135 protein-coding genes, 2 tRNA genes and 2 pseudogenes (1 of these 139 only partly in view) are annotated in these 168,055 nt (G+C 70.4%); 77 read left to right on the top strand and 62 right to left on the bottom strand.

All coding sequences use genetic code 11. The annotated features are described in order from the left end of the window. A pseudogene (locus ACGFIQ_RS09345) lies at window positions 1–267 on the bottom strand (hypothetical protein); the annotation flags it as partial. A 145-nt stretch (window positions 268–412) separates the two neighbouring features. Between ACGFIQ_RS09345 and ACGFIQ_RS09340 the strand changes: the two are divergent. The 3 genes from ACGFIQ_RS09340 (at window position 413) to ACGFIQ_RS09330 (ending at window position 1,600) form a co-directional block, all read left to right on the top strand. Continuing rightward, window positions 413–503, top strand: a tRNA-Ser gene (locus tag ACGFIQ_RS09340). Between the two features lie 35 nt (window positions 504–538). Beyond that, a tRNA-Arg gene (locus tag ACGFIQ_RS09335) sits at window positions 539–611 on the top strand. Window positions 612–697: 86 nt separating this feature from the next. Continuing rightward, window positions 698–1,600, top strand: coding sequence for a tyrosine-type recombinase/integrase (locus tag ACGFIQ_RS09330; protein ID WP_393241699.1), 903 nt, complete (start codon window positions 698–700; stop codon window positions 1,598–1,600). A gap of 1,015 nt (window positions 1,601–2,615) precedes the next feature. On the opposite strand, the gene ACGFIQ_RS09325 is transcribed toward ACGFIQ_RS09330, so the two are convergent. Together ACGFIQ_RS09325 and ACGFIQ_RS09320 are read right to left on the bottom strand one after the other, a co-directional pair. Then, window positions 2,616–4,007, bottom strand: a complete 1,392-nt coding sequence (locus tag ACGFIQ_RS09325) for a DUF3631 domain-containing protein (RefSeq protein WP_393241697.1) — start codon at window positions 4,005–4,007, stop codon at window positions 2,616–2,618. Window positions 4,008–4,382: 375 nt separating this feature from the next. Then, window positions 4,383–4,577 (bottom strand): hypothetical protein, encoded by a 195-nt coding sequence (locus tag ACGFIQ_RS09320; RefSeq protein WP_393241694.1) that lies wholly within the window; start codon window positions 4,575–4,577, stop codon window positions 4,383–4,385. Window positions 4,578–4,810: 233 nt separating this feature from the next. Here ACGFIQ_RS09320 and ACGFIQ_RS09315 point away from each other — a divergent pair, with 233 nt between their 5' ends. Both ACGFIQ_RS09315 and ACGFIQ_RS09310 read left to right on the top strand, forming a co-directional pair. Beyond that, the gene (locus ACGFIQ_RS09315; RefSeq protein WP_393241691.1) at window positions 4,811–5,488 is read left to right on the top strand and encodes a hypothetical protein; all 678 of its coding nucleotides are present in this window, start codon (window positions 4,811–4,813) and stop codon (window positions 5,486–5,488) included. Further along, complete coding sequence (locus ACGFIQ_RS09310; protein WP_393241688.1) at window positions 5,485–5,820, top strand: hypothetical protein; 336 nt, start codon at window positions 5,485–5,487, stop codon at window positions 5,818–5,820. Before ACGFIQ_RS09315 ends, ACGFIQ_RS09310 begins: the two co-directional genes overlap by 4 nt. 444 nt (window positions 5,821–6,264) lie before the next feature. On the opposite strand, the gene ACGFIQ_RS09305 is transcribed toward ACGFIQ_RS09310, so the two are convergent. From ACGFIQ_RS09305 to ACGFIQ_RS09290, 4 genes are all read right to left on the bottom strand, one after another. Next, the gene (locus ACGFIQ_RS09305; RefSeq protein ID WP_393241685.1) at window positions 6,265–7,038 is read right to left on the bottom strand and encodes a hypothetical protein; all 774 of its coding nucleotides are present in this window, start codon (window positions 7,036–7,038) and stop codon (window positions 6,265–6,267) included. 129 nt (window positions 7,039–7,167) lie between these two features. Beyond that, window positions 7,168–7,401, bottom strand: a complete 234-nt coding sequence (locus ACGFIQ_RS09300) for a GntR family transcriptional regulator (RefSeq protein WP_393241682.1) — start codon at window positions 7,399–7,401, stop codon at window positions 7,168–7,170. Between the two features lie 865 nt (window positions 7,402–8,266). Then, entirely contained in the window at window positions 8,267–8,926 is a 660-nt protein-coding gene (locus tag ACGFIQ_RS09295) for a tyrosine-type recombinase/integrase (RefSeq protein ID WP_393241679.1), read from the bottom strand. 271 nt (window positions 8,927–9,197) lie between these two features. After that, window positions 9,198–10,466 carry a M6 family metalloprotease domain-containing protein gene (locus ACGFIQ_RS09290; RefSeq protein WP_393241676.1) on the bottom strand — a complete coding sequence of 423 codons (1,269 nt, stop codon included), beginning with the start codon at window positions 10,464–10,466 and terminating at the stop codon, window positions 9,198–9,200. A gap of 393 nt (window positions 10,467–10,859) precedes the next feature. On the opposite strand from ACGFIQ_RS09290, the pseudogene ACGFIQ_RS09285 reads away from it, so the two are divergent. Then, window positions 10,860–11,039: pseudogene (locus ACGFIQ_RS09285) on the top strand (ATP-binding protein); the annotation flags it as partial. Window positions 11,040–11,050: 11 nt separating this feature from the next. Here the strand turns inward: ACGFIQ_RS09285 and ACGFIQ_RS09280 are convergent. Beyond that, window positions 11,051–11,791, bottom strand: coding sequence for a DUF1062 domain-containing protein (locus ACGFIQ_RS09280; RefSeq protein WP_393241674.1), 741 nt, complete (start codon window positions 11,789–11,791; stop codon window positions 11,051–11,053). Window positions 11,792–11,977: 186 nt separating this feature from the next. Between ACGFIQ_RS09280 and ACGFIQ_RS09275 the strand changes: the two genes are divergently transcribed. The 4 genes from ACGFIQ_RS09275 (at window position 11,978) to ACGFIQ_RS09260 (ending at window position 17,267) form a co-directional block, all read left to right on the top strand. Further along, a complete protein-coding gene (locus tag ACGFIQ_RS09275; RefSeq protein WP_393242177.1) occupies window positions 11,978–12,949 on the top strand; it encodes a hypothetical protein in 972 nt (323 codons plus the stop codon). Between the two features lie 101 nt (window positions 12,950–13,050). Then, window positions 13,051–16,098: a BTAD domain-containing putative transcriptional regulator gene (locus ACGFIQ_RS09270; protein ID WP_393241672.1), complete on the top strand. Its 3,048-nt coding sequence runs from the start codon at window positions 13,051–13,053 to the stop codon at window positions 16,096–16,098. 103 nt (window positions 16,099–16,201) lie between these two features. Next, window positions 16,202–16,387, top strand: coding sequence for a hypothetical protein (locus ACGFIQ_RS09265; protein ID WP_393241669.1), 186 nt, complete (start codon window positions 16,202–16,204; stop codon window positions 16,385–16,387). 181 nt (window positions 16,388–16,568) lie between these two features. After that, window positions 16,569–17,267, top strand: a complete 699-nt coding sequence (locus ACGFIQ_RS09260; RefSeq protein ID WP_393241666.1) for a response regulator — start codon at window positions 16,569–16,571, stop codon at window positions 17,265–17,267. Between the two features lie 112 nt (window positions 17,268–17,379). Here ACGFIQ_RS09260 and ACGFIQ_RS09255 read toward each other — a convergent pair whose 3' ends face one another. The 5 genes from ACGFIQ_RS09255 to ACGFIQ_RS09235 are packed head-to-tail and all read right to left on the bottom strand — an operon-like array spanning window position 17,380 to window position 25,759. Beyond that, a complete protein-coding gene (locus tag ACGFIQ_RS09255) occupies window positions 17,380–18,426 on the bottom strand; it encodes an acyl-CoA dehydrogenase family protein (RefSeq protein ID WP_393241663.1) in 1,047 nt (348 codons plus the stop codon). A 1-nt stretch (window position 18,427) separates the two neighbouring features. Then, entirely contained in the window at window positions 18,428–19,582 is a 1,155-nt protein-coding gene (locus ACGFIQ_RS09250; RefSeq protein WP_393241660.1) for an acyl-CoA dehydrogenase family protein, read from the bottom strand. Between the two features lie 11 nt (window positions 19,583–19,593). Next, on the bottom strand, window positions 19,594–23,643 hold the full coding sequence (locus ACGFIQ_RS09245; protein WP_393242174.1) for an amino acid adenylation domain-containing protein: 4,050 nt from the start codon (window positions 23,641–23,643) through the stop codon (window positions 19,594–19,596). A gap of 5 nt (window positions 23,644–23,648) precedes the next feature. Continuing rightward, on the bottom strand, window positions 23,649–24,773 hold the full coding sequence (locus ACGFIQ_RS09240; RefSeq protein WP_393241658.1) for a M20/M25/M40 family metallo-hydrolase: 1,125 nt from the start codon (window positions 24,771–24,773) through the stop codon (window positions 23,649–23,651). Further along, window positions 24,770–25,759 carry a RimK family alpha-L-glutamate ligase gene (locus tag ACGFIQ_RS09235; protein WP_393241655.1) on the bottom strand — a complete coding sequence of 330 codons (990 nt, stop codon included), beginning with the start codon at window positions 25,757–25,759 and terminating at the stop codon, window positions 24,770–24,772. Before ACGFIQ_RS09235 ends, ACGFIQ_RS09240 begins: the two co-directional genes overlap by 4 nt. 137 nt (window positions 25,760–25,896) lie before the next feature. Here ACGFIQ_RS09235 and ACGFIQ_RS09230 point away from each other — a divergent pair, with 137 nt between their 5' ends. The 15 genes from ACGFIQ_RS09230 (at window position 25,897) to ACGFIQ_RS09160 (ending at window position 40,360) form a co-directional block, all read left to right on the top strand. After that, a complete protein-coding gene (locus tag ACGFIQ_RS09230) occupies window positions 25,897–26,658 on the top strand; it encodes a hypothetical protein (protein ID WP_393241653.1) in 762 nt (253 codons plus the stop codon). A gap of 68 nt (window positions 26,659–26,726) precedes the next feature. Then, complete coding sequence (locus ACGFIQ_RS09225; RefSeq protein ID WP_393241650.1) at window positions 26,727–27,323, top strand: hypothetical protein; 597 nt, start codon at window positions 26,727–26,729, stop codon at window positions 27,321–27,323. Between the two features lies 1 nt (window position 27,324). Further along, on the top strand, window positions 27,325–28,365 hold the full coding sequence (locus ACGFIQ_RS09220) for a BtrH N-terminal domain-containing protein (RefSeq protein WP_393241648.1): 1,041 nt from the start codon (window positions 27,325–27,327) through the stop codon (window positions 28,363–28,365). A gap of 40 nt (window positions 28,366–28,405) precedes the next feature. Further along, a complete protein-coding gene (locus ACGFIQ_RS09215) occupies window positions 28,406–29,701 on the top strand; it encodes a DegT/DnrJ/EryC1/StrS family aminotransferase (protein WP_393241645.1) in 1,296 nt (431 codons plus the stop codon). Further along, entirely contained in the window at window positions 29,698–30,540 is an 843-nt protein-coding gene (locus ACGFIQ_RS09210; RefSeq protein WP_393241642.1) for a transketolase, read from the top strand. The genes ACGFIQ_RS09215 and ACGFIQ_RS09210 overlap by 4 nt, the downstream gene beginning before the upstream one ends. Then, window positions 30,537–31,502 carry a transketolase family protein gene (locus ACGFIQ_RS09205; protein WP_393241639.1) on the top strand — a complete coding sequence of 322 codons (966 nt, stop codon included), beginning with the start codon at window positions 30,537–30,539 and terminating at the stop codon, window positions 31,500–31,502. Before ACGFIQ_RS09210 ends, ACGFIQ_RS09205 begins: the two co-directional genes overlap by 4 nt. Beyond that, a complete protein-coding gene (locus ACGFIQ_RS09200; protein ID WP_393241636.1) occupies window positions 31,502–31,684 on the top strand; it encodes a lysine biosynthesis protein LysW in 183 nt (60 codons plus the stop codon). The genes ACGFIQ_RS09205 and ACGFIQ_RS09200 overlap by 1 nt, the downstream gene beginning before the upstream one ends. A gap of 40 nt (window positions 31,685–31,724) precedes the next feature. Beyond that, entirely contained in the window at window positions 31,725–32,453 is a 729-nt protein-coding gene (locus ACGFIQ_RS09195; RefSeq protein WP_393241633.1) for a 2OG-Fe dioxygenase family protein, read from the top strand. A gap of 191 nt (window positions 32,454–32,644) precedes the next feature. Continuing rightward, on the top strand, window positions 32,645–34,375 hold the full coding sequence (locus ACGFIQ_RS09190) for a 2-isopropylmalate synthase (RefSeq protein ID WP_393241630.1): 1,731 nt from the start codon (window positions 32,645–32,647) through the stop codon (window positions 34,373–34,375). A gap of 2 nt (window positions 34,376–34,377) precedes the next feature. After that, a complete protein-coding gene (locus ACGFIQ_RS09185; RefSeq protein ID WP_393241627.1) occupies window positions 34,378–34,959 on the top strand; it encodes a MaoC family dehydratase in 582 nt (193 codons plus the stop codon). Window positions 34,960–35,006: 47 nt separating this feature from the next. After that, window positions 35,007–35,804 carry an HpcH/HpaI aldolase/citrate lyase family protein gene (locus ACGFIQ_RS09180; protein ID WP_393241624.1) on the top strand — a complete coding sequence of 266 codons (798 nt, stop codon included), beginning with the start codon at window positions 35,007–35,009 and terminating at the stop codon, window positions 35,802–35,804. A 32-nt stretch (window positions 35,805–35,836) separates the two neighbouring features. Beyond that, window positions 35,837–36,763 (top strand): hypothetical protein, encoded by a 927-nt coding sequence (locus tag ACGFIQ_RS09175; RefSeq protein ID WP_393241621.1) that lies wholly within the window; start codon window positions 35,837–35,839, stop codon window positions 36,761–36,763. Window positions 36,764–36,846: 83 nt separating this feature from the next. Beyond that, a complete protein-coding gene (locus tag ACGFIQ_RS09170; protein WP_393241618.1) occupies window positions 36,847–38,058 on the top strand; it encodes an aminotransferase class I/II-fold pyridoxal phosphate-dependent enzyme in 1,212 nt (403 codons plus the stop codon). A gap of 5 nt (window positions 38,059–38,063) precedes the next feature. Further along, window positions 38,064–38,975 (top strand): ornithine cyclodeaminase family protein, encoded by a 912-nt coding sequence (locus ACGFIQ_RS09165; RefSeq protein WP_393241616.1) that lies wholly within the window; start codon window positions 38,064–38,066, stop codon window positions 38,973–38,975. Between the two features lie 38 nt (window positions 38,976–39,013). After that, a complete protein-coding gene (locus ACGFIQ_RS09160; RefSeq protein WP_393241613.1) occupies window positions 39,014–40,360 on the top strand; it encodes a hypothetical protein in 1,347 nt (448 codons plus the stop codon). Window positions 40,361–40,431: 71 nt separating this feature from the next. Here ACGFIQ_RS09160 and ACGFIQ_RS09155 read toward each other — a convergent pair whose 3' ends face one another. Next, window positions 40,432–41,688: an MFS transporter gene (locus ACGFIQ_RS09155; protein WP_393241610.1), complete on the bottom strand. Its 1,257-nt coding sequence runs from the start codon at window positions 41,686–41,688 to the stop codon at window positions 40,432–40,434. A 200-nt stretch (window positions 41,689–41,888) separates the two neighbouring features. Next, entirely contained in the window at window positions 41,889–42,878 is a 990-nt protein-coding gene (locus ACGFIQ_RS09150) for an alpha/beta hydrolase (protein WP_393241607.1), read from the bottom strand. Between the two features lie 260 nt (window positions 42,879–43,138). Between ACGFIQ_RS09150 and ACGFIQ_RS09145 the strand changes: the two genes are divergently transcribed. From ACGFIQ_RS09145 to ACGFIQ_RS09120, 6 genes are all read left to right on the top strand, one after another. Beyond that, on the top strand, window positions 43,139–43,939 hold the full coding sequence (locus ACGFIQ_RS09145; RefSeq protein ID WP_393241604.1) for an SAM-dependent methyltransferase: 801 nt from the start codon (window positions 43,139–43,141) through the stop codon (window positions 43,937–43,939). A 30-nt stretch (window positions 43,940–43,969) separates the two neighbouring features. Beyond that, window positions 43,970–45,241 (top strand): ATP-grasp domain-containing protein, encoded by a 1,272-nt coding sequence (locus tag ACGFIQ_RS09140; protein ID WP_393241601.1) that lies wholly within the window; start codon window positions 43,970–43,972, stop codon window positions 45,239–45,241. A gap of 48 nt (window positions 45,242–45,289) precedes the next feature. After that, the gene (locus ACGFIQ_RS09135; RefSeq protein ID WP_393241598.1) at window positions 45,290–46,165 is read left to right on the top strand and encodes a diiron oxygenase; all 876 of its coding nucleotides are present in this window, start codon (window positions 45,290–45,292) and stop codon (window positions 46,163–46,165) included. 11 nt (window positions 46,166–46,176) lie between these two features. Next, a complete protein-coding gene (locus tag ACGFIQ_RS09130) occupies window positions 46,177–47,001 on the top strand; it encodes an aminoacyl--tRNA ligase-related protein (RefSeq protein WP_393241595.1) in 825 nt (274 codons plus the stop codon). A gap of 6 nt (window positions 47,002–47,007) precedes the next feature. Next, the gene (locus ACGFIQ_RS09125; RefSeq protein ID WP_393241593.1) at window positions 47,008–47,244 is read left to right on the top strand and encodes a hypothetical protein; all 237 of its coding nucleotides are present in this window, start codon (window positions 47,008–47,010) and stop codon (window positions 47,242–47,244) included. Between the two features lie 82 nt (window positions 47,245–47,326). Beyond that, a complete protein-coding gene (locus tag ACGFIQ_RS09120) occupies window positions 47,327–47,977 on the top strand; it encodes a 4'-phosphopantetheinyl transferase family protein (RefSeq protein ID WP_393241591.1) in 651 nt (216 codons plus the stop codon). 59 nt (window positions 47,978–48,036) lie between these two features. On the opposite strand, the gene ACGFIQ_RS09115 is transcribed toward ACGFIQ_RS09120, so the two are convergent. Both ACGFIQ_RS09115 and rocD read right to left on the bottom strand, forming a co-directional pair. After that, window positions 48,037–48,795: an SDR family NAD(P)-dependent oxidoreductase gene (locus tag ACGFIQ_RS09115; RefSeq protein WP_393241589.1), complete on the bottom strand. Its 759-nt coding sequence runs from the start codon at window positions 48,793–48,795 to the stop codon at window positions 48,037–48,039. A gap of 52 nt (window positions 48,796–48,847) precedes the next feature. Next, entirely contained in the window at window positions 48,848–50,050 is a 1,203-nt protein-coding gene (gene rocD / locus ACGFIQ_RS09110; protein ID WP_393241586.1) for an ornithine--oxo-acid transaminase, read from the bottom strand. 270 nt (window positions 50,051–50,320) lie between these two features. Here rocD and argC point away from each other — a divergent pair, with 270 nt between their 5' ends. The 4 genes from argC (at window position 50,321) to ACGFIQ_RS09090 (ending at window position 53,882) form a co-directional block, all read left to right on the top strand. Continuing rightward, window positions 50,321–51,352 carry an N-acetyl-gamma-glutamyl-phosphate reductase gene (gene argC, locus ACGFIQ_RS09105; RefSeq protein ID WP_393241583.1) on the top strand — a complete coding sequence of 344 codons (1,032 nt, stop codon included), beginning with the start codon at window positions 50,321–50,323 and terminating at the stop codon, window positions 51,350–51,352. A gap of 20 nt (window positions 51,353–51,372) precedes the next feature. After that, entirely contained in the window at window positions 51,373–52,236 is an 864-nt protein-coding gene (locus tag ACGFIQ_RS09100) for a [LysW]-aminoadipate kinase (protein ID WP_393241581.1), read from the top strand. 14 nt (window positions 52,237–52,250) lie between these two features. Continuing rightward, a complete protein-coding gene (locus tag ACGFIQ_RS09095) occupies window positions 52,251–53,315 on the top strand; it encodes a hypothetical protein (RefSeq protein ID WP_393241578.1) in 1,065 nt (354 codons plus the stop codon). 111 nt (window positions 53,316–53,426) lie between these two features. Then, on the top strand, window positions 53,427–53,882 hold the full coding sequence (locus tag ACGFIQ_RS09090; protein ID WP_393241576.1) for a Rieske 2Fe-2S domain-containing protein: 456 nt from the start codon (window positions 53,427–53,429) through the stop codon (window positions 53,880–53,882). On the opposite strand, the gene ACGFIQ_RS09085 is transcribed toward ACGFIQ_RS09090, so the two are convergent. The 11 genes from ACGFIQ_RS09085 to ACGFIQ_RS09035 all read right to left on the bottom strand — a co-directional run bounded on the left by ACGFIQ_RS09085 (window position 53,883) and on the right by ACGFIQ_RS09035 (window position 69,922). Beyond that, complete coding sequence (locus tag ACGFIQ_RS09085; protein ID WP_393241573.1) at window positions 53,883–54,641, bottom strand: VOC family protein; 759 nt, start codon at window positions 54,639–54,641, stop codon at window positions 53,883–53,885. 40 nt (window positions 54,642–54,681) lie between these two features. Further along, a complete protein-coding gene (locus ACGFIQ_RS09080) occupies window positions 54,682–57,168 on the bottom strand; it encodes an amino acid adenylation domain-containing protein (protein WP_393241570.1) in 2,487 nt (828 codons plus the stop codon). 13 nt (window positions 57,169–57,181) lie between these two features. Further along, window positions 57,182–57,904 carry a hypothetical protein gene (locus ACGFIQ_RS09075; protein ID WP_393241568.1) on the bottom strand — a complete coding sequence of 241 codons (723 nt, stop codon included), beginning with the start codon at window positions 57,902–57,904 and terminating at the stop codon, window positions 57,182–57,184. Next, window positions 57,897–58,631 (bottom strand): thioesterase II family protein, encoded by a 735-nt coding sequence (locus tag ACGFIQ_RS09070; RefSeq protein ID WP_393241565.1) that lies wholly within the window; start codon window positions 58,629–58,631, stop codon window positions 57,897–57,899. The genes ACGFIQ_RS09075 and ACGFIQ_RS09070 overlap by 8 nt, the downstream gene beginning before the upstream one ends. Beyond that, window positions 58,628–59,869, bottom strand: coding sequence for a cytochrome P450 (locus ACGFIQ_RS09065; protein WP_393241562.1), 1,242 nt, complete (start codon window positions 59,867–59,869; stop codon window positions 58,628–58,630). The genes ACGFIQ_RS09070 and ACGFIQ_RS09065 overlap by 4 nt, the downstream gene beginning before the upstream one ends. After that, entirely contained in the window at window positions 59,866–61,623 is a 1,758-nt protein-coding gene (locus tag ACGFIQ_RS09060; protein WP_393241559.1) for an amino acid adenylation domain-containing protein, read from the bottom strand. The genes ACGFIQ_RS09065 and ACGFIQ_RS09060 overlap by 4 nt, the downstream gene beginning before the upstream one ends. A gap of 2 nt (window positions 61,624–61,625) precedes the next feature. Further along, window positions 61,626–61,832, bottom strand: a complete 207-nt coding sequence (locus ACGFIQ_RS09055; RefSeq protein ID WP_393241556.1) for an MbtH family protein — start codon at window positions 61,830–61,832, stop codon at window positions 61,626–61,628. Further along, window positions 61,829–63,067: an MFS transporter gene (locus tag ACGFIQ_RS09050; protein WP_393241553.1), complete on the bottom strand. Its 1,239-nt coding sequence runs from the start codon at window positions 63,065–63,067 to the stop codon at window positions 61,829–61,831. Before ACGFIQ_RS09050 ends, ACGFIQ_RS09055 begins: the two co-directional genes overlap by 4 nt. 16 nt (window positions 63,068–63,083) lie before the next feature. After that, window positions 63,084–67,907 (bottom strand): amino acid adenylation domain-containing protein, encoded by a 4,824-nt coding sequence (locus tag ACGFIQ_RS09045; protein WP_393241550.1) that lies wholly within the window; start codon window positions 67,905–67,907, stop codon window positions 63,084–63,086. Window positions 67,908–68,001: 94 nt separating this feature from the next. Beyond that, window positions 68,002–69,198, bottom strand: a complete 1,197-nt coding sequence (locus tag ACGFIQ_RS09040) for a cytochrome P450 (RefSeq protein ID WP_393241547.1) — start codon at window positions 69,196–69,198, stop codon at window positions 68,002–68,004. A 52-nt stretch (window positions 69,199–69,250) separates the two neighbouring features. Continuing rightward, window positions 69,251–69,922, bottom strand: coding sequence for a TenA family transcriptional regulator (locus ACGFIQ_RS09035; RefSeq protein ID WP_393241544.1), 672 nt, complete (start codon window positions 69,920–69,922; stop codon window positions 69,251–69,253). 361 nt (window positions 69,923–70,283) lie between these two features. Between ACGFIQ_RS09035 and ACGFIQ_RS09030 the strand changes: the two genes are divergently transcribed. Together ACGFIQ_RS09030 and ACGFIQ_RS09025 are read left to right on the top strand one after the other, a co-directional pair. Then, complete coding sequence (locus ACGFIQ_RS09030; protein ID WP_393241541.1) at window positions 70,284–70,895, top strand: hypothetical protein; 612 nt, start codon at window positions 70,284–70,286, stop codon at window positions 70,893–70,895. Between the two features lie 120 nt (window positions 70,896–71,015). Next, on the top strand, window positions 71,016–71,891 hold the full coding sequence (locus tag ACGFIQ_RS09025; protein WP_393241539.1) for a GNAT family N-acetyltransferase: 876 nt from the start codon (window positions 71,016–71,018) through the stop codon (window positions 71,889–71,891). Window positions 71,892–72,073: 182 nt separating this feature from the next. Here ACGFIQ_RS09025 and ACGFIQ_RS09020 read toward each other — a convergent pair whose 3' ends face one another. Continuing rightward, a complete protein-coding gene (locus ACGFIQ_RS09020; protein ID WP_393241537.1) occupies window positions 72,074–72,715 on the bottom strand; it encodes a hypothetical protein in 642 nt (213 codons plus the stop codon). Window positions 72,716–72,758: 43 nt separating this feature from the next. Beyond that, entirely contained in the window at window positions 72,759–73,370 is a 612-nt protein-coding gene (gene wrbA / locus ACGFIQ_RS09015) for an NAD(P)H:quinone oxidoreductase (RefSeq protein ID WP_393242171.1), read from the bottom strand. Window positions 73,371–73,507: 137 nt separating this feature from the next. On the opposite strand from wrbA, the gene sigJ reads away from it, so the two are divergent. The 3 genes from sigJ to ACGFIQ_RS09000 all read left to right on the top strand — a co-directional run bounded on the left by sigJ (window position 73,508) and on the right by ACGFIQ_RS09000 (window position 78,307). Beyond that, window positions 73,508–74,440, top strand: coding sequence for an RNA polymerase sigma factor SigJ (gene sigJ, locus ACGFIQ_RS09010; protein ID WP_393241534.1), 933 nt, complete (start codon window positions 73,508–73,510; stop codon window positions 74,438–74,440). Between the two features lie 211 nt (window positions 74,441–74,651). After that, on the top strand, window positions 74,652–75,938 hold the full coding sequence (locus tag ACGFIQ_RS09005) for a hypothetical protein (RefSeq protein WP_393241531.1): 1,287 nt from the start codon (window positions 74,652–74,654) through the stop codon (window positions 75,936–75,938). 761 nt (window positions 75,939–76,699) lie between these two features. Next, window positions 76,700–78,307 carry a serine/threonine protein kinase gene (locus ACGFIQ_RS09000; protein ID WP_393241529.1) on the top strand — a complete coding sequence of 536 codons (1,608 nt, stop codon included), beginning with the start codon at window positions 76,700–76,702 and terminating at the stop codon, window positions 78,305–78,307. 79 nt (window positions 78,308–78,386) lie between these two features. Here ACGFIQ_RS09000 and ACGFIQ_RS08995 read toward each other — a convergent pair whose 3' ends face one another. Beyond that, on the bottom strand, window positions 78,387–78,782 hold the full coding sequence (locus tag ACGFIQ_RS08995; RefSeq protein WP_393241526.1) for an NUDIX domain-containing protein: 396 nt from the start codon (window positions 78,780–78,782) through the stop codon (window positions 78,387–78,389). A 437-nt stretch (window positions 78,783–79,219) separates the two neighbouring features. Here ACGFIQ_RS08995 and ACGFIQ_RS08990 point away from each other — a divergent pair, with 437 nt between their 5' ends. The 6 genes from ACGFIQ_RS08990 to ACGFIQ_RS08965 all read left to right on the top strand — a co-directional run bounded on the left by ACGFIQ_RS08990 (window position 79,220) and on the right by ACGFIQ_RS08965 (window position 85,645). Continuing rightward, entirely contained in the window at window positions 79,220–79,528 is a 309-nt protein-coding gene (locus ACGFIQ_RS08990) for a DUF3455 domain-containing protein (RefSeq protein WP_393241523.1), read from the top strand. A 428-nt stretch (window positions 79,529–79,956) separates the two neighbouring features. After that, window positions 79,957–81,498 (top strand): non-reducing end alpha-L-arabinofuranosidase family hydrolase, encoded by a 1,542-nt coding sequence (locus ACGFIQ_RS08985; protein WP_393241520.1) that lies wholly within the window; start codon window positions 79,957–79,959, stop codon window positions 81,496–81,498. 216 nt (window positions 81,499–81,714) lie between these two features. Next, window positions 81,715–82,329, top strand: coding sequence for a dihydrofolate reductase family protein (locus ACGFIQ_RS08980; protein ID WP_393241518.1), 615 nt, complete (start codon window positions 81,715–81,717; stop codon window positions 82,327–82,329). Between the two features lie 46 nt (window positions 82,330–82,375). Continuing rightward, window positions 82,376–83,050 carry a DUF6891 domain-containing protein gene (locus ACGFIQ_RS08975; RefSeq protein WP_393241515.1) on the top strand — a complete coding sequence of 225 codons (675 nt, stop codon included), beginning with the start codon at window positions 82,376–82,378 and terminating at the stop codon, window positions 83,048–83,050. A 120-nt stretch (window positions 83,051–83,170) separates the two neighbouring features. Then, complete coding sequence (locus ACGFIQ_RS08970) at window positions 83,171–84,064, top strand: SGNH/GDSL hydrolase family protein (protein ID WP_393241512.1); 894 nt, start codon at window positions 83,171–83,173, stop codon at window positions 84,062–84,064. Between the two features lie 99 nt (window positions 84,065–84,163). Next, window positions 84,164–85,645, top strand: coding sequence for a protein kinase (locus ACGFIQ_RS08965; protein ID WP_393241509.1), 1,482 nt, complete (start codon window positions 84,164–84,166; stop codon window positions 85,643–85,645). 116 nt (window positions 85,646–85,761) lie between these two features. On the opposite strand, the gene ACGFIQ_RS08960 is transcribed toward ACGFIQ_RS08965, so the two are convergent. The 3 genes from ACGFIQ_RS08960 to ACGFIQ_RS08950 form a co-directional block, all read right to left on the bottom strand. Further along, window positions 85,762–86,784 carry a glycoside hydrolase family 11 protein gene (locus ACGFIQ_RS08960; protein ID WP_393241506.1) on the bottom strand — a complete coding sequence of 341 codons (1,023 nt, stop codon included), beginning with the start codon at window positions 86,782–86,784 and terminating at the stop codon, window positions 85,762–85,764. A gap of 433 nt (window positions 86,785–87,217) precedes the next feature. Further along, a complete protein-coding gene (locus tag ACGFIQ_RS08955) occupies window positions 87,218–88,363 on the bottom strand; it encodes an RNA polymerase sigma factor (protein ID WP_393241503.1) in 1,146 nt (381 codons plus the stop codon). Window positions 88,364–88,370: 7 nt separating this feature from the next. Then, the gene (locus tag ACGFIQ_RS08950; RefSeq protein ID WP_393241500.1) at window positions 88,371–88,778 is read right to left on the bottom strand and encodes a YciI family protein; all 408 of its coding nucleotides are present in this window, start codon (window positions 88,776–88,778) and stop codon (window positions 88,371–88,373) included. Window positions 88,779–88,980: 202 nt separating this feature from the next. On the opposite strand from ACGFIQ_RS08950, the gene ACGFIQ_RS08945 reads away from it, so the two are divergent. From ACGFIQ_RS08945 to ACGFIQ_RS08900, 10 genes are all read left to right on the top strand, one after another. After that, window positions 88,981–89,436 (top strand): Fur family transcriptional regulator, encoded by a 456-nt coding sequence (locus ACGFIQ_RS08945; RefSeq protein ID WP_357065673.1) that lies wholly within the window; start codon window positions 88,981–88,983, stop codon window positions 89,434–89,436. Further along, the gene (gene katG, locus ACGFIQ_RS08940; RefSeq protein ID WP_393241496.1) at window positions 89,433–91,709 is read left to right on the top strand and encodes a catalase/peroxidase HPI; all 2,277 of its coding nucleotides are present in this window, start codon (window positions 89,433–89,435) and stop codon (window positions 91,707–91,709) included. The genes ACGFIQ_RS08945 and katG overlap by 4 nt, the downstream gene beginning before the upstream one ends. Before the next feature lie 166 nt (window positions 91,710–91,875). Further along, window positions 91,876–92,553, top strand: coding sequence for a hypothetical protein (locus ACGFIQ_RS08935; RefSeq protein WP_393241493.1), 678 nt, complete (start codon window positions 91,876–91,878; stop codon window positions 92,551–92,553). 177 nt (window positions 92,554–92,730) lie between these two features. Continuing rightward, window positions 92,731–93,549 (top strand): basic amino acid ABC transporter substrate-binding protein, encoded by an 819-nt coding sequence (locus ACGFIQ_RS08930; RefSeq protein WP_393241490.1) that lies wholly within the window; start codon window positions 92,731–92,733, stop codon window positions 93,547–93,549. A gap of 109 nt (window positions 93,550–93,658) precedes the next feature. Beyond that, window positions 93,659–94,453 (top strand): amino acid ABC transporter permease, encoded by a 795-nt coding sequence (locus ACGFIQ_RS08925; protein WP_393241486.1) that lies wholly within the window; start codon window positions 93,659–93,661, stop codon window positions 94,451–94,453. Between the two features lie 5 nt (window positions 94,454–94,458). Beyond that, window positions 94,459–95,298, top strand: coding sequence for an amino acid ABC transporter ATP-binding protein (locus tag ACGFIQ_RS08920; protein WP_393241483.1), 840 nt, complete (start codon window positions 94,459–94,461; stop codon window positions 95,296–95,298). A 306-nt stretch (window positions 95,299–95,604) separates the two neighbouring features. Beyond that, a complete protein-coding gene (locus ACGFIQ_RS08915; protein ID WP_393241480.1) occupies window positions 95,605–96,609 on the top strand; it encodes a multicopper oxidase domain-containing protein in 1,005 nt (334 codons plus the stop codon). Between the two features lie 23 nt (window positions 96,610–96,632). After that, window positions 96,633–100,583 (top strand): ThuA domain-containing protein, encoded by a 3,951-nt coding sequence (locus ACGFIQ_RS08910; RefSeq protein ID WP_393241477.1) that lies wholly within the window; start codon window positions 96,633–96,635, stop codon window positions 100,581–100,583. 8 nt (window positions 100,584–100,591) lie between these two features. Next, the gene (locus ACGFIQ_RS08905) at window positions 100,592–102,121 is read left to right on the top strand and encodes an OmpL47-type beta-barrel domain-containing protein (RefSeq protein ID WP_393241474.1); all 1,530 of its coding nucleotides are present in this window, start codon (window positions 100,592–100,594) and stop codon (window positions 102,119–102,121) included. Window positions 102,122–102,153: 32 nt separating this feature from the next. Beyond that, a complete protein-coding gene (locus tag ACGFIQ_RS08900) occupies window positions 102,154–103,131 on the top strand; it encodes a hypothetical protein (RefSeq protein ID WP_393241471.1) in 978 nt (325 codons plus the stop codon). Between the two features lie 68 nt (window positions 103,132–103,199). Here ACGFIQ_RS08900 and ACGFIQ_RS08895 read toward each other — a convergent pair whose 3' ends face one another. Next, window positions 103,200–104,327: a DUF1996 domain-containing protein gene (locus tag ACGFIQ_RS08895; RefSeq protein WP_393241468.1), complete on the bottom strand. Its 1,128-nt coding sequence runs from the start codon at window positions 104,325–104,327 to the stop codon at window positions 103,200–103,202. A gap of 291 nt (window positions 104,328–104,618) precedes the next feature. Between ACGFIQ_RS08895 and ACGFIQ_RS08890 the strand changes: the two genes are divergently transcribed. Next, window positions 104,619–105,071 (top strand): hypothetical protein, encoded by a 453-nt coding sequence (locus ACGFIQ_RS08890; protein WP_393241465.1) that lies wholly within the window; start codon window positions 104,619–104,621, stop codon window positions 105,069–105,071. Between the two features lie 9 nt (window positions 105,072–105,080). Here ACGFIQ_RS08890 and ACGFIQ_RS08885 read toward each other — a convergent pair whose 3' ends face one another. After that, a complete protein-coding gene (locus ACGFIQ_RS08885) occupies window positions 105,081–105,545 on the bottom strand; it encodes an SDR family NAD(P)-dependent oxidoreductase (protein ID WP_393241461.1) in 465 nt (154 codons plus the stop codon). Between the two features lie 113 nt (window positions 105,546–105,658). Between ACGFIQ_RS08885 and ACGFIQ_RS08880 the strand changes: the two genes are divergently transcribed. The 5 genes from ACGFIQ_RS08880 to ACGFIQ_RS08860 all read left to right on the top strand — a co-directional run bounded on the left by ACGFIQ_RS08880 (window position 105,659) and on the right by ACGFIQ_RS08860 (window position 112,569). Beyond that, window positions 105,659–106,042 (top strand): MerR family transcriptional regulator, encoded by a 384-nt coding sequence (locus ACGFIQ_RS08880; RefSeq protein WP_393241458.1) that lies wholly within the window; start codon window positions 105,659–105,661, stop codon window positions 106,040–106,042. A gap of 248 nt (window positions 106,043–106,290) precedes the next feature. After that, window positions 106,291–110,793 (top strand): HNH/endonuclease VII fold putative polymorphic toxin, encoded by a 4,503-nt coding sequence (locus ACGFIQ_RS08875; RefSeq protein ID WP_393241455.1) that lies wholly within the window; start codon window positions 106,291–106,293, stop codon window positions 110,791–110,793. A 5-nt stretch (window positions 110,794–110,798) separates the two neighbouring features. After that, window positions 110,799–111,206, top strand: a complete 408-nt coding sequence (locus ACGFIQ_RS08870; protein WP_393241452.1) for an Imm50 family immunity protein — start codon at window positions 110,799–110,801, stop codon at window positions 111,204–111,206. Between the two features lie 18 nt (window positions 111,207–111,224). Next, window positions 111,225–111,683 (top strand): hypothetical protein, encoded by a 459-nt coding sequence (locus tag ACGFIQ_RS08865; protein ID WP_393241449.1) that lies wholly within the window; start codon window positions 111,225–111,227, stop codon window positions 111,681–111,683. Between the two features lie 409 nt (window positions 111,684–112,092). Beyond that, complete coding sequence (locus ACGFIQ_RS08860; protein WP_393241447.1) at window positions 112,093–112,569, top strand: hypothetical protein; 477 nt, start codon at window positions 112,093–112,095, stop codon at window positions 112,567–112,569. Window positions 112,570–112,587: 18 nt separating this feature from the next. Here ACGFIQ_RS08860 and ACGFIQ_RS08855 read toward each other — a convergent pair whose 3' ends face one another. Further along, window positions 112,588–113,682, bottom strand: a complete 1,095-nt coding sequence (locus tag ACGFIQ_RS08855; protein WP_393241444.1) for an ROK family protein — start codon at window positions 113,680–113,682, stop codon at window positions 112,588–112,590. Between the two features lie 50 nt (window positions 113,683–113,732). Here ACGFIQ_RS08855 and ACGFIQ_RS08850 point away from each other — a divergent pair, with 50 nt between their 5' ends. Beyond that, window positions 113,733–114,950, top strand: a complete 1,218-nt coding sequence (locus ACGFIQ_RS08850; protein ID WP_393241441.1) for an MFS transporter — start codon at window positions 113,733–113,735, stop codon at window positions 114,948–114,950. A gap of 34 nt (window positions 114,951–114,984) precedes the next feature. On the opposite strand, the gene ACGFIQ_RS08845 is transcribed toward ACGFIQ_RS08850, so the two are convergent. Continuing rightward, entirely contained in the window at window positions 114,985–116,370 is a 1,386-nt protein-coding gene (locus tag ACGFIQ_RS08845) for a serine hydrolase domain-containing protein (protein ID WP_393241438.1), read from the bottom strand. Between the two features lie 177 nt (window positions 116,371–116,547). Here ACGFIQ_RS08845 and ACGFIQ_RS08840 point away from each other — a divergent pair, with 177 nt between their 5' ends. After that, the gene (locus ACGFIQ_RS08840; protein ID WP_393241435.1) at window positions 116,548–117,924 is read left to right on the top strand and encodes an FAD-dependent oxidoreductase; all 1,377 of its coding nucleotides are present in this window, start codon (window positions 116,548–116,550) and stop codon (window positions 117,922–117,924) included. A gap of 51 nt (window positions 117,925–117,975) precedes the next feature. On the opposite strand, the gene ACGFIQ_RS08835 is transcribed toward ACGFIQ_RS08840, so the two are convergent. Next, window positions 117,976–118,830: a hypothetical protein gene (locus ACGFIQ_RS08835; protein WP_393241432.1), complete on the bottom strand. Its 855-nt coding sequence runs from the start codon at window positions 118,828–118,830 to the stop codon at window positions 117,976–117,978. 164 nt (window positions 118,831–118,994) lie between these two features. On the opposite strand from ACGFIQ_RS08835, the gene ACGFIQ_RS08830 reads away from it, so the two are divergent. The 3 genes from ACGFIQ_RS08830 to ACGFIQ_RS08820 all read left to right on the top strand — a co-directional run bounded on the left by ACGFIQ_RS08830 (window position 118,995) and on the right by ACGFIQ_RS08820 (window position 124,574). Further along, entirely contained in the window at window positions 118,995–123,518 is a 4,524-nt protein-coding gene (locus tag ACGFIQ_RS08830) for a hypothetical protein (RefSeq protein ID WP_393241429.1), read from the top strand. A 91-nt stretch (window positions 123,519–123,609) separates the two neighbouring features. Next, window positions 123,610–124,110: a hypothetical protein gene (locus tag ACGFIQ_RS08825; RefSeq protein ID WP_393241426.1), complete on the top strand. Its 501-nt coding sequence runs from the start codon at window positions 123,610–123,612 to the stop codon at window positions 124,108–124,110. 80 nt (window positions 124,111–124,190) lie between these two features. Continuing rightward, complete coding sequence (locus ACGFIQ_RS08820; protein WP_393241424.1) at window positions 124,191–124,574, top strand: hypothetical protein; 384 nt, start codon at window positions 124,191–124,193, stop codon at window positions 124,572–124,574. 1 nt (window position 124,575) lies between these two features. On the opposite strand, the gene ACGFIQ_RS08815 is transcribed toward ACGFIQ_RS08820, so the two are convergent. After that, window positions 124,576–125,520 carry an anti-sigma factor domain-containing protein gene (locus ACGFIQ_RS08815; protein ID WP_393241421.1) on the bottom strand — a complete coding sequence of 315 codons (945 nt, stop codon included), beginning with the start codon at window positions 125,518–125,520 and terminating at the stop codon, window positions 124,576–124,578. Beyond that, window positions 125,517–126,149, bottom strand: coding sequence for an RNA polymerase sigma factor (locus ACGFIQ_RS08810; protein WP_393241418.1), 633 nt, complete (start codon window positions 126,147–126,149; stop codon window positions 125,517–125,519). The genes ACGFIQ_RS08815 and ACGFIQ_RS08810 overlap by 4 nt, the downstream gene beginning before the upstream one ends. A gap of 109 nt (window positions 126,150–126,258) precedes the next feature. Here ACGFIQ_RS08810 and ACGFIQ_RS08805 point away from each other — a divergent pair, with 109 nt between their 5' ends. From ACGFIQ_RS08805 to ACGFIQ_RS08795, 3 genes are all read left to right on the top strand, one after another. Next, window positions 126,259–130,575 (top strand): FtsK/SpoIIIE domain-containing protein, encoded by a 4,317-nt coding sequence (locus ACGFIQ_RS08805; RefSeq protein ID WP_393241415.1) that lies wholly within the window; start codon window positions 126,259–126,261, stop codon window positions 130,573–130,575. Next, window positions 130,572–131,105 carry a hypothetical protein gene (locus tag ACGFIQ_RS08800; protein WP_393241412.1) on the top strand — a complete coding sequence of 178 codons (534 nt, stop codon included), beginning with the start codon at window positions 130,572–130,574 and terminating at the stop codon, window positions 131,103–131,105. Before ACGFIQ_RS08805 ends, ACGFIQ_RS08800 begins: the two co-directional genes overlap by 4 nt. A gap of 69 nt (window positions 131,106–131,174) precedes the next feature. Beyond that, the gene (locus tag ACGFIQ_RS08795) at window positions 131,175–132,440 is read left to right on the top strand and encodes a hypothetical protein (protein WP_393241409.1); all 1,266 of its coding nucleotides are present in this window, start codon (window positions 131,175–131,177) and stop codon (window positions 132,438–132,440) included. 20 nt (window positions 132,441–132,460) lie between these two features. Here the strand turns inward: ACGFIQ_RS08795 and ACGFIQ_RS08790 are convergent, their stop codons facing one another. The 6 genes from ACGFIQ_RS08790 to ACGFIQ_RS08765 form a co-directional block, all read right to left on the bottom strand. Next, complete coding sequence (locus ACGFIQ_RS08790) at window positions 132,461–132,940, bottom strand: heme-degrading domain-containing protein (protein WP_393241407.1); 480 nt, start codon at window positions 132,938–132,940, stop codon at window positions 132,461–132,463. A gap of 37 nt (window positions 132,941–132,977) precedes the next feature. Next, complete coding sequence (locus ACGFIQ_RS08785; protein ID WP_393241404.1) at window positions 132,978–134,438, bottom strand: SDR family NAD(P)-dependent oxidoreductase; 1,461 nt, start codon at window positions 134,436–134,438, stop codon at window positions 132,978–132,980. A 151-nt stretch (window positions 134,439–134,589) separates the two neighbouring features. After that, window positions 134,590–135,495, bottom strand: coding sequence for a siderophore-interacting protein (locus ACGFIQ_RS08780; protein ID WP_393241401.1), 906 nt, complete (start codon window positions 135,493–135,495; stop codon window positions 134,590–134,592). Between the two features lie 27 nt (window positions 135,496–135,522). Further along, the gene (locus tag ACGFIQ_RS08775) at window positions 135,523–137,622 is read right to left on the bottom strand and encodes an iron ABC transporter permease (protein WP_393242168.1); all 2,100 of its coding nucleotides are present in this window, start codon (window positions 137,620–137,622) and stop codon (window positions 135,523–135,525) included. 5 nt (window positions 137,623–137,627) lie between these two features. Next, window positions 137,628–138,611 carry an ABC transporter substrate-binding protein gene (locus ACGFIQ_RS08770; protein WP_393241398.1) on the bottom strand — a complete coding sequence of 328 codons (984 nt, stop codon included), beginning with the start codon at window positions 138,609–138,611 and terminating at the stop codon, window positions 137,628–137,630. 32 nt (window positions 138,612–138,643) lie between these two features. Continuing rightward, window positions 138,644–139,477: an ABC transporter ATP-binding protein gene (locus ACGFIQ_RS08765; protein WP_393241395.1), complete on the bottom strand. Its 834-nt coding sequence runs from the start codon at window positions 139,475–139,477 to the stop codon at window positions 138,644–138,646. A gap of 113 nt (window positions 139,478–139,590) precedes the next feature. On the opposite strand from ACGFIQ_RS08765, the gene ACGFIQ_RS08760 reads away from it, so the two are divergent. Beyond that, window positions 139,591–142,770, top strand: a complete 3,180-nt coding sequence (locus tag ACGFIQ_RS08760; protein WP_393241394.1) for a BTAD domain-containing putative transcriptional regulator — start codon at window positions 139,591–139,593, stop codon at window positions 142,768–142,770. Between the two features lies 1 nt (window position 142,771). Here ACGFIQ_RS08760 and ACGFIQ_RS08755 read toward each other — a convergent pair whose 3' ends face one another. The 3 genes from ACGFIQ_RS08755 to ACGFIQ_RS08745 form a co-directional block, all read right to left on the bottom strand. Then, complete coding sequence (locus ACGFIQ_RS08755; protein ID WP_393241391.1) at window positions 142,772–143,599, bottom strand: ABC transporter permease; 828 nt, start codon at window positions 143,597–143,599, stop codon at window positions 142,772–142,774. Then, complete coding sequence (locus ACGFIQ_RS08750; protein WP_357521885.1) at window positions 143,596–144,576, bottom strand: ATP-binding cassette domain-containing protein; 981 nt, start codon at window positions 144,574–144,576, stop codon at window positions 143,596–143,598. Before ACGFIQ_RS08750 ends, ACGFIQ_RS08755 begins: the two co-directional genes overlap by 4 nt. Window positions 144,577–144,774: 198 nt before the next feature. Next, window positions 144,775–145,242: a MarR family transcriptional regulator gene (locus tag ACGFIQ_RS08745; protein WP_393241388.1), complete on the bottom strand. Its 468-nt coding sequence runs from the start codon at window positions 145,240–145,242 to the stop codon at window positions 144,775–144,777. Window positions 145,243–145,356: 114 nt separating this feature from the next. Between ACGFIQ_RS08745 and ACGFIQ_RS08740 the strand changes: the two genes are divergently transcribed. The 4 genes from ACGFIQ_RS08740 (at window position 145,357) to ACGFIQ_RS08725 (ending at window position 149,241) form a co-directional block, all read left to right on the top strand. Next, window positions 145,357–145,899, top strand: coding sequence for a DinB family protein (locus ACGFIQ_RS08740; protein WP_393241385.1), 543 nt, complete (start codon window positions 145,357–145,359; stop codon window positions 145,897–145,899). A gap of 40 nt (window positions 145,900–145,939) precedes the next feature. Further along, window positions 145,940–146,551, top strand: a complete 612-nt coding sequence (locus tag ACGFIQ_RS08735; RefSeq protein WP_393241382.1) for a dihydrofolate reductase family protein — start codon at window positions 145,940–145,942, stop codon at window positions 146,549–146,551. 258 nt (window positions 146,552–146,809) lie between these two features. Then, the gene (locus tag ACGFIQ_RS08730) at window positions 146,810–147,751 is read left to right on the top strand and encodes a hypothetical protein (RefSeq protein WP_393241379.1); all 942 of its coding nucleotides are present in this window, start codon (window positions 146,810–146,812) and stop codon (window positions 147,749–147,751) included. Between the two features lie 233 nt (window positions 147,752–147,984). Continuing rightward, on the top strand, window positions 147,985–149,241 hold the full coding sequence (locus tag ACGFIQ_RS08725; RefSeq protein ID WP_393241376.1) for a serpin family protein: 1,257 nt from the start codon (window positions 147,985–147,987) through the stop codon (window positions 149,239–149,241). Window positions 149,242–149,343: 102 nt separating this feature from the next. On the opposite strand, the gene ACGFIQ_RS08720 is transcribed toward ACGFIQ_RS08725, so the two are convergent. The 11 genes from ACGFIQ_RS08720 to ACGFIQ_RS08670 all read right to left on the bottom strand — a co-directional run bounded on the left by ACGFIQ_RS08720 (window position 149,344) and on the right by ACGFIQ_RS08670 (window position 162,844). Then, window positions 149,344–150,153 (bottom strand): class I SAM-dependent methyltransferase, encoded by an 810-nt coding sequence (locus tag ACGFIQ_RS08720; RefSeq protein WP_393241373.1) that lies wholly within the window; start codon window positions 150,151–150,153, stop codon window positions 149,344–149,346. Window positions 150,154–150,204: 51 nt separating this feature from the next. Continuing rightward, on the bottom strand, window positions 150,205–150,972 hold the full coding sequence (locus ACGFIQ_RS08715) for an ABC transporter ATP-binding protein (protein WP_393241370.1): 768 nt from the start codon (window positions 150,970–150,972) through the stop codon (window positions 150,205–150,207). Then, entirely contained in the window at window positions 150,972–151,715 is a 744-nt protein-coding gene (locus ACGFIQ_RS08710) for an ABC transporter ATP-binding protein (protein WP_393241368.1), read from the bottom strand. The genes ACGFIQ_RS08715 and ACGFIQ_RS08710 overlap by 1 nt, the downstream gene beginning before the upstream one ends. Continuing rightward, window positions 151,712–152,731, bottom strand: coding sequence for a branched-chain amino acid ABC transporter permease (locus ACGFIQ_RS08705; RefSeq protein ID WP_393241365.1), 1,020 nt, complete (start codon window positions 152,729–152,731; stop codon window positions 151,712–151,714). Before ACGFIQ_RS08705 ends, ACGFIQ_RS08710 begins: the two co-directional genes overlap by 4 nt. Continuing rightward, window positions 152,728–153,624 (bottom strand): branched-chain amino acid ABC transporter permease, encoded by an 897-nt coding sequence (locus ACGFIQ_RS08700; RefSeq protein ID WP_393241362.1) that lies wholly within the window; start codon window positions 153,622–153,624, stop codon window positions 152,728–152,730. The genes ACGFIQ_RS08705 and ACGFIQ_RS08700 overlap by 4 nt, the downstream gene beginning before the upstream one ends. Continuing rightward, window positions 153,621–154,814, bottom strand: coding sequence for an ABC transporter substrate-binding protein (locus ACGFIQ_RS08695; RefSeq protein ID WP_393241359.1), 1,194 nt, complete (start codon window positions 154,812–154,814; stop codon window positions 153,621–153,623). Before ACGFIQ_RS08695 ends, ACGFIQ_RS08700 begins: the two co-directional genes overlap by 4 nt. 47 nt (window positions 154,815–154,861) lie before the next feature. Further along, the gene (locus ACGFIQ_RS08690; protein WP_088989969.1) at window positions 154,862–155,266 is read right to left on the bottom strand and encodes a roadblock/LC7 domain-containing protein; all 405 of its coding nucleotides are present in this window, start codon (window positions 155,264–155,266) and stop codon (window positions 154,862–154,864) included. 16 nt (window positions 155,267–155,282) lie between these two features. Then, window positions 155,283–157,700, bottom strand: a complete 2,418-nt coding sequence (locus tag ACGFIQ_RS08685; RefSeq protein WP_393241355.1) for a nitrate- and nitrite sensing domain-containing protein — start codon at window positions 157,698–157,700, stop codon at window positions 155,283–155,285. Between the two features lie 253 nt (window positions 157,701–157,953). Continuing rightward, window positions 157,954–158,436: a helix-turn-helix transcriptional regulator gene (locus ACGFIQ_RS08680; protein ID WP_393241353.1), complete on the bottom strand. Its 483-nt coding sequence runs from the start codon at window positions 158,434–158,436 to the stop codon at window positions 157,954–157,956. A gap of 254 nt (window positions 158,437–158,690) precedes the next feature. Continuing rightward, the gene (locus tag ACGFIQ_RS08675; RefSeq protein WP_393241351.1) at window positions 158,691–159,983 is read right to left on the bottom strand and encodes a cytochrome P450; all 1,293 of its coding nucleotides are present in this window, start codon (window positions 159,981–159,983) and stop codon (window positions 158,691–158,693) included. Window positions 159,984–160,489: 506 nt separating this feature from the next. Beyond that, the gene (locus ACGFIQ_RS08670; RefSeq protein WP_393241348.1) at window positions 160,490–162,844 is read right to left on the bottom strand and encodes an AbfB domain-containing protein; all 2,355 of its coding nucleotides are present in this window, start codon (window positions 162,842–162,844) and stop codon (window positions 160,490–160,492) included. Between the two features lie 365 nt (window positions 162,845–163,209). On the opposite strand from ACGFIQ_RS08670, the gene ACGFIQ_RS08665 reads away from it, so the two are divergent. Together ACGFIQ_RS08665 and pdxY are read left to right on the top strand one after the other, a co-directional pair. Then, window positions 163,210–164,004 (top strand): S1 family peptidase, encoded by a 795-nt coding sequence (locus ACGFIQ_RS08665; protein ID WP_393241345.1) that lies wholly within the window; start codon window positions 163,210–163,212, stop codon window positions 164,002–164,004. A gap of 139 nt (window positions 164,005–164,143) precedes the next feature. After that, window positions 164,144–164,995: a pyridoxal kinase PdxY gene (gene pdxY / locus ACGFIQ_RS08660; RefSeq protein WP_393241342.1), complete on the top strand. Its 852-nt coding sequence runs from the start codon at window positions 164,144–164,146 to the stop codon at window positions 164,993–164,995. A gap of 116 nt (window positions 164,996–165,111) precedes the next feature. On the opposite strand, the gene ACGFIQ_RS08655 is transcribed toward pdxY, so the two are convergent. Beyond that, window positions 165,112–168,055 carry the 3' portion of an ATP-binding protein gene (locus ACGFIQ_RS08655; RefSeq protein ID WP_393241339.1) on the bottom strand. 335 nt of this gene lie beyond the right edge of the window, so only the last 2,944 of its 3,279 coding nucleotides appear in the window; the start codon falls outside the window, past its right edge; the stop codon is at window positions 165,112–165,114.

The raw sequence follows: 168,055 nt of genomic DNA, 5'->3' as shown, positions 1-168,055 counted from the left end.
GGCGGCGGGTGGGGCGCTCGGCGAGGACGACGAGCGGACCGGCTGCCGAGGCAGCGGGCGGTCCGGCTCCGGTGGCTGGAAGAGCACCGCCGGGGCGGGCTTGGCCCGTCGAGGGCGCGGGCTCGCGGGGGCGGTCGCCGGTGGTGCCGCCGTCTCCCCGGGCTGCTCGGCGACGGTCGGCGGTGTGAAGGTGGGCCGCGGGGAGCGCCGACGCGCCCGTTCAGCAGGCTCTCGACGGGTCGACTCGCTCGGCGGCTGCTCCTGCATATCGATGGAGCGTAGTCCCGATCACGCCGCCGCACAGCGTCGAAACACGGGGGCGGGCGGCTGCGGTGGGCGTACCCCGGAAGTCGTTTTGCTCCCGGCGGGTGGCGACCTGTATTCTCGGGCGCGGTGGTCTGCGGATCACCGGGGAGACTTCGCCTAGTCTGGTCTATGGCGCCGCACTGCTAATGCGGTTGGGGTCTTAAAGCCCCTCCCGGGTTCGAATCCCGGAGTCTCCGCGCGAAAGCCGGGTGTGTAGACTGGCTGAGCACGAGCGCCCGTAGCTCAATGGATAGAGCATCTGACTACGGATCAGAAGGTTAGGGGTTCGAGTCCCTTCGGGCGCACAAACAGCCCCCTGCCAGGCGTAACAGCCGGCAGGGGGCTTCTTCTTGTCTAGCCAGGACTGTGAATACCTTCTTACTCTCCGTGCATGGCCAAGATCAACTTGCTCCACCTCAACGCCTACGAGCGTGACCTCAAGATCCGTAACCGCAGCCCCCGGACGGCGCAGAACTACCGGGAGACGCTGCTCCAGCTCTCGGCGTTCGTCGACGAGGCAGACCTCCTGGAGCTGAGCCGTGGCTCGGTCGAGGGGTACATCCTCCATGTCCTGGAGACCCGCTCGGCGGCGTCGGCCTGCGGGCGGTACCGGGCGCTGCGAGCCTTCTACAACTGGGCCGTCCGAGAGGAGTTAATCCCCGAATCCCCAATGCGGAAGATGACCCCTCCCAAGGTCGTGGAGAAGCCGATCCCCGTTGTGCCGGACGAGGCATTGAAACTGCTCCTCGCGGAGTGCTCGGGCACAGACTTCGAGAGCCGTAGAGACACCGCGATCATCCGCCTGTGGTGTGAGCCGGGCTCTCCTCGGGTGAGCGAGGTATCGGGCATGGGGTTGGCAGATGTAGACCAGGTGCTCGACCTCGTTCGCTTGCTCGGGAAGGGCGGCCGGGTTCGAGTCATCCCCTACGGCTCCAAGACCGGGCAGGCCCTCTACCGCTACCTCCGGGCGCGGAAAGACCACCCCCTCGCTCAGGAGGGGAGTGGGCACTCCGAGGCGCTGTGGTTCGGCGCTCGGGGCAAACCCCTCACCGCCTCGGGGCTGTACCAGATGCTTGAGCGCCGGGCGAAGCAAGCCGGCATCGGCCACATCCACCCGCACCAGCTCCGCCACACGTCCGCTCACAACTGGCGCGTAGCGGGAGGGTCGGAGAGTGACGCGATGGTCTTGTTCGGGTGGGTGAGCCCGGAGATGCCCCGCCGGTACGGCCGCAGCGCCGAGGTCGAACGGGCGCAGATGGCAGCCCGGCGTATCTCCCCCGCAGACCGCCTCTAGCAATACTGCGCTCGAAAGCCCCGTTCTCCGGAACGGGGCTTTCGCATTGTAGACAGGGTTAGTGCCTAGAAAAATTGCACATTTACGTGGGGTCAGTCCGTTAGTGACGTCGCCCGGCACAAAAGGGGCATTGCCCTTTTGCTATTCACCTTATATAAAATATATATGCCACTGCTGTGCGGCATACAACAAATTCATTGTGGCCCTTTTCGCAACCACACTCCCGAGCGCTCTTGCCGATCCCTCGCGCCCCCGCGCCCCCGTGCCACGCTAAACATTGCTACCAGTGCCCTCTGGCCTGTTAACTCTCCGTAGTGCGCAGGCATATACGCCTCACAATGCCGCACTGCTAACCCTCTGACCCCCGTGTTAGCTCTTGTTGGCCGCTGCCTGCGTACAGTTAGCAAACCAGTGAGTGCAGGAATGGCACGCTAAACAAACCAATGAGTGCGCAGAATGGCACAGTTAACAATGCTTACTGCCCAATGCCCCGTGGCTCGCAATGGCTAACAATGCCAATAAACAGCACATAACGATTGTGGAGAGGGGTAGACGAGCAGATGCGTGAGGGGTAAGACTGCACCCCCGTTTGGCCCACTTTCACGCCTCTGCCAGTAGCCGAGCTACGTATGCACGCGGATCGACCGCCGCTCCCGTTGCCAAGGGCCTTACCCCTACCCGCCTAGCCTCTCGGCTTCCCCGTCTCTCCTCGCCCAAATGCAGGCGGTTTCCTGACACGGCCGGCGCTCGCGTACGCTCACCCCTTCCGAGACCCCGGTTCGCCGGGGCCATGTCCAGTAACGGCGGTAACGGCAGTAACGGCACTCCGCGATATATGAGGGTGAAACGGCGAAACGGCGTCTTGCCTAGCCCTATAAGTCCGTTTACGCATTACACCTAACGTCTCTAAAACGAGCCGTTCCGCTCATCCTCGTAAGTGCCGTTACTGCCATTACTTTCCTTGTCAGGACCGTTACCGGCGGCCGTTACCGCTACCCGGCGAACCGTTACCCCGTTACTGGTCGAGGTAGCGCGCCGATACCTCCTTGAACATCTCCAGTCGGTAGCCCCGAAAGCGTTTCCCCTTAACGTTGATCAGCCTCGGAGCGATGCTGTAGCCGCGAAGGAGGTCGGCCACCTGGCGGTCGGTGATCGGCCTCCCGTAATCGTGCCGATCCCAAGACGACTCCTCAACGCTGTGGAGAAGTTCGAGGAGATCCGAGGTCGAGACAACTGTGGCCCACTTACCATTCTCTTTAGGCCAAAGGCGCTTGATATCGCGCAGGAGATCCAGACTCCGATCCTCTACGGCGATTCCGTCCTCTGCCTTAATAAGGCTCACAGCAGCCTGTCGTGCCCGCGTAGGCCACGCACCCCCGGCCGCGTCTGCCAAGATCAGCAAAGGCTCCCAAAGGTCCGCCTCTCGGTTGTCGAGCGGGGTTTCTGGCTCGATATCCTGGGGGACCGTGGCAACCCAGTCCTCCAGCATTCCCCCGATCTTTCGGATCTCTGGGATGTGTTTCTGCCGAAAGCCGGCGACCGTTTCGGATGGCAGCTTCTTCCGCATTCGGATCACGACCGCCCGGTCCATGATCGTGTCGGGAAGCTCGACGCCTTTGCTAGCAATAGCAACCATTGCAAACGTTCGGAAGATCTGCGGAGTCCACTCCCCCTCTTCACCTCTGACGTTCACGAGCTGCCCGGCGCCGGGCGTAAAGCCAGAGTTGTATAGGCCGCGTAGATCCTCTGCGTTCCCGCGAGCCTTAGGGCCGAATACGGTATCCGCCTCATCATGAAAAATGGTTATTACCTTGTCAGATATCGACCGAAAGATTGCCGAGGTGGAGGCGGCACTTACGGATAGCGGTTCTTCGCAAAGCGGCTGAAGGACCTCGAACAGCCTCGTCTTACCGCAGCCCTTAACCGCCGAGATCACCACTAGACGGGTAGCGTGCTCCCAAGCGGGCATCCCGTGCGTAGCGGCAGCCCAGAGGGTGACGGCAACGTACGCCTCCTCATTCGGCAGAACCACATACTTCCGGACGGTCGCCTCTACCTCGTCCAGGACCCTCGCCCCCGCTCCGGGCACGAACGGGCGAGGAGGACGAGGCGTCTTGGGGGCCGGCTTACTCTCAACCTCCGGCCCGGAGGGGATGCCTTCGGCACCGCTCAGGTCAGCGTTGAGATCCATGGTGCCGGACTGCCGGGCTTGCGCCGCCTGGTGCTCTTGGATCTCTTCCCGGTGGTGGACGAAGAACTGCATCTCGATGTCGTCGTCCTCAGCCGGGTCCACGCCGACCGCCCGGAGCGCATCCTGCATCTCCTCAACGGTGGTGAAAGGCAGGTCATCATCGGCGGGAGGGGTGGTCTTCCGGGCAGCTCGGGCCTTCCCACGATCGAGGGCCATTACCGCCGCCCCTCGTGGCCGTAGGGGCGCTGCCCTACCCGAGCGGACCTACCGGGGACCGGGGCGAGGGAACGGCCGGCAGAAAGCCGTCCGTAGCGGGCAAAGAGGGTCGAACGGTACACTAGGGGCTCCTTAGGTATGCCGTGTGAGTGACCCCGGAGAGCAGCCGGGGTCATTTGCTTTGCTCCAATAGGGACGACCAGAAATCGCTTGTGAGAACGGGCTTTCGGGCACGGAGCGGCCATCTCCCAGTGCACTCCGGGTGCCGGCACCGGTTCGGGCAACCCCGAGCGCGGCACGACTCCCCAGGACAGTAGAAGGAGTAGCAGCGCGCTGTCCGGGCAACTAGGTGACTTTCTCTCCGTGACCCTGGCATCACTCCTCGTCTCCTTCCAGCATCAGCGAGATGGCGTGGCGAATAGCAGCGCCCTCTCCCCATCCGCGCGCTCGTGCGTAAGCGGCAAACCGCTCATGCTCCTCGGGAGACGTCAAGAACTTCACCTGCTTGGTGAATCGAGCCTCCCGCTTGGTGAGCCGGTCCGCAATTTCCTTGGCGCTATTGCTAGCCATTTCGCCTCCGTTTAAGTACCGGTACCGGTACGTTATCCTACGTGCAGGCATAGGAGGCTATGAATGGATAAGCAACCGCAATTCGACCACTCAAGGCATACCTGTACTGAGGGAGTGCCGTGCCGTTTCCTGAGCGAGCACGAGGTAGACCCCGCTCCCGCGCTAGCGGAGCGGCTAGCCCAGGTCCGGACGTTGCGCCGGCTGAAGCTCACGAAGATCCGGAGGGGCATCAATTGAGCGCGGATAAGTACCGGACGCCTGCGGTAGTCGAGAGCGCGTTCTTTCGCGGCAGCCAACTCACGGTCAACCTCCCCGGTCGGCACGTCCCTCCGGAGGTCCATGCCTTAGCCGAGCGTTTCGCTCAGGCGTGCGAGGCCGTACGCCGAGCGGACGCCGGGCGCACGGCCGCCGAAACGGCGATGCGGGACGTAGAGAACCGCGTCATGGGCGAGGCGTACCGGGCAGTGAACGAGAACGCCGAGCTTGACGATGACGCGGTTCTCGGACAGAACGAGGAATGGGCACTGGCGAGGGTCGCTGAGGAGACTGCGCAGGCCCGGTTCGATGGGGCGAAGGAAGCCCTCCCCGTTCACCACGCGAAACTGGCTGCTGCTGCGGCGAGTGCGGAGTGGGGCGTGTACCTCGACAAGCAGCGCGCCGAACTCAGCACCCGGATCACAGAGGATCTGGCCCGAGCGGCGGACACTCTCCGGGAGCTGGAAGAGATCGAGGGGCTACGGGCTCTCGTGGCTGCTGGCGGCGTGAGCCGACGTCGGCGTGATGACGCAGTCGCCCCGGTTGAGGGGCCGGAGGTCGAGCAGCTTCGCTCGGCCCGAGACCTCCTCTCCGCGATCCTCGACACCGAGCAGACTCAGACCGGCTGGAACGCCACTGAATGGAGCGGGGCATGAGCGGCGACGACTGGTCGAAAGAGCAGGAAGCCCTCAAAGACGCTGGGGATGTCGCTCGGCGGGAAGAGGCCCAGAGGCGCGACGAGCGTTTCAACAAGGTCTGGCAGCGGGACCACCCTCGCCCCGGCAGTACCCGCGCCTCTGCCGTTGCTGCCGCTCTGAAGACCTCTGGCACTTCGCTCCGGGACATCGTGGCGAAGAGCCAAGCCCAAGACGACGACTTCACCCGCCTGGAGAAGGAGGTCGAGAGGGGTCGCCCGCTCTCCGGTCTCGCCCGTCACATGTACGAGGTCGAGAAGGCCCGGAGGGACGGCGGGAGCGATGCAGGCTAACCCGCCCCGCCGTACCCCCTTCCGTTACGCGGCAAGGGCTCTCGGGCCATGCAGGCGGGCCGTAGAGGCCCGTCGAGAGGCCGAGCGCCGAGAGCGGGAGGCGAACGAACGCCTGGAACTGGTCGTGGCCTTCCGTGAGCAGTTGGAGGAACTCTGATGCCCAGAGTGAAACGGAAAGCCCGGATGGTGCGGTCTGGATGGGCGGTGCCACCAGAGACGACGTATCCGGTGAAACTGACCTGTGGCTGCAAGCGCAAGTTCCCCAACCCGCTACCCGAGAGTGGGGACCCAATTTGGTGCCGAGCACACGAATTGGTGTGGGCGGAATGAACGAGCAGCCACTCCGGGGAGGCTCGGCCTAGTCACCCGATACTCCTCAACCCTCCCGGCCTGACTGCCCGAGAGGGGAAATGCCCCGGTTCCCGAGATGGGAACCGGGGCATTTCATTCCAGCTCAAACTCCTTCTCAGCCTCTTCCATTGCGGCTCGCTTGGACCGTCTGACCTCCGGGTCAAGGTGGCGCACTGCTGCCGTGAGGCCATCTACAGCCCGGTTCCCCTTCTCCATCTGCTGGATGACCTTGCCTAGGGTTGCTTGGCCGACCCAGGTATCCCGCATGACTTCAAGGTCAACGTCATAGATGAGTTCGGGGACAGGGCCGAACGGGCCGTCCGCGTTCACAGTGAAGGTGAAGGCGTTGTTGACGCCATTGGCGAAGCGCTGGAACCCGATGTCGAAGAAGAACTCCATACGATGCCGCGGTGGCATTGTCTTGATTGCTCGGTTGAAGACAGCCCACTCGTGTATGGCTTTGGCGTTCGGATTGCCGGCAGCTCGAACTGGTGGGGGCGATACGTTTATGCGGACGTTGCGCGCGATCGACGGACCGATGTTTTCGATCACCAGCATCATGACACTTCGGTCGTTGGGCGCAGGAGCAATGTCGACTACGACGGTAGGCTGGAGGGACTCCTCTTGGGCTTGTCGAGTTGCCCGCTGCGCCTTATCGGTTTGCTCCATCTGCCTCAGCAGAAGATCAATCTGCTGACGACCCAGGTCGACCTGCTCCCGAGCCGAGGCCGCCTGTGAGCGAGCGGCGTCTGCGGAGGCTTTAGCGGCTTGTGCCGACCTCCAGCTATAGAGGATGCCGAGAAGAGCCAAGGCAGCCACCAGCACCGACAGTCGCTCGACGTTAATCCAGTCGATGAGGTCCCTCACCGCCTCAGCGTAGTTAGCGCTGCAACTACCTCCGAGGCGCGGCCGTTTCGGGGCTCGTGGCGCCCCCTAGCCGTGCGTCTCCGGGGCTGCCCCGTCTCCGGGGTAGTCCGGGAGGGGGAGGGGAGAGCGCTAGGGCTTCTCGGCGACGAACGTCCCGCGCCCGGTGAAGGTGACGACCATGCCCCGCTCCCGGAGGAGCCGTACCGCAGCGCGGACCGTTCCGCGAGCTACGCCGTACTCCTGCTGCAAGGTCGACTCCGAAGGGAGCGGCTGCCTGGGCTTCAACTTCCCGCTCTCGATCTGCTTGGCGAGGAGATCGGCGAGCTGGATGTAGAACGGCACCGGGCTCATCTCATCAACCATGATCGACACCTTATGGACGCGCTACACGGGCTGGGCGTCGGGTGCGGGTAACCTGCCCTAGGCGGGCTGGGCAGGCTATACGGGCTGTACAGGTTGGACTACGGTCGGTCGGAAGAGGCGACCGACCGTAGGAGGTCCGGTGAGAAGAGTCCGGTTTGACGACTACCTGCTGGCGACGGCGTTGACCTTCGCCCGTCGCCACCGCCCGGTCTGGTCGTGGGTTCGGTGGCGGTACGTCTGTCGCTGCGGGGCGGAGCTTCCCTGCCGCTCCCGCCACAGGATCCCGATCAACCGGGGCCACTGGCCGGAGGAGCGGTGAACGTGCCGTTCTCGGTGGAGCTGGCCTGGGGCACGATCGACGCCCACCGTCAGCGAAAGTGCCCCGACTGTGCGGACGGGTGCCCGAACGTCGCTCTCGCCCAAAAGCAGATCTTGGCGTGGCGGAGGGCGGTGGGTCGTGCCCCCATTCAAAAGTGGTGACCTCCTCCACGTCACGCAGGCGGCCAGCGTCCAGTTTTCCCGGCCGTTCCTCTTCCGCCTCAGCCGCGTACTGACTGACCGGATCACGTACGACGGGTGGGCCTGGATCGAGGGGTATCAGTTGGATGTTCGGGGCGAGGCGGTAGCTCGGCGGGAACTCTTCGTGCGGCTCGACGGGCTCCGGAAGCTCTCGCCCCCTCCGGCCCGGCCGCTCCGCAAAGGTGCCACCCTGCGGTGTAAGGGATCTTTGTAGTCCAGATCGTTACAGACGGTAACCGTCGATGGGGAGGGGTCGGTTCAGACCCTCTTACCCCGGTGGGTTTTGGTGCTTTCGATCTTGCGTTTCCGCTGGTCAAGGTCACTGTCCACAAGGGACGACTACGGATCAGAAGGTTAGGGGTTCGAGTCCCTTCGGGCGCACCAGATCATCAGGGGTCCGACCTGCGGTTGAGTGGGTCGGGCCCTTTTTGCTGTCTGGCTCTTCGCGACCGTGGGTGTCACGTGGGTGCGCTGTGGGTGTCGTCGTTTGTGTTGACTTGCCGCCGCGCTTCGGCGTCTTGACCTGCGACTTCGTGCCGTGAGCGGGGGTGGCTGGGGTGGGGGCACCTGTTTCGGTCGGGGTTCGGCCGGTTCTTGCGGGCCTTGTTCTTGATCTTTTGCGGCTGCGGCTGCGGCGGGCTGAGGTGAGGACGAGGCGGGCGGTGGCGTTGGGGCAGCAACGTTGCACGTCGGGTAGGACGCTGGTGTAGGTGTCGGCGGTAGTGACGATGCTGGCGTGTCCGAGTAGGTCTTGCAGGGTTTTGAGGTCGGCGCCGGCTTCGTGGGCGAGGGATGCGGCACCGTGGCGCAGGTCGTGCAATCTGACCGGGGGCAACTCGGTGCGTAGGACGAGTTTGCGGAATCGGGTGGTGGCGTAGTTCGGGTTGATGGGTAGTCCGTCGGTGCGGAAGAACACGTATTCGCTGTCGGGCCAGGGTTTGCCGTCTTCGGTGGCTTGGGTGCGTTGGTCGAGTCGCCGGCGTCGGTGCGCGCGCAACACCTGCACTGTGCGTTTGTCGAGGGCGATGGCGCGGTGGCCAGCGGGGGTTTTTGGGGCTGCCTTCGACGATTTGGTAGCCGGCGGTGGTGCGGTTGCGCTCCACGGTCAGTTCGCCGTGGTCGAGGTCGATGTTCGTCCAGCGCAGTCCACAGGTCTCGCCGCGAGTCCCATGCCACGTTGGCCTCAGCGTACGACTCTCGGCTGGCTGACCCGGGCACGTCGTCCGGCCCACCCGGGAAAGTATCCCAGGTGGGCCGGACCAGCGGCTATCCGTGCGTTAGGGGACAGTGACCTGGACGCTGCGGTTGGACCCGGAATGCCCGGTCACCCGGACCGTCACGCCGGCGACGGTGACGGCGTGGTTGACGGCCGTGAGGGTGGCATTGGCGAGTTCGGCCGCACGCGCGTCGCAGCCCGCGATCGTCGAGTTGGGCAGCCTGTCGGCGACGCGGATCGGTCGTGGACCGCCCGGGACGGGAGTGCTGCTGCCCGGCGGGATGCCGCCCCCGCCGACCGTCGTGGTCACCTGGTACACGAGCACCCCCGGCTGGAAGCAGGAAGAGCTCACATCGAGCGGGCTGACCTGCCGGTTCTCGACCACGACCGCGTCGCGCTCGCCAGTGCGGACCACCAGCGCCTTGGTGCCGCCGCTCGCGCCCAGCGGCGTCAGCGTGGCGGTCGTGCTACCCGAGCCGTCCTGGCAGACGATCTGGTTGTCGGCCAGCCAGCCGAGCTTCCACTTGTGCCAGGCGAGCAGATCGGGCGCGGGACCGGAGATGAGCCCCATCAGGTCCCAGCCGCCGGCCGCCTGGTGCTGGTCGGCGGCGTACGCGTAGAGGTCCGGCAGCCCGAAGACGTGGCCCGTCTCGTGGTTGAGGACCTTGTAGCCCCAGTGGGACAGGTCCTGGCCGAACGTAGCCCCGTGTCTCAGCTCGACGCCGTCGGCCCACGCACCCCAACCCACGCTCGCGATGAACGACGGAGAGTTCGGCAGCGACGACGCATTACTCGGGGCCACCACGTAAACGAGGTCGTACTGGCTGAAGTCGATCGCCGCGTCTGCGACATTCACCGCGTCCTGCACGTACGCCCGTTGGGCGTTGAAGTCCACGTTGTATTCGCTGTACGTGGTCTGGGAATTCGGCAGCTGACGCCACACCGTGTCGAAGGTGAGTTGGAGCGTGACCCCGCCGTACGAGGACTGGTTGAACCAAGCCGGCGCCCCCGACAGCAGGCTCGTCCGCTGCGCCAGCTCGCCAGCGGGCGGAGTCACACCAGGAAACCGCACGAACAGCACGATCCCCCGCAACGTACCGGTCGGCTGGAGCCAGCGTCCGTAGTCGGCCGGTCCCTCATGCTCGTTGTAGACGTCGGCAGCGGGTAACAGGCAGTCCGCCGGCGACGCCGGAACAGCCGCGGCCTGGTTCGGCCCGGCCGGGCGGACTGTGGGCGGGGCCGATTCCGCCGGGGTCGCCGCGATCCCGAGAGCGACGGCGACCGCCGCCGAGATGACAACGACAGCGTTCGATCGGAGAGACATTCGCATCCAGATCCTCCTATGCGTAGCGCCAGATGCTCACAGAGCCGATCCTGCCAACGGGTTGGCGGGTTCGCGTCGGCAGAAGTTGCCTAGTTGTTGGGGCGGCTGCGGTCGTGTTTCGCGCGGACGCGGACGCGGCAGCAGGCGGGCCGGTATGTCTCGACGCTGGCCTGTGGGGCGCCCAAGCGCACGTGTGGGTGATGGCGTCCGCTCGAACGGTGGCGGCGGGCGCGGCGACGGTTGGGTCCGCGGCGATCGTGGCTGCTCGGTGGCTGCTCGGCCGACGGGAAACTGACGCGGATTTAGCGCTACGCAACCGGACCCGGCAGGAAGCGCGACACCCGGTGGTCCATTGACGACTGGGGCGCCAGGTACGGCCGGCTTCCCATCACCGTCACCGTGACCAACCGCCGCGACCGGATCACCGTCCAAGTGGCGGACTGCGGTGAGGGCGTCCCTGAAGAGTTCGTGCCGCATCTGTTCGACCGCTTCGCCCGCGCCAGTACCGGCGTCGCCACCACGGCCAACGGCACCGGCCTCGGCCTCTACCTGGTCCGCCAGCTCGCCAACGCCGGCGACCTCGACATCACCTACGGGCCCAACCAGCCGACCGGCGCCGCTTTCACGATCGTCGTACCCTGCGTCGTCCCGGATCCTGCTGATGCCGACTTGCTGCGCGGGGCAACGGACGGCTCGCTGGCCGCCGAAGAACGGCGCTGCTGACGCACATCTGTCCAGCGTTCGAGGGTGAACGTGAAATCGGTGGAGAGCTTGCCGCTCAGCCGGGCCGCCGAGACGAGCTTTCCGTCCATGCTGAGCTGCTCGACGCCGGCGCGGGTGAGGCCGCATCCATCGGCGATCAGGCGCATCGGGCGGACCGGGATCGGTGCTGCGAAACGGACCGACACGTCGATCACCTCGTGGTCCAGGTGGTCCGATCCGCCGGTGTCGAGGCGCCAGGCATCATTCCAGTCGAGAGAGATGTGGTTGCGGCGGCGTACGGCCGGATCGTGGAGTACCTCGGCCGCCAGCTCCGGATCGTTGCCGTGCAACCGATCCAGCGTCTCGGCCCGGAAGTAGCGGACGTTCATCCGTTCCATGACCGCGATCTTCGTGGTGGTGCCGCATCCGGCGCAGAGCGCCAGGAGCCAGACATCGAGCAGTTTGTGGTTCGCGTTGACACGGAACTTGCCGCTCGTGCGGAAGGCGTCGGACGCGCAGAGGTGGCATCGGCGGCGGATGAGGGGGAGCCGAACGGGTTCGACCACCCAGGTCATGTTCTCGGACATATCACCGCCAGGTTCCGTGGCCGGCGGCCCGCCGGCGACCACGGCTGACGCTACGGACGGCCCCCCGCACGCGGCATCAGCGATCGGATCACCTGGTGGTGCGCATCGCGCTTACCCGCTGAGCCGCGCTCCTTCGGGTGGGACGCGGAAGGGAACGGGACGGGAAGGGCGCGCGGCAAGCTGCGGCTTATGTGTGCACAATCCCTGAAACACCCGCGCTTGCTCCTGGTGATGCCGGGCCACCAACTCGTGCGCAAGGGCGCCGAGCGTGGTTTCCAGATCTGGTCGGTCTGGGATCGGGCGCGTCTCGAGGCCGACTTCGCGCCGCGGCTGGCGGAGTTCTCCGAAGAATTGGTGCTCACCGACTGCACTGACGAGGCCGCGCTGCGCGAGGTCGTCCTGGATGTCGTGCGGGTCCACGACATCGACGTCGTGCTGCACTGCGGGCACGACGCCTCCGTCCTGCAGGTGGTCCGCGAGGCTTGGCGGCTGGGCGTGTCCGCAAACCCGCCGGAGGTGCTGGAACGGCTCCGCGCGGCGGACGCGGGCGACCGGATCCCGGCGCAGGCGCCCCGGGTGGGTGTCGAGACGATGACCGTGAACGGGATCCACCACGTCGTCGGGATGACGGCTCAGCGCACCACGGGACCACCGCATTTCGTCGTGACGGGCTACCTGCATCCGGCGCCGCTGACCGAAAACGAGCAGAAGGAGATCGCGGCGGTGGTCGAGGATTTGCTGACCGCGAGCAGATATCGATCGGGGCCCGCCCACACGCAGGTGGCGCTGCTTCCCGAGGGGCCGCGGGTCGAGTCCTGCGGTGCCCATCTCGGTCCGAATCGGATTCCGTTGCTGATCGAGATCTCGCGCGGATTCGATCCGGAAGCGGCGGTCTTCGCCGGGCTGCTCGGCCAGCATCCGGTGGTGCCGGACGCGTACCGGTATGCGGAGATCGGATTTTTTCTCCTGCCCGAGGGGCGCCTGGAGACATTCACGGGAACGGAGGACATAGCCGTGACGCCCTGGGTTCGGGGCGCCCGTTTTCCCTATGCGATCGGCGATCCGATTCCGCCACCCGGTGACCCCCGTGTCCGGCGCGCTTATGTGGTTGTCGAAGGAGAGACACCGGAGATCACTCGCGAGCGGGTCGCCAAGGCCCGACAAGATCTGGTTGTCGACATTCGCGCGATCATGAAGTGACGCCCCTCGATCGAGATAGACTCCGTAGGTGGTGAAAGCATGGGGGCCACACGCCGATGCGGCATGGGACTTCGGTCTTCTTGCTGGTTGGGAGGGTTGAAGTGCGGGCCGCGACATCTCGACAGAGTCACGATGACGTACGTGGCAGACCCGAATTCGCCATCCTGGGGGCCCTCGAGGTTCGCAGCGGCGGTGAGCTCATATCGATCAATGGCGCGCTGCAACGACGCGTCGCCGCGATGCTTCTGCTCGAGGCCGGGCGAGTGGTGCCGGTCTCCCGTCTGGTGGCAGCCGGGTGGAACGACGAGCCGCCGGACAGCGCCGAGCATCAGGTGCGAAAGACGATCGCCAAGCTGCGTAGTCGTCTCCCGCACGGTCCCGACCTGATCGTCACGGACAACCTGGGATACCGCGCTGTCGTCGACACCGACGAACTCGACCTGCTGCGCTTCCAGCACCTGTTGCGTGAGGCCAGAGAGGCGCTGAACGCGCAGCAGCCGGAGCAGGTCGCGGCGCGGTTGCGCGAGGCGCTGGCATTGTGGCGCGGTCCGGTGCTGGGCGGCGTGGGAGGCCCCGTGCTCGACGCCGCCTCGACCGCGATCGAGGAGCAGCGGCTGGCCGCCGCCGAGCAGCTCTACGACCTGCGCATCGAGGCGGGCGAGGCGGCCGAGATCACGAGCGAGCTGCGTGTCCTGGCCGACGAGCATCCGCTGCGCGAGACGCTGCGCGGCCGGTTGATCCTGGCGCTCTACCACTCCGGGCAACAGGCGGCTGCGCTCGACGAGTTCGCCCGGGTCCGGGAGCGTCTCGCCGACGAGCTCGGCATCGACCCGAGCGCGGAACTGACCGACCTGCACGAGCGCATCCTGCGCCATGATCTGACGCTCACCCGGCCCGAACGCTTCGCGCCCCGAGTCACGCGTGGGCGGGCGGACGCTCCGCACGCGCTGCCGTTCGACGTCCGCGACTTCGCCGGTCGCGACAGTGAGCTGGAGTGGATCTGCGACACGGCAACGCACGCCCGGGAAGAAACCCCGACGGTGCTGGCGCTCGACGGCATGGGGGGTGGCGGCAAGACGGCGCTCGCCATCCGGGCCGCTCATCGGCTGGCCGAACGGTATCCGGACGGCAGCCTCTTCATTGACCTGCACGGCTTCACGCCGAGCCAGACGCCGCTGAGCGCGTTCCAGGCGCAGGCCGATCTGCTCGCCGCCGCAGGCATCCCGGGTGACGAGATCCCCACGGTCCCGGCCGGTCGCGCCGCGCGCTGGCAGTCCTACATGCACGGCCGCCGCATGCTGCTGGTGCTGGACAACGCCGCCTCCTCGGACCAGGTGCGGCAGCTGATCCCGGCGTCCTCCGACAGTCTGGTCCTGGCCACCAGCCGCCCACGGCTGACCGGACTGGACGGTGCCGAGTGGCTCTCCGTGGGCGCGCTTCCGGAGCTGGAAAGCCACCAGATCCTGTGCAACACCCTGGGTCTCGGCCGCGTCGAGGAGGAGCCGGCCGCGGCCGCGGAGCTGCTGCGGCTGTGCGGCGGTCTCCCGCTGGCGGTCCGCATAGCCGCCGCCCGGCTGGCCAACCGTCCGCGCTGGAGTATCGCGCGGCTCGTCGACCGCCTGCGGGACCACGACCGTCGTCTGGACGAGCTGACCAGCGAGGGCCGGGGAGTAGCGGGGGCATTGCTGCTGTCCTATCAGACCATGCCGCGCGACCAGCAGACAGCTTTCCGGCTGCTGGGTTACCACCCCGGGCGCTACCTCGACGCGGCGGAGGCGGCCGCGCTGCTCGACACCGATGTGCTGACCGCCGAAGACCTCTTGGAAGAGCTGGTCGACGTACGCCTCCTGGAAGCCCGCGAGCCAGGCGTCTACGCCCTGCACGACCTGGTCCGCGGCTTCGTGCAGCGGGTCGCGCAGGGTGAGAAGTCGGCGGAGGACGAGCGCGCGGTCCAGCGTCTGCTCGACCACTACCTGGACATGGCGGAGCGGGCGTGCGACACGCTCTTCCCCGGCAGGCGCAGCTTCGGCGACCGTGACGGAGGTGACGACGGTGACGGAGGCGGGCGGGCCCGGCACGACCTCGATCACAAGGAGAAGGCGCTCCAGTGGCTCGACCTGCATCGCGACAGCCTGCTGACGGCTGTCGACACCGCGTACCGGGAGGGACTGCTGTGGCATGCGGCGCGGCTGCCGCGTGAGATCGGCTTCCACTCCAGCATCCGGGCCTACGACGCCAGTGCCAACGCGGCCCTGGAGACGGGCATCAAAGCGTCACGGCGCCTCGGCGACCTGTCACTGACCCGCCTCAACCTGATGAATCTGGCGATGGGCCAGTGGCGGCTGGGCCGGCTGAGCGACGCGGTCGCCCGGCTGGAGGAGGCCGTGGAGCTGTCCCGGCAGATGGACGACGTGCACAGCGAGGCCGAGTGCCGTGCCCGGCTCGGTCAGGCCTGCAACAGCATGGGCGAGCTGGAATACGCGCTACGCCTCTGCCAGGAGGCCAACGCGCGCGCCCAGGAACTCGGCTTCACCCGGCTCGACGGCTCGTCATTGAGCACGCTCAGCCTCGTTCAGGTGCGGCTCGGGCGCTTCGACGAGGCGGTGGCGTCGGCGCGGCGCGCGGTGACCATCTTCGACTCCATCGAGGAGGTTCAGCTGTCCGTCGACGCGTTGAGCAACCTCTCGCAGGCGACCGAGCGTCTCGGCCGCTTCGAGGAGGCGCTCGCCTGGGCGGACATGGCACTCAGCCGGTGCCGGCGGATGAACATGGCGTCGGTGCTGCCGCTCGTCCTCGCGCGCCGTGCGGACGTGCTGGTCCAGCTCGGGCAGCTGGACGAGGCGGCGGAGAGCGCCGACCAGGCCCTGGCCAGGGCCGCCCGGAACACCGACGACATCCACCGGGCCACCGTCTATCTCTCGGCCGGCCGCGTGCGTTACGCGCAAGGAGACCTCGACACGGCGCGCGCGCAGCAACTGCTGGCTCACGAGGTCGCCTGCCGCATGGAGCTGCGCTATGACGAGGCGTGCGCGCAGTGGGGCCTCGGCCGCACCGCGGACGCTCAAGGGCAGCCGCAGGTGGCCGGGCAGCACCGATCGGCGGCCGACAAGCTCTTCTCCCTCATGAAGGTCCCGGAATTCGCACGATGAGCCGATGGGGACTGGGTGGGTGTCCATAGGGGAACCGACTGGGAATTGGGTCCGGAAACATCATCGGTGTCGATAGGACCTGCTAGTTCACGGGAGATCAGTCATGCGCCTCACCGCCATCGTCACCTCGGCCGTCCTCGCATTCTCGGCGCTCGTCGGGGGGATCGTGGTTTCCGCCGGCACCCAACCGCCGGCGTCGTCCCAGCAGAGCACCGTCGCCGACCCTCCGGACCCGAACGTCGTCCAGACGCCCGTCGTCACCCCCACCGACAACAACGGCAACGGCTGACGGTCCAGGGCCGCGGCGAACAGGCCGCAGCTCTGGACCGTCAGCCGTTGACCACGGCCGAGCGCCGGCACCGCATCGGGTGGCCGGACCGCCTGCGCCCGGTACCTGCCCTCCGACAGCGCCGCGTGATCTTCGCCCGCGGCCCGCCACCCGCATCTGATCTCTTCCGAGGGGAAATACCATGACCATTCGGGTGCTCATCTGTGACCAGCTACCCGTGATCGCAGACGGTCTCAAGACCCTTCTCGACGCGGTGCCGGACATCGACGTCATCGGCACGACGCACAACGGCATGGAAGCCATCATCCTGGTCCGCAACACGCATCCGGATGTCGTGGTCACGGATCTGGCCCTGCAGACCATCTCGGGCCTCGACATGATCCGTAAGCTCGAGAAAGAAGACGAGTCACCCAACGTCGTCGTGTTCACCGCGTCCGACGCCGACAAGACGGTCAGCGACGTGCTGCACGCCGGCGCGTGCTGTTTGCTCGGCAAGGACGCCAGCCCGCAAGAACTGGTCTCCGCGATCCAGGCGGCCGCCGCCGGGGAGACGATGCTCGCGCCGAGCATCGCCCAGCGCCTGGTCAGCTGGTTCCGGGCGCAGCCGGCCGCGCAGGAGACGACGGAGTACCCGGACGTGACCGAGCTGACCCCACGGGAGCGTGAGGTGACCAGGATGGTGGCGCGCGGTATGTCCACCGAGGAGGTGGCCCGTGAGCTGATCATCGGCGAGGCCACCGTGCGCACCCATCTGTACCGGGTGCGCACCAAGCTCGGTGTGCGTGACCGGGCCGAGCTCGTGTCGCTGGCCTACCGGGCCGGGCTCATCCACTCCAGCGGCCGTTCCTTCGGCGACGAGCAACTCGCCGCCGCTGGCTGACCCCTTACACCGTCCCTTCAAGCCGCAGCGCGGACGGCGATCAGGCCGCAGCGCGGACGGCGATCAGGCCGCTGCCACGCGAGGGGACTGCCGCCGCGTGGGGCGGGCGACTTCAGGCCGCCGCGCGGGCGGACTCGCGGGCCGATCGCAGCCTGTCGGCACCGACCATCCGCCACAGCGCCCGCGGATCGCCGTACCGCACCGACTCGGCCGCGGCCAGCCGGAAGTAGCGGTGCAGGCCGAGCTCCGCCGTCATCGCGCGTACCCCGCACGCCTGCATGCTGACACGCACCACGTCGCGCGCGGTCTCCGCCGCCATCGCCAGCGCCACGATCGGCGCGGTGGAGACCGCGTCGGGCTCGAAGTCGATCAGCCAGGCCGCCCGGTACACCGCCGCGCCGGTCGCCCGCGACGCCACCATGGCGCGCGCCAGCGGGAACGACACCGCCGGCAGGTCGCGCAGCCTGGTGCCGAACTGGCGCCGCAGACCCGCGTACCGCACCGCGGCGCCGTGTGCGCCGTCCGCGATGCCCAGCAGATAGGCGGCCTGCCGCAGTTGTGCTCGCGCGAGCGGACCGCTGGGTGACTCGTCCAGCGCACCGACCACGTCCACCTTGCTGACCGGCGTCGCCTCGAAACGGACCACCGTCGGCCAGCAGCCGACCGTGTCGGTGCGCCCGGCCGCGCCGTGCGGTACCGCGACGAGCAGCGGCCCACTGTCGGTTCGGACGGGCACCAGCAGCGTCCCGGGCCGGGCGGCGTCGGCGGTGACCGTTCCGGTCAGCTCCCAGCCGCCCACCTTGGGTACCGCCGTGATCCCGGTACCGGCGGGCAGCGCCTCCAGCCCGGCGAGCGCCGAGCCGGCCGGGCCACCGGTGTCGGCCGCCAGCGCGTCAGCCCGGTACGAGTTGCCGCAGGCGGCGCGTCCGAGCTCCGCGCTGACCAGCACACCGGCTGTCAGGCCCAGGTCGAGTCCGCCGGCTGCGGCCGGGCGCTCGAAATCCGCCGCTCCGAGAGCGTCGAGCACCGCGCGCGTGGGCCCCGCTGCGCCGTCGGTCACCGGCGCGCCGTGCAACTGTGTCCGGGCGGGGACGCCTGCCAGGCCTGTGCGCAAGGCCCTGCGCAGTTGGACGATCAGTGGGTCGGGGGTGAGGTCCATGTCAATTCTCCTGCTGTCCGATGGAGTCGAACGCGGTGGCCATGATTTGCAGCATCACCTCGGAGGTGCCCGCGGACAGGGTGAGTCCCGGCGCCTCCCGGTAGGCGGAGTCCAAGATCAGAGAAAATTTGCTTCGGTACGCCCGCTGCCCCGGCCCAGGAATGTCGCCCGCCCACGCCGCGACGCCGAGGGCGAGCTCGCTGCTGTGATATTTGGCGACCGCCGCCGAGACCTGGTCGACCCGGCCCGCGGCGAGCCCGGTCAGCACTTCCCAGGCCAGGACGTTGTCGGCCGTCAGCGCGCCGTGCCAGCGGCCGATCCGCTCGAGGTGCTTGTCGTGCGTGGCATCCGGATCGCCGTCGATCAGCGCGCCGAGCGCGGCCTCGAGCCAGCGCTCGGCCTTGAGGTAATAGTCAAGACCGGTGCGCTCGATGGCCAGCGCTTCGTTGAGCAGCGGCCACCCTTCGTCGCGCGGGCCGACGAGATTGTCGCGCGGCACCGGGACCGAGTCGAGGTCCACCCGATGGAAGTGCTCGTCGCCGATCCCGGGGATGACCGACACTGTGACACCGGGGGCGTCCAGGTCGACCAGGAAGAGACTGATCCCCTGGTACTTCCCGGCGTCCGGGGTGGTTCGCGCCGCGCACAGGCCGAGGCCGACGAAGCGTGTCTTGAGGCTGAAGACCTTCGTGCCGGTGATCCGGTAGCCGTCGCCGTCCGGTTCGGCGACGGCGCGCAGCGCGCCGAGATCCGACCCCGCGTCTGGTTCGGTGTAGAGCACCGACGCGAAGCTCTCGCCGCGGGCCAGCGCGGGCAGGTATCGGCGCTTCTGCTCGTCGCTGCCGGCCATCAGCACGAACTGGCCGACGATCTGGATGGTGTTGACGTGCAGGGTGTCCGGCACGCCCGCGCGGACCAACTCTTCGGCGACGATCGCGGCGTCGGTGAGCGGGCGTCCGCCGCCGCCGTACTCGGCGGGCCAGTGCACGGCGAGCAACCCGCGCTCGCCGAGCAGGCGGTAGAGCGGACGGGCGTCTGGCTCGGCACCGTCCGCGCCGGTGGCCGCCGCCGCGGCGGCACGTATCTCGGCGGTGCGCAGCGTGGCGCGGATGTCCGCCCGGAAGCGCTGCTGTTCCTCGGTCGGTCCGAATCGCATGAACGTCTCCCTCAGGACGCGAGCGTCTCTTCGATGGCCGCGACGACCCGGGTCAGCGCGGGCTCGGCGAACAGCGTGTAGTGGTCGCCGGGTACGTCGGCGGCCCGGAACCGGCCCGTGCTGACCGCCCGCCACTGTTCCTGCTGCGCGGCGGCATCCGGGCGGGTGCTGAGCACGGTGACCGGCCCGCCGTACGGTCCTCGCGGCTGGTACGCCTGCAGCGACAGCGCGCAGGCCCGGAACGTGCGGTAGCGGTCGGACAGTTCCTGATCGGTCAGATCCAGCTCGGCACCGAGACCCGCGAGCGCCGCCCGGATGCCTGCCGCGCCGCCAGCCGGGTCCGTCACCGCCGGGCCGTCCTGCCCGGAAAGCCGGACCACGTCGTGCACGAAGCGTTGCCGGATCGTCGGCTCGCCGAGCGGAACGGGGTCCTCGTCGTACGAGGCGTCCAGCAGAACCACCGGCGGCCGCTGCCCGGTCCGTTCCTCGATCTGCCGGGCCACCTCGAACGCGAGCACGCCGCCGTACGACCAGCCGGCCAGGCAGAGCGGCTCCGGCAGGCCGGTGTCCAGCATCGACCGCACGATCCGGGTGGCGCTCACCGTCACCCCGTCCGGGGTGGCCGCGGCGTCGCGCGGGTCGGCCGCGAACCCGGCCACGCCGATGTCCCCGCGCAGCGCCCTGACCAGCGGTACGTAGCAGAACAGCTCGCCACCGGACGGGTGCAGCAGAACCACTTGAGCCGGACCCGACGCTCGCATCACCACCTGCGCCCGGTCGCCGGCCGCCGGGACCGCACCGGGCAGGCCTTCAGCGCCGTCGCCGAGCCGGGCGCCGCGGATGCCGTCGACGGTGGCGGCCAGGTGGGCGACGGTGGGGGAGGCGAAGAAGTCGCCGAGCGCCAGCTCGACGCCGAACCGCCGGTTGATCGCCGAGATCAGCTGAACGGCCTGCAGACTGTTGCCGCCCGCGAGGAAGAAGTCGTCGCGGACACCCAGTCGGTCGTTGTGGACCAGGGGTGCGAGCACCTCGCGCAGCAGCGTGCGCTCGGTCGCGGTGAGCGCCTGGTCGTCGTGCTCCTCGCCGGCGCGGTTCACGTCCGGCGCGGGTAGCCGGCGCCGGTCGACCTTACCGCTGGTGGTGAGCGGAAGCTCGTCGAGGACGACGAAGTACGACGGGATCATGTACGCCGGCATCAGCGTGCCGAGATGTTCGCGCAACGCCGGGATCCGTTCCTCGGTGACGCCCGTGAGATAGCCGACGAGGTGTCTGTCGCCGCCGTTGTCGGTCCACGCCTGCGCGCTGACCTGCCCGACCCCGTCGAAGCGGGTCAGCGTGGACTCCACCTCGCCCAGCTCGATGCGCAGTCCGCGGATCTTGACCTGCTGGTCGATTCGGCCGAGGAAGACCAGCCGGCCGTCCGCCAGGCGTTTCACGAGGTCGCCGGTGCGATACAACCGTCCGCCGGGTGCCGTGCCGAACGGGTCGGCGATGAACTTCTCCGCGGTCAGCTCGTCCCGGTGCAGATAGCCGCGGGCCAGGCCGGCACCGCCGATGACGAGCTCGCCGGGCACGCCGACCGGAACCGGCCGAAGGTCGCGGTCCAGTACGTGCGCGACGTGATTGGCCATCGGCCGGCCGATCGGCGGCGAGGCGTCCCAGGTTCCCGGGCACTCCTCCACGATCATCGTCACCGTGCACTCGGTCGGCCCGTAACCGTTGAAAAGTCGCCGGCCCGGGTTCCACCGGTTCACCAACTCGCCGCTGAACGCCTCGCCGCCGACGAACGCGATCCGCAGGCCGGTGAGTCTCTCCGGCGTCAGCAGCGGCATCACCGTCGGCGGCAGGTCGATGACGGTGACGCCGGTCTTCTCCATCAGCGCCTGCAACCGGTCGATGGACAGCCGCTCGTCGTCGGTCGCCAGGCACAGGCGCGCTCCGGTCAGCAACGCCGCGAACGTCTCGAACACCGAGACGTCGAAGGTCACCGACGCGAAGCCGAGCAGCCGGTCGGCCGGTGTCAGGTCGAACAGCTCCCGCGTCGAGTCGATGAAGTTGACCACCCCGCGGTGCTCGAGCAGCACACCCTTCGGCTTTCCGGTGCTGCCGGAGGTGTAGATGACGTACGCGACGTCGCCGGGCCCCGCCGCGAGCGGGGGATTGTGCCCCGGTAGCGCGGACAGCTCGTCTCGGACGTCGTCGAGCGTCAGCACGGGCGCGTCGGCCTCGCCCAGCGCCTTGCCGGTCGCGGCGTGCGCGATCACCACGCGCAGCTGCGCGTCGGCGGCGATCTCGGCGACCCGGGCCGGGGGATGGGTGGGGTCGAGCGGCACGTAGGCCGCGCCGGTCTTGAGGACGGCGAGGATCGTGGCCGGCAGGTCGGCGTTCCTGCGCAGGCACAGGCCGATGCGGGTGCCCGGTCCGGCTCCGCGCTCGCGCAGCAGGGCGGCCAGCCGGTTCGCGCGCGTGTTGAGCTCGGCGTAGCTGGTCTCGGCACCGCCGACGACGACCGCGACGGCTTCCGGGGATTCCCCGGCCCGCGCCTCGAATTCCGCCACGACTGTCGACTCACGGATCGGCCGCACGGGCCCGCGGGCGGCCTCGGCCAGGAATTCCTGGTCGGCCGGGCTGAGCACCTCGGCGCCAGACAGCGGTGCGTCCGGGGCGGCGGTCAGCGTGCCGAGCAGCCCGTCGAAGTGCCGGGCGAAGCGCGCCACGCTCTCGGTGTCGAACAGGTCGGTGTTGAACTCGACGGTGAGCGTCGCGTCCGCGCCGGGGTCCGGCCGCACGGCCACGTTCCAGGTCATGTCGAACCTGCTGGTGCCGGTCGCGACGTCCTCCGGCGCGGCGGCGACTCCGGCGAGATCGGCTGTGGTAACCGCGTCCTGCGCGCCGAACACGGTCTGGAAGATCGGCGAACGGGACGAGTCGGCGACCGGGTCCACGGCGTCGACCAGCTTGCCGAACGGCAGCCCGTCGTGCTCGTCGGCCGCGGCCACCGCTCGGCCGACCCGGCGGATCACCTCGCGGAAGGCCGGGTCACCGGAGAGGTCCGCGCGTAGCACCCGCAGGCCGGTGAGGAGCCCGATCACGGGTACGACCGCGTCGTGCCGCCGGCCCGCGCCCGGCGCGCCGATCACCAGATCGTCCAGGCCGCAGTAACGCCGTACCAGAACAAAGAATGTGGCAGTGAGGACATCGGACAGGGTGACGTCCTCCGCGCCGGCCAGCTTCTCGGCCCGCTCGAGGTGCTCCTGCCGGACACCGAAGGTGGCACTGCCGCCCGCGGACGTCGGTGCGTCACCGCGTGGCCGGTCGGTCGGGAACTCCAGGACCTCGGCGGTGCTCAGCCGCTCGCGCCAGTACGCGGCGAGCTTGTCGAGCGTCCCGCCGTCGAGCCGGTCGCGCTGCCAGACAGCGTAGTCCGGATACTGCGCGGTGAGCGCGGGCAGCCGGGGCGTGCCGCCGTCGCGCAGCGAACGGTAGAACTCGGCGAGGTCGCGCACCAGCAGCCGGTGCGACGCGGCATCGCAGACGACGGCGGCCGCGCCGAACAGGAACAGGTGGTCATCCGGCGCCACCCTGATCAGCGCCGCGCGCCACGCCGGGCTCCTGCTCGGGTCGAACCGTTGCCGCGCGAGGTGCCGGGCCAGTGCCCGCGCCGCGGCGAGCCGCTGCCCGGGATCGGCACCGTCCGCCTCGATCACCGGCAGCTCGACCGGCACCGCCGGCGCGATCACCTGCATCGGGCCGCCCTCGCGCCGCACGATCGTGGTTCGTAGCGCCTCGTGCCGGTCCACGACCGCGGCCAGTGCCGAGCGCAGCGCGTCCACGTCCAACTCGCCGCGCAGGCGCAGGCACAGCGGCGGGCCGGCGGCAGGGCTGTCCGGGGCGAGCCGGTCGAGGAACAGGAGCGTTTCCTGCTCGTACGACAGCGGAACTGGTCCGACGTCACCGCGCGACGCCGGACCGCGGCGCGCCACGGCTTCGGCGTGCTCGCGTAGCCGGGCCAGGAACCGCGCGCGGCGTTCGGCGGGCAGCGCGGCGAGGCGCTGCGTCATGTCGGTCACCGGATGCTCCTCACGGTCAGCGGCGCCTTTCCCTCCCGGGTGCCGCGGCGCACAGGCAGGTGGACCAGCTCCGAGATGGCGATGGTCAGCACGTCGATGCCGCGCATGTAGTCCGACAGCACGATGTGCTCGTCGTCGGCGTGATCCAGGCTGCTGTCGCCCGGGCCGTAGGTCGCCATGGGAATGTCCCAGACCTCGGCGAGCGTGTTCATGTCCGAAGTGGCCGTCTTGACCACCAGCCGCGGCTGGGCATGCAGCTTCCGGATGCCGGACACCAGCGCGCGGACCGCCGGATCGGCCCGGCCCACCCGGCAGGCCGCCACCGAGTTGAGCACGTCGAGCCGTCCCTCCGGCAGCCGATCGCGCAGCTCGCGCAGCAGGGCTTCGACGTCGAACCCCGGTGGGATGCGGATGCTCAGGTCCGCTGTTGCCTTGGTGAGGTCGCCGTTGAGCCGGCACAGCGTCGCACCGGGCCGGTCGAACATGCCGTGGCTCGCGTCCGGCCCGAGCAGCTCGACCAGCGCGTTCCAGCCGGCGACCGCCAGTTCGGAAGCCTTCGGCGCCGGGTTGCTCGGGTGCGTAGCGGGACGCTGCACGGTGTAGCGCAGGTCGAGTTTGCCCTTGTAGCCGAGCACCACGCTGGACCAGCCGCTCGGCTCACCGATGATCAGAGCGTCCGGCCGGTCGTGCGTGGCGCGGATCGCCATCGCTCCCCGCGAGCGCGGGGTCTCCTCCTCCACGACACCGATCACCACGATCCGGCCGGGGAAGTCCACCGCGCCGGCCGCGGCGCAGATCATCGCCGCGAGCGGTCCCTTGGCGTCCACCGCGCCGCGGCCGAACAGCCGCCCGTCCTCGGAGCGGACGGGGACGTCGCCCGCGACGGTGTCCATGTGCCCGAGCAGCATCAGCGTCGGGCCGGCGCCACGCTCGATCACACCGACCACGTTGCCCATGCCGTCGATGTGGGCCCGGAAGCCCAGGTCCGTCATGGCCTCGGCCAGGAAGTCGGCCAGCGCGCGCTCGTGATACGAGCAGGACGGAATCTCCAGCATCTTGCGCAGCAACCCGGCCGTGTACGTCTCGGTGACCCTGCCCGAGGAAGTGAGCGCCGCGTTCATCGCTGCGTCAGTTCCAGGAGGTGGTCGACGATGTGGTCCGCGACGTCGACCCGGCCGTCCAGCGCGGACTGGAAGCCGCTGAACTCGACCCGGTGATTGACCTCCAGGACCAGCAGCCGACCGTCGTGGTCCTCGATGAGGTCGACACCGGCGATGTCGGCGCCGACCGCGGCCGCCGCGTCCAGGGAGAGCTTGGTGATCTCCGGCGTGACCTCGCACGGCCGGACCCGGCCGCCCAGCGCCACATTGGTGCGCAGCGCCTCGCCGATCCGATAGATCGCACCCAGCACCTGGCCGCCCACCACGATCACCCGGATGTCCCGGCCGGGTTTGTCGATCAGCTCCTGCACGTAGCCGAGGTGCGACTGGGGGCCCGGCAGCGCGGCGGCGTACTCGAGCACTCCCTCCGCGCTGCGCCGGTCGGCCAGCGGGACCACCAGCCGCCCCCACGAACCGACCAGCGGCTTGATCAGCGCGGGATAGCCGATGGCGTCGAGCGCCTCCAGCGCGGCCTGAGGGGTGAGGGCGAGCGCGGTGCGCGGCGTCGGCACCCAGGCCGCCTCCAGCGCCAAGGTGGTGCGCCACTTGTCGCCGCACACCTCGGTCGCCTCCGCGCTGTTGACGACGCGGACCCCGGCCGCGGTCAGGCAACGGGCCGCATACGCGGCGCGGACCTGCCCGATCTCGCGGTTCAGCGCGAGTTTCCAGGGCTGGTCGCGTTGCCCGGCCAGGAACCACTGCTTGCGCGGGTCGACGTGATCGAACGGGACACGACGCCGATCGAAGGCGTCGAACAATCTCTTCTCGTCCGCACCGACCCGGCTGGCGAGCACGACGATCCTGCAGTCATATCGGCGCCGCGGCGTCGCTGACACGTGACCTCCGTAAAGGAACTCTGGCTGAACCGGCGGCATGAGCGGCATGCCCTGTGCGAGGAAGCGTATTGACGTTCCGATATCGTCCGCGTCCGCCGCAAACTCATTCAAGGGGACGCACCGCGCTGACTTTCCGGCCGTTCGACTGCGAATTCTGATTACCGGGAATCGCTGTTTGCCGTGCCACTCTTGACGGGATCGGGAAAACCGTCGCATCGGTTTTCCGCCGTTCCGGGAAGAGGTGAATTGTGGAAGACACGCCAGCGCGGATCCCGGTGCTCGCCTTGTGGAGCGCGCCCCGGTGCCGCTCGACCGCGTTCCTGCGGATGATGACCGAGCGCGGCGATCATGCCGTCGTGCACGAGCCGTTCTCGCGGGTGGTCGACTTCGGCGAGGTGGCGGTCGGCGATCGCCTCGCGCACAGCGAGCAGGACGTGCTCGCGGCGCTCCGTGCCATGGCCGCGCAGGGACCGGTGTTCTTCAAGGACACCACGGACTTCCACTACCCCGCCCTGCTGTCCGACGAGGAATTCCTCGCGACCGCGGCGCACACGTTCATCGTCCGGGATCCGGCCGAGGCCATTGCCTCGCATCACGCACTGAATCCGCAGCTCACCCGGGACGAGATCGGCTTCGCCCGGCTGCACGAGATCTTCGCGGCCGTGCGGGCCGCCACCGGTCGCACGCCGATCGTGATCGAATCCGGTGACCTGCTGCGCCGGCCGGCCGAGACGGTGCGGGCGTACTGCGCGGCGGTCGGCATCCCCTTCATCGCGGACGCGCTGAGCTGGGAGCCCGGCATGCGACCGGAGTGGCGATCGACCAGCCGGTGGCACCGGTCGACCAGCCGGACCGCCGGTTTCACGGCCGGGGGGAGCAACCGTGACGCCGGCAGCCGTGTCGAAGCGGTCGCCGCGGACCCCGTGCTGCGCGCCTACCGCGACTATCACCAGCCGTTCTACGAGAAGCTGCGCGCCTTCGCGGTCCGGCCCCTTAGCGGTCCGGCCTGAGTAATCACCGTGCGGACGAAAAGGCCGGACGGCCGGACTAGTTTCCCAGGAAAGCGGATTTCGATGAGGTGGATCAGTTGACGGGCATTTCGGTGTCGTCCGCAATAAACCGGCTATGTGATCCGGTCGACATTTCCGGCCATCGCAACAATACTGCGATCTCCGCCGCGACGGAGACCGACGCGGGGGCCTTCAACGTGTGGGGAAACTCGTTCGCGGCCGAGTACCTGCCGGAAGGCAAGAGCGTCGTGCACGTCGGCGGCGTCCCTTTCGAGTTCCCGCCGGCAGGCGACGGCCCTGACAATGTCCGCTGCGCCGGGCAATTCATCCGGGTGCCCGAGGGCGACTACGACTGGATCCACGTGCTGGCCGCCTCCGAGCGCCGCTGCGAGGACTCCGTCGAGCTGAGCTTCGCCGACGGCTCCGTCGACGCGGAGTCGCTGCGCGTCTCGGACTTCTGGGCGGCGCCCGCCTGGTTCGGCGAGGTCAAGGCGTTCGAGAGCCTGGTTATGCACTACCCGCACCATGCCCAGCGGGGCATTCCCGCGGTCATGTGGGCGCAGCGCGTGCCGGTCACCAGGCGCGCCGCGCTGATCGGCATGCTGTTGCCCCGCAACGTCGCGGTGCACGTGTTCGCGGTCACCCTGCAGCGGACGGAGCACTGACATGGCAGTCGGCGCGAGGACCCGGACGTACATGATCGCCGGCCCGGAGCCGGAGTGGTGGTACCGCGATCTGATCAGCTGCCTGCAGGCCACGGTCGGGTCGGTACTGGCCCGGGCGGGCGTGGACCCGTTGTCCGTGCTCGGCGCCGGCTGGCAGTTCCGGCACCTGCCGGGCGACGTCAGAAGCGAGGAGTTCTACTACCCCTGCCCGCCCGGTGGCGGCCTCGGTGCCGCGGTCGCACCGCACCACGACCTGCGCGCCCGCTGGTGGCAGCCCGCCGACGAGGACGACGTCTGGCGGGAGGTGCGCGAGGCGCTGGCCGGCGATCGTCTGGTCATCGCGGCGGTGGACAACTATCACCTGCCGTTCCGCCCGGCGTACGGCGACGTGCACGCGGCGCATCTGGTGCTGATCTACGGCCTGGACGAGACCCGTGGCGTCGTGCACGTCTCGGACGCCATGCCGCCGGCGTTCCGCGGCGTGGTCCCGATCGGCGCGTTCCTGCGCAGCTGGGGCTCGGCGAACCCCACCGACGTGCAAGACGCGTTCTTCAGCGACTCACGGATCGGCCGGCGCTCCCTCGACGTCAGCCTCGGCAGTCCGCCGGCGCCCCTGACACCCGAGCTGCTGGGTGGCTTCCTGCGGTCCGACAACGAGGGTTTCACCACGGCTACCCCGGCCCGCACCGGTCTCCCGGGGTACGACCAGTTCGCCGCGGAGCTGCTCGACCGATGCCGGGCGGGTGACGCCGGTGCGCTGCGGGAGCTGTATCCGTTCGGCTGGGGCATGCAGGCGCAGGCATCACTGCACGGCGAACTGCTACGCCGCTGCGGCCGCCGCTGGGACGACCCGGCACTGGCCGGAGCGGGCCGCGCGGTCGAGAGCGTCGCACACGCGTGGACCGGACTGCGGTTCACCGGTGCGCACGGGCTCGGCGACCCGCGCGCGATCGCCCCCGACATCGCGCATCACGCCACCGTGCTGCGCGGCGCGTACGCGCGGGCGATCGACGCCGTCGGCCTGGTGGCGGCGCGGCTGTGACGCACGCATCGACCATCGCGACTCTGTGGAGTGGAGGGTGATGAACAAGCTGGCAGCGTTCGGCGGCACGACGACCGTGCCGCGGGACCGACGACACGTCCCATGGCCGCTGGTGCTGGACGAGGACCGCAAGGCCGTCCTCGACGCGCTGGACGGCGCACGAATGGTGTCCGACACGAACGGCGAGAACCCGGTGTCCGTGCTGGAGGAGAACTGGGCCCGCCATTTCGGGTTCGGCCACTGCGTCGCGGTGTCCAACGGCACCGCGGCACTGTCGCTGGCGCTGGCCGCGCTCGGCGTCGGGCCGGGCGACGAGGTGATCGCGCCCGCGCTCAGCTTCATCGCCACCGGCCTCGCGCCCGTGCACCAGATGGCCGTTCCCGTGTTCGCCGACATCGACCCGATCACCTTCAACATCGACCCGGACGACGTGGAACGCCGGATCACCGGCCGGACCAAGGCGATCATCCCCGTGCACCTGCACGGCGCGCCCGCCGACATGGACCGGATCACCGAGATCGCCCGTCGCCACGATCTAGCGGTGATCGAGGATGCCGCGCAGGCGCCTGGTGCCACCCACCGGGGCCGGCCCGTCGGCGGCATCGGCGACGCGGGCGCCTTCAGTCTTCAGGTCACCAAGAACATCCCGACCTGCGGCGAAGGCGGTCTGCTGGTGACCCGCGACGCCGCGCTGGCCGCCGCGATGCGCCGGGGCCGGCAGTTCGGCGAGGTGATCGAGAGCGGCCGCGAGCGCGACTACGTCTCCTACGGCCTGGGCTGGAACTACAAGATGAACACGCTGCAGGCGGCGTTCGCCGACGCGCAGCTCGCCCGCTTCGACGACTACGAGCGGGCAAGGCAGCGCAACATCGCCGGCTTCCTCGGCCGGCTCGCGCGGTTGCCCGGCCTGCGGGTGCCGACGGCGCCGCCGGACACCACGCATGCCTGGCACATCCTGCGGTTCCGGTTCGATCCGGCCGCGTTCGGCCTGGACGGGGTGCGGCCCGAGGCGTTGCGCTCGACGCTGCGGCGGCTGCTGCGCGCCGAAGGCGTCCCGATGTCGCAGTACCAGCTGATGCCACTGCCGGACCAGAAGGTCTTCACCGACCGGGTGGGCTTCGGCTCGGGTTATCCGTGGTCGGTGACCGGGGCGCCCGGTACGTCACCGGGTGCGGGCTACCCGGTGACCCGGGCCGTCATCGCCGACTCGCTGACCCTGCAGAAGCGGCACCTGAACCCGGACTCCGGCGACCTGCTCGGCCTGTACGCGGATGCCTTCGAGAAGGTGTGGGCGCACCGCGACATGGTGGCCACGCTGGCCGGGGCGGCCTCATGACCGCCACCCAGGCCGTCGAGCGCGACACGCTACCGATGGTCGCCCACCGCATCCGCGCGCACGTCGTCGACATGTGCGCGGGACCCGAAGGCGGTCACCTCGGCGGCGCGCTGTCCTGCACCGACGTGCTCGCCGCGCTCTACTTCTCGGTCCTGGACGTGGATCCGGCCCGGCCCGACGACCCGAACCGCGATCGCTTCCTGCTCAGCAAGGGGCACGCCGCCCTCGGCCTCTACGCGACGCTGGCCGAACGGGGTTACTTCGACGTCGGCGAGCTCTCCGGATACGGGCGCCCCGGCAGCCGGCTGATGGGCCATCCCGTGCGCGCCGTACCCGGCGTGGAGCTGCCGACCGGCTCGCTCGGTCACGGGCTGGCGCTGGGTTGCGGGTTCGCGCTCGCAGCCCGCTACGCCGGCGGCGCCGCGCGGACCTTCGTCCTGCTCGGCGACGGCGAACTGCAGGAGGGCTCGGTCTGGGAGGCGGCGATCGTGGCCGCGTCGCAGCGCCTGGACCGGCTGGTCGCCGTGGTGGACTGCAACGGACTGCAACTGACGGGCGCCACCGGTGGCATCGCGCCGATGGAACCCCTGGCCGTCCGCTGGCGCAGCTTCGGCTGGGCGGTCCGCGAGACGGACGGCCACGACCCGGACCGGCTGGCGCAGTTGCTCGACGCCGCGCCGTGGGAGCCCGGCAGGCCGAGTGTGCTGATCGCCCGCACGATCAAGGGCCACGGGCTTCCGTTCCTGGCGGGCAGCGGTGCCAGCCACTACGTCACGTTGTCGCCGCGCAATCACGCGCGGGCCATGCGTGCGCTCGAAGCCATGGACGGCCTTGGATGAACCGGGCGACGCGGGAGGCGTACCGGGAAACGCTGCTCGGGCTTTTGCGCCGGCACCCGGAACTGATCTGCCTGGACACCGACACCGGTCTGTTCAGCGCGGACCATGCCGCGGCGGCGGGGGACCAGTACCTCAACCTCGGCATCGCCGAGCACGCGCTGATGGGCGTGGGCGCCGGGATGGCCGCGAGCGGGCGGGTCCCGTTCGTCAATACGATGGCCGCCTTCGCCGCGTCCCGGGCGCTGGAGGCAATCAAGATCGATATCGCCTACAACCGGCTGCCGGTGCGCATCATGGCCACCCACGGCGGTCTCTCCGCGGGCCACCTCGGCCCGACCCACCAGGCCCTCGAGGACCTCGCCGTGATGCGGGTCCTGCCCGGCATGACCGTCGTGGTGCCGGCCGACGCCGCCGCCACGGAGGCGTTCGTCGAGCAGAGCATGCACCTGGCCGGGCCGCTCTACGTCCGGCTCGGCCGCAAACCGACACCGGCTCTGCCCCCGGGCCCGCCGCCGGTCATCGGCCAGGCACAGACGCTGCGGCAGGGCGCCGACGTGGTGCTGGTGAGCTGCGGCCCTTACCCCGTGCTCGCCTGCCTCGCCGCCGCGGAAACCCTGGCCGGGGAGGGCGTCGAGGCGACCGTGCTGAACATGCACACGCTGCGGCCGTTCGACACGCGCACGCTGGTGGCCGCGGCCGGCCCGGCCCGCCTCGTCGTGACGCTGGAAGAGCACTGGCGCGGCGGCGGCCTGGGTGGCGCGGTCGCCGAGACGCTGGCCGAGGCGGCGCCCAGGCGCGTGCTGCGGCTCGGCTTGCCGGACCACTTCGTCGACCAGGTGGGCAACCAGGAGCACCTCGTCGCCCATTACGACCTCACCGCAGAGCGGGTCGTGAGCTCGGTCCGTGCCGCGCTCGACTCCGCGGCCCGCTGCGGGAGAACCGATCGGAAGGAATACCACTGATGACCACGACGACCACCGCGCCGATCTGCCCCGAGTGCGAGGAGCCGATCCAGATCGGCGAATCGGTGCGCCTGAACGAGATTCTCGAGTGTGCGGGCTGCCGCAACGAATTGGAGGTCGTCGTGCTGAGCCCGCTGGTGCTTGCGCGTGCGCCCGAGGTCGAGGATGACTGGGGCGAATAGCGCCGGCCGGCGATTCCAGGCCCGAACTTCCGGATGGAGAATGAGGATGACCACTGCAAATCCGACCCGTGAGGTCGCCATCAAGGCCCTGGCAGAGTCCGGTGCCCATTTCGTCGAGCACGACGCTTTCTCATCGTTGACCGGCGTGTCCGCCGACGACTGGTCGCGTTTCGCCGGAAACTGGGAAGATCTGCGTCTCGACCCGTACATGGCCGACGGTGGCACCTATCGCTTTCGCCGGTACGGCCATTTCTCGATCGACGTCGAGCGCGGCGAGATCAGTCAATTCCCGCACGCTCCGTATCGCCAGGAGGCGGACGTCAACAAACTGCACGGCGGCGTCGACCGGGTCTATGAACCGCTGACCGAGACGTTCGTCGGTGACACCGTACTGCGCGCGGTACTCATGGAACTGGCTCACCTCTTCAGCGGTGTGGACGGTACCCGGAAATGGGACGTCAAGGTGACACCCATCCGGACCACCGCCACCGAGGAGCAGCCCGGCGAGCCGACTCCCGAGGGGCGCCATCGAGACGGCGTCACGTTCATCACGTCGCTGATGATCCACCGACGCAACACGATCGGCGGGCAGAGCTCGGTGCATACCGACGACGGCGAGCACCTGCTCAGCACGACGCTCGGCGAGCCCGGGGACATCCTGCTCGGCGACGATCGCCGCACCCTGCACGCGGTCACCTCGGTGCATCCGCGGGACGCGGGCGAGCCGGGGCACCGCGACGTCCTGATCATGGCCTACGCCGCGCTCTGACCCGTCGCCACGGCGCCGGCGGCCGGGGCGCTCCGGCCGCCGGACGGGGCCGTCCGGTCAGGTAAGTGAATTGTGCACCAGCACCTGTGTTTTTCGCGGACGCATTCAATGCCGTTCCGCTCGTAGTTTTCGTTCCGTACCAACCCGCCGACTGGAGAACCGCCGGAGCAGCAATGAGCCGAGGGGAATTCATGAAGACAAATACTTCTGCCGACCGCCGTCCACCCGCGCAACCATGGTGGAACCCGCAGCGGTCGTCCGGGATGCCGACGCACCGGTACGTTCGCGCCGAACCGCGGGAGCTTCTCGAGCCCGGCACCCGTACCTGGCTCGGCCGCTCGCCTGGCCGCGCGCCGCTGTGGAGCTCGGTGGATCTGCGCGATGGCAACCAGGCGCTGGCGGACCCCATGGACCTCAGGCGTAAACGCAAGATGTTCGACCTGCTGGTGAGCCTGGGGGTCAAGGATATCGAGATCGGCTACCCCTCGGCCAGCGAGACCGAGTTCGAGTTCGTGCGCCGGCTCGTCACCGGCGGCCACATCCCCGACGATGTGACCGTCTCGGTCTTCACACCGGCCCGCCCGGAGCTGATCGACCGCACCTTCGAGGCCATCCGTGGCCTGGACAACGCCATCGTCCACCTGTGCCACGCCACGGCCTGCCTGTGGCGCGAGGTGGTGTTCCGCAAGACGCCGTCCGAGGTGATGGCGCTGGCCCGGGAAAGCGCGGAGCAGATGATGCGGCTGGCGGACCGCGCGAAGGGCGCCGTCCGGTTCGAGTACTCACCGGAGACGTTCAACGTCACCGAACCGGAGTACGCGCTGGAGATCGCGAACACGGTCGCCGAGATCGTCGACGCGACCCCGCAACGGCCGCTCACGCTCAACCTGCCGAGCACGGTCGAGATGCACGCGCCAGACGTGTTCGCCGACCAGATCGAGTGGATGAGCCGCAACCTCGACCGGCGCGACGGGATCATCCTCTCGGTTCACCCCCACAACGATCGCGGCACCGCTGTCGCCGCCGCCGAGTTCGCGCTCGCGGCGGGTGCGGACCGGGTCGAGGGCACGCTGTTCGGCAACGGCGAGCGAACAGGCAACGTCTGCCTGGTCACGCTGGCGCTCAACCTGTTCAGTCGCGGCATCGACCCGCAGCTCGACCTCTCCGACATCCAGAGCGTCCGGCGCGCCGTCGAGGAGTGCAACCAGATGCCGGTGCCGGAACGCCACCCGTACGCCGGCGAGCTCGTGTTCACCGCGTTCTCCGGTACCCATCAGGACGCCATCGCCAAGGGAATGGCGCACTTGCAGGATACCGCGGCAGCGGCCGGGGTGCCGGTCGCGCAGCTGCCCTGGGACGTGCCCTACCTGCCAGTCGACCCGCAGGACCTCGGCCGCAGCTACGAGGCGGTCATCCGGGTCAACAGCCAGTCGGGCAAGGGCGGCATCGCGTACGTGCTGCACTCGCGGTGGGGCGTCGAGCTGCCCGTGCCGCTGCGCGCCGAGTTCGCCAAGGTGATCCAGCGGGTCACCGACCGGTCCGGCACCGAGGTGGAGCCGGGCCGGATCTGGGACACCTTCCGCGCCGAGTACTGCGACCCCGGCGACTGGGCCGCTCTTGCCGCGGGTGCGTCCGGCGCCGATCCGGTGGAGACGCTGCTGGGCGAGGTCCGCGAGCGCGGCGTGAGCGCTGACGTGGCACAGCTGGTCAGCGACGAAGCCGGCCCCGCCTCCGGTGCCGCCCACGTGGGCTACGCACAACTGCTGGTCGCGGACGAGCTCGTCTGGGGTGCGGGACAGGGCGCGACGCCCGATGCGGCGATCGTGCAGGCGGTGCTGTCGGCCCTGCACCGCAGTGGCGCCCGCCCGGCCGGTCGTCGGGCGGTACCGCAGCTGGCCGGCGCGCGGGAAGGAGCCCGATGAGCGTGCCGCCGCCGGCCACGTACCTCGAGCTGGAGGCCGGGCGATTCCGTGAGGACGAGGGCCTCTACTACGAGGACTACATCGCCGGCCAGGTATTCGAGCACCGGCCCGGCCGCACGATCACCACTACGGACAACATCTGGAGTTCGCTGCTGAGCCTCAACCTGCATCCGTTGCACATCGACGACGTCTACGCCTCAGGCACGCAGTTCAAACGGCTGCTGGTGTCCAGCCTGGTGACGTTCGCGATCGTGAACGGGATGACGGTCAGGACCATCAGTCAGAAGGCGATCGCCAACCTCGGCTGGGACAACGTCCGGCTCACCGCGCCGGTCTTCGTCGGTGACACGCTCTACGCCGAGACCACGATCGTCGCCAAGCGCCCTTCCGGCTCCCGGCCGGGCGAAGGCATCGTCACCGTCCACACGGCCGGCCTGAACCAGGACGGGGTGCGGGTCATCGAGTTCGACCGCAACGTGCTGGCCGCCATGCGCGACCGGCCGGGCAGCGCGGCCGATCCGCTCGGAGCAGTCTCCGCTGCAGAAGATGAACGCCCAGTTCGGGCGGGAGAGGTCCGGCCGTGAAAGTAAGCCCCTGCCTATTCTACGTTCCCGCGTCGCGCGTCGAGAAGTTGCTCAAGCACGTTCCGCGCGAGTCGGTCGTGCTGGTGCTCGACCTCGAGGACGCCGTGCCTAAGCAGGCCAAGCCCGTCGCCCGCGAGCGGCTCGCCGACGTCGATCTGACCGGAACCGGCCACAACGGTGTCTGGATGCGCATCAACAGCATCGAGACACTGGACGGCCTGCTCGACATCCAGACCATCCTCGCCCTCGGCGGCATCATCGGCGGACTGCCGCTGGAGACGGTGCTGCTTCCCAAGATCTGTGGCGCCCGCGACGTCGCCATCTACCGTTCGCTGTTGTCGGTCCTGCCGAACCCGCCGGAGATCTGCAGTTTCATCGAGACGGTGGACGCGGTCGAGAACGCTTTCGAGATCGCGGCGGTGAGCGACGGGCTCTGTTTCGGGCAGGCCGACCTGGTCGCCGAGATGTGGGCGCCAAACGAGTCCTATCTGGCCCACGCGCGGTCCCGGATGTGCGTGGCGGCGTCCCGTTACGGCCTGCCGGTCATCGACACGAACTCCTTCGAACTGTGGGACATGGACCTGGTCCGGGCCCAGAGCGAGGCCGCCAAGCTGTGCGGCTACACCGGCAAGGCGGCCATCCACCCGAAGCAGGTCGACACCATCGTCGAGACGTTCTGCACGTCGCCCGGCGAGCTGGACGCTCACTACCAGACGATCAAGGACTACGAGGCGGACGAGGCGGGCTTCACCGTCAGCAAGGACCGGGTGCTCGCGCCGCCCTTCGTCCTGAAGGCCCGGCGCACGATCGCCCTGTACGACGGCATCGCCCGTCCGGTCCGTTGAAGCGAGAAGAACCGACAAACCGAGGAGAAGAAGTGAGCATCTCGACGAAGGACATCGTCAAGCAGGCGATGGTCGACATCTCCGACTACGAGGTCGGCCTGTCCGGCGAGCGCTTCGGCTCCGTCCCGGCCGAGCTCACGGCCCGCCTGGACGAGCTGGTCGCGGACGGTGCCGGCCTGGCCGTCTGCCACGGCCTCAGCTCGCTGCTGGCCCGCCACGGCAAGGACATCCACGACGAGAAGGACGCCGCGGCGGCGCGCGACTACCTCGAGGCGATCTTCCGTGCCTTCACCGCCCGGACCGACCTCGAGCGGCACACCCCGGTCGTCATGGAGTACGACAAGGTGGCCAGCATGGACGTGGACGGCTTCAACAAGAACACCAGTTTCACCCCCAACTCGGACCACACCGAGTCGCGGGAGTTCCTGACCACCAAGTGTGTGCACTTCGACGCCGCCACGACCTTCATCGGCAACGTCTACGGCCCGAACACCAACATCGACGGCGGCCTGCCGATCGTGTGCGACACCCGGGCGTACTGCCGCGCGACAGGTGTCGAGCCGGCCGATCTGATCGAGCTGATGCCGCACAGCTACAACGTCGCGGTGCGGCCGGCCCACGCCGAGGCCATCCTCGCCGAGTACGCGGTGGCCGTCGACGTCGACCTGCGCCACGACATGGTGATGGTCGTGCTCAACAACGAGGTGGACGGCGGCCTGGCACACGCCGGCTCCACACCGGTGCTGGCCGACCCGGCCAAACCCGGCAAGCGCCCGCTGCGCCACATGGAGCTGCAGTTCGCGGACGGGCAGAACCTGAACAACTGGTACCGCCACTACCGGCTGGACATGCCGAAGGTCACCGTCACGGTGCCGGCGGCGAACACGGCCGAGCACGACCGCTACCACCGGGGCGTGGACGGCGCGCTCGCCGCCCAGGCACCGTCCGTCCGAAGCTAGCCGGGGTCCGCCCCCGCACTCGCGATTCGAGGAGACGCATGCACACCCGCGACACGGTGATAGACGCCGTACCCGATAGCACGATGGGCCCGCACCGTTTCCGCAACAACCAACGGATGGTCCCGGCCGGCGAGGCGGCCTGGCGGCTCGCCGGCGAACACGGCATGCTCGACATCCGCGTCGACGCCACCGGCGGTCAGAACCGGTTGCGCGACGTCCGGACCGGCCACGAGTTCCTCAACCTGGCCTCGTGCTCCTACCTCGGGCTCAACAGCCACCCGGCGGTCGTCGAGGCCGGCGTGCACGCGCTGCGGACCGAGAACGTCACCGGGCTGGCGATGGCCGAGTTCCGGATCCGTCTCCAGGCCGCGCGCTACCTCGAGACGGAGTTGTCCGACCTGTTCGGCGTGCCCGTCCTGCCCTCGATCTCGTGTGGTGTGCTCAGCTCGGCGGTGCTGCCGCTGCTGGCGTCGGGGCACCTCACCGATTCCGACCCGCTGGTCGTCGTGTTCGACCGGTTCGCGCACTTCTCGATGAACTTCGTCAAGCCCGTGGTGGCCGACGAGACCCTGGTGCTGACCTCGCCGCACAACGACATGACCTTCCTCGAGGACGTGTGCCGCAAGTACCCGCGCGTCGCCTACGTCTGCGAGGGCGCCTACTCGACCGGCGGCCTCGCGGACCTGGAAGGCATCCGGTCCCTGCAGGAGCGGTACGGCCTGTACGTCTATCTGGACGACTCGCACGCCCTGTCCACCCGGGGGCCGAACGGCGAGGGCTACGCCCGGTCGGTCTTCCGCGAGCTGGACGAGCGCACCATGATCGTTGCGTCGACCGCCAAGGCGTTCGGCAGCACCGGCGGCATCGCGATGCTCGGCTCGTCCGGCGTCTTCGACTTCCTCTATCGCACCGGGCCGATGGGCTGGTCCCAAGGACTGCGCACGGCCGCCATCGGGACGACCATGGGCAGCATCGCGGTCCATCGGTCTCCCGAGCTCGGCGTGCGCCAGCGTCAGCTGGCCGCCAACGTCGCCCTGTTCGAAAGCCGGATGAAGGACTACCGGATCGGCGGTACCGGCTCGCACATCAAGTTCGTCACCGTGGGCGAGAACGAGCGGGCCGTGCGCCTGGCGACCGAGCTTTACCGCCGTGGCTACTACACGTCGGCGATGTTCTTCCCGGTCGTCCCGCGCGGGCAGGCCGGCATACGCCTGATGCTGCGAGGTGACATGACCACGGCGATGACCGAGGGCTTCATCGACGCGTTGCGGGATGTGCTGGACGGGTTCCAGTGACCGTCGTGGAAGCGGACAGCGCGTCGTCCCCCTCGCTCGTCCGCTCACTGGCGGCGGCGATGGGCGACGCGCTGCGCAACGGATCCGTCGCCCGGATGCTGGTGCCCCCGCGGGTGACCGTCGAGGACGCGGCCGGTGCGAAGTTCCTGTCCATGCCGGCCATGTCCCCGGACCACGATCTCTATATCAACAAGGTCGCCACCATCGTGGCGGCTCCCGTTCCCGGCCGCGACACGACCGTCACCGCGCTGGTGCCGGCGTTCGCGGCCGCCACCGGCCGCTCCCTCGGCGTCCTGGACGGAGCGGTCGTCACCAACCTGAAGTGCGCGGCGGTGACGGCGTTGGTGACCGATCGGTGCGCGGCGCCGGACAGCCGGGTCCTGGGCATCATCGGGTCGGGTGTCCAGGCCCGGCAGCAGTTCCTCGCCGTCTCGGCGGTGCGCGACATCGCCGAGGTGCGCGTCTTCTCGCGCGACCCGGGCCGGGCCGGGGCGTTCGCTCGTGACATCACCGCCCGGGCGGAAGCCGCCGGATCGCCCGTCGACGTCGTCGTGTGCGATTCGGCCGAGCAGGCCAGCAGGGGAGTGGACATCCTGTCGACCGCGACCACCTCGGCGACCCCGCTGCCGATCTCGTCCGACCTGCCCGCCCACGTCCACGTCAACTGCATGGGCGCGCACACCACCGACTCCCGCGAGCTGCCGGCCGCCATGCTGCGCGACAGCGTCGTGATCGTCGAGGACCTGGCGACGGCGATCGCCGAGGCCGGCGAGAGCCACGCCGCGGCCTTGGAACTCGGCGTCCTGGCCGGTCCCGGGTCGGCCGGCTTCGCGCGGCAGCGAACCGTCTTCGCCTCCACCGGCTGTGCCTACCTCGACCTGATCACCTGTGCCCAGTTGCTCGGCCACACCGGATGACCGCCTCGAAGACGGAGGTGGAGAGGAGAGCTACGGAGATGCGCCGCGACCACACCATCACCAACAGATTCATGGAGCGGATCGGGCGGCCCGTCGGCCCGGTCTCCGCGAAAGACCTCGACGGTTACTACGGCGGGTACGCGCCCCGCCCGGTCTTCCTCGCCGCCGGTGAACTCCGGCAGCTGAGCCAGGACCTGGAGGTGCTGCGCGGCGCGCTCGTCCGCCTTCCCGGCCTGCTGTTCGGCGGTGACCTCGGCGCGTTCGCGCGCGCGAACGGGATGAGCAAGACGCAGGCGCGCGTGATCGAGCGCGGCTCCGCCGGCGCGCCGGACGACCCGACCAGCATGGGCCGGGCGGATCTCTACCACGACGGGACCGGCTTCCGCCTGATGGAGTACAACCTGGGCGGCACGATCGGGTTCGACAGCGGCGACATCTGCCGCGGCATCCTCGAGGACGAGGAGTTCAGCCGGTTCGCCGCGGACGAGGGGCTCGAGCATGTGGACACGCTGGCCGAGCACATCCGCACGTTCCGGCACGAGATGGGGCTGTCGCCCGCGGCGCGCCCGGTCGTCGCGCATGTCGAGTGGCCGGCGTACCTGGAAAAGAATTTGCCGTACATGAGCACGCTCTGCAAACGGTGGAACGCCCACGGCTTGGACGCCCATCCGTGCCACGCCGGGCAACTCGAGCGGCGGGACGGCCGGCTGTGGCTGGGCGACCGCGCCGTCGACGTCGTCTACCGGCAGTTCCTGATCGAGGACCTCACCGGGGATGACACCGAGGCGGTGCTGGAACCGCTGCTCGGTGCGCTCGAGAGTGGGGAGGTCCGCATGTTCACCTCCTTGGAGTCCGAGCTGCACGGCAGCAAGGCCTCGCTCGGTATGCTCGCCGACCGTTCCCACCGGCACCTGTTCTCGGCGCGCGAGCTCGACGTCGTCGACCGCCTGATCCCGTGGACGTCCTCGGTCACGGCGGGCCGCGTCGGCCTGCCGGACGGCACCGAGGGCTCGCTGCTGGACTACGCGATCGCCGAGCAGGGGGAGCTGATTCTCAAGCCGACGCTGCTGCACGGCGGGATGGGCGTGGTGCCGGGCTGGTCGCCGGACACCGACGCGGCGCGATGGCGGCGGCTGCTGCTCGACGCGGTGGACGGTCCGTACGTGGTGCAGCAGCGGATCCACCCCGAGGCCGAGTCCTTCCCGGAGCCGGACGGCAGCTCCCGGCCGTGGATCGTGAATTGGGGAGTCGTCACGCTGGCCAGCGGGTTCGGCGGCCTGTTCAACCGGTGCGCGCCGGTGGACGGCGGGCTCGACGTGCTCAACCTCGACCGCGGCGCGCTGATCGGCTCCGGGTTTCACACCGTCGGGGAAACGCGTCCGTGACACACCGGCGGTTCGGCCCCCTCCCGAGGACCGGGAGGGGGCCGAACCTATGCGGCGGGCGGGGGCCGGGGTCAGGGCAGCAGCAGCACCGAGCGGGTGATGTTGCGCAGGAACGGCGCCATGACCGCGACCGTGGCCGCGGCGAACACGCCGAACGCGAACCGGGTGCCGGCGATCTCGGCCAGCAGGCCCACGACGGCGGCACCCAGCGGCATCGCGCCGAACGCGAAGAAACGGAATGTGGCGCTGAACCGGCCGAGCATCTCGTCGGGAACCAGTCGCTGGGAGATGGTCCGCGCGTTGACCGTCCAGAGCGTACTGCCGACGCCGCCCAGGAAGGCGCCGAGGGCCACCGCCCACACGGTGGTGGTCAGCGCCGGCAACGCGACCATCGCGGTGGTGCCGCACGGCGCGCCGAACATGGCCCAGCGCGGGCCCAGCAGCCGGTTGACGCGCGAGACCGCGAGTGTGCCGGTCAGCCCGCCGATGCCGAGCGCGCTGAGCGCGATGCCGTACTGCCGCGGGTTCAGCGCCAGCGTCTCCCGAGCGTACAGCGGCAACAGCGCCATCCACGCACTCCAGGTGGCGTTCAGGACCGCGACGACCAGCATCAGAGTGCGCAGCAAGCGGTGTTTCCAGATGAACCGCAGCCCTTCGGCGATCCGGCTGCTGACCCGCGTGGGTGCGGTCCGCGCAGCGGATCGGGTGGCCTGGAACCGGCCCACCAACAGGAGCAGGACGAGCGCCGCCAGCACGTAGGCGACGCCGGTGGCGCCGAGCGCGAAGGCGGTGCCGATCGCCAGCAGCAGGCCGCCGACGAACGGTCCGGCGAACTCCAGCGCCAGGGTCTCGGCGCCCAACATCCACGCGTTGGCCCGTTCCCGCCCCCCTTCCGGCACCGCCGCGGGCACCAGAGCGGCGGCGGACGTGGCGGCCAGGACCTCGGCGACGCCGAGGATCGCCCCGCTGATGAACAGCTGATGCAGCTTGACGCCGTCGCCGAGTGCGGAGGCGGTCAGCCAGCCCATCGCGGCCAGCCGCATCGCGTTCGCCACCCACAGCAGCAGCCGCCGGTCGAAGCGGTCGACCAGCACGCCGATGTGCAGCGCTATCAGCAGCCACGGCAGCGTCAGTGTCAGCGACACCACTGTCACTTCGAAGGGTGAGTCGGTGAGGTGGGCCGCCAGGAACGGCAGGGCCATCTTCATCACGCCGTCGGCGATGCTGGTCACGGCCGTGAAGCCGACGAGGACCGCGGTGTTGCGGCCGCTGCCGGCCCTCTCGGGAGCCGCAGCCGCGTGAACCGTCACTGCTTCGGATTCGCTCACCTGAGACCTCTCTCGTAGGGGCAGCGCAGACTCGAGTGCTCTCGCCCAACAGCGGCGGGCACGACATCCCATCAGCGATTCTGTCTCCCGACCACCAGCAGGGGCACGATCTGCGCTCAGGACTCGCATTTGGTCCAGGTCAAAACGGAGTGCTCACCCGCCGGCGGCTATCGGACCGGGAGTCCGTCAGACAGGTTCTGTCAGCTCTCGGTTGGTCTCATTAGGTCAGCGAGTTCCGCTGCCGACTTCTCCGCGTTCAACTGTCGGCGCAGGAAGTCGGTGATCACCTCCAGCGCGTCACGGGCCACGTCGAGGACCGCCGCCATGGCCAGGAAGCCGTGCGGCAGGTCCGGGTAGCAGTGGTACTCCGTCGGCGTGCCGGCCCGCGCGAGCGCCTTCGCATACGCCTCGCCCTCGTCGAGCAGCGGGCAGAACTCGGCCGTGATCATCAGCGCGGGCGGGAGCCGATCGTGGTCGGTCGCGTTGAGCGGTGAGGCGTACGGCGAAGCGCCGTCCGCGGGATCGGCGAGATAGAGATCCCAGAACCAGAGCGTCGAACGCCCGTTGAAGAACATCGGATCGTCGTTGTCCCGCATCGACCTCGTCGCCGAGTTGTGCTGCGTCGCCGGGTAGATGAGCAGCTGAGCGGCGATCGACGGGCCGTTCTTGTCCCGGGCCAGCTGCGAGACCGCGGCGGCCAGCGTGCCGCCGTTGCTGTCGCCACCGACTGCGACCCGCTCACCGTCGCCGCCGAGACGTGCCGCGTTCGCCGTCACCCATTGCACGGCGGCATAGCAGTCCTCGACCGCGGCCGGGTAGGGATGTTCGGGCGCCAGCCGGTAGCCGACGGAGACGACCACGCACGGCACCATGCCGGACAGCGCCCGGCAGAAGGTGTCCGATGTCTGCAGCGAGCCGACGACGAAGCCGCCGCCGAAGAAGTACACCAGCACGGGAAGCGGGGTGCCGCCGTCGTTGCGGGGGCGGTACACCCGGAGGGTGAGCGGGCCGCCCGGGCCGGGAATCTCCAGATCGGACACCTCTTCCGGCGCCTCGATCCAGTCCCAGGTGCCAGCCTCGGTGACCCGGTCCGCCTCCCGGGCTTCGTCTAGCGACATCGTGTAGGGCGGCGCGAACCCGGTGGCGAGGCGGTAGTTCCTGATTCCCGCAGCGATCGGATGAAGCGGCATCTGCACTCCCTTCGCATTCGTCGGCGCCATCATGTCGAAGCCCGCGCCGCAATCGACGCTACGGGCGGGCCGGCGCCGTCCGCGTCCGCGGCAAGCTCAGGTGCGGCGAAACGTCGCGTTGACCCGCCACGGTTCGGCTCATCGTCTCGTTTATCCCGGCCCCGCGCCGTTCATGCCAGGCTGGATGCACCGCCACCATTTCCGAAGACCATTCATTCGGTACGACCGAAAAACGATCCCGAGGAGATGCGCACAGCGCCATGACCACCGAAGAAATGTCAACGCAGCGCACCAGAGAAAGCAATGCCGACCCGGCCCGTGTCTATGACTACTTCATCGGGGGCGAGAGTGGATTCGACGCCGACCGGGCGGCCGGCGCCTGGATCAATTTCCAGGCCCCCGATCTGCTCGCGGCGATGCGGGCGAACCGCGCGTTCCTGGCCCGGGCGGTGCGCTGGCTGACCGAGCAGGGTGTCGACCAGTTCATCGACATCGGCTCCGGGTTCCCGCTGTCGCCCAACACGCACGAGACCGTGTTGTCCGCGTTCCCATCGGGTTCCGTCGTCTATTGCGACGTCGACGCGGCGGTCGGTGAGCGTACGCGGGAACTCGTCGCGGGACAGCCGGGCGCCACGTTCGTGCAGGGCGACATCCGGGATCCCGAGCGGCTGCTGGCCCAGCCCGCCGTCCGCGCGTTGGTCGACTCCGGCCGTCCGGTGGCCTGCGTCCTGGCCGCGGTCCTGCATTTCGTGCCCGAGGAAGCGGATCCGGCCCGGATCACCGCGGTCCTGCGGGACGCCCTGCCGCCGGGCAGCTATCTCGTCGTCTCCCACGTCGCGGGCGACATCCCGTGGGACGACCGCAACAGCACCGAGGCGCTGCGACGCGCCACCGAGGAGATGTATCCCCGAACGCGGTCGCAGTTCACCACGTTCTTCGGCGACTTCGACCTGGTCGAGCCCGGTGTCGGGCCAGCGCCCCGGTGGCATCGCGCCGACGGGGCTGCCGACGAGAACCCCGATCTGCCCATCTACGCCGGAGTCGCGCGCAAGGCGCTCTGACCGGCCGTTCCCGTTCCGAGGTGATTGAGGATGTCAGAGATCTCCCCCGGCCGGCCGACGCGAGTAGCGTTGGTCGACGCCTATTCGGCCGGGCATCAGCTCGTGCCCGCCCTGGACCGGTACGGCGTGGAGTGCGTGCACGTCCGTTCCCCGCATCCCGACATCCATGCGGTGAAGTCGAAGTTCCCGGACGGCTTCGTCGACGACATCCGGCACGACGGCGACGTCGCCGCCACCGCTGCCGAGCTTCGCCGGCGCGGTGTCAGCCGGGTGATCGCCGGTGGCGAATCCGGGGTCGAGCTGACCGACCAGCTCTCCGCCGAGCTCGGCACGCCCGGCAACGGGATGACGCGGCCGGGTTCACGACGCAACAAATACGAGATGGTTCTGGCGCTGCGTGACGCCGGTGTCTCGCACGCGGCGACCATCATCTCGTCCGATGTCGACGAGGTCATCGAGTGGGCCGATTCGTACGCGGGCTATCCGGTCGTCCTGAAGCCGGTGGCCAGCTCCGGCCGCGACAACGTCGTGGTGTGCGCCACCGCCGAGGAGGTGCGCGCCACCTACCAGCGGATCATCAGCGGCAACGACCGCGTGGGCAAGCCGAACACGGTGGTGCTGGCCCAGGAGTTCCTGGCCGGTGACGAGTATTTCGTCAACACGGTGAGCCTGGACGGTGGCCACCACACGGTCGAGATCTGGCGGTACCACAAGCGGCGGATCGAGGGCGGGCACACCGTTCACGACTACGCCCAGCCGCTGTCCCCGGACGACCCCAAGGCCAGGAAACTGGCGGCCTACAGCTACCAGGTGCTCGACGCGCTGGAGATCCGCAACGGCGCCAGCCACGCCGAGATCATGCTGACCGCCGAGGGACCGATCCTGGTCGAGTGCGCCGCGCGGATCGGTGGCGGGCTGATCCCGGAGATCCTCGACCGTGGCCTGGCGGCCAACCAGATCGATCTGCTCGCCCGGTCGGTGGCCGAGCCGGAGGCGGTCAGGCGCCTGCCCAGCAGCGTGTTCCGGCTGCTGCGGCACATTCGCTTCGTCAACCTCATCAACCTCACCGACGAAGGTGTGGCGCCGTCCGACGAGGCGATGTCCGCCGTCCGCGCGCTGCCCTCGTGGGCGCACACCGTCCTCATGCATCCGGAGGGCCGCCCGCTGGTGCGCACCGTCGATTTCGCGACGCAGCCCGGGTTCGTCTTCCTCATCGCCGACGACCTCGCCACGCTGAACGCCGATTTCGACAGGTTGCGCGAGATCGAGCGTGAGCATCTCTACGCCGGCAGTGCCCGGTAAAAACAGTTCTGTCGTCCGGTCAACCAATGATCCTATTACGGAGGTCACGTGTCCGCAGCGCCGACGATTGAGTGGACGGAAGAGTTCGCCCGGGCCGTAAGCAGGCTTATCGACGCCTCCGTCGACGAGTATTACAATCCATACCGCACATTCCAATGGCCAGAATCGATCGAGCCAAAAGATCTGTGGATGAGCCGCGAGTTGCTTTCCGTGCACGGCACGGCGGCGGAGCGCCAGCTCAGCCCGGAGCAGCTGGTGGAGCTCTCGCGGTGGGAGAGCATCAACCTCTACAGCCTGATCGCCCACGGCATCAGGGAACTACTCATCGAGGTCATGCGTCGCATCCACACGCCGGGCTACGAGATCCCCACGCCGTACTTCCACCATTTCATCGGTGAGGAGAACGAGCACATGTGGTTCTTCGCCGAGTTCTGCCTGCGCTATGCCGGTCGTATCTATCCGGACCGGCGGATGGTCTTCCCGGCCGGCGAGCGCTCGCCGCAGATGAACAACTTCATCGTCTTCAGCCAGATCCTCGTGTTCGAGCAGATCGGCGATTACTTCAACGCCAAGATGGCGGCCGACGAGGACCTCCCGGACACGGTGCGCGACGTCAACCGGATCCACCACCGCGACGAGTCCCGGCACATCGCGTTCGGCGGCAAGCTCGTGTCGGCGCTGTTCGACGAGGTGCGGCGGACGCATTCCGCCGAGGAGATCGAAGAGGTCGGCCACTACCTGCGCGGCTACATCGATCTGATCATCCAGATGCTCTGCAGCCGGGACGCCTACGAGGACGCGGGCATCCCCGAGCCCGCGCGGTTCCGGGCCGCGGTGCTGGCCGATCCGGGGCGGGCGCCGATCACCGCCCGGATCACCGAGCGGACCACCAACTTCTATCGGCGCATCGGTCTGTTCCACTGAAAGGAGACCCCATGCCGACGTTCGTCGCCCCTGGAATCGCGGTTCTCGAATCCGACGAGGCCGCCCTGTTCGATGCGCTCGAGGACCGTTTCCAGCAGATCGCGGCCACGCTGGTGGCCCGGCCGATGGCCGGCCCGGCGCTGCTGCCCGTGCAAGATCTGGCGCGGCTCGACTTCTTCCGCAACTTCCCCCACCTCGCGCTCCCCGTCGCCGTGCTCGACGAGCAGGCCCGGGAGGAACTGGCCCGGGGTGAGGCCACGGTTCCGGCCCCCGGGCACAAGCTCGTCCCGACCGGCTTCTGCCTGCCGACGGCCACTTGTTACGGCCTGCTCGTGTCGCTGGGCGAGCGGGCCTACACCGCCCCGGAGGTCATCACCTCGATCGGCCGGTGTTTCCGCAACGAGGACCACTATGACGGTCTGCGCCGGTTGCGCGCGTTCCACATGCGCGAGGTGCTCTACGTCGGCAGTCAGGCCGGCGTGGTGGACCACCTGGCCCGGTCGCGCGAGATCGTACTGAGCCTGGCCGGGCAGCTCGGGATCAAGATGCTGCACGAGCCGGCGACCGACCCGTTCTATCTCGGCAGCGGCTCGCGTTCGCTGCTCAACCAGATGGACCCGGTGAAGTTCGAGTTCCTGTCCGACGACCGGACCGCCATCGCCTCGGTCAACCGGCACCGCAACTTCTTCGGCGAACGGCTGGGAATCTCCTTCGAGGGCGAGCCGGCCTACAGCGGCTGCCTGGCGTTCGGCGTGGAGCGTTGGGTCCACGCCCTCCTGCAGGTGCACGGCGACGCCGGGCATGCGCTCGCCGCGGTCAACGAGTCGACGATCTAGAAAGGCATGGGTATGGAGGAAATCGTCAAGTGGATCCGGTCCAAGCACCCGGATCTGCAGGGAGAGATCGGTCCGGACACCGATCTGATCGAGTCGCGCCTCATCGCGTCGGTCTCGTTCCTCGAGTTCGTCGGCCTGCTGGAGGCGCTGACCGGCGAGCGGATCGACATCGCCGCGCTGGACATTAGCGATTTCCGTACGCTCGGGCGGATCAACGAGAAGTTCCTCACGGTGGCGGCCTGACCCGGCGGATCCGGACGCATCCGCAGCGGTGGCCGTCGCGGCAGCGGCGGCCATCACGGCGTTGCAGGGGAGGCAAGCCGACGTGACCGACGTCTGGTACACCCGCGTCGACCAGGTGCCCGAGAGGCTCGCCGCGCTGCTGGACGACCATGACCACGCCCGCCGCCGCCGGATCCCGCTCGCGGCGGACCGGCAGCGCTTCCTCGCGGGGTGGGTGCTGACCCGGCTCGTCCTCGGCCGCCGGCTGGGCTGGGACCCGGCAGCGCTGCGCTTCACCCGGGTGTGTGCTCACTGCCACGATCCCGGGCACGGCAAGCCGGCGCTGGCGGGCGAGGGCCCGAGCCCGGATTTCTCACTCTCACGCACCGGTGGGATTGCGCTGGTCGCCGTCTCCGGCCTGCGTGTGGGCGCCGACGTCGAGGACACCACGGCCGGGGAACAGCCGGTGGCGGCGGCGCTGAGTGAACGGGAGCGTGCCGCCTGCCGCGACTACGCCGGTTTCGCCCGGCTGTGGACGCGCAAGGAAGCCGTGCTCAAAGCAGCAGGGCGGGGACTGGCGATCCACCCGGCCGGCATCGAGGTCCGCGGCACGACGCTGGTGGCGCTGCCCGGGAAGCTTGGCCGCCCGGCGGACTACACGCTCCACGACCTGCCGCTGCCTGCACCCTACGTCGGGTCGCTCGCGGTCCTGGGCGCCGAGCCGGCGCCATTTGTTCGCGAACTCACCTGCTGACGGGCACGCAAGAAGGCCGCGGGGTCGCCCCAGCGGCCTTTCTTCGTACGCCTGCCGGCCTACGCCGGGCTCATTGCCCGCAGCCGCAGACCGTGCATGCCGTTGTCCACGGCGAGGATGGTGCCCACCACGGCGCTCGACAACGGGCTCGCGAGGTACGCGATCGCTCCCGCCACCTCGTCGGCGGTCACCAGACGGCCGGTCGGCTGGAACGCCTCGAGCGCGGCCCGCGCGGCCACCGGATCCGGCGCCTGTTCGAGTGACCGGCCGATCCACGGGGTGTCGGCGGAACCGGGGGCGACACAGTTGACCCGGATGCCCTCGCGGACGTGGTCCGCCGCCATGGCCAGCGTCAGCGCGTGGATCGCGCCCTTGCTGGCCGAGTAGAGCGCGCGCTGCTGCACGCCGGCCCACGCCACGATCGAGCAGGTGTTGACGATCGCGGCGGCCGGCGAGCGGCGCAGGTGCGCCATCGCGTGGCGGGCGACCCGGACCATGCCGACCACGTTGACGTCGAGCACGCGTAGCCACTCGTCGTCACCGTTCGCCGTGACATCACCGACGGCGCCGATCCCGGCGTTGTTGATCACCACGTCGAGCCGGCCGAACCGCTCGGCCACCGCGTCGACGGCCGCCTTGACCTGGAGGTCGTCGGTGACGTCGGCCTGTACGCCGAAGATGTGGTCCGGCAGCCCCTCGGTTTTCAGATCGAGCGCCGCGACCCGGGCACCCCTGCTGCTGAGCAGGTTCGCGGTGGCCAGGCCGATGCCCTGCGCGCCGCCCGTGACGACGGCGGCCAGTCCTGCGAAGTCACTCATCAGTTCTCCCTCTCCCTCGATGGTCCTTCCCGGCACACCGCCGGAGCGCCGATCACGCCAGGACGTCGGCGATGACGCGGACGCCGAAGTCGATCTCCTCGCGCGTGACGACCAGCGGTGGCGCCACCCGCAGATGTCCGTTGCTCTCCGTGCAGAGCAGGCCACGCGCGGCGAGCTCCTCGGTCACCCGGCGCCCGGCGATCCGTCGCTCGTCGATCTGCACGCCCGCCCACAGACCGCGCCCGCGGACCTCGGTGACGCCGTCCAGCTCGTCGAGGCGTGCGTGCAGGTAGGCGCCCAGCTCGCGGGAGCACTCCTGGAACTTCCCGGTGGCCAGCAAGCGGATGGCCGCGCGCCCGACCGCGCACGCGAGCGGGTTGCCGCCGAATGTCGAGCCGTGGTCGCCGGGCTTGATCAGGCCGAGGACGTCGCCGCGGCCGACCACCGCGGACACCGGGAGCAGGCCACCGCTCAGACTCTTGCCGAGCGTGTAGAGGTCCGCCCGGACGCCCTCGTGGTCCAGCGCGAGCGTGGTGCCCGTACGCCCCAGCCCGCACTGCACCTCGTCCGCGATGAACAGCGTGTTGTTGTCGTCGCACAGTGCGCGGACGTCGGCCAGATAACCTTTCGGCGGGACGATCACGCCGACCTGGCCCTGGACCGACTCCAGCAGCACCGCCGCGGTGTTCGCGGTGATCGCCGAGCGCAGCGCGTCGATGTCGCCGTACGGCACCACCTTGAAGCCCGGCGTGAAAGGACCGAAGCCGGCCCGGTGCCGCGGGTCCGTCGAGAACGACAGGATGGTCACGGTACGGCCGTGGAAGTTGTCGGCCGCCACGATGATCTCGGCTGCCTCGTCCGGAACGCCCTTGACCCGGTAGGCCCATTTGCGGGCGATCTTCAACGCCGTCTCGACGGCCTCGCTGCCGGAGTTGGACGGCAGGACCATGTCGGTGCCGGTCAGCTCGGCCAGCTCCTGGCAGAACGGTCCGTACTGGTCGTGGTGGAACGCCCGGGTGCTCAACGTCAGCCGATCGAGCTGCGCCTTGGCCGCGGCGATCAGGGCAGGATGCCGGTGGCCGAAGTTGATCGCGGAATAGCCGCCGTGGAAGTCGAGCAGGCGGCGCCCGTCCACGTCGGTGACCCAGGCGCCCTCCCCCTGCGCGAGCACCACGGGGTACGGCTCGGAGTCGTGCGCGCCCCAGCGCGCGGCGAGGGATAGATGATCCTGGACGGATAGAACGTCCGCGAACATGGCGATACTCCTTCGGAAGCCGGACCGCACCACTAGGGAAGCTACGAGCTGGACGGCGCCGGCGCGTCCGCCGCCAACGCATGTCGAAAGAGGCGCGCGGCTGACATTCCGCGCATCGGCTAAACCCCACGATTACCGGATTCCGCGGGTAATCAAAATGCACAGCCGGCGCTTCGGGATTGCGCTTGTCGTGGACGCGCAGCAGACCGGCGCATCCGTAGCATCCATGGCTGTAAGGCGTCCGGAATAAGTCGGCAAAGGAGGGTGCGCGTGATCCGGGTAGCGGTGATCGGTGCGGCCGGTTATATCGGCGGAGAATTGTTGCGTCTGCTGATCGGTCATCCTGAGATCGAGGTGGTCGGCGCGGTTTCCTCCCGTTTCCCCGGCAAGCGGGTCGACGGGGTGCACCCGAACCTGCGGTCCGCCACCGACATGGTTTTCTGTTCGGCGGAGCAACTCGGTGAGTCCGACGCGGTGTTCCTGTCCCTGCCGCATCGGAGCGCGATGACGCAGATCGAGCGATGGCGGCGGCAATCCAAGATCGTCCTGGACCTGACCGGGGATTTCCGGCTGAGCGACGGCGCGACGTTCCGGCGCTACTACGGTGCCGACCACGCTGCCCCGCACCTGCTGGACGAATTCGTACCCGGGCTCCCCGAGTTGCACCGTGACCGACTGCGGACCGCGGACCTGATCAGCGTTCCCGGGTGCATGGCCACGGCCGGCGTGCTCGCGCTGTATCCCCTGGTGGCGCACGGCCTGATCGACCTCGAGCGGGGCGCCCAGTTCGATGCCCGTACGGGTTCCAGTGGCTCGGGCGCCACCGCCGGGCAAGCCAATCTGCACGCCGAGCGCAGCGGGTCGATGCGCGTGTTCGCGCCGACCGGCCATCGGCACGAGGCCGAGATCGCCCGGCACCTCGGGCTGCCGGTCGCGATGACCGCGACCGGGGTCGAGGCGGTTCGCGGCGTGCAGACGATCTGCCACGCCACCTTGCGGCCCGGCGTGGACGAGCAGGCTGTGCGCCGCGCGTTCCGTACGCAGTACACCGGAGAGCCTTTCGTCCGCGTCGTCGCTCATCAGCGCGGCACGTTCCGCTACCCCGATCCCAAGATCCTGCTGGGGTCGAACTACTGCGACGTCGGCTATGCCCTCGATGAGCGCTCTGGCCGGCTGACGACCATGGCCGCGCTCGACAACCTGGTCAAAGGTGGCGCCGGCAACGCTCTGCAATGCCTGAATATCCATATGGGCCGGCCCGAGGCACTCGGCCTCACCTTCCCGGGCCTGCACCCGCTGTGAAGCGCGGACGAGGAGAAACCGTGACCACCAGACCGCTGACCGTCGTCAAATGTGGGGGCAACCCGGCCGTGGACGCCGCGGGCATCTGCGCCGACGTCGCCCGGCTCATCCGCGAAGGGCACTCGGTCGTGCTCGTGCACGGCGGCTCCGGCGAGATCAAGCGTCTCGCCGGCCGGCTCGGCGTCGAGCAGCGCACGCTTGTCGCGCCGGACGGGGTTTCCACGCGGTACACCGATCCCGCCACCCTCGAGGTCGTCGTCCTCGCGCTGGCTGGTGCGGTCAAGCCGGCCTTGGTGGCTCAGCTCGCCCGCCACCGGGTGAAGGCGGTCGGCCTCACGGGTATGGACGGCGCGATGCTGCTCGCCCGGCGCAAGAACGCCGTGCGGACCGTTGTCGATGGACGCACCATCCTCGTGCGGGACAACCAGAGCGGCCGGATTGCCACGGTGCGGACAGAACTGCCCGAGACGCTGCTACGCGCCGGCTTCGTGCCGGTCATCTCCCCGCCGGCCGTCGACGAGCACGGATACCCGGTCAACGTCGACGCCGACCGCGCCGCCGCGGCGCTGGCCGCGGCGCTCGGCGCCGACCAGCTGTTGTTGCTGACCGGTGCGCCCGGCTTGCTCGCCGACCCGGACGACCCCACCAGTGTGTGGACCAGCTACCGGATGGCGCCGACCGGATCGCCCGAGCGGTCGGCCACCGGTGGCATGGCACTGAAGCTCATCGCCGCGCGGGAGGCACTCATCGGCGGCGTCGCCAGTGTGCGCATCGCGGACGGACGCACCCGCGAACCCGTCAGCCGGGCCATCGCGGGAGCGGGCACCACGGTGCACCTGTCCCGCGCGACGGCCGTAGCCACGAAGAACGCGCCGTACGAATAACCAGGAGGAACCTCATGGCAATCGCGGAAGAACTGGGTTTTCTGCGACCGGATGTCGTCATCGAACCGCCGGCCCCGTTCGGTCTCACCGATGCGGTGCACGACGAGGACCGTCAGCAGGTACGGCTGTTCCGGGAGACCGGGGCCGGCCGGTGGTCCGGCCCGGGTGAGACCGGGCGCCCGCGCGGCGGTGCGGTCAACCTGCGGATCCCGTTGCGGCACCCGGGCCTGGCGGAGCTGGCCCTGGCCCGGATCCGGCCGACTTCCGCAGACCGGCTGCGCCAGGCGCTCGAACTCGACGACAGCTATGCGGCGGCGCTCGGCGCGCTGCTCTGCGAGGAGCCGAGCTTCGCGCCGGACCGGCACGTCACCCACGGCGGACGGGTGCGCTACTTCGGCAACGGCTGTGTGCTCGTCCAGAGCCCGGTGGGCAGCGTCGTCTGCGATCCGTTCGTCAGCGGAAAGGGAAGCGGCGCGGACCGGTACACGGTGGAGGACCTGCCCGACTTCCTCGACGTCGCACTGATTAGCGAGGCACGCGTCAGCCGCGCGGTGCTGGAGAGCCTGGTACAGCTGCGCGGCCGTGTCGCCCGGATCGTGGTTCCGCGCGACGCGCGGGGTGCAGGTGGCGGCCCGGCGGTGCGGCTGTTCCTGTCCCGGTTCGGCCTGCCGGTGACCGAGGTCGATGACTTCGACGAAGTTCGTTTCCCGGGTGGCAGCGTGGTCGCCGCGCCGGTCACCGGATCCGGCGCGGCCCGGTCCGCCTACGGCGTCCAGACCGCCGGCGCCTGCGTTTACCTCGGGCCGGATCCGACCGGCGTCGAGGCGGCCGGATGCCGTGTCGTTCGCCGTCGCCTGGGCCGCATCGACATGGCGTTCTTCGCGATGGCACGCGACGGCGGGCCGAGTCTCGACGCGGCGCGGGCCGCCGCGGCAGTGACCGAGCTCGGCGCCGAGGAGGCCTACCTGTACGGCGACGGCGTGCCGGGCGACGACCAGGTGCGGCAGTTCGTCAGCTGGTGCTGGCACCGCGGCATCGTCGCCGAGCAACTGCTCGGCAAGCGCGAATGGTGCTGGTGAAACCATGACCCCCAACCCCTTAACCCCGATTTGGGTACGCCGCCCGCGCGCCACTGACCGGCGCCGAGCCGATGGCAGCCGCTTCCCGCTGCCGATGCGGGGGCGGTCGCGATGACGCCGATCGCCGAGGTGCTCAGAAACCTGGCCGGTCTTCCATGGCTGGAACCCGGCGAACGGTCCCGCGCCGCCGACCGGGCGCACCAGTTGCAGGCGGCGGGCTGGACCCGCTTGGCGGCGAGCGGGCAGGTCGGCCGGACACCGGTGGCCAGGCAGGTGGTCCACCTCGGCGAGTCACGGACTCTGCTGCTGTGGCGCACCCGCTCGCGCCAACCCGTTGCGATGGACGCCCTCTGCCCGCACAAGCCGTTCAGCATGGTCGGGGCACGCCTGGTGGGCGACGCGCTGGAGTGCCCGGTGCACCGCCGGCGTTTCGGGCCGAACGGCCTGTGTGTCAACCGCCCGGACGGCAAACCGGCCAAGCTGCTCCCCGTCCGGGAAGAGGCGGGTTACCTCTGGCTGCTGCCCCCGGGCCGGGCCGCTGACTCCGGCGCGGGTGTTCCGGCCTGATCAGCCGGGCTCGCCCCCGGGAGCGGCGAGGACGCAGAGCTCATGTCCGTCAGGGTCGGTCAGGCAGATCCAGGAGACGTCGCCGCCCTGGCCCACGTCGAGATCGGCGGCACCGAGCGCGCGCAGGCGAACGGCCTGGGCGGCCTGGTCGTCGCCGGTGTCGGGCCGCAGGTCGAGGTGCAGCCGGTCGAGTGTGGGCGTGGTGCCGGGGACGCGGACGAAGGTGAGGTCCGGTCCGGTGCCGCGGCCGGACCGCAGGGTGGCCCGCTCGCCGGTGACGGCAACCACGGTCCAGTCGATCGCCGCGCCCCAGAAGCGAGCCATGGCGGGCGGGTCGGTGCAGTCCATGACCACCGCGGAAATGGGGCCGGTGTCCCGGCCGGTCTCCTGCGGTCCCGGTACGCAGAACTCGTTGCCCTCCGGATCGGCCAGCAGGGCGCAGGACGCGCCGAGCCGATCGGCGCCGGCGGGTTTCGCGCCAAGCCTCTCCAACCGGGCCAGCAGCTCGGCCCGGTGTCCGGGCGAGCTGCTGGCGAGTTCGAGATGCATGCGGTTAGTTGTCGCTGTCTTCGGCTCGGGGACCGGGACGATGTCGATACCCAGGAAGTCCGGGTCCGGCCAGACGAGTTCGGCTCGGGGCCCGACGTACGTGGTGATGCCGGGGTGGAACGCGTTCCAGCCGAGCGCCTGAGCCCAGAACTCGCCGACCGCGACGGGATCGACTGCCTTGATGTTCACATGAGCCGGTCGCAGAGCCATGCCCCGATTCTAGGGGAAAGCGGCATTCGGTCATCGGCACCTACCGGTTGGCGCCGGCGAGCGCGGCAGCCAGGACCGGCCCGATCTGAGTCAGCGCCGAGGGGCGCATCATCCGGAAATGGGTGGTGGCGATCTCATGGGTCGTGATCCGGCCGCCGACATAAGGAGTCCACTCGTCGGCCAGTGCCTTCGGTCCGGCCGTGCACAGCAGCAGGTCGCCGCCGAACCGGTCGGGAGTGAAGCGGTCACGCAACCGGCCGCTGTGCTCGACCGTGGCGGATATGCGGGCGACCGTCTCCGCCGACAGGCTGGCGTCGCCGATCTCGTCCGCGAGAGCCTGCGCGCGCGTGTCGTCCTCCGGCTGCGTGGCGTCGGCCGGCTCGGCCACCGGCGCCACGTCCAGCACGGCCAGCAGCTCCACCCGCTGCCCGTCCCGCTCGAGCTGGACCGCGAGCGCATGGGCGACCAGACCACCGAACGACCAGCCGAGCAACCGGTAGGGTCCACTCGGTTGCACGGTGCGGATGCGGTGCAGATAGAACGCCGCCAGCTGCTCGATGGTCTCCGGCCGGACGGGGTCGTCGCTCAAGGTCGGCGCCTGCAGCCCGTACAGCGGTGTCTCCGGATCGAGATGGTGCAGCAGGCCGGCGTACGACCAGCTCATTCCGCTGGACGGATGAAAACAGAACAGCGGTGGCTGACTGCCGTGCTTGCGCAGCTCGAGAAGGACGTCCTGGGCCTCGTTCCCGCCGGGATGGCCCACGATCAGCCGCGCGAGCCCGGACGGTGTCGGTGCCTCGAACACGGCGCCGACGCCCAGTTCCACCCCCAGTGCGATCTTCACCCGGCTGACCAGCGTCGCCGCGACCAGCGAGTGTCCACCGAGGTCGAAGAACCCGTCGTCCGGGCCGACCTCGTCGATGCCGAGCACGTCGGCGAACAACGTGCACAGCACGGCCTCCATCGGGGCACCCGGGCGGCGGGCCGACACGTCGAACGCCGGATCGGGGAGAGCCCGCCGATCGACCTTGCCGGTGGGTGACAGCGCGAACTCCGCGGAGACCATGACCACTGCCGGCACCATGTGGCTGGGGAGACAGCGAGCGACGAACTCCCGTGCGGCCACACCCAGCCGCGACGGGTCCGCCGAACCCGCCGATCTGTCCGGCGTCACGTGTCCGACCAGGCAGCGCTCGCCCCGGCCGTTCTCGCCGGCCACGACCACCGCGTCGGCCACACCCGGGCAGCGGGCCAGCGCCGACTCGACTTCGCCAAGCTCGATCCGGAAGCCCCGGATCTTCACCTGGTCGTCCATCCGTCCCGAGTACTCCAGCCCTTGGCGCCCCCACCGCACGAGATCGCCGGTCCGGTACAGCCGCTCACCGACACTGCCGAACGGGTCCGGCACGAACCGGTCAGCCGTCAGCCCGCCCCGGCCCCAGTAGCCCCAGCCCACGCCGAAGCCGCCGATGTACAGCTCGCCCACCACGCCGGGCGGCACGAGCTTCAACCCGTCGTCCAGCACGTAGCACCGGGCAGCGGGCAGCGGTTTGCCGATCAGGCCGGTCGCGGCGATCAGATCGCGATCGAGGGCCGCGTGGGTGACGTGCACCGTGGTCTCGGTGATGCCGTACATGTTCACGAGTTCGGGCTGATAGGGATCGTGGCGCTCGTACCACTGCGCCAGCCTCGCCAGGTCGAGCGCCTCACCGCCGAAGACCAGGTAGCGCAGGGCCAGCCGGGCCGACGTCGACGGGTCCTCGGCATCCGCTCGCGCCAGCTCGTAGAACGCCGACGGGGTCTGGTTGAGAACGGTGACCCGCTGATCGGCCAAGAGCCGCAGGAATTCCGGCGCGGACCGGGCGATGTCGACCGGAACCACCACCAGCGTGCCGCCGTACAGCAGCGCGCCCCACAGCTCCCAGACGGAGAAGTCGAACGCGTAGGAGTGGAACAGCGTCCAGACGTCGTCCTGGCCGAAGTCGAACAGGTCACGGGCGGCCGTGAACAACCCGATGACGTTGCTGTGCGGGACGACGACTCCTTTCGGGCGTCCCGTCGACCCGGAGGTGTAGATCATGTAGGCGGCATCGCCGGCATGCCGCACGATCGGCAAAGGATCATCGGCGGCGCCGGCCAGTCGGGCAGCCACCCCCGGATCGTCCAGCAGCAGCACCGTGTCCCCGGAACCGAGTACCGCCGACGTCCCGACGATGGCGACGGGGTTCGCGTCCTGGACCATCAGCCTGACCCGCTCCTCGGGATAGCCGGGATCCAGCGGAACATAGGCCGCACCGGTCTTCAGGACGGCGAGCAGCGCCGCCGGTACGTCCAGCGACCTCGGCAGGCACAGCCCGACGAAGGTGCCGGGACGGGCGCCGGACTCGGCCAGCAGACGCGCCAGCCGGTTCGCCCGGCGGTCGAGTTCGCGGTAGGTCAGCGAAAGCTCACCACACACCACCGCGACGGCGTCCGGCCGCCACCGCGCCTGCTCCTCGAAGAGATCGACCAGGTTCGCAGTCACCATCGAAGACGCTCCCTCAGCTCGCGGCCATCAAGTCGGAAGAACTGCTGAGCCGGACCCAGGTGGCCTCCGCCCGGCCGTACTCGGCGCCGTCCGGACGAAACAGCGCGCTGATCACCCGCGCGGTGCGTCCGGCGGTCGCGATGTGCTCGGCGACGACGATCGCCGGCTCGCCGGCCGGCGGGACCGCCCGGATGCGCGCCGCCATTCTCCCGAGCACCCAAGGAGAACCGGTCTGGTCGAGCGTCCAGCCACCGGGGCAGTCGAGCACGGCCCACACGGTGTCGATGTCCGGTGTATCCGGAGTCCACGGGCAGGCGACGACACCCGGAAGACCGTCCACGCCGCCCGGCGCCAGACGCAGGGCGGGCGGGTCGGTTCTGGCGTTTCCACACACCAGGCACTGCGGGAAGGGGTGCACCGCCGCGCCCGCGAAGCGCGTGCTCGCCTCCTGCGCCGCGGCCATCGTCACGAACGGCGCCATCCGTGGCTGATGAGGCGCCGCGGTGGAGACCGTCGCGACGAGTTCGGCCCCGTGCCAGACGTGGGCGCGCCCGCGATGCGGTTCGACGGCCAGCTCGGTATCCAGCGGCGGCCCCGCGTGCAACTGGACGACGGCGTCCGTCCCGACGACGCCGGCGGCGACACGGGCGAACATCCCGCAGGCGTAGCCACCGTTCGCGCTGTCGGGCGGCCCGTTGTGGGTCCGGGCGATCCGGCACGCGCTCACCTCAGTCATCAGCGGCCATTCCAGCGGCGAGCCGCGTCAGCAACGCGGCCGGGGCATCGAGGAACGTGTGGTGCACGCCCGGCAGCACCACCTGCTCGACCCGGGTGGAACACCGGTCCCACCCGCTCAGAAGCGAGGGATCGACCTCCTGGTCGTCCGACCAGCCGACAGTGGTGATCGCGGTGTTCAGGAGCACCGGCTCGGCCGGCCGATAGGCCTTGTTGGCATTCACGTCCGCCCTCAGCACCTCGGTGACGACGTCCAGGACGGTCTCGTCGAGTTCGGTCGCACTCAGCGCGACCAGCTCGGCGCGAAGTTGCTCGTCGGTCATCGACAAGTAGCTGCCGTACGGTCCGTCGTGCGGCGCGACCTGGGACGAACAGAACAATCGCCGGGGCATCGGCAGGCCTTCGCGTTGCAGCAGAACGGCTGTCTCGTAGGCGATCAAGGCGGAGCTGCAGTGCCCGAACAGCCCGAAAGGACGGTCCATGACCGGCAACAAGGCCTCGACCAGCTCTTTCGCGAGCTGTTCGTAGCTGCCGAAGTGCGGCTCGCGCAACCGGTTCTCCCGGCCGGGCAGCTGCACCGGGCAGAGGGCGGAGTCGCCGGCGTCGTCGGGCCACCGGCCGTACATGGAGGCACCCGCGCCCGAGTAGGGCAGGCAGAAGATCCGCGAGGGAGTGTCCCGCAGCGGCCGGGGCAGCCATCGGCGCAGGGGAACGACCGTGCTCGTCATGGCCGTACCCCTCGTGCCGTCACCGGCAGGCTGGTGTAGCCCGCGATGAAGTTGGAGCGCAGCCGCACGGGTTCGCCGGCGACCTCGATGTCGGTGAAGCCGGTCAGCAGCTCGTCGAACAGGACTCGCAGCGCGACCCGGGCGACGGTGTGCCCGACGCAGTAGTGCGGGCCGACACCGAACGCGATGTGCTTGTTGGGGCGCCGGCGGATGTCGAACGTGTCGGGCTGCGGGAACACGTCCTCGTCCCGGTTGGCCGAACCCAGCCACGCGACGACCGCGTCGCCCGCGCGTACGGTGACGTCGCGCAGACGCACGTCGCGACGGGCATAGCGCATGAAGTGCTGGGCCGGCGATGACCAGCGCAATGCCTCCTCCACCCCGCTCACCAGCAGGTCCGGATGCGCCGCCCAGTCGGCCAGCATGTCGGTGCCGGCGAGTTCGAGCAGCGCGGCGCTCGGTGGCTGTGCGGTGGTGACGTTGGCGCCGAGCAGCAGGCTGTAGCAGTTGGACACGATCTCGCTCGGCGCGAGCCGCTCCCCGTCGATGCTCATGGCCAGCAGCACGCCGAGCAGGTCGTCGCCGGGAGAGGTGCGCCGCTCCTCGGCGACGTCCTGGAAATAGGCGAACAGTTCACGGTGGGCCCGGACGAGGGACCTGTCCGGACCGCCGGGGCCGGCAAAGGCGGGGTCCTCCGGAGCGATGGACGCGCCCGTCAGCCGGGTCAGGGCGGGCCAGTCCGCCCGGGGAAGCCGCATCCACGAACCGATGATCGCCATCGGCATGGCCGCCATGGCCGCCGCGAAGTCGAACACTCCGCCGTCCTTCATAGGCGCGAGCAGTTCCCTGACCAGTGAGCGGATTCGGGGCAGGTCTCGTTCCACCGCCTTGACCGACAGGGCGCGCTGCAGCGGTTCCCGCAGTCTCGCGTGCCGGGGCGGGTCGGTGACCGCCATCTGCCGTCCACCCGCCGGGTCGCCCTTGCCGAGCAGGTTGAGCAGCGATCCCTGTTCGGAGGTGAAGGTGGTGTGGTCACGCAGCACGTGCTGCACGTCGTCGTACCGGGTCACGGACCAGAATCCGTTGTCGCCGACCGATTGCCAGCTGACCGGCGCGTCCCGGCGCATGGCCCGCCAGACCGCGTGCATGTCCGTCGTGGCGAACGTGCCCGAATCGAACAGGTCGGCCGCCGAAGCCGCGTGCATCGGACATCGGCTCGTCTGCGCGGTGACGGTCATGGCCGCGCTCCGCTCCGGATGGCGGTTTCCAGCTCCGCGCCGAGCTCGCGCAGGGTGGGCTGCAGGTAGAGGACGCGGGCCGGGAACGCGACGCCGAACTCCGCCCGTACCGAGCCGAGGATGTCCGCTGCGTTGAGCGAGTGGCCGCCGAGGTCGAAGAAGTCGTCGTCGGCGCCGATCGGCTCCACTCCGAGCACGCCGGCCCACAGCTCGGCCAGTCGGTGCTCGACGTCGGTCCGTGGCGCGACGAACTCGTTGGGCACGTTGCGTGCCGTCACGTCCACCGCCGGCAGCGCGCCCCGGTCGATCTTCCCGTTGCCGGTCAGCGGGAGGGTGTCGCGGATCAGGACGGCCCACGGGATCATCGGCGCCGGCAGGGTGGCGCGCAGCTCTTCGCGCAGGCGCTCGCCCCACCGCGCCGGGGGCTCGCCCTCGGGCACGACGTACGCGACCAGCCGTTTCGTGCCGTCGGCGGCGGTCCGCACGACGACGGCGCTCCGGCTGACCCCGGGCAGGCGGTGCAAAGCGGCCTCGACCGCGCCCGGTTCGACCCGGTGCCCGAGGATCTTGACCTGGTCGTCGACCCGGCCGACGAACTCGCAGGCGCCGTCGGGCCGCAGTCGGACGATGTCGCCCGTGCGGTACATCCGCGCTCCTGGCTCGGACGAGAACGGGTCGGGCAGGAACCGGTCGGCCGTGGCGCCCGGCCGGCCGAGATAGCCGTCGGCGAGCCCGGCTCCCGACGCGTACAGCTCGCCGCAGGCACCTGCCTCGACCGGACGCAGATCGCTGTCGAGCACCGCGACCCGCGTGCCGTTGATGGGTGTTCCGATGGGAACCGTGTCGAGGCCGTCCCCCGCGGCGGTGGTCGTCGTCCAGGTCGTGGTGAAGGTGGTGTTCTCGGTCGGACCATAACCGTTGGTGAACACGATGCCCGGATGGGCCGAGATCAACCGTGCGACCGGACCCGGCTGGATCACGTCGCCGCCCGCGACGAGGTGCCGCACGTCGGCGAACGCGCCGATGTCGTGCGCGACCATCTCGTGGAACAGCCCGGCCGTCAGCCACAGCACGGACACGCCGTGCCGGCGGACGGTGTCCGCCAGCACATCCTGGCTCAGCCGGCCGGAAGGAGCCACCACGAGGTGGGCGCCATGGGTTAACGGGGTCCAGATCTCCAAGGTGGAGGCGTCGAACGCCAGCGGAGCCGCCTGCAGGAACACGTCGTCCCGGCGGACGGTCATCCAGTTCATGTCCGTGACCAGCCGGAGAACCGCGCGCTGCGGAACCATCACGCCTTTCGGCCGGCCGGTCGAGCCGGACGTGTAGCTGACGTAAGCGAGGTCGCCGGCGGTGGTACCCGCCGGAGTGTGGGGGGATTGGCTGCGGGCCGACGGCGCGAGCCGGGTGAACCCGCTGGGAACAGCGTCACGCAACTGGTCGTCCACCACGACGAACTGGACGCCGGCGTCGGTCAGCAGGCTTTCCCGCCGCTGCGGCGGGTCGTCCGGGTCCACTCCGAGGTAGGCGGCACCGGCACGCAAGATTGCCAGGAGGGTCGTGATCATTTCGGCCGACCGCCGCATCAGGACGGCGACGACCGCGCCGCGGCGGACACCGGCTGTCATCAGCGCGTCGGACAGCTTCTCCGCCTGGCGGACGAGCTGGTCGTAGGTGAGCGTCTCGCCGTCGAACGTGACGGCGGGGGCCGAAGGGGTCAGGCGGGCCTGCTCGGCCAAGTGTTCGTACAGCATCTCTACTGACCGTCCTGTCGCCGGCGGACGCTCAGCGGCCGCATGTCGGTCCACACGACGTCGATGTGGTCCAGGCAGTCCTGTCGGGCGCCCCGGAATCCCTCGACGTCCCACCCCGGCGGAATCTCGCTGTCGGCGCGGAGGATCGAGTACTGCTCCTCGCCGTTGAGCACGACGATGTAACTGACCTTGCTGTCGATGTCCGTCATGATCGACCTCCGTATGTCGTCGACTTCGGTTTCTGTCCGCCGCGAGTCGTCAGCACCAGTACGACCGCGGCCAGCGGCGCCAGCGCCACCAGGAGCAGGCCCGCCCCGGCGCCGAATCGCGTCACGAGCCACCCGGTCACCGGGGCGGCGAGCGCTATTCCCACGTAACCGATGGCGGAGAAGTATCCGAACGCCTCCGCCAGCCGCTGCGCCGGAACCTGTTCGGGGACCAGCAGGATGACCGCGGTGTCGCCCGGTGCGAAGGCGATTCCGGCGACCAGGAACAAGGCGACGGCTACCCACAGCGGGGAAGCCGCGGCGGCGCCGACCATGACGATGCCGTAAAGGGCGGTCATGGCGCAGGCGACCGTGCGTGTGCTGAATTTCCGCAACGGGTGAGCCGGGGGTATCACGGCATAGACCGCACCGCTGATCGCACTCGTGGCGAACAGGCCTGAGAGCACCAGGGCGCCGTTCGTCGCCGGCTTGCCGTGATCGGTCATCAACGCGGGCAGTGCCACGTCGAGCGCGCCGAGGTTGATCCCGATCCCGGCGTTGAGCACGAGCGGCGCCCAGAGCCAGCCGAGCAGCGTGCGCACCGAGGCGTGCTCCCGTGCCCGGTCGCTCGGCTCCCGCCGCGGCAGCGTCCAGCTGAGCAGGCCACCGGCGGCCGTCACGGCCGCCACCACGCCGACGCAGGCCTGCGGTCCGACCGCGGCGGCCACGACGGCTGCCAGCGCCGGGCCACCGACCCAGGCCAGCTGCACCGCCGCTCCGTCGACCGCGTAGGCCTGCGGGAGCTGGGCGGGGGGTAGGAGCCCGGGCAGCAGCGACCGATAAGCCCCGCTCACTCCGGAACCCGCGGCCGCGGCCAGCACGACGAACGCCAGCAGCACCCCCAGCGGGGCGTGCATCGCCGCCGCGATCGCCGTGGCGGCGAGTCCCGCGGTCGCCGCGAGCAATGACCACCCCAGCGCCGCGGGCAACACGGCCCTGTCCAGCTGGCGTCCTCGCCACGGCGCGCACAACGCGTAGGTCAGCGCGCTGGCACCGCTGAGCAGTCCGCTGTTCACGAACGACCCGGTCGCGTCGTGCGCGGTGAGCACCAGCGCGGCCGGCAGTGAGGTCAGCGGCAGCCGGGCCAGTGACGCCGCGGCCAGCCACCGGAACCAGGTCGCGTTGTGCCGCAGCGCCCCGGCCGGCGCTTCCCCCTGCAAAGTTGCTCCGTCCGGCATCGGGTGCCTCCTCATCTCAGGCCGGCATCGCGCCGCTGAGCAGGGCCGCGCGCTCGGCGGGCAGGACCACGTCGACCGTGTCGAGCGGAGCGCCCGGATCGGCCACCGCTGCCCGAACCACGTGGACCAGGCGCTGAGTCAGCGCGACGACCGTCTCCTGGTCGAAGATGTCGGTGGCGAACTCGACCAAACCGGCCAGCCCCTGCGGGCTGCCGTCGGCGCCGCGCCGTTCGGTGAACGAGAACGAGAGGTCGAACTTCGAGGTCAGCACATCGATCTGCCGTCCGCTCGTCGTGATGCCGGGAAGGTCGAGCGCGGCCTCGCCGGCGTTCTGCAGCGTGAGCGTCACCTGGAAGAGCGGGTTGTAGCTCAGCGAGCGGACCGGCTTGAGCGCCTCGACCAGCCGCTCGAACGGCACGTCCTGGTTGGCGTACGCGCCGAGGTTGCTCTCGCGCACCCGGGCCAGCAGCTCGGTCAACGTCGGATTGCCGCCGGTGTCGGTGCGCAGCACCAGCGTGTTGACGAAGAAGCCCACCAGATCGTCGAGCGCGTCGTCGTTGCGCCCGGCGATCGGTGCGCCGATCGGGATGTCGGTGCCCGCGCCGACCCGGGTGAGCAGGACGGCCAGGGCCGTCTGCAGCGCCATGAACAGACTGGCTCGTGCGCCGCCGGCCCATCGCGTGAGACCGGCGTGTAACTCGGCGTCGAGATCGAAACGGACGGTGTGGCCCCGATGGGAGCGTACGGCCGGGCGTGGCCGGTCAGCCGGCAGTTGCAGTTGCTCGGGCAAGCCGGCCAGCTGCCTGGTCCAGTACTCCACCTCGTTCGTGGCGGCCGCGCCGTCGGCACCGAGGATCTCCCGCTGCCACAGCGTGTAGTCCACGTACTGAACCGGCAACGGCGTCCAATCCGGCGCGGTGCCCGTGCGGCGGGCCGCGTACGCGGTGGACAGATCCCGCAGCAGCGGGCGCATCGACCAGTGATCGGTAGCGATGTGGTGCAGACAGAGCAGCAGTACGTGCCGGTCCGGGCCGAGCCGGAAGAGCACCGCCCGTAGCGGTGGTACCGCGGTGAGATCGAAACGGCGGTCCACCTCGGCCGCCATCGCGCCGGCGATGTCGGTCTCCGACGAGTCCACCACGGTCAGGACCGAGTCCGCGGATTCGAGGACGTGCTGCCACGGCTCCTCGTCGGCCACCGGGAACACCGTCCGCAGGCTTTCGTGCCTGGTCATCACGTCACCCATCGCCGCTCGCAGGGCGGCCACATCCAGCCGGCCGGTCAGCGAGTACGCCGACGGCAGGTGGTAGGCGGAGCCATGACCGGCCGACTTCTCCAGCTGTTCGACGAACCAGAGCCGGCGCTGCGCGAACGACAACGGCGGTCGCTGCGGGCGGCGCGCGACCCCGATGGCCGGCCGATCGGTCGCCAGTTCGTCGATGGCGTTGGCGATGCCGGCGACGGTCTGCCGCTCGAAGATCACTCGCACCGGCATGTCGACGCCCAGCACCGAGCGGACTCGGCTGGCCAGCCTCGCGACCTGCAACGAGTGACCACCGAGCTCGAAGAAGTCGTCGTCGACCCCGACCTCCGGGATCTTCAGAACGTCGGCGACCAGCCGGCACAGCAGGTCTTCCTGCGGCGTGCGGGGCGCCCTGCCGCTGACCGTCCACCGGGGGGCCGGCAGCGCCGCGACGTCGACTTTGCCGTTGGTGTTCGTCGGCATCCGGTCCAGCACGACGAACGAGGCCGGGACCATGAACGACGGGAGGGTGTCGGCGACGTATCGGCGCAACCGCGCCGGCACGGGCCGGGCGCTGGCTGCTCCCACCACGTAGGCGACCAGCTTGAGGTCACCCGGCGCCGCCTCGACGGCTGTCACGACCGCGCGGGCCACGTCCGGGTGCTTGAGCAGCGTCTGCTCGACCTCTCCCGGCTCGACCCGGTAGCCGCGGATCTTGACCTGGTGGTCGGCCCGGCCCACGAAGATCAGGCTGCCGTCGCTGGTCGACCTGGCCAGATCGCCGGTGCGGTACATCCGCTCACCGCCGGCCGCGAAAGGCTCGGGCAGGAACCGCTCCGCGGTGAGTCCCGGCTTGCCCAGATAGCCACGAGCGACACCCGTGCCGCCGATGTAGATCTCGCCGACCACGCCCGGCGGTACCGGCCGCGACTCCCCGTCCAGCAGATAGATCCGCTGGTTCCACACGGGCCGGCCGATCGGCACGACCGCTGACGAGGCTTCGGCGGCCACCTGGCCGGGCTGAACGAGCATGGTCGCGGCGTGCGTCTCGGTCGGGCCGTAGTAGTTGGCCAGCCTGCGCTCCGCGTGACCGCGCAGCAGCGCGCGGATGTCGTCGGTGAGCATCAGCGCCGACCCGGCCTGCGCGATGTCGGTGAGTGCCGGCAGTTCGACGCCCTCGGCGACCGCGGCCGAGCAGATGCTATCGATCATCAGCTGCGGCGCGATGACCGTGGTTACTCCGTGCCGGTCCAGCCAGTGGACCAGCCGCGCCGGATCGGTGCGCACGTCCGGCTGAGGGATGGCGATCGTGCCGCCGCTGACCAGTGCCGGCAGGGTTTCCTCCAGAGATACGTCGAACCCGACGCTCGCCAGGTGCGCGGTGACCCCGCTCGAGTTCCCGGTGCCGGGATCCGCCTGCCAGCACACCATGTTCAGCAGGCCCGCGGCGGGCATCACCACGCCCTTGGGCGTGCCGGTCGAGCCGGAGGTGTAGATGAGATAGGCCGCGGCGCCCGGGTCGCCGGCACCGCGTTCGTTCTCGGTGAGGTTCGCCGCCGGGTGCCGCTCGATCAGGGCCTGGTCGCCGGGAGTGTCGAGCACCAGGGCGCCGGGTACGCGGGCGGCGTGCGCGCGATGGGTCACCACGACCGCCGGACCGGCGTCCTGGAGCAGGAGGCCGAGCCGTTCGTCGGGGTACTCCGGATCCACCGGCAGGTACACCGCGCCGGCCTTGATGGTGGCCAGCATCGCGGCGACGAGATCCACGGACCGGTCCAGCAGCACCGCGACCACGCGCTCCTCGCCCGCGCCCCGGCTGATCAGTTCCCGGGCCAGTCGGTTGGCCCTGGCGTGCAGCTCCTCGTACGTGACGCCGGCCGTGTCCGTGACGACGGCGATCGCCGATGGCGTGCGCGCGGCCTGGCCGTCGAGCAACGTCGCCAGCCCGGCGGCCGGGAGGGTCACGGCGGAGTCGTTCCACTCGGTCAGCACCCGGCGCCGGACGGCCGGGGACAGCAGTTCGCCCCGTGACACCGGCTGGTCCGGATCGGCGACGGCCTGCGCCAGCACCAGGCAGAACTGCTCGGCCATGGCCTCGACGGTGCCCTGGTCGTACAGGTCGGCGGAGTACTCCACCGTGCCGTCGAGACCGCCTGCCGCACCTTCGGCGGTTCGTCGTTCCTGCACCGCGAAGAACAGCTCGAACCGGGACACCCCGATGTCGACCGGGTCGAACCGGGAGTCCAGGCCGGGCGCGTCGATGGCGGGATCGACGTACGTCTGCACGGCGAGCATCACTTGGAACAGCGGGTTCAGGCCGAGCGAGCGAACCGGGTTGATCGCCTCGACCAGCTGCTCGAACGGCACGTCCTGGGCGTCGAACGCGGCGAGGTCGGTCGCCCTGACGCGGTCGACGAGCTCGCGGAAGGTCGGCTCGCCGGAGGTGTCGGTCCGCAGCACGAGGGTGTTGACGAAGAATCCGACGAGGTCGTCGAGTGCGGCGTCCGTGCGCCCGGCGGCGGGTGCGCCGATCGGCAGGTCGGTGCCCGCGCCGAGCCTGGTCAGCAGCGCACCGAGACCCGCGTGCAGGAGCATGAACAACGTCGACTGGTGCTCCCGTCCGAGACGGGTCAGCTTGTCGTGGACCTCCGCGTCGATGTGAAAGTGCACGCGTCCGCCGCGATAGGTGCTCGCGGCCGGACGGGGGCGGTCGGCGGGGAGGGCGATCTCGGCCGGCAGGTTCTCGAGCGCCGTCAGCCAGTAGCCCAGCTGCTTGGCCATCATGCCGTCCGGATCGTCGTCGGCGAGTTCCCGCTGCCACTGGGAGTAGTCGGTGTAGCGCACGGGCAGATCCGCCCACCGCGGCGCCTCGCCGGCCAGTCTGGCCCGGTAGGCGGCGGACAGGTCGTGCCGCAGCGGCTCGAACGACCAGCCGTCGATCGCGATGTGGTGGAATGTCAGCAAGAGCACGTGCTCCTGGGGGCCGAGTACGAACAGACAGGTCCGCAGCGGCGCGTCGACGGTCAGGTCGAAGCCCTCAGCGGCCCGCCGGCGGACCGCTTCCTGCGCCTCGGCGGGCTCGACGAGGACCGTCGGCAGCAGGGTTTCCAGGTCGGGAGCCTCGAGGACCACCTGACGCGGCGTGCCCGACTCGGCCGGGCAGATCGTCCGCAGCGTCTCGTGCCGGGAGATCAGGTCTCGCACCGCGAGCCGGAGCGCGTCGTGGTCGAGCTCGCCCGACAACCACAGCGCCACCGGGATGTTGTAACCGGCCCCGCCCCCGGCGACCTGGTTGAGGATCCACAGTCGCTGCTGCGCGTACGACAACGGGACCCACGCGGGCCGCTGCCGCGGCTCGACGGGCGGACGCGTCGTGCGGTACGAATCGAGCCTGGCGGTCAAGCCGATCGGCGTCGGCGCCGCGAAGAGTTCCCGTGCGGTGACGTCGACGCCGAACGCGGCTCGTAACCGGCCCAGCATCCGGGAGGCCAGCAGCGACTGACCCCCGAGGTCGAAGAAGTCGTCGTCCGGCGCCACCTCGGGCACGCCGAGCAACTCGGCGAACATCGACCGGACGAGATCGGTCTTCGGGTGCATGCCCGATCGCTGGCTCGTGATGCCGTGATATGCGGACACTGACGCCCCCTCGCTCGGCAGATTGACGCATTAGGCAGATGGACAGTGCTGAAGATCAGTGGGAGTGGAAGGCCATGGGCATGGTCTCGAGGCTGTTGGTGACGTAGGACGGCTTGCGCTGCGGCTCACCGGCCCGCTCGATCCGCGCGACGCTGCTCAGAAGCTCTTCGAGAAAGACACCGATCATCACCCGTGCCAGCGGCGCGCCGATGCAGAAATGGCGGCCGCCGCCGAAGCTCACGTGCCGGTTGGGACTCCGGTTCAACTGGAGCTCCATGGGCCGCTCGAACACGCTCTCGTCCCGGTTGAGCGATGCCAGCCAGACGCTCACCGCCTGGCCCGCCTTGATCTCGACGTCACCGACGAGCGTGTCGGCGACGGCGGTGCGCATGAGGTGGCTCACCGGCGTCGTCCAGCGGACGAGTTCCTCGACGGCGGACCGCTGGGTGACCGCCCCGGTGCGCAGCGCGGCCAGCTCAGCCGGATTGTCCAGCAGCGCGAGCAGGCCGTTACCCAGCACCTGGCGGGTCGTCTCGCCCGCCGCGACCGCCAGATTGTCGCAGGTCAGGATGATTTCATCGTCGGTGATGTCCACACCGGCCGCTTGGGCGCGGACGAACGCCGAGACCACGTCGTCAGTCGGCCGGAGCCTGCGCTCCTCGATCACGTCGGCGTAGTAGGCGAGCACCTCGAGGTGTGCCTCCTGCGCCCGTGTCCCGTCCAGGTCCACGATGTTGTCGACGGCCGATCCGGCGAAGCCGGCGACCCGCTCCACGTCGTCGCCCGCGACGCCGAGCAGCCCGGCGATGACTTGCAGCGGGTACGGACCCGAGACGTCGTTGACGAAGTCGTGGGTGCCGGCGTCGATGACCCGGTCCAGCAGCGACCGCGACACCAGCTGCGCCCGATCCCGGAAACCGGCGACCGCTTTGGGCGTGAAGAGGGTGGCCGCCACCTTACGGAGCACGTCGTGCCGAGGCGGGTCGGCCAGGGTCATCATGACCCCCGCACCCGGATAGGGGGCGGAGAGGTTGGGCCGCAGGAACGTCCCCTGGGCGGAGCTGAACCGGTTGTAGTCGCTCAGCACGGGAAGGCCCTCGGCGTAGGTCGTGACCGCCCAGAACGGCTCGTGATCCGGTTCGTCATGCCAGGAGACCGGGCAGTCCCCGCGTAGCCGGGCCCAGGTGGCATGCGGATCGCCGTGAGAATAGAGCTGTGGATCGGTCAGCCGGGGGATGGCGGGGGCAACCACGGGTCAGCTCCTTCGCGTGGTCAGGGTCGGTTGTCTTCTCCGGCGGCCGCCGCTAGGACCGTCCGGCCGGCGCGATCATCCCGGTCTCGGCGGCCAGCCGGTCGAAGAACGCGGTCCAGCGGCGCCACATCTGTTCGGCGGAGTCGAGCAGTTCCTGCTCCTGCTCCGCGGTGAGCCCGGAGAACACGGCGCTGGTCGCCTGATCGACGTGGTCGGGTTCCTGTTGTACGTGGATGTCGACCCAGGCGTTGCGCTCGGTGCCGGACTCCCGCTTCACCGCCTCGCCGATCGCCGAGACCATCAGCAGGTCCGTGACCTCGGTGGCGAAGATGCCACCGAGTGCGGACGTCCGGTCGGCCGAGCACTGCTCATACCAGGCGACCAGCGCGGCGGTCTCCTCGAACGGCACGGAACCGGTCACCGCCCGGCGGTCGTAGCCCGCTTTCTCCATGCTGTCGGCGTAGATCACCTCGTGGGCCGCCTTGGCCGACCGGGCACCGGTCTCCTGCGAGAGGATTCGGGTGATCGCGCTTTTCGACTCGATGTCGGGCAGGACCGAAATACAGCGCGCAAGGAAAGTCGGGAAATAGTGCAGGGGGTGCCACCACTGCCCGAGGAACGTTTCCACGTGCGCGTGGGAAAGGTTGCGGGAGCTCACCTGCTTGAAGAACTCGTGGTCGATGAAGGCGCGGTGAGCCGCGGTTCCGAGGAGCCGATCGGACATCGATTCCATGGTGTCGAGTGCCATATTACTGTGTCCCCCTTGAGGTCGGCCGCACCGCCCGGGAATCCCTGAAGGCGCGAAAAGCTTCGTCCAATGCATTCTCTGGCCAGGCAATCTTGCGGTGCCGAGCTGATCTAATGTCATCGCTGGTGAGCCCGGTTATCAGTTCCCGGTATCACGACCTCAGTATCGACGCGCGGTTCGCCCGGGGAACAGAAGCGCCGGGTTTATCCGATGTAGCCGCAACACTTACCGCCTTCACGGCGACCTGGACGGGCTGCCGACGCCGGACGGATATCGAACCGATAGGCCTCGATGTCACGGCGATGGCGGCCAGGGTGCCTGGCCACCAGGACACGGGGTGGCGGCGACCATGGCAGGCAAGGCGATGGCGCGCCTCCAGCCACGGATCATCGCCGGCCTCGGCAGCCTGCTGGCCGCCTTCTCGATAGTGATGTTCTCGCAGCTCTCGGTGCACGACAGCCCAGCCGCCGCCGTACTGGCCGCCACCGGCGGCCCCACGGTCGGCGAGGGCGTCAGCTACTGGGACCAGGTCTTCCCGTACCTGATCACCATGGCCATCGGTATGGGCATGGTGCTGGCCGGCCTCACCCCGGCCTCGCTGCACCGGGTGGCACCGGAGGACACCGGCGTCGGCTCCGGCTTGTTCAACGCCGCACAACAACTCGGCGGATCAGTCGGCCTCGCCGTACTCAGCACGGTGTCTCTGCACTTCGCCGGGCAGCGCCACGAGCAGGTGATCGAACCGATCACCGCGGCGCTTCCAGGCGACCCCGGGGGCGTACAGCGGGCTCTGGTGCAGGCCACCTTCACCGAAGGAGTCACCCACGCCTTCCTGGTCGGCTCGTTCCTCCTGCTGATCGCGTCGCTGATCGTCTGGACGAACACCCGCATGGAACCGCATGAGACAGGCGCCGACGTAAATCACCTGGGCGGAATCTGCACCGACTAGCCGAGCGAGAGGAGCCCTTCGGCCTGCGCGAATCATGGTGCTGAGCGTCGCTAGCCTCTACATGTGATCTCCTACCGCGCTACCGGCCCTGCGGACCTCGACCGCGTGACCCCGTGGATCGTGACCGAGCCCGTTGGGTGGATCCCCGCCGACCGTTACCTGGCCGAACTGGCCGAGGACATGTACCGACCGGAATGGACATGGATCGCCGAGCACGATGGCCAGGTCGTGGGACGGGCATTGTGGTGGGGGTCGAAGGGCAGCCCGCATCCGGTCGCGCTCGACTGCCTCGACGTGGATCCAGTCGTGGGCGACCGTGCCGCCGTCGCCGCCGAGCTGATCAGGGCCGCGCTGGCCGGGTTCCCGGAGCCGGTGCAGTACGTGATCGAGGTCGCCGGTGGTTGGCGTGACGATCCGGCCACCTTGGCGGCCGTGGAGTGGCGGCGGGCGGCGGCGCATGCGGCGGGCCTCACCCGCGAGGTGGAGCGGCTGCAGTTCGAGTGGGCACCCGCCGACGGGGTGCCCCCCGTGGCCGGCAGGCTGCGGTTCACCGAGGCCTCCGACGAGGAGTTCCTCGTGGTGTTCAGGAGAATCGCCGCGGGTAGCCTGGATGCCCAGACCCGTGTGAACCTGGCCGCCAAGGGCGTGGACGCGACCGCACGCGAGGAGATGGGCTTCTATCTCGGGGCGCCGGGCAAGCGGGAGTGGTGGCGGATCGCCTACACGCGCGAGGGCGAGGTGGCGGGCATGGCGATTCCCTCCGCGACCCCGTACAACGTGAACGTCGGCTATCTCGGCGTGGTGCCGGAGTTCCGCGGGCGCGGCTACGTGGACGAGGTGCTCGCCGAGATCACCCGCCTTCACGCGAGCAACGGGGAGTCGCGCATCACCGCCACCACCGACCTGGGCAACGCGCCTATGGCGGCCGCTTTCGGTCGCGCCGGTTACCGCAACACGGGGATCCGGATCAACCTGTCCAACGACGTCCAGCCCTAGACGAGGAGAGGCCGGGGCCGACAGCGTGTCCGTGCGGCTCCGGGTGCGTTCGGTTTGATCCCGACGGAGAAACGTCAAAGATGCGAGCGGTGTGACGTTCGGCATCGACGAACATGCCGACGTCGGAGAGAGGTGTGCGCCGGGACACGGCGCCAGCAGTAGGCAGGCGGGTGGGCCGAGTGTCAGCGTGCCCGGCTGACGGACAGGACCCTCGGGTCGGCGGAGTAGCGGTGGACGACGTCGTCGGCGTCGCCAGCGGTGGCACCGGGATCGAACAGCACCTCCAGGCACGGCGCTTGCGGCCCTTCTGACCCGAAGCCCGCAATGACGTGATTCGGGTCGAAGTGGTGGCTCTGGCGCACCAGTTCATGAGCGGACTCCCCCTGCCGCACGCAAACCACCGCTTCGGGCTGCGGACCACCCCAGGCCAGTGCGGGAGCCGACACGCCGACTGTGAGCACTACTGCCGACCCCACGCCGATCACGGTCGTCCGGCCGAGCCCTGGCCGGCTGGTCGGCGAGATCACCGCCACCAGGGCGGATAGCGCATACACCCAGAGAGCCCGCTTGTCGGCCGAGTCATGGAGAGCCAACGCGACGACGCCGGCCCCGACGGTCTGTGCGACCAGGCTGATCCGCCGGAACCCCGGGGAGCCGACAAGCGCCGCTGGTATCGCGGCAAGCGCACCGAGCAACAGGAAAAGCACGACCAGCCCGTACGCACTCCATTCGTGGCGCGCGTCCAGGGCGAGCAACACCAGGGCAACCGCGTGTCCGCAGACGACAAGTGGCGGGCGGAGGAGCGCCAGGAGCCGTACGACCATTGGAAGACCGTACGCGAGGTGACCGACTTGTGTCCCCGCCCGATCAGGCGGCGCGGCCGGCCCTGAGGTAGGCGGCGATGTCGACGACCCGGCGGGCCTGGTGGCGGGCTGCCTGCAGGATCACCTCGCCGGGCGGGCCGTCGCCGGCCACGTGGGAGGTGCCGTAGGGGTTGCCGGACTGGAACTGGATGGGGTCGGTGTAGCCGGGGGGCACGATGATGCCGCCCCAGTGGCAGAACGTGTTCGCCAGCGCCAGCAGGGTGGACTCCTGTCCGCCGTGAGCGGTGCTTGAGGAGGTGAAGGCCGAGTACACCTTGTCGGCGAGCTTGCCCTGGAACCACAACGGGCCCGTGGTGTCGATGAATGCGCGCAGCTGGCTGGCCGGGTTGCCGTAGCGGGTGGGAGTGCCGAACAGCACCGCGTCAGCCCAATCCAGATCGTTGTGGCTGGCCTCGGCGATGTCCGCGGTGTCCTTCAGGTGTCGGTCCCATTCCGGCTTGGCGCTGACCGCCTCCGGCGGGGCGGTTTCGGCGACCTTGCGCAGTCGTACGGTGGCGCCGGCCTTCCCGGCGCCTTCGGCGGCGGCCTGCGCCAACGTGTGGATGGTGCCGGTGGAGCTGTAGTAGATGATCGCGACGTGTACGGGTTCCACAATCGGTTCCTTCCTGTGCGGTTCTGACCGGTACGACGAGGCAGCCCGACGAGATGTGAGGCGCCGTGCGGACCTCACGATTCGGGGCGACCGTTCGTCGTGAGAGATGAGCCAGATCGTCCAAGGAGCGGGGTGAACCCATGACCAACCCGTCCGAGTCGGGACACGGCCGGCCCGACCCGAGCCTGAGCGGGATCATCAGCGAGCGGCGTCAGCTGACCAACCTCGCGTACCGGCTGCTGGGCTCCCTGGCCGACGCGGAGGACGTCGTACAGGAGACCTACGCCCGCTGGTACGCCATGTCCCCCCGGCAGCAGGAGGACATCGACTCTCCCGGTGCCTGGCTGACGACCGTTGCCAGCCGTATCTGCCTGGACCTGCTCCGCTCGGCGCGGATCAGGCACGAGCGTTACGTGGGCGAATGGATCCCGGAGCCGCTGCCCGACCGGGCGGAGTGGATCAGCGGGTGGTCCGGCGGCGGTGTCGATCCGGCCGACCGGGTCACCCTCGACGAGTCGGTCAGCATGGCCTTCCTGGTCGTGCTCGACGCGATGACCCCTGCCGAGCGGGTCGCGTTCATCCTGCACGACGTCTTCGGCTACCCCTTCGCCGACGTGGCCGCGATTCTCGGCCGTAGTCCGGCGGCATGCCGTCAGCTCGCCGCGTCGGCCCGCCGGCGCATCCGCGCCCCGCGGCCTGACGCGGGCTCGTCAGCCCGACGTGCCGACGTCGTCCGGGCCTTCAAGCGCGCGTGGGAGGCCAGGGACATCGACGCACTCATCGGCCTGCTGGCCCCCGACGTCACGGCGACCGGTGACGGCGGAGGGCTGGTCACCGCCGCGCTCCGCCCGGTCGAGGGCGCGGAGCAGGTCGCCCGCTTCTTCGTCGGCCGACCCACCGTGGCGGCCGGCATAACGCTCCAGGAGTGCACGGTCAACGGTCAGCCCGGTCTGGTGGCTCAGCGGGACGGCGTCACCGTGTCGGTGATGGCGTTCGACGTCACCGGCGACCACATCAACCACATCTGGGCCGTACTCAACCCGGACAAGCTCCGCTCCTGGACCACTGGCTGACAGCTCCGGAAGCGACAGCAGCCAGGCCGGTCGGCTGCGTTGTTGTCGGCCCGCCGGACGAAGGGCCGGAAGTCAGGCGTGTGCCGGTGTCGGACGAGAGCCGGAACGGACGTAACAGTGAACACGATCTTCGCGCTCAACCCGAGGGACGCCGACGATCCCGACGATTCGGGCCGGCCGGCCCGGTCGATCCCTCCGACGTTAGGACCTGATGTCCGTTCGTCTTCGCTCCACCCGACGTCACCTGCTCCGTAGCAGTCTCCTGGTCGGCGCGCTGGCCGGTCTCGGTGCCGGTCTGCTTCCCGCCGCCCCGGCCGGCGCCGCCGCCTCCCGGGCGGACCTGGTGGTCGCCGCGTCCGTCGGCCCGGTCGAGGTGCCGGCCAGCGGTGGCTGGTCGACCCTGACGCTCGACGTGCGCAATTCCGGCACCCGGGCCAGCCAGGATGTGACAGTGGCGTTCACGCTGCCGTCGGGAGCCTGGTTTCCCACCGACGGGGTGCTGATTCCGCCGAGCTGGCACTGCGATCTCACGGGCTCCGCGACCTGCACCCATGCTCCCCTGGCCGCCGGGGAGGTCGCCGACGCGCTGAACATCCCGTTCGGGCTTCCGGCCGGTACCGCCGGCGACACGCTGACCGTCACCGCCACGGCGTCGACCCGTACGGACTCGACGACCACCAACAACACCGGCCGGGCGAGCGTGCGTTACGTGCCCAGCACCGTGGACCTCGAGTTCGTGCCCGCCGGAAACAGCCAGCAACTGCTCCCGAACGAGTATGTGAATGTCTCGGCGTCCGTCCGGAACACCGGGAACTCGCCGTCGGGCGAGGTGACCGTCACCATCCAGGTACCTGCCGGGTTGCAGGGCTCGGAGACATCGAGCGAGGGGTGGGACTGCGCATTCGGCGACGGCGTTGCCGACGGCCAGACCGGCTGGCGCTGCGTGCACGCCCCGCTGCGGCCGGGCCAGACGAGCGAGCAGCTGCACTACGGCGGGATGCTCAGCGCCACCACGGTCGGCGACGTCGTGACGGTGGAGGCGACCGCCGCGACGACCGTGCCGGAGACCACCCTGGACAACAACACCGCGCGGCACACCGTCACCGTCGAACAGGGTGCCATCATCCGCGGCACCGTCTGGGTGGACGGCAACAACAACCGCGCATGGGACGCGTGCGAGGTGGGTGCCCCGGTCGGCTCCGAGGGCATCTTCCGCATCGAGGTGGTGACGGCCCCAGGTCAGTCTGGCTCCGGCGGGCTCACCTTTATCAACCCCGACGGCACCTTCACCGCGTACGTCCGCTCGGGCACCTACCGTGTGCAGTTCCACGTGTATGACCCGCACGAGTTCATCGACTCCGTCGACTCGGACCTGGTCTACTACTGGAACGAGACAGGGGGCGCCAACTACGGCTACACCGACTGGGTCACCGTGGCTACGGGTGATGAGGTGACGCTGGACGCGGGCGTGCGGTCACGCTGGATCGAGTCCTGCTGACGTTCCTCGACGCCGTTTCGGCGACACCCGGGCGGTCCGGCCTCCGCGGCCGGGCCGCCCGTTGCTCCGAGGTTGGCGGAGGCGGCAGTGGTCCTGGTCGGCGTCCTCGCCGGTGTGTACCCGTCGATGTGTGCCGCCCGACTGACGCCGACCGAAGCGCTGGCCACCACGTGACCAGCGCTCCGGCGCCACTACCGCTGCGCGGCGACCGCGCTGGCAGTTCTTCTTGTACGGCTGCAGGAGCGCCTGGTAGTCCGCGTCGGTGTCGTCGAGGCGCTGCCGGGGGCGTTCCCTGGCGGGTACCGACGCGGACGCGGACCCGGCGGCGGAGGTCGCGGGCTTGGCGCCGGTGGCCACCTGAGGCGGTCGCGCCTCAGGCTCACCGCCGGAGCAGCCACCGAGACCGAGGACTGCGACAAACGCCAGCAGACCGAGGCCCGCAGATCTGACCGTCACTGTTTCTCCCTTGCTGAGCGTGAACGTGCAGCAAGGATCACGAAGAGTTGTCGGAAAGCTGTGAGGCCCGGGAACCGGTGGTGTTCCGCGGAACCGCGGACCACGGCGGGCGGCCCGGTCCGGCGTCCTCCGCGACGCGGAACCACGGCCCGAGGATAGTTTCGCCAGACCAGGGTGTGGGCGGACGGCATCGACGGGGTTTGGTGGGTGGACGATAGGCTGCGGGGCGGCGTCCGAGTGACCTAAGGGGTACGGGTGATAGGCGGAACGGCTCACGCGGCGGTCGCGGCCCGCGGGCAATCGACGTGAGCGACGGCTTGCGTCCGGGGGACCCGACCCGCCTCGGTGGGTACGACGTGCTCGACCGGCTCGGCGACGGCGGCATGGGCACTGTCTTCCTGGCCCGGTCACCACAGGGACGGCGGGTGGCGGTCAAGGTCGTCCGCCCGGAGTTCTCGCACGACGAGGAGTTCCGTGGCCGGTTCCGCAGCGAGGTGAACCGCGCCCGCCAGGTGCCACCGTTCTGCACCGCCGAGGTCCTGGACGCCGACCCGGACCACAACCCGCCGTACCTGGTGGTGGAGTACGTCGAGGGTCCCAGCCTCGCGCAGGTGATCCGGGAGCAGGGGCCGCTGGGGGCCGCGCAGGTGCACAGCATCGCGGTCGGGGTGGCTACCGCGCTCACCGCCATCCATGGCGCCGGAGTGATCCACCGGGACCTCAAGCCGGCGAACGTCCTGGTCGCACCGGGCGGCATCAAGGTCATCGACTTCGGCATCGCCCGGGCGTTCGAGGCGACGAGTCAGCACACCCGGACCAACCAGGTGGTCGGGACCGTCTCGTACATGGCCCCGGAGCGGTTCGATGCGACGTCCGGCCACCCGGTGGGCCCCCCGGCGGACATCTTCGCCTGGGGTGCCCTCGTCGCTCACGCCGCGACCGGCCGTAACCCGTTCGGGGGCGACTCCCCTACCGCCACCGCGATGCGGATCCTCACGCAACCGCCGGACCTGACCGGCCTCGATGGTGCGTTGCGGGAGTTGGTCTCCCGGGCCCTGGAGAAGGATCCCGCCGCCCGGCCCACCGCCCGGGGGCTGCTCGACGGGCTGTTGACCGTAGCGGACCAGGGGGGTGCCGCCGGGGCGGCCCAACGTCTGGCGGAGCTGTCGACGGTGCGCGCGGTGCGCGCCGGCGATGGTGCCGACCAGGGGCGGCGTTCGACGCCGTCGGCCGGAGGCGCGGGCTCGAGACGGCGTGGCTGGCTCATCGCTCTGGGGTCGGTCGCCGCGGTGATCGCGGTGCTGGTGCCCGCCTTCCGGTTCGGCCCGAAGCTGCTGGACGACCAGGCCAAACCGGGCCCGACCGGTTCGACTGCGGCAGGGAGCCCGGCAGCGGGCGGTGCGTCGGCCGCCGCGTCCACGCCGGCAGCGGCCCCGTCGACCGGGTCACCGTCGGCCGCCGCGGACCCCACTGAGGCCATCCTTGCCGGGCAGCGGCGAATCCTGCTGCACGTGGTGGAGATCGACCGTGACCTGTCGCTGCCGTCGCACGGCGAGCTCGAGACCGGCGACGGGACCGGCAAGGAGGCGCTCTTCGTGCTCGAACCGGTCGGTGTCGACTTCATGATCAAGTCGGTGAACCCGGAGATCGCCCACCGACCGTGCCTCGGCGTCAAGAGAGACGCGGAGGGGGAAAAGTCGCTTGTGGGAGCCGACTGCCGGCCGACCAAGGCAACCCTGTTCGCGATATCCCGCGAGGGCAGGGACGACAAGGGGCGCACCTCCTACGCCATCGTCAACGACGAGTACGGCCCGGTGCAGTGGAGCCCGACCAGGAAGGAGATATTCGTCGAGTTTCTCGGTGACGCCCCGCTCGACACCACCTTCAGCTTTGTCGACCGGGGCGCGGTCTGACGAGAGTCGGCGTGGCATTTCGCCATTGCCAGCCGTGGAACTCCGGCACGGAATGGGCCGTCGGCCGGTTCGCAGTGATCTAGAGTTCGCCGCGGTCGCGCAGCCAGTCGAAGATCAGTCCATCCACTGTGGATGATTTCTCCCTGCCGGAGTAGTCGAGCCAGGACATCTCCTCGATCTCCGAACCGGGCGTGAGGTCACCCTGGTAATCGGCGCGATAGCAGGTCATCCGGACGATGACGCCCGCAGCATTTCCGTGTGCCTGGGCCTCGAAGACCTTCATCGGCTCGATTGACTCACGGATCAGCTCGACGCAGAGCTCTTCGCGGATTTCCCGCTGGAGAGCCTCGTGGTCCGTCTCGCCCTGTTCCCGCTTGCCGCCCGGAATGTACCAGGCATCCCTGCCGTACGACCTGGTGCTCAGGATCTTGCCGTCTGTCACGTGCACCCACGCGAGTTTGTCGATGACCCGCATTCTCGCCTCTCGCCCATGTGATCGACAATTGACTTGATGCGGTCGCGATGTGCACAACACTGTGCTCGATCAGTGCCGGCTCAGCGGCGAATTCCGCGCACAGTGCGGCCCAGTGACCGAGCAGGCCACGACGGTGCTCGGCTGGGGAAACTCCCGCAGGCCCCCAGCGTAGACGCCGCATCGCTCCAGCCGGGCGATCGGGTCGTGGACGGAGCCGATCCGGAACTCCGGTATCACCAATGCTGCGCACACCGGAGCCTGCCAGGTCGAAGCGACCGTAGTCGTCGTCGGCACGTCGCGAGACGGGAACGAACGACGCCCGGTCCGGCGAGGACGATCGGGGCCGGCGCGGACCCGTCCGTGCAAAATTCGGCGAAACATTGATCGGTCTGCGCATTCTGTCCGTGCAGAAGGAAAGTGGGTGCGGATGCGCGTCCGTGCCGGAGGCTCAGCTCATCGGCACGGGCGGACGGGTCCACCACTTCGGGGGCCCGAGTTGGCAGTCCGAGCGGGACGGCTCACTGATCAAGGCGAAGAAGACCGCGGAGAGCCCGCGGCCGGGGACGATTCCCGAGTTGCTGTTGACCGTGGACACCCACAGCGGCACCGGCATTCTCGGCAACGTCGCGTACATCAGCCGTCTGTTGACCTCGGGTGGCGTCGCCCCGGTCGGCGACTGTGTCGACGGCGCGACGGCGGCCGTGCCGTACGGGGCGGTCTACGTCTTCTGGACGGCGAAGCGCTGACGGCCTGGTCCCGGTGCCGCCGACCGCCGGGGGCCAGCGACCTTGCCTCATGCGTGGCCATCGATGTTAACGTAGACCATCGGTCGTCCTCAAGGGTCCGGCCGCAGTCCTGCCCCGACGAGTTGGGTGGCGGTCTGTGGTTGATCAGTGAGAAGTCATCGCGCCAGGAGCCCGCCGCGCGCCACCGCCTGATGTTCCCAGCACGTTACGTCTTGACGAACGGCATGTTATCGCTCACAGTCGATGGCTAAGGACGACGACACCATTGGCTTGCCGGGGAAGCCTGCTTCGTCGACCTCGAACCAGGCGTGCGTCAGGGTGTGCAGGCGTCTTGTTAGCGCTAACTTCCTCGACGCATGCGCCCGGGCACGTGTCGCGGTGCGCCCATCTCGGGCAGGCCGTTTGGCTTTGGTCACTGAAGGAGGATCATGTCTGCCCTCGATAGGTCTCCATCGATCGCGCCGCCGACGCGGCGGCGTTGGTGGTTGCCCCGCATTATCGCCGCTGGCGCGGCGGCGATGCTGGTCGGCGGTGCCGCCGTAGCGGTGGTGTCGTCGCCCGCTGCCGCAGCGACGGTCGACACGAGCGCGTGGTACGTGCTGATCAACCGCAACAGCAACAAGGCCCTGGACGTGTACAACCTGGCCACGAACGACGGTGCCCGGATCACCCAGTGGACCCGCAACAACGGCAACCAGCAGCAGTGGCAGTTCGTCGACTCCGGCGGTGGCTACTACCGGGTGAAGTCGCGGCTGTCCGGCAAGGTGCTTGACGTCTCCGGCCGCTCCACCGCCAACGGCGGGCCGATCGTGCAGTGGAGCGACAACAACGGCACCAACCAGCAGTTCCGGTTGGCCGACTCGGACAGCGGCTACGTCCGGTTGATCAACCGCAACAGCAACAAGGTGATGGAGGTGCAGGGCGCCTCGACCGCCGACGGTGGCAACATCGTGCAGTACGACGACTGGAACGGCACCAACCAGCAGTGGCAGTTCGTCCGCGTCGGCGGGGGCGACCCCACCACGCCGCCACCGACGTCACCGCCGCCGGGTGGCGTGTGTGACCTTCCCTCGACGTACCGCTGGTCGTCGAGTGGCGTGTTGGCGACTCCGAAGTCGGGTTGGGTGTCGCTCAAGGACTTCACCGTCGCCCCGTTCAACGGCCAGCAGCTCGTCTACGCGACCACGCACGACTTCGGCGACAGCTGGGGTTCGATGAACTTCAGTCTGTTCTCGAACTGGTCGCAGATGGCCTCGGCCACCCAGACCGGGATGAACGCGGGGACCGTCGCGCCGTCGTTGTTCTACTTCGCGCCGAAGAACATCTGGGTGCTCACCTACCAGTGGGGGGCCGGGGCGGCGTTCCACTACCGGACCTCGACCAACCCGACCAACCCGAATGGCTGGTCGGCGGCGCAGCCGATGTTCACCGGGAGCATCACCGGTTCGGGTACGGGGCCGATCGACCAGACGGTCATCGCCGACGACACGACCATGTACCTGTTCTTCGCCGGTGACAACGGCAAGATCTACCGGACCAGCATGCCGATCGGGAACTTCCCCGGCAACTTCGGCAGCAGCTACACGACCATCATGAGCGACACGCAGAACAACCTGTTCGAGGCTCCGCAGGTCTACAAGCTGCAGGGTCTGAACAAGTACCTCATGATCGTCGAGGCGATCGGTTCGACCGGCCGCTACTTCCGCTCGTTCACGTCGACCAGCCTGAACGGTACGTGGACGCCGCAGGCCGCGACGCAGAGCAACCCGTTCGCCGCCAAGCTCAACAGTGGTGCCACCTGGACCAACGACATCAGCCACGGTGAGCTGCTGCGCACCAGCGCCGACCAGACCATGACCGTCGACGCCTGCAACCTGCAGTTGCTCTACCAGGGTCGTTCGCCCAGCTCCGACGGTGTCCCCTACGGCCTCCTGCCGTACCGGCCGGGTCTGTTGACCCTGCAGCGCTGACACTGCCTGACCGCGAAACGGGCGGGCTCGGCGTTACGCCGAGCCCGCCCGATCGTGCGTCGGCCTGGCGTCACTCGGAGGTTCCGGCCCGGGGTGTACGGGCGTCCCGCCACGAGTTCGAAACGCCCACATTCTCCTCGGGACGGACTCTGGCCGGAGAGTTTGGGATGATGCGCCGGTCTGCCTGCGACATCACCTGAACTGAAGGGTTACCCGATGGCACCTGTCATCTCCACGCTGTTCATCTCGGCCGACGGTGTGGCCGAGATCGACCCCGACTGGCACTTTCCCTACTTCGACGACAACATGGGCCGTGCCGTCACCGAGGACTACGACACCGCCGACGTGCTGCTGATCGGCCGGGAGACCTACGACAGCTTCGCCGGCGCCTGGCCCGGTCGGGAGGCCGCGGGCGGGGAGGACGCGCCGTTCGCCAAGCAACTCGGCAACATGCGCAAGGTCGTCGTGTCCCGCCAGCCACTGGAGTTCTCCTGGCGCAACTCGGAGCTGATCGCCGGTGACCTCCTCGACGCCGTCAGGTCGCTCAGGGCCGACGACGGGGTGCGCGGCATCCTCATCCCCGGGTCGATCTCCGTGGTGCAGCAGTTGCTCGCCGCCGGGCTGGTCGACGAGCTGCGGCTGCTGGTGCACCCGGTGGCGGCGCGCAAGGGTCGCAAGCTGTTCGACGAGGGTGACACGGCGTACCACCTGCGGGTGGTGGCGACCGAGGTGTTCCCGACAGGTGTGCTCCGGGTGATCTACGCCCCGGGCGCGGCGCCGGGTGCGGTCGGCTACGAGGACATCAAGGACCAGGTGCCGGCCGGACGGTAGCCGCCCTCCGCCAAGAGCGTCGTAGTCCCGTGTGACGATCGGCGTCGTGACTGGATGGACGTACAACGATCGCCCCGAGGGCGCCAGGTTCCTGACCGACCGGATCCCCGAGCCGGGCCGCGCTGCGATCGAGGCCGAGCTCTGGGCCTGGATCGTTCGTGGTGAGGATGACGCCGCCGAGTTCGTCGACTTCTTCGACGACGAGGAGGAGCGCAGCGGCACCACGGACGAGGAGCTCACCGCGGCGTACGAGAGGGCGTTGGTCGTTCGCCGGGCGCAGCAACGGGAGTGGGGCGAGGTGCGCGGCAACCTCACCCGCGCCTTCGCCGAGCTCAACGAGCGGGGCGTGTTGGCCCGGGAGAATTTCAGCTGCTGCGGCACCTGCGCGAGCGCCGAGATCCACGACGAGCGCGACGACTCCCGGCACTGGCACGGCTATCTCTGGTACCACCAGCAGGACACCGAGTCGTTGCTCGCCAGCGAGGACGGGGAGGTCTACCTCGGCTACGGCGCCTACCCTCCGGCCGACTTCGACGAGGTCGCCTACGAGCACCTTTCGGAGGCCGAGCAGCAGGCCCGCTACCAGGCCGACCTGGAGCGGCTGCTGGACGACACCGTGTTCCCGGTGCTGCGCGAGCACGGCATGCGGGTCGAGTGGAACCGCAAGCAGTCCAGGCGGGTCCGGGTCACCGGCGCCCAGTGGTATGCGCCCCTGGGCTGAGCACCACCGGGTCATGCCACACCTCGGACCAGCATTTAGTGAGGCCCATCGATATTGACGTGCGGCGTCGGCGGCGACAGGATCTCGGCACCACCACCGTGATCCCCTCTGGGAGGCGTCATGACCCGTCCCCGCCTGCCCCGCCTGCGGGCAGCCACCCGGTTGGCCGCACTCGCCGTGGCCACCGTCGGTGTGCTGCTCACCGTCGCCACACCCGCCAGCGCCGCCGTGCCCACCGGCCGATACGTCGCGCTGGGCGACTCGTACACGGCCGGCCCGCTGATCCCCACCCAGGTCGACCTGAACTGCCTACGCTCCAACCGCAACTACCCCTCGCTGGTGGCCGCCTCCGCCGGCTCGTCGTCGTTCGCCGACGTGAGCTGCTCCGGTGCCACCACCGACGACATCCTCTACGGTGGCAGCGGCCAGTTGGGCAGCACGCTGCCACCGCAGCTCAACGCGGTCACGTCGACCACGGCCCTGGTGACGGTGCAGATCGGCGGCAACGACATCGGCTTCGCCGACATCATCGGCGACTGTGTGCAGGCGAGCCTCAGCAGTCCGCTCGGGTCACCGTGCAAGAACCGGTACACCGCCGGAGGTGTCGACCAGTTGCAGGCGCGGATCGTCGCCGCCACGCCGAAGGTGACAGCCGTGCTACAGGGGGTCCGTCGGGCCGCTCCGGGCGCGCGGGTCGTGGTCCTCGGCTACCCGGCGATCCTGCCGGACACCGGTTACGGCTGCTGGCCCGTCGTCCCGATCGCCTACCAGGACGTGCCGTACCTGCGCGGCGTCGAGAAGTCCCTCAACGCGATGCTGGCCAGCGTCGCGACCGCCAACGGCGCCACCTACGCCGACGTCTACGCCCCGTCGATCGGGCGCGACGCGTGCAAGGGCAGCGGCACCCGGTGGATCGAGGGGCTGGTGCCACAGAACTCGGCCGCCCCCTTCCACCCGAACGCCCGGGGTGAGCAGGGCATGGCAAACGCCCTGCTCAGCACCCTGGCCAACTGACCGGCGGGAACGTGCTCGACCCGGCCCCGTCGCGTCGCGCGGGGCCGGGCACGGCGAGAGGGCGCTTGGGATCGGCGGATCCGGGGTACGGGAGGTTTTATGCCGAGTATGGGGCAACTCGTCGGAGACCGTTACCGCCTGGTCGAAAGCATCGCCAGCGGCGGCATGGGCGACGTGTGGCGGGCGGTCGACGAGACCCTGGACCGCTGCGTGGCGGTCAAGACGCTGCAGGCTCGGCTGGTCAGCGACGCCGGCTTCGGCGAGCGGTTCCGCCGCGAGGCGCGCGCGATGGCGGCCCTGCGTCACCCGGGTGTCGCCCAGGTCTACGACTACGGCGAGGTGTCCCGCCCCGGCGAGCAGGTCCTCGCCTACATCGTGATGGAGTGCGTGCAGGGCCAGCCCCTGTCGGAGCGGATCGCCGAGGCCGGCCGACTGAGCGTGGCCGAGACGATGTCGATCGCCGCGCAGACCGCCCGCGCCCTCCAGGCCGCCCATGACGCAGGCGTCGTCCACCGGGACGTCAAACCCAACAATCTGATCATCGAGCCGGACGGGCACGTCGTACTCGTCGATTTCGGGGTTGCCGTGACCCAGGAGGCGGCGAGCCTGACCGGCACGAACCAGGTCGTCGGCACCGCCCTGTACATGGCGCCGGAGCAGATCTCGAAGAACGAGATCGGCCCGCCGATCGACATCTACGCGTTGGGTGCCGTCGTCTACCACTGCCTCTCCGGGAGGCCCCCGCACCAGGGCGAGAACGCGGTCGCGGTGGCGCTGCGGCACCTTGAGGAGGACCCGGCGCCGTTGCCCGACGGCACCCCGGCGGCGGTGCGGCGGTTGGTCGCCACCGCGATGGCCAAGGAGCCCGCCCGCCGATTCCCGACGGCGGCGGCCATGGCCACCGCGGCGCAGACCCTCGCGGACCCGTCCGACCACCTGGTCCGGACCGCCGCCGGGGCGACCTCGATCGGGGCACGAGACGAGCAGACGGCAGTCCTCCGGCCGGGCCACGGCGGTGCGCCGGGTCGGGCGGGGAGTTCCGGGTCTCCGGCCCTCGCGGTGCTGCTCGGGACGGTGGCCGCCGCGGCTGCCGTCCTGGTGTTCGCCGACCCCACCGGGATGCTGCCCGGCCCGACCGGGCGACCCTCGACGCCGCCCGCGGTGTCGCCCTCGGCGCCGGGCGATGGCGGCACCGACACCGGCACCGACACCGGCACCGATACCGACACTGATACCGGCACTGACACCGGCATCGACGCCGGACCGGGTCTTGGTGGTGGCCAACCGGCCACCACCGGCCCCGCTGGCCTGCCGGTCCGGGCGTCCGGATCCCCGACTCCGACGGCCTCTGGTCCGGCTGCGGGGCCCGACCAGTCCGCACCGCCTGACGACAGCGGTGACGACACCCCGGCCCCCGCCACCTCCGAGAGCGCCGACGAGGACCCGACGGCAGATCCGACGGCGCCGACGGAGGAGTCGACGGACGAGCCGGTTGCGGACCCCTCCGGTGGCCCGGCGGAGGAAACGACAGGGGAACCAACGGCGGGAACGACCGGGGGGACCGCCCCGCCACCGGGCTGATGGACGACGGCGAGGGCCACGAGCACGCCACCGCCGCGCCAAGTGGCACGCGGACGCCGACCGGCGTGGCGGCCGGAGCCGCCACGCCGGTCTGTGGCGTCACACGTTGATCAGGTTCAACTGGTACGGCAGGTGACAGTCGGCCAGTTCCAGTTGCCGTTGGCCATGACCGTTATCCCGAAGTTGTTGCCGTTGCCGTTCGGTGTCGCGGTGACGGTGCCGCTGCTGCCGCTGACCGAGGCGTTCCAGCTGTTCTGGATGCTCTGGCCGCCGCCCAGACCGAGGCTGACGACCCAGTTGTTGGTGCCGCTGACCGCGACGTTGAGGTTGAACCGGTCACCCCACTGCTGGCCGGCGGAGAGCGTCGCGTTGCAGTTGCCGCCTCCCGGGTTGCCGGTGGTCGGCCCGGAGGTGGGGTTGCTGCCGCCGCCCTCGCGGACGGTGACGTCGGAGCTGCCGCTGCTCTGGTAACCCTCGGTGGCCATGATCTGGTAGGCGTGGTTGGTGCCGAGGTTCAGGCCGGCGCGGGCCCAGGCGTCGAAGTGGTTGGCGGTGGTGATGGTGCCGCTGGAGCGCTTCTGCTGACGGACGCTCCAGAACTGGTAGAACGTCTGGTTGCCGTCGATCGACGGGGCGTTGACCCGCTGGCTGCGCAGGATGTCGTAGGTGCCGCCGTCGGTGGTGACCGTGCCCAGTCGCTGGGCGCCGGTGCTCGGGTTGTAGTTGCCGAAGTTCTCCACCACGTAGTACTCGATGAGCGGGTTGCGCGTCCATCCGTACAGGGCGAGGTAGGTGTTGTTGTTGCCCGGGTTGTAGGTGGCCGAGTAGCTGACGGTCCGCCGGCTGCCGGTGGCCCAACCCTTGCCGCCGACCCAGTTGTTGGTGCTCCGGTCCCAACTGCTGGAGTAACGGCCGTCGGCGCGCAGCGTCATGCTGGCGTTGCCACTGTCCTTCCAGAAGGAGAAGTAGTAGCCGTTGTGCGTGCCGGTGAGGCTCGAGGTGAGCGTCCGGTCGGCCTCGGCGTACGCGTTGGTGGCCGTCATCGTGCCGGTGACGGCCAGGACGACGGCGCATGCGGCACCGAGGAGCAGCCGCATGCGGCCGCGCCTTCTTGGTGTGGTGTGGCTGGTGTCGGTCATGTAACTGGTGCCTCCTCGTGACGGCTGGCGGGGGCCAGCAGCGCGGTACGCCTCGGCAGGCTGCCGGTGGTCAGGTGACGGCCACGGCGTTGTACCGCTCGGTGGTGGGCCGGTCGTCCTGCACGACGACCGCAGGAGTGGATAGTGGTGGTGGGTGCTGACGGCGATTGAACGCCGTCGATGGCGACCGTATTGACCCAGTCGTCAACTTGTCAACAATTCCCGGAAACATGGTGGCAACAGTGCCCTCCTCACCGAGGAGAATCCATCCAGGTCAGTAGTCGATCAGAGTCCAGGGTGGTCATCTGCGCAGCACTCGGGACGGATCGAGGCCCGAGTTGCGGTCGCCGAAATTTCCGGAGATTTTCCGGACCGCAGCCGGTCGACCGTGCGCTGCGGCGGCAGGGGCTGGCTGTCACCGTGGCCTGACCGGTCAGCCACACCGAAGCGTATTGAGCCGGGCTGCCTGGCGGGTCAGGTGGTCGCGCTCGGCGAGGTTGGGGGCCTTCCGGGCCGCCTCGGCGTACAGCCGTGCGGCCGTCGCCACGTTGCCGTCGCGCTCGTGCAGGTACGCCGCCACCGCCGTGTGGCGAGGCAGCGAGTCGTCCAGGGCGGTGAGCGCCGCCAGGCCGGCGCGAGGGCCGTCGGCCTTGCCGACCGCCACCGCGCGGTTGAGTCGGACCACCGGGTTGTCGGTCAGACGCACCAGCTCGTCGTACCACTCGACGATCTGCACCCAGTCGGTCTCCTCGGTGGTGGGCGCGTCGGCGTGCAGTGCCGCGATGGCGGCCTGGGCCTGGAACTCGCCCAGCCGGTCGCGGGCCAGGGCTGCCTGCAGGATCCGGACTCCCTCGGCGATCACCGTGGTGTCCCACCGGCGGCGGTCCTGCTCGGCCAGCGGCACCAGGCTGCCGTCGGGCGCGGTCCGGGCGGCGCGTCGGGCGTGGTGCAGCAGCATGAGGGCGAGCAGCCCGGCCACCTCGGGATGGCCGATCGAGGCCGCGAGCTGCCGGGTGAGCCGGATGGCCTCGGCGGCGAGGTCGACGTCGCCGGAGTAGCCCTCGTTGAAGACCAGGTAGAGGACGCGCAGCACGGTGGCGACGTCGCCGGGCTGGTCGAAGCGCACCCCGGAGACTGTGCGTTTGGCCCGGCTGATGCGCTGCGCCATCGTCGCCTCGGGCACCAGGTAGGCCTGGGCGATCTGCCGGGTGGTCAGCCCACCGACCGCGCGCAGCGTGAGCGCCACCGCCGACGCCGGGGTCAGCGACGGGTGGGCGCACAGGAAGTAGAGCTGGAGGGTGTCGTCCACCGCGGGCGCGGGGCCGGGCGTCGGCTCCTCCTCGACGACGTCCTCGCGCCGGCGACGGGCCGCGTCGGCGCGTGTCGCGTCGAGGAACCGGCGCCAGGCCACGGTGATCAGCCAGCCCTTCGGATCCCACGGCGGGTCGGCCGCCCAGGTGCGGACCGCTTCGAGCAGCGCGTCCTGCACGGCGTCCTCGGCCGCCGCGAAGTCAGCTCCGCGGCGGACGAGGACGGTGAGCACGCTCGGCGTGAGGCTCCGGATCAGGGCCTCGTTCATGAGACCGTCACTCCGTGATGGTGGGCGGCTCGGTGAGGAACGGGCGCAGCTCGAGCCACTCGTGGATCGGCTTGCCGTCCTTGCCCGGGGCGGCGGACAGCTCCCCGGCCAGCTCGACGGCGCGCTCGTAGCTGTCGACGTCGATGGTCATCCAGCCGGCGATGAGGTCCTTGGTCTCGGCGAACGGCCCGTCGGTGACCGGCGGGCGACCCTCACCGTCGTAGCGGACCCAGGCGCCGTCGGGGGCGAGGGCCTGGCCGTCGACGAACTCGCCGGTCTGCTCGAGCCGTGCCGCGAAGTCCCGCATGTACGTCACGTGCGCCGAGATCTCCTCCGGCGTCCACTGGTCCATGGGTACGTCGTTGACCCCGGCCGGGCCGCCGCGGTAGTGCTTGAGCAGCAGGTACTTCGCCATCGTGTTCTCCTCGGTGCCGGTGCGACCGGTCGGTTGTGGTCGCGCTCACCTCGGGGACGGAGCCGCCCACCGGGTCTCGACATGGCTGCCCGGACTTTTTTCGCCGCCCGGGTGAACCGGAGGTGAATCTGTCAGCCACGCCGGGCATGCGAAAGGGCGTAAAACTTGATCCGTTCCAGAATAGTGAGCTAGTGTTCGCCAGGTGATGTCCGACTTCGAGGCGCAACTGCGGGCCGCCTCGCTGCGAGTCACCCGGCCCCGACTGGCGGTGCTCGCGGCGTTGCGCGACCACCCGCACGTCGGCACCGACGCGGTGATCGCGCTGGTTCGGGCGGATCATCCCACGGTCTCCCACCAAGCGGTGTACGACGTACTGCGTGTGCTCACCGACGCCGGCCTGGTGCGGCGTATCCAGCCGGCCGGAGCGACCGCCCGCTACGAGTCCCGGGTCGCGGACAACCACCACCATGTCGTGTGCCGCTCCTGCGGCGCGATCGCCGACGTCGAGTGCGCCGTCGGTCACGCCCCCTGTCTCACCGCCTCGGTCGATCACGGTTTCGTGATCGACGAGGCGGAGGTCGTCTACTGGGGCATCTGTCCCGACTGCGCGACCGAACGCACGCCCCAGAGATCCGCAAGCTCGGAAGGAAGTTCATGAGCGACACCCAGGACAACGGCCCCACCAGTGCGCAGGGCGTGGACCAGAAGGCTGCCGCCGGCTGCCCGGTCGCGCACGACTCGGTGACCGCGCACGGCAGCGAGAGCGAGAACCCGGCGATCGACTCGCCGACCCCGAAGACCGGCGGTCGTCCGCGCACCAACCGGGACTGGTGGCCCAACCAGCTCGACCTCTCGGTGTTGCACGCCCACTCGTCCAAGGGCAACCCGCTGGGTGCGGACTTCAGCTACGCGAAGGAGTTCGCCAAGCTCGACGTCGAGGCCCTCAAGCGGGACATCACCGAGGTCCTCACCACCTCGCAGGACTGGTGGCCGGCCGACTTCGGCCACTACGGCGGCCTGATGATCCGGATGAGCTGGCACGCGGCCGGCACGTACCGCATCGAGGACGGCCGGGGCGGTGCCGGCGACGGCGGCCAGCGGTTCGCGCCGCTGAACAGCTGGCCGGACAACGCCAACCTGGACAAGGCCCGCCGGCTGCTGTGGCCGGTCAAGCAGAAGTACGGCCAGCAGATCTCCTGGGCCGACCTGCTCGTGCTCGCCGGTAACGTCGCCCTGGAGTCGATGGGCTTCAAGACCTTCGGCTTCGGCTTCGGCCGCGAGGACGTCTGGGAGCCCGAGGAGATCTTCTGGGGCCCGGAGGACACCTGGCTCGGCGACGAGCGCTACGCCTCCGAGAAGGAGATGGCGGCCGGCGTGGGGTCGACCGAGATGGGCCTCATCTACGTCAACCCGGAGGGCCCGCGCGGCAACGCCGACCCGGCCGCGGCGGCGCACTTCATCCGCGAGACCTTCGGCCGGATGGCCATGAACGACGAGGAGACCGTCGCTCTCATCGCCGGTGGTCACACCTTCGGCAAGACCCACGGTGCCGGTGTCGCCGACAACCACGTGGGCCCCGAGCCCGAGGGTGCCCCGATCGAGGCGCAGGGCCTGGGCTGGCTGAGCAACCATGGCAGCGGCAAGGGCGCCGACACGATCACCAGCGGTCTCGAGGTGACGTGGACCGACGTGCCGACGCAGTGGAGCAACCGCTTCTTCGAGATCCTGTTCGGCTACGAGTGGGAGCTGACCACGAGCCCGGGTGGCGCGAAGCAGTGGGTCGCCAAGGACGCCGAGGCGATCATCCCGGACCCCTTCGACCCGGCGAAGAAGCACCGGCCCACGATGCTCACGACCGACCTGTCGCTGCGGGTCGACCCGGCGTACGAGAAGATCTCCCGCCGCTTCCTGGAGAACCCCGACCAGTTCGCGTTGGCCTTCGCCAAGGCGTGGTACAAGCTGTTGCACCGTGACATGGGCCCGATCGAGCGTTTCCTCGGGCCGTGGGTGGCGGAGCCGCAGCTCTGGCAGGACCCGGTGCCGGCCGTCGACCACGAGCTGGTGGGTGACGCCGACATCGCCGCGCTCAAGGCGAAGATCCTGGACTCCGGTCTGAGCACCGCCCAGTTGGTCTCCACCGCCTGGGCGTCCGCCGCGAGCTTCCGGCACACCGACAAGCGCGGTGGCGCCAACGGCGCCCGGATCCGTCTGGAGCCGCAGCGCAGCTGGGAGGTCAACCAGCCGGAGCAGCTGGCGACAGTCCTGACCGCCCTGGAGGGCATCCAGCAGGACTTCAACGCCGCCGGTGGCGCGAAGATCTCGCTCGCCGACCTGATCGTGCTGGCCGGTTCGGCAGCCGTCGAGAAGGCGGCGCGGGACGCCGGCGTCGAGGTGACCGTGCCGTTCCGGCCGGGCCGCACCGACGCCACCCAGGAGCAGACCGACACGGATTCGTTCCGGGTCCTCGAGCCCCGGGCCGACGGCTTCCGCAACTACCTGCGGGCGGGCGAGAAGACCCAGCCGGAGGTACTCCTCGTCGACCGCGCCTACATGCTCAACCTCACCGCGCCGGAGATGACGGTCCTCATCGGCGGTCTGCGGTCGCTCGGCGCCAACACCGGCGGCAGCCAGCACGGCGTCCTCACCGACCGGCCGGGCGTGCTCAGCAACGACTTCTTCGCCAACCTGCTCTCCCCGGGCACCCGGTGGAGCGTGTCGAAGTCCGACGAGCACGTGTACGAGATCCGTGACCTGGCCACCGACGAGGTGAAGTGGACCGCCACCGCGGTCGACCTCATCTTCGGGTCCAACTCGCAGCTGCGCGCGCTCGCGGAGGTCTACGCCAGCCAGGACGCCCGCGACAAGTTCGTGGCCGACTTCGTGACCGCCTGGACCAAGGTCATGGAGCTGGACCGGTTCGACCTCGCCTGATCAGCTCGACACCGACGAGCCCCGGCCGATCCCGCGAGGGACCGGCCGGGGCTCGGCCGACTCCGCGGCAGCGCCGTCGCACCCTCGAAGCCGGCGACGCTATCGACGGGCGTCCCGTGCGGCGGCTAACCTGTGGCCCCACCGACCATCGATGTGAGGAGATGCGATGGCGCGCCGCACCGGCCGGCCCTCCTACCTGTCCGACAACCCCGACGAGCGTCGTCGCCGCACCGCCCGGGTCGTGGCGGTCGCCGGGGCGATCGCACTTGTCACCGCCCTGTTGGGCGGGCTGATCGGCTACCAGGTGGGCCAACCGGACGCCACCGAGGCGTCCATCGCGAGCATCAAACAGGCCGACGCGAAGCGGGACGCGCAGCAGATCGTCGAGCTGACCGAGACGGCCCGCCGCGTCAGTGCCCAGATCGCTCCCATCCTGACCACCCTCAAGGCGGACACCGCAGCCGGGCGCGCGCCGGATCCGGCGCAGGCCCGGCGGTGGCAGGAGACCATGCGGGAAGCCGCCAAACCGTTCGAAGATCCGCCGTCGGGGACCACCGCCACGAACGTGGCGCGAGGCGGGCTGCGCGGGGCGATCCAGCAGGCCGGCCTGGCCGTCGACTCCTACGCGCTGGCCGCCAGCGTGCCGGCGGCACAACGCGCAGCCCTGTTGGACCTCACCGCGCGGCAGGCGGCCGAGGCCGTGACGATCTGGTCGGTCGCCGCGACCCAACTCGACCAGGTCAGCATCGACGCCGGCCACGGCCATCAACACGTGTTCCTCACCACAGACGCCGAGGGATCGGCCTTCACCCCGGACGGGGAGGCCGAGGGCACCGGCGGTTGAGCGCTCGTTGCCGCTCGGTGTCGGGTTTGCCGACGGGTGCCGGCGGACCGCCGCGCAGGGACGACCGCGGCGTGACCTGGGAGCGACCCGCCGGGATCGGGTACGGTCGCTTATCGCAAAGTCTATGAACCAGATTGGCTTTCTATGCGATGGAAGCCGAACCGGAGGGACACAGCCGTGAGGTTCCACAGCGCCGCCCGTCAGGCCGGTCTCGTCGTGGCCGTCGCCGCCCTCGCGCTGAGCGCGGGATGCGCCAAGAAGGACGACAGCGAGGTCCAGGCGAGCGGCGTCAAGCTGGTCGAGGCGGGCAAGCTGACCGTCTGCACCCACCTGCCGTACCCGCCGTTCCAGTCGAAGGACGCCAGCGGCACGGTGACCGGCTTCGACGTCGAGATCATGGACCTGGTGGCCAAGGACCTGGGCGTCCAGCAGACGATCATCGACACCCCGTTCGAGGGGATCAAGTCCGGTCAGGACCTGAACACCGGCAAGTGCGACGCGGCGGCCGCCGGCATGACGATCACCGCGGAACGGCAGAAGGTGATGAACTTCTCCGACCCGTACTTCGACGCCACCCAGGCGATGCTGGTGAAGACCGGCAAGTCGTACAAGACGCTGGACGACCTGCGGGGCAAGAAGCTCGGCGTCCAGGCGGCCACCACCGGTCGTGACTACGCCAAGAAGTTCGAGGCGGAGAAGGGCCTCAAGCTTGTCGAGTTCGAGGATCTCGCCGCCCAGCAGCAGGCCGTGGCCAACGGTCAGGTCGAGGCGGCCATCAACGACCTGCCGGTCTGGTCCGAGTACCTGAAGAAGAACCCGGGCGGTTTCCAGGTCGCCGCCGAGTTCGACACCGGCGAGCAGTACGGCTTCTCGGTGAAGAAGGACGGCAACCCGGAACTGCTCAAGAAGATCAACGAGGCGCTGGCCAAGGCCAAGCAGGACGGCAGCTACGACAAGATCTACGAGAAGTGGATCGGCAAGCGGCCGAGCGCCTGAGCCGCAGGGCGGCCGAGCGCCTGAGCGCTTGAGCCGCAGCGCAGTACCGGAGGGCGCGCGTCCCGCGCGCCCTCCGTGTCGGTTACCTCCGGGAAGGCAACGAGCGAACGTGAAGCTGCGACGCCGCCAGCGGGAGCGGTTGTTCCTCGGGCTCCAGTACCTGGTCTTCATCGCCGTCATCGCCGCGGTGCTCTTCGCCGCGGACTGGGACCGGCTGGCCGACGCGTTCTTCCGCGTCGACATCATCAAGTCGATGTTCCCGACGATCATCACCGTCGCGCTGCGCAACACCGTCCTCTACACGCTTGGCGCGTTCGCCTTCGGTCTCGTGTTCGGCACCATCCTCGCGCTGATGCGGCTGTCCCGGGTGGCGCCGTACCGCTGGCTGGCGACGGCGTACATCGAGCTCTTCCGGGGTCTGCCGGCGCTGCTGGTGCTCTTCCTCGTCGGGTACGGCATCCCCATCGCCTTCCCGGAGCGGGAGATCCCGGGCGGCGTGTTCGGCTCGATCGCGATCGGTCTCGGGTTGACCGCCGCCGCGTACATGGCGGAGACCATCCGGGCCGGCATCCAGGCCGTCCCCAAGGGGCAGATGGAGGCGGCCCGCACCCTCGGCATGTCGCACTTCACCGCCATGCGCACGATCGTCATCCCGCAGGCGTTCCGGATCGTGATCCCGCCGTTGACGAACGAACTCATCCTGCTCACCAAGGACTCGTCGCTGGCGTACGTGCTGGGTGTGACGGCGCAGACCATCGAGGTCACCAAGTTCGGCCGGGACATGCTGAACGACCGGGTGAACGCCACCCCGCTGCTGGTGGCCGGTCTCGCCTACCTGATCATCACCCTGCCCCTGTCCCAGGTGGTACGCCGCCTCGAACTCCGCTACGCCAAGGCCCGGTGACCCGCATGACGAGCACAGCACCCCGCCCGGCCGTCGAGATCCGGGATCTGCACAAGTCCTTCGGGCCACTGGAGGTGCTCAAGGGCATCGACTTCGAGGTCGGCCAGGGCGAGGTGGTCTGCGTGATCGGGCCGTCCGGGTCCGGTAAGTCGACACTGCTGCGCTGCGTCGACCTGTTGGAGGAGTCGACGGCCGGCAGGATCTGGGTCAACGGCGTCGAGATGACCGACCCGGACGTCGAGATCGACGCGGTCCGCCGTGGCATCGGCATGGTCTTCCAGTCGTTCAACCTGTTTCCGCACCTGACCGTGCTGAACAACCTCACCATCGCCCAGCGCCGGGTGCTGCGGCGCGGCCGGGCGGAGGCCGAGCGTGTCGCCCGGGCCAACCTGGACCGCGTCGGGCTGGCCGACAAGGCCGACGCCTTCCCGGCGCAACTCTCCGGTGGGCAGCAGCAGCGGGCGGCGATCGCCCGGTCCCTGTCGATGGAGCCGAAGCTGATGCTCTTCGACGAACCGACCTCCGCGCTCGACCCGGAGTTGGTCGGTGACGTGCTCACGGTCATGCGCAAGCTGGCCGAGGACGGCATGACGATGATGGTGGTGACGCACGAGATGGCGTTCGCCCGCGACGTCGCCGACCGGGTGGTGTTCATGGACGGGGGAGTGGTGGTCGAGCAGGGGCCGCCGCAGGAGGTGCTCGGCAACCCGCGGCACGAACGGACTCGCGCGTTCCTCTCCCGGGTCCTCGACCCGACCCGTGTCGCTCCACTCGGTCAGCCCGACCAGTCGCCGGAGCCGCCAGCGGCGCCGAGCCTGCCGGCCGACGACCGCCACCACCTCTGACGACCCCTTCCGTACGTCTGCCCGCCGGGCTGCCTCATCGAGGGCAGCCCGGCGTTGTGCGCTGTGGGCGGGTTCCGTGTCAGGATCATGTCAATCGACGGACGTCGTAATGTCAAGGTAATCTTTTTGCAAACAGACCTGGACTTTCGTCGATGGACTACATAAGTTGCAGACATCCACCGAAAGCTCTGAGTCTTCCGAGCAAAGTCCGCGACGAGCCTCACCTCAGTCGTGCTGCCGCCCCGTGTTCGGCGGTCGTTGCACCCTGCCCTCGTCGCGTCTTCGCCCGGTCGGGAACGGAGACCCATGGACGAGCACGTCGTTGGCTCCCCACGCCAACTGTCCCGCAGATCCCTGATCGCCACCGGGGCGCTCGCCGCCGGTGCGCTGGGCGCGGCCGCCCCCGCGATCGGCACCGCGTTCGGCGGTAGCCCCGCACAGGCCGCCGCCGGCGTCACGAAGAAGATCACCATCTACGCCGAGCAGTTGCCCGGCGGCCTGTTCGGCTACGGCCTGGCACCCGGCCAGGCCACCGTGCCGGGCCCGCTCCTGGAGATGTACGAGGGTGACACCCTGGAGATCACCCTGGTCAACACCACAAGCCAGCGGCTCTCCATCCATCCGCACGGGGTGGACTACAGCACCGACTCCGACGGCAGCCCGTTCAACGCCTCGTTCAACAATCCCGGTGAGACGCGGACGTACGTCTGGCGCTCACACGAGATGGTGGCCGCGGCGGGTCGGCGGTACATGCCGGGCAGCGCCGGCTACTGGCACTACCACGACCACGCCATGGGCACCGACCACGGCACCGCCGGGGTCGCCAAGGGCCTCTACGGGGCGCTGATCGTCCGTCGCCGGGGCGACATCCTGCCGGAGAAGCAGTTCACAGTCGTGTTCCACGACATGACGATCAACAACCGGATGGCACCGGAGACGCCCATGTTCGAGGCGAACCTGGGCCAGCGGGTGGAGTGGATCAACATCGGCCACGGCAACCTGTTCCACACCTTCCACCTGCACGCCCACCGCTGGGCGGACAACCGCACCGGAATGCTGGAGGGCCCGAGCGACCCGAGCCTGGTCATCGACAACAAGGACCTCAACCCGGGCAGCTCGTTCGGCTTCCAGGTGCTGGCCGGCGAGGGCGTCGGGCCCGGGGCGTGGATGTACCACTGCCACGTGCAGAACCACTCCGACGGCGGCATGGCCGGGATCTTCCTGGTGCGCAACGCCGACGGCAGCATGCCGCCGGGCGCCGAGGAGGCGATCCACCGGTTCCAGGGCCACACCCACACGCACGCAGGCTGACCCAACCGAAAGTGGGGACGGGGATGACCAGACAACCACGACGAGTCCTTGCCGCGATGGCGGCCTTCGCGGCGCTGATCCCGGCATCGGCGGCGGCAGCCGCACCGGGATCGGCAGCGGCACCACGACCGGCAGCCGCACCGGCGGCGCAGCCGCAGAAGACCGCGGTCCTCGTGTTCCACGGGCCGGTGGCCGAGCAGCAGGACCCGGTGTCCCGCGCGGTGGACACCATCAAACAACTTGGTGCCGGTCATGACATCGATGTCACGGCCACCACCGACCCGGGCGTGTTCACCGCGACCGGGCTGTCCGCGTACCGCAGCGTGGTGTTTCTCTCCGCGACGGGCGCCGCGCTCAACCGCGACCAGGAGTCGGCGCTACAGGGCTACATGAAGGCCGGCGGTGGCTTCGTCGGCATCGCCGACGCCGCCCGCGCCCAGGTCGACTCGGCCTGGTTCACCGGCCTGATCGGCACCCGCCCGGCGGGTGCCATTCCAGTGGCCGAGCCGGTGGCCGCGGTGACCGCCAGCGGCGAGAACCCGCCGACCGAGAGCAAGGAGAAGCTGACCGACGGCGACGCCAACACCAAGTGGCTGGTCCGCACCCCGACCGCGTGGGTGGCCTACCAGCTGGCCGCGCCCAAGCGGATCACCGGGTACGCGCTGACGTCGGCCAACGACTTCGTCGGGCGGGACCCGAAGGACTGGACCCTGCAGGGCTCCACCGACGGGCAGAACTGGTCCGATCTGGACCGCCGCACCAACCAGAGCTTCGCGGAGCGGTTCCAGACCCGCCGGTTCGACATCGCCACGCCGCAGGAGTTCACCCGCTACCGGCTGAACATCACCGCCAACAGCGGGGAGCCGCTGATCCAGCTCGCCGACCTGCGCCTGTTCACCGGCACGGCCACCGCGCCGCCGCCGACCCCCGTGAACCGGGCGGTGGTCGACATCCTGGACCGCGAACACCCGGCCACCGCGTCGTTGCCCCTGACGATCACCCGGTCCGACCGCTGGGACAACTGGGACCCGAACCCGATCGGCAGCGTGCACACGCTCGCCCAGGTCGAAGAGCGGCACTACGACCCGGGACCGGGCGCCAACGGCCCGTTCCACCCGGTGTCCTGGTGCCGGGACTACGACGGTGGCCGGTCGTTCTACACCGGCATGGGCCACACCGAGGGCAGCTACGGTGAGGAGGCGTTCCGCGCACACCTCGCCGGGGCGCTGAACTGGACCACCGGCCGCGTACGCGGCGACTGCCAGGCCACCATCGCCGCGAACTACAAGGTGGAGCGACTCACCGCGGCCAACCAGACCGGGCAGTTGGACCAGATCGGCGAGCCGCACGGGCTCACCATCGCGCCGGACGGCACCGTCTTCTACGTCGGCAAGGCGGCCTGCCCGAGCGGCCCGATCGCGGACTGGACCGATCCGAAGGTCGGCCTGGGCTGCGGCACCATCCACTCCTGGGACCCACGGACCAAGCAGGTCAAACTGCTCACCACCCTGGAGGTGATGGGCAACCGGGGCAGCGGCTCCGAGTTGGTGAAGAACGAGGAGGGTCTGCTCGGCATCGTGCCCGACCCCGCGTTCGCCCAGAACGGCTGGCTCTACGTCTACTGGATGCCGCACGAGTCGATCGACCGGGTGCAGCGGGTCGGGCAGCGGACCGTCTCCCGGTTCACCTACGACCGCGAGCAGCAGAGCATCGACCAGGCCACCCGCAAGGACCTGCTGCAGTTCCCCGTGCAGATCCACAGTTGCTGCCACGCCGGCGGCGGCATGGCGTTCGACGCCAAGGGCAACCTCTACGTCGGCTCCGGCGACAACAACTCCTCGGAGGGATCGCAGGGCTACGCGGGCAACAACTGGACCCAGGAATACCAGGGCATCTCGTTCCAGGACGCCCGCCGCACTTCGGGCAACACCAACGACCTCGCCGGCAAGATCATCCGGATTCACCCGGAGGCCGACGGGACGTACACCATCCCGGAGGGCAACCTCTTCCCGCCGGGCACCGAGAAGACCCGGCCGGAGATCTACGTGATGGGCGTGCGCAACATCGCCCGCCTCCAGATCGACCCGGAGCACCAGTGGCTGACCGCCGGCTGGGTCGGCCCGGACGCCGCGTCGCCCAGCCCCACGCTCGGCCCGGCCAAGTACGAGACCGCCACCATCATCACCTCGGCCGGCAACCAGGGCTGGCCGTACTGCATGGGCAACCGGCAGCCGTACCGGGACCGCAGCAGCACCGACGCGAGCGTGCTGACCGGTTGGTACGACTGCGACAACCTGAAGAACACCTCCCCGCGCAACACCGGACTCGTGGACATCCCGGCGGCCCGGGACAACATGATCTGGTATTCGCCGGACGGCGGCGGCCCGGTCTTCCCGAAGCGCACCGACGGCAGCGACCTGCCCACCTACGTCGCGGCCGACGCCACCTACACCCAGCCGTACCTGCGCGGCGGCGGGCAGGCCATCATGTCCGGCCCGACCTACCACCGCGACCGGGTCGACCCGAACAGCACAGTGGCGTGGCCGGCGTACTGGGACGAGAAGTGGTTCATCGGTGACCAGTCGAACGCCGCCAACCGGGTGGCGGTCACCGTCGATCCGGCCGGGGTGCCGACGGCGGCCCCACCGGTCTACGCGGAGTCGCTGCGCGCCATCATCCCCAGCGGCAACGGCGACACCCGGCTGCAGAGCTGGATGGACGCCAAGTTCGGCCCGGACGGCGCGCTCTACCTGCTGGACTACGGAGGCGGGTTCTTCAGCCTGCACCCCAACCAGAAGCTCGTCCGGATCACCTACACCGGCGGCGCACCCACCCCGGCACCGGCGGCGAACGCCGTCGCCGTCCAGAACAAGCCCCTGACCATCGCCTTCGACGGCGCGCGCTCCGGCGGCGTCGGCCACCGCTGGGAGTTCGGCGACGGCACCACGTCGACCGAGGTGAACCCCCGGCACACGTACGCCAAGGTCGGCACCTACACCGCGAAGCTGACCGTCACGTACGCCGACGGCGAGACGGCCACGGTGCAGACCACCGTCACGGTGGGCTGCGCGGTGCCGGACGACCGGCAGAACGTGTGGCTCGGCGACACGGACACCGGGGTGCCCAGCCGCACGGTCGGGCAGGGTTGCACGGTCAACGACCTGATCGACGACGAGAGCACCTGGGCCGACCACAACAGTTTCGTCCGCCACGTGACGGCGGTGACCCGCACGCTCCAGGACGACGGACTGCTCAACGCCCGGGAGAGCGGCACGCTGACCCGGTTGGCCGCCGCGTCCGAGATCGGGCGCACCGGCCACACCGGGTACGAGCCACTCTTCGACGGCACCGCCGAGTCGCTGCGCGGCTGGCAGCAGGCCCCGACGGGATCGTTCAGCATCCAGCCGGACGGGTCGCTGCGCTCCAGTGGGGGCCTCGGCATGCTCTGGCACACCAAGGAGTTGGGCGACTTCTCGCTGAAGCTGCAGTTCCGGGACATCGCCCCCGGCACCGGACGGGCCAACACCGGCGTCTTCATCCGCTTCCCGGACCTGCGAACCCCGCTCGACCAGCGACCGGAGGGCAGTTGCGGCACCGTCGGATCGGCCCGGACCTCGCCTGCCTGGATGGCGATCTACTGTGGACACGAGATCCAGATCTACGACGGTGAGACCGGGGAGCCGCAGAAGACCGGCTCGGTCTACAACTTCGACCCGGTGCCGCTCGCGCAGGCCGGCGTCACCCCGAAGAACGAGTGGAACGACTACGAGATCCGCGTGGTCGGCCAGCACTACACGATGATCCGCAACGGCGTGGTGATCAACGAGTTCGACAACACGCCGGGCAAGCAGTCCTCCCGTGCCGGCGATCCACCGACCGACCTGCGGCAGTTCCTCCGTGGCTTCATCGGTTTGCAGAACCACGGTGACAACGACCTGGCCGAGTTCCGCAACATCCGCGCGCGGGAACTCTAGGAGAAATGATGACCCGACGACTCATGGCCGCGCTGTCGGCGCTCCTGCTGACGGTGGTCCCGTTGGCTGCGACGCCCGCCTCCGCCGCCCCGCGTGTCGCCGCGGACCAGGTGCTGACCTGGACCGCCGACGACAACACCACCCGCTACAAGTCCGCGCCCGCCCAGGCGGTGGCCGGCGCGACAACGATCATCTGGGAGAACAGCGCGGCCACCGGCAACACCACCGGGATGCCGCACACGCTGACCTTCGACACCAGCACCGAGGGCTACAACCACGACGTCACGCTCAACATCCTGGCCAGCCCGTTCGACGCCAACGACGGCCGCTACCAGGCGACGGTGAATCTGACCCCGGGTCGGTACCGCTACTTCTGCGCGATCCCGGGGCACAGCCAGATGGTCGGCGAACTCGTCGTCACCGACGGCGGAGGGGGCGGCGACACCACGCCGCCGACCGTCGACGCCACCGTCTCCGGTGACCGCGACGCCGACGGCAACTACCTCGGTGCGGCCACGGTGACCGTCACGGCCACCGACGCCGACTCCGGTGTGCAGACCGTCGAATACCAGGTCGACGACACCAGTTTCCAGCCGTACACCCAACCGGTGCCGGTGACCGCGGTCGGCGACCACTCGGTGCAGTTCCGCGCCACCGACGAGGCCGGCAACACGAGTGCGGTCGGCTCGGTGTCGTTCCGCATCGTCGAGCCGACCGAGGAGGACACCACCGCGCCGGTGGTCACGGCCACGCCGGCCGGCGAGCAGGACGGCGACGGCAACTACATCGGTACGGCCACCGTCACGCTGACCGCCACCGATGCCGGGTCCGGCGTCGCCACCATCGAGTACGCGCTGGACGGAGGCGCCTTCACCGCGTACACGAACCCGGTCGTCGTGACCTCGGTGGGCATGCACATGCTGCACTACCGGGCGACCGACGTCGCGGGAAACACGTCGGCCGAGCAGATGGCCCACTTCACCGTCGTGGAGCCGCAGGCCGAGGACACCACCCCACCCACTGTCGCCGCCACGGTGGCCGGTGACCGCAACGACGACGGCGCGTACGTCGGCGGCGCCACGGTCACCGTCACCGCGACCGACGACGGCTCGGGAGTGGCGTCGATCGAGTACGCGCTCGACACCGGAGGCTGGACCGCGTACGCCAGCCCGGTCGTCGTCCGGACCGTCGGCGCGCACACCCTGCGGTACCGGGCGACCGACACCGCCGGGAACGTCGCCACCGAGCAGTCCGCGACGTTCACGGTGGTGGCCGACGGCACCGACGGCTGCCCCGCGTCGGACACCCGGGCCACGGTGATCATCGACGGTGACGACACCGGAGTGGCGAACGTCGACACCGGCAACGGCTGCACCGTCAACGATCTGATCGACGAACACGCCGACTACCCCGGCCACGCCGCGTTCGTCCGGCACGTCGAGGCGGTCACCGCCGCGCTCGTGACCGGCGGCACGCTCAACCGGCGGCAGCAGGGCGCCATCGTCCGGGCCGCGGCCCGATCGGACGTCGGCGCATGAGTCCTCGAACCTCATCGACAGGGAGTACAACGATGCCCCGACGTACCGTCGCCAAGCTCGCCACCGTGAGCGCCGTCGTCGCCGCCTCGGTGTTCGCGGTGGCGCCCACCGCCCACGCCGACCTGGTCACCCACTGCATCGGCACCGGCGGCGCCGTGACCGTGCCCAACGACCTGCTCGTACCGGCCGGCGAGTCCTGCGCGCTGACCGGCACCACCATCACCGGCAACGTCACCGTCTCGGCCGGCGCCAACCTGGTGGTCGCCGGTGGCCGGATCAGCGGTGAGGTACGCGTCGCCGCGGACGGCTACCTCGACGCCACCGAGACGAGCGTCGACGGCCAGGTGGTGCTGGCCGCCGGCGGATACGGTCTCTTCTTCAAGGACGCCCGCAGCGGCAACGTGACGGTGCGGCCGAAGGGCACCGCGACCATCGACAGCTTCCTGTTCGTGGAGCAGTCGACGATCGTCGGGACCGTCACCGCCGGCGCCGGTGAGGTCCGGATCGACCGCGGCACCCAGGTGCAACGCAACGTCAGCAGCACCGGCACCTACTACACCGACGTGCACGACTCGTTCGTCGACGGCACGCTGTCGGTGCTGAACAGCGCCACCGGCAGCGTGGTGTGCGGCAGCGCGGTCCGGGGGCGCGCCACCTTCGCCGGCAACCTCGGTGGTGTGCAACTCGGCCCGAACGGCACGCTCGACAGTTGCGCCTCCGGCGGCTACTGGGGCGCGGACGTCAGCGTCACCAGCACCACCGGCGGCGTCACCGTCGACGACAACATCATCAACGGTGGGTTGACCGTCACGTCCAACGACCCGGTCGCCCAGGTGGCCGCGAACAACCGGATCCGTGGCGGCGTGACCGGCGAGCAGGCGGCGGCGACCAGCAACCGGGCGGCCCGGGTGGCGGCTCCGGACCGGGAGGACGCCGGCGACCAGCGGGCCGAGACCCGTCGTACCTCGGCGGTGCAGGAGGCCAGCGCGGCCGGCGCCGCCCGGCTCTAGCCGATCGATGCGACGACGGCCGGTCACCCCGGGTGGGGGTGACCGGCCGTCGTCGTCGTGCTCGTCGGCTAGAAGTTGCCTGCCGAGTTGCACTTCACGCCCTGGTCGAGGCAGTTGCGCACCCGTGCGGCGAGCGCCTCGTCCTTCCAGGCGTTGAAGAAGTCCGCGTGCATGGAGAACGAGGTGCCGGAGGCGAGGGTGATGCCGTCGGTGTTCGCGCTCAGCGGGTAGGAGATCACGAACGACACCGAGGGGACCGGCACCGGGTGGCTCTTCGGGCAGGCTCCGGTGTGGTCGCCGTTGGCCATGTGCGCCTTGTGGTCCGGGCTGTCCAGGTGCTTGCCGTCCCAGCAGTCCGGGAAGGTGATCTGCCGGACGATGTTCGCGGTCTTGGCGCAGACCGGGAAGGTCTTGTCGGCGCTGCGGCCGATTTCGCCGCCGATGCCGGCACACCAGAAGTGGTTGCCCTGCTTGTCCGGGGTGTCGACCTGATTCTTGGCGTTACCGGTGATCATTCGCAGGCCGAACGGGAAGGGCTGGGTCTTACTCGGATCCTTCAGACGCGAACCGTAGTAGACGGTCACCTCCGTCGGGTCCACGACCTTGCCGTTCTGGAACATGGTGGGCACCCAGTAGGCGGACTGGTCGTCGGGCGAGTTGCACGTGGTCGCCTTCGACGCCCGCAGCGATTCGGCTGTCGAGTTGGCGTCGGTCGACGTGTTGCCCCAGAACGTGTGGTTGTGCGAGCCGCCGACCAGCTTGGGCAGCACGATCGGGTCGTCGCTGTTGTGGTGGCTGGTCTTGCAGCCGACGTTGAACTCGGGCACCTTCACCGGGTTGCCGGTCACCGGCTTGGGCTTGCGTGCGAAGAACGCACTCGTCGCGGCGGCCTGCGCGGCCGGATCGATGGTGATCCAGCCGCCGACGGCGGTCGGCGGGGCGGTGCTTGTCGACGGGGCCGACGGCTTTCCCGAGGCGGACGGGGTCGCCGAGGCGCTCGGCGTGCCCGGCGTGCCGGACGCGTCGCCGGGCGTCGGTGCCTCCGGGCCGGGCGAGCCGATGCCGGCGTCGCTCGATGGACTGGACGCCCCGGGAGTGCCCGGGACCTCCTTGCATCCGCCGGCGAGCGCCACGCTCAGCAGCAACAGGGCGGTGACGGAACGACGCCGTCCAGGGGTGGGTCGCAGATTAGTCAACGGGGGTGCACCTTTCTTCCGAGCGAAGAATACGAGTGCACCCCCGGCCGACTTCCTGCCGAGACGATTAAGTCTCCCTTAAATATCGCTGTGCGATTGCGTGAGCAGCATTGCGGAACCATCCGGCTGTCGTATTAATCTCGTTTCCCGATCTTTTCTCGAAAAACTGTAATCGACGACTCCGCTGGCACTCCACACGGTCGTGCGGCAGGCCGTCCCGACGCAGATCGCGCTGCCCGTCCCGAGCGTCGCCGCCTACACCGTTTGCCACCGCTTCCTATCCTCCGGGTCATGGCGTACGAGCCGATGATGGTGCCCAGCCCGAAGCCCAACCGGACAGCGCGGACGGTCCTGATCGTCGTCGCCGCGTTGCTGTCGGCGTGCTGCGTGGTCGGCGTCTGCGCCGGCTTCTGGATCTACCGCAGCGTCCGGGACAACGTCGAACCGGCCCGGGCCGCCGCCACGGCGTACGCGGACGACATGCAGGCGGGCAACTACCCGGCCGCGTACGGGCGGCTGTGCGCCGAGGTGCGCAAGAACCTGACGCCTGAGGATTTCGCCCGGATCCAGGCTGCGCAGTTGAAGTTCAGCAGTTACGAGATCACCGGCCTGATCGTCAACAACTACAACGGCCGGGTCACCGCGACGGCCACCGTCGAGGTGGTCCAGGAGGCCACGGGCGCGCGGTTCACGCAGAACATGGTGCTGGTCGAGGAGGACGACGAGTGGGTCGTCTGCCAGTGACGTCCCGCACTACTGCCCGGTCGGCTTGTAGAAGTCGCTCGGGTCGTTGGCCAGGGACGCCTTGACGTACGAGCGCCACTCGTCGGCGAGGACCTCGATCCGTTCGGCCTCGATGCCGTCCAGGGCGACGCGTACGACGTCGGCGGGGTCCATGTTGTCGCCGTCGTAGCTGGCCGACATGTCGGTGTCCGCCATGCCCAGGTGTAGGCCGGTGACGAGGTTCGTGGAGGTGGAGATCCCGGCGTTGTTGACCAGCAGGGTGACGTCGGAGGCGATGGAAGCCGCCTCCTCGACGGAACGCGGGTCGGTGATGTCCAGTCGCAGCGTCTCGACGCCGGGGATGTCGATGCGCTCCGGGGTGCGGGCGGTGGCGTACACCTTGGTCGCCCCGCGTTCCAGCAGCTGTCCGGCGAAGTGCCGGCCGAGCCCACGGTTGGCGCCGATGACCAGCGCGATCGAACCGGTGATCTTCATGATTGGTGCCTCCTGGCAGATTCAACGACGTGCCGTACGCGAGCTACGCTAGAACCTGACGCTGACGTGAGAGACAAGTCGTGTGGCTGGTGTCACCGACCGGGGGAGGGGCCATGCGCATCGGTGAACTGGCCACACAGACCGGCGTGTCCGTGCGAGCGCTGCGCTACTACGAGGAACAGGGGCTCCTTGCGGCCGAGCGGAGCGGCGGCGGTCAACGCCACTACCCGGACACCGCGGTCGACCGGGTGCACCTGATCCAGATGCTGTACGCCGCCAACCTGTCCAGCCGGACCATCCTGGACCTGCTGCCCTGCGTCGACGCGAATGTCAACACCCCGGAGTCTCGGGCCATGCTGCGCGCCGAACGCGCCCGTATCGATCGGCAGATCGACCAGCTCCGGCAGGCCAGAGACCGGCTCGACGCGGTCATCACGCTCAGCGAGAGCCCGGCCAGCGGCTGCACCCGGGTGGAGGTCGACGCCCTGGTGTCCTAGAACGTGACCCCGGGTTCACCAACCATTGAGGAGGTGACGGTGGCCTGACACGATGTCGCGCTCCCCGCGCCCCCGGTAATGGCCCCTGCGGGCGCTGCCTCCGGCAGGTCCGGATTGTTCCGCCATTTCACCATCTTCGGATCTGCCTCAGGAAGATCTTGGACTGAATTGGACGCCGGAGTTCGTCCTGCGTCTATGTTCGATGAGTCGTGCGGCTTGTTGGCGTGGACACGGGGAGGTCCGGCGCGATGGCTGAGTTTCCGGCTCATCTGTTTCGGATGGATGGTGATCCGTCGGCGATTCGGTCGTCGGCGTCGCGGTGGCAGGGCTTCGGTTCGGCGGCGACGCAGGCGGCGGCGCAGATCACGGGTTTGGACACGAGTCAGTTCGTGGGTCCGGAGGGGGATCTGTTCCGGGAGGGCCTGAACGCCCAGATGCCGGGGCATTTGCGGGTCACTGGTGATGCGTTCGGGCGGGTGTCGACCGGGTTGACGACGTTCGCGGGGTCGTTGTCGTCGTTGCAGGATCGGATGCGTCCGTTGGCGCAACGTGCTCCGGGTTTGTGGGCGGCGTTGCAGGCGGCACGGGGCCGTGCCGATCGGGCGAAGCAGGCCGATGAGCGTCATGAGCAGGAGGTCGCCGACCGGCCACCGGACGCGGAGCCGGAGCCGGACACGTACCGCTCGGATGCGGGGGCGGCGGGTTCGGCGTTGTCGCAGGCGCAGCGGGACTGGGACGAGTGTGTGGCCCAGGCGGGTGCGTTGCGGGGTGAGTTGTCTACGGCGGTGCGTGACTGTGTGCGGGCCGTGAATGACGCGAAGGGTTTGCGGTTCAAGGAGAACCCGAAGTGGTGGGATCTGAAGGGTCAGTTCACCAACTTCGTCCGCGATAACCAGGAGTTGTTGGCACAGCTGTCGGGTGCATTGAAGATCGTTTCTCTGGTCGCCGGGTTGTTGTCGTTCATTCCGATTCTCGCGCCGATCATGGGTCCAATCGCGATCGCTGCTGGTGCGGCCGCGCTGCTGATCGACGCGTCGCTGTATGCGGCGACCGGTAAGGGCAGTCTCACCAATTTGTTGATCGACACGGTGTTGACGGTCGTGCCCATCGGCCGGTTGGCGATGCTCGGCAGACCGGTGTTGGCGCTGGCCAAGCGGGGGTTGCCGACCCTCGCCCGGGGCCTTCCCAAAGTGCGTGCGGCGCTGCCCAACATGCCCCGCCCGAGCATTCCCATGGGCGCGCGCAAGGTTGCGGCTGACCCGATCGACGTGGCCAGCGGCGAGGTGGTGCTCACCCAGACCGACGCCGAGCTACCCGGCCTGCTCCCACTCGTCCTCCAACGTAGTCACCTGTCGTCGTACCGGGTAGGCCGGTGGTTCGGGCCGTCTTGGGCGTCCACCCTTGATCAGCGGGTCGAGGTCGACGAGCAGGGGGTGTGCTTCGTCGCCGAGGACGGCATGGTCCTGTCCTACCCGCCGCCTGCCGGAGTCGACGCGCAGGCCATGCCGGACGCGGGTCCCCGTTGGCCGCTCACTCCGACGGCGACCGGTTTCCGGGTCGAGCAGCCGGAGACCGGTCGTGCCCTGCACTTCCAGGTAGTGCCCGACTTCCAGACGGTGCCCGACCAGCCCGACCAGCCCGAGCCCGAGGGCGGTCGTCCCGGGCCCGAGCCGGAGGGCGACGGTGACCCTGTTCGGGTGTTGCCGCTGGTTGCCGTGACGGACCGCAGCGGTCATCGGATCGACGTGGACTGGCGCGACGGTGTGGTCACCGAGGTTCGGCACAGTGGTGGGTACCGGATCGCGGTGGACACCCTGCACGGGCAGGTGGCGGCGCTGAGCCTGCTCGACGCGGAACCCTCCGGTGAGGCTCGGACGCTTGTGCGGTTCGGCTACGACGATGCCGGTCACCTCGCCGAGGTCATCAACGGATCAGGGCTGCCGCTGCGGTTCGGCTATGACGACGATGGCCGGTTGGTCCGCTGGCAGGACCGCAACGAGCAGGAGTACCGCTACACCTACGACGAGCAGGGCCGCTGCGTCGCCGCGACCGGCTCGGGCGGATACCTGTCCGCGCGGCTGCACTACGGCCCGGTCGGGCGGAAGACCGCGGTGGACGACTCGCTCGGCCACAGCACCATCTATGAGCTGACCGATCGTGGCCAAACCGAGCGAGTCACCGATCCGTTGGGTCATGTCACGGCCTTCACCTGGGACCGGTTTGATCGGAAGCTGTCCGAGACCGATGCTCTCGGGCGGACGACTCGTTGGTCCTACGATGACGACGGCAACCTGGTCGAGGTCACCCGCCCGGACGACACCCGGGCGACGGCGTCGTACAACGATCTGGGTCAGCCGGTCGTGGTCACCGACGTCGACGGCGCGATCTGGCGCCGCGCGTACGACGAGCGCGGCAACCTGACCATGATCACCGACCCGGCCGGCGCAACCACCCGCTACCGCTACGACGAAGCGGGCCACCTCAGTGAGGTGACCGACGCCCTGGACAGCGTCCTGGTGGTGGCCACGGATCCGGCGGGGTTGATCAGCCAGATCGCCGAGCCCACCGGCGCGGTGACGACCTACCGGCGGGACTCCGCCGGCCGGGTGGTCGAGGTGATCGACCCCCTCGGCGGCACCACCCATCTCGGCTGGACCGCCGAGGGGCGGCTGGCATGGCGGCGAAGTCCGGACGGGGCGAGCGAGGAGTGGACCTACGACCCGGAAGGCAACCTGGTCACTCACACCGGTCAGACCGGGGCGACCACCGAGTTCGAGATCGGCCCCTTCGACCTGCCGGTAGCGCGTACCGGCCCGGACGGCGCCCGGCTGACCTTCACCTATGACACCGAGCTGCGCCTCACCACGGTCACCAATCCGCAGGGGCTCGTCTGGCGCTACGACTATGACCCCGGTGGGCGGCTGGTCGCCGAAACCGACTTCAACGGCCGCACGCAGACCTACACGCACGACCCCGCCGGCCAACTCGTGGCCCGCACCAACGGCGCCGGGCAGACCACAGAGCTGGTCCGTGACCTGCTGGGCAACGTCGTGCAGAAGCGCACCGCCGAGGGCGTCACCACCTTCGGGTACGACCCGGCCGGCCGGCTACTGCACGCCACCGCACCCGAGGTCGACCTCCGGTTCGAGCGCGACCCACTGGGTCGGGTGCTGGCCGAGATCCGCGACGGGCAGACCGTTACCTCGTCCTACGACGCCCTGGGCCGACGGACGCACCGGCGTACCCCCGCGGGGGTCGACAGCGCCTGGGAATACGACGCCGGCCACCGGCCGACAGCGTTGCGCACCGGCGGCGCGACGGTCAGCTTCACCCACGACGCGGCCGGCCGGGAGACCCGGCGGACCGTCGGCAGCCTCGCTCTCACCCAGAGCTGGGACTCCAACCACCGGCTGCTCTCCCAGATCCTCACCGCCAGCCCTCCTGGACCAGCCGCCATGCCGGACCTGGTCGCCCACCGGGCCTACCAGTACCGCGCCGACGGTTACCTGACCGGCGTCGCCGACCAGGTCACCGGCGAGCGTCGGCTGGAGCTGGACCGGGCCGGCCGGATCACCGCCGTGCAGGCCGACGACTGGACCGAGCGATACGCCTACGACGACGCCGGCAACGTGGCCAGCGCCGCCTGGCCCGGCGCGGACGGCGACGGCGGCGCTCGGGGTGAGCGGGAGTACACCGGAACCCTGATCCGCCGGGCCGGGAACGTGCGCTACGAACACGACGCCGCCGGCCGGGTCACGCTGCGGCAGCGAAAGGAGCGTTCGACCAAGCCCTCGACCTGGCGCTACACCTGGGACAGCGAGGACCGGCTGACCGCCGTCACCACCCCGAACGGCACCCGCTGGCGCTACCGATACGACGCGCTCGGCCGCCGAGTCGCCAAGCAACGCCTCGACGCCGACGGCAGCGTGGTCGAGCAGGTCGACTTCGCCTGGGACGGCCCGCGCCTGATCGAGCAGACCCACCGCGGCGACGACGGCGACCGGACCAGCACCTGGGAGTACACCCTCGACACGTTCACCCCGATCAGCCAGACCGACGCCTCGACTGACCAGGACGAGGTGGACCGCCGCTTCTACGCGATCGTGACCGACCTGGTCGGCACACCCACCGAACTGGTTGACCCGAACGGCGAAACCGCCTGGCAACAGCGCACCACCATCTGGGGCATCCCGACCCACACCAGCACCACGGGTGTCGACTGCCCGCTGCGCTTTCCCGGCCAGATCCACGACCCGGAAACCGGCGCCTCGCACAACTACCACCGCTACTACGATCCGGTGACCGGCCGATACCAGTCTCCTGACCCACTCGGACTCGTTCCGGCCCCGAACCCCTACGCCTATGTGGACAACCCTACTGATCTCATCGACCCATTCGGTCTCGCGCCGTGTGTCCCGTCCGGCCAGGTCGGCCGGAATGGTGCTCTGAACCAAGCGAAGCGTGACCTGGGTATACCGCGATCGCAGCATCCGGATGCAGTCAACCGTGTGCCGATGACGGACAAGTGGGGCAGGCGGATTCTGGACGAGAACAACCGGCCGATCATCACGCGGGAATACGTCTACACCAGACCGGACGGCAGTAAGGTGGTCATCCAGGACCACGCCGCTGGTCACCAATTCGACGGTGGGGTCGGTAACCAGGGTCCACACTTCAACGTCCGGCCGCCGGAGAACACGAGAACGGGACACGTCCCGGGGACCACCGACCACTATCCTTTTGTGAGGTAACGCCCGTGCCCACTTGGTTGGATTTAGTCGAAGACCCGCGCGGCGTCCGCTCCATCTACGGAGCGGATAACCCCCCCTCGTTGGAGAAGATCCTGTTGCACGAGGTTGTGCTCCGGCGGGATGGCCCTTCGGCCGTCCTAAGATTCGATCTGCCGGAGTTCCCGACGAATGCGCCGAGAAAATGGCGTGACCAGGGCTTCAACGTCGTACAGGTCGGCCTGACGATGATTGGCGTAAAGGACATCTCCCTGACGGGCTGGAACCACCGTGGTTGGGCCAGCATGGAGCTGGCCGCGCAGGATGATTCGCTGATGCTGGAAGTCCTGTGGGGATCGGCTCGCATTCAGGTGCAGGCGGACGCGGCGGCCGTGACGTCGATATCGGCTTATGCCGGCGACCTGTCCCTTGAATAGTCTCCGAACGTTATTGACATGGGGCGCTTCTTCAGTGCCCGAGTCTTTGACAAGTTGGACTTTTTCGTGAGTAGAGAGACCGAACACCTCTTCCGGGTCCGACTTGCCGGCTGGGGTATCTACGTCAGGATCCAGGCTGGACATTACTATCCGGAAGGGGAACCATTCAGCGGTGCGTGGCTGAGTGGTAATGTCTTTCTTGTGGTGGACGAACCACACCTTGATGCTGGCGACCTTGAGATGATCAGGCTTGGTGTTCTGGATGTTGCCTCTGATGTCGAGTCTCTCAAGCCTGGCGCCGCGGTGGTCGTAGTAGTGTCTTCGGTGACTTTGGTCCTGACGCAATATCAACCGGAGGGTTTGCGGGCGGCCGTGATTGGATGGGCCAACGAACATTTCGGTCTCAGGCACCCGATGCCGGAGGTTGTCTACATTTCAGCTTCGGCTGGGTACGATTTCAATTTTCTTTCAGCATGAGAGGGCTGCCACTAATTGGCCGATATCACGAAATCCCTCGCGGTGGGAGCGTCAGTGGAAGCGACGTGGAACGGTGAGGTGGCGCCGGTGCCCATTCGGTTGGATCTAGTCGAAGACCCGCGTAGCGTCCGCTCCATCTACGGAGCAAATAATCCGCCTTCGTTGGAAGAATTTCCCGACGCGCAAGGTTGTGCTCCAGCGGGATGGGACGTCGGCCGCCGCCTCCAAGAGGGTAGCTAATATCTGGCATTACTGCGCACGTGACTGCGAGCAGGCCCACAGGTCGGTCGGCGCGAAGCAGCTGGCACGGCGGGTTCTTCCGCATTAGACGGTGGGGCGGGCGGTGCCGGAACGTGGGTGGGCCAGAGGGTCGATGCGCCGCCGTGGATGCCCGGCCTACGGTGTGAGGGTGATCGTGCGGACCGGATGGACCATGCCCCACTCGCCCGACGTGTTGTGGCCGGCGCTCTGCGACTCGCGCCTGGAGTTGCAGCCGCGCTGCCCGGTGTTCTACCTGGGTACGCCCCGACCCACGTCGTGCCGACTGCCCGACGGCCCGGGCGAGGTCGGTGCCGCCCGGCAGTGCGTCTCCGAGCAGGGTGTGGTGCGACAGCGGATCACCGTGTGGGAGCCGCCGGCCCGGTTGGCCTTCCACATGGAGTCGACGAACCTGCACTTCCACCGTTTCGTCGACCAGCTCGGTGACCTGTTCGAGTTGACGCCGGTCAACGGCGGCACCCGGGTCATCCGGACCACGACGGTGACGGTCCGTGGGTATGGTCGGCTCGCGCTGGAGCCGGCGCTCTGGGTCGGGCTGAAGTCGGTGCACCGCTTCGTGTTCCGTAACTGGCAGAAGATGGCGCTGTCGCCCCCTGCCGCGGTGTAGGCGCGGGAGGGCCGGCGGTCAGGTCGGGGCAAGCTCCGGGATGCCGTAGTGCTTGTCGAGGACCTGCATGGCGGCGCCCGCGGCGATGGCGTCCGCGCCGAGGCTGGACAGGGTCACCCGCGTGGTGAGCCAGTTCGCGCGTCGCGCGTCCGCCGAGACGGCCTCGGTGACCGCCGTGAGATAGGTGTCCGGGTGTCGGAGGAGATCCGCGCCCGCCAGCACCACGTGGGCGAGGTCGAGGGTCTGGAGCAGGTTGACGACGCCCACCGCCACGACACGGGCCGCGCGTGCCAGGTCTCCGGCGTCGGCGGCCTGCTGGTGCATGATCTCCAGGCATCCGTGTCGGCCGCAGACGCAGCGGGGGCCGTCCAGGTCGACGACCGTGTGGCCGAACTCTCCCGCGTTGGTGTGTGCGCCTCGGTGGGCTGCGCCGCCCAGCCAGAAGCCTCCGCCGATCCCGGACTCGATCATGATGAGTGCCGCGTCGCCGAACGTCGCGCCGTGTCGCCAGGCTTCGGCCGTGATCCCGGCGGTGACGTCCTTGTCGAGGTGGACGGGCAGGCCCAGGTGCTGCTCGGTGAGCTCGCGCAGCGGCACGTCGTGCCAGTGCCGCAGGCCGTGAGCGCCGCGGACCAGGCCGTGGGCGTGGTCCAGTGGGCCGATCATGCCGATGCCGACGCCGGTGAGTCGGCCGCGCAGGTCGGCGCTGCCGGCCATCGCGTCGATGCCGGAGCGTAGGGCGTCGAGAAGCTGCGGCGGGGTGAAGTCGCCGGGCAGGGGGCTGACCGTGGAGTGCCGCACGGTGCCGGCGAGGTCGACCAGGACCAGCCGCAGCGTGCGTCGGGCGACGTGGGCGCCGATCGCGTACCGGCTGTCGGGGACGAGTTCGTAGACGACCGCGGGCTTGCCGACGCCCGGCCGCCGGACGTCGGTGGGACGGATCAGGCCCTCGGCGCTCAGACGGGCGATGACCTTGGAGACCGCCTGTGGGGTCAGGCCGGTGGCCTCGACAACTGTCGACCGCTCGAACCGTCGGGCGGTACGCCCCAGCGCCATGACCAGCGCCTGGTTGTAGCCGCGCAGGAACCTGACGTCCGCAGTGATGCGAGTCATCTCGCCACCCTATTACGCAACGCTGTTGCTAAATTTTCTCGGTGATCGGAATGAGCAGAGGTCGACGGGTGGCGGCGCTTGTCGCCCTGGCACTGGGTGGCGTCGCTATCGGCCTCACCGAGTTCGTGGCGATGGGCCTGCTGCCCGACATCGCGCGCGATCTGCTCGCGCCGCAGTACGCCCAGTCGTCCTCGGGAGCGGTCGCGCGAGCCGGCTGGATGATCACCGCGTACGCGCTCGGCGTGGTCGTGGGCGCGCCCCTGATCGCCGCGCTGAGCGCGCGCCTGCCCCGCAAGAGGCTCGTGCTCGGGCTGCTCGTGCTCTTCGCCGTCGGCACGGTCGGGTCCGCGCTCGCCCCCACCTTTGACCTGGTGCTGGTGGCCCGGTTCGCGGCGGCGCTCCCGCACGGCGCGTACTTCGGAGCGGCCGGTCTGCTCGCGGCGACGCTGATGGGCCCCGGTAACGAGGCCCGCGGGTTCGCCACCGTGCTCAGCGGCCTGACCGTGAGCAACGTGGTCGGCGTACCCCTCATCACGCGGCTCGGGCAGGCCGCCGGCTGGCGCGTCGCGTACCTGGTCATCGCCGGTGTGTTCGTGCTGACGCTGCTGGCGGTGCTGGCAGTCGTCCCGGAGGTGGCCGCGGCGGTCGACGGGTCGCCGGCCGCCGAGTTGAGGTCGTTGCGAACCCCGCAGGTCTGGTTGGTCGCCGCGACCGGCGCGGTCGGTTTCGCCGGGTTCTTCGCGGTGGACAGCTACATCGCACCGGTCACCACCGACGTCGCCGGGCTCTCCGCCGCGACCGTGCCGTGGGTGCTTGTCGCGGTGGGTCTCGGCATGACCGTCGGCAACGCCCTGGGTGGCTGGTTCGCGGACCGCGACCTGCGGCGGAGCATGGTCATCGGGTTCGCCGCGATGATCGTGAGCATCGCCGCGTTCAGCCTCGTCGCGTCGACCCCGGTCGGTCTGTTCGTGGGCGCGTTCCTGGTCGGTGCGACGAGCCTCTACCTCGGCCCGGTCCTGCAGGCGCGCCTGATCACCGTCGCGCCGGGAGCGCAGTTGATGGGTGCGGCGGTCAACCAGTCGGCCATGAACATCGCGAACAGCCTGGGCGCCGCCCTGGGCAGTGTCGCCATCGCCGCCGGGCTCGGTTATCTCGCACCCGCCCGGGTGGGCGTGGTCCTCGGGATCATCGGGTTGGCCCTGGGGCTGGTCAGCTTCGCCGTCGGTCGACGGACGCGCGAGCGTGTCCCGGCCACCGTCCCGGGCTGATCCCGACGAGGCCGAGGTGCGCCGCGGCCGTCGGTCAGTTGACCTCTTTGGCGAGCAGGTCGCCGAGCGCCGCACGGACCGGATCGGGGTTCGACCAACTCCAGTTGGGGTGCGCGCGGTTGGTGAGCAGGGCGAGGACGAGCTTGCGGTTGGGATCGACCAGGAGGGAGGGGCCGGCGAAGCCGGTGTGACCGAAGGTCCGGGCCGAGGTGAGCCGGCCCATGAACCAGCTCTGGTGGAGAACGACGCCGAGGCCGTGGGCGGCGGTCCGGTTGGGCCGCTCCGGGTCGACGGCGGGTTTTCCGGCGTTGTGGTTGGTCAGCATCCGGCGCACGGTCGCCGCGGCGAGGATCCGCTTGCCCTGGTGGGTGCCTCCGTCGAGGAGCAGCTGACCGATGGTCGCGAGATCGGTGGCGGTCGCGAAGACGCCGGCGTGACCGGCGATGCCACCGAGGTGGTTGGCGACGTCGTCGTGGACGGTGCCACGGAGCAGGCCCCGCGACGATCGGGCGTCGGTGGCGACGAGTCGACTGGCCCTGGCGGTGCCCGACAACCAGGTGTTGGGGTGGAAACCGGTGTCACGCAGGCCCAACGGTCCGGTGAGGTTGCTCTTGAGCGCCTGGTCGAGCCGCTGACCGGTGACCTTCTCGACGATCTTGCCGGCGATCATGAGCCCGACGCTGGAGTAGCGGAAGGTGGTCCCGGGCACGGCGCCGGAGACCAACCCGGTGGTGAGCACGGCGTTCCAGCGGGCGGCACTGTCGGCGAGGCCGGTGACCTTGGCGCCGACGGGCAGGCCGCTGGTGTGGGTGAGTAGCATCTCGACGGTGACGCGCTCGGTGCCGGCTCCGCCGAACGTCGGCAGGTAGTCGCGGACCGGGGCGCCCAGGTCGACGCGTCCCCTGTCGACCTGCTGGAGCAGCAGGATGGCCGTGTACACCTTCGTGACCGAGGCGAGGTCGAAGATGGAGTCGGGGCGCATCGCGACCCGTTGGCTCGCCGGGAGGAGCTTCGGGCCGGCGCCGTAGCGCAGCGCCTCCCCGACGGCGGTGTGCACAGTCGTCTTCCCGTCGACCAGGACGACCGCGACGGCACCCGGAAAGCCCTTGTGCGCAACGGTCTGCGGTGTGGCGGGCAGGTGCCTGCGGAGCAGGGTCGTCACGCCCTGCGCGTAGCGGGCCTGGCCGGCCGGCCCGGCACCGCCACTCGGCGCCGCGGTGGCGCTCGGCGAGCCGGACGGGGCCGCGCTGTTACCGGCCGCGCCGAACCCCACCCGGTTGCCGGCGGCGTCGGTCGCGGTCACCGCGTCGCCGGGATCACCCGGGCCCGGCTTCGGCCCGCCGTCCGCACCGCAGCCGGTGAGGGTGGCGGTCGCGGCGGCCAGACCGGCCCCGAGCAGAGTACGACGCGCAACGGGCATGCCGGGAATCGTGACAGCTGACATCGACGTGTGCCAACCGAGCCTCACGGCCGACGGCATGTCCACCCGTCGGTCAACACATGGTCACCATCCAGACACGTTCGGTAAATGTGTGGAGCCTGTGCGACGATCGGCGGGCGCCAGCCCGAACGACCATCCATACCCTTGGAGAGCACGATGTCCCTCTCCCGCGCCCGCGTCTTCGCCGAGCTGAACGCGGTGCGACCCCCCGAGCAGCCATCCCCGGTCCTGGGCAGGGCAGTCGTGGTCGGCGGCAGTGTCGCCGGCCTGCTGGCCGCCCGCGTGCTCTCCGACTACGCCGACAGTGTCGTCATCATCGACCGGGACGACCCGCAGGGGAGCGGCGCGCGTCCCGGCGTACCCCAGGGGACGCAGTTGCACGCGCTGCTGCCCGGCGGCTTCCTGCAGCTGGAACGGCTGTTTCCGGGCTTCCGCGACGCGGCCCTGGCGCGCGGGGCGGTCGAGGCGCCACCCGCGGCCAGGCGCAACTACCTCGACGGTCGCCTGCGGGTCGTCGTCCCCGACGACGCCGACAGCCTGGCGGGCAGCCGGCCGCTCCTGGAGGGGCTGATCCGCCAACAGGTGCTGCGACTGCCCAACGTCAAGACGGTCACCGCCCGTGCCACCGGTCTCGTGTTCGACGGCACCGTGGTCACCGGGGTCCGCTGCGAGGTCGGCGGGTCGCCCGGTGTGGAGAGCGGTGACCTCGTGGTGGACGCCATGGGCCGGTCGAGCAGACTGTCCGCCTGGCTGGAGCAGGCCGGCTGGGACCGGCCGGTCACGCGGCGGATGACCGTGCACCTCAACTACGCGACAGCCCTGTTCCACCGCCCGGCCGAGGCCGAGGCGTCGACCGTCGCCCTGGCGCTGCACACCCCGAAGACGTCCTCGGACGTGGCCGGCGCCGCGTTCTTCGCCATCGAGGACGGTCGGTGGATGGCCATGATGGCCGGCTACGGGGACCACCGTCCCGGCGCCACCGCGGAGGACTTCGTCCGCCGGCTGCGGGAGCAGTTTCCACCCGAGTTCGGTGAGGTCGCCGGCCAGCAGATGCTCGGCGACGTCCAGACCTACCACCATGCCGACAGTCGACGGCGCGACTTCCACGCGCTGCGGCGGTTCCCGGGCGGGCTCGTCAGCGTGGGCGACGCCGTCGCGTCGTTCAACCCGGTGTACGGGCAGGGAATGACGGCGGCGGCCCTGCACGCGGCCTGCCTGTCGACGTACCTGCGCACCCGCCCGGATCTGACCGCCCCCGCACACGAGTACCTCGCGTTGCAGAAGGTCGTGGTCGACGCCGCGTGGTCGACGTCGACCTCCGCCGACCTGGCGTTGCCCCACGTCGAGGGGCCCTATCCGCGCGGATACCGGATCACCAGTTGGGCCAGCCGGCAGATCCTCGCCGCGACCGTCACCGACGTGGCGATCGCGCGACGGTTCAACCAGGTCGTCTCCATGCGGGAGCACCCACTCACGCTGGCCAGGCCCGGCGTGCTCGTCGGCGCCCTGCGAGCCAACCGACGCGCCCGCTGACGACGCGCCCGTTGGCGTCGGCGTCCGCCTCCACCGGACGCCTCCTGCGGGTCAGGCCGTGCGGCCCACCACGTCCAGGGCCGCCCGGTAGCCGAGCTGCTGCACCACGATGTCCACGTCGAGGGCCGACCCGACCGCGCGGTGCACGTCCTCCCGGGTCCGGGCCAACTCGGTGTTGCCCAGCTCGCGGAGCCAGTCACGCAGCAGAAGGAGCCGCAACTCGGCCCCGGCCAACTCGGCGAACTCCATCCGGCCCGCCTTGTCGGCCCGGTCGAGGAGTTGGTCCGCGAGCGCGGGGGACGCCTCGATCTCGTGTCCGGTCAGGCTCAGCACCAGGCGGTGCTGCTCCATCCGGGCGGCCAGTGCGTCGGCGACCAGGACGATGCCGGCCGCCGCCCGGTAGCGAACGATCGGGTTGTGGCGGCTGACCGTGGCCATCAGCGGGCTCAACTCGTGCCCATCGGTCTGCCTGCGCAACTCCAGCAGGTAGGTCGTGGTGAGCACCTGGAGCCGGCGCTGGGCCCGCCGCACCGGGCTGAGGGACGTCACCCGGCGGACACCGCCGGCGAGCTGGCGCATCGACAGCATCGCGCGCTTCGGGGAGTCCTCGAAGGAGTCCGTCACGTCCTGTTCGAGCTCGGCCCGCTCGTCCGAGTCGAGCGCCTCGCCGGCGAGGAACTCCGCGAAGGCCAGGACCTCGTCGAGCTGTCCCCGGGTCAGTCGGTAGCCACGAGCGGTCGCGACGACGGTGGTCGGATCGGGCGGGGTGGTACGGCTGCCGATGCCACCCGCCGGGAACCCGGACGCACCCTCCAGCCAGTGTTCGGTCGCCAGCGGCGTGCCCACCCACCGGCTGGCCTCGGTGGTCGGTGCGGCTGTGGAAGCGGTGCTGACCGGTGTGGACATGGCAACCTCCGGGGACGGCGAGCGCGGGCGGCCCGTGCACCTCACCTTCGTCGGGAACCCCGGCGGCGGTTCCCGAGAACCCGGAGGGAACCGGGCGCGATGGCCGCGGCGAACCTCCGCTGTCCGACCCTCGCAGGAGGGCGTGCGGGGGAAGGGAGCCGACCATGACCTACGTCGAGATCGACATCCAGGGTGCGCGCGCACTGGGCAACGTCCTGCGCGACACCGCGACCCGCACCGAAACGGTGCGGCGACAGACGCTCGGCGCCCTCAAGGTCGCCGAGCTCACCGGCCAGGCGCCGCTGCAACTGGCACTGGTCCAGGACGGCTTCGCCACCCTCGGCTCCGGGATCATCAGCAAGGCGGATCTGGCCGAGCGGTACACCATCGACCCGCGCGGCACCGCCACCACCCTGGGCGCCACCGCGGCCGACCTGGGCAGCGCGCTGTCCACACTGCTGGGCTTCGCCGCTCCCCGTGATCCGCGGGCCTTCCTCGTCGGGTTGCCGGCTGCCGGTGCCAACGCGGCGTTGGACGCCGCGCTCGCCCGGCTGACCCCGGTGTTGCTGCCCGCGCCGCTCGGCGGGCAGCGTCCGGCCCTCACCGACGACCAACTGGCCGCGCTGCTACCCGACCTCCAGGTGGTCGCGCTGGCCCTCGGGATCGAACACGTCGGGCCACCGGTGCGGCCGCCGGACGAGCCGGAGCGGGGCGGCGGCTTCCTCGGCTTCTTCCGACGCGGTGCCGAACCGCGTACCACTGAGGTGCTCTGGCAGGACTTCTGGTCCGACGGCCGCAGCGTGGCCGAGGTGTTGGCCGATCCCGGCCGGCTGCTGGCTTGGATCAACGGCACCGTCGAGCTGGACCACCGGCTCTCCCGGGCGGTGGATCTGCCGCAGCTCGGCGACGTGCTGGCCAGCCATGACTTCGCCACGGCCAACAGTGCGCCGGCGGACCTGGCGGCCATGCTCGCCGCGGCGGAGGTGGAGTTCGCCGCCATCGGTAGCTGGCTGCCCGCGTTCCTGGTGGGCCGGACCGTGGCCCGGCCCGACGCGACGCAACTCGCCCAGACGCTCACCTTCGCCGCCCGCGTCGGCTGGGTGGACCCGGGCGCGGACGCGGCCACCGCGCAGGCGCGCTTCGAGGCCGCCGTGGCCTTCCTGCGAGCCAACCGGATGGTGCAGAGCGCCCTGCTGTCCACCGGATTCGAGGGCGACGCCGACCCGTTGGCGTTCTTCAACGAGGCCGGCATCGCGCTCACGAACGAGTTCGGCCGTGCGTCCGGGGTCGTCACCGACGCGTACGTCGCCGACGTCAGCGAGCTCGCCGGCCAGCTGATGGCCGGCGTGGGCGTGGACCTGTCCAGCACCACACCTGTCACGCTTACCGAAGCCGCGCAGCAGCGCCTCTTCGCGCTCGTGGCCAGCCAGATCCCGCGGACGCTGGCCCAGTCACCGAGCATCCAGGCCCAGTTCGTCGGCGCGCTCAGCCACCTGGGCGGTGCGGCGGACGGGCCGCAGTTGCGGGCACGGATCGTGCAGGTGGTCACGGCCTTCCGGACCCTCGCGGTGGTGGGTGCGCCGGCCCTCACCGAGCGGGAGCTGACCGCCGTCGTCGGCGGCAACGTCGTCGAGGCGCTCGGCCGTGGCCGGCTGCGGCTGCGCGCCAAGGACGCCATCGAGGGCAACCCCGAGTTCCTGATCCTCGCCCGGCAGTGGGGCATCCCCGGCAGCCGCAAGCAGGACCTGGGCAAGCACACGTTCCGCTTCACCTTCGACCCGCTCGGCGTGCTGACCGACGTCAGCCGGAAGAAGAAAAAGAAGAAGGGTCTGCTGTCCCGCATCGTCGACACCATCAAGAACGTCGGCAAGGCCATCGTGAACGCCTGGGAGGACAACCCGTTCAAGGCGATCTTCCAGATCGGCAAGATCGCTCTGGGGGTGGCGAGTCTGGTCGTGCCGGGGCTGCAGGTCCTCGGGGTCGCCACGTTGGCGGTCAACGCCGTCGAGGCGGTGTCGCACGCTATCGACGGCAACTGGCTGGGGGCGATCGGGGCCGGGTTGTCGGCGCTCACCGCCGGAGCGGACCTGCTGGGCACCGCCGCCGGCGCGGCCAGCCTGGTCGGGCAGAGCGCGGTCGCCGGTGACCTGCTCGACGCCGGCAACACCCTGGAGGTGCTGCGCAACGCCAAGCGGGCGTTCGACATCAGCGCGTCGATCGTCCAGGCGACCCGGGCCGACAGCCTCGTCGGGGCCATCAACGCAGGACTCGGCGCCGCCGTCAGCACCCTCGGCAACGGAGGCCAACTGCTCGGCAGCCTCGGCGTCATCGACAAGGGCCTCGCCGGGGACCTGGTGCGGCTGGGGGTCTCGGTACGGGACGTGGCCCGGCTGGTCGGCCCGACCGCCGGTCTGGTGCAGGCGCTCGACCGGGGCGACCCGCTCAACGCACTCGGCAACGGTCTGGGCGTCATCTCCGCCGGCGCCCTGGCCCTGGCGAACCCCGGGGGTGCGCGGCTGTTCGACTTCGATTCCCGGACCCGGGGCGAACTCGCCTCGCTGGGCACCGGCACCGGGATCGTGGGCAACCTGGCCCGCGCCATCGCGGCGGCCGACGCCGGGCGTCCGGCCCTCGCCCTGCAGGCGGTCGCGCAGGCCGCGCAACTCGCCGACCGGACGTCGCGCGGCGCGGTGGTCGCCGAGCGGGTGGCCGACGTCGGCATCGTGCTGGAGGGCGTGTTCAACGGGGTGAACCCGGCACTGGCCGCGCCCATCGTCATGCAGCGGCTCGACCGGGTGATCCAGGCTCTCAAACCGACCGATCCTGCTGGTCGACCGGCGGTCGACTCGTTCGACCCCGCAGCGGTCGCCGTGACTCCGCTCGTCGCCCCGGCAGCGCTTGTCGCCCCGGCGTCCGCGCGGTCTGCGGGGTCTGCCGAGGCCGTGGCCTCCGGGGAGGCCACGGCGTCCGGGGAGACCGTGGTGGACCTGCCGGCGCAGACGCTGACGTCGGCCACTGTGACGTTGGCCGGCGGCTCGGGCGCGGACACGCTGCTCGGCGGTCACGCCGACGACCTGATCCTGGCGCAGTTCACGACCCGGACCGGCGGCGGTGCCGAGCTGCGGATGCCCGACGGTCGGGTCATCCCGTTGCCGAGTGGCACCCACGTCGTACCGCCGGGCGCGCAGATCGTCACCCCCGACGGCGAGGTGTACGGCGGACCCGACGGTCGGGTGCCGTCGGACGCCGGCGCCTTCGCCGTGCCGGGTGGGTTCCCGTCGGTGCCGGGACGGATTCTGATCGTCCCCGAGGACCGCCCGGGACCACCGACGATCCTCTTCTTCCCCGACAACCCCGACGGCGTACCGCAGTCGCGCCTGGACAGCCCGGACGGCATCCGGGTGGCCGGCCTCGCCAACAACGGCACGTTGACCGACGGTGCTCCGATCGGCCTGGCCCCGGCGTCGCCGGCCCCCCGCGACGGCTCCGACGTGGCGAGCGACCTGCCACTGCTGCCGCGCGTGGAGCCACTCGACCCGTTCCTCGACCTGGCTCCTCTGCCGGCGGCGGAGCCGCACCCGTTCGAGCTGCTGTTCGGGCCCGGACCTGTCGACGCGCCACCGTACGTCTGGTCGGCTTCGGACAACCTGGCGTTCGTGCCGAACCACGTGCTCGACGGCGGCGCACGGACCACCGAGGACATCTTCAACAGCTTCGGCTGGGGGCGGTCGGTCCAGGGGCTCTACGACGGGTCCGAGTCCGTCTACCTCGGATGGGACAGCGGCTTCGCGCGGATCGACTCCGATGCCCGCCCGGTGGACGGTCTGACGGTCGGCGCCTCGGTAGGGGTCAGCGCGCAGCTCGGTCACCACGGTGTCGTCGCGTCCGTGGGCAGTGAGGTGAACTTCGGCCCACTGCTGCGCGGCGAGCTGCCCGAGATCACGAACGACACGTTGCTGGCGGCGAACATCCCGTACATCGGCGCCATCGGGTTCCGCGCCACGAACGACACCCTGCGCCTCGCCGAGCAGAGCGACTTCCCCGACGCCGTGTCCTTCGGCCCCGGGGCGCTGCTCAGCCTGAAGATTCCCACCGAGGACGTCGCCACGCTGTACAACATCGCCGAACTGGCCGGGGTCTCCGTGACCGACGTGCTCAACGCCCGTACCGCGCCGCCGGGCACGATGCTGGCGTTCGACGTACGCGAGGACTTCGGCTGGCCCGGCGACGCCGAGGGCGTGCACGGACCGGCGACGAGCACCGACGACGGGTTGCCGCCGCTCGCGTCGCTGCCGATGCCCTCCGAGCTGGCCCTGGCCACGAACGCGCACCAGGAGGGACTACCGCAGTCCCACTTCGACCAGGCGTACGACGCGATGGTGGGCCTCGGCGCTCCAACCGGCACCGACGTCAGCTTCGACAGTCGGGACGACATGTGGGAGCAGCTCACGCCGTCGTTGGCCGACGATCCTGGTGCCCCGCCGCTGCTCGGGTCGGCCCTGGACGCGGCGACCGCGGCCCCCGAGGTGGAGTGGCCCACGGATGCGTTCGACGAGCAGTTGCTCGACCCGGACGCGTACGAGTTCCCGCTCGACAACTACGACTTCGACATGGACTCGTTCGACGTGCCGGAGCCGATGGACATCCCGGACGGATTTTCCGTCGACGACAGCGGGATGCAGTGGTGAGTGAGGGAACCGGGACGGTGCCCCACCACGAATGCAAGTGACCGAGGCGACACCCGTCGCCTGGTAGCCCGATGAGGGAAGGGGAACAGCCATGAACGTCGGAATTCTCGGTGGTGACGTCGCCCAGATCCAGGAGCACGCCAGCGCGTACCAGATCCTCGGCGACAACCTGGTCGCCTGCGGCGGCAACGTGCTGTCGACCACCGACAGCGCCGTCGCCGGCCTGCAGGAGCAGATCAGCAGCGCGCAGACCGCTGTCGAGTCGGCGCTGCACGCGGTCAGCCAGGAGTCCCGCTCGGTGACCGCGAGCTTCGGCGGCGTCCAGTGGACCGGGGCCAACCGGGCCCAGGCCGAGGAGGTCGGCACGGAGCTCGACGCGCGCGTCAGCGAGACCACGGTACGGGTGCAGGAGATCTTCGAGACGTTCCGTGCCGACCTGGCCCGTCTCGGCGGCGAGCTGAACGAGGTCGCCACCCAGTTCAACGCGGTGGCAGGGGCGGCGGGCGAGTCGGCCGCCTCGCTCAGCCAGGCGATGAACTCCCAGGCGCTGCAGCTCGACGAGGTGATGAACACCGGGATCACCCGCGCCTGACCTGCTCCACAGACGATCGGTGTGGGGGCCGCGGCGGAAGCGCCACGGCCCTTCACCACATCCAGACAGGAGAGTGCGCGATGCCTTCCGCCGATGACTACGAGGCTGCGGCCGCCGTCCTCGACACCGCCGCCCAGACGACCGCCACCCTGATCGAGCCGGCCCGGGCCGCGATGGGCGCGGGTGCGATGGCCGGTGGCCAGATCACCGGCATGGTGACCGACGAGCTGGACGCGGCGGCGGGCATCCTCGACCGGGTGGCCGCCGAGCTGACCCAGCTCGCCGGCACCTGCCGGGAACGGGCCGAGACGTGTCGACAGGCGCTCGCCGCCGAGAGCGACTACGACTCGGCCTACGCCAGCTACCGCACCGAGTTGCAGGAGTGGCAGGACAACGGCGAGCGGGGGCCGCAGCCGCAGCCGCCGGAGCCGCTGTCGGCCCCACCCAGCTGGGCGAACCACTGATCTAACGCAGCAGCGACGCCGTCATCACCACGATCCCCGACGGGGTCGGCGGAGCACCCTCGGCCTGCAGCGTGACCGTCAGGGTCGGGTACGCCTCGATGTCGACGCCGCTCCACAACTCGATGGGCACCCCCGTGCGCCGCTCGTGGAACGACCCGATCGGCACGCTGCCCCGCGGCCCCTTGAGCCACGCGGCGTAGTAGGAGCCTGGTGCGGCGGCGGGCAACCCGCTCGGTTCGAGGACTATGGAACTCCCCGCCGGGGTGTCCACCACGGACACCTCGGCGGTGGAGCCGGGGGCCAGGTCGGTGCCCGTAGCGACGAAGACCTCGGCCCTGGGCGGGTCGGGGGCGAGCCACCTGTCGACGCCGAGGACCAGTGCCGTGAAGGCGGCTGCGCCGACGACCGCGATGGGAAGCGCCCAGGTGAGCCGACCGAACCGGGAACGCCATCGGCCCGGCTGCCACCGCCTGACACCACGCCCAGGCTGACCCGGCGACGCGGCCGGCGTCGGCGCCAGCCCTTCGGGCGCGGGCGGGTCGGGCTCCGGCATGGCCGGCGCCGCATCGGTCGGCCCGGCCGCGACTGGCTCGGCTGCCGTCGGCTCGGGTGCGGTAGGCGCGACGGGTGCGGTGGGCTCGGCCGCTGGTGCCGCGGTCGGCTCGGTCGCCACGGCCGCGACCGGTGCGGGCAGTTCGGCCGCGACGGGCTGGGCGCGCGCGCGAGCGAGGATGCTCTCGCGCAGCCCCGGCGGAGGGCCGGACCAGGTCGTCTCGGCACGCAACTCGGTGAGGAGGGCGCCCACCACGGCAGGAACGGCCGGCTCGGTCTCGGCAGATGTCACGGTCTCGTCCCGGGGCCGTGCCACGAACCGGTCCAGGCGTGCCGCGATCAGATCGACGAACTGGTCGTCGGTGCCCGCGTCGGCGTGCGGTTCGCTGCTCATGCGTCGTCCCTCCCTTCGCCACGCGCCCCCCCGACTGGTGTTCGTTGCCGGGGGGCGGACTGGTTCCCATCGTCCTGGGGCGAGTCGCGAACGTGGGCCAGCAGCTCGGCCAACCGTCGATGCGCCCGGTACGAGCGTGACTTGACTGTACCGAGCGGCAGGTTGAGCCGTTCGGAGATCTGGGTGTGGGTGAGGTCGTCGAAGAAGGACAGCCGGATGATCTCGCGTTCGTGGTCGGCGAGCTGACCCAACGCCTCCTGCACGGCCCAGGCCAGCCAGGCGCCGTCGAGGTCGGGCGGCTCCACCACCGCGTCCTGTTCCGCCTCGTGGCCACCACGGGTCGGGCGTAGCTCGCGACGGAGCAGGTCCACCGCCGTGTACCGGGCGATCGTCAACAGCCACGGCCCCAGGTCCCGGCCGGGGTCGTAACTGGCCGCCGAGTTCCACGCCCGGATGAACGTCTCCTGGACGGCCTCCTGGGCGAGGTGGTCGGCGTGCGTGACAGTCATGGCCACCGCCCAGACCGAACGGGAGTATCGGTCGTAGACCTCGCCGAGCGCGCTGGGGTCGCCGGCGCGGAACCGCTCCAGGGTGGCGGGTGGCAGTTGTGCTCTCGCTGGTCCTGACACGACACTCTCCGCCACGCGCTCACGATACGTGGTCCACCGCGTTGCGGGGGGTACACGAAAGGCGCGTCGGGCGGGGAACCGGCGGCGGGTCGTGCAACGAACCCCGGGCATGACACTCACCGTGAGCGTCCGCGACCAGCGGCTCAGCAGCGCCACCACCGGCAGGCGTCGGGGTGCGGTCGACGTGGCGCTCGGCGCGACCGCCGCGGACGCCACCGTGGGGGAACTCCTCGACATGATCGTCGGATCGGTGACCGCGCAGGCCGCCGCCGGGGCGGTGACAGTGGACGTCGACGGCACACCTGTCGAGGTGCGGACGAGGTTGGCCGACGCGCCGCTGTGGGTCGGTTCGGTGCTGACCGTGTCACCGGCGGGCAGGACGTGGCCGGCGTACGCCGACGAGTCACAGGTGCTGGAGCTGAGCCGGGTTGCCGGACCGGACGCGGGCCAGGCGGTGCCGTTGGGTCAGGGCACGTTCGTGCTCGGGCGCTCCCGGGTGACCGGGTTGACCCGCGGACCGGTGGCCCGGGCGGCGGCGGAGATCGAGGTCGGGCCGGACGGCCGTGCCCTCGTCAGCGCCACCGAGCACGCCACCGGGATCCGGGTGGACGGACGTGACCTCGCCGACGGGGAGAGCCGAGCCGGCGAGTTCCTCCGCCTCCACGACGCCGCGATCAGGCTGACGCCGGCGGTGCCGGAGATGTCGTCACGATGGGCCGGGCCGCCGGGTGGCGGTGGTGGGCGGGAGCCACTCGTCCGTACTCCCCGAGTCGCCACCGGCGAACCGCCCGCGTACGTGCCGTTGCCGATGGCCCCTGCCCCGGCGTCCGTACCGGCGCCGCTGTCCTGGCTCCTGTTGATCGCGCCGCTGCCCATCGGCATCGTGATGGCCTTCGTGTTCAGCCCGTTCTTCCTCGTCATGGTCGCGATGACTCCGATGATGGCGCTGGCCCGCTGGGTCGAGTCCAAGCACCGGGCCAAGAAGGACGCCCGCCGGATCGTCGCGGAGAACGCGGCAGCCGCTGAGCAGTTCGCTGTCGACCTGGACTCCGCGCGGGCCGTCGTCGCCGCGGCGGCCCGCACCGCGTACCCCGGTCTGGCCGCGCTGAGCCGCCGGGCCGCGAACGGCCGCTGCCTGTGGGAGGTACGCCCCGGCGACCCCGACGAGTTGCGGGTCGGCGTCGGTGTCGGATCGCGGCCGTGGCAGCCGGACCTGGGTCGGCGCGGCACCGAGGAGTTGGCCGCGCGGGCCGAGCTGCGTGCCGCCCTCCTCGATCGGGCGCGGCTGGTGGACGTGCCGGTCTTCGTCAGCCTGCGCGACCGATCCGGCTTCGGTGCGGTGGGCCCGGTCACCGCCGCCTGCCGGACCGTGGCGGCGGCCGTGCTGGACCTGGTCACCCGGCACGGTCCGGCCGACCTGACGCTGGTCCTGCTCGCCGAGCCCGGTCGGTTGGGCGCCTGGGACTGGCTGAAGTGGCTGCCGCACCTGGCCACCGACGACGGTGGGCTGCGGGTCGCCACCGACCCGGCCACGGCGGATCAGGTGCTCGCCCCGTTCGCGGCCGCCGTCGATCCCCGAGGAACTGCCGGCGGACCGCACGTCGTGGTGATCGTGGATGGCGCGGCGCTGCTCAACGGTCGGGTCGCGGCGCTGCTGGGAAGGCTCGCGCGGACGACCGGTCGGGCACTCGTGGTCGCCCCGCGCGCCGACCGACTGCCCTCGGTGTGCCAGACGTTCCTCGATATCGGCGACGACGGGACCGCCGACCTGACCGACGCGGTGACCGGCGAGCGCACGATCGGCCTGCTCGCCGTCCAGGCTGCTCAGGACGTGTGTGAGCGCACGGCCCGCGCGTTGGCCCGGTGGACCGACCCGGAACAGGCCGCGGCGGCCGCGTTGCTTCCCGCCCGGGTACGGCTGGTGGATCTGCTGCGGGCGGTGGCGGCGGGCCCGCAGGGTCTGGGTCGGCCGGTCGAGGCGCTGGACGGCGCGACGATCGGCGCGTGGTGGCGGCGCGGCACCGACGGCCTGCGGGCGACAATCGCCGTGGCGGAGAGCGGCCCGGTGACCCTGGACCTGCTCGGTGACGGCCCGCACGGCCTGGTGGTGGGCACGACCGGCGCCGGCAAGAGTGAGCTGCTCCGCACGCTCGTCGCGTCGCTGGCGTGTGTCTACTCTCCGGACGCGCTCACGTTCCTGCTTGTCGACTTCAAGGGCGGCGGGGCGTTCGACGCGTGCGCCGCGTTGCCGCACACGGTCGGTCTGGTCACCGACCTCGACGAGCACCTGGCCGCCCGGGCGCTGCGCTGCCTGCGGGCCGAGCTGCGCCACCGGGAACGGCGACTGCGCGAGGCCGGCGTCAGCGACCTGGGCGACCTGCTGGCGGCGGACCCGCCGCTGCCGCGGCTGCTCATCGTCATCGACGAGTTCGCGACGCTCGCCGTGGAACTGCCCGGCTTCCTGTCCGCCCTCGTCGATGTCGCGCAGCGCGGCCGCAGCCTGGGTATCCACCTGCTGTTGGCCACCCAGCGACCGCAGGGCGTGGTCGATTCCAAGATTCGGGCGAACACCAACCTGCGGGTGGCGCTGCGGGTGCAGGACGACGCCGACTCCCGGGACGTGATCGGCACGCGGCAGGCTGCCGACATCGACAGACGTCGCCCGGGGCGTGCCTACGTCCGGCTCGGCGCGGCGGAGGTCATCGGCGTGCAGACGGCGTTGGTGTCCGCGGCCGTCACGCAGGCACGCAGGGAACGCATCGAGGCCGTGCCGTTCGCGCTTGTCGGTGGGCCGGAGGCCGAGACGACGCCGGGAGCGTCGGGCAGCGTACCCACCGATCTTGAGACGTTGTCGGGGTCGGTCCGGGAGGCCGCCGTGCTGGGTGGCTACGACCAGCCGAGGGTGCCGTGCCCCCCACCGCTGCCGGCGGACGTCCAGGCGTGGACCCTCAGCGGAGCCGGCGGACCCGCCGACGCGCTGCCGGCGGTGCCGCTCGGGTTGGTGGACCTGCCCGACGAGCAACGGGCGGATGTCTGGTGGTGGTCGCCAGCCGAGAGCGGCACCCTGGTGTTGGGCGCGGACGTGGCGGCGACGAGCGCGGTGCTCGCCAGTGCCTGCCTCGGGCTCGCCCGGTTCCGCAGCCCGCGGCAACAGCGGATCCTGGTGCTCGCCGGCGTCGGGGGTGACCTCGGCGCGCTGGCCGGGCTGCCGCACGTGGGCGCGGTGGTCGGCGTGGACGACAACGAGCGGCTCGCGCGGGTGTTGGACCAGGTCGACGCGGAGATCGTGCACCGACGCGCGAGTGGGGCGGTGGGAGCGGAGATCCTGCTCGTGGTCGCCGGTTGGGACGCGCTCGTCGAGGGCGCCGAGCGGGCCGGGCTCGCCGACGTGGGCGCGCGGCTGGAGCGGGTGCTGCGCGACGGACCCCCGCTGGGCATCCGGCTCCTCGTCTCGGCCGCTCACGAGCGTGGCCTGCCCGGACGGGCGCTGGCCCAGCTCGGCACGAAGCTGTGCCTGCGGATGGCGGACGCCAACTCGTACACCGGGCTTGGACTTCGGGTCCGGGACGTGCCCGACCTGCGCGGGTTGCGGGCGATCGACCTGTCGACCCGGCACGAGGTCCAGATCGGCCGGTACGGGGAGAGCACGGTGGACGGCTTGACCGCGGCGGTGGCCCGGGTCGCCGCCGCGCATCCGGACGCGCTGCCCGCACCCGCGGTGGCGGTGCTGCCGGCGCTGGTGCCGGCCGACGAGGTGCTGCCGTCGTCAACAGTCGTCGGCCAGGTCTGGCGGCTCGGTGTGGGGCGGATCTACCGCGACCTCAGCGTGGCCACCCTGGCACTCGGCCCGGGCATGCACGCGGTGGTGGCGGGTCCGGCGGGCAGCGGTCGCACCACGGCCCTGCGGACGATCGCGGCCGCGGCACGGTCGAGCATGCCCGCGGCGAGCATCGTGGTGGTCGCGGCCGACCCGGCCGCCTGGACGGGAGGCGCGGCCGACGAGGTGGTCGGCTCGGTGGCCGAGCTGACCGGCTGGCCACCGGTGGGTCGGGGGCTGCTGTTGGTCGACGGGATCGAGTCGATGGGCGACGCCGGAGGGGGCCTGGACCGGCTGCTGCCGACCCTGTCCGCGGGGGCGCACGTGATCGTGGCGGGCCGGCCGGACGCGTTCCGTGGCATGCAACTGTGGCAGCGGGCGGTCACCATGTCCCGGACCGGGCTGTTGCTCCGGCCCGCGCCGGACGACGGCGAGATGCTGCGGATCCGGCTGCCGCGTGAGGTGCCGTTGCGCCGACTTCCCGGACGCGGCTACCTGGTCGAGGCAGGTGGACTGGAACAGGTGCAGGTGGCCCTTCTGGCGGAGCCGGGGCCCGCGGCGGCCCCCCTGACGCTGCCGGTCGGCGTGTTCGTCGGAGGCGCACGATGAAGAATCTTCCCGCGTACGGCGTCGGGGTTTGCCCGACCGCCACGGGTGTGGTGGTCGCGGTGGTGCGCGACGCCCCGTTGCGGCTCGCCGCGATCGCCGAGGTGCCCGGCGAGCCGGACGACTGGCGGAGGCTGGCCCGCGTACGCCGACTGCTCGGCCTGCCCCGGTGGTGCCCTGTCGCAGTCGTGACGGGACGGTTTCCCGGACCCGGCGGGGCGACGCTGGCCCGGGCCCGGTTGGACCTCGCGACGGCCCTGGACGCGGGACGGCTGCCGGCCGGTCGCCAGTGGTCCGCACCCCGCGAGCTGCTCATCGACGACCAGCTCACCCCGACGCTGGCGGACGAGGCACACAGGTGGGCGGTGGCGGCGGCGCTGGACGTGATCCGGCCCGTGGTCGCGCCGGACTGCGACGTCACGGTGGCAGGTAGTGACGGCGGGGCCGGTTCTGCCGAAGAATGGGACGACGTGGCGCTGTCGACCGGATGGGCCGTGCAACGGGTCAGCCGGACAATCAAGCAGGGGGGATGAGCCATGCCTGGTCGCGTACGGCGAACGAGAGGCGTCACGGTCACCGTGGCCAAGGGTGAGCGACGGCCGATGTCGTCGGGCACCCGTTGGCTGATCATGGTGTTGGCCTGGGTCGTCGCGTCGGCAGGGGTGCTGCTGGGCATCCGTCTCGCCACGAATGCCCACGCCGAGGACAGCGCGGCGGCGGTGCCGACCGCCTCCGCGCTCGACGCCAACTCGACGACCTCCACGGGCGGCGCCGACCGCCGTCTGCCCGGAACGACCCGGCTCGTCGCGCTGAAGCCGACGCCGCTGCTCGACTCCCGCACGTCGGACGCGCTCGCCGAGGGTGCCGCTGGTGGCGCCGAGGTGAGCCTGCCCATGCCACAGTTGCCCACCGGCACCCGCGACGTCCTGGTGGAGGTGTCGATCCTGGCCGCGACCGGGCCCGGAAAGGTCACCCTCGGCTCGGGGGAGGACAAGGTGACAGTGCTGAACGTCGCGAAGGCGAAGGCGCAGCAGTCCGCGACAGCGGTGGCGCGCCGCTCCGCCGACGGCACCCTACAGGTCGGCCTCACCAGTGGCGGTGACCTGCTGGTACGCCTCGTCGGGGCGTTCGAGCCGGTGGAGCGCTCCGACGCCGGCCGGGTCGTGCCGGTGACGCCGACCCCGGTGGTGCGGCTGGTGCCGAAGGAGGAGGGGAAGCGGACCAGCTTCGCGCTCGCCGACGTACCGCAACTCGCCACCGCCGGGCCGGTCTCGGCAATCGTGCTGCAGGTCTCCGCGGACGTCGGTACGCACGGCGGCTTCGTGTCGGCCGGCACCTCGGCGACCGCACTCACGCAGACCGTCTACTGGTCGGCGACGGCCGGCGCGGACCGCACCCGGGTCGGCCTCCTGTTCGTTCCCGTCTCCGCGGGGAAGGTCTTCCTCCGGTACGAGGCCGGCACCGAGCTTCGCGCCGACCTCGTCGGCTATGTGACAGGTACGGGGGCGCCGGTGGAGGTGGCGGGCCTGACGGTCCCGGTGCCACCGCACACCCCCGGCCCGACGTCCGTCCCCGCGAAATCCGGTGTGGACGTCGCCATCGGCGCGACGGGGAAGCTCGTCGACGTGCCTGCCGAACGGATCGGGGCGGCCCTGCTGACCCTGACCGCGATCGGCGAGGCCACCGGGGAGGTCACCGTGCGCCAGCCCGGCACCAGGGACGCGGCGTCGCCGACGCTGATCGCCGCGAAGGGCACCGCCCGCAGCGCCTCGACCCTGGTGGCCACCACGAACGCGGCGGTTCGCGTGGACAGCGCCGTGGCCGGGTCCGTCACCGTGACACCACGCCTGCTGGTCCTCAACCAATAGCCGCCGGGGAGCGGCCGACGCTACGCACGGGCGAGCTTGCGCAGGATGTCGACGACGAACCGGTGGTCGTCCAGCTGCGGAAGCCCGGAGACACCGACCCAGCCCACCACGCCGGTGCCGCGTACGCGCAACGGCACCGCACCGCCGGCGGCCGCGTAGCGGGAGGCCGGCAGACCGAACTTCTCGGCCAGCGTCACCTGCTTGTCCTGGCACAACCGGGCCATGTAGAGCGACGAGTGCTCGAACCGCGTCACCACCCGCCCCTTGCGACGCAGCCACCCGTCGTTGTCCGCCGTCGACCCGGGCAGGCCACAGTGGAACAGCTGACGCCCGGCCCGCCACACGCCTACCGAGACCGGCAGCCGCTGCTCCCTCGCGGCGGCGACGGCGAGCTGCCCCAGCTCGTACGCGTCCGTCTCGGACAGGCCCGCGAGCTCCAGCTCGGCCTCCTCGCGCAGCAGCTCGTCCAGGGTCGGCCACGCTTCGTGATCAGATGCCATCAGTCTTCTCCTCGTCGAAACTCGTCGTGCCGGGTGCTCACCAGGCGCAGGGCGCGTAGTCCTTCAGGAAACAGCCGTACAGGTCCTCGCCCAGCTCGCCACGGACGATCGGGTCGTACACCCGGGCCGCGCCGTCGACCAGGTCCAGCGGGGCGTGGAAACCCTCGTCGGCCAGTCGCATCTTCGTCGGGTGGGGGCGTTCGTCGGTGATCCAGCCGGTGTCGACGCTCGTCATCAGGATGCCGTCGGTCAGCATCTCCTGTGCGCTGGTGCGGGTCAGCATGTTCAGTGCGGCCTTGGCCATGTTGGTGTGCGGGTGCCCCGGCCCCTTGTAGCCGCGGCCGAACTGGCCCTCCATCGCCGACACGTTCACCACGTACTTGCGGCGGGCCGACGCGGCGGCCATCGCCGGCCGCAGTCGACTGACCAGCACGAACGGCGCGGTGACGTTGCACAGTTGCACTTCGAGCAGCTCGACCGGGTCGACCTCCTGCACCCGCTGGACCCAGCTGTTGACCGAGTCGAGGTCGGGCACGAGACCACCGGCGTCGATGGCCGTGGACGCGGCGATCCGTTCCGGCGAGGCGGAGCCGCTGGTGAGTGCCAGCGCGGTGAGCGCGTGCGGGGTGAGCGCGGTGGACTGCGGCCCGGCGGTCAGGCTGCCCACCGGGCCGGTCTCGCCGTCCGACTTGGCGAACGTGATCAGCTCGGGCAGCGGACCGTCCGGCAGGGCCGCGGCCTCGGCGGCGATGAGCTGCGCGTACGCCCCGGGGGAGCGGCGGACGGTCTGCGCCGCGTTGTTGATCAGGATGTCCAGGGGGCCCTGGCTGCTGACGTCGTCGGCGAGGGCGATCACCTGGGCGGGGTCGCGCAGGTCGATGCCGACGATGCGCAGACGGTGCAGCCAGTCCCCGCTGTCGGGCATGGCGGCGAACCGGCGCACCGCGTCATGCGGGAACCGCGTGGTCACCGTCGTGTGTGCGCCGTCGCGCAGCAGCCGCAGCGCGATGTACATGCCGATCTTCGCCCGACCACCGGTGAGCAGTGCGCGCCGGCCGGTCAGGTCGGTACGGGCGTCGCGGCGCTCCCGGTTGAGCGCGGCGCAGGACGGGCAGAGCTGGTGGTAGAAGGCGTCCACCTCGCGGTAGCGCTGCTTGCACACGTAGCAGCCGCGGGGGTTGTGCAGGAAGCCCGCCGTCTCGCCGGCGGCGGAGGACGCGAGCGGGATGCCCTGGGTCTCGTCGTCGATCCGCCCCGGGGCGCCGGTGGCGGTGGCCTCCGTCACCGCGCGGTCGGCGGCGAGGATGGCGTCCCGCCGTTCCTCACGTCGCCTCTGCTTGATCACCTTGTAGAGCCGGGCGGTGGCCCGCTGCACCCGCACCACGTCCGGGTGGTCGGAGGGCAGGGCCTCCAACGCCTCGAAGACACCGAGGCAGGCCTCCAGCCGGTCGCGGTCAATACCGTCCTGACCGTTTTCGGTAATGTTGTCCACCGTCATGTGTCTGTGTCTCGTCCCGTTTCCCGTGCCGGATCCAGCCGGCCCGCCCCAAGTCCGACCCGAAACTGTACGCACCACGTGGCCCGCGACGCACCCCGCGTACACCTGTCGGCCCCGGAGGCGCCCGGCGGCCTCCGAGGCGGCGTCGGTCTCAGGCCTCGTCGGCCCGGCCGAGACGCCAGTAGCCCATGAAGGCCACCGCGCGCCGGTCCAGGCCCCGCTCGGCGACCAGGTGTCGGCGCAGGTTCCGGATGACGCCGGCCTCCCCGGCGAGCCACGCGTACAGCGGTGTCACGGTCACCTCGTCGGGGACCTCCCACAGGATCTCGGTGTCGACGTCCACGTCCGCGACCGGCTCGGTGGCCGCCGTCGCGCCCGGGGCCAGCAGTTCCCCCGCCGCCACGGTGACGGCGGGCACCAGTCGGCTGCCGTGGGCGTCGTCGCCCCGGGGCAGCCAGCGCACCTCGACGCCGGGGGGCGCGGCCAACGGCAGCACGTCGTCGGCGTCGGGCACCTCCAGCAGGACGACGCCCCGGGCTTCCTGAGGCAGGCGCTCGCAGATGCTGGCGATCGCCGGCACGGCCGTCTCGTCCCCGGCCAGCAGCAGTCTGCTCCCGGCCGACGGGCGGAACTCGGCCCCGCCGTGGTCACCGTCGTAGGCGGAGTCCGGCCCGACGATGGCGATCTGGTCGCCCGCGCTCACCCGCCGCGCCCAGCGCGTCGCCGGCCCGCCGTCGCCGTGCAGCACCAGGTCGACGTCGACCTCGGCCAGGTGCGGTCGGACGGCCCGCACGGTGTAGGTGCGGATCGGGGGACGTCGGTGCTCGGGCAGGGACCGCCAGGTCGCGTACCAGTCCGCGCCCTGGGGAAGGTCCACCCCGCGCTCACCGGGCAGCGGCAGCGCCAGCTTGATCCGCTGGTCGTCACCGTTGTCGGCGAAGCGGTCGAGGTCCGGCCCGGTGAAGGTCACCCGGGTGAAGGACGGGCTGAGTCGGCGTACCGCGCGGACGGTGACGGCGAACACGCGGTACGGCGCGATGGGCAGGGTCTCGGTCATGGTGCCTCTCTCGACTCGGGCCGGCGTCTACCGGGTGGTGCTCGCCACGGCGCGGGAGCGCCACAGCAGCCAGACGAAGTACGGTGCGCCGATCATGGCGGTGACCAGGCCGGCGGGGATCTGGGCCGGCGCGATGACCGTCCGGCCGAGGGTGTCGGCGATGCTGACCAGCGCCGCGCCGAGCAGGGCGGCCACCGGGAGTACCCGGGAGTGTCGCCCGCCGACGAGCGCCCGCGCGGCGTGCGGGGCGACCAGGCCGACGAAGCCGATGACCCCGACGGCCGAGACGGCGGTGGAGGTGAGCAGCGCCGCCGCGCCGAGCGCGATCAACCGGGTGCGTTCCAGCCGGACGCCCAACACCCGGGGGGTGTCGTCGTCCAGGGTGAGCAGGTCGAGTTCGCGACGGGCGGCGACCACGGCCGGGGTGAGCACCAACAGGGCGATCAGCACCGGCAGCACCTGGGAGGGCATCCGACCGTAGGTGGAGCCGGACAGCCAGGTCAGCGCCTTGCCGGTGTTCCACGGGTCGAAGGCGACGACCAGGTAGGTGATGACCGCCATGCCGCCCTGCCAGGCGCCGAAGCCGATCAGCACCAGCCGGTCGGAGCTGAGCCCGCCGCGCCAGGCCAGGCCGTAGACCAGGGCGAACGCCAGCATCGCGCCGAGCCCGGCGACGCCGGAGACGGCCCACACCCCGGCCAGCGGCACGAAGGTGAGCAGGGCGACGGCACCGAGCCCGGCACCGGCGGTGATGCCGAGGATGCCGGGTTCGGCCAGCGGGTTGCGGCAGACCGCCTGCACGGTGGTGCCGGCTACCGCGAGCGCCGCGCCGGCCAGGACCGCCGCGGCGACGCGCGGCCACCGCTGGTCCAGCACAAAGGTGTACGCGGGCCCGGTGCTGCCGTTGACCCAGTTGACGACGTCGCCGAGCAGCACCCAGGTGTCACCGGCGAGCATGCCGACCGCCACGGCGCAGACGGTCAGGACGGCGGTGACCGCGACGACGCCCCGGTGGAAGACGGCGGTGCGGACGGCCGCGTGGCCGCCGGGCGGACGGCGGGTGGGGCCGGCGTCGCGGTGCCGGCGTGCCAGCCAGATGAGGATCGCCGCGCCGAACAGGGTGGTGACCACGCCGGTGGGGATGTCCACCCCGGCCTGCCCGCCCAGCACGGCGCGCAACAGCACGTCGGAGCCGAGCACGATGATGACCCCGGCGATGCCGGACAACGGCAGCAGGATGCGGTGCCGGTGCACCCCCGGCACCACTGGGGCGAGCAGTCGGACGATCACCGGGGCGCACAGGCCGACGAAGCCGACCGGGCCGGTGAGGGTGACGGCCGCGGCGGACAGCAGCACGGCCAGCACCATGACGGTGAGCCGGGTACGCCGCACGTCGAGGCCGAGCACGGTGGCGGTGTCGTCGCCGAGGGCGAGGATGTCGAGGCGGTGCCCGAGCAGGACCAGCATGACGATGGCGCCGACGATCACCGGGGCGAGTTGGGTCAGCGCGGTCAGGTCGCTCTGCACCAGTGAGCCGTTGCCCCAGGCGAACAGCCCGATGGTGGCCTGCTCGAACAGGAGCAGCAGCAGGGTGGTCACCGACCCGAGCGCCAGCGCGGTCGCCGAGCCGGCGAGGATGAGTCGGGTGGTGCCGGCCTGCCCACCGGAGGACATCGCCAGCACCAGACCGGCGGCGGCCAGCCCGCCGCAGAAGGCGAGACCGCCGGCGGGCAGCGCGGGCAGTGAGACGCCGAACGCGGCCACCGAGACGATCGCCAGGTGCGCGCCGGCGTTGACGGCGAGGGTGTCGGGGGAGGCGAGTGGGTTGCGGGCGATCGACTGCAACGCGGCGCCGGCGAACCCGAGCGCGACGCCGATGGCCAGCCCCGCGAGCATCCGGGGCAGCCGGGCGGCGAGCAGGACGCGGGCCGCCTCGTCGTCGGTGCCGGTGGCGAGCCGCAGCAGGTCCAGGGCGCCGACGGTCGAGGTGCCCTGGGTGAGGTGGACCGCGCCGACCACGAGCAGCAGCAGGGTCGCGGCGACGAAGACGGCGGCGACGCGGGGCGCGGCCGGGCGTCCGCCCGGAGCCGGCCGGGTGGCCGGCTCCGGGCGTGGGGGTGCGCTCAGCACGCTCACACCGCGTACGTCTTGACGAGTTCGTCGATGTACTGCTTGCCGGACAACGGCCCGCCGAAGGTCCAGATGCCGTTGGGCATCTTGTGCAGGTTGCCCTGCCGCACGAAGGGCAGCGACTTCCAGATGGCGTTTCCGGCGAGACCGTTGGCGAACACGTCGTCGCCGTCGGAGGCGCTGTAGAAGAGGCGCAGGTTCGGATCCTTGAGCACCGTCATGCCCTCGACGTCGGTCTGGCCCAGGCCCCACACCTCGTCGGTCTTACCGGTCCAGGCGTTGGTGAGGCCGAGTTGGATGCCGATCTGGGAGACCAGCGCGCCCTTGCCGAACATCCGGATGCTGACGGTGCTGCCCTCCTTCCAGCCGTCGGCGATGGCGAACGGCCGGCCGGCGGCACCCGCGTCGGCGATCTTCTTCTTGCCGTCGGCGATGGCCGCGTCGAAGTCGGTGAGCAGCTTCTGTGCCTCGGTCGTCTTGCCGACCGCCTTCGCGATCATGGTGAGGTCGGTGCGCATCCGGCCGAGGTTGTCGGTGGCGTCACTGCCCTTGGCGACCACGACGGGGGCGTACTTCTCCAGCTGACTGATCAGGTTGGCGCCCCGGTCGTCCTCCATCACGATGAGGTCGGGCTGGAGGGCGACGATCGAGTCGACGCTGGGCTCGCCGCGGGTGCCGACGTCCTTGACGCCCGGGTCGAGCTTCGCGGCGGTGACCCAGGTGCCGTAGCCCTTGGGGTCGGCGACACCGACGGGCATGACGCCCAGGCTGACGAGCATCTCGACCTCGCCCCACTCCAGCCCGACGACCTTTGTCGCCGGGGCCTTGAGGGTGACCTGCTTGCCCCGGCTGTCGGTGAGGGTGACCGGGCCGCCGGCCGCCGAGGGGGAGGTCTCGGGGGACGCGGCGGTCTCGGTGGTGCCGCAGGCGCCGAGCGTCAGCGCGGCCACGACGGCGAGAAGGGCGGTGAAACGGGTACGGGTCATGACGGTCTTTCTGCTGCTGTGGACAGGGGTGTTCAGACCAGGGCGCGGATCTGGTGCCGCCCGACGGGGCGGGTGGTGACCAGTCCGCTGAGCGGGTCGGTGGTCACCTCGATGCGGATCCCGTAGGTCTCGGTGAGGGCGTCCTCGGTGAAGACCGCAGCCGGGGTGCCGGTGGCGCGGACCCGGCCCTGGTGCAACAGGACCACCTCGTCCGCGACGGCGGCTGCCTGGTTGAGGTCGTGCAGCACGACGCCGACGGCGACGCCGTGATCGTTCGCGAGGTCACGGACCAGGTCGAGGATCTCCACCTGGTAACGCAGGTCGAGAAACGTGGTGGGCTCGTCGAGGAGCAGCACCGGGGTGTCCTGGGCCAGGCAGGTGGCCAACCACACCCGCTGCAACTCGCCGCCGGACAGTTCGTCGACGGGGCGGTCTGCCATCGGCGCGACGCCTGTGACGTCCATGGCGCGGGTGATCGCGGCGGGGCCGTGCGGGTCCTCCGCGCGCCAGCGCCCCCGGTAGGGGTGGCGGCCGTAGCCCACGACGTCCCGGACGGTGACCCCGTTGGGCACCGGCCTGCTCTGGGCGAGCAGCGTGACCCGCCGGGCGAACTCCCGGGCCGCGAGGCTGGCGGCCGTGACGCCGTCGGCGAGGTGCACGGTTCCGGCCTCGATCGGGTGCAGCCGGGCCAGTGCCCGCAGCAGGGTGGACTTGCCGCTGCCGTTGGGCCCCACCAGTGCGGTCACGGCACCCGCGCGGAGGTTGATCGCGGCACCGTGCACCACCGGCACACCGTGATAGCCCAAATGGAGGTCGACGCCGGACAGGCTGCGCTCCCCGTTGACCGACGCCAACTCGCTCTGCATGAGGTTAGGCTAACCTAACCGAATGATGGCCTGTCAAGTCGGTCGCAAGGCCGTGGCCAGCCTGGCGGACCGGTGGGCGTCGGGTCCGTGCGCGCGTGGGGGATGCTGGTTCCGTGCAGATCACGACCCTCGGCCCACTCGCCGTCGACGGCCGTCCCGTTCGGGGTGAACGGCTCGCGACGGTGATCCGCGCCTTTGTCGATGCGCGGGGGCGGGCGGTCTCCACGAGCCTGCTCGTGGACGCCGTGTGGGACGGCACGCCGCCCGACGACGCGACCGGCGCCGTCCAGGCCCTGGTGTCCCGGGTGCGTCGTCTCGGGCTGCCCGTGATCGCGGTGCCGGGCGGCTACCGGCTGCCCGCCGAGGAGGTCACCGTCGACGCGGTCGAGGCGCGGGCGCTCGTCGACCAGGCGCGGACCGTGTTCCACTGTGGAGACGTCCGTGCCGCCCGCGGCCTGGCCGATCAGGCACGTGCCCTGTTCCCCGAGGTTCCGGAGCTGGTCACCAGCGAGGACACCCGACTGTTCGCGGATGTCACGGCGCTGCGCGCGCAGGCGGCACTCGCCGGCGTGGGTGCGTTCGACGAGGTCGACCTGAGCCGGCTCGTCGCGCGTACGCCCCCGGACGAGCCGTCGGCCGCCCTGCTCGTCCGGGTGCTCGCCGCCCAGGGCCGCGAGGCGGAGGCGCTGGAGGTGGTCGAGAGACTCCGGGCCGAGCTGGCCGACCGGTACGGCACCGACCCGTCGCCCGTGATCGCACAGGTCCACCTGGCGCTGTTGCGTGGTGAACTCACCGCCCCACCCGTCGCCGCGGCGCCCCGGCAACCGCTGCGGATCGCGTTGCCCGATGCCTGGCGTCGGCCGATGACCGCCCTCGTCGGCCGGGAACGGGACGTCGACGCCGTCGCCGACGCGCTCGCCGAGACACCCGTGGTGACGATCGTGGCGACCGGTGGCGCGGGCAAGACCCGGCTCGCCGCCGAGGTGGCGAGACGCGCCGCCGCGGCCGGGCGGTCGGTGCGCGTGATCGAGCTCGCCGGCCTGCGCTCGCCCGAGGAGGTGCTGCCCACGGTGCTCGCCGCGCTGGGCGGTGCGGACACCACGGCGACCGGCGCCAACCTGGGCCTGGAGCGGCGGGTGCTCAGCCCCGAGGAGCGGCTGCGCGCCGTGGCGCCGGACCTCGACGGGCTGGTGGTGCTGGACAACTGCGAGCACGTCCTCGACGCGGTCGCGGCCGTCGTCGCGGACCTGGTCGCGGTGACGTCCCCGGAGGTCGCGGTGCTCGCCACGAGCCGGGCCCCGTTGGGTCTGGCCGGCGAACTGGTGCACCGGCTGACCGCCTTGCCGGACACTGACGCGCTCGCGCTCGTCGAGTCCCGGGCGAGGGCCGGCGGTGCGGTGCCGACCTGGGACGCGGAGCGGGTGCTGGCGCTGTGTCACCGCCTCGACAACCTGCCGCTGGCACTCGAGTTGGCCGCCGCGCGGCTGCGGCACATGCCGATCGACGACGTGCTCGCCGGGCTGACCGACCGGTTCGCGCTGCTCGACGACGCCCTACGCGGCCTGCCGGAGCGGCACGCGAGCCTGTGGGCGTTGGTCGACTGGAGCAGGGAACTGCTCGCCGTGGACGACCGTGAGTTGCTGCAACGGGTCGCGGTCATCCCCGCACCGTTCACCGCCGACCTCGCCGCCGCGGTCGCGCAGACCCCCGACGTGCGTCGCGGCCTGGCGAGCCTCGTCGAACAGTCGCTGTTGACCCTGGTCGAGGGGGACGGTCCGCCGCGTTACCGGATGCTCGAGACGGTCCGCGAGTACGGCGAAGCCCGGCTCGACGCGGCGGGTGCCCGGGAGTTGGCCATGACCGGCCTGGTCGGGTGGGCGCGGAAGGAGGCCGTCGCACTCGTTGGCCGCTTCGTCGGCCCCGGCCAGGTCGACGCGCTGCACCGCTGCGCTGCCGAGCAGGAAAACCTGGTCGCGGGCCTGCGGTGGGCCCTGGGACAGGACGACGAGCCCGCCGCGATCGACGTCACCACCGCGCTGTTCCACCTCTGGTCGGTGCGGGGCCTGCACCTTGAGGTCCTCGCCTGGGCGCGCGGGCTGCTGCACGTCGACGACCCGAGCCGACGACCGCGATCGGCGATCCTGCGGGGGGCGGCCAGCGGCCGACCACTGCCCAACGCCGACCGACTCACCTGGACCTGCGTGGTGATCAGCGTGAACGCCGGCATCAGCGCCGATCTGCGGTCCGCTGTGCTCGCCCGGCGGGCGATGCGAACGGTCCTGGCCGAACGGCCCGCCGAGGTGTCGTCCCGGCTGACCGCCCTCGCGTCGGCGTTGCCCGGCTTCGACGCGTCCGACCTGGAGCAGAGCATGAAGACCGCGGCCGAGATGATCGCGCACCCGGACCCGTACGTGCAGGGTCTCGGGCTGTTCGCGCGGGCCGCGGTACGGGAGAACGGCGGCCTGCCGCAGGAGTCGATAGGTGACGCCGAGCAGGCGTACCACCGCTTCGAGGCCGCCGGTGACCACTGGGGCATGGCGATGGCGGCGGGCGCCGTCGGGCAGTTCCTGGTCCCGAGCGGGGATGCCCGGTCGGCCGAGTGGCTGCGGCGCAGCGTTCAGCACATGGAGTTGGTCGGCGCCACACAGGACGCGCGGTCGATCCGGGTCCGGCTGGACGTGCAACTCGCCCTCACCGGTGACGCGGAGGCGGAACGGCGACTGGGCGAGACGGCCGCGCTGGGCCAGTCCGAGCAGATCGACGCCGCGCAGGCGCTGCTCGGCCTGGCGCACCTCGCCTGGCAGCGTGAGCGGTACGACGAGACGCTCGCCTACGCCGACGAGGTGACGCGTGTTCTCGCCGGCTGGGTGGGGCCGCAGCCGCAGCCGCGCGTGATGCTCCGGGCCACGGCGGCGATCATCTACCTGCGGGTGGCCCAGGCCGGACGGGTGTCGGGCAACGACGTCACCGTCCAGGCGGCCGCGATGCTGTCGCTCGCCCGCGACGACGCGCTGACGTCGCGGGACCTGCCGGTGATCGGGGCGTGGGCGTCGGGCGGCGCGGAACTCGCGGCGTACCGGGGTGATGTCGACACCGCCCGCGAGCTGGCCATACTCGGGAAGCGGATCGGCACCCAGATCGAGATGTTCTTCCCCTTCGAAAACGGCGAACGGCTCAACGCCATCCTCGGGACCGAGGAGCAGCGTGAGCCGTTGCTGGCCGCGTGGCGCGAGCGGCCGGCCGCCGCGGCGGTCGCCCGGATCCGCGAGTTGATGGACGACCTGCTCGCGTAGGTCAGATCTTCTTGCGGTACGCGCGCAACGCCAGCGGCATGAACACCGCCACGAAGCCGGCGCACCAGGCGAGCGTCCACCAGACGTGGTCGCCCAGTGGGGTGCCGAGGAACAGTCCGCGTACCGATGCCACCAGGTGGGTCATCGGGTTGACGTTTACGAACGCCTGCATCCAGCCCGGCAGGGTGTCGGCGCCGACGAACACGTTCGACGCGAAGCTCAACGGCATGATCAGCGCGAACATCACGCCCTGCACGGCACCCGCGGTGCGCACCTTCATCGACACCAGCACCGGCAGCCAGCTCAGGCAGAGCGCGAACAGCACCGCGAGCAGGCACCCGGCGATCGCCCGGAACAGGTCGGTCTCGATCCGGAAACCCAGCACGTAGCCGATCGCGAGGGTCGACACCGTGACGATGACGTACCGGACGACGTCGCCGAGAACCGCGCCGACGAGCGGTGCGGAGCGCGGGATCGGCAACGACCGGAACCTGTCGAAGATGCCCTTGGCGATGTCGGTGTTGAGGTTGACGCCGATCGCGATGGCGCCGGTGGCGATCGTCTGCGCCAGGATGCCGGGCAGCAGGAACTGCAGGTAGTCGTGGGTCGATCCGGCGACCGCGCCGCCGAAGACGTACACGAAGATGATGAGGAACAGCACCGGCTGCAACGTGACGTCGATGAGTGCCTCGGGCGTACGCCAGGTCTTGATCAGGCTGCGCTTGGCGAGCGCCAACGAGTGCCGGACCAGCCGGAACGGCCGCGGGTTCGGGGCCGTTGTCGACAGTGCGCGGCTCTTCGTGGGTGCCGTGTCGATCAGAGTGCTCATGCCGCGACCTCCGTGGGGCGGGTGGTGTCGTCGTCGGATGCCGTACGCCCGGTGAGGGTGAAGAACACCTCGTCGAGGCTCGGCAGGTGCAGGGAGAGTTCGGTGACCGCGATGCCGGCGGCGGCGAACCGCGCGACGCTCTCGGTCAGGGCCGCGTCGTCGGTGACCGGCACCGCGAGCACGCCCTTGCGGATCTCGTCGGCCTGCGCGCCGGAGCCGACCTGGGTCAGGATCTCCGCGGTACGGGGCAGCTGCGCCGCGTCGGAGGGCCGGACCTCGAGGGTCTGCCCGCCGACCACCCGCTTGAGCCCGTCCGGCGTGTCGTGCGCGATGACCCGGCCGTGGTCGATGACCGTGATCGCGTCGGCGAGCGCGTCGGCCTCCTCCAGGTACTGGGTGGTGAGCAGCACCGTCGAGCCGTTGCCGACAAGCGAGCGGACCACGTTCCACATGTCCTCGCGCTTGGCCGGGTCGAGTCCGGTGGTCGGCTCGTCCAGGAAGATCACGTCGGGGGAGCCGACGAGGCTGGCGGCCAGGTCCAGCCGCCTGCGCATGCCGCCGGAGTAGGTCTTGGCCGGCCGGTTCGCGGCGTCGGTCAGGTCGAACCAGTCGAGCAGTTCGGCGGCCCGCCGCCGGGCACCGGTGCGGCCCAGCTCCAGCAGGGTGCCGAACAGTTCCAGGTTCTGCCGCCCGGTCAGGTCCTCGTCGACCGAGGCGTACTGGCCGGTGAGGCCGATGCTCTGCCGAACGCGCTCGGCGTCCCGTACCACGTCGAAACCGCCGATCCGGGCGGTTCCGCCGTCCGGGGCCAGCAGGGTGGAGAGGATGCGTACGGCGGTGGTCTTGCCGGCGCCGTTGGGGCCGAGCACCCCGAGCACCGTCCCGCGGGGAACCGCGAGGTCCACGCCCTGTAGCGCCCTCGTCTTCCCGAACGTCTTCACGAGGCCCTCGGCCTCGATCACCAGGTCAGCTGTCATGCGGACAGCCTGCACGGGTCGGCTGACACCGCCCCGACACGGCACCGACACCGGCTGACACCGGCGGTGCCGGCCCGGCGGGTCCGGCCCCGGCGCGGTGATCGACTCGACTTCGCGAAAGACGCGGTATCCACCCGCCCGCGACACCGCGACTTCAAGAAAACCAAGTCGATCAAGCCGCGTGCGCGCGGACCAGGGTCAGGCCGCCGGACCGTCCGTGTTCTGGATCATCTGCCGGAGCACCTTCAGGGTCGTCACGTAGTCGGCGTCGTCGATCCCGTGGTGGATGCGCGCGCGGATCGCCGGAGCGTGCTGCTTGATGGTGAGGCGAGCCGCCTCACCCGCCTCGGTGATCCAGAGTCGCTGCTGGTCGTCGCGCGTGAGCCAACCCCGGTCCAGCAGAACGCCGGCCTCGGCCTCCAGATCGTCCTCGGACCTCAGATAGCTGCTCATGGCCGATTCAAGCTCGGCGATGGTCATGCCGTGACCGTCGGGTGAGATGTCGTTGCCCGACAGGTTGCGGAGCAACCAGAACTGGGGCTGGGTGTAGCCGAACTCGGCGTACCGGGCCCGTGTGAAGGCGATGAGTGCCTCATAGGCCACGCCGGTCCAGTACGCGGCGGGCTGGGTCGCGAGTTCGACGTCGGACAGGCGCTGGGTTGCCACGGGTGCCTCCTGGGGTCTTCGACTGAGCGCGACCCTAGAACCTCAAGTCGTGGTGAGGTCAACGAGGAGACCCGGCTGTTCCCGTGCACGAGCGCTACGGCGTAGGTTGCGGGAGTGACAAGAAGTGAGCGGATCGCGGACCAGCTGGACCGGCACTGGCAGAAGAACCTTCGGCCGCGGCTGGACGGTCTTGCCGATGAGGAGTACTTCTGGGAGCCGGTGCGCGGCTGCTGGAGCATCCGTCCACGTGGCACGTCGCCCGCGCCGATGTCGGCAGGTTCGGGGGAATGGACGATGGACTCCGCGTCCCCTGACCCGGTGCCCGCGCCGGTGACCACGATTGCCTGGCGGCTGGCGCACATCATCGTCTCCTGCCTGGCCTATCGGGTCGAATGGCACTTCGGCGGCCAGGAGGCCGACTCACTCGCCTACGCGGGGACCGCCGACGAGGCGCTGAAACAGCTCGACGAGATGTACGGGAGATGGGACGCGGGGGTCCGCGCACTCTCGGACGTCGACCTGGAGAACCCGCCCACTGTGGGTCCCGAGCGGTTTCCCATGGAGGGCATCGTCCTGCACGTCAACAGGGAGCTGATCCATCACGGCGCCGAGATTTCCCTGCTGCGCGACCTCTACCGCTGGCAGGACGGAGCGTGACGCTCTGTTGGGCGATTCTCTACGGGTGAAGGAGGGCCCGATGGGCCGCACGGTGTTGAGCATGAGCGTGTCGTTGGACGGCTTCGCCGCCGGTCCTGACGTCACCCGCGAACAACCGATGGGCAGAGGCGGCGAGCGGCTGCACGAGTGGCTGTTCCAGGCTGACGGGGATCGCGCCGTGGCGGCTGACGGCCTCACCCCGGTCGGGGTCGATGCCGCGCAGGTACGGGAGCGTCAGGCCACGACCGGTGCCGTGGTGGTCGGCAAACGGACGTTCGACGTCGGTGTGGACCTGTGGCAGGACACCCCGTTCCCGGTGCCGTGCTTCGTGGTCACTCGCGAGTCGCGCGACCCGTTGCCGATGAAGAGTGACGTCTTCACATTCGTCGACGACGGACTCCACAGCGCGCTGCGCCAGGCGCGGCAGGCAGCGGGCGACCGGAACGTCCTCATCATGGGCGGGCCCACCACCGGACGAGAGTTCGTCCGGGCCGGGCTGGTGGACGAGATCCACGTCCAACTCGTACCGGTGTTCCTCGGTGCCGGCACGCGCCTGTTCGACCACCTCGGCACCGAGCACATCGCACTCGAACGCACCGCGGTGATCGAATCACCACACGTCACGCACCTGCGCTTCCGCGTGCCGAGGTGACCGTTCGGCGTCGGCCGGCCCGCAGTGCGGACTCGACGTCCGCCGCGCACGACCGGCCGGCGCCTGCACGGCCGCGCCGACTGTCGACGTCGCGATATGCTGGCGGTGGCAGAGCGCCTGCCAGTGCCCGATGTGGTGGCCCACGCCCGACCGCATGCTGGGGCCAAGAGTCTCCGACTCCGCGCCGCTGTGTCGACTCCCGGCGTGCCGGCCACGCCGCCTGCTCGGTGGAGTGCGTGGGGCTGCACCGGAGGCGTCATGTCTGATTCCACCCCCCGCCGAACCCCAGCCCCGGGGCGCGCCCGCAAGCGCGCCATCCGGGAACACGCCGCCCAGGCCGGTGTCGCCTACTCGGTGGCCGCCCGCCACCTCGAGTCGGTGGGTCTACGGCCCGGCGAAACCCTCGCCACGTACGGGCGGACGATCTACCCGATCGGGTTCGACCCGCATCGTCAGCTGCTCGTCGAACGCCGCGAGCGGCGGTCGTTCGAGGAGCGGGTGTCGGACACCAGGCGGGCCGTGGTCCTGCCTCATGGCCGCGCGCAGCACCTCGTCGAGCGCTTCCCGCCCAGCCGTGGGCGTACGGGCAGTGGAGTGGGCGCGCTCTACCACGGCGAGGGCCGGGTGGAACTGCTCGCGATGCTGTACATCGTGGTCGCGACAGAGTCGCCAGGGCTGCTGCCCGAGGTGGGGGATCTGGCCTGGATCGCGGAGCTGGGCGAGGACACCGCGCTCGACACGGCCTGCGCCGAGATCGACCGCGAGGCCCGCCGCCTGCTCGACCGGGAGGCCCGGGCGCTCTGGGCGGGCATCGAGGCGGCGCTGGCCGGCGCCGAGCACAGCACGGACTGGCAGGTTCGCCAGGAGGCGATCCGGCAAGCCGCGCTTCTCCACACGATGATGTCGCCGCGTGTCGGTCACGCCGGCGAGCCGTACGTGCCGGGGTTGCCCGTCGCCGGTGCCCGACAGATCCTCGACGCGCTGCTCATCGTCGCCGACGACGGACACGCGCCGGGCACCCGGGTGCGTCTGCTCACCCAGCCGAACGACACGCGCTCAGGCACGATCATCGGTGCCAGGTGGGGATCATCTGGTCCGCCGGTGGGCTATCTCGTCTGGCTGGACGGAGCGACCGCGCCGCTGTCGGTCTGCCCCGAGGATCTGATTGTCCTGGCCCGCCAGGAAACCAATCCCCGCTGAGCCGGACTGGCCTACGTGCGGACCGGCCGGGCTCTTGGGGAGGGAGCCCGGCCGGTGGGGTCGACGCCGTCGTGGAGTTGCCCGGCATGGCAGGCATGGCAAGGTTCTGGGTCCGCAAATGACCCAGACAACCACCCGGAGGCGCTCGCGTGTCCGGGATTGGTACCGGCGGGAACCGGCCGGAACCCAACCTGCGTCGAACAGTGACGAAGTGATGAGCGGAGGTTGTGTACATGTCCCTCGCCACGAGCCTGCCTGCCCGGGTCAGCGCGGTCCTCCTTGCTGGCGCGGTCCTGCTGGCAGGTTGTAGCCGGTCGACGCTGCCGGGCGACGCAGCACGCATCGACGCGAAGCTCGTGGCCAACCTCGATCCCAACGATGCCCGTGCGGTGGGTCAGGCGGTCAACGCCTTCGGGTTCGACCTGTTCGGCGAGGCGGCGGACGGTAAGCAGAACACCATCACCTCGCCGCTGTCGGTGGCAGTGCTGCTGGCGATGGCCCTGGCCGGCACGGACGGCGACACGGCCACGGAAATGGCCAGGACGCTGCACCTCGACGACCCGCGCGACGTGAGAGTCGGCGCGCTGCTGCGGACGCTTGCCGATACCGACCAGGTCACGCTCTCGGTCGCCGACGCTCTCTGGGCCGATCGAGGCAAGCCGTTTGAGGAGGACTACCTGACGTTCGTGCGTCGCACCTTCGGCGCCACTGTGGAGCACGCCGACCTCAGCTCGCCGGATGCGGCCGACGCGATCGACGCCTGGGCTAGAAAGAACACCAACGGGCTCATCCGTGGCATCGCCGCCGATCTGGGGCTGCCCGACCCGGACGCGGTCCTCGTTCTACTCAACGCCGTCTACTTCCTTGGTGAGTGGAAGACGAAGTTCGACCGCGCCGACACCAGGCCGCAACCGTTCACGCTTCCCGACGGCGGGAAGGTCGACGTGGCAACGATGCACCTCAACGACGAGGCGTTCGGCTACACCCAACGCGACGGGTACCGCATGCTGCGCCTGCCCTACGGCAAGCACGGTCGGTACGGCATGGAGGTGCTGCTGCCCGACGAGCGGAACACACTGGCCAACCTGCTCGGCTCGCTCGACGCCAGCCAGTGGCGCGCCGCCGTCGACAGCCTCACCGAACAGACCATCGACGAACTCGCCCTGCCACGCTTCGAACTACGGTGGAAGGGTGAGCTGAACGGTCCGCTCCAGCGGCTTGGCCTGTCCAATGCGTTCACGCCAGGCAGTGCCGATCTCCGACCGATGTCCCCCCTGGCTACGTCGCTGGAGAAGGTCGTGCACAAGACCTACATCAGGGTGGACGAGCGCGGCACAGAGGCGGCCGCCGTCACCGGTGGGGCCATGGTCACCTCGGCGCGACTGAACCGGACCGTGTTTCGCGTCGATCGACCGTTCGCCTTCACCATCTCCGACCAGCAGACCGGAGCCATCCTCTTTCTCGGCGCCGTCACTGACCCCCGAACCTGAAATGGCATGACGCCGAGGCGGCCCCACGCACATCTCGGCCTTGCACACACGCCACAGGTTCGTGCGGCGGTCTGGATCGCGGCTCAAGGTTGACGCCCTCGGCTACCGACGGTGCGGACCACGGCCCCGGGTGGAGACGAAGTGGTACGACATGACGGCGAACCCGGGGTCACGCAGCAGCCGGCGGAAGGCGTTCAGTTGCTGGGGCGACAGCCCCGCCGCCAGCAGGTCCGGCTCCAACTGCCGGGAGTTCGTCTCGTAGAGCGACGCCCCGGTCGAACCACCGGCCCAGCTCTGCGAGTGGGTGATGGTGTCCACGTCGGTCAACCCGGCGAGGGCCATCTCGGTGTGCACGTCCTGCGCCCAACCCAGGTCGGCCCCGTGGTCCTCCAGGACACCCATCATGGCGTCCATGACCTGCGCGAAGAGCTTCGCGGCGTCGTCGGTCGGCGCGGTCAGCACCCGCTGTGGCGCGGTGCAGTCGAACTCCTCGACCACCAGCCACCCGCCGGGCGCGAGCGCGCCGGTGAGCGTGCGCAGGACCCGCCGCCGATCGGGGAGGTGCAGCAGCACCAGCCGGGCGTGGATCAGGTCGTACGCGTCCCCGGGTGGCGGTTCGGTGCGCACGTCGTGCCGGCGTACGTGCAGGTTGCCGTCCGCCGTGAGGTGCGTGGGGTCGATGTCGGTGGCCAGCACGTGGCCTTTCTCGCCGGTCGCGCGGGCGATCCGCCGGGCCATCGAGCCGCCACCCGCCCCGACCTCCCAGCAGGTCGCACCCGGTCGCAGTACCGGGCTGGCCAGGCGACGCGTCGTGATCGGGTCCAGGAAGGACTCCAACGCCTGCATCTGCGCGACGGCGTCGGGGGCGCCGTTGTCGAACGTGTACGCGCCATCGCTCGCGGCGGTTGTCATCGGTGTCTACCTCTCCGAGAAGGGTCGGGTGACTCGCGCGGAGTCGGGTGACTACGGGGTGTCGGTCCAGAGCCGGGGTGCCGCCCGGTTGGGCGGGGGTGCCGGGGCGGCGACGCTCAACATCGCCGCGAGTGGTGCCGGATCGACGCGGGCCTCGGCCGTCGGCCGGTCGTAGACCACCCGGCCGTACTCCAGCACCGCCACCCGGTCGGCGACCTCGATCGCGTGCTGGAGTTGCTGCTCCACGAGCAGCACGGTCAGGCCGTCGGCGGCGAGACCGTTGACGAGATCGCGGACCCGCGCCGCCAGATCGGGTGACAGGCCCTCACACGGTTCGTCGAGCAGCAGCACCCGGGGTTGACCGAGGAGCGCGCGGGCTATCGCCAGCATCTGCTGCTCACCGCCGGAGAGTTCGCCGCCGCGGTGGCGCAGCCGCACCGCCAACCTGGGCAGCAGTTCGAGGGTGCGGGCCACCGTCCAGCCCTCGCCGCCGGGGGCGGCGGCCCGCCACGGCGCGGCCGCCAGGTGCAGGTGCTCGGCCACGGTCAGCCGGGAGAAGACCCGTCGGCCCTGCGGCACGAGACCGACACCGGACTGGGCGATGCGATGTGGTTGCCGACCGGCCACGTGCACACCGCCGATCTCGATGCGGCCACTGGACGCTCGTACCAGCCCGGCGATCGTGTGCACGAGTGTGCTCTTGCCCGCCCCGTTGCGACCCACCACGGCCTGGATGCTGCCCGGGCGCACCCGCAGGCTGACCTCGTGCAGCACGATCCCTCCGCCGTAACCGGCGCACAGCCGATCCACCGACAACATCAGGCCACCCCGTCGGCGTAGGCCCGCCGCACCAGCGGCGAGGTACGGATCTCGTCCGGCGTCCCGGCGGCCAACGTCCGACCGTCGCGCAGCACGGTCACCGTGTCGGACAGGGCGTACACCAGGTCCAGTCGATGTTCGACGAGCAATAGGGCGACTGCCCGGGGCAGTGCCTGGAGCACCTCGACCAGCCGGCCGACCTCGACGGCGGACAGCCCGGCCGCCGGTTCGTCCAGGAGCAGCAGGCGGGGGCGACCGGCAAGGGCCATGGCGATCTCCAACTGGCGTCGTTGCCCGTGTGCGAGGTGCCCGGCGGGCACCTCCGCGACGTCGGCGAGGCCCATCTGGTCCAGCAGTCGGCCGGCCCGGTGTCGCGCGTCGCGCCCGCGTCCGCCCGGCCACCACCTGCGCTCGGGGATGACCCGCGGCAGCGCGGCCACCACGACGTTCTCCGTCGCGGTGAGCGTCGCGAAGACCGCGGGTCGTTGGTGTATGCGGTTGATGCCCCGTCGGGCCCGGGCCGCCGGCCCGAGCCGACCGACGTCGCGTCCGACGAGGCGCACGGTGCCGCGCTGCGGTCTCGTGGACCCGCCGATCACGTTGAGCAGGGTCGTCTTGCCGGCTCCGTTCGGGCCGATCAGTGCGTGCCGCTGGCCGTCGTGGACGCAGAGGTCCACGCCGGCGAGCGCGGCGAGCGATCCGTACCGCACGCTGACATCCTCGGCGCTGAGCAGGCAGGTCATCGGTGTAGCTCCGGGATCGTGGCCTGGTCACGGACGGGTGGCGACTCCGACTGGCGGGACGCGGCACGCGGTGGACGCGACCGGCCCCGGGCCCGGATGCCGCCGCTGGGCAGCAGGTAGACCGTCGCCACGAACAGCACCCCCAGCACCAGCGGCGCGTGGCCGGGCAGCACCCCGAACAGCCAGTCCCGTACGGCGATGACAAGCGCCGCGCCCACCAGGGCGCCGCCGACCGAGGCGGTGCCGCCGATGACGACACCGAGCAGCAGCAGCGCGGACGTGTCGAAGCCGAAGTCGGCGGGGGAGATGTACTGCTGGGCGACGACCAGGAGCGAGCCGGCGGCACCGGCTATCGCCCCGGCGGCCACGTGCGCGCCGGAGACGTAGAGCGGCACCCGGTGACCGCTGGCCCGCAGCCGCGTCTCGTCGTCCCGGCCGGCGCGCAGCAGCAGCCCGGCCCGGGTCCGCAGCAGCACCAGCACCGCCCCGACAAGCGTGGCCACGACGACCAGGGCGTACAGGTAGCGCGCCTGGTCGCTGGCGAGCGGCGGGAGCCCCCAGAACGGACGGACCGCCGCGATGCCGGCCAGCCCGTCCGTGCCACCGGTCACCGACCGCCACCGGCCGAGGACGGTGACGGCGAGTTCACCGATGGCCAGGGTGATCATCAGGACGATCACCCCCCGGGCGTGCACGACGAGCGGCACGGTGAGCGCGGCCAGCACCGCCCCGGCGGTCGCCGCGACGGCGACCTGCACGACCCCGACGTCGGAGATCCGGCTGCCCACCACGGCGCAGGCGTAGGCGCCCGCCGCGTACGGCGCGGTCTGGCCGAGGGTGGGCATGCCGGCGACGCCGGTGAGCAGCGCCACGCTCACCCCGACCAGGGCCAGCGCCAACGTCCGGGCGAGGATCGCCGTGGTGTAGTCGTCGACCACCCAGGGCGCCACGACCAGGCCGACCAGGACGAGCGCCGCGATGCCACCCCGCGCCGGCCGGAGCACCTCGCCGCTCATGCCGCCCTCCACCTGCCGGCCAGGCCACGGGCCCGCACGGCGAGCACCGTCGCCATGGCGGCGAACAGCAGGAACGGCGCGGCGGACGGCAGCAGCGCCACCCCCAGTGTCTGGATCTCGCCGATCGCGAGCGCCGCCAGCAGGGTGCCTCCCATCGACCCGAGACCGCCGAGGACGACGACCACCAGGGACAGCAGCAGGACGGTGTCGGCGGTGTCCGTGCCGGGGCCGATGATCGGCGCGCCCAGGACCCCGGCCGCTCCGGCCAGCGCGCCGGCGGCGGCGAGCACGCCGGCGCGGATCCGCGCGGGACTCACGCCCAGGCAGGCGACCATCTCCGGGTCGTCGACGGCCGCGCGGACCAGCATCCCGGCCCGGGTGCGCCGCACCGTCAGGTAGAGGGCGGCGGCGATCACCGCGGCGACGACGATGAACACCAGTCGGTACGCGGCGTAGCGGTGACCGGCGAGCACCACCGATCCCTCCAGGACGGCGGGCACCCGTACCTGCGGATCGTCCGGCCCGAAGCCGGCGACGAGCAGGCTGCCGCCGGCCAGCGCCGCACCGAACGTCAACAGCGCCTGACTCAGGTGGTTACCGGTGGCGACCGGCGTGAGCAACCCGGCCAACAGCACCCCCGCCGCGGTGGCGGCCAGCACGCCGACCACCAGCGCCAACGCCAGGCTGGCCCAGCCACCGTCGAGCAGCGCCGCGGCAGCGTACCCGCCGATCGCGTAGAGCAGGCCGTGCGCCAGGTTGAGGATGTTGGCGACGCCGAAACAGAAGACCAGACCCGACGCGGCGACGAACACGAGCAGCCCGTAGGCGACCCCGTCCAGCGCCGGGATCAGGTACGGGTCGATCCGGTTCGCGCCGGCCGCCACCGCGATCACCGACCGACGGTCGCGAGGTCACCCACGACGGTGTTGGACAGCGCGCGTCCGTCCTGGCGGACCTGCCGCAGGTACCACTTCTGCACCGGGGAGTGCGTGCTGGCGGAGAACTGCCAGGTGCCGCGCGGGCTGGCGATCTGGCCGAGTTGACCGATGGCCGTGTTGATGGCCTCCGGAGTCGGATTGCTCCCGGCGGCGCCGATCGCCCGGTCCAGCACCGCCGCCGCGTCGTACGAGGCGAGCGCGTAGGTGGTCGGCGACCCGTCGTGCTTGGCCTTCCACGCGGCCACGAAGGCGCGGTTCTCCGCGTTGTCGAGGTCGGGGGAGTAGTTGAGCACCGAGTAGATGTCCCGCGCGGCCTCGCCCTGCGCGTTGAGCACGCCGCCCTCGGTGAGGAACCCGGCCGCGTACAACGGGACGTCCTTGATCTCGGACTGCGCGTACTGCTTGACGAAGTCGACGGCGGCGCTGCCGGCGTAGAACGTGTAGACGGCCGCCGCGCCGGAGGCCTTGATGCGAGCGAAGTACGGGGTGAAGTTGGTGGTGGCCGGGAACGGGGTGAAGGTGGTCTTGCCGTCGGCGTTGGCGAGCTTCCCGCCGATCTTGCCGAACGCGTCGGTGAACCCGCGCAGCTCGTCCCAGCCGCCCTGGTAGTCCGGGCCGATCGCGTACACCGAGCCCTGCACGTTGTCGCGGACGTGTTGGGCGATCGCCGCCCCGGGCTCGTCGGAGAGGTACGAGGTGTGCCAGACCCGGGAGACGTCCTTGAGCTCGGGTCGCCCGTTCGAGCCGACCAGTGGCACCTTGGTCTCGTCGAGCAGGGGGGTGACCCCGGCGACCGAGCCGCCACCGACGATGCCGGTGAGCGCCGCCACCCGGTCCTGCTTGAGCAGTTTGGTCGCCGCCGGCACCGCGGTCTGGGCGCCGTTGCCCTCGTCGGCGATGACGAGGTCGACCTGCCGGCCGCCGAGTTTGCCGTCGTGGGTGTCCAGGTAGAGCTGGAAGCCGTCGCGGATCTCCGTACCGACCGCCTGGTACGTCCCGGACAGCGACGCGAGCAGGCCGATCTTTATCGAGCCGCCGGCGCTCGTGCCCGGCGCGTCGTCGCCACAGGCCGTGCTGGCGGTCAGGACGACCGCGAGCACGGCGGCGGCCAGGGCATGGCTGCGCCGAAAGGTGGTGTGAGGCATGTCTTCTCCAGGGGAAGTGGGTCTCCGGCGTGGGGGCGCCGGGGCGGTCAGCGGCTGCGGGCGAGTGCCGCCCGGGCCGCGGGGGTCAGGGCGTCCCCGATCCGGTTGGCCAACTCGGTCATCTCGTAGGAGACCTTGCCGACGTCGCACTCCGGTGCGGCGAGCACCAGCAGCGAGGCGCCGTCGTTGAAGGCCATCGAGAACATGAACCCGCCCTCGAGCTGCGTGACGTTGGAGATCACCGCTCCGGCGTCGAAGAAGGCCGCCGCGCCCCGCAGCAGGCTGACCAGCCCGCTACCCGTGGCGGCCAACTGGTCGGCCCGGTCCGGGGGCAGGTCGCGGGTGGCGGCCACCATCAGGCCGTCACTGGAGATGGCGATCGCATGGCTGACCTCGCTCGCGCGGGCGGCGAAGTTGTCCAACAGCCAGCCGAGGTCCTGTTGGTCGCTCACATGGTCTCCTGTCGCGTCAGGTGTTGCCGAGGTTGATCGGGGTGCGCCTGCGGTTCGCCACACCCCGCGCGTACGCGGCCATCGCCGTCGCCACCTGGGTCGGGTCGCGGTACTCGGACCGCTGTCGCTGCTGGGGCACGGTCACGCCGCCGGGCACGAGATGCCGTTGCGGCTCCCGTTTGGGCAGGCCGGAGGTGGTGGTCGTGGCGACTTCGGGGGCGTGTGCCTGGGCGGCGGTGCGCCAGGCGTCGTCGGCGGGGCTGGACCACTCCCGGTCGTCGGAGCCGTCGGCGACATCCGCCTGGAACCAGTGGTTGACCTGTTCGAAGATGAGCAGCTCCTCGGTGGGCGCGTCACCCCGGTCCGGGGGTGGGGGAGTCGGTCGGAACACCGGCGCCGCCGGCAGGGTTCGTTCGGCCGGCGCCGCCGGCAGGGTGCGTTCGGCCGGCGGGCGTCCCGCGGTGGGTTCGGGGCGCGGCTGGTACGGCGGAGGTGGGCTGGCCGTCCGCGCCGCCCGCCGGGACAGCCGGCCGGGTGCGAGCAGGTACTCCTCCGGTGGCAGCGACCGGATGATCGCCGCCGGCAGCGTCGCCTCGGCGAGGGTGCCGCGTCGGGGACCGGGTCGCAGTTGGACGGTGGCGCCCAGCCGCTGCGCGAGCTGACCCACGACGACCAGCCCCATCGCCCGGACGGCCGCCACGTCGATGGCCGGCGGGTGGGCCAGGATCTCGTTGAGCTGCTGCATCCGCTGCGGGGACAACCCCATGCCCTCGTCGCTGACCTGGACGATGACGCGGTCACCCAGGCTTCGACCGCTCACCCAGGTCTCGCTGCCGGGCGGTGCGTACGTCGTCGCGTTGTCCATGAGTTCGGCGAGCAGGTGCACGACCTCGTCGACGGTCTTCGCCGCCACCGCGACGTCCCCGTCGACCATGCCGAGCCGGATCCGCGCGTAGTGCTCGATCTGGGACAGCGCCGCCTGGAGCACCTGTTGCAGAGGGACGTCGCGCTGGCGTACGCGTCCCACGCCGACGCCGCCGAGCACCAGCAGGCTGGCGTTGATCCGTCCCATCCGGGTGGCCAGGTTGTCCAGCGTGTACAGCTGGTGCAGCCGGTCGGGGTCGGTCTCGTCCCGCTCGACCAGGTCGACCTGGGCCAGCACCGCGTCGACGAGTCGCTGTTCGCGGCGGCTCAGGTGGATGAAGATGTCGGCGGTGTTGGCGCGCATGACGGCCTGCTCGGCGGCGGTCCGCACGGCGGCCTGGTGCACGGCGCTGAACGCCTGGCCCAGCTCCCCGATCTCGTCGTCGCTCGACGGTTCGAGGGCGGTGGTGGACTGCTGGCGGGCCAGCCTGTCCGGGTCGACGGCGGCGCTGCCCGGCTGCTGGAGCTGGGCCACCACGGCGGGCAGCTGTTCGAAGGCCACGGCGTTGGCGGCGTCCCGGAGGCGACGCAGCCGCCGGGTGATCTGTCGGGCGACGGCCCAGGTCACCAACGCGGTGAGCACCAGCGCCAGCAGGACGCCGGCCGCCTCGGCCACGGCCCGGCGACGCTGGTCGGCGTGCGCGGCCCGGACGTCGTCGCGGACCGCGGCGTCGACCCGCGCGCGCAGGTCGGCCAGGCGGGCCGCACGCGCCTGTGTGGTGGACACCCAGTCGGCGGTCTCCAGTCGCAGTCGCGACCCCGGCTGGGCCCGCGACACCTCGTCCTGCATCCGTTGCAGCGCGAGCGCCTCCTTGCCGGTGCCGGCCTGCTCCCACCAGAGGCTCCACTCGGGCGGTGACAGGGCCAGGAACGACAGGCTCGACTCGGTGTAGCTGGTCCGGGCCGCGGTGATGTCCTGCTGCGTGGCGGGGGTCAGCTCGCCGCCCGCGACCGCGCGCAGCACGGCGACCTGCTGCTGACCGATCGCCTCCGCCGTCTTCGACAGCGCCGCCGAGGCCCGGATGCCGTCGGCGAGTTGGGCGTCGACCACGCCGTGCGAGACGTTCTCCCGCAGGCTGATCAGGTCGGCGATGGCGATCCGGTAGCTGAAGGTCATCGCCGACACCGAGGCGTGCGCCGCCGTGCGTACCTGGGTGCGCAGCGGGGCGAGGCTGGCCAGGGCCGCGTCGATGCGGCGCAGGAGGGCCCGGTTGGTGTCGGCGTCGGCGGACAGCCGGTCCCGCTGTGCGCGATAGCGGGTGACGGCGTCGTCGGTGGCGGCCAGCTCCGCGCCGAAGGTGTCCTGCTGCTCCGGTGCGGGATAGGTGAGCAGGTCGGCGGCGGCGATCCGTTCGCGTTGCAGCCGGTAGGCCAGATCACCGGCCTCGGCACCGACCTGTGCGAGGATCCGCAGGTCGCTGGCACGTGCGGTCTGCCGCGCGCTCTCGGTCAGTGCGAGACCGGCGAAGCCGATCACGGCGACGAGCGGTGCCGCGACGATGAGGCGCATCCGCCCGGCTATCTTCCAGCCGCGTCGGCGGGTCGGGTAGGGTCTGGCCGCGTGGGACCTGGTGCTCGACGCCAAGATTGACTCCCACGACTCGTCGATGACGGTCTATCCGCACGTTGCCGAATGCAAGTCCCATTCGGCCGGAAGCCGCGCTCGTAGGCCAGACCTGGCCGTGGTACAAACTGCCCGTACCAGCATCTGTACCCAACGTCAGCGGCCGATGACACCGCGAGACAGGTCCGGGCGGGTGGGGTCAGCGCCTGTCGTCGCGGGGGTCGGCCGGCGGGTGTCGCCGCTGGGTGTCGTCCGGGTCGGCCGGCCCGTTGAGCACCTGACCGATCAGTTCCCGCAGCTCGTCGATCGCGTCCACCACGGCTGCCGGGTCGCTCGCGTTGCGCCGGGCACGCTGGCGCGGCACCGGCCGGTCCAGTGGGTCCGGCTCCGAGGCGCGAGGGCCACGGCGGCCGTCGGCCGCCAACTGCTCGGCCGCCACCTGCGGCCACAGTGCCGCGAGCCGGCCGCCGGTGTCGAGCACGTCGTCGCAGCGCTGCGCGAACTCGTGACTGCCGAACCGGCGACCCGACTCGACCGCCGCGACAGTTTCCCGGCTGAACCGCACCAGATCCGCCAGGGCTCGTTGGGTCAGGCCCCGTTCGACGCGGCAGTTGCGCAACTCCCAGCGGAACCGCTGACTGGCCGCAGAGTGAGCAGAGCTAGACGGGGACGTGTGCTCCATGCGCTCACCTTCGTGGCTACGGGAATCAGCAGCGGACGCCAGATCGGGACATGGCAATGAGCTGAACATTCATAGGGGGCAATTCTTAACCCAGGATGCGATGGGTGTGAAGACGTTCGCCGACCCGGATGTCGAGCACCGTGCGAAAGATGCCCGCGGACCGTGGCCGGCACCGAGTCGCGCCGGTGGGGCCCGCGACGCGAGCGGTCGCGTTCCCGGTCCGTGCGCAGGTGGCGGGCCGCGCCCGCCCACGGTCAGGCGACACGCGCCTCGGCGGGCGCCCCCGCCTGCGTCGCCGGCACGTCGGCGGACGCGGTGACATCGATTGTGGCGAGCAGTGTGTGGTGCGAACGAAACGCGACGTTGGGTTTGTACGAACGCCGTTGTTCGGAATCCAGCCGTAGGCCGGGAATGGATTCGGCGAGCCTGGTGAGGGCGATCTCGGCCTCGAGCCGCGCCAGTGCCGCACCGATGCAGAAATGTGGGCCGTGGCCGAATGACAGGTGATTCCCCACATCCGCCCGGTGCGGATGGAACTTCTGCGGGTCGGTGAAGACCGCGGGGTCGCGGTTCGCCGCGCCGATCAACAGCAGGCAGCGGGCCCCGGCGGGAATCGTCACCGATCCCAGCGTGACGTCCCGGCTGGTCACCCGGAGCCAGCCGTCGATGGCGGGCGCGAACCGGAGCGTCTCGGCGACGAACGCCGGGACGGCTCCCGGGTCCGCGGCGATCGCCGACCAGTGCCGCGGACTGGACAGGGCCTGGTCGAGCGCGTGCGCGAGCAGGCCGGCGGTGGTTTCGTGGCCCGCGACGAGCAGATTGAAGGCCAGGCTCGCCACCTCCGGCACCGTCAGCACCGTGTCGTCGCCGTCCCGGTAGGCCAGGGCGCGGCCGATGAAGTCGTCGCCGCGGTGCCCACCGTCCACGCGCTGGCGGACCAACTCCTCGCAGTAGTGCCAGAAGTCCAGGAGGCCCTGCGCCAGACGCACCTGCTCGGCCTCGTCCGGGTGACCCCAGAGCAGGGCGATCTGACCGTCCGCCCAGCTCCGGATCCGCGCGATGTCGGCGTCGGGCACCCCGAGGATGTCCAGGACCACCAGCAGGGGAAGCTCGGTGGCGAGTTCCGGGACCAGGTCGACGCGGTCGCCCTGGCGGGCGGCGAGCCGGGCCACCAACTGGTCGACCCGCCGCCGGACGATCGCCCCGTACTCGGCCTCGACGCGCTCGGCGGTGTTCGCGAAGGTCGCCCGGAGGGCCCGGCGGGTGCGGGGGTGCGCCGGTGGGTCCGCGGCGGCCGTGGTGGGTGGTGCGTCGAGCCGCATGAGCACGTTCATCGCCGCCGGGCACACCTCGTAGACCGGGGCGAGGGTGAGGGCGTTGGCGAACGTCGCGGCGTCGGCGAGGGCGCGGCGGACATCGGCGTGTCGGCTGATCAACCACAGGCCCAGATCCTCGGCGTACTGCACCCCGTCGGGGTCGTCGAGAATACGCCGCCAGATGCTTGCCGGATCGGTGAGATAGACCCCGGCGAACGGATTCAGCCGCATGGAACGCCTCCTGGTGAACGCGGCGTGGAAACCGGCAGCGCCCCCATTCAGCGATCCACGTCAGTTGGGCCGATAATGGAGCGCATCTGCCTCAGGCTCTTTACGGTGCGCTGGGCTGCCGCGCAAGTCAAGATTGGTAGGCATCTATTTATTGGCGGGCATAATTGCGTGTTGCAATGGACGGGCCGGATCGGCCGGATGCAAGTTGCGGCTCGGTCCTTGCCGTCGGTCCGGCCCGGCCGGCAGGCCCCGTCCCGGTGTCGCCGACAACGAGTCGATCAGGGCAGGCCGCCGCGGAAACCGATCAGGGTCGACCGCGGAATCGACTCCCCGCTCTCCCTCCTGACCGGAAAACGACCTCCGGTACGGCGGGTGACGCGGCGCCCGGTCGCCGGCTCCGGCGGGTGCGGTCGTACCGACGACGGCGCCCACGCGTCGCGGGGGCGCGCCACCCCAGGCTGGCGCCCCCGCGACGTCCTACCGTGACGACCCGGCCGCGTGCGGGGTCAGGGCGCCCACGGGGTGGCGACGGCCCAGGTGCTGTCGGCGGTCCACAACGTCGGCGTGTTGTACGCGTCGCCGCCGGCACCGTTGCTGAGCCAGATCTCCGAGTTGTGGTGCCGCAGGTACCTGCCCCGGAAGTTGTACGACTCCAGCGACACCCCCGTGCCGGTCAGCCCGACACGTGCGCACCAGGTGGCGTCGGCGCGCAGGAGCGCCGAGCCGTCGTCCGGCGAGTTGCGGACCCGGGAGTTCTGGTGGCGCAGGTACTGCCCGGGAAAGTTGACCGACTCGAACGAGTAGCAGCCGGCGTCGGCCAGGCCGGCCCGGATCGTGTACGTGGCGTCGGCCTTGAGCAGGCTGGGGCTCGCGGCGTCGACCACGTCGGTGTAGGCCAGGCCGTCCCGGTGGCGCAGGTAACGGTTGGTGTAGCCGGGTGTGGTCACCCGCAGCGACCGGCGGGTGTCGACCGGTAGGGCGACCGGTGCCGAACTGCCGATCGTCTTCGACGCGTTGATCAGGGCGGTGTTGGCGGTGCGGACCCGTGCCTGGTCCATCTTGACCACCCGCCGGTCGTAGGTGACGAACCCGTTCAGCTCCCCCTCCAGGTCGGTGATCTCGGTGTAGATCGAGGCGCTCAGCCCCTTGCCCAGCATCAGGTTCTGGCTGCCCTGCACCAACCCCACGTAGCGGTCCGTGAGCGCGGTGGAGCTGGTCTGCCACTCGTAGGCGAAGAAGCCGCCGCTCGGGCTGTACTCGTGCCCCGGCGTGTGCAGACCCAGGCCGCCGAACTCGCCGAGCACGGCGATCCGGCTGCTCGACGGCACGGGCGAGTCCGGCCCGAGGTAGACGTGCCAGTCGTCGATGTCGCCGTTGCCGGGGTCGCCGAGGGACTGGCAGCAGTTGTGCCCGCTGTGCGGGTTGACCAGGCGGGTCGGATCCTGGTTCTTGATGTTCTGGGCGACCCGTCGGGTGTCGGCGAGGGATCGTTCGCCCCAGCCCTCGTTGTAGGGCGTGTACGCGATCACGGCGGGTGAGCTGCGATGCTCGTCGACGATCTCACGCGCCTCGGTTTCGAACTGCGCCTGCTGGGCGTCGGTCGGGTTGACGTCCTGCGCGGTCAGCGACGGGATGTCCTGCCAGACAAGCAGGCCGAGCCGGTCCGCGTGGTAGAACCAGCGCTGTGGTTCGACCTTGATGTGCTTGCGCACCATGTTGAAGCCGAGATCCTTGTGCTTCTGCAGGTCGAAGGCGAGGGCGGCGTCGGTCGGCGCGGTGTACAGCCCGTCCGGCCAGAAGCCCTGGTCGAGGGTGCCGAGCTGGAACACGAACTGGCCGTTGAGTTTGGGGCGCAGCGCGCCGTTGACCAGGCCCGTGGTGATCTCCCGCATGCCGAAGTAGTGCAGCGTCCGATCCACAGTGGTGCCACCGCTGTTGCGCAGCGTGATCCGGAGGTGGTAGAGGAACGGGTCGTCAGGGGACCAACGGCGCGCGTTGGGCACCGGCACGCTGAAGTCGGTGAAGCCGCCGGTCGCCGATCCGACGACGGTGCTGCCGTTCAGGGCCTCGGCGAGCACGCTGTGGCCGCTCACCTCGCCCCGGGTGAAGACCCGGACCCGCAGGGTGTTGGTGGCGAGATTCGGGTAGACGTCCACGCTGGTGAAGGAGGCGGCGGGCACCGGTTCCAACCACACCGTCTGCCAGATGCCCGAGCTGGGGGTGTAGAAGATCCCGCTGGGTGTCTTGGTCTGCTTGCCGATGGCGGGCAGACTGCCGTTCTGTCGGCTGTCGGTCGGATCCCAGACCTTGACGACGATCTCGTTCATCCCGGCGGTGAGCTGGGGCGTCACGTCGAAGGTGAACGCGTCGTAACCGCCGGTGTGTGCGCCGACCCGGACACCGTTGACCCAGACGGTGCTCTGCCAGTCGACGGCGCCGAAGTGCAGCAGGGTCCGCCGGCCCGACCAGTTCGCCGGGATGGTGACGGTGCGCCGGTAGAACAGGTAGTTGCGGTTGTCGTTGGCGGCTCGCTGGATGCCGGAGAGGGCGCTCTCCACCGGGAAGGGCACGTTGACCCGCTCGGGCAGGTTGGTGCCGAACTGCGGGGCGTCGTCGGTGGCCGACTGACGCAGCTGCCACTCGCCGTTGAGATTGAGCCAGTCCGGTCGGGTCATCTGTGGCCGCGGATACTCCGGCAGCGGCGTGCCGGCCAGGGCCTGGTTGGTCCAGGGGGTGGTCAGTGGCGGTGTCTTGGCCGGTGCGGCCTGCGCCGGCGGGGCTGGCGCGGCGAGGACGCCGGCGACCAGGGCGAGGACGAGTAGCAGCGGCAGGGCGGGGCGGATGGGGACGTGTCGTGTCATGCCGTCTCCGGGGACGAGTCGCCCCGGGCGGTGCAGCCAAGCCCGGAGCGCGTGGGCGGTGGGCATCGGGGAGCGTTGACGAGGGACGGCGTCATCGACGGATGTCGGTGGGCTGGTCACGTGCCCAGTCGGCGCGTGCATCAACATCCATCACTGCTTGTGCATCGTTATAGGGCCGTGGTGGCCCTGTCGTCAACGCTCGTGCGCCGGACGGCCGGCGCTCTGCGACGCGCCGCCGCGAGATCCATAGCCTCGGTGGTACGACTCAGAGAGGATGACCTTCGAATGCACGCCTTTCAATATGCTGACCGCTATCTCGAATCGGGTGCGCTCACGAGGCGTGCCATCCTGATGCGGAGGAATGCATGGCTCGCTGGCGTACCCTCACCGGCCTGTTGGCCACCGCGTTGGCCGCGCTGACCGCGGCCAGCCTCACCCTCGCCGCACCGGCCGCGGCGGCCGACAACCCCATGACGCCGAACGTCGTCGGCGGCACTCGCGCCGCCCAGGGTGAGTTCCCGTTCATGGTGCGGCTCTCGATGGGTTGCGGCGGGGCTCTGTACAGCCCCCGCCTGGTGCTCACCGCGGCACACTGCGTGGGCTCGACCGGCACCAACACCAGCATCACCGCGACGCTCGGGACCGTCGACCTCCGGTCGTCCAGCCGGATCACCGTCCGGTCCAACTACGTCTACCGGGCCCCCGGCTACAACGGCTCCGGCCGCGACTGGGCGCTGATCCGGCTGGCCACCCCGGTCACCGGCCTGAGCACGCTGCCGATCGCCACCACGACCGCATACGACAGCGGCACCTTCACCGTCGCCGGGTGGGGCGCCGCGCGGGAGGGCGGCGGCCAGCAGCGGTACCTGCTGAAGGCGAGCGTGCCGTTCGTCAGCGACTCCACCTGCAACGCCAACTACGGCGGCGACCTCATCCCCGCCGAGGAGATCTGCGCCGGGTACGCCAGCGGCGGCACGGACACCTGTCAGGGTGACTCGGGTGGCCCGATGTTCCGCCGCGACGCCGGCAACGCCTGGATCCAGGTCGGCATCGTCAGCTGGGGCAACGGCTGCGCCCGACCCAACTACCCGGGCGTCTACACCCAGGTGAGTTACTTCGCCTCGTCGATCGCCTCCGCCGCGGCGAGCCTCGGCGGCTGACCGGACGACCGGACGGGCGGCCCGGACGACGATCTCCGGGTCGCCCGTCGCGTGCCGTCGGGGTGGGCGGTGAGTGGGCCACCCGACAGATTCGGCGGGCCGCGCGTGCGGCACCGACCACAGCGGCGATGATGGGCCGGTGAAGATCCTGTCCATCCAGTCGTCGGTCGCCTACGGTCACGTCGGCAACTCGGCGGCGGCCTTTCCGCTGCAACGCCTCGGGCACGAGGTCTGGCCCGTCCTGACCGTGCACTTCTCCAACCACACCGGGTACGGCGCGTGGCGTGGGCCGATGCTGCCGGCGGCCGACGTGGCCGAGGTGATCGCGGGCATCGCGGACCGTGGGGTCCTCGGCAGCGCCGACGCGGTGCTCTCCGGCTACCAGGGCGACCCGGCCGTGGGCGCGGTGATCCTGGACGCGGTGGAGCAGGTCAAGGCCGCCAACCCGGCCGCGGTGTACTGCTGCGACCCGGTCATGGGTGACGTCGGGCGGGGGATGTTCGTCCGGCCGGGCATTCCGGAGTACCTGCGGGACACCGTCGTGCCGCGCGCGGACATCATCACCCCGAACCAGTTCGAGTTGGACTTCCTCGCCGGCCGGACGACGACCTCGCTGGCCGAGGTGCTCGACGCGGTCGACGTCGTGCGCGCGACCGGGCCCCGCCACGTCCTGGTGACAAGCGTGTTGCACAGCGACCTGCCACCGGGCTCGCTGGAGGTGGTGGCCGTCTCGGACGAGGGCGCCTGGGCGGTGACCACCCCGCTGCTGCCGATCAACCCGAACGGCGGCGGCGACGTCACCGCGGCGCTGTACCTCGCACACCTGTGCACCACCGGCGCACCCGCGACCGCACTGGAACGCACCATCGGCTCCGTCTTCGCTATCCTCGAGGCGACCCTCTCGGCGGGCACCCGGGAGATCCAGCTGATCGCCGCACAGGACGTGATCGCCGACCCGCCGGCCCGGTTCGCCGCCCGCCGGCTGCGCTGACTCGGCGGCTCGCGAGACGCCAGCGCCGGCCCGGGACCGCGCCGCGAGCGGCGGTCAGTGGCCCGGGACCGCGCCCGAGCGGCGGTCAGTGGCCTGCGACCGCGCCCGAGCGGCGGTCAGTGGCCTGCGACCGCGCCCCGGGCGCGGGCGACGACCTCCTCGGGGCTCAACGGGGCCTTCGGGTGATGGGTCAGGCACAACGGGGTACGGACCTTGACGAACGAGAACCCCTCGCCCGCGGCGTAGAACTCGCCGCTGTTGAGCAGGCCGATGTCCGCGAGTCGCCCGCCCTTGGCCTCGGCGAGCTGCCGGGCCGCGTCGATCTGCGCGGGCGCGTTGAGCAGCCCGAAGAACTGCGTCGTCGCGTTGCCGGAGATCTGGTTGTGCAGACCCTTGGGCGCCTGGGTGGCGAAGACCAACCCGAGCCCGTACTTGCGGGCCTGGGAGGCGAGCGCGATCGAGCTGGCGGTGCACGCTGTGGTGCCGGTCGACGGCGCGAGCGTCTGCGCCTCGTCCATCACGAACAGCCCACCCAGTGGTCGGTCACCGGCGGGGTGCCGTTTGATCCACGCGAACAGCGCCATCTGCAACTGGTTGACGAAGCTCTGCCGCTGGTGCTCGGAGGTGAGGCCGACGAAGCTGATCACCGACACCCGGGCCCGCCGGCCCGGCGAGGGCGTCAGCAGCAGCCCCGGGTCGGCCGGCGCACCGACCCCACCGAAGAGCGGGTCGGTGACCATCGCCGCCTTGAGCGCCTCGGCCAACTCCTCGGCGAGCTTGCCGGCACGGGCCAGCCGGCTGACCCCCTCGGGCAGGTCGGTGAGGAACTCGGTGAAGCCGGGCAGGCCCACCATCCCGCTTCGCGCGTACGCCTGCAGGGCCTCGGTGAGGACGGCCTTGCCCTGCTGGGCGAGCCTGCTCGACCGGTCCACGCCGGCCCGGGGCGCGAGCGCCTCCACGGCCGAGCGGACCGCCTGGTCGAACTCGTCGGGCCAGTCCCGCAGTGAGGTGAAGTCGGGCAGTGGTTGGAAACTCAGCGGCCGGCCGGCGGTGACCCGGGGCGTCCACACCACCACCTCGGTGTGTGCGAGGTAGTCGGCGGCTCGTTCGGCGTCGCCGGGACCCCAGCCGCTCGGCGGTGCGGGCCACGCGTCACCGAGCCGGGCGAGGTCGTTGTTGGGGTCGAGCACGATCGCGGAGACCCCCTCGCGCGCGCACTCCTCGACCAGCCGACGGATCAGCACCGTCTTGCCCGAACCGGATCCGGCGAACACGACGGTGTGCCGGCGCAACGACTCCAGGGGCACCGTGAACGGGTGGCCGCCGTCGACCGTCCGCCCCAACCCGATGCTCCGACCGCCGGTGTCGGCCACCAGGTCGACCGTGTCGGCGGGGACGGCCACAGCGGCGTGGCCGGTCGACGGGCCACCGGCCCCGTCGGCGGCCGGCCCGCCTGTCGAACCCGCCTCGGCACCACCCGTCGGAGCCCCGACGCCGCCCGGCGGGGGCACCCCGTCGTCGGGAGGTGCCGGCGGCCCGCCGTCGCGGGGCCGCTCGGGCCCGGGCAGCACCGCCCGGAACAGCTCGGTGCCGCTGGCCGGACGACGGGCCACCAGCCACTCCTGCAAGGCCGTGGACGGCTCGGTCGCCATCACCCGCAGCGCCGCGAAGACCCGCAGGTCCGCCTCCGGCACCGCGCGCCGGAGCCCGCCGGCCGCGTCGAAGCCGGCCAACACCTCGGTGGTACGCCTCCCGGTCGGCCACGGACCGTTGCGCAGCAGGATCAGCCGCCGTTGGGGCAGGTCCCGGTCCAGTCCGGCGAGTGTGCACGCGGCCTTGACCCGGGCGGTCACGGCGATGGCGTTGGGGTGCGCGATGGCCCGGAAGCACCAGTGCGCCTCGTTCTCGGTGGCCTCGTCGAGTACCTCGATCAGCCGCCCGTGCAGTGCGGGCTTGCGCCCCGGCGGCGGATCGTACTTGTAGGTGGCACCGGTCGGCGCCTGCTCGGCGATCCAGGCGGCCAGGCCGGCGGCGAGCAGCGGTGGCATGTGCTCGTCCTCGCGGGCCGGGTCGACGGCGGCCGACACGTCCACGGTCTCGACCAGCTCGGCGAACCGTGCGTCCAACTCGCGCAGGCGGCGCTCGTCCGTCGTCGGGTCGCCCGGCGTGACGCGCACGGTGGGCGCCGTCGGCGTCGAGTCGGCGCTGTCGATGAGCCGGTCGAGTTCGACCACCTCGTCGCGGTCGCGACACCAGGCGACATGGCGGTCCACCCGACGCAGCAGGGCGCGTGGTGTCAGGGTGGGTGCGTCGGCGAAGGCGTCCGGGGCGATCGGCCAGGTGGGGTGGGGTGGGACGAAGCGCGGACCCGCGAACGCGGCGGCGAGGCGCTTCGCCACGATCGCGTGCCCGATCTGCGGGGTGGGGATCCGGTCCGGCAGGGTCGCCGCACGGAATCGGTCACCGACCGGAGTGGGCGCCGTACGTGTCATCAGCACCCACGTGTCCGGCAGACAGGAGACGACGACGAGCGTGCGGCGGGTGATGTCGCGAAGTTTGAGCAGGCCGTCGGCGATCGGGCCGAACACCTTGGCCTGGCCGTCCTCCAGCCCCTCGTGGTGCTGCAGCATCGAGGTGCTGGTCTGGGCGAACAGCGTGTCGAGCTGGTCCACGGCGATGACCGTGGGGTCCAGGGCCAGCGCCATCAGCCGGGAGATGTCCTGCACGATCTGCTGCGGGGTGCGGGCGGAGGCGCTCAGCCCCCACGCCGCCCGTGCGGCCGGGTCTCCCGGTTCGGAGATCAGGTGGGCGTACCCCACGTCCTGCGCCTCGAAGTCGACGGCACCGTGCAGGACGAGCGCCCGAGCGGTGTCCTGGGCGTCCCGCCCGACCTCCCGATCGCGTTCGCGCAGTGCCCGGACGAAGGCGTCGAGCTGTGCACGGGTCACCGGTGTGGCGCCGGCGACCGCGTCGCGGACCTCCACCGGCAGGCCGAGCTGGGGGGTGAGGCGGCGCAGGAACGTCTTCAGTTGGGTGCCCCAGCCGACGTGGGCGCGGCCC

Origin of the sequence: Micromonospora sp. NPDC048898 (genome assembly GCF_043198035.1) — a bacterium.
Classification (GTDB): domain Bacteria; phylum Actinomycetota; class Actinomycetes; order Mycobacteriales; family Micromonosporaceae; genus Micromonospora.
Note: the sequence above shows the minus strand (reverse complement) of the source record. Positions and strands in the feature narration are given on the sequence as shown.

What these genes read in the sequence shown, in the direction of transcription:
- ACGFIQ_RS09330 (WP_393241699.1), top strand. Translation starts at nt 698, where the DNA reads ATGGCCAAGATCAACTTGCTCCACCTCAACGCCTACGAGCGTGACCTC.
- ACGFIQ_RS09325 (WP_393241697.1), bottom strand. Translation starts at nt 4,007, where the DNA reads ATGGCCCTCGATCGTGGGAAGGCCCGAGCTGCCCGGAAGACCACCCCT.
- ACGFIQ_RS09320 (WP_393241694.1), bottom strand. Translation starts at nt 4,577, where the DNA reads ATGGCTAGCAATAGCGCCAAGGAAATTGCGGACCGGCTCACCAAGCGG.
- ACGFIQ_RS09310 (WP_393241688.1), top strand. Translation starts at nt 5,485, where the DNA reads ATGAGCGGCGACGACTGGTCGAAAGAGCAGGAAGCCCTCAAAGACGCT.
- ACGFIQ_RS09300 (WP_393241682.1), bottom strand. Translation starts at nt 7,401, where the DNA reads ATGGTTGATGAGATGAGCCCGGTGCCGTTCTACATCCAGCTCGCCGAT.
- ACGFIQ_RS09290 (WP_393241676.1), bottom strand. Translation starts at nt 10,466, where the DNA reads ATGCGAATGTCTCTCCGATCGAACGCTGTCGTTGTCATCTCGGCGGCG.
- ACGFIQ_RS09265 (WP_393241669.1), top strand. Translation starts at nt 16,202, where the DNA reads ATGCGCCTCACCGCCATCGTCACCTCGGCCGTCCTCGCATTCTCGGCG.
- ACGFIQ_RS09260 (WP_393241666.1), top strand. Translation starts at nt 16,569, where the DNA reads ATGACCATTCGGGTGCTCATCTGTGACCAGCTACCCGTGATCGCAGAC.
- ACGFIQ_RS09255 (WP_393241663.1), bottom strand. Translation starts at nt 18,426, where the DNA reads ATGGACCTCACCCCCGACCCACTGATCGTCCAACTGCGCAGGGCCTTG.
- ACGFIQ_RS09250 (WP_393241660.1), bottom strand. Translation starts at nt 19,582, where the DNA reads ATGCGATTCGGACCGACCGAGGAACAGCAGCGCTTCCGGGCGGACATC.
- ACGFIQ_RS09245 (WP_393242174.1), bottom strand. Translation starts at nt 23,643, where the DNA reads ATGACGCAGCGCCTCGCCGCGCTGCCCGCCGAACGCCGCGCGCGGTTC.
- ACGFIQ_RS09240 (WP_393241658.1), bottom strand. Translation starts at nt 24,773, where the DNA reads ATGAACGCGGCGCTCACTTCCTCGGGCAGGGTCACCGAGACGTACACG.
- ACGFIQ_RS09220 (WP_393241648.1), top strand. Translation starts at nt 27,325, where the DNA reads ATGGCAGTCGGCGCGAGGACCCGGACGTACATGATCGCCGGCCCGGAG.
- ACGFIQ_RS09215 (WP_393241645.1), top strand. Translation starts at nt 28,406, where the DNA reads ATGAACAAGCTGGCAGCGTTCGGCGGCACGACGACCGTGCCGCGGGAC.
- ACGFIQ_RS09210 (WP_393241642.1), top strand. Translation starts at nt 29,698, where the DNA reads ATGACCGCCACCCAGGCCGTCGAGCGCGACACGCTACCGATGGTCGCC.
- ACGFIQ_RS09205 (WP_393241639.1), top strand. Translation starts at nt 30,537, where the DNA reads ATGAACCGGGCGACGCGGGAGGCGTACCGGGAAACGCTGCTCGGGCTT.
- ACGFIQ_RS09200 (WP_393241636.1), top strand. Translation starts at nt 31,502, where the DNA reads ATGACCACGACGACCACCGCGCCGATCTGCCCCGAGTGCGAGGAGCCG.
- ACGFIQ_RS09195 (WP_393241633.1), top strand. Translation starts at nt 31,725, where the DNA reads ATGAGGATGACCACTGCAAATCCGACCCGTGAGGTCGCCATCAAGGCC.
- ACGFIQ_RS09190 (WP_393241630.1), top strand. Translation starts at nt 32,645, where the DNA reads ATGAAGACAAATACTTCTGCCGACCGCCGTCCACCCGCGCAACCATGG.
- ACGFIQ_RS09170 (WP_393241618.1), top strand. Translation starts at nt 36,847, where the DNA reads ATGGGCCCGCACCGTTTCCGCAACAACCAACGGATGGTCCCGGCCGGC.
- ACGFIQ_RS09160 (WP_393241613.1), top strand. Translation starts at nt 39,014, where the DNA reads ATGCGCCGCGACCACACCATCACCAACAGATTCATGGAGCGGATCGGG.
- ACGFIQ_RS09150 (WP_393241607.1), bottom strand. Translation starts at nt 42,878, where the DNA reads ATGCCGCTTCATCCGATCGCTGCGGGAATCAGGAACTACCGCCTCGCC.
- ACGFIQ_RS09145 (WP_393241604.1), top strand. Translation starts at nt 43,139, where the DNA reads ATGACCACCGAAGAAATGTCAACGCAGCGCACCAGAGAAAGCAATGCC.
- ACGFIQ_RS09140 (WP_393241601.1), top strand. Translation starts at nt 43,970, where the DNA reads ATGTCAGAGATCTCCCCCGGCCGGCCGACGCGAGTAGCGTTGGTCGAC.
- ACGFIQ_RS09130 (WP_393241595.1), top strand. Translation starts at nt 46,177, where the DNA reads ATGCCGACGTTCGTCGCCCCTGGAATCGCGGTTCTCGAATCCGACGAG.
- ACGFIQ_RS09125 (WP_393241593.1), top strand. Translation starts at nt 47,008, where the DNA reads ATGGGTATGGAGGAAATCGTCAAGTGGATCCGGTCCAAGCACCCGGAT.
- ACGFIQ_RS09115 (WP_393241589.1), bottom strand. Translation starts at nt 48,795, where the DNA reads ATGAGTGACTTCGCAGGACTGGCCGCCGTCGTCACGGGCGGCGCGCAG.
- rocD (WP_393241586.1), bottom strand. Translation starts at nt 50,050, where the DNA reads ATGTTCGCGGACGTTCTATCCGTCCAGGATCATCTATCCCTCGCCGCG.
- ACGFIQ_RS09095 (WP_393241578.1), top strand. Translation starts at nt 52,251, where the DNA reads ATGGCAATCGCGGAAGAACTGGGTTTTCTGCGACCGGATGTCGTCATC.
- ACGFIQ_RS09090 (WP_393241576.1), top strand. Translation starts at nt 53,427, where the DNA reads ATGACGCCGATCGCCGAGGTGCTCAGAAACCTGGCCGGTCTTCCATGG.
- ACGFIQ_RS09085 (WP_393241573.1), bottom strand. Translation starts at nt 54,641, where the DNA reads ATGGCTCTGCGACCGGCTCATGTGAACATCAAGGCAGTCGATCCCGTC.
- ACGFIQ_RS09080 (WP_393241570.1), bottom strand. Translation starts at nt 57,168, where the DNA reads ATGGTGACTGCGAACCTGGTCGATCTCTTCGAGGAGCAGGCGCGGTGG.
- ACGFIQ_RS09075 (WP_393241568.1), bottom strand. Translation starts at nt 57,904, where the DNA reads ATGACTGAGGTGAGCGCGTGCCGGATCGCCCGGACCCACAACGGGCCG.
- ACGFIQ_RS09070 (WP_393241565.1), bottom strand. Translation starts at nt 58,631, where the DNA reads ATGACGAGCACGGTCGTTCCCCTGCGCCGATGGCTGCCCCGGCCGCTG.
- ACGFIQ_RS09065 (WP_393241562.1), bottom strand. Translation starts at nt 59,869, where the DNA reads ATGACCGTCACCGCGCAGACGAGCCGATGTCCGATGCACGCGGCTTCG.
- ACGFIQ_RS09060 (WP_393241559.1), bottom strand. Translation starts at nt 61,623, where the DNA reads ATGCTGTACGAACACTTGGCCGAGCAGGCCCGCCTGACCCCTTCGGCC.
- ACGFIQ_RS09055 (WP_393241556.1), bottom strand. Translation starts at nt 61,832, where the DNA reads ATGACGGACATCGACAGCAAGGTCAGTTACATCGTCGTGCTCAACGGC.
- ACGFIQ_RS09050 (WP_393241553.1), bottom strand. Translation starts at nt 63,067, where the DNA reads ATGCCGGACGGAGCAACTTTGCAGGGGGAAGCGCCGGCCGGGGCGCTG.
- ACGFIQ_RS09045 (WP_393241550.1), bottom strand. Translation starts at nt 67,907, where the DNA reads ATGCACCCGAAGACCGATCTCGTCCGGTCGATGTTCGCCGAGTTGCTC.
- ACGFIQ_RS09035 (WP_393241544.1), bottom strand. Translation starts at nt 69,922, where the DNA reads ATGTCCGATCGGCTCCTCGGAACCGCGGCTCACCGCGCCTTCATCGAC.
- ACGFIQ_RS09020 (WP_393241537.1), bottom strand. Translation starts at nt 72,715, where the DNA reads ATGGTCGTACGGCTCCTGGCGCTCCTCCGCCCGCCACTTGTCGTCTGC.
- sigJ (WP_393241534.1), top strand. Translation starts at nt 73,508, where the DNA reads ATGACCAACCCGTCCGAGTCGGGACACGGCCGGCCCGACCCGAGCCTG.
- ACGFIQ_RS09005 (WP_393241531.1), top strand. Translation starts at nt 74,652, where the DNA reads ATGTCCGTTCGTCTTCGCTCCACCCGACGTCACCTGCTCCGTAGCAGT.
- ACGFIQ_RS08995 (WP_393241526.1), bottom strand. Translation starts at nt 78,782, where the DNA reads ATGCGGGTCATCGACAAACTCGCGTGGGTGCACGTGACAGACGGCAAG.
- ACGFIQ_RS08985 (WP_393241520.1), top strand. Translation starts at nt 79,957, where the DNA reads ATGTCTGCCCTCGATAGGTCTCCATCGATCGCGCCGCCGACGCGGCGG.
- ACGFIQ_RS08980 (WP_393241518.1), top strand. Translation starts at nt 81,715, where the DNA reads ATGGCACCTGTCATCTCCACGCTGTTCATCTCGGCCGACGGTGTGGCC.
- ACGFIQ_RS08970 (WP_393241512.1), top strand. Translation starts at nt 83,171, where the DNA reads ATGACCCGTCCCCGCCTGCCCCGCCTGCGGGCAGCCACCCGGTTGGCC.
- ACGFIQ_RS08965 (WP_393241509.1), top strand. Translation starts at nt 84,164, where the DNA reads ATGCCGAGTATGGGGCAACTCGTCGGAGACCGTTACCGCCTGGTCGAA.
- ACGFIQ_RS08960 (WP_393241506.1), bottom strand. Translation starts at nt 86,784, where the DNA reads ATGACCGACACCAGCCACACCACACCAAGAAGGCGCGGCCGCATGCGG.
- ACGFIQ_RS08955 (WP_393241503.1), bottom strand. Translation starts at nt 88,363, where the DNA reads ATGAACGAGGCCCTGATCCGGAGCCTCACGCCGAGCGTGCTCACCGTC.
- ACGFIQ_RS08950 (WP_393241500.1), bottom strand. Translation starts at nt 88,778, where the DNA reads ATGGCGAAGTACCTGCTGCTCAAGCACTACCGCGGCGGCCCGGCCGGG.
- katG (WP_393241496.1), top strand. Translation starts at nt 89,433, where the DNA reads ATGAGCGACACCCAGGACAACGGCCCCACCAGTGCGCAGGGCGTGGAC.
- ACGFIQ_RS08935 (WP_393241493.1), top strand. Translation starts at nt 91,876, where the DNA reads ATGGCGCGCCGCACCGGCCGGCCCTCCTACCTGTCCGACAACCCCGAC.
- ACGFIQ_RS08920 (WP_393241483.1), top strand. Translation starts at nt 94,459, where the DNA reads ATGACGAGCACAGCACCCCGCCCGGCCGTCGAGATCCGGGATCTGCAC.
- ACGFIQ_RS08915 (WP_393241480.1), top strand. Translation starts at nt 95,605, where the DNA reads ATGGACGAGCACGTCGTTGGCTCCCCACGCCAACTGTCCCGCAGATCC.
- ACGFIQ_RS08910 (WP_393241477.1), top strand. Translation starts at nt 96,633, where the DNA reads ATGACCAGACAACCACGACGAGTCCTTGCCGCGATGGCGGCCTTCGCG.
- ACGFIQ_RS08905 (WP_393241474.1), top strand. Translation starts at nt 100,592, where the DNA reads ATGACCCGACGACTCATGGCCGCGCTGTCGGCGCTCCTGCTGACGGTG.
- ACGFIQ_RS08900 (WP_393241471.1), top strand. Translation starts at nt 102,154, where the DNA reads ATGCCCCGACGTACCGTCGCCAAGCTCGCCACCGTGAGCGCCGTCGTC.
- ACGFIQ_RS08890 (WP_393241465.1), top strand. Translation starts at nt 104,619, where the DNA reads ATGGCGTACGAGCCGATGATGGTGCCCAGCCCGAAGCCCAACCGGACA.
- ACGFIQ_RS08885 (WP_393241461.1), bottom strand. Translation starts at nt 105,545, where the DNA reads ATGAAGATCACCGGTTCGATCGCGCTGGTCATCGGCGCCAACCGTGGG.
- ACGFIQ_RS08880 (WP_393241458.1), top strand. Translation starts at nt 105,659, where the DNA reads ATGCGCATCGGTGAACTGGCCACACAGACCGGCGTGTCCGTGCGAGCG.
- ACGFIQ_RS08875 (WP_393241455.1), top strand. Translation starts at nt 106,291, where the DNA reads ATGGCTGAGTTTCCGGCTCATCTGTTTCGGATGGATGGTGATCCGTCG.
- ACGFIQ_RS08865 (WP_393241449.1), top strand. Translation starts at nt 111,225, where the DNA reads ATGGGGCGCTTCTTCAGTGCCCGAGTCTTTGACAAGTTGGACTTTTTC.
- ACGFIQ_RS08855 (WP_393241444.1), bottom strand. Translation starts at nt 113,682, where the DNA reads ATGACTCGCATCACTGCGGACGTCAGGTTCCTGCGCGGCTACAACCAG.
- ACGFIQ_RS08850 (WP_393241441.1), top strand. Translation starts at nt 113,733, where the DNA reads ATGAGCAGAGGTCGACGGGTGGCGGCGCTTGTCGCCCTGGCACTGGGT.
- ACGFIQ_RS08845 (WP_393241438.1), bottom strand. Translation starts at nt 116,370, where the DNA reads ATGCCCGTTGCGCGTCGTACTCTGCTCGGGGCCGGTCTGGCCGCCGCG.
- ACGFIQ_RS08840 (WP_393241435.1), top strand. Translation starts at nt 116,548, where the DNA reads ATGTCCCTCTCCCGCGCCCGCGTCTTCGCCGAGCTGAACGCGGTGCGA.
- ACGFIQ_RS08835 (WP_393241432.1), bottom strand. Translation starts at nt 118,830, where the DNA reads ATGTCCACACCGGTCAGCACCGCTTCCACAGCCGCACCGACCACCGAG.
- ACGFIQ_RS08830 (WP_393241429.1), top strand. Translation starts at nt 118,995, where the DNA reads ATGACCTACGTCGAGATCGACATCCAGGGTGCGCGCGCACTGGGCAAC.
- ACGFIQ_RS08825 (WP_393241426.1), top strand. Translation starts at nt 123,610, where the DNA reads ATGAACGTCGGAATTCTCGGTGGTGACGTCGCCCAGATCCAGGAGCAC.
- ACGFIQ_RS08820 (WP_393241424.1), top strand. Translation starts at nt 124,191, where the DNA reads ATGCCTTCCGCCGATGACTACGAGGCTGCGGCCGCCGTCCTCGACACC.
- ACGFIQ_RS08815 (WP_393241421.1), bottom strand. Translation starts at nt 125,520, where the DNA reads ATGAGCAGCGAACCGCACGCCGACGCGGGCACCGACGACCAGTTCGTC.
- ACGFIQ_RS08805 (WP_393241415.1), top strand. Translation starts at nt 126,259, where the DNA reads ATGACACTCACCGTGAGCGTCCGCGACCAGCGGCTCAGCAGCGCCACC.
- ACGFIQ_RS08800 (WP_393241412.1), top strand. Translation starts at nt 130,572, where the DNA reads ATGAAGAATCTTCCCGCGTACGGCGTCGGGGTTTGCCCGACCGCCACG.
- ACGFIQ_RS08795 (WP_393241409.1), top strand. Translation starts at nt 131,175, where the DNA reads ATGTCGTCGGGCACCCGTTGGCTGATCATGGTGTTGGCCTGGGTCGTC.
- ACGFIQ_RS08790 (WP_393241407.1), bottom strand. Translation starts at nt 132,940, where the DNA reads ATGGCATCTGATCACGAAGCGTGGCCGACCCTGGACGAGCTGCTGCGC.
- ACGFIQ_RS08785 (WP_393241404.1), bottom strand. Translation starts at nt 134,438, where the DNA reads ATGACGGTGGACAACATTACCGAAAACGGTCAGGACGGTATTGACCGC.
- ACGFIQ_RS08780 (WP_393241401.1), bottom strand. Translation starts at nt 135,495, where the DNA reads ATGACCGAGACCCTGCCCATCGCGCCGTACCGCGTGTTCGCCGTCACC.
- ACGFIQ_RS08770 (WP_393241398.1), bottom strand. Translation starts at nt 138,611, where the DNA reads ATGACCCGTACCCGTTTCACCGCCCTTCTCGCCGTCGTGGCCGCGCTG.
- ACGFIQ_RS08765 (WP_393241395.1), bottom strand. Translation starts at nt 139,477, where the DNA reads ATGCAGAGCGAGTTGGCGTCGGTCAACGGGGAGCGCAGCCTGTCCGGC.
- ACGFIQ_RS08755 (WP_393241391.1), bottom strand. Translation starts at nt 143,599, where the DNA reads ATGAGCACTCTGATCGACACGGCACCCACGAAGAGCCGCGCACTGTCG.
- ACGFIQ_RS08750 (WP_357521885.1), bottom strand. Translation starts at nt 144,576, where the DNA reads ATGACAGCTGACCTGGTGATCGAGGCCGAGGGCCTCGTGAAGACGTTC.
- ACGFIQ_RS08735 (WP_393241382.1), top strand. Translation starts at nt 145,940, where the DNA reads ATGGGCCGCACGGTGTTGAGCATGAGCGTGTCGTTGGACGGCTTCGCC.
- ACGFIQ_RS08730 (WP_393241379.1), top strand. Translation starts at nt 146,810, where the DNA reads ATGTCTGATTCCACCCCCCGCCGAACCCCAGCCCCGGGGCGCGCCCGC.
- ACGFIQ_RS08725 (WP_393241376.1), top strand. Translation starts at nt 147,985, where the DNA reads ATGTCCCTCGCCACGAGCCTGCCTGCCCGGGTCAGCGCGGTCCTCCTT.
- ACGFIQ_RS08720 (WP_393241373.1), bottom strand. Translation starts at nt 150,153, where the DNA reads ATGACAACCGCCGCGAGCGATGGCGCGTACACGTTCGACAACGGCGCC.
- ACGFIQ_RS08715 (WP_393241370.1), bottom strand. Translation starts at nt 150,972, where the DNA reads ATGTTGTCGGTGGATCGGCTGTGCGCCGGTTACGGCGGAGGGATCGTG.
- ACGFIQ_RS08710 (WP_393241368.1), bottom strand. Translation starts at nt 151,715, where the DNA reads ATGACCTGCCTGCTCAGCGCCGAGGATGTCAGCGTGCGGTACGGATCG.
- ACGFIQ_RS08705 (WP_393241365.1), bottom strand. Translation starts at nt 152,731, where the DNA reads ATGAGCGGCGAGGTGCTCCGGCCGGCGCGGGGTGGCATCGCGGCGCTC.
- ACGFIQ_RS08695 (WP_393241359.1), bottom strand. Translation starts at nt 154,814, where the DNA reads ATGCCTCACACCACCTTTCGGCGCAGCCATGCCCTGGCCGCCGCCGTG.
- ACGFIQ_RS08685 (WP_393241355.1), bottom strand. Translation starts at nt 157,700, where the DNA reads ATGCGCCTCATCGTCGCGGCACCGCTCGTCGCCGTGATCGGCTTCGCC.
- ACGFIQ_RS08680 (WP_393241353.1), bottom strand. Translation starts at nt 158,436, where the DNA reads ATGGAGCACACGTCCCCGTCTAGCTCTGCTCACTCTGCGGCCAGTCAG.
- ACGFIQ_RS08675 (WP_393241351.1), bottom strand. Translation starts at nt 159,983, where the DNA reads ATGCGGCTGAATCCGTTCGCCGGGGTCTATCTCACCGATCCGGCAAGC.
- ACGFIQ_RS08670 (WP_393241348.1), bottom strand. Translation starts at nt 162,844, where the DNA reads ATGACACGACACGTCCCCATCCGCCCCGCCCTGCCGCTGCTACTCGTC.
- ACGFIQ_RS08665 (WP_393241345.1), top strand. Translation starts at nt 163,210, where the DNA reads ATGGCTCGCTGGCGTACCCTCACCGGCCTGTTGGCCACCGCGTTGGCC.